This is a genomic window from Janthinobacterium sp. 75, assembly GCF_004365495.1.
Classification (GTDB): domain Bacteria; phylum Pseudomonadota; class Gammaproteobacteria; order Burkholderiales; family Burkholderiaceae_D; genus Janthinobacterium.
The window spans coordinates 1308174-1534106 of record NZ_SORD01000001.1 but is presented as its reverse complement, the minus strand read 5'-3'; the positions used below and the strand labels follow the sequence as shown (position 1 = coordinate 1534106).

The 225933-nt window shown below is 62.0% G+C and carries 207 protein-coding genes and 1 tRNA gene (2 of these 208 running past the window's edge); 80 read left to right on the top strand and 128 right to left on the bottom strand.

Annotated elements, in window-relative coordinates:
* The 7 genes from purE to C8C89_RS07010 all read right to left on the bottom strand — a co-directional run.
* On the bottom strand, window positions 1–432 hold the 5' portion of the coding sequence (purE, locus tag C8C89_RS07040) for a 5-(carboxyamino)imidazole ribonucleotide mutase (RefSeq protein WP_101482927.1). Its footprint begins 75 nt before the window's first position; only the first 432 of its 507 coding nucleotides appear in the window; the start codon lies at window positions 430–432; the stop codon falls past the left edge of the window.
* A gap of 1 nt (window position 433) precedes the next feature.
* A complete protein-coding gene (locus C8C89_RS07035) occupies window positions 434–1327 on the bottom strand; it encodes a phosphoribosylaminoimidazolesuccinocarboxamide synthase (RefSeq protein ID WP_101482928.1) in 894 nt (297 codons plus the stop codon).
* A gap of 104 nt (window positions 1328–1431) precedes the next feature.
* Window positions 1432–2496, bottom strand: a complete 1065-nt coding sequence (gene fba / locus C8C89_RS07030; protein WP_010401625.1) for a class II fructose-bisphosphate aldolase — start codon at window positions 2494–2496, stop codon at window positions 1432–1434.
* 80 nt (window positions 2497–2576) lie between these two features.
* Window positions 2577–4025, bottom strand: a complete 1449-nt coding sequence (gene pyk / locus C8C89_RS07025) for a pyruvate kinase (protein ID WP_101482929.1) — start codon at window positions 4023–4025, stop codon at window positions 2577–2579.
* Between the two features lie 120 nt (window positions 4026–4145).
* A complete protein-coding gene (locus C8C89_RS07020; protein WP_133989210.1) occupies window positions 4146–5357 on the bottom strand; it encodes a phosphoglycerate kinase in 1212 nt (403 codons plus the stop codon).
* A gap of 77 nt (window positions 5358–5434) precedes the next feature.
* Window positions 5435–5785: an AzlD domain-containing protein gene (locus C8C89_RS07015; RefSeq protein WP_133989209.1), complete on the bottom strand. Its 351-nt coding sequence runs from the start codon at window positions 5783–5785 to the stop codon at window positions 5435–5437.
* Entirely contained in the window at window positions 5778–6500 is a 723-nt protein-coding gene (locus C8C89_RS07010; protein WP_101484744.1) for an AzlC family ABC transporter permease, read from the bottom strand. Before C8C89_RS07010 ends, C8C89_RS07015 begins: the two co-directional genes overlap by 8 nt.
* A gap of 271 nt (window positions 6501–6771) precedes the next feature.
* Here C8C89_RS07010 and C8C89_RS07005 point away from each other — a divergent pair, with 271 nt between their 5' ends.
* The 4 genes from C8C89_RS07005 (at window position 6772) to C8C89_RS06990 (ending at window position 9081) form a co-directional block, all read left to right on the top strand.
* Entirely contained in the window at window positions 6772–6966 is a 195-nt protein-coding gene (locus tag C8C89_RS07005; protein ID WP_070220739.1) for a zinc-finger domain-containing protein, read from the top strand.
* A gap of 81 nt (window positions 6967–7047) precedes the next feature.
* A complete protein-coding gene (locus C8C89_RS07000) occupies window positions 7048–7473 on the top strand; it encodes a nuclear transport factor 2 family protein (protein ID WP_101482932.1) in 426 nt (141 codons plus the stop codon).
* Between the two features lie 11 nt (window positions 7474–7484).
* Window positions 7485–8498: an alpha/beta fold hydrolase gene (locus C8C89_RS06995; RefSeq protein WP_133993194.1), complete on the top strand. Its 1014-nt coding sequence runs from the start codon at window positions 7485–7487 to the stop codon at window positions 8496–8498.
* Complete coding sequence (locus C8C89_RS06990) at window positions 8491–9081, top strand: DUF2946 family protein (protein ID WP_133989208.1); 591 nt, start codon at window positions 8491–8493, stop codon at window positions 9079–9081. The genes C8C89_RS06995 and C8C89_RS06990 overlap by 8 nt, the downstream gene beginning before the upstream one ends.
* Before the next feature lie 3 nt (window positions 9082–9084).
* On the opposite strand, the gene C8C89_RS06985 is transcribed toward C8C89_RS06990, so the two are convergent.
* Entirely contained in the window at window positions 9085–10593 is a 1509-nt protein-coding gene (locus C8C89_RS06985) for a M48 family metalloprotease (protein WP_243858260.1), read from the bottom strand.
* A gap of 277 nt (window positions 10594–10870) precedes the next feature.
* Between C8C89_RS06985 and moaC the strand changes: the two genes are divergently transcribed.
* Entirely contained in the window at window positions 10871–11377 is a 507-nt protein-coding gene (gene moaC / locus C8C89_RS06980; protein ID WP_101482935.1) for a cyclic pyranopterin monophosphate synthase MoaC, read from the top strand.
* Here moaC and C8C89_RS06975 read toward each other — a convergent pair whose 3' ends face one another.
* Entirely contained in the window at window positions 11378–11773 is a 396-nt protein-coding gene (locus C8C89_RS06975) for a DUF6713 family protein (RefSeq protein WP_208327679.1), read from the bottom strand.
* A gap of 148 nt (window positions 11774–11921) precedes the next feature.
* Here C8C89_RS06975 and C8C89_RS06970 point away from each other — a divergent pair, with 148 nt between their 5' ends.
* Window positions 11922–12644: a flagellar brake protein gene (locus C8C89_RS06970; protein ID WP_101482937.1), complete on the top strand. Its 723-nt coding sequence runs from the start codon at window positions 11922–11924 to the stop codon at window positions 12642–12644.
* Window positions 12645–12665: 21 nt separating this feature from the next.
* Here the strand turns inward: C8C89_RS06970 and C8C89_RS06965 are convergent, their stop codons facing one another.
* The 6 genes from C8C89_RS06965 to recA all read right to left on the bottom strand — a co-directional run bounded on the left by C8C89_RS06965 (window position 12666) and on the right by recA (window position 18337).
* Window positions 12666–13130: a pilin gene (locus C8C89_RS06965; RefSeq protein WP_101482938.1), complete on the bottom strand. Its 465-nt coding sequence runs from the start codon at window positions 13128–13130 to the stop codon at window positions 12666–12668.
* Between the two features lie 215 nt (window positions 13131–13345).
* On the bottom strand, window positions 13346–14227 hold the full coding sequence (sucD, locus tag C8C89_RS06960; protein WP_034746085.1) for a succinate--CoA ligase subunit alpha: 882 nt from the start codon (window positions 14225–14227) through the stop codon (window positions 13346–13348).
* 13 nt (window positions 14228–14240) lie between these two features.
* A complete protein-coding gene (sucC, locus tag C8C89_RS06955; protein WP_101482939.1) occupies window positions 14241–15410 on the bottom strand; it encodes an ADP-forming succinate--CoA ligase subunit beta in 1170 nt (389 codons plus the stop codon).
* 76 nt (window positions 15411–15486) lie between these two features.
* On the bottom strand, window positions 15487–16047 hold the full coding sequence (locus tag C8C89_RS06950) for a DUF2889 domain-containing protein (RefSeq protein WP_101484746.1): 561 nt from the start codon (window positions 16045–16047) through the stop codon (window positions 15487–15489).
* A gap of 527 nt (window positions 16048–16574) precedes the next feature.
* Window positions 16575–17030 (bottom strand): recombination regulator RecX, encoded by a 456-nt coding sequence (gene recX / locus C8C89_RS06945; protein WP_101482940.1) that lies wholly within the window; start codon window positions 17028–17030, stop codon window positions 16575–16577.
* 203 nt (window positions 17031–17233) lie between these two features.
* A complete protein-coding gene (recA, locus tag C8C89_RS06940; RefSeq protein WP_101482941.1) occupies window positions 17234–18337 on the bottom strand; it encodes a recombinase RecA in 1104 nt (367 codons plus the stop codon).
* Between the two features lie 249 nt (window positions 18338–18586).
* Between recA and C8C89_RS06935 the strand changes: the two genes are divergently transcribed.
* The 7 genes from C8C89_RS06935 to C8C89_RS06905 all read left to right on the top strand — a co-directional run bounded on the left by C8C89_RS06935 (window position 18587) and on the right by C8C89_RS06905 (window position 26966).
* Entirely contained in the window at window positions 18587–19321 is a 735-nt protein-coding gene (locus C8C89_RS06935; RefSeq protein WP_133989207.1) for a response regulator transcription factor, read from the top strand.
* Window positions 19318–20856 (top strand): sensor histidine kinase, encoded by a 1539-nt coding sequence (locus C8C89_RS06930; protein ID WP_243857925.1) that lies wholly within the window; start codon window positions 19318–19320, stop codon window positions 20854–20856. The genes C8C89_RS06935 and C8C89_RS06930 overlap by 4 nt, the downstream gene beginning before the upstream one ends.
* The gene (locus tag C8C89_RS06925) at window positions 20849–21163 is read left to right on the top strand and encodes a DUF4212 domain-containing protein (RefSeq protein WP_101482942.1); all 315 of its coding nucleotides are present in this window, start codon (window positions 20849–20851) and stop codon (window positions 21161–21163) included. Before C8C89_RS06930 ends, C8C89_RS06925 begins: the two co-directional genes overlap by 8 nt.
* Window positions 21160–23208: a sodium:solute symporter family protein gene (locus C8C89_RS06920; RefSeq protein WP_133989206.1), complete on the top strand. Its 2049-nt coding sequence runs from the start codon at window positions 21160–21162 to the stop codon at window positions 23206–23208. The genes C8C89_RS06925 and C8C89_RS06920 overlap by 4 nt, the downstream gene beginning before the upstream one ends.
* Window positions 23209–23317: 109 nt before the next feature.
* On the top strand, window positions 23318–25360 hold the full coding sequence (locus C8C89_RS06915; RefSeq protein ID WP_243857924.1) for a prolyl oligopeptidase family serine peptidase: 2043 nt from the start codon (window positions 23318–23320) through the stop codon (window positions 25358–25360).
* Between the two features lie 67 nt (window positions 25361–25427).
* Window positions 25428–25706 carry a prolyl oligopeptidase family serine peptidase gene (locus C8C89_RS06910; protein WP_347876580.1) on the top strand — a complete coding sequence of 93 codons (279 nt, stop codon included), beginning with the start codon at window positions 25428–25430 and terminating at the stop codon, window positions 25704–25706.
* Between the two features lie 33 nt (window positions 25707–25739).
* Window positions 25740–26966, top strand: a complete 1227-nt coding sequence (locus tag C8C89_RS06905; RefSeq protein ID WP_101482944.1) for a 6-phosphofructokinase — start codon at window positions 25740–25742, stop codon at window positions 26964–26966.
* Here the strand turns inward: C8C89_RS06905 and C8C89_RS06900 are convergent.
* Window positions 26963–27811: an IclR family transcriptional regulator gene (locus tag C8C89_RS06900; RefSeq protein ID WP_133989205.1), complete on the bottom strand. Its 849-nt coding sequence runs from the start codon at window positions 27809–27811 to the stop codon at window positions 26963–26965. The two genes, C8C89_RS06905 and C8C89_RS06900, sit on opposite strands and share 4 nt — an antisense overlap.
* Window positions 27812–27974: 163 nt before the next feature.
* Here C8C89_RS06900 and C8C89_RS06895 point away from each other — a divergent pair, with 163 nt between their 5' ends.
* Together C8C89_RS06895 and C8C89_RS06890 are read left to right on the top strand one after the other, a co-directional pair.
* The gene (locus tag C8C89_RS06895) at window positions 27975–29591 is read left to right on the top strand and encodes a choline dehydrogenase (RefSeq protein ID WP_133989204.1); all 1617 of its coding nucleotides are present in this window, start codon (window positions 27975–27977) and stop codon (window positions 29589–29591) included.
* Between the two features lie 131 nt (window positions 29592–29722).
* Window positions 29723–31054: an MFS transporter gene (locus C8C89_RS06890; protein ID WP_133989203.1), complete on the top strand. Its 1332-nt coding sequence runs from the start codon at window positions 29723–29725 to the stop codon at window positions 31052–31054.
* A gap of 65 nt (window positions 31055–31119) precedes the next feature.
* On the opposite strand, the gene purM is transcribed toward C8C89_RS06890, so the two are convergent.
* On the bottom strand, window positions 31120–32163 hold the full coding sequence (gene purM, locus C8C89_RS06885) for a phosphoribosylformylglycinamidine cyclo-ligase (protein WP_034788683.1): 1044 nt from the start codon (window positions 32161–32163) through the stop codon (window positions 31120–31122).
* 188 nt (window positions 32164–32351) lie between these two features.
* Here purM and C8C89_RS06880 point away from each other — a divergent pair, with 188 nt between their 5' ends.
* From C8C89_RS06880 to panB, 6 genes are all read left to right on the top strand, one after another.
* Window positions 32352–33434 carry an AI-2E family transporter gene (locus tag C8C89_RS06880; protein WP_133989202.1) on the top strand — a complete coding sequence of 361 codons (1083 nt, stop codon included), beginning with the start codon at window positions 32352–32354 and terminating at the stop codon, window positions 33432–33434.
* Window positions 33435–33510: 76 nt separating this feature from the next.
* A complete protein-coding gene (gene hda, locus C8C89_RS06875) occupies window positions 33511–34179 on the top strand; it encodes a DnaA regulatory inactivator Hda (protein ID WP_034788687.1) in 669 nt (222 codons plus the stop codon).
* Window positions 34179–34850 carry an HAD family hydrolase gene (locus C8C89_RS06870; RefSeq protein WP_070220747.1) on the top strand — a complete coding sequence of 224 codons (672 nt, stop codon included), beginning with the start codon at window positions 34179–34181 and terminating at the stop codon, window positions 34848–34850. Before hda ends, C8C89_RS06870 begins: the two co-directional genes overlap by 1 nt.
* Window positions 34843–36219 carry a polynucleotide adenylyltransferase PcnB gene (gene pcnB, locus C8C89_RS06865; RefSeq protein WP_101482948.1) on the top strand — a complete coding sequence of 459 codons (1377 nt, stop codon included), beginning with the start codon at window positions 34843–34845 and terminating at the stop codon, window positions 36217–36219. Before C8C89_RS06870 ends, pcnB begins: the two co-directional genes overlap by 8 nt.
* Window positions 36219–36695, top strand: a complete 477-nt coding sequence (gene folK, locus C8C89_RS06860) for a 2-amino-4-hydroxy-6-hydroxymethyldihydropteridine diphosphokinase (RefSeq protein WP_133989201.1) — start codon at window positions 36219–36221, stop codon at window positions 36693–36695. Before pcnB ends, folK begins: the two co-directional genes overlap by 1 nt.
* A 98-nt stretch (window positions 36696–36793) precedes the next feature.
* Window positions 36794–37669 carry a 3-methyl-2-oxobutanoate hydroxymethyltransferase gene (panB, locus tag C8C89_RS06855; RefSeq protein ID WP_180338537.1) on the top strand — a complete coding sequence of 292 codons (876 nt, stop codon included), beginning with the start codon at window positions 36794–36796 and terminating at the stop codon, window positions 37667–37669.
* Window positions 37670–37683: 14 nt separating this feature from the next.
* On the opposite strand, the gene C8C89_RS06850 is transcribed toward panB, so the two are convergent.
* The 9 genes from C8C89_RS06850 to C8C89_RS06810 all read right to left on the bottom strand — a co-directional run bounded on the left by C8C89_RS06850 (window position 37684) and on the right by C8C89_RS06810 (window position 47841).
* The gene (locus C8C89_RS06850; protein WP_101482950.1) at window positions 37684–38016 is read right to left on the bottom strand and encodes a helix-turn-helix domain-containing protein; all 333 of its coding nucleotides are present in this window, start codon (window positions 38014–38016) and stop codon (window positions 37684–37686) included.
* Window position 38017: 1 nt separating this feature from the next.
* A complete protein-coding gene (locus tag C8C89_RS06845; protein WP_243857923.1) occupies window positions 38018–39130 on the bottom strand; it encodes a HipA domain-containing protein in 1113 nt (370 codons plus the stop codon).
* A 354-nt stretch (window positions 39131–39484) separates the two neighbouring features.
* Window positions 39485–40972 (bottom strand): aldehyde dehydrogenase, encoded by a 1488-nt coding sequence (locus tag C8C89_RS06840; RefSeq protein WP_133989200.1) that lies wholly within the window; start codon window positions 40970–40972, stop codon window positions 39485–39487.
* A 36-nt stretch (window positions 40973–41008) separates the two neighbouring features.
* Entirely contained in the window at window positions 41009–41854 is an 846-nt protein-coding gene (locus C8C89_RS06835) for an ABC transporter permease subunit (RefSeq protein WP_133989199.1), read from the bottom strand.
* A complete protein-coding gene (locus tag C8C89_RS06830) occupies window positions 41851–42780 on the bottom strand; it encodes an ABC transporter permease subunit (protein WP_101482954.1) in 930 nt (309 codons plus the stop codon). Before C8C89_RS06830 ends, C8C89_RS06835 begins: the two co-directional genes overlap by 4 nt.
* Window positions 42781–42787: 7 nt before the next feature.
* On the bottom strand, window positions 42788–43936 hold the full coding sequence (gene potA / locus C8C89_RS06825; protein ID WP_133989198.1) for a polyamine ABC transporter ATP-binding protein: 1149 nt from the start codon (window positions 43934–43936) through the stop codon (window positions 42788–42790).
* A 225-nt stretch (window positions 43937–44161) separates the two neighbouring features.
* Window positions 44162–45622: an aspartate aminotransferase family protein gene (locus C8C89_RS06820; RefSeq protein ID WP_133989197.1), complete on the bottom strand. Its 1461-nt coding sequence runs from the start codon at window positions 45620–45622 to the stop codon at window positions 44162–44164.
* Between the two features lie 11 nt (window positions 45623–45633).
* Window positions 45634–47004: a glutamine synthetase family protein gene (locus tag C8C89_RS06815; protein WP_133989196.1), complete on the bottom strand. Its 1371-nt coding sequence runs from the start codon at window positions 47002–47004 to the stop codon at window positions 45634–45636.
* A 69-nt stretch (window positions 47005–47073) separates the two neighbouring features.
* Window positions 47074–47841: a gamma-glutamyl-gamma-aminobutyrate hydrolase family protein gene (locus C8C89_RS06810; protein ID WP_133989195.1), complete on the bottom strand. Its 768-nt coding sequence runs from the start codon at window positions 47839–47841 to the stop codon at window positions 47074–47076.
* A 277-nt stretch (window positions 47842–48118) separates the two neighbouring features.
* Here C8C89_RS06810 and C8C89_RS06805 point away from each other — a divergent pair, with 277 nt between their 5' ends.
* Complete coding sequence (locus tag C8C89_RS06805; RefSeq protein WP_101482958.1) at window positions 48119–49264, top strand: MFS transporter; 1146 nt, start codon at window positions 48119–48121, stop codon at window positions 49262–49264.
* 6 nt (window positions 49265–49270) lie between these two features.
* Here C8C89_RS06805 and C8C89_RS27145 read toward each other — a convergent pair whose 3' ends face one another.
* The 5 genes from C8C89_RS27145 to C8C89_RS06780 all read right to left on the bottom strand — a co-directional run bounded on the left by C8C89_RS27145 (window position 49271) and on the right by C8C89_RS06780 (window position 55769).
* Window positions 49271–50098, bottom strand: a complete 828-nt coding sequence (locus C8C89_RS27145) for a hypothetical protein (protein ID WP_133989194.1) — start codon at window positions 50096–50098, stop codon at window positions 49271–49273.
* On the bottom strand, window positions 50095–50661 hold the full coding sequence (locus C8C89_RS06795) for a sigma-70 family RNA polymerase sigma factor (protein WP_243857922.1): 567 nt from the start codon (window positions 50659–50661) through the stop codon (window positions 50095–50097). The genes C8C89_RS27145 and C8C89_RS06795 overlap by 4 nt, the downstream gene beginning before the upstream one ends.
* A gap of 49 nt (window positions 50662–50710) precedes the next feature.
* Window positions 50711–52615: a beta-propeller domain-containing protein gene (locus tag C8C89_RS06790; protein ID WP_133989193.1), complete on the bottom strand. Its 1905-nt coding sequence runs from the start codon at window positions 52613–52615 to the stop codon at window positions 50711–50713.
* A gap of 96 nt (window positions 52616–52711) precedes the next feature.
* Window positions 52712–53335, bottom strand: coding sequence for a trimeric intracellular cation channel family protein (locus tag C8C89_RS06785; protein WP_101482962.1), 624 nt, complete (start codon window positions 53333–53335; stop codon window positions 52712–52714).
* Between the two features lie 4 nt (window positions 53336–53339).
* Entirely contained in the window at window positions 53340–55769 is a 2430-nt protein-coding gene (locus tag C8C89_RS06780; protein ID WP_133989192.1) for a PBP1A family penicillin-binding protein, read from the bottom strand.
* Window positions 55770–55907: 138 nt separating this feature from the next.
* Between C8C89_RS06780 and C8C89_RS06775 the strand changes: the two genes are divergently transcribed.
* Window positions 55908–56801 (top strand): HTH-type transcriptional regulator ArgP, encoded by an 894-nt coding sequence (locus C8C89_RS06775; protein ID WP_208327678.1) that lies wholly within the window; start codon window positions 55908–55910, stop codon window positions 56799–56801.
* On the opposite strand, the gene C8C89_RS06770 is transcribed toward C8C89_RS06775, so the two are convergent.
* The 4 genes from C8C89_RS06770 to C8C89_RS06755 all read right to left on the bottom strand — a co-directional run bounded on the left by C8C89_RS06770 (window position 56802) and on the right by C8C89_RS06755 (window position 60447).
* Window positions 56802–57674: an ABC transporter permease gene (locus C8C89_RS06770; RefSeq protein ID WP_133989191.1), complete on the bottom strand. Its 873-nt coding sequence runs from the start codon at window positions 57672–57674 to the stop codon at window positions 56802–56804. It lies immediately after the preceding gene.
* Window positions 57671–58516, bottom strand: a complete 846-nt coding sequence (locus tag C8C89_RS06765; protein WP_133989190.1) for an ABC transporter ATP-binding protein — start codon at window positions 58514–58516, stop codon at window positions 57671–57673. Before C8C89_RS06765 ends, C8C89_RS06770 begins: the two co-directional genes overlap by 4 nt.
* A 1-nt stretch (window position 58517) precedes the next feature.
* Window positions 58518–59474: an ABC transporter substrate-binding protein gene (locus C8C89_RS06760; RefSeq protein WP_243858256.1), complete on the bottom strand. Its 957-nt coding sequence runs from the start codon at window positions 59472–59474 to the stop codon at window positions 58518–58520.
* An 88-nt stretch (window positions 59475–59562) separates the two neighbouring features.
* Window positions 59563–60447, bottom strand: a complete 885-nt coding sequence (locus C8C89_RS06755) for a TauD/TfdA family dioxygenase (protein WP_133989188.1) — start codon at window positions 60445–60447, stop codon at window positions 59563–59565.
* A 211-nt stretch (window positions 60448–60658) separates the two neighbouring features.
* On the opposite strand from C8C89_RS06755, the gene C8C89_RS06750 reads away from it, so the two are divergent.
* Complete coding sequence (locus C8C89_RS06750; RefSeq protein WP_101482969.1) at window positions 60659–61144, top strand: SEL1-like repeat protein; 486 nt, start codon at window positions 60659–60661, stop codon at window positions 61142–61144.
* An 18-nt stretch (window positions 61145–61162) separates the two neighbouring features.
* Here the strand turns inward: C8C89_RS06750 and can are convergent, their stop codons facing one another.
* The 7 genes from can to C8C89_RS06715 form a co-directional block, all read right to left on the bottom strand.
* Window positions 61163–61834, bottom strand: a complete 672-nt coding sequence (can, locus tag C8C89_RS06745; RefSeq protein ID WP_071075293.1) for a carbonate dehydratase — start codon at window positions 61832–61834, stop codon at window positions 61163–61165.
* Between the two features lie 134 nt (window positions 61835–61968).
* Window positions 61969–63102, bottom strand: a complete 1134-nt coding sequence (gene dnaJ, locus C8C89_RS06740; protein ID WP_034745985.1) for a molecular chaperone DnaJ — start codon at window positions 63100–63102, stop codon at window positions 61969–61971.
* A 160-nt stretch (window positions 63103–63262) separates the two neighbouring features.
* A complete protein-coding gene (gene dnaK / locus C8C89_RS06735; RefSeq protein ID WP_034745982.1) occupies window positions 63263–65206 on the bottom strand; it encodes a molecular chaperone DnaK in 1944 nt (647 codons plus the stop codon).
* Window positions 65207–65296: 90 nt separating this feature from the next.
* Window positions 65297–65818: a nucleotide exchange factor GrpE gene (grpE, locus tag C8C89_RS06730; protein WP_133989187.1), complete on the bottom strand. Its 522-nt coding sequence runs from the start codon at window positions 65816–65818 to the stop codon at window positions 65297–65299.
* 347 nt (window positions 65819–66165) lie between these two features.
* On the bottom strand, window positions 66166–67275 hold the full coding sequence (gene hemH / locus C8C89_RS06725; protein ID WP_101482972.1) for a ferrochelatase: 1110 nt from the start codon (window positions 67273–67275) through the stop codon (window positions 66166–66168).
* 247 nt (window positions 67276–67522) lie between these two features.
* Window positions 67523–69190, bottom strand: coding sequence for a DNA repair protein RecN (gene recN / locus C8C89_RS06720; protein WP_101482973.1), 1668 nt, complete (start codon window positions 69188–69190; stop codon window positions 67523–67525).
* A 49-nt stretch (window positions 69191–69239) separates the two neighbouring features.
* Window positions 69240–70211 (bottom strand): NAD kinase, encoded by a 972-nt coding sequence (locus tag C8C89_RS06715; protein ID WP_243857921.1) that lies wholly within the window; start codon window positions 70209–70211, stop codon window positions 69240–69242.
* A gap of 261 nt (window positions 70212–70472) precedes the next feature.
* Between C8C89_RS06715 and C8C89_RS06710 the strand changes: the two genes are divergently transcribed.
* The 4 genes from C8C89_RS06710 (at window position 70473) to gloA (ending at window position 73144) form a co-directional block, all read left to right on the top strand.
* On the top strand, window positions 70473–70739 hold the full coding sequence (locus C8C89_RS06710; RefSeq protein WP_101482974.1) for a hypothetical protein: 267 nt from the start codon (window positions 70473–70475) through the stop codon (window positions 70737–70739).
* 39 nt (window positions 70740–70778) lie between these two features.
* On the top strand, window positions 70779–72089 hold the full coding sequence (locus C8C89_RS06705) for a sorbosone dehydrogenase family protein (protein ID WP_133989186.1): 1311 nt from the start codon (window positions 70779–70781) through the stop codon (window positions 72087–72089).
* Between the two features lie 70 nt (window positions 72090–72159).
* On the top strand, window positions 72160–72612 hold the full coding sequence (locus tag C8C89_RS06700; protein WP_133993189.1) for an OsmC family protein: 453 nt from the start codon (window positions 72160–72162) through the stop codon (window positions 72610–72612).
* A gap of 124 nt (window positions 72613–72736) precedes the next feature.
* Window positions 72737–73144: a lactoylglutathione lyase gene (gene gloA, locus C8C89_RS06695; RefSeq protein ID WP_010401713.1), complete on the top strand. Its 408-nt coding sequence runs from the start codon at window positions 72737–72739 to the stop codon at window positions 73142–73144.
* A 4-nt stretch (window positions 73145–73148) separates the two neighbouring features.
* Here the strand turns inward: gloA and C8C89_RS06690 are convergent, their stop codons facing one another.
* Window positions 73149–74054, bottom strand: coding sequence for a LysR substrate-binding domain-containing protein (locus C8C89_RS06690; protein ID WP_208327677.1), 906 nt, complete (start codon window positions 74052–74054; stop codon window positions 73149–73151).
* Window positions 74055–74147: 93 nt separating this feature from the next.
* On the opposite strand from C8C89_RS06690, the gene C8C89_RS06685 reads away from it, so the two are divergent.
* Complete coding sequence (locus tag C8C89_RS06685) at window positions 74148–74615, top strand: DMT family transporter (protein ID WP_133989184.1); 468 nt, start codon at window positions 74148–74150, stop codon at window positions 74613–74615.
* Window positions 74616–74684: 69 nt separating this feature from the next.
* Here C8C89_RS06685 and C8C89_RS06680 read toward each other — a convergent pair whose 3' ends face one another.
* From C8C89_RS06680 to C8C89_RS06665, 4 genes are all read right to left on the bottom strand, one after another.
* Window positions 74685–76007: a TolC family outer membrane protein gene (locus tag C8C89_RS06680; RefSeq protein WP_101482978.1), complete on the bottom strand. Its 1323-nt coding sequence runs from the start codon at window positions 76005–76007 to the stop codon at window positions 74685–74687.
* 141 nt (window positions 76008–76148) lie between these two features.
* Complete coding sequence (locus C8C89_RS06675; RefSeq protein WP_034788759.1) at window positions 76149–76472, bottom strand: rhodanese-like domain-containing protein; 324 nt, start codon at window positions 76470–76472, stop codon at window positions 76149–76151.
* A 13-nt stretch (window positions 76473–76485) separates the two neighbouring features.
* A complete protein-coding gene (locus C8C89_RS06670) occupies window positions 76486–77136 on the bottom strand; it encodes a protein-L-isoaspartate O-methyltransferase (protein WP_101482979.1) in 651 nt (216 codons plus the stop codon).
* Window positions 77137–77306: 170 nt separating this feature from the next.
* A complete protein-coding gene (locus tag C8C89_RS06665; RefSeq protein ID WP_101482980.1) occupies window positions 77307–77957 on the bottom strand; it encodes a TetR/AcrR family transcriptional regulator in 651 nt (216 codons plus the stop codon).
* A gap of 336 nt (window positions 77958–78293) precedes the next feature.
* On the opposite strand from C8C89_RS06665, the gene C8C89_RS06660 reads away from it, so the two are divergent.
* Window positions 78294–79163, top strand: a complete 870-nt coding sequence (locus C8C89_RS06660) for a head GIN domain-containing protein (protein WP_133989183.1) — start codon at window positions 78294–78296, stop codon at window positions 79161–79163.
* 78 nt (window positions 79164–79241) lie between these two features.
* Window positions 79242–79514 carry a YkgJ family cysteine cluster protein gene (locus tag C8C89_RS06655; RefSeq protein ID WP_101482982.1) on the top strand — a complete coding sequence of 91 codons (273 nt, stop codon included), beginning with the start codon at window positions 79242–79244 and terminating at the stop codon, window positions 79512–79514.
* Between the two features lie 23 nt (window positions 79515–79537).
* On the opposite strand, the gene C8C89_RS06650 is transcribed toward C8C89_RS06655, so the two are convergent.
* Complete coding sequence (locus C8C89_RS06650; protein WP_101482983.1) at window positions 79538–79786, bottom strand: hypothetical protein; 249 nt, start codon at window positions 79784–79786, stop codon at window positions 79538–79540.
* A 146-nt stretch (window positions 79787–79932) separates the two neighbouring features.
* Here C8C89_RS06650 and C8C89_RS06645 point away from each other — a divergent pair, with 146 nt between their 5' ends.
* From C8C89_RS06645 to C8C89_RS06615, 7 genes are all read left to right on the top strand, one after another.
* Window positions 79933–80703: a DeoR/GlpR family DNA-binding transcription regulator gene (locus C8C89_RS06645; protein WP_101482984.1), complete on the top strand. Its 771-nt coding sequence runs from the start codon at window positions 79933–79935 to the stop codon at window positions 80701–80703.
* Between the two features lie 34 nt (window positions 80704–80737).
* Window positions 80738–81886, top strand: a complete 1149-nt coding sequence (locus C8C89_RS06640; protein WP_101482985.1) for an MFS transporter — start codon at window positions 80738–80740, stop codon at window positions 81884–81886.
* Window positions 81887–82042: 156 nt separating this feature from the next.
* The gene (locus tag C8C89_RS06635; RefSeq protein WP_101482986.1) at window positions 82043–82888 is read left to right on the top strand and encodes an undecaprenyl-diphosphate phosphatase; all 846 of its coding nucleotides are present in this window, start codon (window positions 82043–82045) and stop codon (window positions 82886–82888) included.
* A gap of 6 nt (window positions 82889–82894) precedes the next feature.
* Complete coding sequence (gene recQ, locus C8C89_RS06630) at window positions 82895–84718, top strand: DNA helicase RecQ (RefSeq protein ID WP_101482987.1); 1824 nt, start codon at window positions 82895–82897, stop codon at window positions 84716–84718.
* Complete coding sequence (locus C8C89_RS06625) at window positions 84718–85203, top strand: hypothetical protein (protein ID WP_133989182.1); 486 nt, start codon at window positions 84718–84720, stop codon at window positions 85201–85203. The genes recQ and C8C89_RS06625 overlap by 1 nt, the downstream gene beginning before the upstream one ends.
* A gap of 44 nt (window positions 85204–85247) precedes the next feature.
* Window positions 85248–86225: a LysR family transcriptional regulator gene (locus C8C89_RS06620; protein ID WP_101482989.1), complete on the top strand. Its 978-nt coding sequence runs from the start codon at window positions 85248–85250 to the stop codon at window positions 86223–86225.
* Between the two features lie 290 nt (window positions 86226–86515).
* Window positions 86516–87802, top strand: coding sequence for a Glu/Leu/Phe/Val dehydrogenase (locus C8C89_RS06615; protein ID WP_133989181.1), 1287 nt, complete (start codon window positions 86516–86518; stop codon window positions 87800–87802).
* 163 nt (window positions 87803–87965) lie between these two features.
* On the opposite strand, the gene galE is transcribed toward C8C89_RS06615, so the two are convergent.
* The 4 genes from galE to C8C89_RS06595 form a co-directional block, all read right to left on the bottom strand.
* A complete protein-coding gene (gene galE / locus C8C89_RS06610; RefSeq protein ID WP_101482990.1) occupies window positions 87966–88985 on the bottom strand; it encodes a UDP-glucose 4-epimerase GalE in 1020 nt (339 codons plus the stop codon).
* Window positions 88986–89133: 148 nt separating this feature from the next.
* Window positions 89134–89814, bottom strand: coding sequence for a tRNA (guanosine(46)-N7)-methyltransferase TrmB (gene trmB / locus C8C89_RS06605; protein WP_133993187.1), 681 nt, complete (start codon window positions 89812–89814; stop codon window positions 89134–89136).
* 364 nt (window positions 89815–90178) lie between these two features.
* Window positions 90179–92212 (bottom strand): hypothetical protein, encoded by a 2034-nt coding sequence (locus tag C8C89_RS06600; RefSeq protein WP_133989180.1) that lies wholly within the window; start codon window positions 92210–92212, stop codon window positions 90179–90181.
* A 613-nt stretch (window positions 92213–92825) separates the two neighbouring features.
* Window positions 92826–92899: transfer RNA gene (locus C8C89_RS06595), tRNA-Gly, on the bottom strand.
* Window positions 92900–93461: 562 nt separating this feature from the next.
* Here C8C89_RS06595 and rfbB point away from each other — a divergent pair.
* From rfbB to rfbC, 3 genes are read left to right on the top strand one after another with little or no spacing between them, the layout of a single operon-like run.
* Window positions 93462–94541 carry a dTDP-glucose 4,6-dehydratase gene (gene rfbB, locus C8C89_RS06585; RefSeq protein ID WP_133989179.1) on the top strand — a complete coding sequence of 360 codons (1080 nt, stop codon included), beginning with the start codon at window positions 93462–93464 and terminating at the stop codon, window positions 94539–94541.
* A complete protein-coding gene (gene rfbA / locus C8C89_RS06580; RefSeq protein WP_133989178.1) occupies window positions 94541–95434 on the top strand; it encodes a glucose-1-phosphate thymidylyltransferase RfbA in 894 nt (297 codons plus the stop codon). The genes rfbB and rfbA overlap by 1 nt, the downstream gene beginning before the upstream one ends.
* Window positions 95435–95478: 44 nt before the next feature.
* On the top strand, window positions 95479–96024 hold the full coding sequence (rfbC, locus tag C8C89_RS06575; protein ID WP_101482995.1) for a dTDP-4-dehydrorhamnose 3,5-epimerase: 546 nt from the start codon (window positions 95479–95481) through the stop codon (window positions 96022–96024).
* 59 nt (window positions 96025–96083) lie between these two features.
* Here the strand turns inward: rfbC and C8C89_RS06570 are convergent, their stop codons facing one another.
* The 11 genes from C8C89_RS06570 to leuS all read right to left on the bottom strand — a co-directional run bounded on the left by C8C89_RS06570 (window position 96084) and on the right by leuS (window position 111579).
* Window positions 96084–97658 carry an SEL1-like repeat protein gene (locus tag C8C89_RS06570; RefSeq protein WP_133989177.1) on the bottom strand — a complete coding sequence of 525 codons (1575 nt, stop codon included), beginning with the start codon at window positions 97656–97658 and terminating at the stop codon, window positions 96084–96086.
* Between the two features lie 3 nt (window positions 97659–97661).
* Window positions 97662–99866, bottom strand: a complete 2205-nt coding sequence (locus C8C89_RS06565) for an EAL domain-containing protein (protein ID WP_133989176.1) — start codon at window positions 99864–99866, stop codon at window positions 97662–97664.
* A gap of 5 nt (window positions 99867–99871) precedes the next feature.
* On the bottom strand, window positions 99872–102025 hold the full coding sequence (locus C8C89_RS06560; protein ID WP_166674684.1) for an HDOD domain-containing protein: 2154 nt from the start codon (window positions 102023–102025) through the stop codon (window positions 99872–99874).
* Window positions 102026–102228: 203 nt separating this feature from the next.
* Complete coding sequence (locus tag C8C89_RS06555; protein ID WP_208327675.1) at window positions 102229–103509, bottom strand: multidrug effflux MFS transporter; 1281 nt, start codon at window positions 103507–103509, stop codon at window positions 102229–102231.
* Between the two features lie 74 nt (window positions 103510–103583).
* Entirely contained in the window at window positions 103584–104756 is a 1173-nt protein-coding gene (locus C8C89_RS06550; RefSeq protein ID WP_101483000.1) for a class I SAM-dependent RNA methyltransferase, read from the bottom strand.
* A gap of 124 nt (window positions 104757–104880) precedes the next feature.
* Window positions 104881–105498, bottom strand: a complete 618-nt coding sequence (locus C8C89_RS06545) for a 2-hydroxychromene-2-carboxylate isomerase (protein WP_101483001.1) — start codon at window positions 105496–105498, stop codon at window positions 104881–104883.
* Window positions 105499–105508: 10 nt separating this feature from the next.
* Window positions 105509–105946 (bottom strand): CopD family protein, encoded by a 438-nt coding sequence (locus C8C89_RS06540; protein ID WP_101483002.1) that lies wholly within the window; start codon window positions 105944–105946, stop codon window positions 105509–105511.
* Between the two features lie 69 nt (window positions 105947–106015).
* Window positions 106016–107287 (bottom strand): glutamate-5-semialdehyde dehydrogenase, encoded by a 1272-nt coding sequence (locus C8C89_RS06535; protein WP_101483003.1) that lies wholly within the window; start codon window positions 107285–107287, stop codon window positions 106016–106018.
* Between the two features lie 23 nt (window positions 107288–107310).
* Entirely contained in the window at window positions 107311–108327 is a 1017-nt protein-coding gene (holA, locus tag C8C89_RS06530) for a DNA polymerase III subunit delta (RefSeq protein WP_133989174.1), read from the bottom strand.
* Window positions 108328–108337: 10 nt separating this feature from the next.
* The gene (gene lptE / locus C8C89_RS06525) at window positions 108338–108937 is read right to left on the bottom strand and encodes an LPS assembly lipoprotein LptE (RefSeq protein ID WP_133989173.1); all 600 of its coding nucleotides are present in this window, start codon (window positions 108935–108937) and stop codon (window positions 108338–108340) included.
* 2 nt (window positions 108938–108939) lie between these two features.
* A complete protein-coding gene (gene leuS, locus C8C89_RS06520) occupies window positions 108940–111579 on the bottom strand; it encodes a leucine--tRNA ligase (protein WP_133989172.1) in 2640 nt (879 codons plus the stop codon).
* A 190-nt stretch (window positions 111580–111769) separates the two neighbouring features.
* Here leuS and C8C89_RS06515 point away from each other — a divergent pair, with 190 nt between their 5' ends.
* Together C8C89_RS06515 and C8C89_RS06510 are read left to right on the top strand one after the other, a co-directional pair.
* A complete protein-coding gene (locus C8C89_RS06515) occupies window positions 111770–112513 on the top strand; it encodes a helix-turn-helix domain-containing protein (RefSeq protein ID WP_243857920.1) in 744 nt (247 codons plus the stop codon).
* Window positions 112514–112604: 91 nt separating this feature from the next.
* On the top strand, window positions 112605–112970 hold the full coding sequence (locus C8C89_RS06510) for a VOC family protein (RefSeq protein ID WP_133989171.1): 366 nt from the start codon (window positions 112605–112607) through the stop codon (window positions 112968–112970).
* Here the strand turns inward: C8C89_RS06510 and C8C89_RS06505 are convergent.
* A complete protein-coding gene (locus tag C8C89_RS06505) occupies window positions 112967–113872 on the bottom strand; it encodes a LysR substrate-binding domain-containing protein (RefSeq protein WP_166674683.1) in 906 nt (301 codons plus the stop codon). The genes C8C89_RS06510 and C8C89_RS06505 overlap by 4 nt on opposite strands.
* A 159-nt stretch (window positions 113873–114031) precedes the next feature.
* On the opposite strand from C8C89_RS06505, the gene C8C89_RS06500 reads away from it, so the two are divergent.
* Window positions 114032–115213 carry an acyl-CoA dehydrogenase gene (locus C8C89_RS06500; protein ID WP_133989170.1) on the top strand — a complete coding sequence of 394 codons (1182 nt, stop codon included), beginning with the start codon at window positions 114032–114034 and terminating at the stop codon, window positions 115211–115213.
* Window positions 115213–116472, top strand: coding sequence for a CaiB/BaiF CoA-transferase family protein (locus C8C89_RS06495; protein ID WP_133989169.1), 1260 nt, complete (start codon window positions 115213–115215; stop codon window positions 116470–116472). The genes C8C89_RS06500 and C8C89_RS06495 overlap by 1 nt, the downstream gene beginning before the upstream one ends.
* Window positions 116473–116585: 113 nt before the next feature.
* Here the strand turns inward: C8C89_RS06495 and C8C89_RS06490 are convergent, their stop codons facing one another.
* From C8C89_RS06490 to C8C89_RS06480, 3 genes are read right to left on the bottom strand one after another with little or no spacing between them, the layout of a single operon-like run.
* A complete protein-coding gene (locus tag C8C89_RS06490) occupies window positions 116586–116912 on the bottom strand; it encodes a barstar family protein (RefSeq protein WP_133989168.1) in 327 nt (108 codons plus the stop codon).
* 8 nt (window positions 116913–116920) lie between these two features.
* Window positions 116921–117730, bottom strand: coding sequence for a 4-hydroxy-tetrahydrodipicolinate reductase (dapB, locus tag C8C89_RS06485; protein WP_101483010.1), 810 nt, complete (start codon window positions 117728–117730; stop codon window positions 116921–116923).
* Between the two features lie 19 nt (window positions 117731–117749).
* Window positions 117750–118379, bottom strand: coding sequence for an outer membrane protein assembly factor BamE (locus C8C89_RS06480; protein ID WP_101484755.1), 630 nt, complete (start codon window positions 118377–118379; stop codon window positions 117750–117752).
* Window positions 118380–118574: 195 nt separating this feature from the next.
* Here C8C89_RS06480 and fur point away from each other — a divergent pair, with 195 nt between their 5' ends.
* On the top strand, window positions 118575–119006 hold the full coding sequence (gene fur / locus C8C89_RS06475; RefSeq protein ID WP_071075246.1) for a ferric iron uptake transcriptional regulator: 432 nt from the start codon (window positions 118575–118577) through the stop codon (window positions 119004–119006).
* 48 nt (window positions 119007–119054) lie between these two features.
* On the opposite strand, the gene hrcA is transcribed toward fur, so the two are convergent.
* Both hrcA and C8C89_RS06465 read right to left on the bottom strand, forming a co-directional pair.
* Complete coding sequence (hrcA, locus tag C8C89_RS06470; RefSeq protein ID WP_101483011.1) at window positions 119055–120071, bottom strand: heat-inducible transcriptional repressor HrcA; 1017 nt, start codon at window positions 120069–120071, stop codon at window positions 119055–119057.
* A gap of 137 nt (window positions 120072–120208) precedes the next feature.
* Window positions 120209–120934, bottom strand: coding sequence for an HAD family hydrolase (locus C8C89_RS06465; RefSeq protein ID WP_166674682.1), 726 nt, complete (start codon window positions 120932–120934; stop codon window positions 120209–120211).
* 244 nt (window positions 120935–121178) lie between these two features.
* Here C8C89_RS06465 and C8C89_RS06460 point away from each other — a divergent pair, with 244 nt between their 5' ends.
* Window positions 121179–121778: a hypothetical protein gene (locus tag C8C89_RS06460; protein WP_101483013.1), complete on the top strand. Its 600-nt coding sequence runs from the start codon at window positions 121179–121181 to the stop codon at window positions 121776–121778.
* 35 nt (window positions 121779–121813) lie between these two features.
* Entirely contained in the window at window positions 121814–122404 is a 591-nt protein-coding gene (locus C8C89_RS06455; protein WP_101483014.1) for a hypothetical protein, read from the top strand.
* A 187-nt stretch (window positions 122405–122591) separates the two neighbouring features.
* Here the strand turns inward: C8C89_RS06455 and mmsB are convergent, their stop codons facing one another.
* From mmsB to C8C89_RS06430, 5 genes are all read right to left on the bottom strand, one after another.
* Complete coding sequence (gene mmsB / locus C8C89_RS06450; protein ID WP_133989167.1) at window positions 122592–123497, bottom strand: 3-hydroxyisobutyrate dehydrogenase; 906 nt, start codon at window positions 123495–123497, stop codon at window positions 122592–122594.
* 119 nt (window positions 123498–123616) lie between these two features.
* Window positions 123617–124747, bottom strand: coding sequence for an enoyl-CoA hydratase/isomerase family protein (locus C8C89_RS06445; protein WP_133989166.1), 1131 nt, complete (start codon window positions 124745–124747; stop codon window positions 123617–123619).
* 4 nt (window positions 124748–124751) lie between these two features.
* On the bottom strand, window positions 124752–125537 hold the full coding sequence (locus tag C8C89_RS06440) for an enoyl-CoA hydratase (RefSeq protein ID WP_101483016.1): 786 nt from the start codon (window positions 125535–125537) through the stop codon (window positions 124752–124754).
* The gene (locus C8C89_RS06435) at window positions 125534–126694 is read right to left on the bottom strand and encodes an acyl-CoA dehydrogenase family protein (RefSeq protein WP_133989165.1); all 1161 of its coding nucleotides are present in this window, start codon (window positions 126692–126694) and stop codon (window positions 125534–125536) included. Before C8C89_RS06435 ends, C8C89_RS06440 begins: the two co-directional genes overlap by 4 nt.
* A 9-nt stretch (window positions 126695–126703) precedes the next feature.
* On the bottom strand, window positions 126704–128212 hold the full coding sequence (locus tag C8C89_RS06430; RefSeq protein WP_101483018.1) for a CoA-acylating methylmalonate-semialdehyde dehydrogenase: 1509 nt from the start codon (window positions 128210–128212) through the stop codon (window positions 126704–126706).
* A gap of 157 nt (window positions 128213–128369) precedes the next feature.
* Here C8C89_RS06430 and C8C89_RS06425 point away from each other — a divergent pair, with 157 nt between their 5' ends.
* Window positions 128370–129752 carry a short-chain fatty acyl-CoA regulator family protein gene (locus tag C8C89_RS06425; RefSeq protein ID WP_133989164.1) on the top strand — a complete coding sequence of 461 codons (1383 nt, stop codon included), beginning with the start codon at window positions 128370–128372 and terminating at the stop codon, window positions 129750–129752.
* Here C8C89_RS06425 and C8C89_RS06420 read toward each other — a convergent pair.
* The 7 genes from C8C89_RS06420 to C8C89_RS06390 are packed head-to-tail and all read right to left on the bottom strand — an operon-like array spanning window position 129749 to window position 136704.
* Complete coding sequence (locus tag C8C89_RS06420) at window positions 129749–130825, bottom strand: adenosine deaminase (RefSeq protein WP_133989163.1); 1077 nt, start codon at window positions 130823–130825, stop codon at window positions 129749–129751. The genes C8C89_RS06425 and C8C89_RS06420 overlap by 4 nt on opposite strands.
* Window positions 130826–130853: 28 nt before the next feature.
* Window positions 130854–131798, bottom strand: a complete 945-nt coding sequence (locus C8C89_RS06415; protein ID WP_243857919.1) for a nucleoside hydrolase — start codon at window positions 131796–131798, stop codon at window positions 130854–130856.
* A 40-nt stretch (window positions 131799–131838) separates the two neighbouring features.
* The gene (locus tag C8C89_RS06410) at window positions 131839–132870 is read right to left on the bottom strand and encodes an ABC transporter ATP-binding protein (protein WP_133989162.1); all 1032 of its coding nucleotides are present in this window, start codon (window positions 132868–132870) and stop codon (window positions 131839–131841) included.
* A 13-nt stretch (window positions 132871–132883) separates the two neighbouring features.
* On the bottom strand, window positions 132884–133663 hold the full coding sequence (locus tag C8C89_RS06405) for an ABC transporter permease (protein WP_070290842.1): 780 nt from the start codon (window positions 133661–133663) through the stop codon (window positions 132884–132886).
* Window positions 133660–134499, bottom strand: a complete 840-nt coding sequence (locus tag C8C89_RS06400) for an ABC transporter permease (RefSeq protein WP_101483022.1) — start codon at window positions 134497–134499, stop codon at window positions 133660–133662. Before C8C89_RS06400 ends, C8C89_RS06405 begins: the two co-directional genes overlap by 4 nt.
* Before the next feature lie 21 nt (window positions 134500–134520).
* Window positions 134521–135543: an ABC transporter substrate-binding protein gene (locus tag C8C89_RS06395; RefSeq protein WP_243857918.1), complete on the bottom strand. Its 1023-nt coding sequence runs from the start codon at window positions 135541–135543 to the stop codon at window positions 134521–134523.
* A 57-nt stretch (window positions 135544–135600) separates the two neighbouring features.
* Window positions 135601–136704 (bottom strand): porin, encoded by a 1104-nt coding sequence (locus C8C89_RS06390; RefSeq protein WP_101483024.1) that lies wholly within the window; start codon window positions 136702–136704, stop codon window positions 135601–135603.
* Window positions 136705–136944: 240 nt separating this feature from the next.
* Between C8C89_RS06390 and C8C89_RS06385 the strand changes: the two genes are divergently transcribed.
* Window positions 136945–137862 carry a LysR family transcriptional regulator gene (locus C8C89_RS06385; protein ID WP_101483025.1) on the top strand — a complete coding sequence of 306 codons (918 nt, stop codon included), beginning with the start codon at window positions 136945–136947 and terminating at the stop codon, window positions 137860–137862.
* Between the two features lie 86 nt (window positions 137863–137948).
* Here the strand turns inward: C8C89_RS06385 and rsmA are convergent, their stop codons facing one another.
* The 4 genes from rsmA to C8C89_RS06365 all read right to left on the bottom strand — a co-directional run bounded on the left by rsmA (window position 137949) and on the right by C8C89_RS06365 (window position 143596).
* Window positions 137949–138728 carry a 16S rRNA (adenine(1518)-N(6)/adenine(1519)-N(6))-dimethyltransferase RsmA gene (gene rsmA / locus C8C89_RS06380; RefSeq protein ID WP_133989161.1) on the bottom strand — a complete coding sequence of 260 codons (780 nt, stop codon included), beginning with the start codon at window positions 138726–138728 and terminating at the stop codon, window positions 137949–137951.
* Window positions 138729–138779: 51 nt separating this feature from the next.
* Entirely contained in the window at window positions 138780–139829 is a 1050-nt protein-coding gene (gene pdxA / locus C8C89_RS06375) for a 4-hydroxythreonine-4-phosphate dehydrogenase PdxA (RefSeq protein WP_101484758.1), read from the bottom strand.
* A 19-nt stretch (window positions 139830–139848) separates the two neighbouring features.
* Entirely contained in the window at window positions 139849–141243 is a 1395-nt protein-coding gene (locus C8C89_RS06370) for a peptidylprolyl isomerase (protein WP_243857917.1), read from the bottom strand.
* 103 nt (window positions 141244–141346) lie between these two features.
* Window positions 141347–143596, bottom strand: a complete 2250-nt coding sequence (locus C8C89_RS06365; protein WP_101483028.1) for an LPS-assembly protein LptD — start codon at window positions 143594–143596, stop codon at window positions 141347–141349.
* 99 nt (window positions 143597–143695) lie between these two features.
* Here C8C89_RS06365 and C8C89_RS06360 point away from each other — a divergent pair, with 99 nt between their 5' ends.
* From C8C89_RS06360 to C8C89_RS06340, 5 genes are all read left to right on the top strand, one after another.
* Window positions 143696–144763, top strand: a complete 1068-nt coding sequence (locus tag C8C89_RS06360) for a phosphotransferase (protein WP_133989160.1) — start codon at window positions 143696–143698, stop codon at window positions 144761–144763.
* Between the two features lie 164 nt (window positions 144764–144927).
* Window positions 144928–145647, top strand: a complete 720-nt coding sequence (gene murU, locus C8C89_RS06355) for an N-acetylmuramate alpha-1-phosphate uridylyltransferase MurU (protein ID WP_133989159.1) — start codon at window positions 144928–144930, stop codon at window positions 145645–145647.
* A complete protein-coding gene (locus C8C89_RS06350; protein ID WP_166674857.1) occupies window positions 145647–146969 on the top strand; it encodes an aminopeptidase P N-terminal domain-containing protein in 1323 nt (440 codons plus the stop codon). Before murU ends, C8C89_RS06350 begins: the two co-directional genes overlap by 1 nt.
* An 8-nt stretch (window positions 146970–146977) precedes the next feature.
* Window positions 146978–148120 carry a UbiH/UbiF/VisC/COQ6 family ubiquinone biosynthesis hydroxylase gene (locus C8C89_RS06345; RefSeq protein WP_133989157.1) on the top strand — a complete coding sequence of 381 codons (1143 nt, stop codon included), beginning with the start codon at window positions 146978–146980 and terminating at the stop codon, window positions 148118–148120.
* Window positions 148121–148230: 110 nt separating this feature from the next.
* The gene (locus tag C8C89_RS06340; protein WP_101483032.1) at window positions 148231–149184 is read left to right on the top strand and encodes a sensor domain-containing diguanylate cyclase; all 954 of its coding nucleotides are present in this window, start codon (window positions 148231–148233) and stop codon (window positions 149182–149184) included.
* 47 nt (window positions 149185–149231) lie between these two features.
* Here the strand turns inward: C8C89_RS06340 and C8C89_RS06335 are convergent, their stop codons facing one another.
* From C8C89_RS06335 to C8C89_RS06325, 3 genes are read right to left on the bottom strand one after another with little or no spacing between them, the layout of a single operon-like run.
* Window positions 149232–150686 (bottom strand): NAD(P)(+) transhydrogenase (Re/Si-specific) subunit beta, encoded by a 1455-nt coding sequence (locus C8C89_RS06335; protein WP_133993179.1) that lies wholly within the window; start codon window positions 150684–150686, stop codon window positions 149232–149234.
* 8 nt (window positions 150687–150694) lie between these two features.
* Window positions 150695–151009 carry an NAD(P) transhydrogenase subunit alpha gene (locus C8C89_RS06330; protein ID WP_034778841.1) on the bottom strand — a complete coding sequence of 105 codons (315 nt, stop codon included), beginning with the start codon at window positions 151007–151009 and terminating at the stop codon, window positions 150695–150697.
* Window positions 151010–151033: 24 nt separating this feature from the next.
* Window positions 151034–152146: a Re/Si-specific NAD(P)(+) transhydrogenase subunit alpha gene (locus tag C8C89_RS06325; protein WP_101483034.1), complete on the bottom strand. Its 1113-nt coding sequence runs from the start codon at window positions 152144–152146 to the stop codon at window positions 151034–151036.
* A gap of 412 nt (window positions 152147–152558) precedes the next feature.
* Here C8C89_RS06325 and C8C89_RS06320 point away from each other — a divergent pair, with 412 nt between their 5' ends.
* The 3 genes from C8C89_RS06320 to C8C89_RS26920 are packed head-to-tail and all read left to right on the top strand — an operon-like array spanning window position 152559 to window position 154355.
* Window positions 152559–153038: an NUDIX hydrolase gene (locus C8C89_RS06320; RefSeq protein ID WP_010401817.1), complete on the top strand. Its 480-nt coding sequence runs from the start codon at window positions 152559–152561 to the stop codon at window positions 153036–153038.
* Window positions 153039–153069: 31 nt separating this feature from the next.
* Window positions 153070–154185 carry a tRNA 2-thiouridine(34) synthase MnmA gene (mnmA, locus tag C8C89_RS06315; protein ID WP_101483035.1) on the top strand — a complete coding sequence of 372 codons (1116 nt, stop codon included), beginning with the start codon at window positions 153070–153072 and terminating at the stop codon, window positions 154183–154185.
* A 23-nt stretch (window positions 154186–154208) separates the two neighbouring features.
* A complete protein-coding gene (locus C8C89_RS26920; RefSeq protein WP_166674681.1) occupies window positions 154209–154355 on the top strand; it encodes a hypothetical protein in 147 nt (48 codons plus the stop codon).
* A 20-nt stretch (window positions 154356–154375) separates the two neighbouring features.
* On the opposite strand, the gene C8C89_RS06310 is transcribed toward C8C89_RS26920, so the two are convergent.
* The 3 genes from C8C89_RS06310 to C8C89_RS06300 all read right to left on the bottom strand — a co-directional run bounded on the left by C8C89_RS06310 (window position 154376) and on the right by C8C89_RS06300 (window position 156354).
* Entirely contained in the window at window positions 154376–154792 is a 417-nt protein-coding gene (locus tag C8C89_RS06310) for a response regulator (protein ID WP_101484760.1), read from the bottom strand.
* A 45-nt stretch (window positions 154793–154837) separates the two neighbouring features.
* Window positions 154838–155611, bottom strand: coding sequence for a 5'-3' exonuclease H3TH domain-containing protein (locus C8C89_RS06305; protein ID WP_034778849.1), 774 nt, complete (start codon window positions 155609–155611; stop codon window positions 154838–154840).
* 71 nt (window positions 155612–155682) lie between these two features.
* On the bottom strand, window positions 155683–156354 hold the full coding sequence (locus C8C89_RS06300; RefSeq protein ID WP_133989156.1) for a glutathione S-transferase: 672 nt from the start codon (window positions 156352–156354) through the stop codon (window positions 155683–155685).
* A gap of 166 nt (window positions 156355–156520) precedes the next feature.
* Here C8C89_RS06300 and C8C89_RS06295 point away from each other — a divergent pair, with 166 nt between their 5' ends.
* The 4 genes from C8C89_RS06295 (at window position 156521) to nagZ (ending at window position 162155) form a co-directional block, all read left to right on the top strand.
* A complete protein-coding gene (locus C8C89_RS06295) occupies window positions 156521–157573 on the top strand; it encodes a YjgN family protein (protein WP_101483037.1) in 1053 nt (350 codons plus the stop codon).
* A 3-nt stretch (window positions 157574–157576) separates the two neighbouring features.
* The gene (locus C8C89_RS06290) at window positions 157577–158587 is read left to right on the top strand and encodes a M48 family metallopeptidase (protein WP_133989155.1); all 1011 of its coding nucleotides are present in this window, start codon (window positions 157577–157579) and stop codon (window positions 158585–158587) included.
* Between the two features lie 236 nt (window positions 158588–158823).
* Window positions 158824–160434 (top strand): FMN-binding glutamate synthase family protein, encoded by a 1611-nt coding sequence (locus C8C89_RS06285; protein ID WP_133989154.1) that lies wholly within the window; start codon window positions 158824–158826, stop codon window positions 160432–160434.
* 179 nt (window positions 160435–160613) lie between these two features.
* Complete coding sequence (nagZ, locus tag C8C89_RS06280) at window positions 160614–162155, top strand: beta-N-acetylhexosaminidase (protein WP_133989153.1); 1542 nt, start codon at window positions 160614–160616, stop codon at window positions 162153–162155.
* Between the two features lie 45 nt (window positions 162156–162200).
* Here the strand turns inward: nagZ and C8C89_RS06275 are convergent, their stop codons facing one another.
* Window positions 162201–163181, bottom strand: coding sequence for an oxidoreductase (locus C8C89_RS06275; protein WP_101484761.1), 981 nt, complete (start codon window positions 163179–163181; stop codon window positions 162201–162203).
* A 138-nt stretch (window positions 163182–163319) separates the two neighbouring features.
* Here C8C89_RS06275 and C8C89_RS06270 point away from each other — a divergent pair, with 138 nt between their 5' ends.
* Window positions 163320–164240, top strand: a complete 921-nt coding sequence (locus C8C89_RS06270; RefSeq protein ID WP_101483041.1) for an AraC family transcriptional regulator — start codon at window positions 163320–163322, stop codon at window positions 164238–164240.
* 30 nt (window positions 164241–164270) lie between these two features.
* Here the strand turns inward: C8C89_RS06270 and C8C89_RS26915 are convergent, their stop codons facing one another.
* The 4 genes from C8C89_RS26915 to C8C89_RS06255 form a co-directional block, all read right to left on the bottom strand.
* Complete coding sequence (locus tag C8C89_RS26915; protein ID WP_166674680.1) at window positions 164271–164432, bottom strand: hypothetical protein; 162 nt, start codon at window positions 164430–164432, stop codon at window positions 164271–164273.
* 64 nt (window positions 164433–164496) lie between these two features.
* Complete coding sequence (locus tag C8C89_RS06265; protein WP_133989152.1) at window positions 164497–164778, bottom strand: hypothetical protein; 282 nt, start codon at window positions 164776–164778, stop codon at window positions 164497–164499.
* A gap of 9 nt (window positions 164779–164787) precedes the next feature.
* Window positions 164788–166689 carry a ferrous iron transporter B gene (locus C8C89_RS06260; protein ID WP_133989151.1) on the bottom strand — a complete coding sequence of 634 codons (1902 nt, stop codon included), beginning with the start codon at window positions 166687–166689 and terminating at the stop codon, window positions 164788–164790.
* A 2-nt stretch (window positions 166690–166691) separates the two neighbouring features.
* Window positions 166692–166976, bottom strand: a complete 285-nt coding sequence (locus C8C89_RS06255; protein ID WP_101483044.1) for a FeoA family protein — start codon at window positions 166974–166976, stop codon at window positions 166692–166694.
* 406 nt (window positions 166977–167382) lie between these two features.
* Between C8C89_RS06255 and C8C89_RS06250 the strand changes: the two genes are divergently transcribed.
* Both C8C89_RS06250 and C8C89_RS06245 read left to right on the top strand, forming a co-directional pair.
* Window positions 167383–167598: a bacterioferritin-associated ferredoxin gene (locus tag C8C89_RS06250; protein ID WP_101483045.1), complete on the top strand. Its 216-nt coding sequence runs from the start codon at window positions 167383–167385 to the stop codon at window positions 167596–167598.
* A 17-nt stretch (window positions 167599–167615) separates the two neighbouring features.
* On the top strand, window positions 167616–168317 hold the full coding sequence (locus tag C8C89_RS06245) for an energy transducer TonB (protein ID WP_101484762.1): 702 nt from the start codon (window positions 167616–167618) through the stop codon (window positions 168315–168317).
* A gap of 232 nt (window positions 168318–168549) precedes the next feature.
* Here C8C89_RS06245 and C8C89_RS06240 read toward each other — a convergent pair whose 3' ends face one another.
* Window positions 168550–169230 carry a Fe2+-dependent dioxygenase gene (locus tag C8C89_RS06240; RefSeq protein WP_133989150.1) on the bottom strand — a complete coding sequence of 227 codons (681 nt, stop codon included), beginning with the start codon at window positions 169228–169230 and terminating at the stop codon, window positions 168550–168552.
* Between the two features lie 421 nt (window positions 169231–169651).
* Between C8C89_RS06240 and bfr the strand changes: the two genes are divergently transcribed.
* The gene (gene bfr, locus C8C89_RS06235; RefSeq protein WP_034745609.1) at window positions 169652–170128 is read left to right on the top strand and encodes a bacterioferritin; all 477 of its coding nucleotides are present in this window, start codon (window positions 169652–169654) and stop codon (window positions 170126–170128) included.
* Between the two features lie 54 nt (window positions 170129–170182).
* On the opposite strand, the gene C8C89_RS06230 is transcribed toward bfr, so the two are convergent.
* From C8C89_RS06230 to C8C89_RS06210, 5 genes are all read right to left on the bottom strand, one after another.
* Window positions 170183–171511 carry an MFS transporter gene (locus C8C89_RS06230; RefSeq protein ID WP_133989149.1) on the bottom strand — a complete coding sequence of 443 codons (1329 nt, stop codon included), beginning with the start codon at window positions 171509–171511 and terminating at the stop codon, window positions 170183–170185.
* The gene (locus C8C89_RS06225) at window positions 171508–173376 is read right to left on the bottom strand and encodes an alpha-amylase family glycosyl hydrolase (RefSeq protein ID WP_243857916.1); all 1869 of its coding nucleotides are present in this window, start codon (window positions 173374–173376) and stop codon (window positions 171508–171510) included. Before C8C89_RS06225 ends, C8C89_RS06230 begins: the two co-directional genes overlap by 4 nt.
* Before the next feature lie 15 nt (window positions 173377–173391).
* Entirely contained in the window at window positions 173392–175686 is a 2295-nt protein-coding gene (locus tag C8C89_RS06220; RefSeq protein WP_133989148.1) for a TonB-dependent receptor, read from the bottom strand.
* Between the two features lie 312 nt (window positions 175687–175998).
* Window positions 175999–177027, bottom strand: coding sequence for a LacI family DNA-binding transcriptional regulator (locus tag C8C89_RS06215; RefSeq protein ID WP_133989147.1), 1029 nt, complete (start codon window positions 177025–177027; stop codon window positions 175999–176001).
* Window positions 177028–177034: 7 nt separating this feature from the next.
* Window positions 177035–177649: a glutathione S-transferase N-terminal domain-containing protein gene (locus C8C89_RS06210; protein WP_101483050.1), complete on the bottom strand. Its 615-nt coding sequence runs from the start codon at window positions 177647–177649 to the stop codon at window positions 177035–177037.
* Window positions 177650–177926: 277 nt separating this feature from the next.
* Between C8C89_RS06210 and purB the strand changes: the two genes are divergently transcribed.
* From purB to C8C89_RS06180, 6 genes are all read left to right on the top strand, one after another.
* Complete coding sequence (purB, locus tag C8C89_RS06205) at window positions 177927–179306, top strand: adenylosuccinate lyase (protein ID WP_070302851.1); 1380 nt, start codon at window positions 177927–177929, stop codon at window positions 179304–179306.
* A gap of 186 nt (window positions 179307–179492) precedes the next feature.
* Window positions 179493–180017, top strand: a complete 525-nt coding sequence (locus C8C89_RS06200) for a cytochrome b (protein WP_070311507.1) — start codon at window positions 179493–179495, stop codon at window positions 180015–180017.
* 39 nt (window positions 180018–180056) lie between these two features.
* Window positions 180057–180611 (top strand): YceI family protein, encoded by a 555-nt coding sequence (locus C8C89_RS06195; RefSeq protein ID WP_133989146.1) that lies wholly within the window; start codon window positions 180057–180059, stop codon window positions 180609–180611.
* Window positions 180612–180649: 38 nt separating this feature from the next.
* A complete protein-coding gene (locus tag C8C89_RS06190; RefSeq protein ID WP_133989145.1) occupies window positions 180650–181225 on the top strand; it encodes a YceI family protein in 576 nt (191 codons plus the stop codon).
* 176 nt (window positions 181226–181401) lie between these two features.
* Window positions 181402–181671 (top strand): GlsB/YeaQ/YmgE family stress response membrane protein, encoded by a 270-nt coding sequence (locus tag C8C89_RS06185; RefSeq protein ID WP_101483054.1) that lies wholly within the window; start codon window positions 181402–181404, stop codon window positions 181669–181671.
* A gap of 307 nt (window positions 181672–181978) precedes the next feature.
* Window positions 181979–184132, top strand: coding sequence for a S46 family peptidase (locus tag C8C89_RS06180; protein WP_133989144.1), 2154 nt, complete (start codon window positions 181979–181981; stop codon window positions 184130–184132).
* A 69-nt stretch (window positions 184133–184201) separates the two neighbouring features.
* Here C8C89_RS06180 and C8C89_RS06175 read toward each other — a convergent pair whose 3' ends face one another.
* Window positions 184202–184768: a hypothetical protein gene (locus C8C89_RS06175; protein ID WP_101483056.1), complete on the bottom strand. Its 567-nt coding sequence runs from the start codon at window positions 184766–184768 to the stop codon at window positions 184202–184204.
* Between the two features lie 150 nt (window positions 184769–184918).
* Here C8C89_RS06175 and C8C89_RS06170 point away from each other — a divergent pair, with 150 nt between their 5' ends.
* Together C8C89_RS06170 and C8C89_RS06165 are read left to right on the top strand one after the other, a co-directional pair.
* Entirely contained in the window at window positions 184919–186607 is a 1689-nt protein-coding gene (locus C8C89_RS06170; protein ID WP_133989143.1) for a M14 family zinc carboxypeptidase, read from the top strand.
* A 90-nt stretch (window positions 186608–186697) separates the two neighbouring features.
* Window positions 186698–188851, top strand: a complete 2154-nt coding sequence (locus C8C89_RS06165; RefSeq protein ID WP_133989142.1) for an FUSC family membrane protein — start codon at window positions 186698–186700, stop codon at window positions 188849–188851.
* Window positions 188852–188906: 55 nt separating this feature from the next.
* Here the strand turns inward: C8C89_RS06165 and C8C89_RS06160 are convergent, their stop codons facing one another.
* The 4 genes from C8C89_RS06160 to C8C89_RS06145 all read right to left on the bottom strand — a co-directional run bounded on the left by C8C89_RS06160 (window position 188907) and on the right by C8C89_RS06145 (window position 194819).
* Complete coding sequence (locus tag C8C89_RS06160) at window positions 188907–190856, bottom strand: S9 family peptidase (RefSeq protein WP_243857915.1); 1950 nt, start codon at window positions 190854–190856, stop codon at window positions 188907–188909.
* 67 nt (window positions 190857–190923) lie between these two features.
* Window positions 190924–192396 (bottom strand): amino acid permease, encoded by a 1473-nt coding sequence (locus tag C8C89_RS06155; RefSeq protein WP_133989141.1) that lies wholly within the window; start codon window positions 192394–192396, stop codon window positions 190924–190926.
* A 418-nt stretch (window positions 192397–192814) separates the two neighbouring features.
* Window positions 192815–194245, bottom strand: coding sequence for an amino acid permease (locus tag C8C89_RS06150; RefSeq protein WP_101483060.1), 1431 nt, complete (start codon window positions 194243–194245; stop codon window positions 192815–192817).
* A 115-nt stretch (window positions 194246–194360) separates the two neighbouring features.
* Window positions 194361–194819, bottom strand: coding sequence for a RidA family protein (locus tag C8C89_RS06145; RefSeq protein WP_101483061.1), 459 nt, complete (start codon window positions 194817–194819; stop codon window positions 194361–194363).
* Here C8C89_RS06145 and C8C89_RS26910 point away from each other — a divergent pair.
* Entirely contained in the window at window positions 194818–194982 is a 165-nt protein-coding gene (locus C8C89_RS26910) for a hypothetical protein (RefSeq protein WP_166674679.1), read from the top strand. The two genes, C8C89_RS06145 and C8C89_RS26910, sit on opposite strands and share 2 nt — an antisense overlap.
* A 66-nt stretch (window positions 194983–195048) precedes the next feature.
* Here the strand turns inward: C8C89_RS26910 and C8C89_RS06140 are convergent, their stop codons facing one another.
* Window positions 195049–196668 carry an ATP-binding cassette domain-containing protein gene (locus tag C8C89_RS06140; RefSeq protein WP_133989140.1) on the bottom strand — a complete coding sequence of 540 codons (1620 nt, stop codon included), beginning with the start codon at window positions 196666–196668 and terminating at the stop codon, window positions 195049–195051.
* 166 nt (window positions 196669–196834) lie between these two features.
* The gene (locus C8C89_RS06135) at window positions 196835–197947 is read right to left on the bottom strand and encodes an NADH:flavin oxidoreductase/NADH oxidase (RefSeq protein WP_133989139.1); all 1113 of its coding nucleotides are present in this window, start codon (window positions 197945–197947) and stop codon (window positions 196835–196837) included.
* A 161-nt stretch (window positions 197948–198108) separates the two neighbouring features.
* On the opposite strand from C8C89_RS06135, the gene C8C89_RS06130 reads away from it, so the two are divergent.
* Entirely contained in the window at window positions 198109–198675 is a 567-nt protein-coding gene (locus C8C89_RS06130; protein WP_101483064.1) for a glycine zipper 2TM domain-containing protein, read from the top strand.
* 6 nt (window positions 198676–198681) lie between these two features.
* Here the strand turns inward: C8C89_RS06130 and C8C89_RS06125 are convergent, their stop codons facing one another.
* The 10 genes from C8C89_RS06125 to C8C89_RS06080 form a co-directional block, all read right to left on the bottom strand.
* Window positions 198682–199191: a DUF1993 domain-containing protein gene (locus C8C89_RS06125; protein ID WP_166674678.1), complete on the bottom strand. Its 510-nt coding sequence runs from the start codon at window positions 199189–199191 to the stop codon at window positions 198682–198684.
* 109 nt (window positions 199192–199300) lie between these two features.
* Entirely contained in the window at window positions 199301–200275 is a 975-nt protein-coding gene (locus C8C89_RS06120) for a DUF2167 domain-containing protein (RefSeq protein WP_133989138.1), read from the bottom strand.
* Window positions 200276–200421: 146 nt separating this feature from the next.
* Window positions 200422–201441 (bottom strand): succinylglutamate desuccinylase, encoded by a 1020-nt coding sequence (locus C8C89_RS06115; protein ID WP_101483065.1) that lies wholly within the window; start codon window positions 201439–201441, stop codon window positions 200422–200424.
* Window positions 201441–206168, bottom strand: coding sequence for an NAD-glutamate dehydrogenase domain-containing protein (locus C8C89_RS06110; RefSeq protein WP_133989137.1), 4728 nt, complete (start codon window positions 206166–206168; stop codon window positions 201441–201443). Before C8C89_RS06110 ends, C8C89_RS06115 begins: the two co-directional genes overlap by 1 nt.
* 148 nt (window positions 206169–206316) lie before the next feature.
* Window positions 206317–207657, bottom strand: coding sequence for an N-succinylarginine dihydrolase (gene astB / locus C8C89_RS06105; RefSeq protein WP_133989136.1), 1341 nt, complete (start codon window positions 207655–207657; stop codon window positions 206317–206319).
* A gap of 9 nt (window positions 207658–207666) precedes the next feature.
* Window positions 207667–209163 carry a succinylglutamate-semialdehyde dehydrogenase gene (astD, locus tag C8C89_RS06100; protein WP_133989135.1) on the bottom strand — a complete coding sequence of 499 codons (1497 nt, stop codon included), beginning with the start codon at window positions 209161–209163 and terminating at the stop codon, window positions 207667–207669.
* Window positions 209156–210208 (bottom strand): arginine N-succinyltransferase, encoded by a 1053-nt coding sequence (gene astA / locus C8C89_RS06095; protein WP_101483069.1) that lies wholly within the window; start codon window positions 210206–210208, stop codon window positions 209156–209158. Before astA ends, astD begins: the two co-directional genes overlap by 8 nt.
* Before the next feature lie 13 nt (window positions 210209–210221).
* Entirely contained in the window at window positions 210222–211253 is a 1032-nt protein-coding gene (locus tag C8C89_RS06090) for an arginine N-succinyltransferase (protein WP_099376231.1), read from the bottom strand.
* Between the two features lie 93 nt (window positions 211254–211346).
* On the bottom strand, window positions 211347–212588 hold the full coding sequence (astC, locus tag C8C89_RS06085) for an acetylornithine/succinylornithine family transaminase (protein ID WP_101483070.1): 1242 nt from the start codon (window positions 212586–212588) through the stop codon (window positions 211347–211349).
* Window positions 212589–212876: 288 nt separating this feature from the next.
* Entirely contained in the window at window positions 212877–213821 is a 945-nt protein-coding gene (locus C8C89_RS06080; protein ID WP_101483071.1) for a helix-turn-helix domain-containing protein, read from the bottom strand.
* Window positions 213822–213952: 131 nt separating this feature from the next.
* Between C8C89_RS06080 and C8C89_RS06075 the strand changes: the two genes are divergently transcribed.
* The 3 genes from C8C89_RS06075 to C8C89_RS06065 all read left to right on the top strand — a co-directional run bounded on the left by C8C89_RS06075 (window position 213953) and on the right by C8C89_RS06065 (window position 215836).
* Window positions 213953–214387 carry a MarR family transcriptional regulator gene (locus C8C89_RS06075; protein ID WP_243857914.1) on the top strand — a complete coding sequence of 145 codons (435 nt, stop codon included), beginning with the start codon at window positions 213953–213955 and terminating at the stop codon, window positions 214385–214387.
* A gap of 45 nt (window positions 214388–214432) precedes the next feature.
* Entirely contained in the window at window positions 214433–214717 is a 285-nt protein-coding gene (locus tag C8C89_RS06070) for a hypothetical protein (protein ID WP_101483072.1), read from the top strand.
* A gap of 273 nt (window positions 214718–214990) precedes the next feature.
* Window positions 214991–215836, top strand: coding sequence for an HDOD domain-containing protein (locus C8C89_RS06065; protein ID WP_101483073.1), 846 nt, complete (start codon window positions 214991–214993; stop codon window positions 215834–215836).
* Here the strand turns inward: C8C89_RS06065 and C8C89_RS26905 are convergent.
* The 9 genes from C8C89_RS26905 to queA form a co-directional block, all read right to left on the bottom strand.
* The gene (locus C8C89_RS26905) at window positions 215833–216006 is read right to left on the bottom strand and encodes a hypothetical protein (protein ID WP_166674677.1); all 174 of its coding nucleotides are present in this window, start codon (window positions 216004–216006) and stop codon (window positions 215833–215835) included. The genes C8C89_RS06065 and C8C89_RS26905 overlap by 4 nt on opposite strands.
* A 218-nt stretch (window positions 216007–216224) precedes the next feature.
* Window positions 216225–216851, bottom strand: coding sequence for a glutathione S-transferase family protein (locus tag C8C89_RS06060; RefSeq protein ID WP_133989134.1), 627 nt, complete (start codon window positions 216849–216851; stop codon window positions 216225–216227).
* Window positions 216852–216941: 90 nt separating this feature from the next.
* Complete coding sequence (locus tag C8C89_RS06055) at window positions 216942–217643, bottom strand: YafY family protein (RefSeq protein ID WP_166674676.1); 702 nt, start codon at window positions 217641–217643, stop codon at window positions 216942–216944.
* The gene (locus tag C8C89_RS06050) at window positions 217640–218389 is read right to left on the bottom strand and encodes a hypothetical protein (protein ID WP_133989133.1); all 750 of its coding nucleotides are present in this window, start codon (window positions 218387–218389) and stop codon (window positions 217640–217642) included. Before C8C89_RS06050 ends, C8C89_RS06055 begins: the two co-directional genes overlap by 4 nt.
* Before the next feature lie 73 nt (window positions 218390–218462).
* Window positions 218463–219485 carry a protein translocase subunit SecF gene (gene secF, locus C8C89_RS06045; RefSeq protein ID WP_133989132.1) on the bottom strand — a complete coding sequence of 341 codons (1023 nt, stop codon included), beginning with the start codon at window positions 219483–219485 and terminating at the stop codon, window positions 218463–218465.
* 90 nt (window positions 219486–219575) lie between these two features.
* The gene (secD, locus tag C8C89_RS06040; RefSeq protein WP_133989131.1) at window positions 219576–221441 is read right to left on the bottom strand and encodes a protein translocase subunit SecD; all 1866 of its coding nucleotides are present in this window, start codon (window positions 221439–221441) and stop codon (window positions 219576–219578) included.
* Between the two features lie 95 nt (window positions 221442–221536).
* The gene (gene yajC / locus C8C89_RS06035; protein WP_101483079.1) at window positions 221537–221869 is read right to left on the bottom strand and encodes a preprotein translocase subunit YajC; all 333 of its coding nucleotides are present in this window, start codon (window positions 221867–221869) and stop codon (window positions 221537–221539) included.
* 196 nt (window positions 221870–222065) lie between these two features.
* Complete coding sequence (gene tgt, locus C8C89_RS06030; protein ID WP_133989130.1) at window positions 222066–223205, bottom strand: tRNA guanosine(34) transglycosylase Tgt; 1140 nt, start codon at window positions 223203–223205, stop codon at window positions 222066–222068.
* Between the two features lie 2 nt (window positions 223206–223207).
* Entirely contained in the window at window positions 223208–224263 is a 1056-nt protein-coding gene (gene queA / locus C8C89_RS06025; RefSeq protein WP_101483080.1) for a tRNA preQ1(34) S-adenosylmethionine ribosyltransferase-isomerase QueA, read from the bottom strand.
* 176 nt (window positions 224264–224439) lie between these two features.
* Here queA and recG point away from each other — a divergent pair, with 176 nt between their 5' ends.
* Window positions 224440–225933: the 5' portion of an ATP-dependent DNA helicase RecG gene (recG, locus tag C8C89_RS06020; protein WP_243857913.1), read on the top strand. The gene runs 609 nt beyond the window's last position; 1494 of the gene's 2103 nt are visible here — the first part of the coding sequence; its start codon is at window positions 224440–224442; its stop codon lies off the right edge, out of view.

Genomic DNA, 225933 nt, shown 5'->3' with positions numbered 1-225933 from the left:
GTCGTCATTGGCGGCAAGCATCGCCACCGCCGTCAGCGCTGCATTCGCCGCGCCCGCTTCGCCGATGGCGAAGGTGGCTACCGGAACGCCCTTGGGCATTTGCAGGATGGACAGCATGGAATCTTCGCCGCGCAGGTATTTCGACGGCACGGGCACGCCCAGCACGGGCACGATGGTCATCGCCGCCACCATGCCAGGCAGGTGGGCCGCGCCACCGGCGCCGGCGATGATGGCGCGCAAGCCGCGCGCGCGCGCGCTTTTCGCGTACGCATACATCTCGTCGGGCATGCGGTGGGCGGAAATGACTTGCGCCTCGTACGGCACGCCAAACTGTTTCAGGATGGCAACCGCATTCTGCATCACTTCCCAGTCCGAGGACGAGCCCATGATGACGCCAACCAGCGGCTTGGGGTTCAACTTGTGCTCACTCATCTCAGGCCTTCAGCTTCTCGCCCGTCAGGCGTTCGATGGCTTCGAAGTACTTGGCCTGGGTTTTTTCAATGACATCGGCCGGCAGCGCAGGCGCCGGCGCGGTCTTGCCCCAAGTCAACGTTTCCAGGTAATCACGCACGAATTGCTTGTCGAATGACGGCGGCGAGATGCCAGGCTGGTAGGAATCGGCAGGCCAGAAACGCGACGAGTCGGCCGTCAGCACTTCATCCATCAAATGCATCACGCCATTGTCGTCCAGGCCGAATTCGAATTTGGTGTCGGCAATGATGATGCCGCGCGTGGCTGCGTACTCGGCGGCAGTCTTGTACAGGGCAATGGCGACATCGCGCATCTTGGCGGCCAGGTCGGCACCGATGCGCTGTTCCATTTCCGCAAAGCTGATGTTTTCGTCATGCTCGCCCAGCTCGGCCTTGGCCGCCGGTGTGAAAATCGGTTCCGGCAGTTTTTCCGCCTGTTGCAGGCCCGCTGGCAATTGAATGCCGCAGATGCTGCCCGTGTCCTGGTAATCCTTCCAGCCCGAACCGATGATGTAGCCGCGCACGACCGCCTCGACCATGATGGGCTTCAAGCGCTTGGCCACCACGGCGCGGCCTTTGACTTGCTCCACTTCATCTGCTGCCACCACGGATTCCGGCGCCACGCCGGTCAGGTGGTTCGGCACGATATGGCCCAGTTTCTCGAACCAGAAGTCGCTCATCTGGTTGAGGACCTTGCCCTTGCCGGGGATAGGCTCGTTCATGACGACATCGAAGGCCGACAGGCGGTCCGTGGTGACGATCAGGATCTTGTCGTCGCCGACGGCGTAATTGTCGCGGACCTTGCCGTGGCCCAGCAATGGCAGGGAGTGGATGGAAGTCTGATAGAGGCTGTTCATAGCGGGGGAATAGTTGGATGAAACGAAACCGGCAGACGGGGGATGCCCGCCGGTCGAGAAAATCGGGCACGGAGCATTGCTTCCGGCCCGTTCCAGACAGAATTTTACTTCACAATTTGCGACAGCTCGCCGGCCTTGTAGCGCTCGGCCATTTTTTCCATCGTGATGACCTTGATCTTCGACGCCTGGCCTTCGCAGCCGAAGGCCTGCATGCGCGCGCGCACGATTTGCTCGGCAGCGGTGCGGGCTGGCTTCAGGAAGTCGCGCGGGTCGAATTTCGATGGGTTTTCAAACAGGTACTTGCGGATCGCGGCCGTCATCGCCAGGCGGATGTCGGTGTCGATGTTGATCTTGCGCACGCCGTGACGGATGCCTTCCTGGATTTCTTCCACTGGCACGCCGTAGGTTTCCTTCATGTCGCCGCCGAATTCGCGGATGATGGCCAGCAATTCCTGCGGCACCGACGAGGAACCGTGCATCACCAGGTGGGTGTTCGGAATGCGCGCGTGGATTTCCTTGATGCGGTCGATGGCCAGGATGTCGCCCGTCGGCTTGCGCGTGAATTTGTACGCGCCGTGCGAGGTGCCGATGGCGATCGCCAGGGCGTCGCACTGGGTGCGCTGCACGAAGTCGGCCGCTTGCGCCACGTCCGTCAGCAGTTGCTCGCGGGTCATCGTGCCGTCGGCGCCGTGGCCGTCTTCCTTGTCGCCCTTCATGGTTTCCAGCGAACCGAGCACACCCAGTTCCGCTTCCACCGTCACGCCAATGGCGTGCGAGAATTTCACCACTTCACGCGATACTTCCACGTTGTATTCGTAGGAAGCAACCGACTTGCCATCCGCTTCCAGCGAGCCGTCCATCATCACGGACGTGAAGCCCGAGCGGATGGCGGCCATGCAGACAGCCGGCGACTGGCCGTGATCCTGGTGCATGACGACGGGAATGTGCGGATACGCTTCGACGGCGGCGTCGATCAGGTGGCGCAGGAAGGCTTCACCGGCGTACTTGCGCGCGCCAGCAGACGCCTGCATGATCACCGGGCTGTTGAGCGCATCGGCGGCAGCCATGATGGCTTGCACTTGCTCCAGGTTATTGACGTTGAAAGCAGGAATGCCATAACCGTTTTCGGCGGCATGGTCCAGCAGTTGACGCATGGATACGAGAGACATGGTAATACTCCAGAGAACAATAGAAACTGTTGCGGCGCTTCGCGGTCGATAACCGCGCCGGCGCCTGAATTCTTGGGCCTTTATTCAAACTCGCCGACTGTCACAATCTTCAATGCATTCGTGCCGCCCACCTGGCCCATCGGCTCGCCCCAGGTGACGACGATCATGTCGCCCTTCCTGACAATGCCCTGCGCCACCAGCAGCTCTTCCGCCTGCTTCAGCACTTGCGCGCTGGGGGCGTTCTGCATCAGATGATACGCCCGAACATTGCGGTACAGTGCGGCTTTGCGCAAAGTGGTGACACTGGGTGTGAGCGCGTAGATCGGCGTGTCGATGCTGTGGCGGCTCATCCACAAGGCGGTGGAACCGGATTCCGTCAGCGCCACGATGGCTTTGACGCGCAAGTGATGGGCCGTGAACAGGGCGCCATACGCGATCGACTGGTCGATGCGGGTAAATGTGACGTTGAGGAAATCGGCATCGAGCTTGTTGTATTCGGACTGTTCCGCCTCGACGCAGATGGCGGCCATCATTTCCACCGTCTCGATCGGGTACTTGCCCGACGCCGTCTCGGCCGACGTCATGACGGCGTCCGTGCCATCGAGCACGGCATTGGCCACGTCGGACACTTCGGCGCGGGTCGGCACGGCGTTGACAATCATCGATTCCATCATCTGCGTGGCAGTAATGGCCAGTTTGTTCGACGCGCGCGCCATCTTGATCATGCGCTTTTGCAGGGCCGGCACGGCCGCGTTGCCCACCTCGACGGCCAGGTCGCCACGCGCCACCATGATGCCGTCGGACGCGTCGAGAATCTCTTGCAGTGCAGGAATGGCTTCGGCACGCTCGATCTTGGCGATCATCATCGGCTTGTGGTGGTACGGTTCGCCGGCGATATTGGCCAGCTGGCGCGCCATTTCCATGTCGGTTGCGCATTTCGGGAAGGAAATTGCCAAATAGTCGGCCTGGAAACTCATGGCCGTCTTGATATCCTCCATATCCTTGGCCGTCAGCGCGGGCGCTGACAGGCCGCCACCCTGGCGGTTGATACCCTTGTTGTTCGACAACTCGCCGCCGATCTTGACGGTGGTGTGGATTTCGCTGCCGTGGATGCGTTCGACGATCAGCACGATGAGGCCGTCGTTCAGCAGCAGCACGTCACCCTTGTGCAAGTCGCGCGGCAGGGCCTTGTAATCGAGACCTACCCGTTCCTGGTTGCCCAGTTCGCCATTTTCGCCCCACTTGGCGTCGAGAATGAAGCGTTCGCCCGCTTCGAGCTCGATGCGCGTGTTTTCAAACTTGCCGACACGAATCTTCGGCCCTTGCATGTCGGCCATGATGGCCACTTCGCGGCCGCATTCGGCCGCCGCCAGGCGCACCAGTGCGGCGCGGTCGATATGGTCTTGCGCCTTGCCGTGGGAAAAATTCAAACGCACCACGTCGACACCCGCACGTATCATCTTCACCAGGATGTCGAAGTCGGTGGAGGCGGGGCCGATTGTTGCTACGATTTTTGTACCGCGTGGCATAGGAATCCTTGTGCGCCAACAAGACGCTAGCTGAGCAAGACCTGGCGGCTGCGCCGCCCGGCAAGGTAAAAGCGCAGCGGTCAGGCTGCGCTTGGTACTGAAATGCTGACTGCTGCCGAATTAAGCAGCGCGCTGCATGAGAATTTCCACGGCCGGCAAAGTCTTGCCTTCCAGGAACTCCAGGAAAGCGCCGCCGCCCGTCGAGATATAGCTGATTTTATCGGTAATGTCGTATTTGGCAATCGCCGCGAGGGTGTCGCCACCGCCAGCGATGGAAAATGCTTTCGATTCGGCAATGGCCAGCGCCAGGGTCTTGGTGCCGTTGCCGAACTGGTCGAATTCGAACACGCCCACGGGACCGTTCCACACGATGGTGCCGGCGGCGGCGATCTGCTGTGCCAGCAAGGCGGCCGTTTTCGGGCCAATATCGAGGATCATGTCGTCGTCCGCCACATCGGCCACGTCCTTGACGGTGGCAGCGGCCGTAGGCGAAAACTCCTTGGCGCACACGACATCGACAGGAATCGGCACTTGCGCGCCGCGCTTGGCCATGATCTCGATGATGGCCTTGGCTTCTTCGACGAGCTCCGCTTCCACCAGCGACTTGCCCACGTTCAAGCCGACGGCTTTCATGAAGGTGTTGGCGATGCCGCCGCCGACGATCAGATTATCGACCTTGTCGGACAGGGCTTTCAGGATGGTCAGCTTGCTCGATACTTTCGAACCAGCAACAATTGCCAGCAAGGGACGGGCAGGTGCGTGCAAAGCTTTGCCCAGCGCATCGAGTTCGGCGGCCAGCAGAGGTCCGGCGCAGGCGATGGGGGCAAACTTGGCGATGCCATGCGTGGATGCTTCCGCGCGGTGGGCCGTGCCGAACGCGTCATTGACGTAGATATCGCACAGCTTGGCCATTTTTTGCGCCAGCTCATCGCTGTTTTTCTTTTCGCCCTTGTTCACGCGCACGTTTTCCAGCAGGACCACCTGGCCGGCAACCGTGTTTTCCAGGCCGGCGCCATCGACCCAGTCTTGTTTCAGTGCGACTTCCTGGCCCAGCAGCTCGGACAGGCGGGCAGCCACTGGCGCCAGGCTGTCAGCCGGTTTGAACTCGCCTTCCGTCGGACGTCCCAGGTGCGACGTCACCATGACAAAGGCGCCAGCGTCGAGGGCGGCGCGGATGGCCGGCACCGAGGCGCGGATGCGCGTGTCTTCGGTGATCTTGCCACTGTCATCTTGCGGGACGTTCAGGTCGGCGCGGATAAACACGCGCTTGCCTTGCAGTGCATTTTGGTCGATCAAATCTTGCAGACGGATGAAGTTGAGAACAGCTGACATGGCGATCCAGATGACGAGTGGAAGGAAGTGCGCTATTTTACCGCAATGCCCAGCGCACATCCCCGATTTGTCCTGCTTTACTGAAAAACATGCAACAGTCGCAAGCCCGTGAAAACCAGCATGCCAAACACGATGGTTTGCAGCATATTGCGGCGGATCACAAAAAAGAGCGTGGCGGCAATACCCGACAAGAGTTTCAAATTCGATAATTCAAAGTGTACTTGCTGCCCTTCCATCAGCAGATCGGGCGCGATGATGGCCGCCAGCGCGCAGGCCGGCGCATAGCGCAGCATCTCGCCCACGCGGCGCGGAATGCTGATGTGATGGCCGATCAGCCAGAAGGTGCTGCGCGTGGCGGCCGTGGCCACCACCAGCACGGCGATGGCGATCCACACGTCGCTCCTGCCCCAGTCTATGCCGTCAAACATGGCGTTTTGTCCATTTTTCTGTCAATTCTTCCACGGCCATGGCGCTGACCATGCCCACCAGCACGGCCAGCAGCAAGCCCAGTTTATACGGCAGGCTGAAGGCCAGCACGGCCACCGTGCCCGCCACCAGCACGCCGCACAGGGCGGCGCGGCTGAGGATCAGCGGCACCGTCACGCACAGGATCGCCAGGGTGCCCGCAAAACCCAGCCCCCATTCGACCGGCACGACAGCGCCCAGCAAGATGCCGATGAAGGAACCGATTTGCCAGGCAAGCCAGTTGGGGTAAACCAGCCCCTTGAGGAAGGGCAGCTTGGCCGGATCCGGCGTTTCATGGGGGTAGCGCTGCAGGAACAGGCCCACGGTGATGTCGCCCGCCACATAGCCGAGCGCAAAGCGCTGGCGCCACGGCAGATGGGCGAAATGGGGCGCGAGCAACACGGAAAAGATAACAAAACGCAAATTGACAACGAGGGCCGTGGCGAAGATCACCCACACGGGCGCGTGCGCGGCCAGCAGGGGCAGGGAGGCGAGCTGGGCCGAGCCGGCAAAAACAAACAGGGTCATCGCCACCGCCTGCGTCACCGTCAAGCCGCTTTTCACCATGGCCACGCCCACCACCATGCCCCAGGCGGCAATGCCCAGCATGCTGGGCGCACCCAGTTTCAGGCCGGCGCGCCAGGCATCCTTCAGCAGGCCGTCGTCCTTGTCGGCCATGACGGCGCTCACGCGGGACTCCGGCAGACGGAGTGTGGTAACTGCACAACAGTGGTGCGCGCAGTAGTGCTACGCAACGGTGATACCAGCAAGGCAAATCCAGTCAGTGTGGCGCTGCAGCTGCCATATTTCCACAAAAAAACCGCGCCGCAGCCGCAGATAATCGAGCCGCCATTTTAGCCATGATTTTTGCTGTCTGCCTGAATCCGTTAAAATCGTACTTTTGGCAGCAGCCGACTTCCATCCATACAGCCTCACGGAGCATGACAAGATGACAAAAACCACCCAGCCAGCGGTCGAACTTGACGGTAAAGACTTGCCAGCCCACTGCCCTAACCCGGCCATGCCGCTGTGGTCGTCGCATCCGCGCGTGTTTCTGGAATTCAACAAGGACGGTATCGCCAAGTGCCCCTACTGCGGCACGGCGTATACCCTGAAGGAAGGCGCCAGCGCCGGCCATCATTAAACTGCCCAGCGGCGCGCCTCCAGCGCGCCGTTTTCATTTGCACCTCTGAGTGTCTTGTATACCGCTCAAGCCGGAGTCGTCATGAAACGTCTGAAAGAACTCAATGGCAGCGCCGCCGAAGTCGAAGCGGCGTTCTACGATGCCTTGCACCGCGCCGACCTCGAAGCGCTGATGGCGCTGTGGGCCGACGATGAAGAGGTCGTCTGCATCCACCCGGGCGGCGCGCGCCTGATCGGCCATGCCGCCATCCGCGCCTCGTGGGAAACCATTTTGGCGGGCGGCGGCCTGCACATCGTGCCCACGCAGCTGCATGAAACGCACAATCTGATGAGCTCCGTGCACACTGTGGTCGAAGGCGTCACCCAGGAGGAAGGCGGTCCGGCGCACCTGCTGGCCACGAACGTGTACGTGAAAACGCCGCGCGGCTGGCGCATCGTCCTGCACCACGCCTCCGTTGCCCCCGGCGGTGCGCCGGCCGACGCCACGGGAGCGCAGATCCTGCACTGATGACTTTCCCTTTGTCCTATACCGCGCCACTCTGGCTACCTGGCGGCCACGCGCAGACGATTTACCCGGCCGTGTGTCTCGCCAAGCCGGCCGTGGCCTTCCGCCGCGAACGCTGGCAAGCGCCCGATGGCGATTTCGTCGACGTCGACCTGGTCGACGGCCAGCCGGGCCAGCCCTTCGTGGTGCTGTTCCATGGGCTGGAAGGTTCATCAAGCAGCCACTACGCGCGCGCCCTGATGGCCGAGGTGGCGGCGCGCGGCTGGTCGGGCGCCGTGCCGCATTTCCGCGGCTGCTCGGGCGTAGCCAACCTGGCACCCCGCTTTTACCACTCGGGCGATGCGCAGGAAGTGGACTGGATCGTGCAGCGCCTGCGCCCGCGCGCGACAGGCAAGTTTTACGCGGCAGGCGTGTCCCTGGGCGGCAACGCCCTGCTGTGCTGGCTGGGCCAGTCGCAGCACCAGGCCGATTTCATCGATGCGGCCGCAGCCGTGTCCGCCCCCCTTGATCTGGCGCAAGGGGGCAAGGCCCTGTCTTCGGGCGCCAACCGGCTCTACACGCGCATGTTCCTGAACACGCTCAAGCCCAAATGCCTGGCCAAGCTGGAGCAGTTTCCCGGCCTGTTTGCGCGCGATGCCATGCTGGCCGCGCGCGACTTGCACGCCTTCGACAATGTCGTCACGGCGCCCCTGCATGGCTACCGCGACGCCGACGATTACTGGCACCGCGCCAGCGCCAAGCACGTCTTGCAGGACATCACCGTGCCGACCCTGGTGCTGAATGCGCAAAATGATCCCTTCCTGCCCGGGCGCTACTTGCCGCGCCGAGCAGCGCCGCAGGTCATGCTCGAGTATCCCCGCCACGGCGGCCATGTCGGCTTTGCCGCAGGCAAGTTGCCGGGAAGTACACGCTGGCTGCCGCAGCGCTTGATGCATTTTTTTGAAGGCGGCAACACGGCGCCATCGGCACCACAAAGCTGTCACGCTGCTAGCTCGCAAACGCACACGGAAAACGCTACACATGGATGAACTCGTCAAACAGGCGCTGGCCAAATGGCCCAACGTGCCCCACTGCTACGGTTGGCTGGGCCTCGATGCCCGCGGCAACTGGCGCATGCGCGACCAGCAGGCGCAACAGCAACAACTGCCCGGCGACAAGATCGCCCACGTGGCCCTGTTGGGATTTATCAACCGTAATTACGACCATGACGAACGCGGCTGCTGGTTTTTCCAGAATGGCCCGCAGCGCGTCTACCTGAACCTGGAAGCGACGCCGTACATCGCCCGCAGCGATCCGCAGCACGGTTTCATCCTGCAGACAGGCGCGCCGCTGGCGGCCATCGATGCCGCCTATCTGTGCGACAACGGCGCGCTGATCCTGCGCCAGGGCGACAGCGTGGCGCAGGTCGATGACCGCGACATGGCGCATGTGCTGCCATCGCTGCGCGTCGACGGACAGGTAGCTAGAGACGAGGCCCTGCTGGCCTGGCTGGAAAATGCTCAGGGAAACCTGGTGTTGTTGCATGACGGCAAGGAGATTGCCGTGCAGCCGCTGGCCTACGCCAGCGTGCCGCAAACCTTCGGCTTCCAGCGCGCGCCGCAAGCCGAATAAGCACTAGCCCTTCTGGTCCTTGATCTGTTCACGGCGCTTTTCCTGCAGTTCACGCTCGCGCGCATCGATCACGGCCTGGTCATAGAAAGTCGCGTCCGTCGATTTACGGGCGATCGTCAGCTGGTCCAGCGCGGCCATGGTGGCGCCCTGCAGCACGTAGGATTCGGCCAGCGCCATGTGCTGCAAAGTCATCTTGCCCTGGTCCGCATACGATTTCGCCAATAAGTCATACAGTTCCGGCTCTTCCTTATAGAGCTGCACTTGGTCGCGCAGGTACAAGGTAGCCTGCTCCAGCTTGCTGGCAGCCATCAACGCTTCCGCATACTGGTGGGCAATGCCACGCGAGAGGGGAAACTGCTGGCGCGCCGCATCGGCCGCCTTCAGGGCTTGCTGCGCCACCTCCTTCTTCTGCGCCGGCATCAGCAGCACTTCCAGCGCCATCGCCGCCAGCAGCGAATTGGGACCCTGCGTGCCACCCGAAGTAAACACATTCGGCCCGGCCGGCCGGTGCAGGGCGGCATTGGCCGCGTCGAGTTCCTTCTGCGCCTCGGCCGGCTTGCCCTGCTTGACGGCGACAAAGGACAAGCCGTAATGGGCGGCCACCACCTGGAAGCGGCTTTGCTGCTCCAGCTGCGTCTTGAACACCGCCTTGGCATTCAACAACCCTTGCACGCTTTCATCCTGCAGCACGCGGGCGCGGGCGCGGGCCAGGTGAAAACTCAGGCTGTCAGGACGCTGCTTGTAAGGCTGCTCGCGGATGCGCGCCTGGATGTCGGCGATGCGCTCCGTCGTCAGCGGGTGGGTCTGCAGATAGGCGGGCATCAGGTCGCTGTACGAACGGCTGGCCGCCTGCATGCGGCCGAAGAAGGCCACCATGCCGGTGGTGTCGAAGCCGGCTTCGCCCATGATCTGGAAACCGATGCGGTCCGCCTCGCGTTCGGCGTCGCGGCCAAAATTGAGCTGGCGCTGGATGGCCAGGCCCTGGCCGGCGGCAAACACGCCCAGCGCCACATCGCCGCCCGCGCGCGATGCCAGCGCCGCCAGCAGCATGGCCGCCAGCGGCATCAAGGCATCCTGGCGCTGCTGGCCCAGCATGCGTGCGATATGGCGCTGCGCCACGTGGCCGATCTCGTGCGACAGCACGGATGCCAGTTCCGCCTCCGTTTGCGCCGCCAGCACCAGCGCCGAATGGACGCCGATGAAGCCGCCGGGCAAGGCAAACGCGTTCAATTGGGGATCACGCACGGCAAAGAAGAAATAGTCGTAATTTGTTTCCCCGCGCACGCTGGGTCGCGCCGCCACGAGGGCGTTGCCAAAGGTATTCAGGTATTCCAGCAAGGGAGCGTCGTCGAGGTAGTCGCGGTCGCCGCGGATGCCGCGCATGATTTCCTCGCCGATCTTGCGCTCCATCGCCGGCGACAGGTCATCGCGCGAGGTATCGCCCAGGTTCGGCAAGTTCGGCGCTGGCGGCACGGCCAGCGGCGTCCAGCTGCCGGCCGTCTTGGCCGCCACACTGGGGGCCGGCGCCGTCGGCGCGGACGTATAGGTCTGCGCCAGCGCAAACGGCGCCGCCAGCCACAATGCAGCCAGCGCGGATGCGCGCCGGGAGCCGCGCAACCATGCCGCACCGGCGTTTTCAAGTACGATCGGAAGGGTAGTTTTTGAATTCACGGGTGCTATCATACCTTGTTAGCGGCGCCCATTCCCACGCGACAAGCATGCGCCACGCCAGTGGCATGACGTCGTGGCCCGGCGTGCCGCATCTCCACTCCTCACCTATTTTGACGCCATGACAACAGCAGACAAGCAAGCCCCCACCGGGGAATTGACCCATTTCGACGCCACGGGCCAGGCCCATATGGTGGACGTGGGTGCCAAGGAAGACACGCGCCGCAGCGCAGTGGCCGCCGGCACCATCCGCATGCAGCCCGCCACCCTGGCATTGATTATTTCCGGCAACGCCAAGAAAGGCGACGTGCTGGGCATCGCCCGTATCGCCGCCATCATGGGCGCCAAGCGCACCAGCGATCTGATTCCCCTGTGCCACCCGCTGGCATTGACGCGCGTCACCGTCGACTTCGAAGTGGAGGTAGCGGCCAACAGCGTGCACTGCCGCGCCCAAGTCGATACCACCGGCAAGACGGGCGTGGAAATGGAAGCGCTCACTGCCGTGCAAATCGGCTTGCTGACAATTTATGATATGTGCAAGGCCGTCGACCGGGGCATGGTCATGACCAATGTGCGCGTGCTGGAAAAGCATGGCGGCAAGTCGGGCGATTGGCACGCGGAGGTGTAATTATGCCGCCTGGCGCGCCAGCTGGCCCTGGACGCGGCGCAAGTCGCACAGCAGCCAGACGGCACTGGCCAGGCACAGCACGATGATGGCCACGGACAGGGGCAGGTGGAATTGCTCCAGCCCCGCCAGCGCGAAGCCGGCATGGATCAGACACGTGCCCACGCCCAGCGCGGCGCACACGCCCGCATACAGACCCGCCCGTGTGGTGCTCAGCAGCACATGCCGGTAACCGGCCACCACCAGGGCAATCGCTGCCAGATTAAATACCAGGAAACCCTGGATGCCGCCCGGCACATGGAACATTTCCCATTCGCGCCAGTAGGCAGCATCGACCTGATGCAGGATCAACAACAACATCGTCCAGAAATAGCTGCGTGCCATAAGATTCACATTCATCAATATTGACGTAATTGTAAAGGCAGAATCACGCCCCGGCATGCGTGCGTGGCATTTTTCAATGCCAAGTTGAATTTCATTGATATAAGTGCTTTTTCATCAAGAAATCATGCATACTGCGAACCGACAATATCAAGATGAGTATCGCATGACAAGCAACAAGCCCACCGCGGAAAGCAAGCTCCAGGACTTCGAATTCGAGGCGATGAATCTGCAGGTGGGGGGACGCATCCAGTTCATCACGCACCGCACCATCAAGCCCATCCAGCATTTCTCGACACTGATCGGCTACGTGAAAGACGAGTACCTGATCGTCAAGATTCCCATGGAAAACGGCGCCGCCATCGTGCTCAACGAGGGCGACAAGCTGACCATCCGCGTGTTTTCCGGGGTCACCGTGTGTTCGTTTGCCTGCAGCGTGCTGCGCATCTTCGGTCGCCCCCTCAATTATGTGCACCTGAGCTTTCCCGACGCCATCCAGGGCACCAGCCTGCGCACGGCCATGCGCGTGAAAGTGGACATTCCGGCGCAGCTGAGTTACCGCGACGTGGCGCCCGTGCCCGTCTTCATCGTCAACCTCAGCGTCTCAGGGGCACTGATCGAGGCGCCCAGCATGCTCACGCCAGACGACGAGGGTGTAGCGCTCAGCTTTACCCTGCTGGTGCAGCCGAACAAGCATCAGATGCGCGTCAACACGCGCGCGCGCATCCAGAACGTCAGCGTGGGCAAGCCATCGAATGGCCATGCGACCGACGTCGCCGAAATCTATACGTATGGCGTGCAATTCATCGACCTGGAACCCACACACTACACCCTGCTGCAAAACCTGACTTATGAAGCGCTGATCGCGGACCGGCAAAAAATCGTCTGACACTGGCGCGGCAGGCGACGCTCACTGGGTCGCCACCACCTTGGGAATATTGTTCCGGGTGATGGCTTCCCTGGCCGCCGCATTCGTCACGCTGGTGCTGTTGAACCAGCTCAGGCTGCTGCTACCGAGCTGCAACTCCATGGTCACCGTCTGGCCGCCCATGCCGCTGCCCAGATCGCCCGCCAGGGTCAGCGCGATATTGCCCTTGTCGACCTTGGCGCCGGACACTTCGCGCGTCGGGCTAAACACGGGGATGGCGCTGGGCACGGCTTCGGTGGGAGTGCTGCAAGCGGTCGCCAAGCCGCCGTTTTCCTGCACGCACAGGGCCACGGCTGTCTTCAGGGGCGCAGCGGCCGCCAGCACGTTGCTGACCTTGGCCCGCATCGTATAGTCGCCGTACTGGGGAATGGCCACGGCCGCCAGGATGCCGGCGATAGCCACCACGATCATCAGCTCTATCAGGGTAAATCCGCTCTGCGCGCGCATCGTCTCCTCCCATTGTCCACATGCTCGTGCCGTGCACGGTGCAAGCGCCATGCCAGCAGCGCGCCCGGGCAGCGGCGGTACACGTGGAAAGAAAAGCGACACTTTTGGGCAGGTTCGGACCAGCGCCGTCGGCCCAGGCCGGGAAGCGGCCTGTCTTGCGGACAAAAAAAAAGGAGCCGAAGCTCCTTTTTTGTACTGCGTGAACCAGGCTGGAATTACAGCATGGCTTTCAGCAGACGCGCCATTTCCGACGGGTTTTTGGTCACGGTGATGCCGCAAGCTTCCATGATTTCCAGCTTGGCTTGTGCCGTATCGGCACCGCCCGAGATCAGCGCGCCAGCGTGGCCCATGCGCTTGCCTGGAGGAGCGGTCACGCCAGCGATGAAGCCAACGACCGGTTTTTTCATGTTGTCTTTGATCCAATACGCAGCGTTGGCTTCGTCCGGACCGCCGATTTCGCCGATCATGATGACCGCGTCGGTATCTGGATCATCATTGAACATCTTCATGATGTCGATGTGCTTCAGACCGTTGATAGGGTCGCCGCCGATGCCGACTGCCGACGATTGGCCCAGGCCCAGTGCGGTCAGCTGACCCACTGCTTCATAGGTCAGGGTACCCGAACGCGATACCACGCCGATGCGGCCTTTTTTATGGATGTGGCCTGGCATGATGCCGATCTTGATTTCATCTGGCGTGATCAAGCCTGGGCAGTTAGGGCCCAGCAGCAAGGTTTTGCTGTTGGCTTTAGCCATGCGGTCTTTCAGGGCCATCATGTCACGCACAGGAATGCCTTCGGTGATGCAAATGGCCAGATCCATTTCAGCTTCAACAGCTTCCCAGATCGCCGCTGCCGCGCCTGCTGGCGGCACGTAGATCACGGACACGTTGGCGCCGGTTTCTTTTTTCGCTTCGGTGACGTTAGCGAAAATTGGAATGCCTTCGAAGTCTTCGCCGGCTTTCTTCGGGTTCACGCCTGCCACGAAGGCAGCTTTGCCGTTCGCGTAGTCGCGGCAACCGCGGGTGTGGAACTGGCCGGTCTTGCCGGTGATCCCTTGGGTTACGACTTTGGTATCTTTATTGATCAGAATGGACATGTTGATTCCTTAATTAAGCTTGACCAGCAGCGGCGGCAACGACGCTCTTTGCTGCATCTTCCATGGTGTCGGCTGCGATGATAGGCAGACCGGAATCGGCCAGCATCTTTTTGCCCAGGTCTTCGTTGGTGCCCTTCATGCGCACGACCAGCGGTACGTTCAGCGAGACGGCTTTCACCGCGGCGATGACGCCTTCAGCGATCACGTCGCAACGCATGATGCCGCCGAAAATGTTCACCAGGATGGCTTTCAGGCCTGGGTTTTTCAGCATGATCTTGAACGCTTCGGTCACTTTTTCTGCCGTGGCGCCGCCGCCGACGTCCAGGAAGTTGGCTGGCTCGCCGCCGAACAGCTTGATGGTGTCCATGGTGGCCATGGCCAGGCCGGCGCCGTTCACCAGGCAACCGATGTTGCCGTCGAGCGAAATGTAAGCCAGGTCGAATTTCGACGCTTCGATTTCAGCTGGATCTTCTTCGTCCAGATCGCGCAGGGCGACGATTTCCGGATGACGGAACAGGGCGTTCGGGTCAAAGTTGAACTTGGCGTCCAGGGCGATGACCTTGCCGCTGCCGGTGACGATCAGCGGATTGATTTCGGCCAGCGAGCAGTCGGTTTCCCAGTATGCTTTGTACAAGCCTTGCAGGTTGACGCGGGCGTCGGCGATGGAACCGGCAGGCACGCCGATTTTGGTCGCGATGTCGTCTGCCTGGGCATCGGTCAGGCCTACGCCTGGATCGATGGTGACGTGATGGATCTTCTCAGGGTGGCTCTCGGCCACTTCTTCGATGTCCATGCCGCCTTCGGACGAAGCCATCAGAACGATTTTCTGGGTGACGCGGTCGGTGACCAGCGAAACGTACAGTTCTTGTTTGATGTCGGCGCCTTCTTCCACCAGCAGGCGGTTGACTTTTTGGCCTTCGGCGCTGGTCTGGTGCGTGATCAGCTGCATGCCCATGATCTGGTCAGCGTATTGCTTGACCTGTTCGATCGATTTTGCCACTTTCACGCCGCCGCCCTTGCCGCGACCACCTGCGTGGATCTGCGCCTTAACGACCCATACCGGACCGCCCAGGGTTTCCGCAGCCTTGACGGCTTCGTCGACGGACATGCACGGAATACCGCGTGGTACCGTCACTCCATACTGCCGGAGGATTTCTTTGGCTTGATACTCATGGATTTTCATGCTGGCTTCCCTTCTGATACTGATTTGTAAAAATACGGTTAGTGGTGCAAAAAAAACAGGAAAAACAGCGCCGGGGTCACGCTTTGGCTACCCAGCGCGGGTAATACTGTGCAACCGCCCCGCCATCGGTGCGCAGGGCGTGGCATTTGTCGAGTTGAAACGGCTTTTCATGCGGCAAATCAGCATTCTCACCGTCGCGGGTCGACCAGACATCGCCGGCAAATGCCTGAACCGTCGCAGTCGGCAAGACTTGCGCCAGTTCGGTCAAATGGGTACAGCCGGCGATTCCCGCCAGGCGCTGTTTCAAGTCGCGGCGGAAATTCTTCAATAAATTCAAACCGATCAGCGCCGTGTAAGCGGGGCCGATGGTATCGCAAAAACCGGGATAGGGCACGGCATCGGAGGCAGCTTCGGCCTCGACGATGGTCAGTTCGTGATCGACGGTAATGCGCAAGTGGAGGTCATGCAGGGGAGTGCCAGCGGGGCGGGGGCCGGAGGCCAGCATCGCGTCATAGCTTTTGATATCGGTAATTCGGGCGTCAATATCCCACAGGCCGTCGTCGCGCACATACGCTTGGACGTCGATAACGCGGGAGTGCCGTAGGGCGCGCCGGGATACAGGAGTTGACAGGGGCATAAGACCGATGCCGCTTGCGCGGCCATAATTTAGTAAGCAGCCATGTGCATAAAGCACGCCGTTCGCAGCTTCTACGAACAGCAACCGCACCTGCGGCGCCGCAAAAACCCTAAAAGTGTAGCACATTGGGCGCTGGTTGCGCCGCAACATAATTTTTCATTGCTTCGATAAAAACATTTCAAAGCATAAGGAGAACACATGAAAATTTACGTAGTTATCACATTCAGTGATGATTGATATGCGCGCCTGGGAGCGTGAACCGCATCCAGTTGCCACCACCGCACCGATATCGCACAGCGCTGGCAACGCTCGCCACGTGCAGCGCAACAATCTGCCGCCGGTCTGACAGGACGATGACCGAAGAAAGATCCTTGCAAAGAAAATAATGGCAAACAGCAAGGCCCGCCTGCCCGAGCAAACGGGACATCGTGCGGACTTGTTGTAGAAGGAACACAGCGCGGCCTGGGCGGGTATGCCGGCAACACACAGGCGCGCGTGGAAGCAGACAGAACCGCGCCAGTCGCCGCCTAGTCGTCCTCGGGCTCCAGCCCCTTCAAGGCCACCTGCACGGCGCGCTGCGAAAAGCCGCGCTGCATCAGGAAGCGTACCTGCTTGTTGCGCTGTTCGGCATCCTGCGCCACTTCACCGAATTTGCGACGCCATACTTCGCAGGCGCGGGCGGTCTCGCCTTCGGCCAGGCCCGCCTTGAGTTCCTGCAGCGCCTCGCCGGCAATGCCATGGCTTTGCAATTCCGCCATGATGCGGCTATTGCCGAAACGGGCCGAGCGGCGGTGGATCAGCGATTCGGAAAAACGCTCCTGCGAGAGCCAGTTGGCCTGTTCCAGGCTGTCGAGCAAGGCTTCCACATCGTCGCCTTCCTGCGCATGCCGCTGCAGCTTGCGCCGCAATTCCATGCGGCTGTGTTCACGCATCGACAAAAAGCGTAGCGCCCTGCCCTTCAGGCTTAGTTGTACTGCAGCCATACACCCACCTTGTCTTTCATTCCACGATCACAGCACCCAAACACAATCGCCGCCCGGCGCAACAGCGCGGGACGGCGATCAGGGTCCTACCTTGCGGCAAGCCATGCATAGGTCGGATTAGGCCCCTTGGGCCGTAATCCGACAACATTGTTGACGTCTGTGGTGTTGTCGGATTACGCGCGGCTTTGCCGCGCTAATCCGACCTACTCTGCCTTGGCTTCCGCAGCCTTGGCAGCCTTGTCGGCGGCTTTATCCGCTTTTTCCGGCTTTTCAGCAGCCAGCGGTGGCAGTTCGCGCACGCCCAGCGAGGCGCGGACCTTGTTTTCGATTTCGCGGGCCAGCGCCGGACGCTCTTGCAGGAAGGCACGGGCGTTGTCCTTGCCCTGGCCGATGCGTTCGCCGTTGTAGCTGTACCACGAACCGGATTTTTCCACGATCTTGGCATCCGAGCCCAGGTCCAGGATTTCGCCTTCGCGCGAGGTGCCGGCGCCGTACAGGATGTCGAAGTGCGCTTCCTTGAACGGTGGCGCGATCTTGTTCTTGACGACCTTGACCTTGGTTTCGTTGCCGATCACTTCGTCGCCCGACTTGATCGAGCCGGTGCGGCGGATATCGAGGCGCACGGAGGCGTAGAATTTCAGCGCGTTGCCGCCAGTGGTCGTTTCCGGACTGCCGAACATCACGCCGATCTTCATGCGGATCTGGTTGATGAAAATGACCAGGGTATTCGTGCGGTTGATGGAACCGGTCAATTTACGCAGGGCTTGCGACATCAAGCGCGCTTGCAAGCCTGGCAGGGAATCGCCCATGTCGCCTTCGATCTCGGCGCGTGGCGTCAGTGCTGCCACGGAGTCGATGACGACCAGGTCGACGCTACCCGAACGCACGAGGGCGTCGCAGATTTCCAGAGCCTGCTCGCCCGTGTCCGGTTGCGAGATCAGCAATTCATGCAAGTTCACGCCCAGCTTTTGCGCGTAACCGACGTCGAGCGCGTGCTCGGCATCGATAAAGGCGCAAGTGCCACCCAGTTTTTGCATTTCAGCAATGGTTTGCAGGGTCAGCGTGGTTTTACCTGACGATTCCGGACCGTAGATTTCCACCACGCGGCCGCGCGGCAAGCCGCCAACGCCCAGCGCGATATCGAGGCCGAGCGAACCTGTCGACACGACTTGCACTTCTTCGATCACCGCGCTGGCATCCATGCGCATGACCGAACCTTTGCCAAACTGCTTCTCGATCTGCGCCAGTGCGGCGGCGAGCGCCTTGGCTTTTTCCGATGCGGGTACTACAGCTTTTTTATCGTCCATATGTTCTTTCAGCCGTTCTACAGTTGCAGATTCACGTGAATCCTGCAGCCTGCGATAGCGCCAGTGGGTTAAATTCTTTATACAGACAGTACTGTATAAAAAAACAGTGATCAATGCAAGCGGAACGTGGATTTGTTTTGAAACAGATCAATACAACCCTGGTTTTTCACAAAAACTATCCACCTTGCGGAAAATGAAACACAATACAGACTTCAGATGTCCTGATGTTGCAAGCATAGGAAGTTCACCATGCGTATTTTACTTGCCGAAGATGACAGCGTGCTGGCCGATGGCCTGACCCGCTCGCTGCGCCAGTCCGGTTATGCGATCGACTACGTCAAGACCGGCCAGGAGGCCGATACGGCCCTGTCCACCCAGGAATTCGACCTGCTGATCCTCGACCTGGGCCTGCCGAAGATGTCTGGCCTGGAAGTGCTGCGCCGGCTGCGCGCGCGCGCCTCGCTGCTGCCGGTGCTGATCCTGACGGCCGCCGATTCCATCGAACAACGCGTCAATGGCCTCGACCTGGGTGCCGATGATTATATGGCCAAGCCGTTCGCGCTGTCGGAACTGGAGGCAAGAGTGCGCGCCCTGACGCGCCGCGGCGCTGGCGGCGGCGCCACCGTCATCAAGCACGGCCCGCTCAGCTACGACCAGGTGGGGCGCAGCGCCTACATCAACGACCAGATGCTCGACCTGTCGGCGCGCGAACTGGGCTTGCTGGAAATCCTGCTGGGTCGCACCGGCCGCCTCGTCTCGAAAGAGCAACTGGTCGACCACCTGTGCGAATGGGGCGAAGAGGTATCGAACAACGCCATCGAAGTGTATGTGCACCGCCTGCGCAAGAAGATCGAGGTGGGCGGCGTGCGCATCGCCACCGTGCGCGGTCTCGGCTATTGCCTGGAAAAATACTCGGAAGCGGCGCGCCTGAACGCCGAAGCGAGCGAGTCGGCAGGCCCGGCCAGCGGCCCCGCCAGCAAGTGAAGCCGCGCGAGGCGCCTGCGGACGAGGCGGACGACGACGACTGGTTCGAGCCGCCCACCACGGAGCAGGATGACACCATCGAACATTCGCTGTTCGGCGAAATCCTCGACTGGATGCTGGCGCCCTTGCTGCTGCTGTGGCCGATGAGCATCGCCATCACCTATCTGGTGGCCAAGGGCATCGCCAATCAACCGTTCGACCACGCGCTGGAAGACAGCGTGACGGTGCTGACGCAGCAGGTCAAGCAAGCCGACGGCGCGATGCTGCGCCGCGTGCCGGACAAGAACGGCAACAGCAAGGGCCGCGACTTCCTGCGCGGCGACGATGTCGACACCCTGTATTACCTGGTGGTGGGCGGGCACGGCGAATACCTCGACGGCGACCGCGACTTGCCGCCGCCGCAGGATCCCGATAAATACCGCAGCGGCATGGTGCTGTTTCGCAACGACACCATCCATGGCACGCCCGTGCGCGTGGCGTTCAGCTATCTCGACATGCCGTACAGCACCGACGACGAACCGCGCCGCATGCTGGTACAAGTGGCCGAGACGCTGGAAAAGCGGGCCCAACTGGCCAATGAAATCATCAAGGGCGTGATCTTGCCGCAGTTCATCATCCTGCCCGTGATCCTGGCCCTGGTCTGGTTTGCCCTGGCGCGCGGCCTGTCGCCGCTGGCGCAATTGCAGGAACGCATACGCGCCCGGCCGCCCGACGATCTCTCCCCCATCGAATCGGGCCAGGTGCCCGAGGAAATCACGCCGCTGGTCGGTTCGCTCAACGAGATGCTGGCGCGGCTATCTCTGTCGATCGACATGCAGAAACGCTTCATCGCCGATGCCGCGCACCAGATGAAAACGCCGCTGGCCGGCATGCGCATGCAATCCGAGCTGGCCCTGCGCCAGACCGACCACGATGAAATTCACCGCTCGCTGCTGCAACTGGCGAAAAGCTCGGAAGCGGCCACGCGCCTGGTGAACCAGCTGCTGGCACTGGCGCGCGCGGAAAACCAGCCGCAGGCGGGTACGGCGTTCGAACCGATCGAGCTGAGCGAACTGGCACGCGGCGTGGTGCAGGACTGGGTGCAAGCTTCGTTTGCCCAGCATATCGACCTGGGTTTCGAACAGCCTGCGTATTCGATCATGATTTCCGGCAATGCCATGATGCTGCGTGAACTGCTGAGTAATCTGATCGACAATGCCCTGCGCTACACGCCGTCCGGCGGCAGCGTCACGGTGCGCGTGCGCAGCACCCTGGAACTGGCCATCCTGGAGGTGGAAGATACGGGTCCCGGCATCCCCCAGGCCGAGCGGGCCCACGTGTTCGAACGCTTTTACCGCATTCTCGGCAGCAACGTCGACGGTAGCGGCCTGGGCCTGGCCATCGTGCGCGAAATTGCTCAACAGCATGGCGCCGAAGTCGATATTTTTAACAATCCGCGCGCGCAGTCGCCGAAGCTACCGGGCACCTTGTTACGCCTGAGCATTGCCCTGCTGTTGCCGGACGCGCCCGAAGAGGATGAGATCACGTATGGATAAGCCCAGCCTTCCTGCGGCGCCGCTGCGGCCGGCGCGCACGCCCAGCCCCGAGCTGCAGGCGCGCCTCGCTGTGCACTGGCACAAGACGCGGCGCCTGACGGCCATCCTGCTGCTGATCTGGCTGCTGACGGGCTTTCTGACCGTGTTTTATGCGCGCGAACTGTTGCATCTGAACCTGTTCGGCTGGCCGCTGCCCTTCTATATGGCGGCCCAGGGCGCTTCGCTGGTGTACCTGGCCATCATCGCCTTCTATGCCTGGCGCATGCGGCGCCTGGACCGGGATTTTCATGCAACGGAGCAAACATGAGCGGCCAGCGCAGCTTCTTTGCGCGGCTGTGCCGCTACTACCTGCTGTTTACCGCCGGTTTCGCCGCCTTCCTGCTGGCCCTGTCGGTACTGGAACAGGAAGGCATGCCGCGCGCCTGGATCGGCTACCTGTTCATGCTCGTCACCATCACCCTGTACGCCACCATCGGCGTCATCAGCCGCACCTCGAACGTCACCGAATACTATGTGGCAGGGCGCAGGGTGCCGGCCATGTTCAACGGCATGGCCACGGCCGCCGACTGGATTTCGGCCGCCAGCTTCATCAGTCTGGCCGGCGGCCTGTACCTGAACGGCTTCGACGGCCTGGCCTTCATCATGGGCTGGACGGGCGGCTATTGCCTGGTGGCGCTATTGATCGCCCCCTACCTGCGCAAGTTCAGCCAATACACGATTCCCGACTTCCTCGCCGCCCGCTACGGCAGCGGCGCCGACAAACGGGGGGCCAGCGTGCGCGTGGTGGCCGTGGCCGCCACCATCATCGTGTCGTTTACGTATGTGGTGGCGCAAATCTACGCCGTCGGCCTGATCGCCTCGCGCTTTACGGGCGTGGATTTTTCCGTCGGCATCTTCCTGGGCCTGGCCAGCATCCTGGTCTGCTCTTTTCTTGGCGGCATGCGCGCCATTACCTGGACGCAGGTGGCGCAGTACATCATCATCCTGGTCGCCTTTCTGATCCCCGCCATGTGGCTGTCGGTCAAGCATGCGGACAACCCTGTGCCGCAGATCGCCTACGGCAAGGTGTTGCCGCAACTGAGCGCGCGCGAACACGTGCTGGAAACGGACCCGAAAGAAAACGAAGTGCGCGCCATCTTCCGCCAGCGCGCGCAAAGCTATCAGGAGCGTATCGCCGGCTTGCCCGCTTCCTGGGAGCAAGGCCGGCTGGCGGCCCAGCGCCAGCTCGATAGTTTGCGCCAGCGCAATACCTCGCTGTTCGATATCCGCAACGCAGAGCGCTACCTGATTGCCTATCCGAAGAGCCCGGACGAGGCACGCGTGCTGTGGCAGGCGGCGCAGACGCAGAACCAGAAACGCGCCGAACCGATCATTCCACACGCGCAGCCGTTTCCCGCCGCCGACCGCGAGCAGTCCGACATCAAGCGCAACAATTTCCTGGCCCTCGTGTTTTGCATGATGCTGGGCACGGCCGCCCTGCCGCACATCCTGATGCGATCCTATACCACGCCCTCCGTGCACGAAACACGTGTCTCCGTCTTCTGGGCCCTGTTTTTCATCTTGCTGATCTATCTCACAATTCCCGCGCTGGCCGTACTGGTCAAGTACGATATTTACTCGGCACTGGTAGGCACGCAATACACGAACCTGCCCACATGGGTGTCGTACTGGGCCAATGTGGACAAGCTCAGTCCCCTGATCAGCATCGTCGACGTCAACCGCGACGGCATCGTGCAACTGGCGGAAATCTCCATCGACGCCGACGTGCTGGTGCTGGCCACCCCCGAGATCGCCGGCCTGCCCTACGTGATTTCCGGCCTGGTGGCGGCCGGCGGCCTGGCCGCCGCCCTGTCGACGGCGGACGGCTTGCTGCTGGCCATTTCGAATGCCCTGTCGCACGACATCTATTACAAGGTGGTTGATCCCAGCGCCTCGACGCAAAAGCGCGTGACGATTTCAAAATTGCTGCTGCTGGCCGTGGCCTTCATCGCCGCCTATGCGGCCTCGCAAAAGCCGGCCGACATCCTGTCGCTGGTGGGCGTGGCCTTTTCCCTGGCCGCCTCGACCCTGTTCCCGCCGCTGGTGCTGGGTGTCTTCTGGCAACGCGCCAATTACCAGGGGGCGCTGGCCGGCATGCTGGCCGGCTTTGGCGTGTGCCTGTATTACATGCTGCACACCAGCACCATGCTGGGTGGCAATGCCAGCGGTCAATGGATGCATATCGCGCCCATTTCCGCCGGCATCTTCGGCGTGCCTGCCGGCCTGGCCGCCGCCATCCTGGTCAGCTGGCTGACACCGGCGCCGGGTCGGCGCAGCATGGGGCTGGTCGAGCATATCCGGGCGCCGGAATAATGGCATGAGAATATCTGGCGGGACTCGCTAAAAATTGCCGCAAATGATAGCCTAGCGGAAATATTATTCAAAATGAATACTATATCTTGCAACTTTATGCGGAGTGTCCATGCGGTCCAGCCTTGCCTGCCTTACCCTTACTGCCCTGTTATCGAGCACCATCAGCATGCCGGCCCATGCCGCGGCATCCATTACGCCCGCAGCGGCAATTCCCGCCGCCGATTTCTTTGCCAATGCCACGCTCAGCGGCGCCGTGCTGTCGCCGGACGGGCGCCACGTGGCCGTGCTGGTCAGCGCCAAGGACGGCCGGGTCCAGCTCTACACGGTGGACTTGCCCAGCATGAAGGTCGCGGGCCTGACCTCGTTCGAAGACGCCGATATCAGCAGCATCGCCTGGGTCAACGAGCGGCGCATCGTATATAGCGTGATGGATCGCAATATCGCGCAGGGCGACGTGCAATACGGACCGGGCCTGTATGCGATCAATATTGACGGCAGCGGCTACCGCCAGCTGGCCAGTAACACCTATTCGCGCAAAGCGACGCACGGCGCGCGCGAGATGCTGAGCTGGAATACGCGGCTGCTCAGCGCCAGCGGCGACCGCGGCACGGACGACGTGTATGTCACGGAAGCCCACTTCAGCGCCACCGGCACCCTCTCGCAATCGTTGCTGCGCCTCAATACCGTGACCGGCATCAGCAAGCTGGCCGCCAGCATGGCTGATGCCCAGGGATGGCTGCTGGACCAGCAGGGCGACGTGCGCATCGCCCTGACGGTGAAGGACAACAAGCGCACCCTGTATTACCGCGACAATGCCGCCGCTCCTTGGCGCAAGCTGCGCGAGAGCGACGTGTACCAGGCGGAGGCGGGCGACTTCTCGCCGGCCTTCTTCGATGCCAAGGGCAACTTCTATGTGCATGCGGCCTACAAGGGCGCGGCCGCCGTATACCGCTACGACCTGGCCGCCGGCGCCATCCAGGGCGCGCCGCTGGCAAACACGCCCGGCTACGATTTTGCCGGCATCCCCGTCCAGGGCAGCAAAGCCTTGCTGGGCATGCGCTTTGAAACGGATGCCGCCGGCACGGTCTGGTTCGACAAGACGCTCGACGCCGTCCAGGCCAAGGTCGACGCACTGCTGCCGGCCACGGTGAATGTCCTGTCCGTGGCCAAGCGGGCGGAGACGCCGTTCGTGCTGGTGACGGCCAGTTCCGATGTGCAGCCAGCCAGCGTACTCATCTTTAATACCGAAACGGGCCAGCTCATGCCTGTCGGCAGCAGCCACCCGGCCATCGATCCACTGCAAATGTCGCACAAGACCCTGGTGCGCTACCAAGCCCGCGATGGCCTCGACATCCCGGCCTACCTGACCCTGCCCAAGGGGCATGCCGGCAAGAACCTGCCCATGGTGGTCATGGTGCACGGCGGCCCCTGGGTGCGTGGCGGCCACTGGAACTGGAACCGCGAAACCCAGTTCCTCGCCTCGCGCGGCTACGCCGTGCTGGAGCCGGACTACCGAGGCAGCACCGGCTATGGAGATGCGCACTACAAGGCAGGCTGGAAGCAATGGGGCTTGAAGATGCAGGACGATATCGCCGATGGCGCCCGCTGGGCCATCGCCAAGGGCTATGCCGACCCGCAGCGCATCTGCATCGCCGGCGCCAGCTACGGCGGCTATTCCACACTGATGGGCTTGCTGAACGATCCCGATCTGTTCAAGTGCGGCATCAACTGGGTGGGCGTGACCGACATCAACATGATGCGCGACGGGCACTGGACGGGCGATTCCGACCTGGCCGACTCTTACAAGAAGAGTGGCATGAAGGACATGGTCGGCGATGCCGTGCTTGATGCAGCGCAACTGCAAGCGACTTCGCCGCTGCAGCAGGCGGCCCGCATCAGGCAGCCTTTGCTGCTCGGCTATGGCGGCGCGGACCAGCGCGTGCCGGCAAGCCAGGGCCGCCTGTTCTACCAGGCCGTCAGCAAGACCAATCCCAACGTGGAATGGGTGCTGTATAACGAGGAAGGTCATGGCTGGGCGCTGCAAAAAAACAATGTCGATTTCTGGAGCCGCGCCGAGAAACTGCTGGCGCGCAGCATTGGCCCAGCCAGCGCCGCCGGTGCCGCCGCAGCCGTTCCCACCGCCATGCCCTGAACCGCATGCCGGGCGCCGTATGCGCCTGGCATGCGGCCGCCCGCCACCTCTCCCCCGTACATCGCCGATGACTGTTCCAGCCTTCCTGTGCGCTGCCCTGGCGGCGCGCATCACCCAGCCCCTGCTGATGGCATACGGCACCGCCGACCAGCGGGTACCGCTGTACCACGGCAAGCCGTTTTATGAGGCCGTCAAACAGCACAAGCGCGACGTCGGATGGGTGGTGTACGACGAGGACGGGCATGGCTGGACGCTGCCGAAGAACCGCATCGACTTCTGGGGCCGGGTGGTGAAATTTCACGACAGAACTATCGGAAAAGACAGCGCGGCCACAAAAAAGGAGTAGGCTGGAGGGCCGTTCCATTTACGAGGAAATCCCATGTCGTCTGGAAAAATTCTTGTTGCCCAGGGAGGCGGCCCCACCGCCGTCATCAACCAGTCGCTGGTGGGCGTGGTGCTCGAATCGCGGCGTTTTCAACATGTCACGCGCGTGTATGGCGCGCTGCACGGGGTGCGCGGCATCGTCAATGAAGAATTCGTTGATCTGACGCAGGAAACCAGCCACAACCTGGAACTGGTGGCAGCCACGCCCTCGTCGGCGCTCGGCTCCACGCGCGACAAGCCCGACATCGCCTACTGCCACCAAATCTTCGAAGTGCTGCGCGCACACGAGATCGAACATTTCTTTTACATCGGCGGCAACGACTCGTCCGACACAGTGCGCATCGTCAGCGAGGAAGCGCACAAGGCTGGCTATCCGCTGCGCTGTATCCACATCCCGAAAACCATCGACAACGACCTGGTAGGCAGCGACCACACGCCAGGCTTTCCCTCCGCCGCGCGCTTCGTCGCCCAAGCGTTCGCCGGCGCCAACCTCGATAACGCCGCCTTGCCCGGCGTCTACGTGGGCGTGGTGATGGGCCGCCACGCGGGCTTCTTGACGGCCGCCTCGGCACTGGGCAAGAAGTTCCCCGATGATGGCCCGCATCTGATCTACCTGCCCGAAAGAATCTTCGTGCTGGAGCAATTCCTTGCCGACGTGAAAGCCACGTATGAAAAATACGGCCGCTGCGTGATCGCCGTCTCGGAAGGCATCCACGATGCCTCGGGCGAGCCCATCGCCAGCCTGCTGGCCAAACAGGTGGGCAATGAGGTGGAACGCGATGCGCATGGCAATGTGCAATTGTCGGGCACGGGCGCGCTGGCCGACCTGCTGTGCGACGAAATCAAGGCCAAGCTGGGCATCAAGCGCGTGCGCGGCGATACCTTCGGCTATCTGCAGCGCTCCTTCATCGGTTGCGTCTCTGATGTAGATCAACGCGAAGCCCGAGAAGTGGGAGAAAAGGCGGTGCAGTTCGCCATGTGGGGCGACCGCGACGGCTCGGTTGCCATCAAGCGCACGGGCTTTTATTCCGTCGACTACGAACTGCTGCCCCTGACGGACGTGGCGGGCAAGACACGCACCATGGAAGATGAATTCATCAGCGCCAGCGGCACGGACGTGACGGATGCCTTCCGTCTGTATCTGCGCCCGCTGCTGGGCTCAGGCATGCCCGATGCCTTCCGCCTGCGGGCGGCGAAGGTGGCGAAAGTCCTGAAACCCTAGCTGGACTCCGCCAGCAATAGCGGCCGCAGCTTGACGGCCGCCTCCTTGAGCTGCGGCACGTGCTGCATCAGCTGTTCCACGGACTTGCGCGCCACGGGCGCGTGGCAGGCGACGGCCGCCACGATACGCCCGTCGGCCGCGCAGATGGGCACGGCAACGGCCACCATGCCGTGCACGAATTCCTCGTCGTCGATGCCGATGCCCAGACGGGCGATGCGCACGATCTCGCGCTCGAGCAGCACGGGATCCGTGATGCTTTTCGGCGTGCGCGCTTCCAGTGTCAGCATGGCCAGCAATGCGCGCCGCTCCAGCAAATTCATGTGCGCCAAGAACAGCTTGCCGCTGGCCGTGCAATGCATGGGCGCACGCGTGCCCAGCACCAGATGCAGGCGCAGCGGTTCCTGGGTTTCCACCCGGTCCACATACACGATGGCATTGTTTTCGGGAATGGCGAGATTGCACGTCTCGCCCGTGGCTGCCACCAGGCTGCCCAGGATGCTGCGGCTCACGCGGATCAGGGCATTGTTGCGCAAGGTCGCCAGCGCCAGGTTGGTTGAAGCGGCACCAGGCACGTAGCCGCGTCCCACGGGCGTGCGCAGCACATAGCCATGTTGCTCCAGGGTATCGAGCAGGCGCATCATGCTGGCCTTGGGCACCTGCATGCGCGCGGCCAGCTGCGACAGGGTCAAGGGCTGGCTGGCGCTGGCCAGGTGCTCGATCAGGCGCAGCACACGCAAGCCCCGCGCCTCGTCGCCATGGCTGGCTACCGCGCTGGTAGCCGCTGCGCCGCCCGCCGAGCTGTCTTCTTCGGCCTCGGCCTGCCGTTTTTGAAACGCATCATGCATGTTCTGTTTCACCTCTCGCGTATGCGGCTGTTTCCGCTTGTCCCGGTGCTGCACGTCTTTTATAAATGGAACCATACGTTCCACAAACAACCAATAAAGACCAGTGTATCGCAAAAAGCGCCCGCCGAGGCGGTGCGATACCGCAACGCAGGAGACAAGAACAATGTTGCAAAAAAACTATGATTACATCGTCGTCGGTGCCGGTTCGGCCGGCTGCGTGCTGGCCAACCGCCTGTCGCACGACAGCAATAAGCAGGTACTGCTATTGGAAGCGGGCGGCAAGGACAACAATCCATGGATACACGTGCCGGTCGGCTATTTCAAGACCATGCACGATCCCAAGCTGGACTGGTGCTACCGCACGGAAGCCGATGCCGGTATCGCCGGGCGCCAGCTGCAATGGCCGCGCGGCAAGGTGCTGGGCGGCTCCAGCTCGCTCAACGGCTTGCTGTATGTGCGCGGCCAGAAGGAGGATTACGACCGCTGGGCCGACCTGGGCAACGCAGGCTGGAGCTATGCCGAGGTACTGCCCTATTTCAAGAAATCGGAAGACCAGGAACGCGGCGCCAGCGATTACCACGGTGTGGGCGGCCCGTTAAAAGTGTCGGACCTGCGCCTGCACCGTCCCATCGCCGAACATTTTATAGCGGGCGCCACGGAAAGCGGCATCCCCTTCAATGCCGATTACAACGGCGCCACGCAGGAGGGCGTGGGCTACTTCCAGCAAACGGCCAGCAAGGGCCTGCGCTGGAGCACGGCCAAGGCTTTTTTGCGGCCGGCCCGCAAGCGCGCCAACCTGCGCGTGGAAGTGCGGGCGCAGATCACGCGCGTGCTGTTCGAGGGCAAGCGCGCCGTCGGCATCGAGTACCGGCAGGATGGCCAGTTGCGCCAGGCGCGCGCCAGCGGTGAAGTGATACTCTGCGCGGGCGCCATCGGCTCGCCGCAAATCCTGCAATGCTCGGGCGTGGGGCCGCGCGCCCTGCTCGAGGAAGTGGGCGTGCCGCTGGTGCACGACTTGCCCGGCGTGGGACAGAACCTGCAAGACCATTTGCAAATCCGCCTGGTCTTCAAGACGCGGCTGAAAACCCTGAACGATGAAGTCAACAGCCTGTGGGGCAAGCTGTGGGTGGGCATGCAATATGTGTTTTCCCGCTCCGGGCCCTTGACCTTGGCGGCCAGCCAGGTGACGGTATTTACCAAGTCTTCGCCCGAGGTGGAGCGGCCCGACATCCAGTTCCACATGCAGCCACTGAGCGCAGACAAGCCGGGCGAAGGCGCCCATCCGTTTTCTGCCTTCACGTCGTCCGTGTGCCAGCTGCGCCCGCACAGCCGCGGCCACGTGTCGATCAAGTCCGCCGATCCCTTCGCCTACCCGGGCATCTACCCGAACTACCTGTCCGACCCGCGCGACCAGCAGACGGCGATTGCCGCCCTGCGCGTGGCGCGCAGAATCGCCGCCGCGCCGTCGCTGGCGCCGCACATCATTTCCGAGTTCGTGCCCGGCCCCCAGTTCGAGACGGACGCGCAGCTGCTGGACGCGGCGCGGCGCTTCAGCCAGTCCATTTACCACCCCAGCGGCACCTGCAAGATGGGGCACGACGCGATGGCCGTCGTCGATGACCGCCTGCGCGTGCACGGCTTGCAGCACCTGCGCGTGGTCGATGCATCGATCATGCCGGAAATCGTCTCGGGCAATACGAATGCGCCCACCATCATGATCGCCGAAAAAGCGGCTGACATGATCCTGGCGGACGCCGTGCGCCTGCCCAAGGCGGCCTGACCCGCCTTTTTCATTCCAATCCCTGCAAGGAGGATGCCAGCGGCGGGCAGACGGCCCCGCTCCCAATGACTCGGCAAGCAGCCAAGCATCAGAAAAAATACATAATCGATATCGATTGGAGACTAGATATTATGGATAACAATCCCAACAATCCGAAAAAGGCCAAAGAGCTACGGAAAGTCGTGATGGCCAGCGTGATCGGCGCCACCATCGAATGGTATGACTTCTTTTTATACGGCGTCGTCGCCGGCATCGTGTTCAGCAAGCTGTATTTCCCGGGCGGCGATCCGCTCGTCTCGACCATGCTGGCCTACGGCACCTTCGCCGTGGGCTTTTTGTCGCGCCCCATCGGCGGCGTGATCTTCGGCCACTTCGGCGACAAGATCGGCCGCAAGAGCATGCTGGTCATGACCCTGATGATCATGGGCATCTCCACTTTCCTGATCGGCGTGCTGCCGACCTATGAGCACATCGGTTACTGGGCGCCTGGCCTGCTGCTGTTCCTGCGCGTGCTGCAAGGCATCGGCCTCGGTGGAGAATGGGGTGGCGCCGTGCTGATGGCGTATGAGTATGCGCCGCAGAAAGAGCGCGGCTTCTATGCCAGCCTGCCGCAGATCGGCCTGGCCATCGGCCTGTGCCTCGCTTCCGGCGTGGTGGCAATTCTGTCGTACAGCCTGACGGATGCGCAATTCCTGTCCTGGGGCTGGCGCGTCGCCTTCATCCTGTCGGCCGCCCTCGTCTTCATCGGCATGTGGATACGCCTGAACGTGATGGAAACGCCTGAATTCCAGGCCGTCAAGGAGAAGAATGCGGAGACGCAGATTCCGTTTTTCGACCTCTTGAAACGCTATCCCGGCAACGTCTTGAAGGGCATGGGCGCGCGCTATATCGACGGCGTGTTCTTCAATATCTTCGGCGTGTTTTCCATCACCTATCTGACCAACACCATCAAGATCGCCCGCACGGAAGCGCTGATGGGCGTGATGGCGTCGGCTGTCGTGATGTGCTTCTGCATCCCCTTCTTTGGCCGCCTGTCGGACCGCATCGGCCGCAGCAAGGTATTTTTCTGGGGTGCATTGATCACCGGGGTTTCGTCGATTCCCGCCTTCTGGATCATGCTCCACCACGCCGACAATCCGCTGCTGCTGTGGTGTTCCGTGATCATCCCGCTGGGCGTGCTGTATTCAGCCGTGTACGGCCCGGAAGCGGCCCTGTTCTGCGACCTGTTCGACGCCAAGGTGCGCTACACGGGCATCTCCTTCGTGTACCAGTTCTCCGGCATCTTTGCCAGCGGCCTGACGCCCATCATCGCCACCTACCTGCTGAAAATGGGCAATGGCGAGCCATGGCACATCGTCGGCTACATCCTGTTCGCCTCCCTCGTCTCGGCCGTCAGCGTGGCCATGATCGGCAAGGGCGGCTCGCAGCAGGAAGGCAGCAGGAAGCCGGTGCACGCAAGGTAAGACATCTGGACGTAAAAAAAGGCAGGCCTCTCGCGAGTGCCTGCCTTGTTTGTTCAAGCTACAGCTTAGATAACAATTGTTTGATGCTCATCGCCCACGCGCGCGCGGATGGTGCCGATGCGCGAGACGGTTTCGCCGGCCGCTTGCAATTGCGCGATGGCGGCGTCCGCGTTTTCCTGCGAGACGATGACGGTCATGCCGATGCCGCAGTTGAAGACGCGGTGCATTTCGGCGTCAGCCACGCCGCCGTGCTGTTGCAGCCACGTGAACAGCGGCGGCATGGTCCATGCCTTCGAGTCCAGCTCGGCCACCAGGCCAGGCTGCAGCACGCGCGGAATGTTTTCCACCAGGCCACCACCGGTGATGTGTACCATGCCTTTGACTTCCATGGCGTCCATCAGTGCCAGCAATGGCTTGACGTAGATGCGCGTCGGCTGCATCAGCACGTCGGCCAGCTTGCGGCCGTGGAAGTCGCCTTCCAGGTCCGGCTTGGCCACTTCGATGATCTTGCGCACCAGCGAGTAACCGTTCGAGTGCACGCCCGACGAGGCCAGGCCCAGCACCACGTCGCCCGGGGCGATCTTGGTGCCGTCGATGATTTTCGATTTTTCCACGGCGCCGACGGCAAAACCTGCCAGGTCGTATTCGCCGGCCGGGTACATGCTCGGCATTTCCGCCGTTTCGCCGCCGATCAGCGCGCAGCCGGCTTGTTCGCAACCCTGGGCAATGCCTTTGATGACGTCGGTGGCAATGGCCACATCCAGCTTGCCGCAAGCGAAGTAGTCGAGGAAGAACAGGGGCTCGGCGCCTTGCACCAGGATGTCGTTGACGCTCATGGCGACCAGGTCGATGCCGACCGTGTCATGGCGGTTCAGTTCGAAGGCCAGGCGCAATTTCGTGCCCACGCCGTCGGTACCCGAGACCAGCACCGGCTCCTTGTACTTCTTGCTGATTTCAAACATGGCGCCAAAACCGCCCAGGCCGCCCATCACGCCTTCGCGCAGGGTGCGCTTGGCAAACGGCTTGATTGCTTCGACTAAAGCGTCGCCTGCGTCGATATCGACGCCAGCGTCACGGTAGGAAAGGGAAACATTAGAAGTCTGGTTCATGGTGTGGTGGCAGCGGAGGCGGTAAAATAGAAGGCGGATACCCGCCGGCACGCGCGCGCAAGCATGTTTTTCAACATCGTGCGGCAGGACGCCAGCGGGTGAATTCGGTCGATCAAGTCGCTATTTTATCAAACTGCCCCGCAATTTCGTAATTAACTGCCTTTTTTTAACGCAACAGCACAAACTACATGCCATTCGCCATCACCGCCGAACAGAAGCAAACAGCATTTTGGATCGCGGTCTGGCTGGCATTCTTGCTGCTGCTCGTCAGCCTGGGCCCCATCCTGACGCCCTTCCTGGCGGCCGCCATCCTCGCCTATGTGCTCAATCCGGGCGTGGACCGATTGCAACGCCTGCATTACAAGCGCTTTTACGTGCCCCGCCCGCTGGCCGTGCTGGTCGTCGTGGTGTTGTTTTTCCTCGCGATCACGGCGCTGGTGCTGATCGTCGTGCCCGTGTTGCAGAAGGAAATTCCCCTGCTGCAAGCGCAGATCCCGCAATTTCTGAACAAGGCGAACGACTTCCTGGCGCCAAAACTGCGCGACCTGGGTATCCGCGTGCGGCTCGACGGCACGGGCATCAAGCGCATGCTGAGCCAGCAGATGGCCACCAGCGGCGATGAAATCTGGAGCACCGTGCTGGCCTCGGCCCGCATCGGCGGCACGGCCGTGCTGGGCTGGCTGGCCACCGTCGTGCTCATTCCCGTGGTGCTGTTTTATTTGTTGCTGGACTGGCATCCGATGCTGGCGCGCATCGCTGGCGCCGTGCCGCGCCGCTGGGTGGGCCGCACCGTGGGCATGGCGCAGGAAGTCGACACCCTGCTGGCGCAATACCTGCGTGGCCAGTTGCTCGTCATGCTGGTGCTGGCGACGTATTACTCTGTGGCGCTGGCCATCGCCGGTTTTGAAGTCGCATTGCCTGTGGGCATTATTACGGGCTTGCTGGTGTTCATCCCCTACCTGGGCTTCGGCCTGGGGCTGATGCTGGCGCTGATCGCCGCCCTGCTGCAATTTGCCGACTGGAGCGGCGTGATCGCCGTCGCCGTCATCTATGGTTGCGGCCAGGTCATCGAGGGCTTTTTCCTTACGCCGCGCCTGGTGGGCGAGCGCATCGGTTTGAATCCGCTGGCCGTGATCTTCGCCCTATTAGCCTTCGGACAACTATTCGGTTTCGTCGGCGTTTTGCTCGCTTTGCCCGCTTCTGCCGTCCTGATGGTCGCTTTTAAGCATCTAAGACGCCACTACCTCTCCAGCAGCTTCTATAATACCTAGTAAAAGCGGATATCATATCAACCTAGCAATACCACGATGCACATGCAGTAATGAAAAACAGGACAAGGCGTACGCCATGAAACAACTGGTGCTCGATTTAGGCACAGACCAGGCGCACAGCCTCGATACCTTCGAGGTGGGACAGAATGCCGAAGTGGCGCAGCTGATGCGCCAGTTCGCCGCGCGTACCTCGCGCGAACATTTTGCCTACCTGTGGGGCGAACTGGCCGCTGGCAAGAGCCATCTGCTCAAGGCCCTGGCCAGCACCGAGCGCGCGCGCTATATTTCGCCGTTCTCGATCGAGTCCGAATTCGTGTATTCGCCTGACGTGGATTTGTACCTGCTCGACGACTGCGAAAAGCTCTCGCCGCTGGCGCAGATCGATGCCTTTGCCCTGTTCAATGAAATCCGCGCCAACAAAGCCTATATGGTGTGCAGCGGCGCAGTGCCGCCGGCCGTGCTGCCCGTGCGCGAAGACTTGCGCACCCGCATGGGCTGGGGCTTGATTTACCAGATCCACGGATTGACCGACGATGAAAAAATCGCCGCCCTGACCCAGGCGGCCACCACCCGCGGCTTGACCTTGTCGCCGGGCGTGTTACCCTATCTGCTGTCCCATTTCCGGCGCGACATGCGTTCGCTGTCGACGATGCTGGACTCTCTCGACCTCTACTCCCTTGAAACCCAACGCCCGATCACCTTGCCATTGTTGCGCGAGTTGCTGCAGGCGGAAGCGAAAGAATGATGAATCTGGCCCTGTTTGACCTCGACCACACCCTGCTGCCCATCGACTCGGATCACGAGTGGGGCGAATTCCTGGTACGCATCGGTGCCGTGGACGCCGCCGAATTCACCCGTCGCAACGACGAATTTTTCGCCCAGTACCAGGCCGGCACGCTGGATCCGGTGGAATACCTGGAATTCTCGCTCGGTACCCTGGCGCAGTTTCCGCGCGAACGCCTGGAAGCGCTGCACCGGCAATTCATGGCCGAAGTGGTCTTGCCCGCCATCCGCCCCGAAGTCGTGGCCCTGCTCAAGCAGCACCAGGACGCGGGCGATTTGCTGGCCATCGTCACGGCCACCAACCATTTCATCACCAAACCCATCGCCGATGCACTGGGCGTCGAGCATCTGCTGGCCGCCATGCCCGAATATGACGATGCAGGCAACGTCACGGGCAAGCTGCTGGGCACGCCAACTCTGGGCGCGGGCAAGCTGACCCACACCCACGCCTGGCTGGAAAAGATGGGCAAGGAACTGGGGCAGTTCGAGCGCAGCTATTTTTACAGCGATTCACACAATGATATTCCCTTGCTGTCGGTCGTTACCCACCCTGTAGCAACCAACCCCAACACCGCTTTGAGCGCACACGCATCCCTCCACGGCTGGCCATCACTCCACTTATTCAATGATTAAAAAATTCATCCGCAAGATCCTCGGCGTTAAAAAAGAGGCAGCGCGCGACACCACGGCACCCGTCGTGCTCGGTCCTGCGCAACACGGAATCGACCCGAAACTGGTGTCGTCGAATGCCATCCGCGTCACCAGCAGCCTGCAGGAAGCGGGCTTTGAAGCCTTTGTCGTCGGCGGCGCCGTGCGCGACCTGCTGCTGGGCGTGAAGCCGAAAGACTTCGACATCGCCACCAACGCCACGCCGGAACAGGTCAAGCGACTGTTCCGTCGCGCCTTCATCATCGGCAAGCGCTTCCAGATCGTGCACGTGATGTTCGGCCAGGATTTGCTGGAAGTGACGACCTTCCGCGGCGCCGGTGCCGATTCGGCGCCAAAGGATGAACATGGCCGCGTCCTGCGCGACAACACCTTCGGTCTGCAGCACGAAGATGCACTGCGCCGCGACTTCACCATCAACGCCATGTACTACAACCCGGCCACGCAGGAAGTGCTGGATTACCATGGCGGCGTGGAAGATATCCGCGCCCAGACCTTGCGCATGATCGGCAAGCCGGAAGAGCGCTACCGCGAAGACCCCGTGCGCATGCTGCGCGTGGTGCGCTTCGCCGCCAAACTGAAATTCACCATCGAGCCGCATACGGCCGCGCCGATTCCCATCATGGCACCGCTGATCAACAACGTGCCGGCGCCACGCGTGTTCGATGAGATGCTGAAACTCCTGATGAGCGGCCACGCGCTGGCCTGCCTGCAGCAACTGCGCAAGGAAGGCTTGCATCACGGCTTGCTGCCGTTGCTCGACGTAGTGCTGGAACAGCCGCTGGGCGCGAAATTCGTCACCCTGGCGCTGGACGCCACGGATCAACGCATCGCCGCCGGCAAGACCGTCTCGCCGGGCTTCCTGTTTGCCTCGCTGCTGTGGCACCAGGTGCTGGAAAAATGGACGGCCTACCGCGCCGCCGGCGAGTCGACCATCCCCGCGCTGCACCTGGCGGCCGACGACGTGCTCGATTCGCAAACGGAAAAACTGGCCCTGCAGCGCAAGATCGGCTCGGACATGCGCGACATCTGGTCGATGCAGCCCCGCTTCGAGCGCCGCGTCGGCAAGGCACCTTACAAATTGCTGGAGCACTTGCGCTTCCGTGCCGGCTACGACTTCCTGCTGCTGCGCTGCGCCTCGGGCGAGATCGACATGGACATCGGTGAATGGTGGACGGCCTTTTATGAAGGCGACGAGGAAACGCGCGAAGCCTTGCTGGTCAGCGCGAATGCGGCACCGGGCGCCGTCAAGAAGAAGCGCCCGCCACGCCGCAGCACGCGCAGCAAGACCGGCACGGGAGGCGGCTCGACCACCGGAAGCGGCAGCGACGAGTAATGGCAGTCATTGCCTACATCGGCATCGGTGCCAACCTGGGCGACGCGCGCGCGAATGTACAGGATGCGATCGCGCGCCTGGCACGCCTGCCTGGCGGCTCCCTGCTGGACGCCTCGGCCAGCTACCGCACGGCGCCCATAGCTTCCAGCGGTGACGACTACGTCAACGCTGTGGCGCGCATCACGACCACCCTGCCGGCAGAGGAACTGCTGCTGGCCCTGCACGCCATCGAGGCGGCGCACGGGCGCGAGCGGCCGTACCGTAACGCCCCGCGCACGCTGGACCTGGACTTGCTGCTGTACGGCGATGAACAGATCGCCAGCGCCACGCTGACGGTGCCCCATCCGCGCATCACCGAACGCGCCTTCGTGCTGGTGCCGCTGCTGGCTCTGGCGCCCGCCATCGTCGTACCAGGCCTCGGGCCGGCGCAGGACTACCTGGCAAGCGTCGCTGACCAGGCCATCAGCCAGCTCTGACCCGTTTCGCTCCCATCCTCTACAATGCCGCTCCTGCAGCGCGCCGCATAAAGTACTACACTAGCGGCGTCGTATCCCTTTCACTCTAGAGAATACCTATGTCCGCTTATTTGCAAGGAACAGATCTGGCCGCAAAAGACAAGGCCGCCACACCGGCGCCGGCGCCATCCAGGCCTGTCGCCAACAAGGCCGTGACCATCCATACGCTGGCCACGCTGCGCGCCGCCGGCGAAAAGATCACCATGCTGACCTGCTATGACGCCAGCTTCGCGTCGCTGATGGACCGCTGCGGCGTGGAGATCCTGCTGATCGGCGATTCGCTCGGCATGGTCTGCAACGGCCACAATTCCACCCTGCCCGTCACCGTGGCAGAACTGGCCTATCACACCGCTTCCGTGGCGCGCGGCGCCAAGTCGGCCATGATCATGTCCGACCTGCCGTTCGGCGCGTATGGCACGCCCGAAACAGCCTATGCCAACGCCGTCATCCTGATGCAGGCTGGTGCGCACATGATCAAGATCGAAGGCGGCGCCTGGCTGGCCGAGACCGTCCGTTTCCTCACGGAGCGCGGCATCCCCATCTGCGCCCACATCGGCCTGACACCGCAATCGGTGCACCAGCTGGGCGGCTACAAAGTGCAGGGCAAGAGCACGGAAAGCGCCGCAGAGCTGAAGAACGACGCGCTGGCGCTGCAAAACGCGGGCGCCGCCATCGTGCTGATGGAAGCCATGCCAACGCAGCTGGGCAAGGAAGTGACCGACATGCTGACGATACCCACCATCGGCATCGGCGCCGGTCCCGACTGCTCGGGCCAGGTACTCGTCATGCACGACATGCTGGGCGTGTTCCCAGGCCGCAAGGCGCGCTTCGTGCGCAACTTCATGGAAGGCGCGGCCAGCATCGACGACGCCGTCATCGGCTACGTCAAGGCCGTCAAGGATGGCAGCTTCCCGGCGCTGGAACACTGCTTCTGATCTTCTGATCTAGCCTATTGAGGCGATATCGCCCCGGTACTCGCCGGGGCGATTTTTTTTTCGCGCAGCGTTTCTGTCCGTACAAAGGCCACCTCAAGGCCAAAGAACTGGCCGATACGGTTCAACGTCTGAATAGTCGGATTACCCTTGCCGCTCTCGATCTCCTTGATGACCTTCGTGCTCACGCCCCGGTGCGTCGCAAACTCTGCCTGCGTCATGCGCGAGATGGCGCGCATTTCCTTGACGGCGTGCTGTAGCGTGACGGCTCCTGCCTCAATGGCGTCGTAAAGCACTGCCCTGCGCTGCCGCAACTCTTCCTTGTCAACGGTCTTTTTCGTACGCGCCATGTCAGTGCTCTCCCAATGCCTTGAGCTGTTCGATCTGCCCGGCAATATGTGGCCGGAGGAAAGCAATGATGTCATCATCCACTCCTGCCTCCTGCATATGCTGTTCCAGCGCAACCAGGTGCTGGGAAAATCCGTAGAGCGCAAGGCGGATCTGCTGGCGCTCCACATCCGGCATGCCAATCGTAGCCAGTATCGTCGTCCAGTCGTGCAGCTCGTTTTTGGTATCCGGGTGATACCAGCGCGCCGCGCGTGGTATCCCATCCGGGTCCAGGTACATCGGCGCAAAATCGAACAGCGGCGTGAGGCGCACCTCGGTACCAATTTGCTGCACCGCCGTATTGCGTGCGTGATTATCGGTATTGCGCATGGCCAGGTTCAAGATATCGCGTTTGAGAAATTCGATGGTTTCCGCAGTCTTGTCGCTGACGACGGCGCGCAGCGCCTGCAATAAGTCGAACTGGCTGGGCGTGGCTTCAAAGCCAACGATACCTGCCAGCGAAGCGGCGCTTTCCTGGTGCAGCCGCAGCACTTTTCCATCCCGGATGCGGCGGTCAAAACGGGGAATGAACAAGGTATCGTCCTGGTAGCGCAGCTGGCCTTCAGTGCGCAAGCCCACCGCGCGCGCCACAGTCATGTACGCGGCTTCATTTCTCAATACCTTGGCGTCGCTGGCGGTCTTTCCGCGCGGACGCTTGACGATGAAATGCGCAGCCGCGTACTGGTCCGCCAGGGCACTATCGGCATGCCAGAGACCGGCATGGTCGGTGGTCAGCAGATATTTCGGCGCCGCTCCTTGCACCCCCAGACTGCCGGCGGCCAGCATGCCATGCATCAGCATGCGCTCATTGAAGGCATCGCCGCGACCTATGATCTCGTCCAGTGAAAAGCCGGGCAGCGGCTTGCCCTTGTCGTGGCGATTCATATGTTGTGCGTAGTACTGCACGGCCTCGGCGATGCGCACGCGCCCGACGGGATTGAATGCGCCGGCACACGCCAGCGCAAAATCGGCAGCCGGACCATCGGCAAGTTGAAGCTGCCCAAGCAGATATGTCCGTCCGCTTCCCTGGGGAATCAGGTCAAAGATAAAGGCTGGCCATTGCGCCAGCTTCTGCATCTCTGCCGTGACGGGGAAACGCAGCGAGACAGGTCCACTCTCAAGCTTGAAGAAGGCATAATCGAGGTCATACTCGAACAGGGCAGCGGTACGTGGATTGCCGCCTGCAGGTTCAAGCAAAGTCAGCGATGCGCAATCGTGCCACGCATCATCATGAAAAATTTGAAAATGGCACTGCATGGCGACTCCACTGGATCTTATAGTAGCTAATTGTGTTCAGTTTATCCGTAAATTAGCACTTATACGATCCAAATTTTAGCAGGTGCAGCGCCATGAAAAATTTAATAGAACCTAAAAGAACTATTTTAAGTCGGCAACACCATTAATTAGCCCTTTTAAGTACCCTTATAAAAATTACCCCACCTGTATCCACGTCGTCTTCAGCTCCGTGTATTTGTCCAGCGCGTGCAGCGACTTGTCGCGCCCATTGCCCGACTGCTTGTAGCCGCCGAACGGCACGGTGATGTCGTCGCCGTCGTACTGGTTGACGTGCACGGTGCCCGCACGCAGGGCGCGCGCCGTCTGGATCGCCTTGGTGATATCCGACGTCCACACGGCCGCCTGCAAGCCATACGGCGTGGCATTCGCCTGTTTGATGGCATCGGCGATATCCGTAAAGCCCAGCACGGACAGCACAGGGCCGAAGATCTCTTCGCGCGCGATCGTCATGCCCGCGTCCACGCCGAAAATGGTCGGCTGCACATAGTAGCCGCCCGTCTCCGCGCGCACGGCGTCGCCGCCGCCGAGCAGCTGTGCGCCTTCGCTCTTGCCGGCCGCGATATAGCCCATGACAGTGCTCATCTGCGTGGCGTCGACGATGGCGCCCATGACGGTGGCTTCGTCGAGCGGGTCGCCGGGCTGGAAGCGGGGCAGCATGGCCAACGCCTTGGCCAGGAATTCTTCCTTGATCGACTCTTCCACGAACAAGCGCGAGGGCGCGTTGCAGCTTTCGCCCTGGTTGAAAAAGATGGAACCGACAGCCGCCGCCACGGCCTTGTCCAGGTCCAGGCAGTCGGCGCAAACGATGTTGGCGGACTTGCCGCCCAATTCCGTCCAGGCCCGTTTCAAATTCGACTGGCCCGCCATCTGCACGATCAACTTGCCCGTGCGCGTGGAACCCGTAAAGCCGATGCAATCGACATCCATGTGCAGCGCCAGCGCGGCGCCCGCCTCGTTGCCAAAGCCGGGCAGCACGTTGAAGACGCCAGCCGGCACGCCCGCCTGCAGCGCGATGTCTGCCAGGCGCAGAGCCGTCAATGGCGATTTTTCCGACGGTTTCAATATCACGCTGTTGCCGGCCGCGAGGGCCGGGGCGATTTTCCAGGCGGCCATGATCATCGGGTAATTCCACGGCACGATGGCGGCGACGACGCCCACCGGTTCGCGCGTGATCAGTGCCAGGCTGTTGGCGGGAGTCGGTGCGATTTCATCGTAGACCTTGTCGATCGCCTCGCCATACCAGCGCAGGCAGTTGGCCGTGGCGCCCACGTCCACGCTCTGGCTGTACTTGATCGGCTTACCCATGTCCAGGGTTTCCAGCAGGGCCAGCTCGGGGCCGTTCTGCTGCACCAGGTCGGCGAACTTGATCAGTATACGCTTGCGCTGCGCGGGGGACTTGCCTGCCCAGCGGCGGTCCTCAAAAGCAGCGCGGGCGGCCAGCACGGCCGCGTCCACGTCGGCGCTGTCGCAGCGGGCCACCTGCCCCAGGAGACGGCCATCGATGGGCGACAGATTGTCGAAGGTCTGGCCAGACCTGGCCCCCATCCGTTCGCCATTGATGAAGGCGCGTCCATCGATCATGAGCGCTGCCGCCCGTGCATGCCAACTGGTGTTTTCCGTCATGGTCGTCTCCCGCAAGGTGAAAACGCCAGCTTACTCCTAGTCTGCCAAATAGGCCGCAGACATCTGCTTGCGGCGCTGTCGGTCGGCGCGCGCCAGCATCACGGCGTACACGATCACGGCGATCGTCACGACGAGAATGGTCAGCGCGGCAATCGCATTGACGCGCGGATCGAGCCCCAGACGCGCACGCGAGAAGATCACCAGCGGCATCGTCGTCGAACCTGGGCCGGACAGGAAGGCCGTCAGCACCACATCGTCCAGCGACAGCGTGAACGTCAGCAGCCATGCCGAAGCCAGCGCCTGCGTGATGTTTGGCAGGGTAACGAGGAAGAAGACCTGATGCGCGCGGCACCCCAGGTCCATGGCCGCTTCGGCCAGGGATTTACTCATTTCCTGCAGGCGCGACTGCACCACCACGGCTGCATACGCCATGCCCAGCAGGGTGTGACCGAGCCAGATCGTCAGCACGCCCCGCTCGGGGAAACCGAAGACTTTTTGCATGGACACCAGCATCAGCAGCAAGGACAGGCCGATGATCACTTCCGGCATCACCAGCGGCGCGCTGACCATGGACGAGAACAAGGTACGGCCACGGAAGCGCTGGTAGCTGTTCAAGGCGAAGGCGGCGAAGGTACCCAGTATGACGGACGAGGTGGCCGACATGAAGGCGATCTTCAGCGACAAGCCAAAACCCGAGATGATTTCCGTATCACTCATCAACTCGCTGTACCAGCGCAGCGAAAAGCCGCTCCACACCATGTCCTGGCGCGAGCTGTTAAAAGAGAAGACGATCAGTACGATGATGGGCAGGTAGAGGAACAGATAGCCGAGCGAGAGCCAGCCGCGCCCGAACCAGCGCTGTAAAAAGGTGCGTCCGTTCATGCTTGTCCCTCCGCGCCTTGATCGGTCTTGTATTTGTTAAAAATGGCCATCGGCACGAGGATCAGCAAGACCACCAGCACCGTCACCGACGAAGCCATGGCCCAGTCGTTATTCGTGAAGTATTCATCCCACAGCACACGGCCGATCATCAACGTTTCCGGGCCGCCCAGCAGCTCAGGAATCACGTATTCGCCCACGGACGGAATGAATACCAGCATGGCGCCGGCGATGATGCCCGACTTCGACAGCGGCACCGTGATGCGCCAGAACGCCTGCAGGGGCGTGGCGCCCAGATCGGCCGCCGCTTCCAGATAGCGCATGTCCATTTTGACCAGGTTGGCGTACAGTGGCAGGATCATGAATGGCAGGTAGGCGTACACCATGCCGACCACCAAGGAGAACGAAGTGTTCATCATGTGCAGCGGTTCGCTGATGACGCCCAGCGCGATCAGCAGGTCGTTGAGCAAGCCGTGGTTGGCCAGGATACCCTTCCAGGCATACACGCGCAGCAGGAACGAGGTCCAGAACGGCAGCATCACCAGCATCATCAGCACAGGGCGGATCGATGGCCTGGCGCGCGCCATGAAGTAGGCGAACGGGTAGCCGATAAACAGGCAGATGGCGGTGGTGATCGCCGCATATTTCAGGGAGCTGAGATAGGTAAGCAGATACAGTTCATCGGCGGCGATGAACAGGTAGTTGGCGATTTTGACCTTCAGCACGACGATGCCGTCGACGTACGACAGCAGACCGCCGAACGGACTGCCTGCCGTGTCCATGTCGGACAGGCTGATGCGCAGCACGATCAGGAAAGGCACCAGGAAAGCGGCCGTCAGGAACAGCGACGGCACGGCGATAACGGCGTTGCGGCCCGTCAGCCAGCGCAAGGTAACGAAGTGGCGCAGCGATTGCAGGAGGGACGTCATGATGGCCTCAGCTGGTCAGCACGACGATGTCGGCGCCATCCCACCACACCCACACGCGCTGCTCGCGCTCGAGGCGCGAGACGTCGTGGCGGGCCGCGTTGGTGCGCGAGACTTTCACCACCGTGCCGCTGTCGAGACGCACATGGTAGCTGGTTTCATTGCCAAAATACGCCATGGCGACGATCACGCCCTGGGCGCAGTTGTAGCCGTGTTCCGCGGGCGACGCGCGCTCTTCCAAGGCAGGTGGCTCGATCTGGATACCGATTTTCTCGGGGCGCACGGCCACCGAGACATCCATGCCCAGGTTGCCCGTGATGCCGTGCGAGACATAGTGCTCGCCATCGGGCGTGGCGATCACCACGTGATCCGGTTCGTCCTGCGTGATGCTGCCGTCGAACAGGTTGACGCTGCCAATGAAGTCGGCCACGAAACGGCAGTTCGGCGTTTCGTAGATTTCACCCGGTGCGCCCACCTGCAGTATGCGCCCTTCGCTCATGACGGCGATGCGCGTGGCCATGCTCATGGCTTCATCCTGGTCGTGCGTGACCATCACGCAGGTGACGCCCACCTGCTCGATGATGTTGACCAGTTCCATCTGCGTGCGCTCGCGCAGTTTCTTGTCGAGCGCGCCCAGCGGCTCGTCGAGCAGCAGCAATTGCGGACGCTTGGCCAGGCTGCGCGCCAGCGCCACGCGCTGCTGCTGGCCGCCCGACAGCTGGTGCGGCTTGCGCTTCGCGTATTGGCCCAGTTGCACCAGCGCCAGCATCTGCTCGACACGCGCCGCCACTTCCGCTTTCGGCAAGCCGTCCCGGCGCAGGCCGAAGGCGATGTTATCCCACACGGACAGGTGGGGGAACAGCGCGTACGACTGGAACATCATGTTGATGGGCCGCTGGTGCGGCGGCACATCGACAATGCTGTTGCCCGCCAGGGCGATGCGCCCCGAGGTCGGCGTCTCGAAACCGGCCAGCATGCGCAGCAGGGTCGACTTGCCGCAACCGGAACTGCCCAGCAGGGCGAAAATCTCGCCCTTGTTGATCGTCACGGAAATATCATTGACGGCGCGCACGCCATCGAATTCCTTGACCAGTTGATCAATCAGCAAGAAAGGCGCTTGGGCGTCGCTGGCCGACGCGGCAGGTGTTGCTATCGTCATGTGTGGTTAGCTTCTGGGTAAGAGGGTGTCAAAATGAAAAACTGGCCGCTGTAGTAGCGGCCAAGATGGAAGTTTAGCGGAACTCACCCGCATGTGCTGTGAAAAATGTGAATTCTGTGGCGCATTCAGCAGAAATCCGGGGTCAGTCGCTTCGCGATCGGAATACGTCCCACTGGGACGTATTCCCCCGGCGGGTCTGACCCCGGTATTTAAGCCAGCTCAGAGCTAAACCCAGCCCTTCGCCTGCACGTCCGCATAGGTCTTGTCCAGACACAGGCGTATCAAGCCCACCATTTCATCGATCTGCGCGCGCGTCATCACCAGGGGCGGAGCGACGATCATGCGCTCGCCCACGGCGCGCATGATGACGCCGTTGTCGAACATGTGGCCGCGGCAGAGCATGCCGACGCCCTGGTCCTCGTCAAACAACACGTTTTCATGCACGGTGGCCCCCTTCTTGCGCACCAGGTTCAGGCCCGCGACCAGGCCGCAGCTGTCTGCGTAGCCGACCAGCGGATGTTCTCCCAGGCGAGCAAAGCACTGCTTCAGGTAAGGCCCCGTATCATCAGCCACCTTGGCCACCAGTTGCTCTTCCTCGATGATGCGGATGTTTTCCAGCGCCGCCGCGCAAGCGACGGGGTGGCCCGAATAGGTAAAGCCGTGCGTGAATTCGCCGCCCTGCTCGATCAGCACCTTGGCCACCCTGTCGCCCACCAGCACGCCGCCCAATGGCACGTAGCCCGAGGTGACGCCCTTGGCAAATGTGATCAGGTCAGGCTTGATGCCGAACAGTTCGGAGCCGAACCAGCGCCCCAGGCGACCGAAGCCGCAGATGACTTCATCGGCGATCAGCAGGATGCCGTACTTGTCGCAGATGCGCTGTACTTCTGGCCAGTAAGTGCTTGGCGGGATGATGACGCCGCCGGCACCCTGCACCGGCTCGCCGATGAAGGCGGCCACCTTGTCGGCGCCGATTTCCAGGATTTTGTCTTCCAGCCAGCCCGCCGCTTTCACACCGAATTCCTCGGGGCTCATACCGTGGCCAGCTTCCAGGTAATTCGGCTGGCCGATATGCGCAATGCCCGGTATCGGCAAGCCCCCCTGCGCGTGCATGCCATCCATGCCGCCCAGTGATGCCCCCGCCACCGTGCTGCCGTGATACGCGTTGTGGCGGCTGATGATGGTATGTCTCTCCTTGTAGCCGAGGAGATCCCAGTAGCGGCGCACCATGCGCAGGTTCGTGTCGTTGCCCTCCGAGCCGGAACTGGTGAAGAACACATGCTGGAATTGCGGCGGCGAGATTTGCGCCAGCTTGGCGGCCAGCTGCGCGGCCGGCACGTTCGTCGTGCCAAAGAAGCTGTTATAGAAGGGCAGCGTCTCCATCTGCCGGTATACGGCTTGCGAGATCGACGTACGGCCATAGCCTACGTTGACACACCACAGGCCCGACATGCCATCGACGATTTTCTTGCCCTGGCTATCCCACAGGTAGACGCCATCGCCGCGCACCATCACCCTGGCGCCTTTCGATGCCAGGTCCTGGAAATCGGTAAACGGATGCAGGTAGTGGGCCGAGTCCATGTGCTGGATGGCGGCCGTGTCATACACCTGCGGCGCCACGTTTTTCTGCGCTACAGAGGCAACCAGCGCGGCGCTGGGCGCCAGCGGATTGTTTGTTGTGCTCATGCGTGCTCCTTTTAAACGTGCAATAACAGGTGTTCGCGCTCCCACGGGCTGATGACCGTCATGAATTCCTGGTGTTCCAGGTCCTTGATGGCCGCATACACGTCGATGAAGCGCTCTCCCAGCACCGTGCGCAGCTTGTCTTCCGTGCGCAGCAACTGCAGGGCCTCGGGCAAGCCTTGCGGCAGTTCAAACTTCATGTCGTAGGCGCTGCCCACCATCATCGGCGTCGCTTCCAGCTGCTCCGTCATGCCGAGATAGCCGCAGGCCAGCGTCACGGCCAGCGCCAGGTAGGGATTCGCGTCGGCCCCGATGATGCGGTTTTCCACGCGGCGGTCCTGCACGCCCGATTCGGGCACGCGGAAACCCACCGTGCGGTTGTCCAGGCCCCACTGGATGTTGATCGGCGCGGCAGTGTGGCGCACGATGCGGCGGTAGGAATTCACATACGGCGCAACGATGGCCATGGCCGAAGGCATGTAGCGCTGCAGGCCCGCGATGTAATGTTTGAAGATGGGCGCGGCCGAACCGTCCTCGTTGCTGAAGATATTCAGGCCAGTCTTGGCATCGACGACGCTTTGGTGCACATGCATGGCAGAGCCCGGTTCACCCGCCATGGGCTTGGCCATGAAGGTGGCGTACATATCGTGTTTCAGGGCCGCTTCGCGCAGGGTGCGCTTGAAAAAGAAGACCTTGTCTGCCAGGCCCAAAGGGTCGCCATGCAGGAAGTTGATTTCCATCTGTCCGGCGCCGATTTCGTGGATCAGGGTGTCGACGTCAAGGTTCATCAGTTCGCAATAATCGTAGATATCCTCGAACAGGGGATCAAACTCGTTGACGGCGTCGATGCTGTACACCTGGCGGCTGGTTTCGGCACGGCCGCTGCGCCCGATGGGCGGTTTCAATGGCAAGTCCGGGTCCGTGTTTTTCGCCGTCAGGTAGAACTCCAGCTCCGGCGCCACCACAGGCCTCCAGCCCTTGTCCGCATACAGTTTCAGCACGCGCCGCAGCACAGAGCGGGGCGCAAAATCGACCAGCATGCCGTCGGTAAAATAGCAGTCGTGGATGACTTGCGCGGTGGGATCCGTAGCCCAGGGCACCATGGTGATGGTGGTGGGATCGGCTTTTAAAATCATGTCGCGGTCGGTGCTGGATATGGCGCGGTCGTAGCCGCCATCGTCGACCGGGTAATTGCCCGTGACGGTCATGCCCAGCACCGCCTCCGGGATGCGCATGCCGCGCTCCTGGGTGAATTTCCCGCGCGGCAGGATCTTCCCGCGCGCCACCCCCGTCAAGTCGGGCACCAGGCATTCGATTTCCGTGACGCGCTTTTCATTGAGCCACAAATCCATATCCGTATAGGTAAAATTTTCGCGTATTGCCATGTTTCCCTCTCGCTGGTCTTGATCAAACGCCGCGCAGTGCTGGTGCGGCGCGCCTGTCATCCTTGCCTGTCATTCTTTCTTTCTGTGCTGCTGTTCCTGGTAATCGCGGCACGCCTGGCCGAAGGCGCCAAAGAGCAGCATCGACTGCGGATGGTCTTCCACCTGCCATTCCGGGTGCCATTGCACGGCCAGCGTAAAACCGGCGGCGCTGGCTACCGTATAGGCTTCCACCAGGCCGTCGTCGGCCAAGGCTTCCACCAGCAAGCCATCGGCCAGCCGGGCAATGCCCTGGCCATGCAGGGAGTTGACCATCATCTCGCTCTCGCCGCCCAGCAGCCGTGACAGCAGGCCGTCCGGCATCAACTTGATGCGGTGCGCGGGCGCGTACTGGCGCGCCAGGGGATCGAGCACGTTCTCGCGGTGGTCGAGCATGCCCGGCACCGCATGCACGGCCTGGTGCAGGCTGCCGCCCAGGGCCACGTTGACTTCCTGGAAGCCGCGGCAAATGGCGAACAGGGGGAGCTGGCGCGCCAGCGCGGTGCGGATCAAGGGCAAGGTGGTGGCGTCGCGTGCGAGGTCTTGCGGCAGATCGGGATGGAGAATCTCTTCGCCATACAGGCGGGCGTCGACGTTCGAGGCGGAACCGGTCAGCATGACGCCATCGGCAATCTGCAGCGCCGCTTCCAGGTCCGCATCCGCGCCCAGGGCGGGCAGCAAAAGCGGCATGCAGCCGGCACCGTGCAGCACGGCATGCAGGTATTTGTCCTGCGCCATGTGCCAGGCGTGACTGCCCAACTGGCGCTGGCAGGCGGGAACGAGAACGATGGGACGGCGCATAGAGTGCTACCTCGCTGGCGTGACGATCCAATGACAGCGCCATGACAGCGCTGCCGCTCGCTACACTGTACAGCAGAGCCGCTAGAAACGGCCACACGTGGCCAACGGCGGCACACATCGCCTACACTACGGCTTTGCAATTTTGCTTTTGTTCAAATCATCATATGCCCGTCTGGCGCCAAACACCAGCGCCTGCGGCAAAGTTCCCTTACTTCCCCATGCATCCACACCGTTTTCCAGCCATCCCGACCACCTTTTCCTCCCTGTGGGGGCAGCCATGAAGCACATCCCGTGGCGCGACTTCTTCGCCCTCGTGGTCAGTATCGGCGTAGTCGGCCTGGGCCTGGGCGCGACCATGCCGTTGACGGCGCTGACCCTGCACCAGCGCGGCGTGGGTACGGACATCATCGGCATGATCACGGCCGTCAGCGCGCTCGGCATCCTGGCCGCCTCGCCATTCGTCTCCGGCTGGGTGGGGCGCTTCGGCGCGCGCGCCACCATGCTGGGCGCCGTCTGGGCGGCATCGCTGGCGACGATCGCCATGCAGTTCACCGACCACCTGCTGGCGTGGAGCGTGCTGCGCTTCCTGTTCGGCGGCGCCATGGGCGTGCTGTTTACCATCGGCGAAGCGTGGGTCAACCGCCTGGCACCCGATAATTCGCGGGGACGCGTGGTGGCCATGTACACCACCAGCTTTACCTTTTTCCAGCTGATCGGCCCCGCCCTGGTGGCCCTGTTCAACGACAAGATCAGCTGGAGCTTCGCCGCCTGCGGCCTGCTGTTTTTGCTGGCCGTGCCGGGCCTGATGCTGATCTCGAACAGCGGCCCGGAGCGCGAGCCGGAGGAACAGGGCGTGAAGTGGACCTTGATCTTGCCGCGCATGCCGATGATCGTGCTGGGCGCGGCCTTCTTTGCCCTGTTCGACACCCTGGCATTGAGCCTGTTGCCCTTGTACGCGATGGAGCACGGCATCGGCACCGACCTGGCCCTGCTGTCGGCCACCGTGGTGCTGGTGGGCGACACGGGCCTGCAATTCGCACTGGGATGGATGGCCGACCGCTTCGGCCGCGCCAAAGTCCACGCGGCCTGCGGCGTGGCTGTCTGCCTGCTGCTGCCGCTGCTGCCGTTCGCCGTCGGCACGCCGTGGCTGTGGTGGACCTTGCTACTATTGCTGGGCGCAGCGGCAGGCGGCATCTACATGCTGGCGCTGGTGGCCTGCGGCGAGCGTTTTACGGGCCTGTCGCTGACCAGCGCCAGCGCCATCGTCAACGCCACCTGGGGCGTGACCAGCGGCGGCGGCCCCCTGCTGACGGGGGTCCTGATGCAATCGGTGGGCGTCAACGCCCTGCCGGCCGTGATGTGGGTGTGCGCCGCCATTTTCGTGGGCAGCGCCGTGTGGGAGCGCAGGAAGGGCATCGTGTAGCTTGCGCTACGGCTTCGTTTTCTCCAGCCGCTGCCGCAATTCATCGGCCACCGGATAGTCGGGATAGGCCTGCCGAAACGCCACCCATTCCTCCTGCGCCAGGGCGCCTTCGCCCACTTTCAACAAGGCGTCGATCTTCACCAGCCATACGGAAGCGTCGAGCCTGGCCGGTGGCGGCAGCGGCGCCGACTTTGCCGCGACAGGAGCGGGCATGGCCATCGCGCGCTGTACCGGCACCTGGCGCTGCAGGCTGGACTCGGCCTGCATGGCGGCTTGCTGCTCCATTGCCCGCTGCATGTCCGTGGCTGGCGGCGGTGGCGGCGCCAGTTCAGGCAGCGGCGCCGGCTTGGCTGCCGCCATGGCGCGCGGTGCTGGTGCTGGTGCTGGTGCTGGTGCTGGTGCTGGTGCTGGTGCTGGTGCTGGCGTCGGCGTCGGCGCTGACGCCAGCACCGGCGCCGTGGAGACGGCAGCCTGCGGCACTGGCGCCGCAACCGGCATCACCTCCTGCGTGACCGGTTCCCCGACCACGGGAAATTGCGCCGGCTTCGAGCCGAACCAGTCCACGCCGATCAGGTTCACCGTCAGCAGCACGGCCGCGGCCAGCCCCAGCGGCACGCGCCAGCGCTGCAGGTAGTCCGGGGATTTCTTGGTGGGCAAGTTGCGCAGCACGCCATCGGCGCTGTCGTTCGCCGCCGGCTTGTGCAGGGCCTTTTCCGCATCCGCCAAAATGGCCGCATCGAGCGCGCTGGAAGGCGCGGGCTGCGGCAAACTGGCCAGCAGCGCGTTCAATTCTTCGTCGTGATGATCTTGATGATCTGTATCGTGCGTATTCATGCCTGTCCTCCCGCGCCAGCGGCGCTATCCAAGCCCGTGCGCAATTTCTGCATGGCGTAGCGCAGCCGGCTCTTGACGGTTTCCGCTTCCGCTCCCGTCACCACGGCGATATCCTGGATGCTCATGCCGCTGAACTGCTGCAGCACCAGCGCTTCCCTTTGTTCCACGGGCAGCGCGGCGATGGCAGCATGCAGCAGCGCGTGCTGCTGTTTCTGCTCCAGCGATTGCTGCGGCGATGCGCCCTCGTCGGCCGACTCGCCTGCTTCCCCTTGTTCCTGCCCTTCCCGCTGGCGCAGGAGGTCAATCAGGCGGTTGCGCGCGATCTGGTACAGATAGGTGCGGAACGCCGCCTGCGGCTGGTAGCCCGTGCGCGCCGCGTGCAGGCTGGCCCACGCATCCTGCACGATCTCGTCGACCCAGGCGCGACGCGGCGCACGCCAGGCCACGAAGCGGTACAGTCCCTGGCTATGGCGCCGGTACAATTCGCGAAACGACGGCAGGTCGCCGGCGCCGTAGCGCAGCATCAGCTCTTCATCCGTCGCGGTCAGTAAAGTGTCGGGCATGCGGACCAGTGTAGCCGAACTACGCGGCAGCGACAATTCCCCTGCGCCTTCAGCGTGCAGTGGACGCAATGGGCGCATAGCTGATGCGGCGCACTTCGCGGATCTGTCCGTCCTTGAGCACCCCTTCCACCAACTCATAGCCGAGCAAGGCGAAGACCCGGCCCTGCAGGAACAGGGGCCGCGCATTGCCATACCAGTCCACGCAGGAAGCGCGGCAGCCGTCGTCCGCCGCCGATAACTGGCCCGGCCGCGCCGCCAGCGCGCCCAGCTCCGTCAACTGCAAGCCGCTGTTACGCAGATAGAGAACGGATGCGGCTGACTTGTTGAGGCCAGGCCGCTCGTCCGCGCCCAGGATGGGCAGCCCGATCATGCCCTCGCTGGCCGTTTGTGGCTTGTAGAAAAAGCCGTGGCTGCGCGACTCGCCCTGCGCCGCATCGGCGCGGATGTAGCGCGTGGCAATCGCCGCCTGCGCCCCCAGGCGGATGCTGCTGAAGTGCAGATCCCTGCCCTGCGCGCCGATCACCACGGCGTCATTGCCCAGCGCCTCGATGCGCTCCACGCCGTGCGGCAGGGACAAGGCTTGCACGCTGCCCGCATCGGCCCAGCGCACGGCATACAGGGGCTGGCGCGGCCAGGCCTGGTCCGCCTGCCGCCAGCCGCCATTGCCCGGATTGCCGTACAACAGATACGGCCCCACATAGCGGTTCTGCAGACCGTAGCCGCCACCACCTGGCAACGGCTTGTAGCTGCTGGCGGGCGCACTGTCGCGGCCATCGGAAAACGACGTCAATGGCACGCGCAGCAAGGCCATGTCGCCACGGCCCCGCGCGCCGTCCCACATGGCGTCGCCCTGCCCTTCGGCGCGCAGCAGGACGTTCAGGTGGCCGTCAACGCTTTCCAGGAACGAGAACTGGTCGACGGGCGCGCCCGCCACCTTCAGGGCGCTGGGCGCCGAACCATCGAGGGGAATGCGGAACACGCCCGAGTCGCGGCCCCGCCGCGTGGCCCACACGAAAACGGACTCGCCCGACACATAAAACACGCGGCCCTGCGGCCCCATCACGGCGGTCGCTTCGCAGCGCATGTCGCGCTGCGCCAGGTCGCACACGGTGACCGTATGCAGGGTCAGGCCGGCGCCCGCTTCGGGCTCTTCATCGGTGCGGTAAATGCGCGTGGCCGGAGCGATGCGCTTGAAGTCGGATGGCACGGCGTCAGGGCGCCAGCGGCGCAGCGCGGGGAAGCCGCCAAAGGGGTCGCCCCGACGCAGGTTCAGCGACAGGGGCGAATAGAACACCAGTTTGCTGTCGACCAGGCGGCTGGCGTAATTGCGCGAGGAATAATAATCGTTGGAACGCAAGTGATACGTGGCGCGGTAGGCCAGCTTGCCGTCTGCCGCAATGTCGAACAGGCCGATCTCCGTGCCGCCGCGGCTGTAGCTGTAGCCGATGACCACCACCGTGTCGCCATCGATCAGCATCTCGTCATACCAGCTGCCGGACGGGTCGCTACCCGGCGCGAACGCATCGAGCGAGGACACCGGCTGCAGAGCATTTCCACCCACCTGCACGGTGAACAGCTTGCCGCGCCGCAGCATCACCAGGTGCTTGCCATGCAGCTTGACGATGCCGCCTTCGTCCACGCCCGCCGTCTGCACATTGGTGACGGATTCCGCCGCTTCTGCCGATGTTGCCGGCGCGGCTTTCGCCATCATCGGCGCAGCAGGGGCCGGAGGCGCCGCCGTGTACTGCGCCGAATACTGCGCCGTGGCCCGCTGCAGTTTCTGCTGCTCCCTTTGCAGGGCCGCCTGACGCGTTTGCAACTGCTGCAGATAGTCGCTCAAGGCCTGCTCGCTGGCAAACGGCGCCAGGGTCTTGCGCGGCGCCGTGCCGGCGGCGTGGCAGCCTGCCGACAAGAGCAGGGACAGTATCAATGTGAACTTGAGGGCGCTGGACATCGCTTCTTCTCCGGTTGGCTGGGGTGACAACCATGAAACGCAGCGGCGGAGAAAAAGGGGTTAAATGCGCGTGAAAATATTCACGCGGCGGTTGCTTTACTCAAATCCCCGTATGCGGTCGCCATTGAAATTCGGCAGGCGCCACTCGAAGTGCAGGGCCAGGAAACGGAACAGGAAACCGGCGCCGATGGACGCCAGCTGCGCCACCGCGCTATCGACCTTGAAGTACAGCAGGCCCACGTACAGGCTGCCCGTAAACAGCGCCACGGTGGCATACACTTCGCGCTGCAGCACGAGCGGAATCTGGTTGCACAGGATATCGCGCAGCAGGCCGCCGAAGACGCCGGTGATCATCCCCGCCAGCACGACGATGGCCGGATGCATCTTGGCCGACATGGCGATGTCACAGCCAATCACGCAAAACGCCACGAGGCCCAGGCCGTCCACCAGCAGGAAGATGGCGCGCAGATGGTGCAGGTAGCGCGCGACAAAGGCCGTGACGACGGCCGCGCCGATGGTAAATAGCAGGTATTCGGGATGCGCGATCCAGCCCAGCGGATAGTGCCCCAGCAGCACGTCGCGCACGGTGCCGCCACCGAGCGCCGTGACGGTGCCGATCATGCAGATGCCGAACAAATCCATGCCGCGCCGCATGCCCATGATGGCGCCGGACATCGCTTCGGCGACAATCGCCACCAGGTAAATCGTATATAACAGCATGCTCTTACTCTTCCGAAAATGATTTGAGAATTTGTTCGCGTTCGCGCGCTTCGCTCAGGGAGCGCGCCTCGCTCGTGCCCGTACTGGAGCCGCCATTGCCAGCGTCACCTTGCGCCATGCGTGTATCCGCACCGTCGCTGCCGCAACTGACACTGCTGTGGATGAAGGCGTGGCTGTCTCGCAGGCAGTCGCCGGCCAGGTATTCGGCATACACGTAATCGCCATCGAGCAGCGCCAGGCCTGGCGGTTCGGCCAGCACCTGTTCGCGGCGGCCCTGCACGGCCACTTGCATGTAGTCGCGCCAGACGGGCAGCGCCAACGTCCCTCCGGTGGCATTGCCCAGGCTTTTCGGCTGGTCGTAGCCGAGCCAGACGACGGACACGAGGCCCGAGGAATAGCCTGCGAACCAGGCGTCATACGCGTTGTTCGACGTTCCCGTCTTGCCGGCCGCGTCACCGCGCCCGAGCGCCAGAGCACCGCGTCCCGTGCCGCTCTTGACGACATCGCGCAACATGCTGTCCATGACGTAGGCATTGCGCGTGGAGATGACTTGCGTGCCTGGTACCGGCTCGCCCTTGGCGCGTGGTGCCGCATCGCTGAACAGCACTGCGCCGCTGCGGCTGCGCACTTCCTTGATCAGTTTCGGCGGCATCTGCATGCCGCCATTGGCGAACACGGCATACGACTGCGCCAGCTGCAGCGGCGTGACGGCGCCCGCGCCCAGCGCCAGCGGCAGGGAGACGGGATTGCGCGCGCCTTCAAAGCCGAAGCGCGTGGCGTAGTGCTGCACGTAGCCGGGACCGGCCGCCTGCATCAGGCTGACGGCCACCAGGTTTTTCGAGCGCACCAGGCCGCGCCGCACGCTGATGAAGCCTTCATAGTTGTTGCCGTAATTGCGCGGACGCCAGGGGCGCGCGCCCGTTTCCTGCGGCAGCAGCAGGCGCTGCGTATCGTCCACGGCCGTGCCGGGGAAATATCCCTTTTCCAGCGCCGCAGAATACACGAAGGGTTTGAAGCTGGAACCAGGCTGGCGGTATGCCTGCGTGGCGTGGTTGTAGTGGTTGCGGTAGAAATCGAAGCCGCCCGCCATGGCGACGATTTCGCCGCTGTGTGCATCGACGGAAATGAGCGCGCCTTCCATCTCGGGCAACTGGCTCACCAGCCAGCGTTTTTTCGCCGCATCGTGCACCACGCGGATCACGCTGTTTTCAACGATGGCGCGCTTGCCATCCCACTGCAGCTTGCCGCCCAGGCGCGCATCCGAGGCGGTGAGCACAATCTCGTCGCCATTGCGCAGCTGCGCCGTCAGTTGACGCTTGCCCGACGTCCCGACCTTGCGCACCAGCGCGGCGCGTAATTCTCCGCTGTCCGGATAGGCGGCCAGCTGGCGCGCCACGCTATCTTCGGAGGCGGCCAGGCGCGCTTCCGGGCCACGGTAGCCGCGTCTCGCCTGCGCGTTCAGCAAGCCATCGCGCAGCGACTTGTCGGCCGCAATTTGCGGCGCCATGCGGATGGTGGTCGTCACATCCAGGCCCATGCTGTAGGCACCCTCAGGGTAGCTTTGCAGGATCAATTGACGCGCTTCCTCGACCGCATACGCGGCCGCATGCACGGAGCTGTTGCGGTCCTTGTTCAGGGCCAGTTTTTCCGCCACGGCGGTGTCGTATTCTGCTGGCGTGATGTAGCCGAGTTCGCGCATGCGCTGCAGGATGTAATGCTGGCGCACGGTGGCGCGTTGCGGATTGGCGACGGGGTTATAGGCCGACGGCGCTTTCGGCAAGCCGGCCAGCATGGCCGCTTCGGCGATGCTGACTTCGGCCAGGGGCTTGTCGAAATAAATATTCGACGCGGCGGAAAAGCCGTAGGAACGCTCACCCAGGTAAATCTGGTTCATATACAGTTCCAGCAGCTTGTCCTTGCCATAGTGCTGTTCCAGCTTGTAGGCGAGCAGCATCTCCGTCAGCTTGCGCTGCACGGTTTTTTCGCGCGACAGGAAAAAGTCGCGCGCCACCTGCATGGTGATGGTGCTGGCGCCCTGTGCGTGGTGACCCGTGACGACGTTGGCGAGCGTGGCGCGCGTCAAGCCATAGAAATCCACGGCGCCATGCTCATAGAAACGCGCATCCTCGATGGCCAGCAAGGCCTGGCGCATGCGCAGGGGGATCTCATTCAGGGGCAGGAATTCGCGGCGCTCCTCGCCGTATTCGGCCAGCAGCTCGCCTTCGCTGGAGAAAATGCGCAGCGGCAGCGCGGGCTTGTACTGTGCCAGGTGCTCGACGGCCGGCAAATCCTGCCAGGCCTGGCGCAGCCACCAGCCGCCCGCCAGCGCGGCTGCCATGCCCAGGCCCAGGGTCAATCCCAGGCCGAATTTCAGATTGCGCGCCAGCTTTGATGGGGACTTGCGGGTGGTAGTGTCGTTCGCTTGTGCTTCCATGGTGGTAATCCCTTGCTGCCAGGAGGCCGCGCGCTGGCGCGCGGCACTCCATCAAAGAGACATTGTGCACTGCAACACACCCATCCTTATGGAAAGTAAGTATTATTTAGTATTGATAAATTTTTCTTATGTTAGGCCTTGACCATGGATCTCAATCCCAAGCACACGGAAGCGTTCCGCGCCGTCGTGGAAACGGGCAGCTTCGAGCAGGCGGCGCTGCGGCTGCACCTGACGTCGCCCGCCATATCCCAGCGCGTGCGGGCGCTGGAAAGCCAGCTGGGCAATGCGCTGATCGTGCGCAGCCGTCCCGCACGCGCCACGCGCATGGGGCAGCGGCTGATGCAGTATTTGAAGCGGGCCAAGCTGCTGGAAGCGGACTTGCAGGCGGAACTGGCGGTGCAGCAAGATGCCCCGCTGACCCTGGTGCTGGCGCTGAACGCGGATTCGATGGGTACCTGGTTCTTTCCGGCCCTATCCGAGGTACTGATACGCGAGCGCGTGCTGCTCGACCTGACCGTGGAAGACCAGGACCACACCTACACCTTGCTGGAAACGGGCATGGCCATCGGCTGCATCAGCACGGAAGCCAAACCCATGCGCGGCTGCACGGCCGAACCGCTGGGCGTGATGCGCTACTGGCTGGTGGCCACGCCCGCGTTCCGCCAGCAGTGGTTCGCGCACGGCCTGACGCGCAAGGCGGCGCGCACGGCGCCCGTGGTCGCCTACACGCGCAAGGACACCTTGCAGTCATCGTTCCTGCAAGAGGCGCTGGGGCTGCCGGAAGGGGCTTACCCCTGCCATTACGTACCGGGCGCCACCTCGCACTTCAACGCCATCCGCTACGGCCTCGGCTACGGCATGGTACCGGAACTGCTGCTGAAGGCGAACACGGATGGCGAGCTGGTGGAAATGCTCACACCCAAGACCCCGGCCGACGTGGTCCTGTACTGGCATACGTGGAAAGTGCAGTCGCCGCGCATGGACCAACTCTCGCGGCAAATCATTGCGGCGGCGCGCACCATGCTGAAGTAACTATCGCTGCATGCCCCAGCGGCGCAGGGTGACCCGTTCCAAGGTGCGAAAGCCGATGTTTTCCACCAGCAATCCAATCACGATGACGGCCGCCAGGCCCGCGAATACCTTGTCCGTGTACAGCTCGTTGCGGTTCTGGAAGATGTACCAGCCCAGGCCGCCCTGCCCCGACGTGGTGCCAAACACCAGTTCGGCCGCGATCAAGGTACGCCAGGCAAACGCCCAGCCTATTTTCAGGCCCGAGACAATGGACGGCAAAGCGCCCGGCACGAGGATGTGCAGCACCAGGCGCAAGCCATTCAAGCCATAATTTCGGCCCGCCATGCGCAGGGTTTCCGGCACGCCCTGGAAGCCAGCATAGGTGTTCAGAGCCAGCGGCCACATCACGGAATGGACGATGACAAAGATCAGGCTGGCACGCCCCAGGCCGAACCACAGCAGGGCCAGCGGCAACAGGGCGATGGCTGGCAAGGGATTCAACATGGCCGTCAGCGTTTCGAGCACGTCGCGTCCAATGCGGCTCGACACTGCCAGCAAGGTCAGCACAAAGGCGGCCAGCACGCCCACCGCATAGCCCTGCAGCAAGACGACCAGGGACGCAGCCGTACGCGCGAGCAATTCTCCGTTGGCGATGCCAGCGATGAACGCCTGCGCCGTTTGGAGAAAACTGGGCAAGAGTAAATCGTTCTGCGTCCAGCGCGCCGCGCCTTCCCACAACAGGGCCATGCTGAGCAAAATCAAGGCCTTGCGCCACAGCGCGTGCTGACTCCAGCGCTGCCAGCGCGACAGCGGCCGTTCGACGGTGACGCCGGCCGGCGGTGGCGCCGCATACACGAACTCCTGGCGGATCGGCGGCTCCAGCAGCGCGCTCATACGGCCTCCCGCTGCGTGCTGGCTGCTTGCGGGACCGCCCTTGTTTCTTCATCGAACAGCAAGCCGTGGATGCGGCTGCTGGCGGCCTGGAATTCGGCACTACCGGCGCTGTGCAAGCCGAACTGATGGCTGTTCAGTTCTGCACGCACCCTGCCCGGATGGGGCGACAGCAGCAGGATGCGATTGCCCACCACCAGCGCTTCCTCGATCGAATGCGTGACGAACACGAGGGTAAAGCGCAACTCTTCCCACAAGCGGCTCAGCTCTTCCTGCATCTTGCGCCGCGTCAAGGCGTCGAGGGCGGCAAACGGCTCGTCCATCAGCAGCACTTCCGGCTGCATGGCCAACGCACGGGCGATGGCTACCCGCTGTTTCATGCCGCCCGACAAGGTGTGCGGATGGGCATCTTCGAAGCCGGCCAGGCCCACCTTGGCGATCCAGTGATGGGCGCGCTCGCGGGCCGCCACCTTGTCCAGCCGCTTGCTGGCCAGCAAGGGGAACATGACGTTTTCCAGCACGGTCTTCCACGGCGGCAACTGGTCGAATTCCTGGAACACGACGACACGGTCCGGTCCCGGCGTATGTATAGGCTGCCCATGCATGGCGATACCGCCCGCGCGCGGCGCGATGAAGCCGGCCACGGCTTTCAACAGTGACGACTTGCCGCAGCCGGAGGGCCCCAGCAAGACGAAACGGTCGCCGCAGAACACGTCGAAACTGACGTCATGCGTGGCGCGTACGGTGCGCTGCTCCGTCCGGTATTCCAGGCTGACATGGCTGACGCTGAGCAATGGCGCCACTGAGACCGGAGGACGTACCAGGTGAAAAGCGGGTGCATTCATCTCAGCTTCCTTGCGTGATGGCGGGGTCGTCAAAGAAATAGTCGCGCCAGCTGTCGGGCAGGTTGCGAATGGCATTCACGCGGTGCAGGAATTGCGCCAGGCCATAGGTGTTTTGCGGCGCGATCTTGAATTGCACTTGCGGATTGGCAAAGATTTTCAAGAGCAGATTGCGGTCCACCTTACTTTTATTCACCTTGATATAGATGTCGGCCGCGCCCTGCGGATTGCTGCTCGCATACTGCGCCGCTTCGGCCAGCGCGGCGATGAAGGCGCGGTAAGTCTTGGGATTATCCTTGCGGTATTTTTCCGTCGCATACAGCAGGGTCGACGAGCTGGGCCCGCCTTGCACGTCATACGAGTTCAGGAGGATATGGGCGTTCGGGTTCTGTGCCAGTTCCTGCTCCTGGAAAGGCGAGTTGCCGAAATGGCCGCTCAACTCCGTGCCACCGGCGATGATGGCGGCCGCCGCATCCGGGTGCGGCAGGGTTTGCGTGATGTTATCGAGGCGGGCAAACTCCTTGTCGCCCCACTGTTTCGCCACCGCCATCTGCAAGATGCGCGCCTGCACGGAAACGGACACGGCGGGCAAGGCGATGCGGTCCTTGTCCGTCAAGTCCGCCAGGGTTTTCACCTTCGGGTTGTTGCTGATCAAGTAGTAGGGAAAATTGCCGAGCGAGGCCACGCCGCGCACATTCTGCCGCCCTTTCGTGCGGTCCCAGATGGTCAACAGCGGTCCCAGGCCGGCGCCTGCAATGTCGATATTGCCCGACAACAAGGCGTCATTGATGGCAGGGCCGCCCGACAGGGTGATCCACTCGACCTTTACATCGACGCCCTGCTGCTTGCCATGCTTTTCGATCAGCTTTTGTTCTTGCGCAATGTTGAGCAGCAAGAAGGTGATGCCATGCTGGCCCGCGATGCGGATCTGGCCTTCGGCCATGGCCATGGGCATGGCCATGCACAGTATGGCAATGGTGGCGAGCAGGCGGCGGGCAAAGGTAAAGATCGGCAACATGGACACTCCTTGGTCAACTACGGTCAAAAAATCAGTACGGCGCATCGCCTTCGATGGTGGTTCGGTAAAGTTTGCGACGCTGGTCGGGCGGGCACCCCGTCGCCAGGTGCATCAGGGAACGGTTATCCCAAAACACCAGGTCATGCGGCTGCCAGCGGTGCACATATAAATGCTCCGGGCGCACGCTGTGCGCAAACAGTTCGTCGAGCAGGGCGCGGATTTCATCGTCGGGTAAGCCAACGATGCGCGTGGTGAAATGTTCGCTGACAAACAGGGCGCGCCGCCCCGTTTCCGGATGCACGCGCACGACGGGATGGGTGACAGGTTTGACTTCATCGATCTGCGCCTGCGTCAGTGCGGGACGCCAGGGATTGCGGCGGCGCAACTCCTCATACTGGCTCAGGTAGCTGTGTTCGGCGCGGGCGCCGCGCACGGCGTGGCGCAGCGCAGCCGGCAAGCTTTCCCAGGCCAGGTGCATATTCGCAAACACGGTATCGCCGCCCTCGTCCGGCAATTCTTGCGCGTGCAGCATGGAGCCGAGGCTGGGCACTTCCTTGTACGACAGGTCCGAATGCCAGAAATGGCCCGCATCGCCCAGCCCGATGGGCTGGCCGTTCTCGACGATGTTCGAGATGATCAGCACTTCCGGTTGCGTGGGCAGCTGGAACTGGCGCAGCACGTGGATTTGCAGGGGACCGAAGCGGCGGCTGAAGTCCACCTGCTGCTGCGGCGTGATGTGCTGTGCGCGAAACACCAGCACGTGATGGTCGAGATGGGCGTGGTGCAGGCGCTGGAAATCGCCCAGCGACAGCGGCTGCGCCAGATCCAGCCCCAGCACTTGCGCGCCGAGCGGCGCATCGAAAGTCTCGATACGGAAATGGCTGGTGGAATGCACGGGTTTCAGGACGGCCGACATGGGAATTCGACTAGAGTCAGGGGCAGTCCACTGTATGCCTGCGCATCGATCCTGCAAACGAAGCATTTCTGATATGGATATGCGCAGCGCGTTGCGCCATGCTGCAACAGGTACTGTCACGCAATGGCGCAGCAGCATCGGCTTTGCCCGGAAATGGCGCTAGCACGCAACTTGCTTGACTACCAATCTTTCACCATCAACCAGGAAAGCCATGCCCACTATCGCCCTCTTGCTCGCCATGCTGCTCGCCATTCCCGCCCATGCGCAGGATAGCCAGGATGAAGGCGATCTCAGCTATAAAGCCTATGTGCACAGCGACAAGCGCATCAAGTGTTTGTACGGCTATGCGGCCGACAAGACGGGAGACCATGCGGCGGCCGTCGTCATCTTTGAAGATTGCATCCGGCGCTGGAACGATGTGTATTCGATGATTTGGCTGGCCCAGCTGTATGAAACGGGCGTGGGCGTGCCCAGGGACCTGGTGCAGGCGACGGCGCTGATGCGGCGCGGCGCCCACACGAATGATGACGCCGCCTATGCGCGGCTGGCGCGCTACCACTATGGCGTGGCGCTGGCCGAAGGCCGGGGCACGCCCCAGGACATTCCCCAGGCCAGGACCTGGCTGCGTTTGGCTGCGCAGGAGGGCGTGCGGGAAGCGGCCGATTATCTGGGCCGACTGGAAGGCGCCACGCCATAGGCACTGCGCCAGCGTTGCTTACGCCGTTGCTTCGTAGCGAGCCAGGCGGGTCGCCATGCGCGGCGCCAGCTCGTGGCCGGCCGTGACCGTCACTTCCAGGTCGTTCAGCAAGCCATCCTTCAAGCCATAGACCCAGCCATGGACGCTGAGTTCCTGGCCCCGTTCCCACGCATCTTGCACGATGGTGGTCTGGCACACGTTCAAGACCTGTTCCACCACGTTCAGTTCGCACAGGCGGTCGCCGCGCTGGCGGCTCGTCAGTACGTCGCCCAGGTAGCGTTCGTGCTTCTGGCCCACGTCCTGCACGTGGCGCAACCAGTTGTCGACCAGGCCGATGCGCGTGCCCGTCATGGCCGCATGCACGCCCTTGCAACCGTAATGGCCGACGATGATGACATGTTTGACTTTCAGCACGTCCACGGCAAATTGCAGCACAGACAGGCAATTGAGGTCGGAATGCACGACCACATTGGCGATATTACGGTGCACAAACACGTCGCCAGGTGCCATGCCCAGCAGTTCGTTGGCGGGCACGCGGCTGTCGGAACAGCCGATCCACAGGTATTCGGGCGATGTTTGCGCTTCCAGGTTCTTGAAGAAGTTCGGGTCTTTCGCCACCATCGAGTCGGCCCAGCGGCGGTTACGCTGCAGCAGTTCCGCCAGGGCCATGCCATTTTTCGGTTCGGTCATATCGCTCCCATTGTGTAAGTACGACTGAGGGCGGCAGATCGCGCCCATAGGCCGGCGATGCGCGCGCATTGTTCAGTCGCAGTGAAAAAAACGCCGGGATGTTTCAGCATCCCGGCGCATGGTGTTACGTGTGCTTATTCAAAAAAATCCTTGACCTTGTCTTTCCAGGTCTTGCTTTGCGGACTGTGCTTGGCACCGCCCTCGGTCGTCGACTTTTCAAAGTCGCGCAGCAGGTCTTTCTGTTTCTCCGTCAGCTTCACCGGTGTTTCGATCGCCACGTGGCAGAACAGGTCGCCCGCGTAACCGGAGCGCACGCCCTTGATGCCCTTGCCTTTCAGGCGGAAGGTTTTACCCGACTGTGTGCCTTCCGGGATCGTGAACGACACTTTGCCGTTCAGGGTGGGCACTTCGATTTCACCGCCCAGGGCCGCCTTGGTGAACGAGATCGGCATTTCGCAATGCAGGTCGTCGCCTTCGCGCTGGAACACGGCGTGCGGCTTGATGTGGATTTCCACGTACAGGTCGCCCGACGGACCGCCATTCGTGCCCGGTTCGCCGTTGCCGGACGAACGGATACGCATGCCGTTGTCGATACCGACTGGAATTTTGACTTCCAGGGTCTTGTTGCGCTTGATGCGACCGGCGCCGCCGCATGGCGTGCACGGGTCGGTGATGACCTTGCCGCTGCCATGGCATTTCGGGCAGGTTTGCTGGATGCTGAAGAAACCTTGCTGCATGCGCACCTGGCCGTGACCACCGCAAGTACCGCAGGTGGTCGGCGAGGTGCCCGGCTTGGCGCCGCTGCCGTGGCACGTGTCGCACTTGTCCCAGCTCGGCACGCGGATGGTCGTGTCGAAGCCGTGCGCAGCTTGCTCCAGTGTAATTTCCAGGTTGTAGCGCAAGTCGGCGCCACGGTACACCTGTGGACCGGCATTGCGGCTGCGTCCACCTCCACCGCCAAAGATGTCGCCGAAGATATCGCCGAAGCTGTCGGCAAAGCCGCCAGCACCGCCGCCGAAGCCGCCACCGCCGCCCATGTTCGGGTCCACGCCAGCGTGACCATAGCGGTCATACGCATCGCGCTTTTCCGGATTGGTCAGCATCTCGTAGGCTTCTTTGACTTCCTTAAACTTTTCTTCCGATTCCTTGCTATCCGGATTGCGGTCCGGATGGTATTTCATCGCCAGTTTACGGTAAGACTTTTTGATCTCTTCTTCCGAAGCATTTTTTGCGACACCGAGTGTCTCGTAAAAATCACGCTTTGCCATGTTGTCGGCACCTTGCAGTCTATCTACTGATGTAAAAATTACACGAAAAAGCCGAGTCGAGTGCTGCACTGGGCAACGACTCGGCTCGGCCGGTCTTCGCGGCTAATCCCGCGATGTAGCGTTCAGCCCGGCTGCCCCCAGTTCATGGGAGCGCAAGACATTATTTGCTGTCTTTGACTTCTTTGAAGTCAGCGTCAACAACGTCGTCTTGCTTGGCGCCTGCGTCCGATGCGCCAGCAGCTTGCTGTGCACCTTCCGCGCCGCCGGCAGCTTGCTGCGCTTGCATGTCGGCATACATTTTTTCGCCCAGTTTCTGCGATGCGCTCGACAGTGCTTCCACCTTGGCGTCGATCTCAGCCTTGTCGCCCGCCTTGATGCTTGCTTCCAGGTCGGTGATCGCCGCTTCGATCTTCTCTTTCTCGCCCGCATCCAGCTTGTCGCCGTATTCGGTCAAGGATTTCCGGGTCGAGTGTACCAGAGCATCGGCCTGGTTGCGCGACTCGGCCAATTCTTTGACCTTCTTGTCTTCTTCCGCGTTCAACTCGGCGTCTTTGACCATCTTCTGGATTTCAGCCTCGGTCAAGCCGGAATTGGCCTTGATCGTGATCTTGTTTTCCTTGCCGGTGGCCTTGTCTTTCGCGCCGACATGCAAGATGCCGTTGGCGTCGATGTCGAAGGTCACTTCGATCTGTGGCGTACCACGCGATGCTGGCGGGATACCTTCCAGATTGAATTCGCCCAGGCCCTTGTTGCCGGCGGCGATTTCGCGCTCACCCTGGAAGACCTTGATGGTCACCGCAGGCTGGTTGTCGTCGGCCGTCGAGAACACCTGGCTGAACTTGGTCGGAATCGTCGTGTTTTTGTGGATCATCTTGGTCATCACGCCGCCCAGGGTTTCGATACCCAGGGACAGAGGGGTGACGTCCAGCAACAGCAAGTCTTTGCGTTCGCCCGACAGGACCGAACCTTGAATCGCTGCGCCCACGGCGACGGCTTCGTCCGGGTTCACGTCCTTGCGTGGATCCTTGCCGAAGAATTCCTTCACTTTTTCCTGCACCTTCGGCATACGCGTCATACCGCCGACCAGGATGATGTCATCGATGTCCGACACTTTCACGCCAGCATCTTTGATGGCGATGCGGCATGGTTCCATCGTGGCCGTGATCAGCTCTTCCACCAGGGATTCCAGCTTGGCGCGGGTCATCTTCAGGTTCAAGTGGACCGGTGCGCCGTTCGCCATGGCGATGTACGGCTCGTTGATCTCAGTTTGTTGCGACGACGACAACTCGATCTTCGCGCGCTCGGCCGAAGCCTTGATGCGCTGCAGAGCGATCGGATCTTTTTTCAGGTCGATGCCGTTGATCTTCTTGAACTCGTCGATGATGTAATCGATGACGCGTTGGTCGAAGTCTTCGCCGCCCAGGAAGGTGTCGCCATTGGTCGACAGCACTTCAAATTGTTTTTCGCCATCAACATCTGCGATTTCGATGATCGACACGTCGAACGTACCGCCACCCAAGTCATACACGGCGATTTTACGGTCGCCTTTTTCGGTCTTGTCCAGGCCGAACGCCAGCGCTGCCGCGGTTGGCTCATTGATGATGCGCTTGACGTCCAGACCAGCGATACGGCCGGCATCCTTGGTCGCTTGACGCTGCGAATCGTTGAAGTACGCAGGCACGGTGATGACGGCTTCGGTGACTTCTTCGCCGAGGTAGTCTTCTGCCGTTTTCTTCATCTTGCGCAGGACTTCAGCCGAAATTTGCGGCGGCGCCAGTTTTTTGTCGCGTACGCCGATCCATGCATCGCCATTGTCGGCTTTCATGATTTGGTATGGCATCAGCGCGATGTCTTTTTGGACTTCTTTTTCGTCGAACTTGCGACCGATCAAACGCTTGACTGCGTACAGCGTGTTTTTCGGATTGGTCACGGCCTGGCGTTTCGCTGGCGCGCCGACGAGAATTTCGCCATCTTCTTGATAAGCAATAATCGACGGCGTCGTGCGTGCGCCTTCAGCGTTTTCGATTACCTTTGGTTGACCGTTTTCCATGATGGAAACGCAGGAATTCGTGGTTCCCAGATCGATACCGATAATTCTACCCATGATTTTTTCCTTTTATTTGCTAGATTTCAGATGGTTCTTATATGTGGCAAAGCGGCATGGTTTCAAGGCTTGCTTGATGCCGCCCTCTGATTATTTTGCTTGCGCGGTCGTTACAATGGCTGGACGCAACAGGCGGTCCGCAATCATATAGCCCTTTTGCAGGACTGACACGATGGTATTGGCTTCCTGCTCCGCTGGCACCACGGCAACAGCCTGGTGTTTCATCGGATCCAGCTTTTCACCCTGCACTGGCAACACTTCCACCAGGCGGTTGCGCTCGAACGCGGCGTTCAGTTGCTTCAGGGTCATCTCGACGCCTTCTTTCAGCGATTCGATGGTCGGTGCTTCCACCGTCAGCGCCGTTTCCAGGCTGTCTTTCACCGGCACCATGGCTTCGGCAAAGCTTTCCACTGCGAATTTGTGCGCTTTAGCAACATCTTCCTGCGCGCGGCGGCGAATGTTTTCGCCATCGGCCTTGGCGCGCATGAAGGCATCGTGCATCTCTGCGAGACGCGCTTCGGTACTCGCCAGTTGCTCTTCCAAAGTAGGCTCTGCGGGAGCCGCGTCGTCCGCTTGCGGATTAGGTACAGATTGGTTTTCCTGATCTTGCATCTAGAAAGCTCCTACAATCAATGACTTAAATGAGTTAGTCTAATTATCTTTACAACACTGACGGGCAGATGGGGCTATATCCTATTGTTTCAAGGGGTATGCATGGCAAAACCAGCGATTACATCGATCCATGTTACAGCTTATTACAAAGCACTTCCCATTTCGGGCAGCGATCCGTGCGCGCCCCCCCTTGAGTTTCCAGGCTTCCCACGGCGAAGCGGGCATTCTACCAGCCCCGCCGCAGCCATCGCCACTGGCGGCGATGCTATCTTGATAGTACTTTTGTCGCGCCAGACATGACAAAGCCGCGCAAGCGCGGCCTATTATTGTTAAAAAGTTAATATTGTTTAATTCGCCGCGCCCAGCGCCAGCGCCGCCGTGCGCGCCTGCTCGCCCGCTTTCCTGTCGGCCTCGCGCTGCGGCGCCGTCTTCATCGTCGGCCAGCCTATCATGTGTTGCTCGGCAATCTCCGCCATGCCCGCAATCCAGGCTGGCGTTTCGTTCAGGCAAGCGATGTAATGAAACTGCTGGCCACCGGCCGTTTCGAAATCATGCTTGGCTTCCATGGCGATCTCTTCCAGCGTTTCCAGACAATCGCTGGTAAAGCCCGGACAAAGCAGATCGACGCGCTTGATACCCTGTTGTGCCAGCGCCACCAGGGTGGGGGCCGTGTACGGCTGCAGCCATTCGGCCTTGCCAAAGCGCGACTGGAAGGTCACCACATATTGCTCTTTAGCCAACCCCAACTTTTCCGCCAGCAGGCGCGCCGTTTTCAGGCATTGGCAATGGTAAGGGTCGCCCAGCAGCAGGGTGCGCTTGGGCACGCCGTGAAAACTCATCACCAGTTTTTCCGGACGGCCATGCGCTTCCCAGTGGTTCAGCACGGAATCGCGCAAGGCGTCGATATACGTGTCGTGCTCGTGATACTGCTTAATAAAGCGCAATTCCGGCACATTGCGCACCGTGGCGTAATGGGCAAACACGGCGTCGTAGATGGAACCCGTCGTCGTGCCCGAGTATTGCGGATACGCAGGCAGGATGGCGATGCGCTCGCAGCCTTCGCTTTTCAACTTGGCCAGCACCTCGGGCAAGGAAGGCGAACCGTAGCGCATGGCCATGGCCACCGTGACGCCGTCATGGCCACGCTCGGCCAGGGCGCCGGCCAGCAATTTCGCCTGTTTCTGCGTATGCACTTTCAAGGGCGAGCCCTCGCGCGTCCAGATCGACGCGTATTTCTTGGCCGACTGGCCAGAGCGGAACGGCAAAATGATCAGGTTCAAAATGAACCACCAGACCAGGCGGGGAATCTCCACCACGCGCGGGTCTGACAAAAATTGCTTCAGGTAGCGCCGCACGGCCGACGAGGTCGGCGCATCGGGCGTGCCCAGGTTGACCAGCACCACGGCGCTGCGGTCGATACTGCCATGCGTGTACGGCGGCTCTGTTTGAAATGACATAAAGGCTCTTCGAAGGCGTTGGATGGATTAGCCCAACCATTATAGTTACATTGCGTCAACATCGGGAAAGATGGAAAGGAACGGCATAAGGCTAACTGCCATTCTCACCAGACCGGTTTACGCTAACAACGCCTAACAAAACCGTAGCGAGCGGCAGCGAGTTGTGGCTGAGAAGCGGAGCTGTGCGAATGCACAGTGAGCATCGCAGGCCGCAAATCGCGACGCGCAGTAGGTTTGGTTAGGTGTGCTAGATAGCCAGTAATTCACGGGCATGCTTGCGCGTGGTGGCCGTGATTTCCAGGCCGCCCAGCATGCGCGCCACTTCTTCCACGCGGGCCTTGGCATCGAGCATGTCGATGCGCGAAGCTGTCTTGCCATTGTCCAGGGTGCTTTTTGCCACCTGAAAATGCTGGTTCGCCTGGCTGGCCACTTGCGGCAAGTGGGTCACGCACAGCACCTGGCGTCCCTGTCCCAGGCGTTTCAGCAGCCGGCCCACCACTTCGGCGACGGCGCCGCCGATGCCGCTGTCGACCTCGTCGAAGATCAGGGTCGGCGTGGTGGTGGCGTGCGAGGTGATGACGGAAATGGCCAGCGCGATGCGCGCCAGTTCGCCGCCGGACGCCACTTTCGCCAGCGAGCGGGGTGCCGTGCCCGCATGGCCGGCGACGAGGAATTCCACCTGCTCCAGGCCGTGGGCGGCCGGTTCGCATGGATTGAGGGCGATCTCGAAGCTGCCGCCCGTCATGCTCAATTCCTGCATGGCGCGCGTGACGGCTTGCCCCAGCTCCAGCGCGGCGGCGCGGCGCGTGTCGGACAAGCGGCCTGCCACGTCGCGGTACTCGGCTTCGATCTTCGCTTCCTGGCGCAGCAAGCCCTCGATATCGGAAGCGTCGGCCAGGTGCTGCAGCTTTTCCGACAGCTTGGCGTGCTCCTCAGGCAATTCTTCGGGCGTGACGCGGAATTTGCGGGCCGTGCTGTGCATGGCTTCCATGCGCGCATCGAGCTGATGCAGGCGCTCAGGGTCCAGTTCGACCCGGTCCAGGTAATTGTTCAGCGCGTACACGGATTCCTGCAGCTGGATGCGCGACGATTCGATCAGGTCGACAATGGGCTGCAATTCCGCATCCACGGACACCAGCTTGCCCAGCTTCTGGTTCAAGGCCGACAGTTGCGACACGATAGGGTGGTCTTCCGACTCGGAAATGAGGGACAGGGCTTCCTGCGCCCCCTCCAGCAGGCTGGCCGCGTGCGACAGGCGGCTGTGCTCATTCGTGATCTCCGTCCACTCGCCGGGCTTGGCCGCCAGTTTTTCCAGTTCGCCCACTTGCCATTCCAGGCGTTCGCGCTCGTACAGCACGTTGGCGGCATTCGTTTCGAATTCTTCGCGCTGGCGCACGAGGGCGCGCCAGCGCTTGTGCAGCGCCGCCACTTGCCGCGCATCCTGCTCCGCGCCCGCTTCGCGCGCCGTCGCCTGGCCGTCGAGCAAGGCGCGCTGCGCTTCGCTTTTCAACAGCGACTGGTGCGCGTGCTGGCCGTGGATATCGACCAGCATGTCCCCCAATTCGCGCAACTGCGCGGCCGTGGCGGGGATGCCGTTGATATACGCCTTCGAGCGGCCCGCATTGTCGATCACGCGGCGCAGCAGCGCGCCGCCATCGTCGTTGGCGAACTCATGCGCCACCAGCCAGGCCTGCGCCACCTCGCTGACGGAGAAATCGGCCGTGATATCGGCCTTGGCCGCGCCTTCGCGCACCACGCTGGCGTCGCCGCGCCCGCCCAGCGCCAGGGTCAGCGCATCGATGAGGATGGACTTGCCGGCGCCCGTCTCACCCGTCAGCACGCTGAAGCCGGCGGAAAATTCCAGTTCAATGGTATCGACAATGACAAAATCGCGAATGGACAGTGTATGGAGCATGGCTTCTGTGGTTAGGCGGCGCACCGCGGGTTAGCGTGGAGAAAACTTGTTAGCTGAGCTTGCCCTCGCCCGACGGGTACTCATTCCAGTGCAATTTTTCACGCAGGGTGTTGTAGTAACTCCACCCTTCCGGATGCAGGAAGGTAATCGTGTGCGGCGAACGGCGGATGAGGATGCGGTCTTGCTGGACCAGGCTGGCAAAAGTCTGCATGTCGAAATTGACGCTGATATCGCGCCCGCGCACGATTTCCACCACGATCTGGCTGGAGTCGGGCAGGACGATGGGGCGGTTTGACAGCGCATGCGGGGCAATCGGCACGAGCACGATGCCACCCAGGGTCGGGTGCAGCAAGGGGCCGCCGGCCGACAGCGCATATGCGGTCGAGCCCGTGGGCGTGGCGATGATCAGCCCGTCAGAACGCTGGTTGTACATGAAGTGGCCATCGACCTCGACGCGCAATTCCGCCATGCCGGCACCGCCGCCCCGCGAGACGACGACATCGTTGACGGCCATGCCCACGTGAATCGACTCGCCATCGCGCAGCACGCTGCCTTCGAGCAAGGTGCGGCGTTCGGCCTTGAAGCGGCCGCCGAGAATTTGCGCCAATACAGGCAGCATGCGCTCGAGCGGGATATCCGTCATGAAACCCAATCGCCCTTGATTGATACCGATCAAGGGGACATCGAATGGCGCCAACTGGCGCGCAATGCCCAGCATGGTGCCGTCGCCACCCATGACGATGGCGCAATCGGCGGCGGCGCCGATCTCGGCCGGCGACATGGCGCGCACGCCGGGAAACGCCAAGTTCAGATGCGCGGCCGTCTCCGCTTCAAAGACCACCGTGTGGCCCAGCACCTGCAGGAAATCCACGATGCTTTTAACGGGCTCGGCAATGCCATCCGTATTCTGGCGCACGACCAGAGCGATGGTCTTGGCGCCCAGGTTGAAGCGCTCGCCAGGGGCTGGCAAGGTTGCGGCTGGCTGTTCGGCGCGCTGTTCGGCGTGTGTATCGACGGGCATAAGAGTCTCGGATGTAAATTCAGTGGCAAGCCGCCCCAGGCTGTCGCGTCGCACGCCGCCACCGCATGATACTGTATATATGAACAGTATAGTGCGGCTGCCGTGTGCCTGCAAGGGGCGTTCTTGGTGTTCACGCAGTGTAGCGCAGAAAAAGAATCGTCCATGCGTGCGCCAGCGCTCCCAGCATGGACAAATCCGCTTGCAGACGGCCTGAAGCGGCAGGACACTGGGTTCACGTCATCTTTACTGTCAGGAGGCCATATGCATACCCCACCAAGTGAACGCAAGATCAATACCGATGAAAAGGTCAAAAATGACGGTGTCGACCGTCTGCCGCACGAGCGCGATGAATCGCCCGATGCGCAAAACGTGCGCCCGCGCAAAATCATGCAACAGGCGGCCAGCGACCTTGAGCGTGGCCTGGTCGATACGGACCGGCACGCCCAACCCGGTGTGGAAAAGGTCAAGCCCGCCGCGCCGCAGCAAGCCCGCCCCGACGCGCAACTGGAACCAAAGAAGGCGCGCTGAATCGTATCCTCATGCACTGCTATTGTTCCGGAGTACGCCATGCACCGCTATGTCTGTCCCTTCTTGCTGGCCGCTGCCTGCGGCACCACGCCCGCCCACGCCCAGGCGCCCGCCATGCCCGTGGGCTTCGGCCCGCAGCCCGCCCTGCCCGCACCGGACAGGCAATTCATTCCCACCGTCAACGTAGCACCCGTGCAGCGCTGGACGGCCGCGCAGCGCCCCGTGGTCGCGCCCGGCCTGGCCATCCAGGCGTATGCGCGCGACCTCGACCATCCGCGCTGGCTGTACGTGCTGCCGAATGGCGACGTGCTCGTAGCGGAAACGAATGCCCCGCCGAAACCGGACGACAGCAAGGGCATCAAGGGTGCCATCATGCAGATGCAAATGAAAAAGGCGGGTGCCGCCACGCCCAGCGCCAACCGCATCACCCTGCTGCGCGGCCTTGACGCGAATGGCGTGGCGCAATCGCGCAGCGTGTTCCTGCAAGGGCTGAACTCGCCATTCGGCATGGCCCTGGTGGGCAAGGAGCTGTACATCGCCAACTCGGACGCACTGATGCGCTTCCCGTACGAAACAGGACAGACCGCCATCACGGCGCAGGGCGTGAAGGTGATGGATTTGCCGGGCGGGTCCATCAATCACCACTGGACCAAGAACGTCGTCGCCAGCGCCGACGGCAAATTTCTCTATGTTTCCGTCGGGTCCAACAGCAATGTGGGCGAGAACGGCATGGGGGCCGAAGATGGCCGCGCCGCCATTTGGCAATTCACGCGCGCGACGGGCAAGGCACGCGTGTATGCCACCGGCTTGCGCAATCCGAATGGCATGGCCTGGCAGCCCAAGACGGGCGCCCTGTGGACAGCCGTCAATGAGCGCGACGAGTTGGGCAACGACCTGGTGCCGGACTATATGACCTCGGTCAAGGAAGGCGCCTTCTATGGCTGGCCCTACAGTTACTTCGGCCAGCACGTCGATGCACGGGTCAAGCCGCCGCGCCCCGAACTGGTGGCCACCGCCATCGCGCCCGACTATGCGCTGGGTGCGCACACGGCCTCGCTGGGACTGGCATTCTATGACGGCACCTTGCTACCCGAACGCTACCGGGGCGGTGCCTTCATCGGCCAGCACGGCTCATGGAACCGCAAGCCCTTCAGCGGCTACAAAGTCATCCATGTGCCCTTCGCCAATGGCGTGCCCAGCGGCCCGCCACAGGATGTCGTCAGCGGCTTCCTGGACGAGAACGGCAAGGCGCAGGGGCGCCCCGTCGGCGTGGCCGTTGACAAGGCGGGCGCACTGCTGGTCGCGGACGACGTGGGCAATGTCATCTGGCGCGTGACACCTGCGCCTTGAGTGCATGGACGCCGCGCATGCGCCCCCTGTGTGACGCAACGAACGGAAGCGCCAGGGTGGGGCGCGCATGATGGATGTTCGAACCACGCAAGGAGTACATCATGAAAAAACAGGATCAGCCGTCTGGAGTGGAGGCCTTAAAGATGGCAAAGGATTTATTTCCACCCAAAGCGGCGCGCTCGACAATGTGGCATATGGATTCAACACGCGCTTCGAAGACGGTCCCGGCAGCAACCCGGAAGAATTGATCGGCGCTGCCCATGCCGCCTGCTTCACCATGGCCCTGTCCGGCCAACTGGGAGAGGCGGGCCTGCGCGCCACGGCCCTGAAAACCACGGCCGATGTCAGTCTGGAAAAAATCGATGGCAGCTATGCCATCACGGCCGTCCACCTGACCCTGGTGGCCAGCATTCCTGGCGCCACCGAGGAAGCGTTCCAGGGTGCAGCACTGCGCGCCAAGCTCGGTTGCCCCGTGTCCAAGTTGCTGGCCACGGAAATTACCATGGACGCACATCTGGAGTAAATCCAGGGGCACTGACGTCACCGTCCACTGCTGTCCTGTACCAGGGCAGTCGGGGCGGTCTCGGCAAGAAAGCCATAAAACGCATAAAATCCTGCCATTCTCCTCTCACCACCAAGGATTTACGATGCGTATTTTGCACACCATGTTGCGGGTCGGCGACCTGCAGCGCTCCATCGATTTTTACACCAAGGTCCTGGGCATGAAGCTGCTGCGCACCAGCGACAATCCCGAATACCAGTACACGCTGGCTTTCGTCGGCTATGGCTCGAACCCCGACCACGCGGAACTGGAACTGACGTATAACTATGGCACCACCAGCTACGAGCTGGGCACGGCGTATGGCCACATCGCCATCTCGGCCGACGATATCGTTGCCGCTTGCGATGCGGCACGCGCGAATGGCGGCAACGTCACGCGCGAACCGGGCCCCGTAAAAGGTGGCAACACGGTCATCGCCTTCATCACCGACCCGGACGGCTACAAGATCGAGTTGATCGAACGCAAGTTCGACGGCCAGGGCGGCGGCTTGTAATACCTCAGCCTGGCTCGGCGGCCTGTGCAATGGCCGCGCGTAGCCAGGCGATGCCCGCATCGCCGTCCGTACGGCGGTGCCGTATCACTTCAAACGCAAACGGCGCGATGGCAAACGGCGCAGCATACAGCGCCAGCCCTTGCGCCGCGCTTGCCTGCAAGGCGCGCCGCGCCACCGTCAGTATCAAGTCCGTCCCCATCACGACATTCGGTGCGACCGTCCAGTAAGGCACACGCACGGCGATGCGGCGCGTCTGGCCCAGCTGGGCCAGCGCCGCGTCGACTTCGGCCGCCATGCCGATTTCGCTGGACGCCACCAGCACATGCGGGCGCGCCAGATAGGTGTCCAGGCTCCATGTTTCGCCGTCTGCCAGGCTGGCCGGGTCCAGCGCGCATACGAACGTTTCCTCGAATAAGGTTCCCCTGTGTAACTGCTCGGGCAATTGCGGGAACACACCCAGCGCCATGTCGATCTCGCCATCCTGCACACCAGCGACCACGGCTTGGCGGCTGGCATAGCTGACGACGAGGTCGATGCCGGGCGCTTCCACGCGCAAGCGGTGCAGCAAGGCAGGCAAAATCAGCGCTGCGCCATAGTCTGACATGGCCAGGCGGAACACGCGCTGTGCCGTGGCCGCCTCAAAAACGGCGCCGCCCAGCACGGAGCGCACGCTTTGCAGGGCCTCGGCCAGCGGCCGCGACAATTCCAAAGCGCGCGCTGTGGGCTGGAAGCCGCCCTTGCCGCGCAGCAGCAGCGGGTCGTCGAGCAGATGGCGCAGGCGTGACAGCGCGTGGCTGACGGCAGGCTGGCTCATATGCAAGCGCTCCGCCGCGCGCGACAAATGGCGTTCGCTGAGCAACGCTTCCAGGATCACCAGCAAGTTCAAATCGACGGCGCGCAGATTATTCATTTGGTGCATGGTTGGCTGACAAATTACGAATTGGATTTAATCATGACAGCATAATACGATGCCCCCATCAACTCAACAGTGATGGAGTCACACATGCAAGGATGGATTACCGTATTCGCCCCGCTGGCCATGCTGGCCGGCGCCGTCGTCCCCTTCCAGGCGGGCGCGAATGCCGCGCTGGGCCGCAACCTGGGCCACCCGCTGTGGGCCACCCTCGCCTCGCTGGCCGTCAGCGCCGTGCTCGCATCGCTCGTGATGCTGCTCTGGCGGGTGCCGGCGCCCGAGGTCAGCCTCGCCATGCGCGGGCCGGGCTGGTCCTGGCTGGGCGGCGCAGCCGGCGTGTTCTATATTACGGCCGCGCTGATGCTGGCGCCGCGCATGGGTTCCGGTCCCTTCATGGCGGCCGTCATCGGCGGGCAAATGCTGGCCGCACTGGCCATCGACCGCTACGGCTTGCTGGGCTTTGCCGTCAAGCATATTTCTCCGCTGCACTGGGGCGGTGCGGGCCTGGTGGTGGCCGGTGTCGTGCTGACACAATTCGCCAACAGCCGTGCCGTGTGACAACACCGCTAGACGAAAAAAAACCAGCGCCGTTGCCGGTGCCGGTTTTAATTTTGAACAATACCTGGTTTATTTGTCGAGCAAGGCGTTGACGGGCATCAAATCCGTTTCCTTCAGGGTGCCAGCCGCCGCCTTCAGGCGCAAGCCGTTCATGATGGTGTCGTAGCGCGCTTTCGACAGGTCTTTTTGCGTCGAGAACAATTGTTTCTGCGCATTCAAGACATCGATATTGATGCGCACGCCTACCTGGTAGCCGAGCTGGTTCGATTCCAGCGCCGATTTGCTCGACACTTCCGCCGCTTCCAGCGCCTTGACTTGCGCCAGGCCGCTGTTGACGCCCAGGAAAGCCTGGCGCGCGCCTTGCGACGCCGTGCGGCGTGCCGTTTCCAGGTCGTTGCGGGCCTTGTTTTCCAGCGCTATCGACTCGCGTACCTTGCTGGTGACGGCAAAGCCGCTGAAGATGGGGATGCTCCACTGCACGCCGATGGCATTGTTGTTGGCGCTGCCAGTGCCGCCACCCGTCGTATAGGTATGGCCCGTGTTGGCGATCAGGTCCAGGGTCGGATAGTGGCCCGCGCGGTTGCGGCCAATGTCGCGCTTGGCCGATTCCACGTTGAACTGGGCCGTGACGACGCCATAGTTCTGCTCTTCGGCGGATGACACCCACGGTTCGATGGCGGCCGGTTCCGGCGCGCTGATGATCACGCCCGTGCGCATGGGCGCCAGGCTCGTTGGCGCTTCGCCGATGATGGTTTGCAGGGCGCTGCGCTTGTTGGCCAGGTCATTGATGGCGGCAAATTCCTGCGCCACCACCAGGTCATAGGCCGCCTGCGCTTCGTGCGTGTCGGTAATCGTTTGCGTGCCGACTTCGAAGTTGCGCTTGGCCGATGCCAGTTGTTCCGTCGTGGCGACCTTTTGCGCCTGCGTGGCGCCCAGGTTGTCCTGCGCGCTGAGCACGTCAAAATACGCCTGCGCCACGCGCGTGATCAAGTCTTGCTGCACTTGTGCAAATTGCGCTTCAGCAATCGCTTGTGCCAGTTTGCTTTGCTGGTAAGTTTCCCAACGGTCCCAGCGGAACAGCGGCTGCGCCAGGGTCAGATTGTAGGTATTCGTGTGCACCTTCACCGTCGGCATGGAGATCGTGCTGGTGATCGGCTCGATGCTGTTGCGCGTATTGCTGCCCGAAGCGGAAATCTGCGGCAGCAAGCCTGCCAGCCCCTGCGGAACCCGCTCCATCCCGGCCGACAGGGCCGCACGCGCGCTGGCATACTGCGCGTCATTGGCCAGCGCCTGCTGGTACACCTGGATGAGATCGGCCGCCTGCGCTTGCAGCGAGCATGTCATCGAGACAAAGGCGCTGGTCATCAGCACGGCGATAAGGGGTTTCCGCATTGCATTTCTCCGTTGGAGTCGTCAAAAGTTGATGGAATCAAAAATCTGCTACCGCTTGCCTTGCGCCCGCCGGATGAGCGGGGTACAGGCCTCCGCAGGCATGCATGAAAACATGCCTGGGTGCAACTACTGCAAAATAACTTAGTATTTAGGCATTGCGCTGTCAACTTGCAGCGCCCAGGCATGCACGCCGCCCGTCAAATTACTGATCTTGCCAAAACCATTGCGCTCCAGGAATGCCGCCACTTGCATGCTGCGCATGCCGTGATGGCAAATGCAGACGATCTCGGCATCTTCATCGAGGTCATCGATGCGCGCAGGAATCGAGTTCATCTGCATCAGGGTGGCACCGTCGAGGTGGCACAGATCGAATTCCCACTGTTCGCGCACGTCGAGCAAAAACGGGCGCGGGCGGGAAGGGTCAGCCAGCCAGGCGGCCAGCTGCGGTGCACTCAAATGCTCCATCGAATTGCTCGCCTCAGAACTGGAAATGCGACGGTGCCACGGCTTGCAGTGGCGTGACGTTGGTTTCAAACAGCTTGCGCGTGTCGTAAGCCTTGTCCGAACTGCGCGTGATCAAATGCGCCGACATGATCGGCGCTTCGCCGATGATGGCCAGGATGCGGCCGCCGACTTTCACTTGTTGCAACAGTGCTTCCGGCAACACGGCCAGGGCGCCGGAAACGACGATCACGTCGTACGGTGCGCCCTTGCTCCAGCCTTGGGCGGCGTCGCCCAGTTCCACGGTCACGTTCGTCACGCCGTTGGCGGCCAGGTTCTGCTCGGCCAGGGTTTTCAATTGGGGAACGATTTCCACACTCGTCACATGACGTGCCTTGTACGCCAGCAAAGCGGCCATGTAGCCGCTACCGGTGCCGATCTCCAGCACATTTTCATGCTTTTTGACGGCTACGTCTTGCAAAATACGCGCTTCCAGCTTCGGCGTGAGCATGTATTCGCCGCCGCCCAGTGGAATTTCCGTATCGACGAAGGCCAGGTTTTTATAGGCGGCCGGCACGAAATCTTCACGCTTGACCACGTTCAACAGCTCCAGCACGTCGATATCCAGTACGTCCCATGGACGGATCTGCTGTTCGATCATATTGAAGCGGGCTTGTTCGATATTCATCTTTGGACTCGGTAAGTGAAGTAATAATCCGCCATTTTATCGTTGAACTGGCTGAAAGCACATGTTAACCATAAAGGCGGGGAATGGAGGAAATTTGCGACGATCTGCAGATTTGGGGGGGCGAACCTTGGAAAAGGGGCAACTGAACGGTAGCAGGCAGGCCCGGCGCATCAGCTTTTCCCTGGCGCCTCCAGCTGCAGGCTGCGCAGGCTCATGTCGATAAACGCATCCATGTAGGCGAGCGGATCGATGTTCTTGACCTCGCATGGCAGAAAGGAATGCGTCCACATCATGAGCATGGTGACGGGCGCGCTGAGGATGGCGCTGACCAGCACGGGATCAACCTGGCGGAACTCGCCGCGGCGCATACCGCGCTCGACCAGGCTGACGATCAGCGCATTACCGCGCGCGACCACCTCTTCGTTGTAAAACTGCGCCAGTTCCGGGAAATTGTTCGATTCGGCCAGCATCAGCTTGGTCAAGCCGGCCAGCTTGGTGGCGCCGAACTCTTCCCACCATTGCATCATCGTGCTGCGCAACAACTCGGCGCTGGTGCTGTCCGAGACGGCCATGCTGTCTTCCGCCTCGCCAATGGAATGCACGATATTGTCGCGCACCACGGCCTTGAACAGCTCTTGTTTATTCTCAAAGTACAGGTACAGCGTGCCCTTCGACACGCCGGCCCGCTTGGCCACATCCTCCAGGCGCGTCGATGCAAACCCCCGTTCGACAAACAGGTCGAGGGCGGCGGCGAGCAATTCCTGCGGACGCGCATCCTTGCGCCGCTCCCAGCGGGGCTTGGTATCAATCGGGGCTTGCATGTATCTTTCCAAGTAACTTACTTTTGAGTCATTAATAGTAGACCTGTCTGCCGCCAAGGTCAAGCGCAGGCCACTGGCGCGACGCGGGGCACCGCCCGGTACGCCGAACACGGGTATTGTACGCTCCGTGCCGGCGTTGGCGACAGCTCCTCTGGCGCCGAACCTGTGGCGCCAGGTGAAGCAGAATGCGTTTCAGCCCCCGTTTTGCGCAGTTCATCGCATTTCCACTCAGCAAGCGTGTCAGATTTGCTACCTTGCTATCAACAGCACGGCAGCCGCGGCGCGGCAGCCGGCTTTTTTCTTGTTCCGAACTACAACAATCATAAAGGAAACACCATGCGTACCTTGCTGGCCCTGTGCTGTGCCGTTGCCCTTGGCGGTTGCGCCATCGTCATCAACCCCAACGATGGCGAAGTGCGCTATGCCGACGCGGGTGGCAATGCCACCCAGGGCAACGAGCAAGTGAGCCGCGATGTGCGCCAGGTCAGCAACATCAACACGCTCGACATCGACAGCATGAAGCGCATCGATATGAAGATCGACGTGCGCGTCGGCCCGGCAACATCGCTGGTGATCGAAGCGGACAGCAATCTGCAGCCGCGCATCCATAGCGAAGTAAGCGGCAACACCCTGCGCATCTGGAGCGATACAAACATTCGCAGCAGCAATGGCATCCACGTCATTTATACGACGCCGCAATTGAAGAAGATCAACATCTCCGGCTCTGGCCGCCTGGTGGCCAGTGGTTTCAATGGCGAAGATTTCAGCCTGGAGCAACGTGGTTCGATGAAGAGCGAACTGTCGGGCAAGGTGGGACGCTTGGACGTTGCCAACAATGGCTCGGGCAGCATCAATGCGGCGGCCCTCGCCAGCGGCAATACGGATGCGGTGCAGAACGGTTCGGGCAACATCCAGCTGGGTACTGTGCGCGGCGAACGCATCAACGTGGCCGTCAACGGCTCGGGCAGTATCAGCGCCAGCGGCGCCGTGCAACGCCTCGACGCCAACGTGAATGGCTCGGGCGATATCAACCTGGCCGCCCTGCACAGCGACGTTGCCTATCTGGCGAGCAACGGTTCCGGCGACGTCGATGTCACTGTCCAGAGTGAAGTCAATGCCCGCGCCAGCGGTTCCGGCCGCATCACCGTGCATGGCGATCCGGCCCGCCGCACCCTGTCGGGCAAGCGCGTCAGCATCGTGCGTTAGCCACCGCCCTGGCGAGATGCAGGGTACGGGGGCCGGCTTGCTATACTGTCGGCTCCTCACCCGCTCGCCTGAAATCCCATGTCACCTTCTGCCACCCTGGCATGCCGCCCATCCTGCGGCGCCTGCTGCACCGCGCCCTCCATCACCAGCCCGATTCCTGGCATGCCGGATGGCAAACCTGCGGGCGTGCGCTGCGTGCAACTGGCCGACGACAACCGCTGCAAGATCTTTGGCCAGCCGGAGCGGCCAGCGTTTTGCGGCGGCTTGCAGCCGTCCGCAGAGATGTGCGGCAGCAGCCGCGAACATGCCATCGGCTGGCTGGCAGAGCTGGAGCGGCTGACGGCGCCCTGAACGGCGGCGCCAGCCCTCTCCCTTTAGCGGCCGTCTTCGACTGCTGCCGAGGCTTCTTCTGCGTCGCGCAGGCGCTTGTATTCCAACAGCATGACAAGGCCCAGATAGATCAGCAGCAGGAACAGGGAATCGCGCGCATCGCGCCAGCCCAGCGTAGCGTAGCGCATCCAGTGCATGACATTAAAAAACAGTACCGCCCCCAGAATCCCCCATCCATGGCGGCGCATGGCACGGTCCAGCAGGGTGGCCAGCAACGACGTACGTGACAGCATGATGTTTCCCTATTCATTCTATTTTTTGCAACACTAACAGAAATTATGCCTTTCTGGCAATGCCTGCCAAGTTCATACATCCGGCTTGACTCAGATTGCACGTTTGCGTATATTCATGCACATTCCTGCACGTTTTCAAAGCCCACATGTCTGCCACCCTGCTCCTCAAACAACGCCACGCGCTGATCCAGCAACAATTGCACGCCGACGGCCGCGTGCTGGCGCTGGACTTGGCGCGCCAGCTCGACGTGTCCGAAGATACGATACGGCGCGACCTGCGCGAGATGGCGGCGGCCGGCCTGTGCCAGCGCGTGTATGGCGGCGCCCTGCCGCTGGCGCCGGACGGCGGTACGCTGGCACAGCGCAAGCACGAAGCGCCGGAACGCAAGGCGAGCCTGGCGCAGGCCGCCGTGTCCCTCGTGCGCGCGGGCCAGGTGCTGTTCCTCGACGCGGGGTCGACCAACCTGGCCATCGCCAGCGCCTTGCCGGAGCTGGCACTCACTGTGATCACCAATGCGCCGGCGATTGCCATGGCGCTCATGGAGCGTCCCGAAATCGAGCTGATCATGGCTGGCGGCCGGGTCGACCGCCGTGCCGGCGCCAGCCTGGGCCCGCAGGCGCTGCGCACCGTCGAACGCATGCATCCCGACCTGTGCTTCCTGGGCGCCTGCGGCGCCGACGCGGACGCGGGCATCACTGCCTTTAATTATGACGAGGCCGAATTCAAGCGCAGCATCGCCGGCGCCAGCAAGGCCGTCGTCGTGGCCGTCACCAGCGACAAGCTGGGCACGGCCGCGCCCTTCGGCGTACTGGCCACGGGCTTGCTGCAACACCTGGTGCTCGAAGCCGATGCCGATGCCGCGCACGCGGCCGCCTTTGAACGGCTGGGCGTGCAAGTGCTGCGCACCCGTGCCTGATTTTTATTCACCCTGACTCTGGAAAACCGCTCCCATGCATCTCACCGGTACCCTGCAACAACGCGCCACGCGCCTGGTCTTCTTCGCCGCCGGCCTAGGCATGGCCGCCTGGGCCCCGCTGGTTCCCTACGCCAAGTCGCGCCTGGGCCTCGATGAAGCCACCCTCGGCATCTTGCTGCTATGCCTGGGCGCCGGCTCGCTGTGCGCGATGCCGTTTACGGGCATGCTCGCGGCCCGCTTCGGCTGCCGCAAGGTCATCGTCGCCGCCGGCCTGCTCCTGACCGCCATCCTGCCCGGCCTGGCGCTGGCCGCCACGCCGCTGCAACTGGGCCTGGTGCTGCTGGTGTTCGGCGCGGCCATGGGAACCTTCGATGTGGCCATCAATATCCAGGCCGTGATCATCGAAAAAGCCAACGGCGGCGCCATGATGTCGGGTTTTCATGCGCTGTTCAGCGTGGGCGGTTTCGCCGGCGCGGCCTGCATGGCCCTGCTGCTGTGGCTGGGCCTGACACCGGCCTGGTCCTGCGTGGTAGTGATGCTGCTGCTGTGCGGCGTGCTTGGCGCGGCGCAAGGCCATCTGCTGCCGACAGCGTCCGCATCCGGCGAAAAGACGCCACTGTTCGTCATGCCGCATGGCGCCGTCATTTTCATCGGCCTGCTGTGCTTTATCGTCTTCCTGGCCGAAGGCGCGATTCTCGACTGGAGCGCCCTGTTCCTCACCACCACGCGTGGCGTGGAAGAAGCCAAGGGCGGCCTCGGCTACGCCGCCTTCGCCATCGCCATGACGCTGGGCCGCTTCACGGGCGACAAGGTGGTCAGCCGCTTTGGCGGAAAGCGGGTACTTACTTTTGGCGGCTTGTGCGCGGCGGGCGGCTTCTTCCTGGCCGTGCTGGCGCCCCACGCCAGCCTTGCCATGCTTGGCTTCGTGCTGATCGGCCTGGGTGCAGCGAACATCGTGCCCATCCTGTTCACGGCCGCCGGCAACCAGCGTGCCATGCCGGCCAGCCTGGCGGTGGCGGCCATCACCACCATCGGCTATGCGGGCATCCTGGCCGGTCCGGCAGTGATCGGTTTCGTGGCCCACGCCACCAGCCTGAATATCGCCTTCGCCATGCTGGGCGCCGCCCTGCTGCTGGTGGCGGCCAGCGCGCGCCTGGTGGCGCCGGCAAAACAGGCATCCTGATCCTCCCTCACGCCTGGCGGACGACGCTAAAAAAGCGCCGCCCGTCAGCGCCCAAATAAGGTTGGCAAGCCTCTGTCGTGGTAAGCTTCGACCCCGCGCACATTGCTGGCGCCACGCGCTCACCCCATCCAGTCACTTACACCCGTTTATACATCTATGGATCTCATTCTTGCGTTAAAAGCCATCATCATGGGGCTGGTCGAAGGTTTTACGGAATTCTTGCCGATTTCGTCCACGGGTCATCTGATCCTGGCCGGCAGCCTGCTCGACTTTACCAAGGATGTATCAAAAGAGGTCATGGATGTCTTCGAGATTGCCATCCAGGCCGGCGCCATCCTGGCCGTGTGCTGGGAATACCGCCAGCGCATCGGCAGCGTGCTGTCTACCTTCAGCACCGAGGTCAAGTCGCGCAAGTTCGTGCTGAACGTGGCCATTGCCTTCCTGCCGCTGGCCATCATTGGCCTGGCCATCGGCAAGATGATCAAGCATGCGCTGTTCAAGCCCGTGCCAGTGGCGATGGCCTTCATCATCGGTGGCATCATCATCTTGCTGGTAGAGCGCCGCGCGCGCACCAATCCCGTCACCGTACGCGTCAACTCGGTCGATGAAATGACGCCGCTCGACGCCTTGAAAGTGGGCTGCGCGCAGGCGTTTGCGCTGATTCCCGGCACCAGCCGTTCCGGCTCGACCATCATCGGCGGCATGCTGCTGGGCCTGTCGCGCAAGACCGCCACCGAATTCTCGTTCTTCCTGGCCATCCCCACCCTGCTGGCGGCCACCTTCTACTCGCTGTACAAAGCGCGCGACATCCTGTCGGCCACCGATGTGCCCCTGTTCGGCCTGGGCACCGTGGCAGCCTTCATCTCCGCCTTCCTGTGCGTGCGCTGGCTGCTGCGTTACATCAGCTCGCACGACTTCACGTTTTTTGCCTGGTACCGCATTGTGTTTGGCTTGCTGGTCCTGGCCAGCGCCCACTACGGCTGGGTTGTTTGGGCAGAATAAGGCACTATGAATCAAGATCTTAACCAGCGCGCGCTGCACCTGCTGCAGACCGTTTTCGGCTATCCGGCCTTCCGCGGCCAGCAAGCCGACATCGTCGACCACGTCAGCCATGGCGGCGATGCGCTGGTGCTGATGCCCACGGGTGGCGGCAAGTCGCTGTGCTATCAGATTCCCGCGCTGCTACGCGATGGCGTGGGCGTCGTCGTCTCGCCATTGATCGCGCTGATGCAGGACCAGGTGGACGCGCTGGCCGAAGTGGGTGTGCGCGCCGCCTTCCTGAACTCTACGCAAACCTACGAAGAAGCAAGCCGCATCGAGCGCCTGGTGCGCACCGGCGGCATCGATGTCGTCTACGTGGCGCCCGAGCGCCTGATGACGCAGCGTTGCCTGGACCTGTTCCAGGCGTCAAAAATCTCCCTGTTTGCCATCGACGAGGCGCATTGCGTGGCCCAATGGGGCCATGACTTCCGCCCCGAATACATCAAGCTGTCGGTGCTGCACGAGCAGTTCCCGGACGTGCCGCGCATCGCGCTCACTGCCACGGCCGACCCGCAGACGCGTGCCGAAATCGCCCTGCGTTTGCAGCTGGAAGACGCGCGCCAGTTCGTCTCGTCCTTCGATCGGCCGAACATCCGCTACCAGATCGTGGAAAAGGCGAATGGCCGCAAGCAGCTGCTCGACTTCATCAACACGGAACACACGGGCGACTGCGGCATCGTCTACTGCCTGTCGCGCAAGAAGGTCGAAGAAACGGCGGAGTTCCTGAACCAGAGCGGAATCCGCGCCCTGCCCTACCACGCCGGCATGGAATACGCCAAACGCAGCGCCAACCAGGCGCGATTCCTGCGCGAAGAAAATATCGTCATGGTCGCCACCATCGCCTTCGGCATGGGCATCGACAAGCCCGATGTGCGCTTCGTGGCGCATCTGGATCTGCCGAAAAGCATCGAGGGTTATTACCAGGAAACGGGCCGCGCGGGCCGCGACGGCATGGCCGCCAACGCCTGGATGGCGTATGGCTTGCAGGACGTGGTGCTGCAGCGGCGCATGATCGATGAATCGGAAGCGGACGACACTTTCAAGCGCGTGCTGGGCGTGAAACTCGACGCCATGCTGGGCCTGTGCGAAACGCTCAGCTGCCGCCGCATGCGCCTGCTCGAATACTTCGGCGAACCGGCTTCGCCGTGCGGCAATTGCGACACCTGCCTGGTGCCGCCCGTGTCGTTCGACGGCACGGTGCCCGTGCAAAAACTGCTGTCGGCCATCTACCGCGTCGACCAGCGCTTCGCCGGCGGCCACGTGATCGACGTGCTGCGCGGCGTAGAATCGGAACGCATCAAGACTTGGCACCACGATTCACTGTCCGTCTTCGGCATCGGCTCTGACCTGGGCGAAGCGGAGTGGAAAGCTATCCTGCGCCAGGCCATCGCGCTGGGCCTCGTCTCGGTCGACCATGAACAATACAGCTCGCTGAAACTGACGGACGCCTCGCGCCCCGTGCTCAAGGGCGGCCAGAAGGTGCAGCTGCGCCAGTACCAGAAACCGGTGAAAACCAGCAAGCGCGGCACCAGCGTGGCGAAGGGCTATGTCGAGACGGACCTGTCCACCAGCGAGCAGGCAATTTTCGACAAGCTGCGCTGGTGGCGGGTGGAGACGGCGCGCACGCACAATGTGCCCGCCTACGTGATTTTCGTCGATGCCACCCTGCGCGAAATCGCCAAAGCCAAGCCTACCTCGCTGGAGCAGATGCGCGGCGTGAGTGGCGTGGGTGAGAAAAAACTGGCCTCGTACGGCGACGACATCGTCGCCATGATCCTGGAGATGATTTAATGGAAGTACTCTCGTCCGACCTGATTTACCAGGCCGTGAAACTGCTTGGCGCGCAGCGCGACGCCAGCGAAGAGCAAGAAGAGGAACAATTGCGCGCCCTGGTGCGCGACGAACTCACCGTACGCCGCCTGGCCGACGTGATTCCGGAAGCGTTCGGCCTGGTGCTGGCGTCACACCTTCCCGGCGCCGAAAACATGACCCTGCCCGACACCTTCTGCGCCCAGGACGACGACGACGAATGGGTGGAGTTCAGCATGCGCCGCGAACCGATCTTTGTTGTCGCCTTGGACATCGCCCAGCACACCTTCCACAATGGTCCGCGCGCGCTGATGCAGAACCTGGCGGACCGCAGCTCCCTGCTCTCGACCATCAACAAGGCCCTGGACGCGGGCAGCTCGCTCGATGGCACGACGCTGGGCCCGCCATCCTTCTTCGGCCTGCCCGCCGCGCTGTACCAGCCGGCGGCATCAAGCGATACGCCCTGACCATTTCATTTTGCCCCTGCCCTTGATAACGGAACGCTGCCGCGATGGAAACCAAATGGCTGGAAGACTTCATCTCGCTCGCTGAAACGCATAATTTCAGCCGTTCCGCGGCGCTGCGCCACGTCACCCAGCCCGCCTTCTCGCGGCGCATCCAGTCGCTGGAAAACTGGCTCGGCATCGACCTGGTTGACCGCACCTCCTACCCCACGCGATTGACGCCGGCTGGCGCCGTGTTTTACGAGCAGGCGCTGGAAATGCTGGGGCAGATCAACGGCGTGCGCGCCCTGTTGCGCGGCAAGCGGGCGGCCACGCAAACGAGTGTCGACTTCGCCGTGCCGCACACCTTGTCGCTGACTTTCATGCCGAAATGGCTGACGGCGCTGGAAGAAGGTTTTGCGCCGATCAACAGCCGTTTGATGGCCCTGAACGTGCACGACGCCGTGCTGCAACTGGTCGATGGCGGCTGCGACCTGCTGCTGTGCTATCACCATCCGCGCCAGCCGGTGCAGCTGGACCCGGGCCGCTATGACATGCTGGTGATGGGCCGCGAAACCCTGCGCGCGTATGCGCGCTGCGGCCAGGACAAGGTGCCCGACTTCGTCCTGCCGGGCAGCGCCAAGGAACCGCTGCCTTTCCTCTCCTATACCAGCAATGCCTACCTGGGACGCATGGTGGAACTGCTGGTGGCCGATGCCAAGGCGCCCCTGTTCCTGGAAACCTGCTACGAAACGGACATGGCCGAAGGCTTGAAAATGATGGCGCTTGAAGGCCGCGGCATCGCATTCCTGCCCGAATCGGCCGTCATGCGCGATGTCAAGTACAAGCACCTGGCGCGCGCCGACGGCGGCGCGCCAGGCTGGGAAATCGAGCTGGAAATCCGTTTGTACCGCGAACGGCCGTCCAGCCTGCGTCCGGGAAAGCAGATCGTCGAAAGCCTGTGGCAATACCTGGTGCAGGCCCAGGAAGGCAGGGCGCGCGCGGGCAAACGCCGCAAACGCGCCACAGAGACCGCCCGGTCCTGACTGGCAATCCTGGCAATACAACTATGCAATAAATGCATAACCGGATGCGCACAAAGCATTGGCCGGGGCATGAGGCTATCGCCTACGATGCGGTTCCGCTGCGCGCAACTCAATTGGGTGCGCCTACCACAGCATTTTTGAATGCCAGGAAAAATCGTAGCGAGCGGCGATGATTTGTGGCCGAGAAGCGCAGCTGTACGAAGGTACAGCCAGCATCACCGGCCACAAAGCACGACGCGCAGTAGATTTTTCGGCATTACACCACCGTTTTGTCCAGGAGCTTATCAAGCATGACCAGCAAGCACGCACTTCCTTCCTACCTCAATCCTGAAGACCTGGGCCCATGGGGCGTCTACCTCGAGCAGATCGACCGCGTTACGCCTTACCTGGGCAACCTGTCGCGCTGGGTGGAAACGCTGAAGCGTCCAAAGCGCATCCTGACAGTCGACGTGCCCATCGAACGCGATGACGGCACCATTGCCCACTACGAAGGCTACCGCGTGCAACACAATCTGTCGCGCGGCCCGGGCAAGGGCGGCGTGCGCTTCCACCAGGACGTGACCCTGTCGGAAGTGATGGCCCTGTCGGCCTGGATGACGGTCAAGAATGCAGCGGTCAACGTGCCATACGGCGGCGCCAAGGGCGGTATCCGTGTCGATCCGAAGACCCTGTCGCGCAACGAACTGCAGCGCCTGACCCGCCGCTACACGAGCGAGATCAGCATGATCATCGGACCGAACAAGGATATCCCGGCGCCGGACGTCAACACGAATGAACAAGTCATGGCGTGGATGATGGACAGCTACGCCATGATCGGCGGCAATATGTCGACCGGCGTGGTGACGGGCAAACCAATCTCGCTGGGCGGCAGCCTGGGTCGCCGCGATGCGACGGGCCGCGGCGTGTTCGTCGTCGGTTGCGATGCGGCCACCAAGGTCGGCATGTCGCTCGAAGGCGCGAAAGTCATCGTGCAAGGTTTCGGCAACGTGGGCGGCGTCGCCGCACGCATGTTCGCTGAAGCCGGCTCGAAAATCGTCGCGGTACAAGACCACAAGACCACCGTCGTGCATTCCGGCGGCTTGAACATCCCGCAACTGCTGGCACACGTGGCCGAAGTGGGCAGCGTCGAAGGCTTCCCGGGCGCCGAGGCATTCGTGCCGCGCGAAGATTTCTGGGGCATCGATTGCGACATCCTGATCCCGGCCGCGCTGGAACAGCAGATCACCGCTGAACGCGCACAAGTCATCCGCGCCAAGATCATCCTGGAAGGCGCCAACGGCCCGACCCTGCCGGCAGCGGACGATATCCTGACCGACCGTGGCGTGCTGATCGTGCCAGACGTGCTGGCCAACGCCGGCGGCGTGACCGTCAGCTACTTCGAGTGGGCGCAGAACTTCTCGAGCTTCTTCTGGACCGAAGAAGAAATCAACAGCCGCCTGACCCGCATCATGCGCGAGGCATTCGACGCGGTATGGCAAGTGTCGCAAGAGAAGAAAGTGTCGATGCGTACCGCCACCTTCATCCTGGCGTGCACGCGTGTTCTCCAGGCTCGCGAAGTGCGCGGCTTGTATCCATAATGGCTGCCTGAGAAAAAGTCCAGGGCGTTGTTGCCGTGCCTAGCCCCCGACATTTTTCAGGCGCCATTGCTACCTTTGACGCCATTGGGTTGATGGCGCTCTAAAAAAAAATCCCGCCACACTATCGTGTGAGCGGGATTTTTTTATGGGCGCCGGCTTTGCTTCAAGCTGCGTAGCCTTGCGGGTTCTGGTGCTGCCAGCGCCAGTGATCGCGGCACATGTCGTCGATGTTTTTCTGCGCTTGCCAGCCCAGTAATTGCTTCGCCTTGTCGGCCGAGGCGTAGCAGCTGGCGATGTCGCCGGGGCGGCGCGGCACGATATCGTACGGCACGGCACGGCCGCTGGCCGCTTCGAAGGCCCGCACGGTATCGAGCACGCTGTAGCCATGGCCCGTGCCCAGGTTGACGGTGAAGCCGCCCTCGGTGGAAAACAGGCGGTTCAACGCGGCCACATGGCCCAGCGCCAGGTCGACCACGTGAATGTAGTCGCGCACACCCGTACCATCCGGCGTATCGTAATCATTGCCGAAGACGGCCAGGCGCTCGCGGCGGCCCACTGCCACCTGGGCAATGAAGGGCATCAGGTTATTCGGGATGCCGGCCGGGTCTTCACCGATCAAGCCGCTGGCATGCGCGCCCACCGGGTTGAAATAGCGCAGCACGCCGACTTGCCATTGAGCATCAGCATGCACGAGATCGGCCAGAATCTGCTCGACCATCAGCTTGGAGCGGCCGTATGGGTTGGTCACGGACAAGCGCGACGATTCCAGGATCGGCAGGGCTTCCGGATCGCCATACACGGTGGCCGACGAGCTGAACACAAAACGCTTCACGTTCGCCGCCGCCAGCACTTCCAGCAACGCTACGGTGCCTGTCACATTGTTATCCATATACATCAGCGGCTGGGCCACGGATTCGCCCACCGACTTCAGCCCCGCAAAATGGATCACTGCATCGATGGCATGCTCGCGCAGTACGGTGGCCATGGCCACGCGATCGCGTACGTCAGCCTCGTAGAAAGGCACGCTTTTGCCGGAAATGCGCTCCACGCGCACCATCGCCTCGCGCGCGCTATTGCACAGATTATCCACCGCGACCACATCGAAGCCGGCAGCCAGCAATTCGACGCAGGTATGCGAACCGATGAAACCGGATGCGCCGGTTACGAGTATTTTCTTGGACATAATCTCAATCAATGCAAAAAAGATAAGACTACCGTAATTCGCCCACCTTGCCTAGCCAGCGCACGCTAGCGCGCATGAAAAAAGCCTGCGGCGTCGCCGCGGCAGGCTTGTTCTCGTGCAAATGGCACAGGCTGGAAAACCGCCAGATTTATTTCTTGATGAACACCAGATCCCACACGCCATGCCCCAGCTTCAAGCCGCGGTTTTCAAACTTGGTCAGCGGACGGTACGCTGGCTGCGGCGCATAAGCATCGGCGCTATTGTGCAACTGCGGCTCGGCGCCCAGTACCTCCAGCATTTGCACCGCGTAATCTTCCCAATCGGTGGCGCAATGCAGATAGCCGCCCGGCGCCAGGCGATCGGTCAGCTGCTTGACGAAAGGCGACTGGATCAGGCGGCGCTTGTTGTGGCGTGCCTTGTGCCATGGATCGGGGAAAAACACGTGGATACCGGCCAGCGAATTGGCAGGAATCATGTGCGTCAGCACTTCCACGGCATCGTGCTGCAGCAGGCGCAGATTCGTCAGCGACTCTTCGCCGATCAGTTTCAACAGACTGCCGACACCCGGCGTATGCACTTCGACACCGATAAAATCCTTCTCCGGCATGGCCTTGGCGATATGGGCGGTCGTCGCCCCCATGCCAAAACCGATTTCCAGGATGACCGGCGCCTTGCGGCCAAACACCTGTTCGAAGTCCACGGACTCCTTGGCGAAAGGCAACAGGAACTGCGGCCCCAAGGTCTCAAGCGCGCGCGCCTGCGCGACAGACAGCCGTCCCGCGCGGGTCACGAAGCTGCGGATGCGGTGTTCGGTCGGATCGTACATCATCGGCCGCGCCGGGCCGTTTGCTGGGGTATCAGAAGACATGGGAATGGAGAAATAAGTGGCCGCGCCACATAAAACCGGGCGCCAGCGAAAAATGGAGCGGGTGAAGGGAATCGAATCCTCGTCGTTAGCTTGGGAAGCTCGACAAGGAACTCAACAGCCATGCGGGCTTGCGGCCCGTTTCTGCTCCGCAAAAATGACATTATAGCAGCCGCAGAAGCGGCCATCCATGCAGCGAATTGTGCGATTGCGGAGTGACTGGTAACGATTACACCGCCCTGTCAATCTCAATCAATTCCAGGCTATCGAACAAAAGTCCTATTTTTTATCCGAGCATATCGCCGATGGATGCGAACTTTGGCAATTATCAGGTCTTCTTGCCGGCTTGCCGGCAAAGCGCCGTCCCCTTTTCCAGTGCGCCACGCTGGCGCAATATCGATGCAACGCGCGGCGCACCCAGACATTCGGCATACGCCAGCGGGCTAATCCGCTCATCCGGCGATGCGTTCAGGTCGAGACCGGGTCTGGCTTGCATGATCTCGAGGAGAATTTCGTCCTTGTCGCCATCAAGGACGCGTAGCCAGGCGGGGAAGCCTTCCGCGTCTTTTGCTTGCGGGTCGGCGCCGAAATCGAGCATCGTTTTGACGATCTCCATGCTGCCTGTCTCAATTGCATATTTCAGCAGCGGGTTGCCGAAGCCATTGCCTGCCACTTCCTTGGCATTGTTATGGCTGCTCAGCAGCATGCGCACCACGTCTGCCGACTGCGCCGACAAACTGCCGTTCGGATCGCGCATTCTCAAGTAGCCGCCCAGCGGCGTGTCGGTTTGCCCGTCGCGCGCGATCGACAGCGGATAGCGCTGATCGAGCCGCATGCCTGCCTTCAATAGAGGGCCAAGCACGCTGGGGCAGTACAGCAATCTGACCGCCAGCACATTTTTCGGAATAGTCGGATGCAGGAAAAAACGCGTAGGATCAGCTCCCAGCAGGAACGCCAGAGAGATGGCATCGTTGCCAGTGCAGTCGTCCAGCGCTCGCCGCAACAGATCATCGGCCACGTCAGCCTGCAACTTGCCCTTGCCGCCATGGACGTATTCGATCAAGGCGGACTTGTACGCCGTGGCCGCGGCTGACTGACTCAGCACATGCGGCGCAGCCCAGCGATTGAGGGGACTGGCGCCCGCATCCAGCAGGCGCCGCACGCCAACGGCATCATCACGGACGATCATGTGCTCAAGCACGCTGGAGGCATCGAGCGCCGCCATCCCCGCCTCCCGCGTCAGCCAGTCGAATACCGGCATGGGCAGCGCGCCGACGCGGACTTTTCCCAGCACCTCATCGGCCAGATACTTGTGGAATGTCACCAGTTCGTCCGGCACTTGCATGGACTTGATGACATCGAGCGTGCGCAATGCCGCATCGTCAGGCAAGTTGACGGCGTGCCGTGCCAGCAGCCAGGTATTGCCATGGTCGGCCGGATCGGGTCGGCTAGCGGCCAGGCGGGGTAAAATCTCCTCGGCAAAAAGCGCATAATAATCTTGCCGCATGGCCGGGATGGCCTGGTTCGGGGATATTGGCGGCTCGCTGCCCGCCAGGAAACGCCGGGATGCCTCCCACCATGCCGATTCGCCGCTGGCGGTGCGCGGAACCGATCCAGCGGCCAGCAAAACACGGATGTGCCGCAGCACGGCAGCGCGCGCAATGGCATCATTGGCCGGACTGGGCGTTGGATTTTCGCTCCCCGCCATCAATCCATGCAGATACTGCCCACACATCACCTCGCGCTGGAAGTCCTCGGACTGACGGTGTCGCTTAAGGTCGGGCGGCAGTGCATGGAATGCGGCCAGGCTCATATCCGCAGGCATGCCATGGGCACAATATTCGCTGTTTGCCGGTGCGGGTGGCTTGATCGCCTGCCGCACGGGGTACAAATCCATGCCTCCCGGGGCAAATCCATCCAATGAAACCAGGACGGTGCCCGTCTTGCTCGTACGCATGGGGGCGGCGAAATTCTGGCTTGCAGCCACGCCGGAGAATTGTGCGCCAGAAAAGGTTTTAACAAAAAACACACCGGCACCGGCCAGCGCGCAGGAAGCGCCATCCATTTGCACGGGAATCTGGCTGAACTGCTCACGCGTCATTGGCCTGAGCGACACCTGATAAGAAGTCCACGCTTTTTGCTCAGGATCGTATGTCGACAAGACATAACCGTGCTCCTGATGCTCGATCCAGATTCGGGCAGGCTCGCCTTCCTGCACCGCATAGCTTCCGACCAAACCATCACATGCGGGCGCTTCAGCGTATATGAACAAGGCAACAATCCCTATAACAAGGCTTTTAAATTGACGCAGCAGAAATTTCGTCGTTGTTCGCATTTTTTCATGCATCGTTTGATTTTGCATCTTGATTGTACATATCCCTCGGTAATTCCCGCATTTTTTGAGCGCGCTAAAAGTAGAGGTTAAGCGGCCAGGGCAAGCTTCTGTTTTGGCGTGACGCTAACGTCGGTGCGAATGCTACGCTTGAGTGCGCCATATTGGCCACACATGACACAAATGCCTGGTCATTTCTTGTCGGAAAAACCTGCCCGGCTATCAAGGCGTTTTGAGTAGCTAGTCATAGTTGCCATTTATTATTCCCAAAAAGAACATTGCATCCATAGGCAGCGCGCACTTTGCAGCAGATCCATGGGGACCTGAAAGAGCTGGACTATGCAGGGTCATACGACCGCGTGGCAGCGTTTGCCAGGCAGTGGAAGGCGGGTCAAACAGCGTGGGGCAATTCTGCGAGCAAACGAACAGATAGCCGCCCAGGAGGATAGCAAATTGCTCAATTGAGATAGTCACGAATTGTCACACTGAAGCGAATGTCTCAGCCCAGTCTGAAGCGAGGCGAAGGGCTAGACACCATTCGGAAGCGCGGCGTTGGATCAAGGAAAACTAACGCGTTTGACACGACTTGTGGAGCAGTTTAGCTCTGTGGAGCAGCGAAAGCAGGTTTTTCGCCGTTTTTCATTGGAGCGGGTGAAGGGAATCGAACCCTCGTCGTAAGCTTGGGAAGCTTCTGCTCTACCATTGAGCTACACCCGCGAAGCCTGCATTTTACGCGGGATGGCCAAGACTTGGCAAACTTCTGGATCGCTTTCGAATTCATCATGAATTCTCGCAGCATTTGACAAAAAAATACAAACAGCAACATCGGCACGGTACCGTTTTTGTCGATAGCGAACATCTTTTCGGGAAGCCAGGTAATACCCCCAGCAAATGATCGCGCTTAACAGTAGGCTACTGGCGCGGGATCCTGACGCGCATGCCGAACTGGAGCGCTATGCCAGGCAGATCGAGTATTGTCTTGAAGCGAAACCCGGAGGCACATGCCGATGACAAATGAGCGGCGAAACGATGCCAGTTACGATACCCGCTCCTATCTCGACGCCTGGTATGTCAATAACTGGTCTTTGTTCAATGATATTGTTATCCTGCCTAAAACGGTTAAGGTCATTTTCAAGAAAGATGGCGCTTACTAATGACATTAGCAACTCAATAATTGTACTTTGAAAACATTTCGTGGCCCTCGCACTCAGACAATCGGACGAGGGAGCATTGTGACAATGAGCATTGTGACAATATGCGAGTAAAAGAGGATAACAGCATGATTTTAGTAACTGGCGGCGCCGGCTTCATCGGTTCCAATTTTGTACGCGACTGGCTTGCGCTCAACGATGAGCCCGTGATCAATTTTGACAAACTGACCTACGCTGGCAATCTCAGCAACCTGGCCAGCCTGGAGCACGATCCACGCCATATCTTTGTGCGTGGCGATGTCTGCGATACGGCCCACATCTCCCGCCTGCTGACGGAACACCAGCCGCGCGCCATCGTGCATTTTGCCGCGGAAAGCCATGTTGATCGTTCGATTCATCACCCTGGCGAATTCATTACCACCAACGTCAACGGCACCTTCAGCCTGCTGGAGGCCACGCGCGCGTATTGGTCCGGCTTGGCAAGCGAAGCCAAGGATGGCTTCCGCTTCCTGCATGTCTCGACCGACGAAGTCTATGGCACCCTGGGACCGAACGACCCGCCGTTCACGGAAACGACGCCGTATGCGCCAAACAGCCCCTATTCGGCATCGAAAGCGGCATCCGATCATCTGGTGCGCGCGTATTTCCACACATATGGCATGCCGGTGCTGACGACGAACTGCTCGAACAACTATGGTTCCTTCCATTTCCCGGAAAAACTGATTCCGCTCATTATCAGCAACGCCCGTGCCGGCAAGGCCCTGCCTATCTACGGCGACGGCATGCAGGTGCGCGACTGGCTATACGTGGGCGACCATTGCTCGGCGATTCGCCGCGTGCTCGAGGCGGGCCGCCTGGGCGAGGTCTACAACGTGGGCGGGTGGAATGAAATGCCCAACCTGGAAGTCGTGCACACCTTGTGCAACATCCTCGATACGCTGGCCCCGAAAGCATCCGGCAGCTATCGCGAACAAATCACCTATGTGCAGGATCGCCCTGGCCATGACCGCCGCTATGCCATCGATGCGCGCAAGATCGAGCGCGAACTGGGCTGGAAGCCGGCCGAAACCTTCGCCACCGGCATACGCAAGACCGTCCAGTGGTACTTGGACAACCAGCCCTGGGTACGCGATGTCCAGTCGGGCGACTACCTGAAGTGGGTAGAAAAAAACTACGCGGCGCGCGATGCGGCACAGGAGCAAAAATAATGGTCGGCACCATCGAACGCAAGGGCATCATCCTGGCCGGTGGTTCCGGTACGCGTCTGTATCCGGTCACCATGGCGGTGTCGAAGCAGCTGCTGCCCGTCTATGACAAGCCGATGATTTACTATCCGCTGACCACCCTGATGCTGGCCGGCATACGCGACATTCTGATCATTTCCACGCCACAAGATACGCCGCGCTTCCAGGAGTTGCTGGGCGACGGCAGCCAGTGGGGCATCCGCCTGACCTATACCGTACAGCCTAGTCCGGACGGCCTGGCACAGGCGTTCATCATCGGCAAGGAGTTTGTCGGCGATGCTCCATCGGCCCTGATTCTGGGCGACAACATCTACTACGGCCATGACTTCGAAATCCAATTGCGCAAAGCATCCGCGCGCACCAGCGGGGCCACCGTGTTCGCCTACCATGTGCACGATCCGCAGCGTTATGGCGTGGTCGATTTCGATGATCAGCGCCGCGCTGTCAGCATCGAGGAGAAGCCGCTCAAGCCAAAATCGAACTATGCCGTTACCGGCCTGTATTTCTACGACAGCCAGGTGTGTGACATCGCCGCCGGTATTATTCCTTCGGCGCGTGGCGAACTGGAAATCACTGATGTTAACCGTGCCTACCTGGAACGCGGTCAATTGAACGTCGAGCTGATGGGCCGCGGCATGGCCTGGCTCGACACTGGCACCCATGAATCCTTGTTGGAAGCGAGCCAATTCATTGCCACGATTGAAAACCGCCAGGGCTTGAAAGTTGCCTGCCCCGAGGAAATCGCTTACCGCAAAGGATATATCGATGGCGCCAAACTGGAGCAACTGGCCCGGCCATTGAAAAAGAACGCCTATGGCCAGTATCTGTTGCGTTTGCTCGACGACAAGATATTCTGAGCTGTGCCGCGCTTTCCACCTAGTTCATACGATACCGAAATACCATGCAAATCCAGACCACAGCCATTCCTGAAGTATTGATACTCGAACCGACCGTGTTCGGAGACGACCGCGGCTTTTTCTATGAGAGCTTTAACCAGAAGCGCTTTGCCGAACTGACCGGCGTTACACGCCCCTTCGTGCAGGATAACCACTCCAAGTCCGCCAAGGGTGTATTGCGCGGCCTGCATTATCAGATCCAGCAGCCACAAGGCAAACTGGTACGCGTCACCGCCGGCGCAGTATTCGACGTCGTCGTTGACCTGCGTAAAAGCTCGCCAACCTTCGGTCGCTGGGTCGGCGTCGTGCTGTCGGCCGCCAACAAACGCCAGCTATGGATTCCCGAAGGTTTCGCCCACGGCTTCTTGGTAACCAGCGACAACGCTGAATTCCTGTACAAAACCACCGATTACTGGGCGCCGGAATTTGAGCGTAGCCTGCTGTGGAATGATCCGGCAATCGGCATCGACTGGCCGCTGGACGGCGAACCGCTATTGTCGGGCAAAGACAAAGCCGCAACATTGCTGGCCAACGCCGACCTCTTCGCCTGAGCACCGCAATACAGACGCCCCGCATTCGAGGTGTCAATCGCACCGTGCCAGTGCATCACCTAGCCGGCTATCGCCGCCAAGTGTTCGCGCACCCGCGCCAGATCTGTCTCGCGCATACGCGCCGCTGTCTGGCGCAAGGATTTTTCCGCACCGGCCACACCGGCCGCCGCGGCCATCGACAGCCAGATATACGCCTGCTGCAAATCAAGCGGGCCACCCTGGCCGCTGGCCGCCATCAAGCCCAGATTCATTTGCGCCCGTGCATGGCCCTGGCGCGCGGCCAGCGCGTACCAATCCCAGGCGGCGGCATAATCCTGCGGCACATCCTGGCCATTATCGTGCCGCAGGCCCAGCGCAAACTGGGCCAGGCTATGGCCCTGCGCGGCGGCGCGGCAATAACAGGCGCAGGCCAGCTGGCTGTCTGGCGCCGGGCCATCGTCGCGGTCATGCAAGACGCCCTGCATGTATTGCGCCGGCGCGTAATCCTGCTCGGCGGCGCGGCGGTACCACTCCAGCGCCAGCGACAAATCCTGCGGTACGCCCTGGCCATGTTCGTAGCGCAGGCCCAGGTCGAACTGCGCCCGCACATGCCCCTGGTCGGCCGCCTTGCGGTACCAGAAGATGGCTTCCTGCATATCGACGGGCATGCCCTGTCCATGCTCATGCAGCAGTCCCAGCTGATACTGTGCGGCGGGAAAGCCCTGCCCGGCCGCCTGGCGGTAGAACACCTGCGCCCGGGTGTAGTCCTGCGCGCCATGTTCATGGTGCAGGCCCAGGTTGTGCTGGGCCGCCGCATGCCCCTGCCCAGCCGCCTTGACATACCAGTCGAGTGCCGCCTGCTTATCGCAGGGCACGCCCTGACCATTGTCGTAGATCAGGCCCAGATTGAACTGCGAACTGGCGTGGCCCTGCTCGGCGGCGCGCCGGTACCAGCTGATCGCCTTCCCGCTGTCCTGCGGCAGCACGTCGCCGTTTTCATAGCGTAGCGCCAGGTTGAACTGGGCCGGCGCATAGCCTTGTTCGGCCGCCTTGCGCATCCAGGCCGTCGCCTGCTGGCGGTCCTGCCGCACGCCCTGGCCATTGTCGTAGCGCAGGCCCAGGTTGAACTGGGCGCGCGCATAGCCCTGTTCGGCCGCCTTGCGATACCAGGCGATGGCTTGCACGAAATCCTGCGGCACGCCCTTGCCATTGTCATACATCATGCCCAGATTGTTTTGTGCTCCCGCGTCGCCCTGCTCGGCCGCGCGGCTAAACCACAGCATGGCTAGCGCGCTGTCTTGTGCGAGCCCCTGGCCCTTGGCATACAGCCAGCCCAGGTTGTACTGCGCCGCCGCGTAACCCTGCTCGGCTGCCTGCTGGTACCAGTGCGCGGCCTGCGCAAAATCCTGCGCCACGCCCTGTCCCTTCTGGCACATCACGCCCAGGTTGTATTGCGCGTGCTCGAGTCCCTGCGCGGCAGCCATGCCATACCAGTGCAATGCCAGCGCATAGCTTTGCTCGATACCCTGGCCGTTGAAATACATGAAACCCAGGCTGTGCTGGGCATTCGCATTGCCCTTCTCGGCCAGTCCTTTCAGGCGCAGGTAGTCGGCCGTGTAATGAGCAGCCGTGTAGCGGGGAGCGGCAGGCGGCATGGATCAGGCCTCGATGGCCAGCGGCTGCGATGCACCCGGTGCGGCATCGGCGATCAGGCGATTCTGCTCCTGCAGCACGCCGATGAAATTGCCCAGCGAAATGGGGCGGTGATAGAGATAGCCCTGCATCGTGGTGCAACCCTTGTCCTGCAGGTAGCGCGCCTGCCCTTCCGTTTCCACGCCCTCGGCGATCAGGTGCAGGCCCAGTCCGCGCGCAATCGAAATGATGGCCAGGATGACGGGATAGTGTCCGTGCTCGTCGTGGATTTCCTTCACAAACGACTGGTCGATCTTGATGGTGTGGATGGGGAAGCGGTGCAGATACGACAGCGAGGAATAGCCAGTGCCGAAATCGTCGATGGCGACAGACACGCCCAGCTGGCACAGCTTGTTCAATTGCTCGATCGCATACTGCGGGTTGCGGATGCAGATGTTTTCCGTGATTTCCACTTCGATCTTTTCCGGCGCGATGCCATAGCGCGTCAGCGCGCCACGCATCTTCTCGAAAAAGTCACCCCGGTCCAGGTATTGCGGCGACAGATTCAGCGACAGACGCACAGCTTCGCCGCCGGCCGCATTCCACTGCACCAGATCGCGGCACAGGGCGCCCAGCATCCAGTCCGAGATCGGCAGCATCAAGCCGTTTTCCTCGGCAAACGGCAGGAATTCGCCGGCAGTCAGCAAGCCCCGTTGCGGGTGGTTCCAGCGCATCAGGCCTTCGGCGCCAACGATGCGGCCCGTCATCACATCCACCTGCGGCTGGTAATACATCTCCAGCTGGTTCAGCTCCAGCGCCTTGCGCAGGCTCTGCTCGAGCGCGATCTTCTGGTGCGACACATCGAGCATGGACTCGTGATAAAAACTGTGACCGTTCTTGCCCAGCGCCTTGACCTGGTACATGGCGATGTCGGCATGGCGCAGCAGCTCGTCGATGGTCTCGCCGTCGCCCGGATAGATGGCGATGCCGATGGACGCCGAAATATGCACCTGGTTGCCATCGAGGTCGAAGGGCTGGTGCAGGCATTCGAGGAATTTGTCGGCGATCAGGCGTGCATCCTGGCGGTCGCGCAGTTCCGGCAGCACGATGGTGAATTCATCGCCGCCCTGGCGCGCCAGGGTATCGCCGCGGCGCAGGCAATCCTTCAGGCGCAGCGCCACCTGTTGCAGGAGCTCGTCGCCCTTCACGTGACCCAGCGTGTCGTTGACCAGCTTGAAGCGATCCAGATCGATGAACATCACGGCCAGTTCCGTCAGCTTGCGCCGCGCCTGGATCACGGCCAGCCCCAGACGATCCTTGAACAGCATGCGGTTCGGCAGATCCGTCAAAATGTCGTGGTAGGCCTGGTAGGAGATGACTTCCTCGGCCCGTTTGCGGTCGGTGATGTCGCGCGCCACGCCATAGGTGCCGAAGTACTCCTGCTTCCTGGCCTCGTGATCGAGGCTGTGCATGCCGATCGAATTGAGCGGGATCGTCATCAGCGTGTTGCTGAAGGTTCGGTCGCTGCCGCTGCCGCTATGGCATTTCAGGCGCAGTTCCACATTGCGCGAAGCGCGCTCGTCGAGGCGGCGTTCATTGAAAGCATAGCGCGCCCGCTCCTGGTCTTCATCATGCACGAGAATCGAGTAATGGCTGCCGATCAGCTCTTCCCGGCTAAAGCCCAGCAACTGGTGCACCCTGTCGTTGATGAAGGTGATGCGGCCTTCATGGTTCAGGGTATAGATGATGTCGGGCGAGCTGTCGACCAGGTAGCGGTACATCTTTTCCGAGTTTTCCAGCTGCAGCGCGATGCGCTCGTTCTCCAGCGCCAGCTTGCGCTTTTGCAGCGCGTTCTCCACCGTCTTGAGCAGCTCCTCGCGGCTATAGGGCTTGCGCAGATAATCGTAGGCGCCACGTTTCAGGGCGCCGATGGCCGCCTCGATGCCGACGTCGCCGCTCATGACAATCACGTCGCCCTCGATGCCGCGCCGGTTGATGTGGTCCATGATTTCATGGCCGCTCATGTCAGGCAGGCGCAAATCGAGCAGGATCAGGTCGAAGCGCAGTTTCGACAGCTGCGCCAGCGCCTCGCTGCCGCAGGTGGCCGTGTACAGCTGGTAGCCGCGATCCTTCAGCAATTCGTGGAGGGAAGCGAGCAGGCGGGGCTCGTCATCGACCAGCAGGATGCGCGGGCTGTTTTCCAGATCAAATGGAATGGCGGATGAGGTCATGGACGTTACGAAGACAAGGCAGTATTGTCGGGTGCGGGCAGCGCGGCTGAAGCGCTAGTCGGCAAGGGAATGGGCAGTAGAATTTCAAACGACGTGCCGGACTTGCTGCTGCGGCAACCGATCACGCCATGCAGGCGCGTGACCAGGTCATGCACGATGGACAGGCCCAGGCCGTGATGCGCCCCTTCCTTGCTGCTGCGCACAGGGGAAAACAGATTGGCCAGCACCTCCGGCGCCAGGCCGGCGCCATTGTCGCTGACGCACAGTTCCAGGTACAGGCGACGGTCGCGGTTGACGTGGCCACGATTCGCCACTTCGATGCGCCCGCCATTGGGCAGGGCTTCGACGGCGTTTTTCAGCAGGTTGAGCAGGATTTGCTTGAGCATGTCGGCATCGGCCTCCACCTCGCATGGCGCGTCCTGCATGCGCGTGACCACCTCGATCTTGGGCGGCAGGAAGTCCGTGGCACGGAACAATCGCAGCACATCGTCGACCACGCGCGCGCAATCTGTGACGCCACCCGCTTCCGTCGGCTGCAGATCTGCCAGGCCGCCGATCAACTGCCCGACCCGGTCGATTTCTTCGTTCAGGATAGCCATCTCGCCGCTGACCTGCTCCTGTTTCTCCAGCTTGTGATCGAGCACGCTCAAGTAGTTCTTGATGATGGACAGCGGGTTATTCACTTCATGCACGACGCGACGCGACGCGGCACGGTATTCTTCGGCCACGTGATCGAGCTGGCGCCGTGCCAGGCCGCGCGCGCTGATGGCCGTTTCCAGCGCCGTGGCGGCCTGGTTGGCATACGCGCGCAGGAAACCCTCGCGCTTCTGGAAGGCGGGAATCCGCCACGCCGCCACGCCGCCAATGAGGACACCAAGGCTGCGCTGGCCCGACGCCAAAGGAACGCAGACCAGGCTGTCGGTACCGAGAATGCGAAATAGCTGCTCCTCGATGATGCCCAGCGCCGGCATGTCGCGCTTTAAAAAGGCCAACTGGGACTCCAGCGCCGAAGCGGCCAGCGGACCGCCCTTGGCCAGCGGGATCGAGAAGCCGGCCAGACGCTGCTGATGTTCACCCGCCGCCACGCCCACCAGCGCATGGCCGGTGGGGTTTTGCAGCAGGATGACGGCGGTTTCAAAGTCGAACAGGATGCGCGCCGAGCGCGTGATGGCTTCGAGCAGGCTGCTCTCGCCCTGCTGCCGTGCAAAGGTCTGGCCCACTTCGGAGACCAGCACCATGTTGCGCACCTCGTCGGACAGGCGCTGCTGCACCGGATCGACGGGTGGCGGAGCATACGCGGGCGGAGTGGCGATATCGTCCGCGCCGGCCAGGTCGATGCCCAGGTGTTGTGCGGTCTGCTCCACCTGGCGCGCAACGCCGCCGGCCAGGTTTTCCAGTACCTCCAGTTCCAGCGCGCATAACTGGGCCGCCTGCGCAATCGATTCCGCATCGTCGGCATGGCAGCACAGCAGGTGCGCCAGGCGCACGATGCGGATCAAAGGATGACTGGCCTCCAGGCGCGCCAGCGGTTCATGGTGATACAGCACACTGTCGGCCAGGAAGGAATCGAGATGCCAGCGCTCGATCAGCCAGGCGCCCGCTTCGGCATGCGTGATCTGCAAGGTGCGCTGCTCCACCGCGCACAGGGCGGCATCGTCGCGCGCCATGAAATTGAATGCGTATTCCTTCGGCGCCGTGGCCAGCAAGGCCAGGCGGCCCACGTTGTGCAGCAATCCCGCAAGGTACGCTTCCTCGACGTGCGGATAGGCCATGGCCTTGGCCAGCGCGCGCGCCATGACGGCGGCCGACAGCGAGCTTTTCCAGAAGGCGCGCAAATCTGTGCTGCCGGAATGGGGAAAGCTGCTGAAGGTCTGGAACACGGATTCGCTGATGACCAGGGTCTTGATCATGTCCGTGCCCAGCGACACGAGCGACTGTTCCAGGCTGACGACCTTGCCCTGGCGATGGTAGGCCGAGCTGTTGGCCACGCCGAGGATCTTGCTGGTCATGCCCGCATCCTTGGCGATCAGGGCGGCCAGCTCAGGCATGCCTGCATCGTCGGCCTGCAGGTGGGCGATCAGCTTGATGAGAATCTGCGGCATGGCCGGCAGGCGGGCAATCAGCAGGCGATTGCGAATATCTTGATCAGATTGATGCATCGTATCAGGCATTGCCGGTTCGAAAAGGATGAGCGCTCAGCTGCAAAGCGCGGCCACGTTCAGAGGAATCCTCCACTCCTGTAACCCAAAAATAAACTGCCTGAGAGGATGCCGGGTAAAAAGTCATCTTATCATAAGCATCGGATATTACTTGCAATATAGAAAATTAAGTTGAAATAAATCCAGCGTTCCGCCATGGAAACTTATGCCTTGAAGGAACCCAGCAAACGGTGGCGGAAGCGCCGCGAGATTAGCCACAGCGCCAACGCCAGGGCCGTAAATGCCAGCTGGCCCGAGGCCAGCCACAGCACGGAGCCGGACAGCAGGGGCGAAATCACGCCGGCTACCACGGCGCCGAGCAAGGTGCTGGCGAACGACTGGCACGAAGCGACCGTGCCGCGGATATGCGGGAACAGGTCCAGCGCCAGCAGGGTCGCGCCCGGCCCCACCAGCGACATGCCGAAGGTGTAGAAGAACAGGGGCAGCACCGACCAGGGCAACGAGGGCGGCAGGAACAGGTGGTATATGACATTGACGCTGGCAGCGCACAGCAGGAAGGCAAAGCCGATGCCGATCTGGCGCGCGAACGTGACCTTGCCGGCGATGCGGTTGGCCGCCAGGGCGCCCATGAAAATCCCGCTCACGCACGGGATGAAGAGCCAGCCGAACTGCGACGGCCCCAGGTGCAGCTGTTTGGGCAGCATTTCCGGTGCGGCCGTGATGAACAGGAACAGGCCAGCGAAATTGAGGGCGACGATGCCGGCCTTGATGTGGAACAGGGGCGAGCGCAGGATCTGGCCATAGCTCGATGCCAGGAAACGGGGATTGAAGGGCTGGCGCTTTTCCATCGGCAAGGTTTCAGGCAAGCGCCAGTAGCAGAACGCCAGCAGGATCACCGTGTAAAAGGCGAGGAACAGGAAAATCGAGCGCCAGTCGAACCAGATGACGATCCAGCCGCCAAGAATCGGCGCCACGGCCGGGGCGATGGAAAAGATCATCGTCACCAGCGACAGCAACCGCGCGGCCGCCGCATCGGAATACAGGTCGCGGATAATGGCGCGGCTGATCACCACGCCGGCGCCGGCCGAGACGCCCTGCATGATGCGGAAGAACCACAGATAGTGCACCGTGTGCGCCGAAGCGCAACCGAGCGAGCCGATGGCAAACATCAGCAGCGACACAAGGATGACATTGCGCCGGCCGAAGGTATCCGAGATAGCCCCATGCCACAGCACCATGCCGGCAAAGGCCAGCATGTAGAACGTCAGCGACTGCTGCACTTCCAGCGGCGACGCCTGCAGCGAACCCTGGATCGCGCCAAAGGCGGGCAGATACGTGTCGATCGACAGGGGACCCAGCATCGACAGGCCGGCCAGCATCATGGCCAGTGCACCGCGGCTCAGCGGTGCCATGTGGCTCGGGGTGGGAGGCGGAACGGGCGTAACCGGGTCGGGCGGCACATCGGCAGGAGGGGTGGGAAACATGGCGGATCCAAAGTAGCGCGCGGACCGGTTACGGTCCGCGCGCGGGGTTACTGCGGGTGTCTTGCTGTGAACGCTTACTGCTGTGGTTTGGGTTTGGCTTCTTCGCGGCGATTGTATCCCGCCACCATGTCGAAACGGAACAAACGGCATTCCAGCGCGCCGTTGAAGAATGGCGTCTTGCGCGCTTCCTTCAAACGCAACAGCTTGGGCAAGCCCAGGTCGGCCGTGAACAGGAACACGGTCCAGCCGGCGAAGCGCTGCTTCAGGGTCGTGCCCATGGCCGAATAGAAGGAGGTCGACAATTCATCTTCCGGGATGGTGCTGTCGCCGCGCACACCGATACGTTCGCCGTACGGCGGATTGGTCAGCATGATGCCTGGCACATCGCTAGGCGGCTTGACTTCCTGCGCCTCGATCTGTTTCAAGGGCACGTCGAAGCGCACGCCGGCGCAACGCAGATTATGGCGCGTCATAGCCACCATGTCGCCCGAAATGTCGCTGCCGAAAATGGTCGGTTCCGCTGGAAGCGGATTGACCTTGATGGCGTTTTTCATGGCATTCCATGGCGCCGGATCGAAGTCATGGAAGTTCTCAAAGGCGAACTGGCGCGTAGCACCCGGCGGAATGCCTTGCAGCATCTGCGCCGCTTCGGCCAGGATGGTGCCGGAGCCGCACATCGGGTCGAACAGCACCATGCCGGGCTTCCAGCCCGATACGCGCAGCAGGCCGGCGGCCAGGTTTTCGCGCAACGGCGCGTCGCCCGTCTCTTCACGCCAGCCGCGCTTGAACAGGGCTTCGCCCGAAGTGTCGAGGTAGACGGTAAACGTGTGCGCGTCGAGGAAGCCGACGATGCGCATGTCCGGCGTCTTGGTGTTGACTGATGGACGCTCGTTGAACTGGTCGCGGAAGCGGTCGCAGATCGCATCCTTGATTTTCAAGGTGGTAAATTCCAGGCTGCGCAGCGGAGATTTCACCGCCGTGACGTCGACGCGGATGGTGTGGTGCACGCCGAACCAGTCTTCCCAGGATTGCGCCAGGGTCAGGTCATAAATATCGTTTTCCGTCTTGTAGCCGGAATGGGCCATGCGCATCAGCACGCGCGAAGCGATACGCGAATGCAGGTTGATGCGGTAGGAGTCCAACAGGTCGCCCGAGCAGTGTACGCCGCCTGGTACCTGATTATGGACCTTCATGGTCGAACTATCCTGGGCGATCTCGCCCAGTTCCTCGGCCAGCGCCGCTTCCATGCCGCGCGGGCATGGGCAAAAATATGAAGCCATGATTAGGATACCTTTTATCCGTTAAAAACAATTTTACTTAAAAACAAATGAAATCTGGGGTCAGACCCGACGGGTCTGCCCCCGGTACTAACTACTTTACTGCCAGCGCCCGCTCGACAAAATCGAGGCGGTCCTGGCCCCAGTACCCTTCTCCATCGACGATGTACCACGGCGAACCGAAGACGCTGGCGGCGGTGGCCGCTTCCGTATTGGCATCATATTCGGCCTGCACGCTGGCCGTTTCCGACGTCTTCAGCAACTGGCGGCCATCGAAACCGGCGTCAAGCGCGATCTGCACCAGTGTCTCTTCATCGCCGATATTGCGCTCTTCGGCCCACAGGCCGCGCATGATGGCGTGCGCCAGATTCAGCGACGCCTCCACGCCGTGCGCCAGGCGCGTGGCGATGATCAGCTTGGCCGATGCTTCCGGCGACACGGGGAAGAACTTTGGCTGCAAGGTCAGTGGCACTTGCAAAAAGGCCGACCAGCGCGCCAGTTCGGCCAGGCGATACGCCTGGCGCTGCGGCGCGCGCTTGGCCAGCGGCAGGCCGCCCGAAACACTGAAGACCTTGCCCAGGTCAAAGGGGCGCACGTCAATCTGTGCACCCGTCTTCGCGGCGATGGCCATCAGACGCGCGTGCCCCAGGTAGGTCCACGGCGAGTGGGGCGCGAAGAAATACTGCACGACTTTGCTCTGGCTTGCACTCATCTCGATTCCCTTAGAAAGGCTTGACCACGACCAGCACGACGACGGCCAGCAGCATCACCACCGGCACTTCATTAAACCAGCGGAACCAGGTGTGGCTGCGCTTGTTGATACCTTTTTCAAACTTGCGCAGGATGGAACCGCAGGCGTGGTGGTAGCCAAGCAGCAGCACCACGAACGTCAGCTTGGCGTGCATCCAGCCCGGTATCTTCACGCGGCCTTCACCCCCACCGTACAGCATCCACATCAACGCCAGCCCCAGGACCATCGCCGGCAGCGCCAGCAGGGACATGAAGCGGTACAGCTTGCGCGCCATCAGCAGCAGTCGCTCGGTGGCCACCGTTTCCGTCTCCATCGCCAGGTTCACGAAAATACGCGGCAAATAAAACAGGCCGGCAAACCAGGACATGACGAAGATGATGTGAAAGGCTTTGGTCCAGAGAAAGAGCATGGGGTTCCCAGTGTCGAGGTGGAGAAAAATGAGAGCACGGGCCGCCTTGTGGGCAACCCGCGAAAGAGGCTATTTACGGACTTCGCCGTGGCCAAATACCACGTACTTGAGCGATGTAAGTCCTTCCAGTCCCACCGGGCCACGCGCGTGCAGCTTGTCGTTCGAGATACCTATCTCGGCGCCCAGTCCATATTCAAAACCATCGGCAAAACGCGTCGATGCGTTCACCATCACCGAGGCGGAATCGACTTCGCGCAGGAAGCGCAGCGCATCGCTGTAATCTTCCGTAATGATGGACTCGGTGTGCTTCGATGAATACTGGTTGATGTGGTCCATCGCTTCGTCGATGCCGTCGACTACCTTTACCGACAAGATCGCCGCCAGGTATTCGGTGCGCCAGTCTTCTTCGGTGGCGGGCACCAGGTGCGGATAGGAAGCGGCGGCCAGGATCGCATGGCTTTCAGGATCGGCACGCAGTTCCACCTGCTTGGTCAGGTACAGTTCGGCCAGCTGCGGCAGCACGGTAGCGGCAACGGCGCGCGACACCAGCAGGGTTTCCATGGTGTTGCAGGTGCCGTAGCGGTGACACTTCGCATTGAAGCCGATATCGATCGCTTTCCTGATGTCGGCCTTGGCGTCGATATAGACGTGGCAGATGCCATCGAGGTGCTTGATCATCGGCACGGTAGCCTCTTCCATCAGGCGCGCGATCAATCCCTTGCCGCCGCGCGGCACGATGACGTCCACGTATTGCGGCATGGTGATGAGGGCACCGACGGCGGCGCGGTCGGTGGTGTCGATCACTTGCACGGCATCGGCCGGGAGACCTGCTCCCAGCAGGCCCTCTGCCACCAGCTTGGCCAGCGCGCGATTACAATGAATGGCTTCCGAACCACCGCGCAAAATCGTCGCGTTGCCGCTCTTGATGCACAGGCCGGCGGCGTCCACCGTCACGTTCGGGCGCGCTTCATAGATGATGCCGATGACGCCCAGCGGCACGCGCATCTGCCCCACCTGGATGCCTGTCGGGCGGAATTTCATGTTCGAGATCTCGCCGATCGGGTCGGCCAGCGCGACGATTTGCGTCAAGCCTTCGACCATGGTGGCAATGGCGGCGTCGGACAGGGTCAGACGGTCAAGCATGGCCGGCGCCAGGCCGGCGGCTGCAGCCGCATCGAGGTCGCGCTGATTGGCAGCGCGCAGCAGGTCCGCGTCGCGCACGATGGCGGCGGCGATCAGGGTCAAGGCGCGGTTGCGCGTGGCGCTATCGGCACGCGCCATGGCGCGCGAAGCGACGCGCGCGCGCGTACCCACGTCCTGCATATATTCTGTGATATCCATGCTCGTATCCATAGTGTAAGAACCTAACCTCGGGCGATCTTCAGGCCCAGCTGCAGCATGGCATTCCAGGCATCGCCTGCATATCCCTTGGCGCGCAAGCCCTTGATCATCTTGTCAACCTGCGCCGCCTGCTGCAGCGCCGCTTCCAGCACGGGCAGCGAAATGCGCCGCAGGGCCGGTTCCATCATCCGCTCGCGCGGTCCCCAGATGCGGTATTCCTTCAGCAGCGCGCCCAATGGGCGCCCTTGTGCCATCCCGGCCTTCAATTTTAACAGCGTGCGAATTTCCTCGGAGACGGCCCACAAGACCAGCGGCAGCGCCTCACCCTCGCCTTTCAAGCCTTCGAGCATGCGCACCAGGCGCGCCGGATCGCCGGCCAGCATGGCTTCGGACAGCTTGAAGACATCGTAACGGGCCACGTTCAGCACCGCGTCCTGCACTTGCTCATACGTCAGCTTGCCCGCTGCATGCAGCAAGCCCAGTTTCTGGATTTCCTGGTGTGCCGCCAGCAAATTGCCCTCCACCCGTTCGGCGATGAAGTCGATGCTGGCCCGTTCGGCACTTTGTCCCTGCGCGGCCAGGCGCTGGGATATCCACGCAGGCAACTGTGCCCGCTCCACATTCGGAATCTCGATATATACGGCCGCCTGCTGCAGGCTGGCGACCCACGCCGCCTTCTGCGTGGCCCAGTCCAGCTTGGGCAAGGTGATCAGCGTCAGGTTGTCGGGGCTGAGGTTTTTCGCATAGCTTTGCAACGCCGCCCCGCCATCCTTGCCCGGCTTGCCGGTAGGGATGCGCAGTTCGATCAGTTTCTTATCGCCAAACAGCGACAGCTCCTGGTTTGCCGCCAGCAGTTCGCCCCACTTGAAGCTGCGCTCCACCGTCAGCACGTCGCGTTCGGAATACCCCTGCGCGCGCGCTGCGCGGCGGATCTTGTCGGCCGCTTCCAGCGCCAGCAAGTGCTCGTCGCTGGTGATCACATATAGCTGCGCCAGCGGCTTGGCCACATGCCCGTCGAGCGCGTCTATCCGCAATTGCATGGCGTCCCCGTTACTGCTGCGGGGCTGCCGGCGCGACCGGAGTCACGGGCGCCACTGGCGCCACCGACATGGCCGGCAGCACCGGCTTGATGGCGGCCAGGCGGCGCATGATCTGCTGTACCAGGTCGTTGCGCATGTCGCGGTACAGCGCCGCCTCCTCGGTTTCCTTGGCCAGTACCTGCGACTCGTCGAAGGTAATCGGACGCACCAGGCTGATGGTCGTCGGTGCCAGCAACTGGTTGCCGGCCTTATCCAGGACGCGGAAATTGATCGAATAGCCGAGTTGGTACTCTTGTACGCGACCATTTTTGTTCAGCGACAAAATGGTCTTGGTACGATTCCTCTCCGGGTCGGTGAGCACTTCAAGGACAGCGTCGGCGCCATCCTTGGTGTCGACCACCTCCGTGCTGCCAATGGCGCGGATATAGCGCTTCAGGCCGATCGCCAGCGGCGATGTCTCGGGCAAGCCGATGTACATCGTCGCGAACGGCAGCATGAAACTGCCGTTCGAACCGCGCAAATGAAAGCCGCAGGCCGACAGCAGGACGGTCAGGCCCAACGCCAGCACGGCGCGGCGGCCCAACAGCGATACTTGAGAGGAAGTCGTCATGATTACACCACGATGCTGATTAACTTGCCTGGCACGACGATGATCTTCTTCGGCGTGGTCTCGACGTACTTTTGCACACTTTCGCACGCCAGCGCAGCCGCTTCGATGCTGGCCTTGTCAGCATCCTTGGACACCGTGATCGAGCCGCGCAACTTGCCATTCACCTGGATCATCATCTCGATCTCGGACTGCTCCAGCGCTTGCGGGTCGACTTGCGGCCACGGCGCGTTGAGCAGGTCGCCCTGCACGCCGGCGTAACCCAGCTCTTGCCACAGCACGTGGGTGATGTGCGGCGCGACAGGATTGAGCAGGCGCAGGAAGATGGAGAAGCCTTCGGCGATCAGGGCCTTCGACTGCGCGCTATCGTCCAACTTGGCCGATTCCAGCGTATTGAGCATCTTCATGCAGGCCGAGACCACGGTGTTGTACTGGATGCGCTTCAAGTCGTAATCGGCTTGCTGCAGCAGCTTGTGCAATTCGCGGCGCAGGTTTTTCTGCGCGTCGCCGGTGGCCGGTGCGGCGCCGCCAGCCAGTGCGGCTTGAATCGTGGCCGACTGGGCGTAGCCGAAGTTCCACACGCGGCGCAGGAAGCGGTTCGCGCCTTCGACGCCGCTGCCCGACCACTCCAGCGTCTGTTCCGGCGGCGAAGCGAACATGGTAAACAGACGGGCAGTGTCGGCGCCGTACTGCTCGATCTGCGCTTGCGGGTCGATACCGTTGTTCTTCGACTTCGACATTTTTTCCGTGCCGCCGATTTCCACCGGCTGGCCATCGGCCACCAGGATGGCGCTTTGCGGACGGCCCTTGTCATCGAGCGACAGGCGCACGTCATCCGGGTTGAACCAGGTGGTCTTGCCCACGGCATCCTTGCGGAAGTACGTTTCGTTGAGCACCATGCCTTGCGTCAGCAGATTGACGAACGGCTCGTCGAACTTGACCAGGCCGAAGTCCCGCATGATCTTGGTCCAGAAACGAGCGTACAGCAAGTGCATGACGGCGTGTTCGATGCCGCCGATGTACTGGTCCATCGGCATCCAGTAATCATTGCGCGCGTCGACCATGGCGTCGTTCGAGCCTGGCGAGGTATAGCGCATGTAATACCACGACGAATCGACGAAGGTATCCATGGTGTCCGTCTCGCGGCGCGCCGGCTTGCCGCACTGCGGGCAGTCGCACTGCAGGAAGGCTTCATATTTGTTCAACGGATTGCCCGTGCCATCGGGCACGCAGTCTTCCGGCAGCACCACCGGCAGATCTTTCTCCGGCACCGGCACCACGCCGCAATCGGCGCAATGGATCATCGGGATCGGCGTGCCCCAGTAGCGCTGGCGCGAAATACCCCAGTCGCGCAGGCGGAACGTGGTTTTCTTTTCGCCCAGACCCAGCTCCGCCAGGTCGGCAGCCACCGCATCGACGGCGGAAGCGAAATGCAGGCCGTCATATTTGCCGGAGGCGATGCAGACGCCATCCTTGCTGCCATACGATTCCTGCCAGGCGTCCGTCGAAAACTCCTGGCCCTTGACTTCGATCACTTGCTTGATCGGCAGATTGTATTTCTTGGCAAAGCCGAAATCGCGTTCGTCGTGTGCCGGCACGCCCATCACGGCGCCATCGCCGTAGGTGATCAGGACGTAGTTGCCGACCCACACTTCCACTTGCGCGCCCGTCAACGGATGCGTAACGAACAGGCCGGTCGGCATGCCCTTCTTCTCCATCGTCGCCATGTCCGCTTCGATCACGGAACCGAGTTTGCATTCGGCGTTGAAGGCGGCCAGCGCTGGATTGGTTTGCGCGGCGTGGATGGCCAGCGGGTGCTCGGCGGCCACGGCGCAGAAGGTCACGCCCATGACGGTGTCCGGACGGGTGGTAAACACATACAGCTTGCCGTCGCCGATCAGGGCGCCATTCGCGTCCTTGATTTCATGCGGGAAGGCAAAGCGCACGCCCGTCGACTTGCCGATCCAGTTGGTCTGCATGATGCGCACGCGCTCGGGCCAGCCCGGCAGCTTGTCGTCCACATAGGCCAGCAACTCCTCCGCGTAATCGGTGATGCGCGCGTAGTACATGGGGATTTCGCGCTTTTCGATCAGCGCGCCGGAACGCCAGCCACGGCCATCGACCACTTGTTCGTTGGCCAGCACGGTCTGGTCGATCGGGTCCCAGTTCACGGTACCGGTCTTCTTGTAGATGATGCCTTTTTCCAGCATCTTCAGGAACATCCACTGGTTCCACTTGTAGTATTCGGGCTTGCAGGCGGTCATTTCGCGCGACCAGTCAATGGCCAGGCCCATCGATTCCATCTGCTGCTTCATGTGAGCGATATTCGAGTACGTCCATTGCGCGGGCGGCACGTTGTTGGCCATGGCCGCATTTTCCGCCGGCATGCCGAACGCGTCCCAGCCCATCGGCATGAGCACGTTGTAGCCGTTCATGCGCAGATAGCGGTACATCACGTCATTGATCGTATAGTTGCGCACGTGACCCATGTGCAGCTTGCCCGAAGGGTAAGGCAGCATCGAGCAGGCAAAATACTTGCCTTTTGGGAAACGCGGGTCGTGTTCGACGGCTTTATAGGCGTCGATCGCCTTCCAGTGCGATTGGGCGGCTTGTTCGACGTCGGCGGGACTATATTTATCTTGCATGATGTGCGGCCAATAGTGGATATGAACCGAGCATTATACTGGTTGTCGCCGCCTGATAGCGCGGCACGCTGGCGGCCCGGGCCGGCAAATTTTGGCAGGCGCACGATTACGCTATGTCATATGCAAAAATATATATGCAACAATCTTATTCTTTACTTCAAGTCTTGCCATGATCGTCTACCAGGAATACATGCCCATTCCCGCCCTGCGGCCCTGGCTGGACTGTGTCTGGACGTGCCGCGTGCAGACGGACGCGACGCCCCTGACACACCAGGTCCTGCCCGACAATTGCATCGACATCCTGTGCCAGGACCAGCAGGATGCCAGCTTTGCCGTGGGCATGATGACGGCGCCGATTGCCGTTGTCAGCCACGGTCTCGTGCAGACGGTGGCGGCCCGCTTCAAGCCGGGCGCGGCGGCACGCTTCTTCCAGCTGCCCTTGTGCGAACTGAGCGATGGCCGCACGGGGCTGCAGCAGTTGTGGGGCCGCGAGCTGGCAGCGCGCCTGGCTGACGCGCTGTGGAGCGAGCCCTTGTCCAACGCGCAAAGAGTTTCTGTTTTACAAGATTATCTGCTGCTGCGCCTGCGCACAGCGCCGCCACGGCGCCAGGCCACTGCAGCCGGGCATGCCATCGCGGCCATCGAAGCGGCATCCGGCCAGGTACGCGTGGAGGGACTGGCCGCACAGTTGGGCGTGTCGCGCCAGCACCTGGCGCTGCAATTTCGCCAGCACGTCGGCATCAGCCCGAAATTGTTTGCCCGTATCTGCCGTTTTCGCGCCGCCAGCAAGGGGCTGACACACCTGGCGGGGCAGCCAGACTGGGCGCAAGTGGCCTTGCAATTCGGTTATTTCGACCAGTCGCACCTGATCCACGATTTCCAGGATTTCGCCCACACTTCGCCCGAAGCCTGGCTGACGGCCCGACGCGCGTGAGCAGCTTCCATTTTTCCAATCGCGCGGCGCGCGCCGGTGGCATGATGACGCCAGGTATTTCGCCGACTATGTCAACCAACAGGAGCAGAACATGATCAAGGGCTTGCGCACCGTCACCTATCCCGTCCCCGACCTGGACAAGGCCAAGGCCTGGTACAGCCAGGTATTTGGCACCACGCCGTATTTCGACCAGCCTTTTTATGTGGGTTTTGCCATCGGCGGCTTCGAGCTTGGGCTGCTGCCAGGCGGCGAGCCAGGCCCGCAAGGCAGCGTGACCTACTGGGGCGTGGACGGCATCGAGCAAGAAGTCGAGCGCATTATCAAGCTGGGCGGCACCCTGCACCATCCGATCACGGACGTGGGCGATGGCATCCGCACGGTGGAATTGCTCGACCCGTTTGGCAACCAGATTGGCCTCATCGACAATCCCCATTTCGACACTGGCAAAGTCGCTTAAGCCGCTTCGCCCTGCAGCCATGCGCGGAATTGCTGCAAGGCCGTCTTTTCATGCGCCGTTTCGGGCGTGATCAGGTAATACGCCCGCTGGCCGCGTAGTGGGCGCTCGCATACGATGCGCAGTTCGCCACGCGCCAGTTCCGCTTCGACCAGCATGCGCGGCAGCAGGACTGCACCTTGCCCTTGCACGGCCGCCATGGCCAGCATGGAAAACAGTTCGTAGCGGGCGCCATAGTGCACCCCATCGCGCCCCTCTCCCTCGACCTGCATGGCGTCAAACCACTGGCGCCAGGCGCCCGGACGCGTACTTTGTTGCAACAAGGTCAGTTCCAGCAAGTCCTGCGGCTGCCAATGGCTGCGCGCCGCCAGCAGACGGGGACTGGCGACGGGCACGATTTCTTCATGCATGAGCAAGGTGGCGCGCGTGCCAGGCCAGCGTGCCAGCTGCTCTGGCGTGCCCGCGTACAGGGCGCCGTCGTATTCCGTATCGGCAAACATGAACGGTTTCGTATAGGCATCGATATGCACGACGATGTCGGGATGCTGTCCCGCCAGCGAGGACAGCCGTGGCATCAGCCAGCGTGTGGCAAAGGTGGGCACGGAAGCGAGCTGCAAGGCGCCGCCACCGCCCTGGCGCGCCATGGTATCGAGCGTGTCGCGCTCCAGACCATCGAGGCGCGCCGCGATCTGGCGCGCATACGCGGCGCCGGCGCTGGTCAGCAGTACGCCATGGCGCGTGCGCTGGAACAGTTGCACACCGAGAAAACTTTCCAAGGAAGATATCTGCCGCGACACGGCGCTTTGCGTCAGCGACAGTTCGCGTGCCGCGTGCGTGTAGCTCTGGTGGCGGGCAGCGGCCTCGAAACAATGTAAAGCTTGCAGCATCGGAATTTTGCGTGACATGGGGCTTCCCGGCCGGTGAAAGATACCAGTATGCCGCAAGATATGCATAACAAGCATATCTGGGTGCAAAAAAATCGTTTGCGCAAGGCTAGGCAAGAACCTACCATGAGCCATATTCAATCTTGCGCCGATCACCGGCGCTCACCTGCGAGGCCTGTGATGAGCAAAACCGTATTCGACTGGAATTCCCCCCTGCTGCTGGAAGAACAACTGACGGGCGACGAACGCGCCGTGCTGGAAGCGGCCCGCGACTATTGCCAGGGCAGCCTGGTGCCGCGCGTGCTCGAATCGTTCCGCCATGGCCGCACGGATGCCGCCATCTTCCGCGAAATGGGCGAACTGGGCTTGCTGGGCACGACGATACCCGAAGAATACGGCGGCGCCGGCCTGAACTACGTCTGCTACGGCCTGGCCGCGCGCGAAGTCGAGCGCGTCGATTCGGGCTACCGCTCGATGATGAGCGTGCAATCGTCGCTGGTGATGGTGCCAATCAATGCCTTCGGCAACGAAGAAACGAAACAGAAATACCTGCCGAAACTGGCAACGGGCGAATTCATCGGCTGCTTCGGCTTGACAGAACCGAACCACGGCTCCGATCCTGGCAGCATGGTCACGCGCGCGCGCAAGGTGCCGGGCGGCTACAGCCTGTCCGGCGCCAAGATGTGGATCACCAACAGCCCCATCGCCGATGTGTTCGTAGTCTGGGCCAAGGACGATGAAGGCGCGATCCGCGGTTTCGTGCTGGAAAAAGGCTGGAAAGGCCTGTCGGCGCCGGAAATCCATGGCAAGGTCGGCTTGCGCACCAGCATCACCGGTGAAATCGTCATGGATGAAGTATTTTGCCCGGAAGAAAATGCCTTCCCCGACGTGCGCGGCTTGAAAGGCCCGTTCACATGCCTGAACAGCGCCCGCTACGGCATCGCCTGGGGCGCACTGGGCGCGGCCGAAGACTGCTACCTGAAAGCGCGCCAATACACGATGGACCGCCAGCAATTCGGCCGCCCTCTTGCTGCGAATCAATTGGTGCAAAAGAAACTGGCGGACATGCTGACGGAAATCACCATGGGCTTGCAGGGCTGCTTGCGCCTGGGCCGCATGAAGGATGAGGGTTCGGCCGCAGTGGAAATCACGTCTATCATGAAACGCAACAGCTGCGGCAAGGCGCTCGATATTGCCCGCGTGGCGCGCGACATGATGGGCGGCAACGGTATTTCCGACGAGTTCGGCGTGATCCGCCACCTGGTCAACCTGGAAGTGGTCAACACCTATGAAGGCACGCACGATGTGCATGCGCTGATCATCGGCCGCGCCATCACCGGCATCGCCGCCTTCAGCAACTGATGGACGCCTTGGCTTCCACCCTCGCCTCCACCTTGCGGCCCGCGCCGCTGACCGGTTTGCGCGTGCTGGACCTGTCGCGCGTGCTGGCCGGCCCGTGGGCCGGGCAATTGCTGGCAGACCTGGGCGCCGACGTGGTCAAGGTTGAACAGCCGGGCCGCGGCGACGACACGCGCTCGTGGGGACCGCCCTATTTGAAAGATGAAGACGGACGCGATACGGCCGAGGCCGCCTACTTCCAGTGCGCCAACCGTAACAAGCGCTCGCTGTGCATCGACCTGGCCGCCCCTGAAGGCCAGGCGCTGGTGCGCCAGTTGGCGCAAGAGGCGGACGTGCTGCTGGAAAATTTCAAATTGGGTGGCTTGAAACAATATGGTCTCGATGCGAGCAGCTTGCTGGCTCTCAATCCGCGCCTGGTCTACTGCTCCATCACGGGCTTCGGCCAGGATGGACCATACGCAGCGCGCGCCGGCTATGACTTCCTGATCCAGGGTATGGGCGGCCTGATGAGCATCACGGGCGTGCCCGATGGCCAGCCTGGCGCCGGGCCGCAAAAAGTGGGCGTGGCGCAAACGGACATCATGACAGGCCTGTACGCCACCATCGCCGTGCAAGCGGCGCTGGCCGAACGCGAACGCTCGGGGCTGGGCCAGCATATCGACCTGGCCTTGCTGGACGTGCAAGTGGCGGCGCTGGGCAACCAGGCAGCCAATTACCTGTGCGGCGGCAAGGTACCCCAGCGCATGGGCAATGCGCATCCGAACATTGTTCCATATCAAGACTTTCCCACGGCCGATGGCGACATGATTTTGGCGATCGGCAACGACGGACAGTTTTCCCGCTTCTGCACCGTCGCCGGCCACCCGGAATGGGCGCAGGACGAGCGTTTCATGACCAATCCGCAGCGCGTGGCGCACCGGGCGGTCTTGATCCCCTTGATGCGCCAGACCACCGTGATGCGCACGACGGCCGAGTGGATCAGCGCCTTCGAGGCGCAAGCCGTGCCGTGCGGTCCCGTCAACCGCATCGACCAGGTCTTTGCCGACCCGCAAGTGCTTGCGCGTGGCTTGAAAGTGGAGATGCCGCATCCGACGGCGGGCACGGTGGCGCTGGTGGCCAACCCCGTGCGCCTGTCCGCCTCCCCGGTGCAGTACCGTTTGCCGCCGCCGTTGCTGGGGCAGCATACGCAGGAGGTATTGCAACAGTGGCTGGGATTGGAGAGTGCGGAGATTGACGGCTTGCGCGAGCGCAAGGTGGTGTAAATGTTGGTCGTCTGGACGTAGGTCGGATTAGCGCTTGCGCGCAATCCGACTTGCACAGCCAACAATGTTGTCGAATTACGGCCCGCAGGGCCTAATCCGACCTACGATTCTATTCACTTGAGTACCAGTTTCAGCGCCGGCTTCTCGCCATAGTCTTCATAGCGCTCGTTGATGCCGGCGATGCAAAACGTGATTTCTTCCAGCAAGTCCGGCGCCTGCGCCTTCATTGCCTCCGCGTCTTGCACGACAATTTCCAGCACCTCGTTTGGCTTCAGGCGGAACTGCGTCATGTTTTCGTCGTCGCGCAGATAGCTGAGGCAATCGACCCAGGCATCCATGCTGTTGCCGTAGAACGCGGGGAAACCGAACGCTGGCACGCATTGCGCGTGAAAGCTCGCTTCGTCGGAGATGTCTTTTCCATTCAGGATGGCAGTGGCCATGGTCTTCCTCAGTTCTTCAGCGACAGCACATCCTGCATGTCGAACAGGCCGGTCGGCTTGTCGGCCAGGAAACGCGCGGCGCGCAGGGCGCCGTGGGCGTAGGTGACGCGACTGCTCGACTTGTGGCTGATCTCGATGCGCTCGCCGATGCCGGCAAACAGCACCGTATGGTCACCCACGATATCGCCGCCGCGGATGGTGGCAAAACCGATGGTCGACGGGTCGCGTTCGCCCGTCACGCCTTCGCGGCCGTACACGGCGCATTCCTTCAAGTCGCGTCCCAGGGCGCCGGCCACTACCTCACCCATTTGCAGGGCCGTGCCCGAAGGCGCATCGACCTTGAAGCGGTGATGTGCTTCGATGATTTCAATGTCGTAGCCTTCGGACAGGCTTTTCGCCGCCAGTTCCAGCAACTTCATGGTGACATTCACGCCCACGCTCATGTTTGGCGCGAACATGATGGCCGTCTTTTCGGCAGCGGCGGCAATCGCCGCCTTGCCCGCATCATCAAAACCGGTAGTGCCGATGATCATCTTGATGCCGTGCTCGGCGCAATACGCCAGATGCTGCAAAGTGCCTTCGGGACGCGTAAAGTCGATCAGGTAATCGGCGCCGGCCAGGCCGGCGTCCAGGCTTGACTCGATCAGCACGCCGGCAGGCTTGCCCAGGAAGGCGGCGGCATCCTGGCCCACGGACGGCGAGCCAACGCGGTCGAGCGCGCCAGCGAGCACAGCATCGGGCGCATTGCTGACGGCCTCGATCAGGATATGGCCCATGCGGCCACTGGCGCCAGCGATGGCGATTTTCAGTTCAGTCATTTTATTCTCTTACAGCAACTTATTTGGTGGGTTCGGCAGCAGGTGCAGGCTCGGCGGCAGGCGCCGTTGCAGGTGCAACGTCAGGTTTGCTCACCGGAATGGCAGGAGCGGCATCGGCCGGCACCGGCACGGCGCTCGGCGCCACGGGCGATGGGACCGCGGCGGCAGGCACGTCGGCCTTGGCGACCTTGGCGAACGGCGACGGACCGGCGATACGGTTGATGTATTCTTTCTCGGTCGGCAGATTGCCGCCTTCGAAACGTGCAACCTTGCCTTCTTTATCAAAGAACACGACCACGCGGCTGCTGGTGGTTTCGCCACTGCCCCGTGCCAGTCGGAATGGATAATCCCAACGGTCAGCATGGAAAATATCGGTCAGCAGGGAGGTGCCGAGGACGAAACGCACTTGTTCGCGCGTCATGCCCACTTTCAACTGGGCCAGCATCTCTTCGGAGACAAAGTTGCCTTGTTGAATGTCAGGACGATACGGCGAGAAAAACCACATGAATTTCTGTAGCGGCGTAATGGTGGTCGTTTGTGCGCCCTGTTCGGGGACCACTTCCTTGCCTTCTTTTTGGCTGGCTGCCGGCTTTTCGCCAAGGATGCCGCGGCTGGCGCAGCCGGACATGGCGAGCGCGACACAGACCATGCCTGCCATGACTGGTGCTCGAAATGAAATACGGTGCCAGAGAGATGGCAATACAGCCGGTGTTACGCGCATAAATGACCTCAATTGGATGAACAAAACGCCAGGAGTGACCGGCCTGCCAAAAAATGCATATTTTGGCACTCCCCGACAAAACGCTATATGATAAAGCACCTGACCCACATACGAGCAACAAACATGAGTAACAATCCTAGTGATCTCAAGGCAAGCGGCCTGAAAGCCACCCTGCCACGCCTGAAGATACTCGATATCTTCCAGAGTAGCCCGGTACGCCACCTGACAGCAGAAGACGTCTATAAAATTCTGCTGGCCGACAATATGGATGTCGGCTTGGCAACTGTCTACCGTGTCCTGACGCAGTTTGAACAGGCAGGCTTGCTCAACCGCAACCATTTTGAAACAGGCAAGGCAATTTTCGAACTCAACGAAGGTTCCCACCACGACCACCTGGTGTGCCTCGACTGTGGCCGGGTCGAAGAATTCTTCGACGAAGACATCGAAATCCGCCAGCAAAAAGTGGCTGAAGAGCGCGGCTTCAAGATCGCCGAACACGCCTTGGCCATCTACGGCAACTGCATCAAGACGGCTTGCCCGCATAAAACAGCCTGACGCTTGCCGGCCGCTCCCACGGGGCGGCTGGCGCAGCATTGAGCTGCATCAATGATGACTGAGCGCGCTCGACAGTAATTTAGCCGTAATATCGACGATAGGAATGACGCGCTCATACGCCATGCGCGTCGGTCCTATCACCCCCAAGGTTCCCACGATCTTGCCGTTGACTTCATACGGCGCCGTCACCACGCTCATCTCATCCATCGGCACCAGGTTCGATTCGCCGCCGATGAAAATCTGCACGCCCGTCGCCTTGCTCGACACGTCGAGCAACTGCATCAAGCCCGTTTTTTGCTCGAACATGTCGAACATCTGGCGCAGCGAATGCATATTCGATGACAGATCGCTCACGCTGAGCAAGTTGCGCTCGCCGGAAATCACCATGTCGTCGCTATGGTCGGCCATCGCTTCGCTGCCCGCTTCCACGGCCGCCTGCATCAGGCTGCCCATATCGTCGCGCAGCTGGCGCAATTCGCCCTGCAGGCGCACGCGCACGGCGTCGAATGACAGGCCGCCATAATTCTGGTTGATGTAATTGGCCGATTGGATCAATTGCGCCGGCGTGTAGTCGGCCTCCGTCAGCAGCAAGCGGTTCTGCACGTCACCGCCCGGGGCAACGATGACGAGCAGGATGCGCTTTTCGGACAGGCGCAGGAATTCAATTTGCTGGAACACGGATTCCCGGCGCGGACTGAGCACGACGCCGGCAAACTGCGACAGCGACGACAGCATTTGCGCCGCGTTGGCGATGGTTTTCTGCGGCTGCGGCGTCTGCAGGCGCATGCGCGACTCCACCAGGTGCTCGTCCAGATGCCGGACAGTCAGCAAGGTGTCGACAAAGATGCGGTAGCCGCGTGGCGTGGGTATGCGTCCAGCCGAGGTATGGGGGCTGGACACATAACCGAGCTCTTCCAGATCGGCCATGATGTTGCGGATCGTGGCCGGCGACAAATCCAGGCCGGAAATTTTCGACAAGGCGCGCGAACCGACCGGCAGGCCGTCGGCGATATAGCGCTCGACCAGGGCTTTCAGCAGTGTTTGGGCACGTGTATCGAGTTGCATGGTGTAATTAGTTGGACAAATTTTCTATTAAATAAGTAGCAAGACAAGTAGCAGTATAAATAGCAAAAACAGCGGCCAGACGCGCATCCCCGGCGCCTGACAGCTCCTATTATGCACGTTCGCCCGTCCGGCGGCGATCAATCTTCCAGTTGCCCCTGCAGCCACAGCAGCAACTCGTCAAAGTTGGCGCAGATGGCGTCGGGCTGCACGCCGGCGGCCAGGTGGGCGTCGCTGCCCTTGCGGTTCATCCAGACGGCACGCATGCCCGCCCCTTGCGCTCCCGTCACGTCGAAATACAGGTCATCCCCCACATACACGGCTTCGTGCGGGGCCACCTGCAGCGCGGCGCACGCAGCCAGGAAGATGCTGGCATCGGGCTTTGCCACGCCAAAGTCGCTGGCGGCGATGGATACCTTGAAATGCTGCGCCAGGCCGATAATGTCAAGGTCCGCATTGCCATTCGAGATGGAGCCGACCAGCATGCGCTGGCGCATCCAGGCCAGGCCAGGCAAGACGTCGTCATACGGCTGGACGCGGTTGCGCGCGGCCAGGAAGTGCACGATGGCCTGCTCGACCAGGGCGGCATCCTCGCCAGCGGTCTCGAAAGCGGCCAGCAGGCCGGCGCGCCGCAACTCGATCAGGTTGCCATGGAAATGCGGTTGCTCCTTGAGCATGGCCAGACGGTGCTGGCGCAGCACCTCGATGGAAAACTGCTGCGCCACCCTGGGCGCATGCGTGGCCAGCCAGTCGTGCAGCAGGGTTTCGGCGGCGGCAATCACGGGCGCGATGGGCCACAAGGTATCGTCGAGATCGAACAGGATGGCCTTGGGCGGCACGGCGGGTTTTACTGGGGTAAGGGACATGGGACTCACAGTGGATGCCGCGCCACGATGCGCAGGCTGCATCTATTGTCGCACCGATCGGCGCCGCCGACATGGCGGTGCCACCGTAAAATGGGGCCGGGCCGGCGCTTCCCGGCGAAAAATTGTTACAGGGTGATACAAGGCAAGATCATTCGGCTTGCCAGATAGACTAAAATAGGCGCCATTCCAATGCGGCGCCAGCGTCCGCGTTGCGCTACCCAACCTAATTCGTTTTGGAGAATGTATGAAAAATTTGTACCTGCGCTCGATGCTGGCGGCGGCTTGCGCCGTCACACTGGCAGCCTGCGGCGGCAGCGGCGGCAACCTGTATCTGCAAGGCGCAGTCACCGGCCTGGCCAAAGATGGACTGATTCTGCTGAATGATGGCGAAAAATTACCTATTTCTGCGAACCAGCCCAGCTTTGTTTTCACCAAGCTGATCAAGACCGATGACCGCTACGAAATCAGCATCTTGCAGCAGCCTAAGGGCGCCGTTTGCACTGTGAACAACGGCACCGGCAAGGCAACAAGCTATTCCGTGAGTACGGCCTCTGTCAGCTGCATTACCAACACCTACCCGTTGAGCGGTACGATCACGGGCCTGACCGCTGGTGGCTTGCGCCTGGTGATGGGCCCTAACGGCACCAGCCCACTGGCTGGCACCACCTCCTACAAATTCGATTCGGTACCTGACGGCGCCCCATACAGTATTTCCGTACTGACTCAGCCAACGGGCTTGAAGTGCCGCTTCCAGGGCTCCGCCAGTGCCGACGGCAGCGATACGGTCGGCACGATGGGCTCTGCCGCCACGACCGCGGCCACACTTGACTGCACGCCGCAGTAATCCTTGCGATCCGTCACCTATTTTTGGAGAAATACATGAAGTTATCCTGCCTGCGCCCACTCGCCGCGCTGCTGCTGACCCTGGGACTGGCCGCTTGCGGCGGCAAGGCCTCGTATGATGTCAGCGGCACCGTCAGCAACTTGAACAACAATGGTCTGATCCTGACCAACGGCGGGGAGGACCTCCCGGTTGCCGCTGGCCAGACCTCGTTCACCTTTAAAAAGCGTATCGACTATGGCACCGCCTACAACATCGACTTCAAGCATCAACCAGACCATATGACTTGCGGCATCATTGGTGGTACCGGAACGGCTGGCCATTACATCAGCATCAGCGCCGCTGTTTCTTGTTCGCAAAACACGTATAGCGTGGGCGGCACGATTTCCGGCCTGACGGTAGACAGCTTGGTGCTGATTAACGGCAATGTAACGACTACGGTGGCGAAGGATGCCAAGACCTTTGTCATGGCCGGCCCTGTCGCCGATGGCTCTACCTATAACGTCAGCGTCTCCAGCCAGCCGAAGGGCCTGCTGTGCGTCGTACAGCCTGGCACAGGTGCTGGCACCATGGGCAGCGCCAACATCACCACCGTGCAGATCGCTTGCACTCCGGCCGCTGCAAGCTAAGCAAGTCTTCCTGGCAGCCGGACCGCGACTGCCAGGAAGAGATATCATTAAAACTTATAGTTGATATTCCAAAGATAAATTGGAGTTATATGTGGCGATGCAGCATAATGCATCTGTCTCCTCCAACTCTTCCAAGAATTGGATTTAGCCCGCTTTTACCAGCGGGCTTTTTTTTGCCCAAAATTCCTCAGGCCGCAGGCGTTGGCACACCAGGCTGCAGCATCTGCACGATGCTGGAAAAATCCTGCTGCGCATAACCGGATTGCGCATGCATCTGGTACAGCTGGCGCACCAGGCCGCCCAGTGGCGTAGGGGCGTTTGCCGACAAGGCCGACTGCTGCGCCAGGCCCAGGTCTTTCAGCATCAGCGCCGTGCCGAAGCCGCCAGTGTAATTGCGCGAAGCAGGCGAGCCGTCCATGACGCCGGGCCACGGGTTATACACTTCCAGGGTCCAGTTGCGGCCCGAACTCTTGGCCATGATGTCGGACAACACTTTCGGGTCAAGACCATGCGCCACGCCCAGGTTCAGCGCCTCGGCCGTACCGGCCATCAAGATGCCCAGCAGCATGTTGTTGCAAATCTTCGCCACCTGACCCGCCCCCGCTTCACCCGCATGGAAAATATTCTTGCCCATCTTTTCCAGCAGGGGCCGTGCCTGCTGCAAGGCCGCTACGCTACCGCCGACGATAAACGTCAGGGTGCCGGCCGCCGCGCCCGCCGTGCCGCCCGAGACGGGCGCATCGATCATGGCAAAGCCCCGCTCGCTGGCCGCCTGCGCCACTTGCCGCGCCACATCAGCGGCGATGGTGCTGCAATCGATGAACAGGGCACCGGACTTGGCCGAATCGAGTACGCCCCCTGCCGCCAGGTACAGTTCCTGCACGTGCTTGTTGGCTGGCAGCATGGTGATGACGGCGTCGGCCGTCTGCACGGCCGCGCTGGCGGACGCGGCCGCCGTGGCGCCCGCCTCGACCAGGGACGCCACTGCCGCCGGCGCCAGGTCGAACACGGAGACGTGGAAGCCGGCGGCCACCAGGTTGCGGGCCATCGGCGCACCCATGTTGCCCAGGCCGATGAAAGCGATATGTTGCATATATGTCTCCTGTAGCACCTAAAAAAGCCCATGGCGTTGTTGCCTTGCCTAGTCGTACTGGTCGTACTGCCTTCGGCAAGGCGCCTAGCCCTGAGCATTTTTATGCACTACTAAAATGTTTAAATGGATAGGTCGCGCAAAGGATGGTTTTCCCACGGCGCCGCGAAATACTCGTCCAGATACGTGTCGCTGACCTCGGCCAAACTGGCCGGCTGCCATTGCGGCGCATTGTCCTTGGCTATCAGCAAGGCGCGCACGCCTTCGCTGAAGTCTGCGTGGGCGCAGCATTGCACGGCAACAATAAGCTCCAGCTGGAACACTTGCGCCAGGCTCAGGTGCCGCGTGCGTTCGCGCATGGCCCACACCAGGGAGGCCGAACTGGGCGCGCCCTTGGCCAGTGCATGGGCCGCCTTTTGCAGCCAGGCTGATTCACCGTCATAGGCAGCTATGGCTGCCACCACTTCGGGCAAGGTGGGCGCTTGCGTCAGCGCGGCGATGGCGTCGAAGTTGGCGCGCACTTCGGAGGCGGGCAACATGGACGTTGGCGCCGAGAAGCCGCTCAGCAAGCGGCTCAGCTGCTGATGATTGGCCTGAGGGCTCGCTTGCCATTGCCCCAGCGCCAGCGCGTCAAGCACCATGGCGCGCTCTTCCTGGCGCAGGGCATAGTCGCCCAGGCCCGTGAACAGGGCATCGGCTGCGTTCATGGGCGCGCCCGTCAAGCCCAGGAACAGGCCGCTGCGCCCCGGCATGCGGCCCAGGAACCAGCTGCCGCCCACGTCGGGGAACAGGCCAATCGTAATTTCCGGCATGGCGATGCGCGTGCTTTCCGTCACCACGCGGTGGCTGGCGCCGGCCATCAGGCCCAGGCCGCCACCCATGACGATGCCGCCGCCCCACACCAGCAGCGGTTTCACATACGTATGGATGCGGTGGTCGAGCCGATATTCCTCGGCAAAGAAGGCCAGCGCCTGCGGATTCGGCACGACACCCGGTTGCTCGGCCACGGCCGAACGCAGGCTGCGCACGTCGCCACCAGCGCAAAATGCCTTGTCGGTCGACGATTGCAGCACCACGCAGGCGATGGCCGCGTCACTGGCCCAGCGCACCAGGGCGCCATCGATGGCGCGTATCATGTCCAGCGTCAGCGCGTGCAAGGACTTTGGCGCATCGAGGGTGATGACGCCCAGCTTCATGCCGCCGGGACAGTCGCGCTCCTCGATCTTAACGGTATCAAGCAGTATTTCAGCCATTTTTTCAACCATTCTTCCACTCCGCCGGACGTTTTTCCAGGAACGCTTGCACGCCCTCTTTCTGGTCTTGCGTATCGAACAGGCCCAGGAACAGGGTGCGTTCATCGGGCAAGGAATTGACCAGCGGATGGCTGCGCGCGCCCTGGATCAGGGTCTTGCATGCCGTCACGCTGCTGGGGCTCTGGCGCGCCACCTTGGCCGCCAGGGCCAGCGCCGTGGCGGCAGCCTTGCCGGTTGGCACGACTTCCTCGACCAGGCCGATGGCCAGGGCCTTGGCCGCATCGACTCTTTCACCGCACAAAATCATGCGCTTGGCCCAGCCTTCGCCCACCAGCCACGGCAAATGCTGCGTGCCACCCGCGCACGGCAGCAAGCCGACGGACGCTTCCGGCAAGGCCATCTGCGCGTGTTCCTCGGCAATGCGAATGTCGCAAGCGAGCGCGCATTCGAGCCCGCCGCCCATGGCATAGCCATTGATGGCGGCAATGCTGACGCCGCGAAACGCGGACAGCGCCTCGAAAGCCTCGCCAAACGCGGCAGCCATGGCAAAAGCCGTGTCCTTGTTACCATCGGCAAACACTTTCAGGTCGGCGCCGGCCGAGAAGAACTTGGCGCCGCCGCCCGTGATCACCAGCGCATACACGTCCGGGTCGGCATTCAGGTCGGCCACCAGCTGGGTCAGCGCGTTCAGGCTGGCCAAGGTCCACGTGTGGGCAGGCGGGTTGTCGAGGGTCACCAGAGCCGTATGGCCACGGCGCTCAAACAACAAATTGGTATACACTTTGCTCATCGTAAGGTCTCCGTGGCGCCGTCTTTCAGAATCGCTCGCGCGACGATCAGGCGCATGATTTCATTCGTCCCTTCCAGGATCTGGTGCACCCGCGTGTCGCGCACGTGGCGCTCGAGCGGATACTCGCGGATGTAGCCGTAGCCGCCATGCAATTGCAGCGCGTCGTTGGCGACATTAAAACCCACATCCGTGGCGAAACGTTTTGCCATGGCGCAATACGCAGTAGCATCCGGGCTTTCCTGGTCCAGTTTCCAGGCTGCCAGGCGCACCATCTGGCGCGCCGCCACCAGTTCCGTCAGCATATCGGCCAGCTTGAATTGCAGCGCCTGGAATTGCGCCAGCTCGCGGCCGAACTGCGTGCGCTCCTTCATGTACGCCTGCGCGCGCGTGAGGGCAGCCTGCGCCGTGCCCACCGAGCACACGGCGATATTGATGCGCCCGCCATCGATGCCCTTCATGGCAATGGCAAAGCCTTCGCCCTCGGCACCAAGCAAGTTAGCAACCGGCACCTTGACCTGGTCGAAACTGATGATGCGCGTGGGCTGGCTGTTCCAGCCCATCTTTTCTTCTTTCTTGCCGTACACGATGCCGGGCAAATTCGCCGGTACGGCAAAGGCGGAAATGCCCGCCGCGCCCTCGCCGCCCGTGCGCGCCATGACGATCAGCATGTCCGTCTGGCCCGCGCCCGAGATAAACGCTTTCGTGCCGTCGAGGACGTAGAAATCGCCATCCCTGACAGCCTTGGTGCGCAGGGAGGCCGCATCGGAACCCGACTGCGGTTCCGTCAGGCAATAGCTGGCCAATTTCTGGCCGGCGGCAAGGGCAGGCACCCACTCGTCGCACAGCGCTTCCTGCCCCCAGCGCGACAGCATCCAGGTGGCCATGTTGTGGATGGTGATGTAGGCCGTGGTCGACGTGCAACCACCCGCCAGCTCTTCAAACACGATGGCCGCATCCTGGCGGCTCAAACCCAGGCCGCCCCAGCGCTGCGGCGTGTACAGGCCGCAAAAGCCCATCTCGCCCGCCTTGGCAATCGTTTCCACGGGAAAGATCGATTCCGCATCCCAGTGTGCCGCGTGCGGCGCCAGTTCGCCTTCGGCAAACGCGCGCGCCGCCTGCTGGAACTCGCGCTGCTCGTCGCTCAATTCAAAGTCCATGGCAGCTCCTTACTTGAGGCTGATGGTGGTGTTGACCTTGCCCACCGACGCCGCATCCGTGAACCAGCGCTGGGTAATCGTTTGCGTCTGCGTGTAGAACAGCACGACTTGCTTGCCGAACGGACCCAGATCGCCCAGTTTCGAGCCGCGCGAACCCGTAAAGCTGAACAGCGGGACGGGCACGGGAATGGGCACGTTGATGCCAACCTGGCCCACGTCGATTTCTTCCTGGAAATAGCGTGCGGCCGCGCCGCTCTGCGTGAACAGCGCCGTGCCATTGCCGTTCGGGTTCGCGTTCACCAGGGCGATGGCTTCGTCCAGGGTATCGACTTCGACGACGATCAGGACGGGGCCAAAGATTTCCTGGTCATACACGACCATGCCGGGTTTCACGCCGGACAAAATCGTCGGTCCGACGAAGTTGCCGTTCGGATAGCCATCCACCTTCACATCGCGGCCATCGAGGGTCAGCACGGCGCCCTGTTCGATGCCCTTGGCGACCAGGCTGAACACGCGCTCTTTTGCCGCGCACGAAATCACGGGGCCCAGGTCGGGATTATCCTTGCCCGCACCCACCGTCAAGGTCTGCGCCTTGGCGGACAGTTCCGGCAGCCACTCGCGCGCCGCGCCCACCAGCACGGCGACAGAGGCGGCCATGCAGCGCTGGCCGGCCGCGCCGAAACCTGCGCCCAGCAACTGGTTCAGGGTCTGCTCTTTATTTGCGTCCGGCAAGACGACAGCGTGGTTCTTGGCGCCCATCATGCATTGCGCGCGCTTGCCGTTCAGGCTGGCGCGCTGGTACACATGCGTGCCCACCTTGCTCGATCCCACGAACGAAATCGCCTTGATGTCCGGGTGGTCGCACAGAGCGTTGACCACGTCTTCGCCGCCGTGAATCACGTTCAGCACGCCGGCCGGGATACCTGCCTGCAAGGCCAGGCGCACGAGTTTTTCCGTCACCAGCGGATCTTGCTCCGATGGTTTCAGCACGAATGTATTGCCGCAGGCAATCGCCATCGGAAACATCCACAGGGGGATCATGGCGGGGAAATTGAATGGGGTGATACCGGCGCACACGCCCAGCGGCTGCATCACGCTGTAGGTATCGACGCCACCGGCCACGTTTTGCGCATATTCGCCCATCTGCAGGGTGCCGATATTGGCAGCGTGCTCGACCACTTCCAGGCCACGGAAGACATCGCCTTCCGCGTCGAGCAGGGTCTTGCCCTGTTCCATGGTCAAGGTCGCCGCCAGGTCGGCCATGTTTTCGCGGATCAGCTGCTGCAATTTCAGGAAAATGCGGGCGCGCGCGCCGATGGGCGTCTTGCGCCAGGTTTTGAAGGCGCGCTGGGCCGAGGCGATGGCGGCGTTGACTTCGTCCGGCGTGGCGAACGGTACTTTGGCCAATACTTCCTGGGTGGCGGGGTTGACGACATCGCGCCAGATGGTGGTTTGGGATTCAACCCACTCGCCGTTGATCAAGAGGGGAACGGTCGGAATTGCGTTTTGCGTGGTCACTCGGTGTCTCCTGGTGTGGGTATATGTCTGTTTACATTATTCGCACAATCGCCGCCGCGAACAAGGCGTGAAAATGCGAGATAATGCAAAGCTGAATCTGTTAATCTGCAAATATTGTAAATTTGCAGATTCCACAATCCGGGAAAGAGGAAACGCGATGGCGAAGGTTTTCATGGGCGTGCGCCTGCAGCGGCTGCGCGAAGAACGGCGCATGACGCAGGTGGCGCTGGCCAAAGCCCTGGGCATCTCGCCCAGCTATCTGAACCAGATGGAACGCAACCAGCGCCCGCTGACGGTGCCGATTCTGTTGCGCATCGGCACGGTACTGGGGGTCGATCCGCAAATCTTTTCCGAACACGACAGCGCCAGCCTGGTGGCAGATGTACGCGACGTGTTCGGCGAATTGCCCGACGCACCGCCCACCTCGATGGCCGAGCTCAAAATGCTGGTGGAAAACATGCCGGAACTGGCCCGTTCCATCCTGCTACTGCAGCGGCGCTACCGGGTGATGGCGGAGCGGGCCGACACGCTGGCCGCGCGCCTTGATGACGGCAGCCGCGGCGCCAGCTCGGCGGCGCCCTCCACGGACGAGGAAGTGCGCGAATACCTGAACCGGCGGCAAAACTATATCGATGAGCTGGACCGGGCGGCGGAGCTGGTGGCGGGCGAACTTGATCCGCAGCTGCGCCCGCTCGACGCGCTGCAAAGCCGGCTACTGGAGCGTCACGGTATCCAGGTGCAACTGTCCGATGGCGATGCGGGCATGGTGCGCAAGCACCGCTTTGATGCACAACAACATATCCTGTGGTTGCCCGACACTTTGACGGGCGGCCAGCGCGCCTTCCAGATGGCGGCGCAGATCAGCCTGCTCGAGCACAGTGACCTGATCGACGCCCTGGTGCTGGCGGCGGGACTTTCCGGCGCGGCTGCGCAAACGAGCGCGCGCCTGGCGTTCTCCAATTATTTCGCGGGCGCCCTGCTGATGCCGTATCAACGCTTCCTGCAGGCGGCGGAAACGCGCGCCTACGATATCGAGCGCCTGGCGCACCAGTTCGGCGTGGGTTTCGAAGCCGTGTGCCACCGTTTGAGCACCATGCAGCGCCCCGATGCGGCGGGATTGCCGTTTTTCTTTGTACGTGTCGACCGCGCGGGCAATGTCTCGAAGCGCCAGTCGGCCACGGACTTCCATTTTTCAAGGGTGGGCGGTACTTGCCCGCTATGGATCGTGTATGACGCCTTCAGCCATCCGGGCCAGGTGCTGACGCAAGTGGCCAGCATGCCCGACGGCTGCACCTATCTGTGGATCGCGCGCCAGGTGAGTACGGCCTCGCCGGGCTTCCGCGCGCCCGGCAAGACCTTTGCCGTGGCGCTGGGTTGCGACATCTCGCAGGCGCACCGCTTGATTTACTCAAAGGGACTCGATTTGCACGACCCAAGCAGCGCCACGCCCATCGGCACGGGCTGCAAGGTGTGCGAGCGGCAGGCGTGCCCGCAGCGGGCGTTTCCGTCCCTGCTGCTGCCGCCACCCGTTTCGGCCTAGGAGGCGGCGACCACGCGTGCCCGCAGCGCGTCGAACTCGCGCGTAAATTCCGCGCGCCAGTCGCTCCGCGTGGTCTCGGCTATCCAGGCCGCATCCAGGCCATTCAGCATGAAGCCGCGCATGTCGTCCAGGCCGAAGCCGAACTCGCGCATCATCATCCAGGCGCCCGTCGGCGTCACGTGGTGCAGGGTCGGGTCGTCCGTGTTCGGATGCAGTTTCAGGCCCAGTTTGGCCATGGCGCGGATCGGGTGGTCGAGCGCCCAGCGCTCGGGCGCCAGGGTGCGCAGGTAATACGAATTGGTGGGCACCACGGTAAACACCAGGCCCCGTTCCACGCAGCGCTGCGCCAGTTGAGGATTATCGACAATCGTGTAGCCGTGGTCGACCCGATCCACCTGCAATTGCTCGATGGCCGTCTCCACGTTCATCCACGGCATGCCGAATTCGCCCGCATGCGCCGTGCATTTGAAGCCCGCCTCGCGCGCGGCGCGGTAGGCTTCGATGAACAGTTCCGGCGGACGGTCGTTTTCGCGGTAGTCGATGCCGATGCCGATGACTTCCGGCGCGCGGTGGGCCTTCATCCATTCCACCATCTGCACAGCTTCTGCGGGAGCGGCTTCGCGGTCGATGCTGGGGATCAGGCGTCCGATCACGCCAAAATCGCGCTGCGCGTCGCGGATGGCGGCCACGATGGCGTCTTGCGCCGCGTCATAGCGAATGCCCGAGACGCGCACGGTGCCGGTCGGATTCCAGAAAAACTCCGCATAGCGCACCCCGTGGCCATGCACATCTTCCAGGTATTCGTAGGCGAGGCAGTACAGGTCGGTCGGCGAGACGATCAGGTGCGCGTCGAGCGCGCGCAGCACGCGCAGCACGCCGACGGGCTTGTCGCCGCGCGTATAGAACGCGTCGATTTCCTCGGGGGTGACGACATTGCCCGTTTTGGCGGCCAGCGCGCGGAAAGTAGCCTGGCGCACCGTGCCGAACAGGTGGCAATGCAGCTCCACCTTCGGCATGGCGCGTAAAAACTGTTCGATGCTCAGGGCTGGCAGGGTGTCGGCAGAGTTACTCATGAAGCTCGCTTCGTTAGTGGGAAAAAGGTCAGACGAGAATGGCGGCCAGGCGGCGCATCAGGCGCTCGATGGCGGCCGGGCCATCGGCCAGCATCGCCACCTGCGTGTTGACGGGCGCACGGCGCGGCACGCGGAATTCGCACACCGTCATGCCGCGCGTCAGTTCGCCCGTCAATTCGATAGCCACGTGGGCCGGCTGGAACTGGAACAGCTGCGGCGCTTCCAGGTACAGGGCCACCACCGGGTCGTACATGGGCATGGGTACGGAACCGTCCGCGCTGCGGATGCGCACATACGCTTCCAGGTAACCCGCAAGACGCAGCGCGCGCGGCGTGCCGATGGCGCGCAGCTGCTGCACTTCTGCGTTCGTCACCAGCAGCTGGCGGCACAGGTTCAAGCCGAACATGCGCAGCGGGATGCCGGCCTGGAAGACCTGGGCGGCCGCTTCCGGGTCGGCGTAGATGTTGAATTCCGCCGCCGCCGTGTGGTTACCCTGGTCGGTCGAGCCGCCCATCAGGATGATTTCGACGATCTTGCCGGCGATATCGGGCGCGCGGGCCAGCGCCGTGGCCAGATTCGTCATCGGCGCTATAGCAATGACCGTAATCTGGCCAGGGTGGGCGCGCACGGCGGCGATCAGTGCATCGACGGCGTGGCCGGCCGCGTCACTGGCGGCGCCAGGCGGCAGGATCTCGCCTGTCGTCGGCATGCCGCTGTCGCCGAGGATGCGCTGCGCCGTCTCGATGACGCCGGCCAGCGGTTCTTCGCAGCCCCGATAAATAGGCACCGTCAAGCCATCGTGGGCCTTGATGCGCAAGGCATTGTCGTAGGTGATGTCGACAGGCGCATTGCCCGCCACCACGCTCACGCCCAGCCACTCGATATCGGGATTGCTGCTCAACAGCAACATCGTCAGCCAGTCGTCAAATCCGGGATCGGTATCGAGCCAGATCTTTTTCAAGGGTTGGGTCATGATGCTTTCCAGTCGATTGATAAGGGAAGTCAGGCGGCCATTAAGCAGCCAAACAAAGCGCGCTGTCGGACGGCAGTACGAACGAGACGGCCGTGCCTTCGCGCCAGGCGGCGCCACCGGCCGCGCAAATGCCCTTGACCTGGCCCAGTGGGGTTTGCAGCAGGTATTCGACGGTGTCGCCCAGGAAGCCCCGTGCCAGCACGGTGCCCGGGTATTGAGCAGCCGCGTCGTCTGGCGCGCACACGCGCACCTTGTCGGGGCGCCAGCCCAGCACCGTCGTGCCGGTGGTCACTGGCGCCGTGTACGGCAGGCTGGCGCCCGCGTGGTGCAGCGCGCCGTCGCGGTAATCGAACAGGTTCTCGAAGCCCATGAAGTTGGCCACAAAACACGTCGATGGCGTATTGAAGACGGCTTCCGGCGCGGCCAGCTGCTCGATGCGGCCGCCGTTCATGACGACGATGCGGTCGGACAAGGCCAGCGCTTCTTCCTGGTCATGCGTCACGTACAACATGGTGATGCCCAGTTCGCGCTGGATGCGGCGCAATTCGGCACGCATCTGCACGCGCAGCTTGGCATCCAGGTTCGACAGCGGTTCGTCCAGCAGCAGCAGGGCCGGTTCGACGACGATGGCGCGCGCCAGCGCCACGCGCTGCTGCTGGCCGCCGGACATCTGCGCCGGCAAACGCGTTTCAAAGCCCGTCAGGCCGACGGCGGCGATCACCGCCTCCACTTTCGTTTTCAACAAGGCTGGCGCAACCTTGCGCAGGCGCAAGCCGAAAGCGATGTTGTCGTAGACATTCAAGTGCGGGAACAGCGCATACGACTGGAAGACCATGCCGATATTGCGTTTATTGGGCGCCAGCTTGCCGATTTCGCGGCCATCGAGCACGATGCGGCCCGATTGCAGCGGCATCAGGCCGGCGATGGCGCGCATGGTGGTGGTCTTGCCGCAGCCGCTGGGGCCCAGCAGGGAAATCAGCTCGCCCTGCTCGACGTGCAAGTCCAGGTCTTTCACGGACGTCGTGTTCTTGGCGTAGCCGAGGTTCAGCTTGTGCAGTTCCAGATAACTCATGGTGTGTTGCCTCTTACATGTATTTAGAAATGCCCAGCACCTTCTCGGTCACCATCACGAAGGCCATGGTGAACAAGACCAGCAAGGTCGACAGGGCAGCGATCGACGGATCGAAACTGTTTTCCATATGCCCCAGCATCTCGATGGGCAAGGTGCTGATGCCCGGCCCCGTCAGGAACAGCGAGACGGGTACCTGGTTGAACGAGGTGACGAAAGCGAGGAAGAAGGCTGCGATCACGGCGTTGCGGATATTCGGCAGCACGATCATGAAGAACGCGCGCAGGCGCGACGCTCCCAGGGTGATGGCCGCATCCTCGATATCCACGCGCAGGTTCACCAGGCTGGCGTACACCACGCGCACCGAATACGGAATCAGGAGCGCGATATGGCCGATCAAGAGGCCCACATACACGGGCGCATTGATGGTCAGGACCAGGTGGTGCAGCAAGCCCAGGCCCACCAGGATGGCGGGGATGATCAGTGGCGACGTCAGGATCTGGCGGATGGCGCCGATGCCGGGCGGCGGCATGCGCGAAAACGCATACGCGACAGGAATGCCCAGCAACAGCGCGATGACGGTAGCGATCAGGCCGATTTCCAGGCTGGTCTGAAAGGCGCGACGGAATTCGGGCGCCGCCCACACTTCGAGAATCCAGCGCAGCGAGTACGACTCGGGCGGAAACGCCAGGGTTTCGCCGCCGCTGAAACCGGCCAGCACGACGATGGCAAAAGGTCCCAGCAGGAACAAAAACACCAGCCACAGGACGGCGCGTGAGAACAAGCTTTCTTTCATACGGAGCTCCGGCTCGAGGAAATACGTTTAAGGCCGGCGTTGACCAGCAGGGTCATGCAGACGAGGATGACTGCGATCACATTCGCGGCGCCGAAATCGCTCTCCACGCTGACCTTCTGGTACAGCAGGGTTTCCAGCATCAGCACCTTGGTGCCGCCCAGCAGGGCCGGCGTTACATAGGCCGTGACGCAACCCGTAAACACCAGGGTGCCGCCGACCACCAGGCCCTCTTGCGTCAGCGGCAGGGTGACCTTGCAAAACACTTGCCATGGATTGGCGCCCAGGGTGGCGGCAGCCGGTTCCACGTCGCGCGGCAGGTTTTCCAGCGCGCCAGCCAACGACATCAGCATCAAGGGCAGCAGCAATTGCAGCAGGCCGACAAACACGGCGAATTCACTGAACAACAGGCGCAGCGGCTCGTCCGTGAACCCCATGTTGACCAGCGCCGCATTGAGGGCGCCATTACGCCCAAGCAAGACGATCCAGGCGTAGGTACGCGCAATCGGCGAGACCATCAGCGGCAGGATCATCATGCCGACCACCAGGCCGCGCCACTTTGGCGATACACGCGCCACGGCTTGCGCAGCCGGGTAGCCCAGGAGGATGGAGGCGAGCGTCACCAGCGCGGCGATGCGCAGGGTGCGCCAGAAGATGGTGCGATTGAATTCCTGCGAGAAGAATTCAATGAAGCGGTCAACGCCCCACTGCATGCCGTCGCCGACGCGGAAGGCGTCGACCAGCAAGGCCAGCACGGGCAGCAGGAAGCAGACGACGATAAAGATCAGCGCCGGCAGGACCAGCAGCAGTCCCAGGCGCTTTTTTGGATCAGCAAACATGGTGTTTTCTCCTCGTCACCACTATTTGCTCATGGCTTTGTTCCACTGCGTCATCCAGTTGCTGCGCTGCTTGAGGATGGTTTCCGGCTTGACGAACTTCAGCGAGCTGATTTGATCGGCGCCATAAGTATTGAATTGCGCGGCCGCCACCGACAGGCGCACGTCCTTGTTGACGGGCGAATCGACCAGGTTGGTCGCCAGCTGCGTCTGCACTTCCTTGGACAGCCAGAAATCCATCAGCTGATATGCCAGGTCCGCATTCTTCGAGCCGGCAACGATGCCCATCACGTTCATGCCGGCCGCCTGGCCTTCGGCCGGGATGCTCCATTTCAGGGGCAGACCCGTCTTGAGCATTTGCGACCAGGTGAAGCGCGCCACGGGCGCGGCCCAGATTTCATCCTGGGCGAACAGGGCAGCCAGCTGCGCGCTGTTCTTCGAGAACGTGACGACGTTGCCCTTCATGCCGACGATCTTGGCAAAGCCGGTCGCGTAGTCGTCCGTCTTGCCGCCCCAGGCCGCATCGGCCATGCGCAGCATCAAGGGGCCCTGCGTGGTGCTCACGTCGGGGAAGGCCACGCGGCCCTTCAGTTCCGGGCGCCACAGGTCCTTCCAGGACGTCAGCGGGGCGATCTTGTCGCTGCGGTACACCAGGCCGACCGAATACAGCGTGTAGCCGACGGCGTAGTTGCCGCCGATGGGGTTTTTCGCCACGTCATACAAGGCTTTGTAATTGCTCAGCTTGGAGTAATCCATGGGCTGGATGACGCCTTTTTGCGCCGCTTCCAGCATGCCGGAATCGGACAGCAGTACCAGGTCGATCACCGGGTTCTTGCTGTGCACCACCAGCTTGGCGATGCGGTCTGCGTTATTCCCCGTTTCCACCTTGATATCGCAACCGCATTTGGCCTTGAACGGCTCGTACACATACTTCATGAACAAGGGTTGGGCAATCGGATAGGCCGAAATGACCAGCTCGCGTTTTTCCGCGTGGGCGGCGTTGGCCAGCAAGCCTAGGCTCAACGCCAACATGAGGTGCTTTTTCAAGATGCTTCCTTTCAGGGGACGGCGCTGCGGGACAGCGCCTGTAAAGATGAATCAGACTCAGAAATAATGTCGCATGCCGACGATCAGGACACTTTGCGTCTTGCCGCCGGAGGCGCCGAAGCCGAACACGCGGGCGAACGTCGCATCGCCGGCCGCTTTCTGATAGCTCCAGGTGACGGCGACGTCGGTGCGCTTGGACAGGAAGTAATCGGCCTGGAAGTTGACCTGATGCCATTTTGGCGTCTTGTTGATCACGTCGTATTTACCGGTGGTATAGAAATACGACGCGCCCAGGTTCAGCGCTTCCGTCAGCTTGTGGTTCACGTTCAGATCCACGTTTTGCAGGGTCAGATTGCTTTGATCCAGGTAGTGGTAGCGCACGTTGGTGTACAGTGCGCCAAACTTGGTCCTGCCCACATTATAAAAGCCTCCCGTGCCGGCGATGGCCTGGCTGTCCACGCCGGCGCCCTTGACGGCGCTCTTGTTGAAGATCAACAGGGAACTGCCGTAGTCGTTGCCGATGGCGCCATTCGGCGCATCCGGGCTGTTCGGATGGTCCATCTTGGTATAGGCGACGGCCCAGCTGAAGGCATCGACTTTGTAGCCGGCGCCCATGCTGTAGACGCGGTTGCGGTTGGAGTCGGCCGGATTTTCGCTGAAACCGTACAAGCCCGTGAACGAGAGGTTGCTGATGTTCGGGCTGACATACTTGACGGCGTTTTGCACGCGCAGGTTGTTGTAGCCATTGTCGTTGTCACCGATGTGCACGCCGTTACTGGCGATGACCACCGGGCCCAGCAAGTCCTTGACGGCTTCGTACTGGCGGCCCAGGGTCAGGGTGCCCTTGTCATTGCTCGACAGGCCCACATACGACTGGCGGCCGAACAAACGGCCGCTTTGCGCAGCCGTGCCCGTCATGACGTTAAAACCGTTTTCCAGCACGAAGATAGCCTTCGTGCCGTCGCCCAGGTCTTCCTGGCCGCGGAAACCGATGCGCGGATTCTGATTCGTGCCGCTCAGCGCATGCGTGCGGCTGCCGTTACCCTCGTCCGACACATAGCCGATACCGGCCGACAGCAAACCATACACTTGCACGCTGCTTTGCGCCTGCGCTGCGCCCTGCGCAGCCAGCAAGCCGCCCACCACCATCGTTCCAGTCATCCATTTGTTCATCGCCGCCACCCTAAAAAAGAATAAACCCTGAGTTTTTTTCGAATTATTTTATTGATGCGCCCCTTGCCTGGCGCGTCGCAGCGAGTGCCGGCGCCGCATTCCAGGCTCTTCTCCTGAATATTGTTGCTTTCAAGACAAGTAAGGACCAGTCCAGAATATGGTAAATTGCGGGATAAGAAAATTTGTTTATTTTTATAAATCCATTACTTTTTCTAATAAGCAAAGCCCATGCATGAACTGAGCAAGAAGATTTCCTTACGACATTTGCAAGCGTTTTCCACCTTAGCCCGGGTAAACAGCTTCAGCAAGGCCGCACAAGAATTGTGCGTGACCCAGCCGGCCCTCAGCGCGTCGATCAAGCTGCTGGAAAATCAACTGGGAAAAAAGTTGTTTAACCGCACAACCCACCAGCTGGAATTGACACGCGAAGGCAAGCTGGCGCTCGATTACGCCACGCATTTATTGAATACGGCGAGCAACACTTTTGCCGATATCCAGCGCGCCATCGGCAGCGGCCGGCACCGCATCCGCATCGGCGCGATTCCGTCGGCCATGGCGATGACGGCCGTAGTGGTGGCGCGCTACAGCGAGCAACATGGCGATGAAGTGGAAATCGTCCTGTCGGACATGCCCAATGACGGCTTGCTGCATGCGCTGCATTCGGGCCAGCTGGACTTTTGCGTGGGCATCGAGGTGCCCGGTTCCGTCTCGCTGGAAAGCGTGGGCCTGTTCGAAGACGAGCTGGTGCTGGTGACGGCGGGACGCCATGCGCTGGCGCCGCTCAAGGAAGTACGCTGGGAGCAGCTGGCCGGGCAGGAAATCGTCGTCTTTACCAAAGGCAGCATCTGGGAGTTCGCCTCGAGCGCGCTGCGCCAGCATGGCTTGAGCCCGTCGAGCCTGTATCAGATGATACACAGCGAGTCGCTGTATGGCGTGGTGCGCGCCGGCATCGCCGTGGGCATCATGCCCAGCCTGTACACGACTTTCCTCAACGACGAGGATCTGCATGTGGCGCCGCTGCGCCAGCCCACCTGCAAGCGCAAGATCGCCTTGATGCGGCGCAATGAAATCAGCCGCAACCACCATGTGGACGACTGTTTTTCAGCGCTGCGCAAAGATTTACAACAGGTCGACCAGTGGTTTTGATTGTCACTGCCGGCGTCAGCCCCCAGCTCACGTCGACGCCTGCTCCGACGCTAATGGTGGAGAGGGTCTGACCCCGGCCGTTGAGATTACTGCGGTGCCTTGAGCAAATTGGCCAGCGCCACGTATTGCTCCAGGCCCACGGTTTCCGGACGCTTGGTCGGGTCGATGCCGGCTGCCTTGATCTGCTCTTCCGTAAACATGCCGGCCAGGCAGTTGCGGATCACCTTGCGGCGCTGCGAGAAGGCCTTCATGACCACCGCTTCCAGGGTGGCCTGGTCGCAGGCCATGCGCTCGGCCACGGGGATCATGCGCACGATGGCCGATTCCACTTTCGGCGGCGGATCGAAGGCCGTCGGCGGCACGATGAACATCAAGGTCATGTCATAGCGCCATTGCAGCATCACGGACAGGCGGCCATACGCCTTGCTGCCCGGCTCGGCCACCATGCGTTCGACGACCTCCTTTTGCAGCATGAAATGCTGGTCTTTCACCAGCGGTGCGAAGTCCGCCAGGTGGAACAGCAGGGGGCTGGAGATGTTGTACGGCAAGTTGCCCACGATGCGCAGCTTTTCGCCGGCCGGCACGGGGATTTGCGCAAAATCGAATTTCAGCGCGTCGCCCGAGTGGATCGTCAGCTTGGCCGGATTGAAGGTTTTTTCCAGGCGCACGATCAGGTCGCGGTCCAGTTCCACCACATGCATCTGCTTCAGGTGACGCAACAATTGCTCCGTCATGGCGCCCAGGCCAGGGCCAATCTCGACCATGGCATCGTCCGCCTGCGGCGCGATGGCGGCCGTGATGTCATCGAGGACGAAGCGGTCATGCAGGAAGTTCTGGCCAAAGCGTTTGCGGGCAACGTGTTTCATATTCTGTTTTTCTATTCTAAAGGCGGTGTAGCGGGGTAAAACCGGTGGGTATCAGGCGCGGGTGCTGGCGCGCAGCATGTCGAGCGCCGTTTGCAGGGCCTGCTCCATGCTGTGGCAATCGGCCAGCCCCAACCCTTGCGCGGCCAGATCCAGCGCCGTGCCATGGTCGACCGAGGTGCGGATCAGCGGCAAGCCCAGTGTGATATTGATGCCGCGCCCGAAGGTCGCGTATTTCAGCACGGGCAAGCCCTGGTCGTGGTACATGGCCAGCACGCAGTCGGCGTCGGCCAGATATTTGTGCTGGAACAAGGTGTCGGCCGGAAACGGTCCGCGCGCATCAATGCCGCGCGCTTGCGCCGCAGCGATCGCCGGGGTGATGACATCGATTTCCTCGCGCCCCAGGTAACCGCCCTCGCCCGCGTGCGGGTTCAGGCCAGTCACCAGGATGCGCGGCGCGGCGATGCCGAATTTCTGTTGCAGGTCTGCCTGGAGGATATCGAGGGTGACGGCCAGGCTGTCCATGGTAATGGCAGCGGACACGTCCTTCAAGGGCAGATGGGTGGTGGCCAGCGCCACGCGCAGGGTCGGTTCGCCATGTCCCGGTTCGCCGGCCAGCATCATCACCACCTGCGGCGTACCGGTTTTTTCTGCCAGGTACTCCGTATGGCCGGAAAAGGCCACGCCGGCGTCGTTGATCGTGCTCTTTTGCAAGGGCGCAGTGACCATGGCGCCAAACCAGCCGGCCTGGACACCTTCCACGGCCGCGTCCAGGGTAGCGAGCACGGAACGCCCATTTTCCTTGTCCAGCACGCCAGGGATGACATTGTTAACAGTGGGAATATCGATCACGGCCAGGCGACCGGGTCCGAACTGGGGCAGGCCGTTGTTGCGCACGGCTTGCAGCGACAGCGCCGCCAGGCGAATCTCCGGGTCGATCAGGCTGGCCGTCAGCGCCAGGAAGGCGGCGTCGCCCAGCAAGATACAGTTGACTTCATGCCGCATGGCCCAGGCGGCGCGGATCGAAATTTCCGGACCGACGCCGGCCGGTTCGCCACAGGTAATGGCGATGGCCGGGCGGCGTGCAAGGGGCAAGTTACTCATGCGCAAATAGTCGGCAGCATTACTGGTCTTCCGCGCGGAATTCAACGTAGGCGCGGTCGCGCACTTCACGCGCCCAGTTTTCCGTCGCCTCTTCCAGTTTGCGTTCGCGCAAGGCGTTGCGCGCTGCGCTGCGCTGCTTCTCTTTCGAGACGTCGTCGCTCTTGCGTTCCAGCACTTCGATCAGGTGGAAGCCAAAGCTCGATTCGATCGGCTGGCTCACTTCGCCCGGTTTCAGCGCATTCATCGCCGTTTCGAATTCCGGCACGGTGTCGCCTGGATACAGCCAGCCCAGGTCGCCGCCCTTGGCCGCCGAACCGTCGTTCGAGAACAAACGGGCCAGGTCTTCGAACTTGGCAGCCTTGTTATCAAGACGCTCTTTCAATTCCAACAATTTGCGCTTGGCTTCGGCAGCCGACAAGGTCGGCGTAATTTTCAGCAAAATGTGGCGGGCATGCGTCTGCTGTACGGCAGCGACGGCTTGCGCTTCGGCTGCGCTGCGACGGTCCACCAGCTTCAGGATGTGGAAACCTGTGTTGCTCTTGATGATAGGCGTGATCTGGCCAGGTTTCAATTTCACCAATTGTTCCGTGAACAGAGGTGGCAAGCGGTCGCTATGGCGCCAGCCAATATCGCCGCCACTCAGCGCATCGCTGGCGTCGGAATAGGTGGCGGCCATCTTGGCAAAATCGGCGCCCGTGCGCAACTGTCGGCTGACTTCTTCGGCGCGCGCGCGGCGCGCGGCGATCTGTTCCGGGCTGGAGTTTTCCGGAATGCGCACGAGAATCTGCGCCAGATTCAACTCGACCTGTTCGCTGGCCGCCGCTTTTTCCGCTTCTAGGAAGTTATCCACTTCGGAATCGGAAATCTGGATCTTGGCGTCGACTTCATGCTCGCGCAAGCGCTGCATGATGATTTCATCGCGGATTTCCTCGCGGAAGGTCGCAAACGGCGTGCCTTCTTTTTCCATCTGGTTGCGCAACTCTTGCACCGTCATTTTTTGCTGTTCAGCAATACGGCCAATCGCGCGGTCCAGGGTCAGGTCATCCACGCGCACGCCCATTTCCTTGGCCAGCTGCATTTGTGCGCGTTCAACGATCATGCGCTCCAGCAATTGACGACGCAGGTCGGCGGGATCGGGCAAAGGCACGTTCTGCGCCTTCATGCGCTGCTCCACGCTCTTGATACGGGCTTTCACTTCATTGCGCGTGATGACGTCGTCATTGACGACGACGGCGATGGAGTCGATGGTCTGGCCGCTGCTTGAGGCCGGTGGCGTGAAGCCCTTGACCGGTGCAACTGCCGCGGCAGCGGGCTTGGCCGCAGGCGCTGGCGCAGCCTGTTGCGCCCAGACACTACTGGCCGTGGCGCCGGAAATGGCGCACAACAAAACCGTTGCAATTTTGAGTTGGTGCATACTGGCATTACGCATAATGTGTAGAGCGCTCATGAGTTCGGGTGAATAAAAAAACCGGTTTGTGCCAGCGCCGGGAACACCGGCGGCGGCAACGGTGCCTATCTTAACGGAGTGGCTGGCTCAGTGCCTGGTAGCCAGGGATGGTTTTGGTAAATGTTTCCAGCCCATTCGCGCCCAGACCCAATCCATTCGACAGCCCAGTCAGTTCCAGCTGGAAGAAGATCGGCGTCGATGCCTTGTTGGCCGAGGTCACGAAACGCTGCGCCCCCATGCGGAACACCCAGCAGTCGCCCTTGTATTCCAGGCCGACCAGGCTTTCCAGCATGCGCCGGTCCAGCAGGGAGTAACTGATGCGTCCCACGCCATACAAGCGGTCCGTCAACGGCCATTGCGTCGACACTTCCGCATTGCGTATGCTGCCACGCTGAAAACGGTTACTAAAGTTCAATACTTTCTTGGCACCTGGCTGATATTGCAAGGTGTACGTCGAACTCATCAACTGACGATCGCTGGGATTGTACTGCACCAGGCTGTCGATGGTCCAAGTCTCCGACACGCGGCCCGTTGCTGCCAGCAGGATATCCGAACGGGACTGGTTGACCGGCGTGGTCGAATTGAGCTGCACGCGCTGGTCGGCAAAGTAGAAACGCTGGCCGAAGGTCAGGCGCATGCGCTCCGTGCCGTCCGTTTGCAGGAAGCGCGACACGACAGCAGCCGTGACCTGGTTGGCATCGCCGATGCGGTCGCTGCCAACAAAACGGTTTTCCGTGAAGATCTGCGTCAGGTTGAACGTGCCGGCTGCCGTATCGAAATTCGGGAACTGCGACTGGTCGCGGTACGGCGTATAGACATAGAACAGGCGCGGCTCCAGGGTTTGCGTGCCGCCCTTGGCGCCAAACAGATTCGTGTCGCGTTCGAACACCAGGCCACTGTCGACCGAAAAGGTGGGAACGGCGCGCGTAAACGACGTATCCGGAAACAGCGCCTTGGTCCTGGCATCGTTGTCGAGCTGATACGCGCTGGCATTGAGCATCAGCTTGGGCGTGATGAAGTAGCCAGGGCGCACGATGGGGAAACTCACTTGCGGCACGGCGACGAGGCGCGATCCTTGTACGAGAGTCGGGTGCGCGAAGCGCGTCGCTTCCGCGTCGAAGGTCCAGTCGAAACCGCCCCAGACATCATATTTACCAGCGTGAAAGTTCACCGCCGGCAAACGGTCATACGGCCGCGACACAGTCAGACTGGGATCTTTGGCGGCATCGGGGTCTTGCAGCACCTGGTAATTCTGTACGCGCGCCGTCAGGCTCCAGTCCTCGGTCCGGTAATCGGTGCGCAATTCGCGCAGCAACTGGCGCTCGGTGGCGGAGGCGACGTTTTTCGAAAAATCGTTCGGGTAATTATTGTCGGATGCGTCGCGCAGATCCCAGCTGTAAGTCCAGTCCTTGGCCAGCGCCTGCTCGTGCTTGGACTTGATCATGTAGCGGTTGGTCTTGGTCTGCTTGTCGTTGGGCAAGAACTCAACCGACGTTTCGCCGTTGTACAAACCGGCATCCGTCTCGCCCATGTAGCGGCCCGTCGCACCGAGCTGGATGCCGCGCCGCTGTATGTAGCGCGGGTACAGGGTCAGGTCGCGGTTGGGCGCGATGTTCAGGTAATACGGCATCAGCAGCTCGAAACCGTTCTTCGAGGCAAAGCCCGGCGTGGGCGCCAGCCAGCCCGAGCGGCGCGCGCCCGACAGCGAAAACGAAATGCCCGGCGTACCCAGGATCGGCACGTCCTTGAAATAGATGATGGTCTTGCTGCCGGTGCCCACGTCGCGGCCCGTATCGAGGTTCAAGGTGCTCGATTTCAGGTACCAGTCCGGATTCGGCCCCTCGCAGGTACTGTACGTACCGTCGATAACATTGGCTTCGTCGGGGTTGATGAAGTCGACGCGCTCGGCCTTGCCCCGGCCGCCGCCCACTTCGAAGCGGTACGTCGGGTTGAGCAGGAAACCCTTGCCGGTCTCCATGTTCAGCTTCAGGACGTCACCCGTGTAGTAATCGCCGAAACGCCACATCTTGATATGGCCCTCGGCGTCGAACTGATCTTCAACTTGTTTGTAACAAGCTGTATCGGCCGTCATTTTTGTGGTTTTTCCGCGCTCAATCACGACATTTTGATCGAGATTGATCTCCCTTTCGGGCCGTCCGTTCATGCTGTTTGACGTCATGACGGTGGGCGCGTCGGGATCTTCCACATGCACCGGACGCGGTGCTTTCTGGGCGTGGGCAGGCACCGTCGTGGCGGCGACGAGCGCGCTGATGGCGAAAGCCCAGCGCTGCGAAGGGGGGGAGGCCGAAAACCAGCTCATGAATTGGAAGGGGCAAGCACCATTGACAGGCGATTTTTTAATTTGAATCCCTTATTATATGGGAATCTGCATCATCAACCCGATTCCACAGGCCGCTTAATGTCATTCTCTTCCAATTCCTCCACCGCGCCGGCCCAGGCCGACGCTCGCCTGACCCTGTTGAAAGCCTGGTTGACCTCGCTTAACCTCGTCGCGCCCGATTCCGCCCGCCCCGCTTCCAGCGATGCCAGCTTCCGTCGCTACTACCGTCTCGATATGCTGCCAGGCAATGCAACATTGCCGGGAAGTACACTGATTGCCATGGATGCGCCGCCCGAGCGCGAAAACGTGCCGGCCTTTGTCAAGGTAGCCGGCTTGCTGAAAGGCGCCGGCGTGTCCGTGCCCGAGATCATCGCGCAAGACCTGGACAACGGCTTCCTGCTGCTCTCCGACCTGGGCACGACCACGTATCTCGACGCGCTGAACCACGACAATGCCAGCGTGCTGTACGCCGAAGCGCTGGAGTCGCTGATGAAAATCCAGCTGGCAAGCCAGCCCGACGTGCTGCCCGAGTTCGACCGCGCCTTCATCCTGCGCGAAATGAATCTGTTCCCGGAATGGTTCATCGGCAAGCACCTGGGCGCCACCCTGACGGATGTGCAACAAACCCAGCTGGACAAGGTCTTCGAGGTCATCACGGCGAATATTTTGTCGCAACAACAAGTATTCATGCACCGCGACTACCATTCGCGCAATTTGATGCACATCAACGATGGTTCGATCCCGAATCCCGGCATCCTCGATTTCCAGGACGCCGTCTTCGGTCCCGTCACTTATGACATCGCCTCGCTGCTGCGCGACGCCTACCTCCAGTGGGATGAAGAATTGGTGCTCGACTGGGTAATCCGCTACTGGCAACGCGCCAAGCAGCTGGGCTTGCCCGTCAATCCAGACATCGACGCCTTCTACCGCGATTTCGAATTCACGGCCCTGCAGCGCCACCTGAAAATCCTCGGCCTGTTCGCGCGCCTGAATTACCGCGATGGCAAGGATCTGTACATGGGCGACTTGCCAACCGTGCTCGACTACGTGCGCAAGACAGCCAACCGCTATACGGAACTCAAGCCGCTGGTGCGTCTGCTCGATGCGCTGGAGAATAAAACGCCCCAAGTCGGCTATACCTTCTGAGGACACCGGCCAAAACCTACTGCGCGTCGAGCTTTGCGGCCGGCGATGCTCACCGTACTAGAGTACGGTTGCGCTTCTCGGCCACAAATCACTGCCGCTCGCTACGGTTTTGTCCAGTGTCGTGACTGCAGAAAAATTACTGAACAAATCAGAAAAGAATACCCATGAAAGCCATGATCTTTGCCGCAGGCCGCGGTGAACGGATGCGTCCGCTTACCGATACCTGTCCCAAACCGCTGCTGAAAGTGCGCGGCCGTCCGCTGATCGTCTGGCATGTGCTGAACCTGGTGCGCGCCGGCATCACGGACATCGTCATCAACCACTCCCACCTGGGCCATCAGATTGAGGAAACCCTGGGCGACGGCAGCGCGTATGGCGCGCGCATCGCCTATTCGCCGGAAAGCACGCCGCTGGAAACGGCGGGCGGCATCGCCCAGGCGCGCCACTTGCTGGGAGAGGAACCGTTTCTCGCCATTTCCGGCGACATCTATTGTCCCTACTTTGATTTCAAGCAAGTACTCGATGTGCTGGCCGACAAGGATGTACTTGGCACGCCGTATCCGGCCGACCAGCGCGACATCGCCTGGACTTACCTGGTGCCCAATCCCGACTTCCATCCGAAGGGCGACTTCGGCCTGACCTTGTTTGCGATCAACAATACCGACGAAACCAAATGGACCTTCGCCAATATCGGCGTGTACCGTCCTGAAATGTTCGACGGCATCGCGCCGGGCAGCCACGCCAGGCTTGGCGACCTGCTGCGCAAGTACGCGGACCAGGGCCGCGTGGGCGGCGAAGTCTATACTGGCGAGTGGACCAATGTGGGCACCCCAAAGCAGCTCGACGCGCTCAATGGCGTAACGGCCAAGGTGGACGCGGCATGATGGGCAATTACGCGGCACGGCGCGCGGCGCTGCTGGCGCAGATGCTGCCGGGCAGCGTGGCCATCCTCGCCACGGCGCCCGAAGTGCCGCGCAACAGCGATTGCGATTATCCGTATCGCCACGACAGCTATTTTTACTACCTCAGCGGTTTCACGGAACCCGACAGCGCCGTGGCGCTGGTGGCCGCCAGCGCCACGGCACCCGCGCGCGCCATCCTGTTTTGCCGCGCCAAAAACACGGAGCGCGAAATCTGGGACGGTTTCCGCCATGGCCCCGAGGCGGCGCGCGCCACCTTCGGCTTCGACGCGGCCTTCCCCATCGAGGAACTCGACGTGGAAATGACGCGCCTGCTGGCCGACTCTCCCGCCATTTACTATGCGCTGGGCGGCAGCCTCGATGCGCAAGTGAAAGTCTGGCGGCACAACGTGCGGCAAAAGGCACGCAGCGGTGTCACGGCACCCGCCATCGCGCATGAGATCAACGGCATGCTCGACGCCATGCGCCTGCTGAAAGACCCGCAGGAACAAGACCTGATGCGCCGCGCGGCCGCCATTTCCAGCGCCGCCCACGCGCGCGCCATGCGCGCCACGCGGCCCGGCATGCACGAATACGCGCTGGAAGCGGAACTGCTGTACGAATTCCGGCGCAACGGCGCGCAGTTCCCCGCATATTCTTCCATCGTGGCAGGTGGCGACAATGCCTGCATCCTGCATTACAGCGCCAACAACGCCATCTTGAAAGAAGGCGAACTGGTGCTGGTCGACGCAGGCTGCGAACTCGATGGCTATGCCTCCGACATCACGCGTACCTGGCCCGTCAACGGCCGCTTCAGCGGCCCGCAGCGGGCGCTGTATGAACTGGTGCTGGCGGCGCAGCAGGCGGCGCTGGACATGGTGCGCCCCGGCTTGCCGCATAGCGCCATCCACGAGGCGGCCGTGCAGGTGCTGGCGCAGGGCATGCTGGATTTGAAATTGCTGGAGCGGCAAAAAAGCGGCAGCGTACAGGATGTCATCGCCGACAAGTCCTATATGCCCTTCTATATGCACGGCACCAGCCACTGGCTGGGCATGGACGTGCACGACGTGGGCGCCTACCGCGACACGGGCGCGCCCGGCAAGCCGTGGCGCGCTTTGGCACCGGGCATGGTGCTGACGGTGGAGCCGGGCATCTATGTGCGCCCCGGCGCGGGCGTGCCGGAGCAGTTCTGGCATACCGGCATCCGCATCGAAGACGATGTGCTGGTCACGCCGCAAGGCCATGAAGTCTTCAGCTCGGCGCCCAAAAGCGTCGCTGAAATCGAACAACTGATGTCACAGGATTGACGCCGCGCATGCATACACCGTCCACTTTCGATCTCGCCATCTGCGGCGCCGGCCCCGTCGGCATGGCGCTGGCCGCCCTGCTGGTGCAGCGGGGCGCACGCGCCGCCGGCATCGCCCTGCTCGACGCCAAATCCATCGAGCAAGCCAGGCGCGACCCGCGCACCATCGCCCTGTCGCATGGCAGCCGCCAGATTCTCGAGGAAGCGGGCGCCTGGCCTGTGGAGGCGACGACTATCCACCAGATTCACGTCTCGCGCCGCGGCCAGTTCGGGCGCAGCCTGATGGACCGCAGCGAGCATGGCGTCGAGGCGCTCGGCTATGTGGCGCGCTATGGCGCCGTCGTCAGCGCGCTGGCCGATGTATGCGAGCGCCTGGGCGTGGCCAGCTTGCGACCGGCGCTGGTGACGGGTAGTGCGGAGGATACCGACGGCGTCAGCGTGCAAATCGAACAGGCAGGCGCCACGTCAAGCTTGCGAGCCAGCCTGCTGGTACAGGCCGAGGGAGGCCTGTTCGGCCAGCAGCCAGAGCGCGCCGTCAGCCGCGATTATGGCCAAAGCGCCATCATTGCCCATGTGCGTACCAGCGCTCCCATCGCCCACCGGGCCTATGAGCGCTTCACCGACGAAGGCCCGCTGGCCCTGCTGCCGCAGGACGACGGCTACGCGCTGGTGTGGTGCGTTCCGCCGACGCGCGCCGAACAATTGTTGGCCCTGGACGACGCGGTCTTCCTGGCGCGCCTGGGCGCCGCCTTCGGCAGCCGCCTGGGGCGCTTTACCCACACGACGGCGCGCCTGGCCTATCCGTTGGGCCTGAACGCGCAGGCGGTCGGCACGGCGCGCACGGTCGCCATCGGCAATGCGGCGCAAACTCTGCACCCGGTGGCGGGGCAAGGCCTGAACCTTGGCTTGCGCGACGCCGCCGTGCTGGCCCGCGTGCTGGCGCAGGACAGCAGCCCCGCAGGGCTGGAACGCTACGCCAGCCTGCGCCAGGCAGACCGGGGACTGACCGTGCGCGTCACTGACACCATGGCGCGCATTTTCACGGGCAGCGCTCCCACGCAAGGCTTGCTGGGCCTGGCGCTGGGCTTGCTGGATGCCTTCAGCCCGGCGCGCAAAAGTTTGGCGGAACTGATGATGTACGGCCGCCGCTGAGTCTCCGCCATCCTGGAACGGGCGAAAAAGAAACAGGGCGCATATCCGGCATGGAGTAAACCGCCTGCGGATGCGACAATGGCTGTCACCTGGCTTTCGGCGACCGTTCCATGACAGATGCTTTGCCCGCAGCACCGCCTGCCGCTCTTCCCGCAGTACTTTTTTCCCGTCTGCTGGAAGATTCCCTCGACGCCGTGATCATCATCGATGAACATTGCCGCATCCGCTATATCAATGGCGCCATGCAGGCACTGTCGGGCTATGCCAGTGGGGAATTGCTGGGCCAAACCCTGAACGGCCTGCTGCCCGACGCCGTCGGTGCGCAGCACGACAACCACGTGATCAACTACATCCGCAGCTCGCGCACCTCCAGCGTGCTGGGCAAGATACGCGAATTCGCCATCCGCCACCGCAACGCGCAGATGATCCCCATCGAAATGAAGGCGCTGGACCTGGGCGTGGTCGACGGCATGCGCTATTTCGGCGCCTTTTTGCTCGACGTACGCGAACGGCGCGAACTGGCGGTAAAAAATGCCAGCCTGCTGGCGCAGCTGGAACAGCAGGCGCTGCACGATGCGCTGACGGCGCTGCCCAACCGGCGCTCCTATGAAGCCCAGGCCGCGCAGGCGATGGCGCGCGCGGCGCGCAGCGGCGCCGCCCTGAGCGTGGGCGTGGCCGACCTCGACCACTTCAAGAAGATCAACGACCGTTATGGCCATGCCGTGGGCGACGCCGTGCTGCGCACGGTGGCGCAGGCGCTGCGCGACACGGGACGCATCACCGACGTGGCAGCGCGTCTCGGCGGCGAGGAATTTGGCCTGTTGTTCCCCGACGCCAGCCTGCAGCAGGCACACCAGGTGGCCGAACGCATCCGCGCGGCGGTAGCCGCCGCCGTCACCTCCTTGCCCGATGGCCGCCAGCTGCAGGTGACCATCAGCATCGGCGTGGCCTCATTGATCGCCGGCGCCAGCCTCGACGCGGCCATGTCGGATGCCGACAAGGCCCTGTATGTAGCCAAGCATCAGGGGCGCAACCAGGTCGTCGCGGCATCGGCCGACCAATAAAAACGGCCCGCGCAAGGCGGGCCATCTTCGTAGCATAAGGCATTACCTTACTCAACTGCCTTGAGCATATCCTCGATCACCTTCTTGGCATCGCCAAATACCATCATCGTGTTCGGCTGGTAGAACAGTTCATTGTCCAGGCCCGCATAGCCGGAAGCCATTGAGCGCTTGTTGACGATGATGCTCTTGGCCTTGTAGGCTTCCAGAATCGGCATTCCGGCGATCGGCGATGTCGGGTCTTTCGCTGCCGGGTTGACCACGTCGTTTGCGCCCAGCACCAGCACCACGTCCGTCTGGCCGAATTCACCGTTGATGTTTTCCATCTCGAAGACCTGGTCGTACGGCACCTCCGCCTCGGCCAGCAGCACGTTCATGTGGCCCGGCATGCGCCCCGCCACGGGGTGGATCGCATACTTGACGGTGACGCCCTTGTGCGTGAGCTTTTCCACCAGTTCCTTGAGCGAATGCTGCGCGCGCGCTACGGCCAGGCCGTAGCCTGGCACAATGATGACGGTTTCCGCATTGCTCATGATGAAGGCTGCATCATCGGCCGAACCCGATTTCACGGGACGCTGTTCCTGCGCGCCGGCCACGCCTGCCGCCGGCGCAGCGCCGCCGAAGCCACCGAGGATGACGTTGAAGAACGAGCGGTTCATGGCCTTGCACATGATATAAGACAGGATCGCGCCCGACGAGCCCACGAGCGAGCCGGCGATGATCAGCATCGAGTTATTCAGCGAAAAACCGATGCCGGCCGCGGCCCAGCCGGAGTAACTGTTGAGCATCGACACCACCACCGGCATATCGGCACCGCCGATAGGAATGATGATCAGCACTCCCAGCGCAAAGGCGATGACGGCCATGACGATGAACGGCGTCCAGGCTGGCTCCACCCCGTCGGCAAAGCAGAACACCAGGCCCAGCGCAACCATCACCAGCGCCAGGACCAGGTTGAGCATATGCTGACCCTTGAAGCTGACGGGTGCACCCTGGAACAGGCGGAACTTGTACTTGCCCGACAGCTTGCCGAAGGCGATCACCGAACCGGAGAAAGTGATGGCGCCGACAAAGGTGCCGATGAACAGCTCGAAGCGGTTACCGATGGGCAGCGCCTGGCCTTGCTGGGCGATATTGAAGGCCCATGGTTCGGACACGGCCGCCACGGCGATGCAGACGGCCGCCAGCCCGATCAGCGAGTGCATGGCTGCCACGAGTTCCGGCATCTTCGTCATTTCCACGGTTTTTGCCAGGTAGGCGCCGATGGCGCCACCCGTGACGATGCCGATAATGACCAGGGTCAGGCCCATGCCACCCGTTTGCTGTTCCTTCAGCTTCAGGATCAGCGCCACGGTGGTGACGGCGGCAATCGCCATGCCGCTCATGCCGAAGGTATTGCCGCGGCGTGCCGTCGAGGGCGACGACAGCCCTTTCAAGGCCTGGATGAAGCACACCGAGGCGATCAGGTACATCATCGTCACCAGGTTCATGGTGACGAAGCTCATGGCGTGACTCATTCTTTTGCTCCTTGCTTGGCCTTCGGTTCTTTTTTGCGGAACATCTCGAGCATGCGCTGCGTGACGAGGAAGCCGCCGAAGACGTTGACGGCGGCCAGCGCCACGGCCAGGGTGCCGGCCGCCTGCGCCAGCGGGCCTTGCGTCAGGCCGGCCGCCAGCATGGCGCCGACGATGATGATGGCGGAAATGGCATTGGTGACGGCCATCAGCGGCGTGTGCAGGGCCGGCGTGACGGTCCAGACGACGTGGTAGCCGACATAAATGGCCAGCACGAAGATGATCAGGTTAATGATGGTGTGACTGATTTCCATGATGTTGTTCTCTCCGGCGCCGCGTTATTTACGTAAGATTTCACTACCTGCGCACACCAGGCTGGCCTTGATGATTTCATCCTCGCGGTCGATCAGCAACTGGTCGTCCTTGTCGATGATGAGCTTTAAAAAGTCCAGCACGTTGCGCGCATACAGGGCCGAGGCATCGGCCGCCACCAGGGTCGCCAGGTTCGGCTCGCCCACGATGTACACGCCGTGCTTGACGACCGTCTTGCCCAGTTCTGACAGGGGGCAATTGCCACCTTGCTCGACGGCCAGGTCGACGATGACGGAACCCGGCTTCATGGCTTTCACCGTTTCTTCGGAGATCAGCACGGGCGCGGCGCGGCCGGGGATCAGGGCTGTGGTGATGATGATGTCGGCCAGTTTCGCCCGTTCATGCACCAGTTCGGCCTGGCGGCGCATCCAGTCGGCGGGCATGGCGCGCGCATAGCCGCCCGAGCCCTTGGCGATTTCCTTTTCTTCATCGGTCAGGAAAGGCACGTCGAGAAACTTGGCGCCCAGCGACTCGACCTGCTCCTTGACGGGCGGGCGCACGTCGGACGCTTCGATGACGGCGCCCAGGCGCTTGGCCGTGGCGATCGCCTGCAGACCTGCCACGCCCACGCCCATGATCAGCACGCGGGCTGCCTTGACGGTGCCGGCCGCCGTCATCAGCATGGGCATGAAGCGCTGATACGTATTGGCCGCCACCAGCACGGCCTTGTAGCCGGCGATATTCGCCTGCGAGGACAGCACGTCCATCGACTGCGCGCGCGTGATGCGCGGCACGGCTTCCAGGGCGAAGGCGGACAGGCCGGCCGTGGCCATGGCGGCGATATTGTCCGCGTCAAACGGGTTGAGCATGCCGATCAGCACGGTGCCACTGGCCATCAAGGCCCGTTCACCGGCATCGGGGGCGCGCACCTTGAGCACGATGGCGCAAGCATAGGCTTCCTGGGCGGTGCCGATTTGCGCGCCAGCGGCGGCATACGCATCGTCGGGAATCGAGGCTTGCAGGCCAGCTCCCGACTGCACGACGACCTGATGCTTGGCTGCCAATTTCTTGACTGTCTCGGGCGTGGCTGCCACCCGCGTTTCACCAGGCCGTGTTTCGGCCGGTATGCCTATCCTCATGATGCCTCCGCTAATTGATAAACTGACTAGAATCTAACACGGAAAGCAGCGCGTCAAACGTTTGTGAACCAGCAACTTTTAGTTGTACGACACTAATTCCACCCCCATCGCCATTTTCGTTTCACCATGCGGCGCGGCGACCATATTGTGGGAAGGGTGTGTCAATCTCACCACAGTCGAGCGTCAGTGCCCGCTTGTTTTGACCACAGGGAAAGCCTATATTAGCGGGCGTTTCCTGCCATCTTGCCGCCTAAGCCCCCATGCTAGTGCGCTCCCCGGGAAAGACGTAAGTATCTCCCACCGCTATTTGCTAAAACGTTGTCATTTATCAATATCTCCGCGCAACAGAAGGCCGGGTTCAAACCGCGCGCGCAGAACAAGATAAAATGTCGGCTCTTTCAAGGATGGAATCATGCCGAGAATCTGGAAACCCTCTGTCACCGTTGCCGCCATCGTCGAGCGCGACGGCCTGTTTTTATTGATTGAAGAAGAGACCAGCGAAGGCATCAAGCTCAATCAGCCGGCCGGTCACCTCGACCCGTTCGAGTCGCTGGAACAGGCGGTGATCCGCGAAACGCTGGAAGAAGCGGCCTACGATTTCATCCCCACGGCACTGGTCGGCATGTACATGTCGCGCTATCAGTCACTGCGCACGGGCGAGGACGTGACCTATTTGCGCTTCACCTTTTGCGGCACGGCCGGCGCCGAGCATGACCGCCCGCTGGACGAAGGCATTATCCGCACCCTGTGGATGACGCGCGACGAGCTGGCGGCATGCCAGGAACGCCACCGCAGCCCTCTGGTGCTGCAGTGCGTGGACGAATACCTGGCTGGCCGGCGCGCACCGCTGGCCCTGCTGCACACGCATGCGTCTGTCTTTAACAGCGCATAGCAACATTATCTAAAGTACACTGGAAAGCAAGATGAGCAAGAAGAAAGTCGTTATCGGCATGTCCGGCGGGGTTGATTCCTCGGTCGCCGCATGGATGCTGAAGGAACAAGGCTATGAAGTCATCGGCCTGTTCATGAAAAACTGGGAAGATGACGACGATTCGGAATACTGCTCCACGCGCCAGGACTGGATCGATGCGGCCAGCGTGGCCGACGTCATCGGCGTCGATATCGAAGCCGTCAATTTTGCCTCCGAATACAAGGACCGCGTGTTCGCCGATTTCTTACGCGAATACCAGGCCGGCCGTACGCCGAATCCGGACGTGCTGTGCAACGCCGAAATCAAATTCAAGGCTTTTCTTGACCACGCCATGACCCTGGGCGCCGACCTGATCGCCACCGGCCATTACGCGCGCGTGCGCCAGGCGCCCCTGGATGCCGGACGCTATGAGCTGCTCAAGGCAGTCGACGCCAGCAAGGACCAAAGCTACTTCCTGCACCGGCTGAACCAGGCGCAATTGTCTAAAACCCTGTTTCCGCTCGGTGAAATCCCGAAGACGCAAGTGCGCAAGATCGCCGAGCAGCTGGCGCTGCCGAACGCGCAGAAAAAGGATTCGACGGGCATCTGTTTTATTGGCGAACGCCCGTTCCGCGAATTTTTGAACCGCTACCTGTCGTACCAGCCGGGTCCCATGAAAACGGCCGACGGCAAGACGGTGGGCGAACACGTGGGGCTGAGTTTTTATACCCTGGGCCAGCGCAAGGGCATCGGTATCGGCGGCGTGAAGTCGTACCAGAATGCCGATGGCAGCAGCGACGCCTGGTATGTGGCGCGCAAGGATATCGCCAACAATACCCTGTGGGTGGTGCAGGGCCATGACCATCCGTGGCTGCTGTCGCCCGCCTTGACGGCCGATCAGGCCAGCTGGGTCGCCGGCACTGCGCCACAAGCGGGCGCCCTGTCCGCCAAGACGCGCTACCGCCAGGCCGACGTGGCTTGCCAGCTATTGCCGGATGGGAATGAACACTTCAGCCTGGCGTTTGACCAGGCACAATGGGCCGTCACGCCAGGCCAGTCGGCCGTGCTGTATGATGGGGATGTCTGCCTGGGCGGCGGCATCATCGCCAGCGCCACGGGCTTGCCCTGATCATGGATTGAAAGGATACGCTGATGGACACACTGCACGCCCGGATTGTCACCGCATGGAATGCCTTACCCGTAGTCCTGCAAGCGAGCTTGCTGCTGGGTGCCACTGCGTACTGTTTACTGCATCTCGGGAAGTCACTGGGCCAGGCGCTGTATTACCTGACCCACTGACACCTGACAATGCCGCCAGTTCAGCCGGGCTGATTGGTCGATTGTGCGGCGGCCAGCGCCTGCTGCTGCTTGCGCACCATCGCGATAACCGTGTTGCGCACGGTTTTCAGTACCGTGTCGGCCATGAAGGGTTTCACGATGAAGCCCGACACGCCCATGGCGTGGGCTGCCTGCAGCGAGGCGGCGTCGATGCCGCCCGAGACCATGAAAATGAGCGTTTTCGGATACTGGGCGCGGATGGTTTGCACCACATTGCTCCCATCTTCCACCTGCTCGCGCGCGATGCACACGAAATGCGGATGGTGCTTGACCAGCAGCGCCAGTCCCAGCGCGCTGGTATGCGTCTGTCCGCAGACATCGTAGCCGCCATCGGTCAGGACCGTGTTCAGCAGGCCGCGCGCCACGGCGCTGCTATCGATCAGGACTGTCTTTAACATCATGATTACTTCCCTTGCTTGATTGTTCTTGTCTTGCGTCGTGTCTTACTTTTCCCACACGAGCTTGTTCCAGGTCACGCCTAAAGTCACGTCAGTCTTGAGCGCGACTAACTTTCTTGAAAGATACAGTATTTCCCGCTCTTTTCGCAGGCTTTCGCCCAGTGCGCCGGGCAAAATCCCCGCGCCGGCCATCACGGCGTCGATATTGCCGTAAGCACGCAACAGTTTCGCGCCCGTCTTCAGGCCGATCTTCGATACGCCGGGGATGCTGTCGGTGACGTCGCCCATTAGCGCCAGCAAGTCGGGCAGCAGTTCCGGCGGCACGCCGAACTTTTTCTCGACCCAGGCGTGGTCGTGCCAGACCCCCTTGAAATGATCCCACACCAGCGCGCCGTGGGCGATCAGGCCATGTAAATCCTTGTCGGTGGTGGCGATGACGGCCGCGCCGCGCCCCTCGTGCAGCCAGCGCATGACGGCCGTGCCGATCACGTCGTCGGCCTCGACCTCGGGAATGCTCACCACATGCATGCCGAAGCTGGCCAGGGTGGCATAGAAGCCGGGCAAGGCGTCGCGCAGCACCTGCGGCATGGGCTGGCGCCCCTCGCGGTAACCGGCATACAGGGCGTGGCGCCAGGTGGGGCCGCCAAAGTCGAAGGCCGGCAGGATGTGCGTCGGCTCATGGTCGTTGATGAGGGTGCGGAACGATGACAGCGCATGGCGCAGCGCGATCTCCGCCTTCAGGTCGGAATCGGGTTCAGGACTGGCTTCGTAGACGCGGCGTACGATATTCAAGCCGTCGATAGCGAGGAGTCTGGCCATGCGGTTAGTCGATACTGGTTGAATCGGGCATTTTACCGTATGGTTCCCCGCATATCGGCCTTGAATGCCCCTTATTTGGCGAAATCGTAGGGTCCGCCACGTTCGAGCGCCCGCTGGTAGGCCGGGCGCGCGTGGATGCGCTGCAGGAACGCCGTCAGCTTCGGCTGGCGTTCGTCGAGTCCGCCGCGCATGGCGGCCGCTTCCAGCGGAAAGCTCATCTGGATGTCGGCCGCCGTGAATTCGTTGCCGGCAAACCATTTTCTGCTCTCCAGTTCGGCTTCCATGTAAGCCAGCTGGCTATTGATGTTGGGCATGATGAAGCTGCTCCTGACCTTGCTGGCGATGCCGCGCGCAATGGGCTTGACGAAAAATGGCATGGGCGACGATTCGACCTTGTCGAATACCAGTTTCATCAGCAGCGGCGGCATGGCCGAGCCTTCCGCGAAATGCAGCCAGTAAGTCCAGCGCAGCTTCTCCGGCGTGCCCGCCGCCGGTACCAATCGGCCATTGCCGTAGCGTTCGACCAGGTACTCGATGATGGCGCCCGATTCGGCGATGGTGTTGGCGCCATCCGTGATCACGGGCGACTTGCCCAGGGGATGCACGGCTTTCAAGGAAGCGGGCGCCAGCATGGTTTTCGGGTCCCGCTGGTAGCGCTTGACCTCGTAGTCGAGGCCCAGCTCCTCGAGCAGCCAGAGCACGCGCTGCGAGCGCGAATTGTTCAGATGGTGGACGACGATCATGGTGTTTCCCGTTAGGCGATGGTTGAGTTCCAGTATAGCCGGGACGGGAAAATCGCGGCGGAAGGGGCTGCACACCAAAAGAAATTGCGAAAAACAGTATTTTCAATTGATAACTTTTCAATCTTCCCTTATCGTGTTTTGTTTCCAATAAGTAAGGAACTCCTCTGTGGATTTCGACACAAACAACACTACGCCCCAGCGCGAAGCCATCACCTTCAGCGCCACCGGCAGCGAATACTTCCGTATCTGGATCGTCAACCTGCTGCTGAGCATCGTCACCCTGGGCATTTATTCCGCCTGGGCCAAGGTGCGCCGCAACCGCTATTTCTATTCGAGCACCCACCTGGCGGGCAGCAGCTTCGAATACCACGGCAACGCCGTCGCCATCCTGAAGGGCCGCATTGCGGCCGTCGTGCTGATCGCCGGCTACAACATCGCCCTGCGTGTCTCGCCCATCGTGGGCCTGCTGATGTTCGTACTGCTGGCCGCCATCCTGCCCTGGCTGGTATGGAAAAGCTTGCAGTTCAAGCTGTACAACACCAGTTACCGCGGCATCCGCTTCGGTTTCGGCGGCAGCGCCAAGGAAGCCTACAAATACTTCCTGTGGCTGCCTATCCTGAATACCTTCACGGCTGGCTTGATGACGCCCTTCCTGCACCAGCGCCTGAAGCGCTTCCAGCACACGCAAAGCCGTTTCGGCACCAGCCCGTTCAGCTTTGACGCCACGGTCGGCAGCTTTTACAAGACGTACCTGCTGTTCTTTGCGCTGCTGCTGGGCGGCCTGCTGGTGCTCATTTTCGTCGTCTTCGGCAGCGTGTTTGCCTCGTTTGCTGCGCATGCCAACGACGCCACCAAGGTCGGCAGCCTGATGTTTGCCATCGGCGCCCTGTATCTGTGGGCGTTTACCGTTCTGCCCCTGTTCCTGACCATGATCCAGAACCTGATCTGGAACCACACGCGCCTGCAGCAGCACCAGTTCCAGTCGCAGCTGACCTGGGGCCGCACCACCTTCATCATGCTGACCAACCTGCTGGGCGTCGTCGTCACGCTGGGCCTGTTCGCGCCATTCGCCCACGTGCGCTGGCTGAAGTACCGCCTGGAGGCGACGTCGATGCTGGTGCATGGCAGCCTGGACGAGTTTGTCGCCGCCACGGGCCAGCAAGTGTCGGCCACCGGCGAAGGCATGGCCGACCTGCTGGACTTCGACCTGTCGATGTAAGCAATGAACGCCAACACGCAAGAAGACCACGCCGCTCTGGCCGCCCGCTATTTCGACGGCCAGAGTTCGCGCCTGTACCACGTGACACTGTCCGTGCGCGATGGCGTGGCCGTGCTGACGGGCGACATCGAACGCAGCTGTCCGCTGGGCGAACTGCACGTGTCCGAACGCAGCAGCCACGCCGTGCGCAAGGTCAGCTTTCCCGACGGCGCCTACCTGGAAATCGCCGACCAGGCGGCCTTCAACGCATTGCTGCACGATACGGGCCACCGCGATGGCTGGGTGGTGCGGCTGCAGCAAAGCTGGCGCGGCGCCCTGCTGGCCACGGTCGCCACCGTGCTGGCTCTGTGGCTCAGCTATCAGTACCTGCTGCCGGTCGTGGCGAAAGGCATCGCTTATGCGATTCCCCAGTCCGTCGAGCGCCAGCTGGGTCAGGGCGTGCTTGATTTCCTCGACCAGCACGTGTTTGAAGCGAGCAAGCTCACTGGCGTACGCCAGCAAGCCTTGCGCAGCCAGTTCGCGCGCCTGACCACGCCCGGCGACAGCACGCCCGAGCACCGCATCGTTTTCCGCAAGAGCAAGATCGGTCCGAACGCGTTTGCCCTGCCGTCGGGCGACATCGTGCTGACCGATGAAATGGTGGAACTGCTGCCGGACGATGCCGCCATCATGGGCGTGCTGGCGCATGAGCTGGGCCATTTGCAGCAGCGCCACCTGACGCGGCGCATCATCCAGACCTCGGCAGTGGGCGCCGGCGCAGCGCTGCTGTTCGGCGACGTGTCGACGGTGGTGGCCACCGTGCCGCCGCTGTTGCTGGATTTGAAGTATTCGCGCGATGTCGAACGCGACGCGGACGACTATGCGATTGCCATGCTGCGCCAGAATGGCATCCCGCTGGAACACCTGGCGCAAGTGTTTGTCGCCCTGGGCAAGCTGGACCAGGGCACGCCCTACCTGTCGAGCCATCCGGCCAGCGCCGAACGGGTCGAACGCATCCGCGCCGCACAACGGTAAACACCTGACAAAACCTACTGCGCGTCGCGCTTTGCGGCCGGCGATGCTCACCGGCTCGGCGCCCCCGTACAGAGTACGGTTGCGCTTCTCGGCCACAAATCACTGCCGCTCGCTACGGTTTTGTCAGGCGTTGCAAGTATGGATAGCACCGCTCTAAGAGCACACTTTTCCAGTCAGCAAGATCTACAAATCACCGGTACACTCAGCAATATCAGTCTGACTTCACCGGAGTGCCCATGCACCTAGTACCATTTCGCTACCTGACCTTCATTGCGACGGCCACTATCTTTGTCCTGTCCCTGTTTTACTATGACCATTACTGGCTGCCCCTGCTGGCCGGTGCACTGACCCTGGTCGGCTTCAGCGACCTGCTGCAAACGAAGCGCGCCCTGCGCCGCAATTACCCCATCCTCGCGCATTTCCGCTTTTTCTTCGAGAGCATCCGCCCCGAAATCCGCCAGTATTTCCTGGAGAGCGACAGCGAAGCGACGCCGTTCTCGCGCAGCCAGCGCAGCATCGTCTACCAGCGCGCCAAGGAGCAGACGGACAAGCGCCCATTCGGCACCCAGCTCGACGTGTACCAGGCGGGCTACGAATGGATCAACCACTCCATTGCCCCTGCCAAGGTCACGGGCCACGATTTCCGCATCGAGATCGGCAACCACCCGGACTGCCCGCGCGACAAACCGTATTCGGCCAGCGTCTTCAATATTTCGGCGATGAGCTTTGGCGCCCTGTCGGCCAACGCCATCCTGGCCTTGAACGGCGGCGCGCGCAGCGGCGGCTTCATGCACGATACGGGCGAAGGCAGCATCAGCCCCTACCACCGCGAAAACGGCGGCGACCTGGTATGGGAAATCGGCTCCGGCTATTTCGGCTGCCGCAACCAGGACGGCACGTTTTCGGAAGAACGCTTCATCGCCAACGCCAGCTCCGAGCAAGTGAAAATGATCGAGCTGAAAATGTCGCAAGGCGCCAAGCCGGGCCACGGCGGCGTGCTGCCCGGCCCGAAAGTGACCATCGAGATCGCCACCACGCGCGGCGTGATGGTGGGCGAGGATTGCGTCTCGCCGGCCGCGCACAGCGCCTTTTCCACGCCAATGGAAATGCTGCATTTCATCGACCGCCTGCGCACCCTGTCGGGCGGCAAGCCGACGGGCTTCAAGCTGGCCATCGGCCATCCATGGGAGTTTTTCGCCATCGTCAAGGCCATGCTGGCAACGGGTATCACGCCCGACTTCATCGTCGTCGACGGCAGCGAAGGCGGCACGGGCGCGGCGCCCCTGGAATTTACGGACCATGTGGGCACGCCGCTGCAGGAAGCGCTGGTGCTCGTGCATAACACCCTGGTGGGCGCCAACCTGCGCGACAGGATCAAGATTGGCTGCTCGGGCAAGATCATCACGGCCTTCGACATCGCCCGATTGCTGGCACTGGGCGCCGACTGGTGCAATTCGGCGCGCGGCTTCATGTTCGCGCTGGGCTGCATCCAGTCGCAAAGCTGCCACACGGACCGCTGTCCCACGGGCGTGGCCACGCAAGACCCGCAGCGCCAGCGCGCACTGGTGGTGTCCGACAAGATCGCCCGCGTGGCGCACTTCCACCAGAACACCATGAAGGCGCTGGCCGAACTGATCGCCGCCGCCGGCCTGGCGCACCCGCAGGAACTGCGCCCGCATCATCTGGTGCGGCGCATCTCGCCAAACCAGGTGAAACTGGCTTCGGCCCTGCTGCCCTTCCTGGAAGCGGGACAATTGCTCGACCCGAGCCAGCTGCCGCAGCTGCCGCCCGTGTTCGGCCTGTACTGGCCCAAGGCCCAGGCGGTATCGTTCCAGCGCCTGGATTGAGATGGCCGTTGCGCAAGTTGAGCAATACCACTTAATAACCACTTGCGCAAAAACCTGAATCCAATACAATACCAAAACAAGCACAAAACAAGGCAGCTTTTCCGGTGACGGCCGCGCCGCGTCGCCACGGGCCACAATACGTCTGCCATCATCACAATGAATACCGGAGGAGTTGCAGCATGGAACAGGGTTTGCGCGAAAAAGTAGGACAGTTATTCATGGTGGGCTTCGACGCCCTGCAGGCGGACGAGCACATCAAGACCTTGATACGCCAAAAAAAGGTGGGCGGCGTGATCCTGTTCCGCCGCAATGTGCACACGCCCGCGCAAGTGTCAGCCCTGTGCCGCGAACTGCAGGAAATCAACGCGGAAGTGTCCGACATTCCGCTGCTCATCTCCATCGACCAGGAAGGTGGCATGGTGATGCGCATCGAGCAGGGCGTCACGCCGATTCCCGCAGCCATGGCCTTTCAGGCGGCCGGCTCCATCGAGGATTGCGAACGCATGAACCGGATCAGCGGCGATGAAATGCGCCAAGTGGGCATCAACCTGCTGCTCGCCCCCGTGCTGGACGTGAACAACAACCGCAACAACCCCGTCATCGGCGTGCGCGCGTACGGCGAGGATGCCGCCACCGTCATCGACTACGGCATGGCCGCCATGCGCGGCCAGCGCGCCAGCGGCGTGGCCGTCACTGCCAAGCATTTCCCCGGCCACGGCGACACGGCCATCGACACGCATTACGCCATGGCCCTGGTCCCGCATGACAAGGAACGCCTGCACGCCGTGGAACTGGCGCCCTTCCGCGCCGCCATTGCCGGCGGCGTGGACGCCATCATGACGGCGCACGTGGTCTTCCCCGCCTTCGAGGCCGACACCAGCGTGCCGGCCACACTGTCCAAAGGCGTGCTGACGGACCTGCTGCGCGGCGAGATGAAATACAAGGGCGTCGTCATCACCGACTGCCTGGAAATGGCGGCCATTGCCGACGGCATCGGCATCGCCCAGGGCGCCATCACCACCTTGCAGGCGGGGGCCGACATCGTCCTCATCTCGCACCGCGAAGCGCAGCAGACAGCCGCCATCGAGGCAGTCGTCGCCGCCGTGGAGCGCGGTGACATTCCCATGGCCCGCATCGACGCAGCTTGTGCGCGCGTTCTTGAACTCAAGCGCAACCGCGCCGTGCGCGACTGGCGCTCGCGCCCCGTCGTCCCGCCTGCACTGATGCAGCCGGCCGCCATGGCCCTGTCGCAGCTGCTGCAAAAGGCCGCCTTACGCGTGCAGGGCGAATACCGCGCGCTGGACGCCAGCTTGCCCGTGACCCTGCTGACGGTGGAAGTGCGTTCGCGCAGCGAAATCGATGAAGTGGCGCTGGGCCGCAACAAGGAAGCGCGCAGCTCCATGCTGCCGGCGCTGCTCGAAGCGGGCCTGGACGTACGCGAATATGCGCTGTCGGCCGAAGCGCTGGACGAAGAGGTCGATGCCGCGATCGCCTTTGCGCAAGGCGCGCAGCAGATCGTGCTGCAAACGTATAACGCCATGTTCGTCGACGGCCAGCGCCGCCTCGTCGAGGCCCTGCCGCAGGATAAGCTGTGGCTGGTGGCGGGCCGTTTGCCCTACGACCTGGACCTGGCGCCGCACGCGCAAGGTCGCCTTGCCGCCTTCGGCTGCCGCCCGGCCGCGCTGGTGCCCGTGGTGGAAAAGCTGGCGGGCAAGGCGTAAGACCACGCCGCCCTCCTGCACATGCCGGGCGTTACCCGGCATGTTCTATTCTGCGTCGCAATCGAAGCGCACGCCCGTCATCTGCTCGCTCAGCGCCCATAGATGGCGCGCCTGCGCAGGATCGACGGCCCAGCGCCGCACGCCCGGCCCCGTGCTGTCGCCAGGTGCCAGGGCGGCGATATCGCAATCCTCGCAATACACGCCTCCAATACCCTCGAGCTGCGCGCTGGTGGCGCACCAGACGGCCGTGGCTGCGCCCTGCGCCACATTCTTGAAACCCGATTGCGGCGGCGGATTCACCTGTCCGGCCTCATCGAGCGCGCCCACGCGGCGCAGGTCATCGAGGTCCAGGTGGCGCACCAGCGGCGTCAGGATGGCCCCCGGATGCAGCGAGAAGGCGCGCACGCCGTGCGTCGCAGCGCGCCGGTCGAGTTCCACGGCAAACAGCGCATTGGCACTTTTCGACTGCGCATACGCGCGCCACTTGTCGTACGGCTGATGCAGGAAATGCGGGTCGTCCAGGTCCACGCCTGCCTGCCGGTGTCCCAGCGACGACACGCACACCACGCGTGCACCCTTCGCCCGCCTCAAGGCGGGCCACAAACGCGCCGTCAGCTGGAAATGCCCCAGGTGATTCGTCGCGAACTGCGCCTCGTAGCCACGCGCATCGCGCAGCAGGGGCGTGGCCATGATGCCGGCGCCATTCACCAGTACGTGCAGGGCGCGGCCGCTGGCAAGAAAGGCGGCGGAAAAGCGGTCGATGGCTTGCGGATCAAGCAGGTCGAGCGCGGCGACCTCCACGCCGGCCATGCCAATCAAGGCCGCTTGCGCCTGATGCGGATCGCGCGCCGGCACCAGTACGCGGGCGCCGGCGCCGGCCAGCACGCGCACCGTTTCCAGCCCCAGGCCCGACGCGCCGCCCGTGACGATGGCCTGCACGCCGGACAGGTCGCGGCCGGCCAGCGCCTCGGTGGCGGTCGTAGTGGCGTCGAAGCCGGAGTGCAGGGGAGTTTGTTTATTGTCGATGCTGCCCATGGGGTCTGCCTTTGCAAGTAGAGCCAGTCCGAATGGCTGGCGAGATGGACATTTTGCGCGCAAGGAACTGGACTGTGAATGGCGTAAAATCTGCAATACTATCGCCATCGTCCAGAACTGAACCCCACCATGGATTTACTCTCCGATGTACTCTCGCTGCTTGATACGCGCAGTTCCTATTTTGCGGGCCTGAAGGCGGGTGGCGACTGGGCCATCGACTTTCCGCCGCCGGAGGGCATCAAGTTCAACGCCGTGATCGAAGGCGGTTGCTGGCTGACGGTCGCGGGCATCGACGCTCCCGTGCAGCTGCAAACGGGCGACTGCTTCCTGCTCGCGCCTGGGCGCGCGTTTACCCTGGCCAGTACACCCGGCTTGCCAGCCGCCTCGGCGCTGGAAGTGTACCGGCACGCGCCGCAGGGCGTGGCCCGCCACGGCGCGCCGGAACATGATTTTTTCCTTATCGGTGGACGCTTCAGCTTTGGCGACGAAGCGACCATCCTGCTCGACTGCCTGCCCCCGCTGCTGCACCTGCGCGGCGATACGGACCAGGCCAGCGTGCTGCACTGGGCCTTGCAACGGCTGGCGCAGGAATTGCAGGCGACGGCGCCCGGTGCGGCACTCATGACGCGCCACCTGGGCCACATGATGCTGCTGCAAATGCTTCGCCAGTACCTGGCAGCGCAGGCTTCGCATCCAGTGGGCTGGCTGTTCGCGCTGGCCGATCCCCGGCTGCGCGCCGCCATCGAGGCCATGCATGCGCAGCCGGCGCGGCGCTGGACCTTGCAGCAGCTGGCCGCCGTCGCGGGGCAGTCACGCTCGGCCTTTTCCCTGCACTTCAAGAATAGGGTGGGCGTGACGCCGCTCGACTACCTGCTGCGCTGGCGCATGCGCCTTGCCACACGGCGCCTGAGGGACAATGCCGCGACAGTGACGTCGATTGCGCAGGCGCTGGGCTACGATTCGGACAGCGCCTTCAGCCACGCCTTCAAGCGCGTCATGGCCTGCTCGCCGCGCCAGTACCGGCTGCGTCACGCGGGCACGCAGGCGTAAAAAAACCCGCAGCAGCGGGTTTTTTTACGTTCAGGGCCGCGTGACGGGCGGCAAAGCGGCCACCGCCAGCAAGGCAAATGGCCCGAGGAAGAGGCCGATGCAAAACCAGACGCCGCCATTGCGCCCACGCCGGCTGGCCAGCAGCCAGGAGGCGATCGCAAACAAAAACATGAAGATCAACAGTATCGCCATTGCCACTCCTTGCCATGCGGAAACCCCAGTGTAGCCGACGGGCGGGCCCGTGCCTAGACGTACATCAGTCCTGGCGCTGCACCTGCATCAGGATCACGCGCTTGCTGCTGCCGTCGGCAGGCGGCTTGGCGGATGGCGGCGGCGGGCTGTCGCAGGAGCCGCAGGAACCGCAGCCACTGCCGCAGCCCGGCGCCACCTTGAAAAAGGTCGACATCTTCGCCTCATCGAGGCCGCAGCGCACCAGGCCACGCACGATGGCGCGGCGCACGCCCGCCGGCAGGTACTTGGTCGAAAAATGCAGCAGCGCGGCTGCGACGATCAGGGCGACGATAATGGTTTGCCACATGGTGTACTCCTAAGCGCCCAGCATCAGAGCGACGCGGTACGTGATGAACGAGGCTGCGTAGGCCAGGGCGAACATATAGCCGGCCATCAGCAGCGGATAGCGCCAGCCTCCCGTTTCGCGTTTCACCACGGAGAGGGTCGACAGGCACTGCGGCGCGAACACATACCAGGCCAGCAAGGACAGCGCGGTGGCCATTGACCAGGAATGGGCGATCAGCGGTTCCAGGGTGGAGGCCAGCGCGTCGCCCGTTTGCGACAGCGCGTACACGGTGCCCAGGGCGCCGACGGCCACTTCGCGCGCCGCCATGCCTGGCACCAGCGCGATGCAGATTTGCCAATTGAAACCGATGGGCGCGAAGATCACTTCCAGGCCGCGGCCCAGGATGCCGGCCAGGCTGTAATAGATCGGCGGATGGATCGCGTTGTCCGGCGCGCCGGGGAAGGTGCTGAGGAACCACAGGATAATCATCAGGCTCAGGATGATGGTACCGACGCGCGTCAGGAAGATCTTCGCGCGCTCCCACAGGCTGACGGCCAGGTTGCGCAGATGGGGCCAGTGGTAGGCTGGAAGTTCCAGCATCAGCGGCTGGTTGCCGCGCACGCCCATGCCGCGCTTCATGACCCAGGCCACGGCCATGGCCGAGATGATGCCGGCGAAGTACAGGACAAACAGCACCAGGCCTTGCAGGCTCAGATAACCCCACACCTGGCGCTGCGGGATGAAGGCGGCGATGATCAGCGCATATACGGGCAGGCGCGCCGAACACGTCATCAGCGGGGCGATCATGATGGTGACCAGGCGGTCGCGCGGGTTCTGGATGGTGCGCGCCGCCATCACGCCGGGAATGGCGCAGGCAAAGCTCGACAACAGCGGGATGAAGGCACGGCCCGACAGGCCCACGCCGCCCATCAGGCGGTCCAGCAGGAAGGCCGCGCGCGGCAGGTAGCCGCAGTCTTCCAGGCTCAGGATAAAGAAGAACAGGATCAGGATCTGCGGCAGGAATACCAGCACGCTGCCGACGCCGCCGATGATGCCTTCCACCAGCAAGCTTTTCAGGTGGCCATCGGGCATGTTCGCCGTCAGCAAGGCACCCAGGTGGCCCACGCCATCGGTGATCATTTCCATCGGCGTGGCAGCCCAGGCAAACACTGCCTGGAAGATCAGGAACATCAGCGCGGCCAGGATGAGGGGGCCGAACACGGGGTGCAGCACCACATCGTCGATTTTTTCCGTCAGGTTGCCCGTGTCGCTGGTGTTATTGCTGACGGCTGCCAGGATGCGGCGCACTTCGCGCTGGGTTTCTTCGACGCTGACGGCATCGATGGCCGCCAGCGGTTTTGCGTCCACGACCGGCAGCGGCAGCATGGCGTCAATGGCGTTCAACAGGGCTTTTTCGCCGTCGTGCTGCACCGCGACGGTTTCCACCACGGGCATGCCCAGTTCTAGCGACAGCTTGGCCGTATCGATGAGCATGCCGCGCTTGCGCGCCACGTCCGTCATGTTCAGGGCCAGCAGCATGGGCAAGCCCAGGCGCTTGACTTCCAGCACCAGGCGCAAGTTCAGACGTAAATTGGTGGCGTCGACCACGCAGATGATGGCGTCCGGGCGCGGGTCGCCCTTGCGCAATCCCCCCACCACGTCGCGCGTGATGGCTTCATCGGGCGTGGTGGCGGACAGGCTGTAGGCGCCAGGCAGGTCGAGCAGGCGCACGGGCGTGCCACCCGGCGAGGTGAAATGGCCTTCCTTGCGCTCGATGGTCACGCCGGCGTAGTTCGCCACTTTCTGGCGCGCACCCGTCAAACGGTTGAACAGGGCGGTCTTGCCGCAGTTCGGGTTGCCCAGCAAGGCAATTTGTGGCTGATGCGGCGCTTTGTGCGCGCCCGCATCGACGATAGTTTCGACAGCACCCATGGTTATTCCGGTTGAAGCAGCGGTTGAATCGTGATCAGCGCCGCTTCGAAGCGGCGCAGTGCGAACGTGGCATTGCCGACCTTGATGGCCAGCGGGTCGCCGCCGGGCATGCCGCGCTTGAGCATGCGGAGTCGTTCGCCAGGAACGAATCCCAGCTCCATCAACCGGCGGGCGAGATCGACGCCGTCTTCCGTCTGTCCTGCCGCGTGGGGCGTGATATGCAACACCGTGCCGCTCTGGCCGACTGCCAGCGCGTCGAGCGTCATCAGGGGTGGAACTAGTGTCATGAGCAAATTCCGTTCAAATTAAGAACACCGGGGACAGACTGCTGCGCGCGGCGCATGCCCTGGGTGTTGTGAGGTAAAACGCAACTGTTGCGCATTACCGACAAGCGGCCTTTCAAACTGTCCAGACGGCGACCGTCCGAGACAATACCAGCATTATAAACATGAATGCGAATTGTTTTTATTTGGCCCGGAGAGTGGCCCCTGTCAAGGGCTGCGCCATGCGCGCGAAGCGCATATCAAGCTGCCGCGCCGAGCCGCCAAGCGCCGCACACTTGATCAAAATCGCTTGCATTGTCCTGCACTTTGCGCGACAATGAAACGTAATGATAATGATTCTCATTAAAACACTAGCAACAATGCTTCAGGGTACTAGTGTCTATTCATCATCCAGCCAGAAGGTGTATCAATGATTGTATGTGTCTGCAACAACATATCTGATCGTGAAATCCGTCAAGCCGTCGATCTTGGCCTCTCCAGCATGGCCGAACTGCGCCGCGACCTGGGCGTGGCCACCTGCTGCGGCAAATGCCATAGCTGCGCGCGGGAAGTGCTGAACGATCACTTGAGCGCCACCGTGGTACTGCAAGAAACCGTATTGATGCGAGCCGTACTGACAAACTAAAGAAAGCGATGAACGCCATGACGATGATGCCCCCGCCCGTAACGGTGCAGGCCGTGCAACAATTTGCCAACTTCGACAAGAAGCGCAACAAGTTCGCGCCGCTGATGGCCATCGTCGTCCTGCATATCGCCGGCTTTTACGCCATCCAGAGCGGCCTGTTGAGCCGCGTCGTCACGGCGGCCATGCCGACCATCACCACCATCAGCATCATCGCCCCGCCGGCGCCACCCAAGCCCCCGGCACCGTCCGTACCGAAAACGGTGGAACTGAGCGCTCCCGTGCCGCGCGCCGTGATCCCGCCGCTGCCGCTGATCGCCGTGGCGCCGAGCGAACCGACGATCACGCCGCCACAGCCTACGCGCGCAGAAGCGGCGCCTGTGGCCGCCGCCGCGCCGGCAGCGCCATCGACACCGGCGCCGTCACCACCTGCACCCGCGGCACCGCGCACCGTCAGCAGCGTCGAATATATCAAGGCACCGCAACTGATCTACCCGAATTTGTCGCGCCGCCTGGGCGAGAGCGGCACCGTGGTATTGCGCATTCTGATCAATGAAAAAGGTTTGCCTGAGCAAATCCTGATCCATAAATCGACCGGCTACGGCAACCTCGATGAAGCGGGCCGCCAGGCCGCGCAGCGCGCGCTGTTCAAGCCCATGATCGAAAACGGCAAGCCCGTACCCGTGTACGTGCTCGTGCCCCTGACCTTCCAACTGAGCTAGCCTTCCGGCGGCCCTTGCGCCGCTGCCAGCCCGCAAGCATCGCACCGTGTGCCTGCTTGCTTTTTTGCACCCTGTTTTTAGTCAAGCGATTTGCTTGTTTCAGTCTGCCAGCCACCATCCCCGGGCCAGGCAGACTTTTTTTTGCCAGATGCGCAGCGCGCTATGGGGTCAGACCCTCAACACCGCCAACGCAAAGTTCAGCGCCAACGTCGCCGGGGGTCTGACCCCAGCCTTACATCTCCGCCCACATCCTGAGCAGGTTGTGGTAATGCCCCGTCAAGCCCACCGTCGCCGGCGAATCGCCGTGCTCGCCACGCACGCTCTGGATGTTCTGATCGAGTTCGAACAGCATGCTGCGCTTCCAGTCTTCGCGCACCATGCTTTGCGTCCACAGGAATGAACAGATGCGCTCGCCACTGGTGACGGGCAACACCTGATGCACGCTGCTCGACGGATACACGATGACGTCGCCTGCAGGCAGCTTCACTTCATGCGTACCGTAGGAATCGACCACCACCAGCTCGCCGCCTTCGTACTCATCCGGCTCACTCAGGAACACGGTCGAGGAGACGTCCGCGCGCATCGACTGCATGCCATTTTTCGGCGTGCGGATGGCGCCGTCGATATGCAGACCATAGTGCTCGCCGCCCGCGTAGCTGTTGAAGAACGGCGGCAGGATGCGCAGCGGCAGCACGCCCGAAAAGAACAGCGGATTGGCCATCAGCGCGCGGCTGACGATCTCGCCCAACTCCAGCGCCAGCGGCGAACCCTCGGCCAGCTGGCGGTTGCGCTTGACCTGCGCGCCTTGCGCCCCGACGCTGGCGCGACCGTCGACCCAGTCCGTCTGCGCCAGGCGCTGGCGAAAATGCGTCACCTGTTCCGGTGTCAGCACGCCGGGTATATGCAGCATCATCTTGCTATCCTTTGTAGTGAGTTTCCCCGGTGATTATCGCATCGCCACCAGCAGCCAAGAATACGTAAAGGCAAGAATGTCGCAAACTTTTTGCGCCGTTTCCACGCGACAATCCAGGCCCGCTGAAAACGCGCGACAGACGGCATGAACGCGAATGAGAATGGCCTTCATTTTCCTTGACAAATAAAAAACGGAAAAATCTGGCAATCCATTTGAGAATGGGTTTTATTCGCACGATATTTACGTTAAAAAGACGGAAAAACACCGTTTCACAGCAAGAAATGCCCATATTTTGCGCTATCATGCGGGCATAGCGAGACCGGCAACCTGCGCGCCACCAGGCAGCCCTGCGCCACCCGGCAGTGAACGCCAGCAGCCTCCGGTTTCATCATCGAACGCGACACAGAACAAAGGAAATCCCATGAAGGGCGATAAAGAAGTCATCCGCATGCTCAACGCACAGCTCACCAACGAACTGTCGGCCATCAACCAGTACTTCCTGCATGCGCGCATGTACAAGCACTGGGGCCTGGAAAAGCTGGGCAAGAAGGAATACGAAGAATCGATCGGCGAAATGAAACACGCCGACAAGCTGATCGACCGCATCCTGATGCTCGACGGCCTGCCTAACTTGCAGGCGCTGCACAAGCTGCTGATCGGCGAGAACACGCCGGAAATGCTGGAATGCGATTTGAAACTGGAACGCGCCGCGCACGCCACCGTCAAGGAAGGCATCGCCATCAGCGAAAAAGCGGGCGACTACGTCTCGCGCGACCTGTTCCTGATGATCCTGGAAGACACGGAAGAGCATATCGACTGGCTCGAAACGCAGATCGACCTGATCGCCAAAGTCGGTATTCAAAATTATCTGCAAAGCCAGATGGCGATTGAAGAGTAATCCTTTCGCAGCATCGTAAAAAAACCGGCAGAGCCGGTTTTTTTACGTCCGTCCTCAAGTCTTTGTGGCCTGCGGCGGGCGCAGCTTGACGAACAGCACCGCCACCGCAGCGCACAGCAACAGGGCGCCGGCCAGCCGGATGACGTTCTCCGGATTGCCGCCCAGCCAGCTGCGGTAATACAGGGGCAGGGTGAAGATCTGAATGATCATCGGGATGACGATGAACATGTTGAAGATGCCCATGTAGACGCCCGTGCGCGCCGGCGGAATGCAGCCGGCCAGCATGATGTAGGGATTGCCCATGATGCTGGCCCAGGCCAGGCCCACGCCCAGCATGGGCAGCAACAGCAGCGCCGGGCTGTGGATCAGCGGGATGCTCAGCATGCCCACTCCGGCCGCGCACAGGCACAGGCTGTGCATGCGCTTGGGGCCGAAACGGCGCGTGAACGGCACCAGCGCAAAGGCAGCGACAAAGGCGACGAAATTGTAGAAGGCGCCCACCTGCCCGTTCAGCAGGCCCGCGTCGCGAAAGCCTTGCGACGCGGGGTCCGTCGTGTGGAACAGGGTCGCTGCCAGCGACAGCGCAATGTACTGCCAGTAGCAGAACATTGCGTACCACTGGAACAGGTTGACGAGGGCCAGCTGCTTCATCGTCGGCGGCATCTCGCGCAGGGCCGCGCCGATATCGGCCAGCGTATGGCGCCAGCCGGGCGGGCGGCTGCGGATGGCCGCCAGCTCGGCCGCCGTGAGGGGGTATTCCGGCGTCGTCTTCAGGGTCCACAGCACTGAGGCAAGCGAGAACACGGCGCCGATCAGGAAGGCGGCGATGACGATATGCGGGATATGGCTGCCATTGACGGCATCCTTGTTCATGCCCAGCATGACCAGCAGCGATGGGGTCAGGTAGGCCAGCGTTTGCCCCAGCCCCGTAAACGCACTTTGCGTAAGAAAGCCCAGCGAATGCTGCTTCTTGTCCAGCTTGTCGCTGACAAAGGCGCGGTATGGCTCCATCGTCACGTTGTTGGCCGCGTCGAGTATCCACAGCAGGCTGGCGGCCATCCACAGGGTAGGACTGAACGGCATGGCCAGCAGGCCCAGGCTGCACAGGATGGCGCCGATCAGGAAGTACGGCGTGCGACGGCCCCAGCGCGTCACCGTGCGGTCGCTCATGGCGCCGATCAGGGGCTGCACGAGCAGCCCCGTCATGGGACCGGCCAGCCACAAATATGGCAGGCTCGCCTCGTCGGCGCCCAGGTATTTGTAGATGGGGCTCATGCTGCTTTGCTGCAGCCCGAAGCTGAACTGGATGCCGAAAAAACCGACATTCATGTTGACGATCTGCCAGAACGACAGATGCGGGCGGTGCGTGGTGGCGTCGCTCATGCCGGTTCCCTTTCCAGCCACAGCATATGCCAGGGCTGCAGGCATACGGTGCCGGCCAGCACGCTGCCATCGAGGCTGTTGCGCCACTCGCCTGTTGGCAAGGTGTAGCGCTGACTGGCGCCGCTGAAATTGCTCAGGTTGAGAAACGCGTCGCCGCGCAGCAGCGCCAGTACGGCCGGCGTGTCGGCGGGCAGCACGCTGCGCGGCGCAGCGGCGGCCAGGGCCGGCAAGCGCCTGCGCGTGTCGATCAACTGGCGCAGCGCCAGGTACAGCCGGCCGCTGGCGCTCACGCCATCGTGGCGCCATGCGAGCAGGCTGTCGTCGAACGCCGGGCGCTGCAGCCAGCGGCTGTCCATCGCCCGGTCCGCGCGCTGCGTGTAGCTGTAATCGTTGGTCATGCCCAGTTCATCGCCCATGTACAGCACCGGCAAAGCGCCAAAGCTCAAGGCCAGGCCATGCAGCAGCAGCAGGCGCCGCAACGCGTATTCCTGCTCCTGTACCGTGGTGGCGCTTTCCAGGCCGGCCAGCGAGGCGGACATGCCGTTGCTGCCATGCGCCTTGTCGGCGCTGCTGCTCTGGAAGGCGGCGCCGCGCGCATAACTGCCGGTGCCCGGCGTGCCGGCAAAGAACTGCGCGATGCGCGCCAGGCGCGCCGGCCCGTCCGCGCCCGCTTCATTGAGCAGCACGTTCCAGCCGATGTCATCGTGGCAGCGCACATAACTGAGCCAGCTTGCGGCCGGCGGCAGCGGTGGCGTGGCGGCGATCACCTGCTGCAGCAAGTCCGTGCTTTCCTCCGCCAGCGCGCCCCAGCCGGCGGCCATCAGGCTGCTGTGATAGGCGATATGGCATTCCGGCGCGGCATCGCTGCCAAAATAGGCGGGCAGCTTGGGCGTGGGCACGATGGCTTCGGCCTTGAGCAATACGCCAGGCGCAACGAGGGCGGCGATGGCGCGCAAAGCTTGCAGCAGGCTGTGGGCTTCAGGCTGGTTCATGCAGTCCGTGCCTTCGCGTTTCCACAGAAAGGCCGTCGAATCGAGACGGAATACTTCGATGCCCTTGTTGGCCAGGCCCAGCATGGCGCAGGCCATGGCCGCGAAGACGGCCGGATTGGCGTAGTTCAAATCCCACTGGTAGGGATAAAACGTGGTCCAGACCCAGCGCTGGAGCTCTGGCACGAAGGTGAAATTGCCCGGCGCCGCCTGCGGGAAAACCTGGCCTACCGTTCGCTCGTAGCGGTCCGGCTGCGCGCGGTCGGGATAGGTGTGGAAAAAATCGCGCAGCAGCGGATCGCCCGCCTTCGCGCCCAGCGCCCACGCATGGTCATCGGCCACATGGTTGAGGATCAGGTCCGAGCACAGGCTGATGCCGGCTGCGCGCAGCTGCGCAGTCAATGCCTGCAAGTCGGCATTGCTGCCCAGCGCAGGGTCGACTTCCTCGAAACTGGCGACGGCAAAGCCTCCATCGCTTTCGCCGGCGCGCGGCCGCAAAAATGGCAGCAAATGCAGATACGTCACGCCCAGTTCGCGCAAGTGGCCAATGCGCGCGGCCACCCCCTGCAGGCTGCCGCCGAAGCGCTGCACGTAGGCGCTGTAGCCCAGCATGGACTGGCTGGCAAACCAGTCCGGCTGCGCTTCGCGCTGCGCATCTTGCCGCAGCAGCGCCGGCGCGCGCGCCGCGTATAGCCGCCCCACGCTTTCCATCAGGTCTCCCAGCCAGGGCAGGAAGTCCGGCCGCTGGCCATACAGGCTGCCCAGGCGGTCAAGCAAGACCGCCTCCTGGCGCGCGTAGCGGCGCGCCGCATCGTTGCGCAAGGGCGTGGGGAGCGGCGCCAGCAGGCGCGCCAGGGGGCTGCGTATCGACATCATGAATCCTATCCTTGCTTAAAATGCGTATTTCAGGCTGACCTTGACGGCGCGCCCCGTGATCGAGCGGGCAGCATGGCCATCACCCTCGACTTCCGTATAGCCGATCTTGTTGAGCAGATTGTTCGCCGTCAGCGCCACCTGCATTTGCGGCGTGAGCTGGTAATTGACGAAGGCATTGAGCACCTGGTAGGCGGGCAAGGTGATAGTATGCGCATCGTCGCCCCACGACTTGCCCGTGCCGACCAGGCTGGCGCCCAAGGTAGCCGCTCCCCATTCATAGGTAGGCGCGAGCTGGTACACGACACGCGCCTGGCGCCGCGGCGTATTGCCGATCAGCGCCACGTCGGCCGCTGCCGTGCCCGTGATCTCGGCATCCGTGAACGTCAGGCCGCCATTGATGCGGAAGTCGCCCGCGCTGTAGGCCGCTTCCAGTTCCACGCCCTTCGCTTCATAGCTGTTGGCCGTGCGCAGCTGGGTAGTCGCTTCGTAATTGCTTTCCTTGGTCTTGGCCTGGAACACGGTGACGAAGGTGCTCAGGGGACCTTGGCGCCATTTCACGCCGCCTTCAAGCTGGCGCACGGTATTGATGGCCACGGGCACGCTGCCATCCAAGGGCGTGCCGAACAGGATGCGGTCGGCATTGAAGGCCACGCCTTCGCTGACACGGGCAAACACGGCCAGGTTGGCTTGCAGCTTGTAGTTCGCGCCCAGCGAGTACGAGGTGTGGCCCAAGGTGTAGTCGACCTGCTGCACCGTCGACGGCAGATAGGCTTGCGCGCCGGTGGCGATATTGGCCGTGCCGCTGGCATGCTGGCGGTCGCGCCGCAGGCCGCCGTCGAGATTCAGCGCACCGCTTTCCCAGGCCAGGTTCAGGTATGGTGACGCCGTGCGGTACTCCATGTCGACGGCGCGCGAGCAGCAGGCACCGAAGGCCGGGCCGATGTAGCCTGGCGTGCTGCTGGCCGTTTGCAGCAGCGCCGGCTGGTCGCCCGTGGCCTGCATCAGGTATTCATTGAAGTTCCAAGTCAGGCCCAGCTTTTGCTGCGACAGGTACAGGCCGGCCGTAGTGGTCAGTTTGCCGCTGTCGAGAACAAAAGTCTTGGCCAGCTTGGTGTCGCTCAGGGTATTGCTGGCGTCGTCGATCGAGGTATTGAACACCACGGCGGAAAAGGCCCGGCCGACATACGGCTTGCCCCGATTCGGCCCGCTCGCAAACACATAGCTGCCGTCGCTGCCGTTATTCGACGGGAAGACGCCCGTGAAGCGGCCGGAATTGTCTGCGTAGCGGAAGTTTTCGCTCACACTCCAGCCCTGCCCAAGCTTGAATGATGCTTCCAGGCCTACGGTGTCGCTCTTCACGTGCAAGCCGTCGTTGACGCGGGTGGCCACGCGCTGGTTATCCTTGTTCAGCACCATGTCGGGCACCCAGTACGGCGAATAGAAACTGGCCTTGCGCGGGTCGATGCCGGCGATTTCCGTGATGCGGCCATTGCTCACGCTGACCGGCACCGGCAGGGCCGTGGGCGACTGGTCGTCGAGGTGCTTGAACGACAGCCGCACGAAGCCGCTGTCGAATTCATGCGTGACATTGCCGCGGATCTGGCCGCCCTTTTCACTGTTGACGCCACTGTGGCGGATGCCTTCGCCCGTACGCCAGGAGCCGCCGATGAAGAAGCGCGTACGCTCCGAGAGCGGCGCGCCATAGTCGAAGTCCACGCGGGTCTGGTCATAGCCCAGGCCGCGGCTGATGGCCACGCTGCCACCCTGCTCCTTGCCATTCTTGCTGATGAAATTGATGATGCCGCCCGGCGAGTTGGTGGCCAGGGTGGAGGCCGAGCCGCCGCGCACCACTTCCAGGTGGTCCAGGGTGGAATCGATTTTCACGAAGCTGTCGGGCGTGGTGAAGTTGAAGTCGCCAAACTGCAGCACCGGCAAACCATCTTCCTGGATCTGCACATAGCGCGCGCCGCCGGCGGAAATGGGCAGGCCGCGCACGGTGATGTTGGCATTGCCTTCGCCGCCCGAAGACTCGGCCCGCAAGCCCGGCACCGAGCGCAGGACTTCGGCGGCGCTGGTCGGCGCATTGTGCAGGATGGTGTCGAGTTCCATGCTGCTGACGGAATTACTCGATTTCATTTTCGACGTGCCGCCGGTGGTGCCCGTGACCACGATGCGTTCCAGGTTCAGGCCATCGGCGGGGGCGGCGCTGGCGGTGTCGCCGGTGGATTGTGCCTGGGCCGCGCCCAATTGCAGCATGGCCAGGGCGACGGCTGCGGCCATGCAGCCGCGTTGAGCAGTACGTGTCTTCATCTTGTCTCCAGTGTTGTATGCCGATACATCGAGGTATCCGCTTGTTATGAGTCCTGGCCGCTGCATGCCGTGGCGCGCTGGCTGAGCCGGTACGTCATTATTCAACGAATAAGAATTTATTGCAATCGATTGCAATCGAGCACTGCAACATGAAATTTATGTTGTTTTTAAGAGAATAATACGAAGGGAGCAGAGGTAATAAGCGCTTATGCGCTGAGCAAACAGGGCTTTTCATGCGGCACTGCAGCATGAAAATATAGGAGGTAAATCTAAATTATTGCAATCGGTTGCAACCGATGAAGCATGCCCACCTCAGCGGCCCGAGGCGCGTACGATCAGCTCGGTTGGCAATTGCTGGGATGGCGCTGCTGCGCCGTCGACCAGCGCCAGCAGCGAGGCCACCAGCGCGCGCCCGGCGGCGCGGATCGGCTGGCGCACGGTGGTCAGCGGCGGATGGAAATACGCGGCCAGTTCGATATCGTCGTAGCCAACCACGGCCACCTGCTCCGGCACGGCCACGCCGCGCGCGCGCAGGGCACTGATGGCGCTCATGGCCAGCAAGTCGCTGCAGGCGAAGATGGCGTCGAACGGGAGGCGGCGGTCCAGCAATTCCTGCACGTCCGTCGCGCCGCCCTGAGGCAGGAAGGAGCCGGCCACGTACAGTTGCGGGTCGGGCACCAAACCCTGCGCGGCCAGCGCCTGCGCATACCCCTGGTGGCGCTGCGCCACTTCGGGCAGCTTGGCGTCGCCAAAGAAGGCGATGCGCGTGCGCCCCGCCGCCAGCAAGTGTTCCGTGGCCAGCCTGCCGCCGGCGACGTTATCGCCGCCGATGGTGCAATACAGCTGCTGCGGCAATTGCGCGCCCCACACGACGATAGGTACCTGGCGCGCGGCCAGCTGATTCAGTTGTTCATGGTGGCGCCACTGGCCGATCAGGATAATGCCGATCACGCGGCCGCTATCGAAAGACTGGGCGGCAGCATCGAGCGTTTCGGCATCCACGCGCGAAATGAGCATGTCGAAGCCCTGCTCCGTCAGCGCATCGGCAAGGCTGCCCAGCATGCTGAGGAAAAAAGGGTCGGACAGGTGCTGGCGCGTGGCTGCGTCATACGGCACCACCACGCCTACCGTGCGGTTCTGTTTCAGGCGCAGGTTTTGCGCGCCGATATTGATGGAGTACTTGAGCGAACGGGCCAGCGCGATGACGCGCGCGCGCGTCTCTTCATTGACCAGCGAACTGCCGCTCAGCGCGCGCGACACGGTGGACGTGGATACGCCAGCCAGGCGCGCGATATCGGCCATCTGCAGGCGTTGCTGCGCCTTCGAATCGGTACCGGTCATCGTACGCTCACTGCGGCACGGTGTCCTTGAACGATGGCCGCTCGGACAGTTTGTCGAACAGGCGCGCCAGCGCGGGATGGTCCGCACGCCAGTCGATTTCCGGGAAGCGGAAGCTGAGCCAGCCCAGCGTGCAGCCCACGGCCACGTCGGCCAAGGTGTAGTTCTTGCCGGCGCAATACGCACTCTCGCCCAGGCGCGCCTCGAGCGCGGCCAGGCCCAGCGTGATCTTGTCGAGCTGGCGCGCGATCCAGGCCGCGCTCTGCTGCTCGGGCGGGCGCTGCGTGCGCTCCAGGCGCACCAGCACGCCCGCGTCAAGGATGCCGTCGGCCAGCGCTTCCCAGTTCTTGATATCGGCCCGCTCGCGGCCATTGCCGCCGGCCGGCAGCAGCTTGCACACGGGCGTGAGCGTGTCGAGGTATTCGACGATGACTTTCGAATCGATCAGCGTGCTGCCATCCTCCATCACCAGGCAGGGCACCTTGCCCAAGGGATTAGCCTGGGCAATGCGGGTTTCCGGCACCCACACGTTTTCCAGCTCGAAGACATAGTCGAGCTTTTTTTCCGCCAGCACGATACGGGCTTTGCGGACATACGGGCTGGCGAGGGAGCCGATCAGTTTCATAGGTACTTTAAGGTAAAGGAGCAGCAATCAGTATAGCATCGGCGGCAGCGGCGTTTGGCAGCACGCGCCTGGCGCTGCCTCAGGTGTGGCAGGCACGCCGCATCGGGGCCGGATTCGGCCAGAATGGGGGCCATCCGCCGCCGACGGACGGCTGGCCAGCGGCCAGCGGTGGTAAAATCGCCCTTTACTGTGGCGCCGTCAGTGTTGCTGTATTGCAATAACCCTGCCCTCCCCGCGCGCCACACGCCAACCGTTTCTTTAACTTGCGTCCGCTCTCATGACTTCTACTACTCCGTATTCCACGCTGTCGGCCCTGTCTCCGCTCGATGGCCGCTACGCCAGCAAGACCGATCTGCTGCGCCCGATCCTGTCCGAAGCCGGTTTCATGCACCACCGCGTGAAAGTGGAAATCTCCTGGCTGCAAGCGCTGTCGCAAGCCGGTTTCGCTGAAATCAAGCCTTTCTCGGCAGAAGCGAGCGCCCTGCTCGACAAGATGGCGGCCGACTTTTCGGAAGCCGACGCGGCCCGCATCAAGGCCATCGAAGCGGTCACCAACCATGACGTCAAGGCTGTCGAGTACTGGCTGAAGGAACAAGTGGCGGACGTGCCGGAACTGGTGGCGGCGTCGGAATTCATCCATTTCGCCTGCACCTCGGAAGACATCAACAACACCTCGCACGGCATGATGCTGAAAGCCGCGCGCGATGGCGTGATGCTGCCGGCATTGAACGGCCTGGTGGCCAAGCTGACGCAGATCGCGCACGACAATGCCGACGTGCCGATGCTGTCGCGCACGCACGGCCAGACGGCCAGCCCGACCACCCTGGGCAAGGAGTTTGCCAACGTCGTGGCCCGCTTGCAGCGCGCGGTGAAACGCATCGAACAAGTGGAAATCCTCGGCAAGATGAATGGCGCCGTCGGCAATTACAACGCCCACCTGTCGGCCTATCCCGGCTTCGACTGGCCCGCATTCTCCCAGGCCGTCATCGAACAGCGCCTGGGCCTGGTGTTCAACCCGTACACCATCCAGATCGAGCCGCACGACTACATGGCCGAACTGTTTGACGCCTTCGCGCGCGCCAACACGATCTTGCTGGACCTGAACCGCGACATCTGGACGTATGTCTCGCTGGGCTACTTCAAGCAAAAGCTGAAAGCGGGCGAAATCGGTTCGTCGACCATGCCGCACAAAGTCAACCCGATCGACTTCGAGAACTCGGAAGGCAACCTGGGCCTGGCCAATGCCGTGCTAAAACATCTGTCGGAAAAACTGCCTGTCTCGCGCATGCAGCGCGACTTGACCGATTCGACCGTGCTGCGCAACATCGGCGTGGGCCTGGGCTACACCTTGCTGGCCTATGACAGCTGCCTGCGCGGCCTGAACAAGCTGGAAGTGAATCACGCACGCCTGGCGCAAGACCTGGACGCGACCTGGGAAGTACTGGCCGAGCCCGTGCAAACCGTCATGCGCCGTTATGGCATCGAAAATCCGTACGAGCAACTGAAAGAATTGACGCGCGGCAAGGGCATCTCGAAAGAGGCGCTGCAAACCTTCGTCAATGGCCTGGCCATTCCGCAAGATGCCAAGGATGTGTTGCTGACCATGACACCGGCTAACTACATCGGTATCGCGGCGCAATTGGCCAAGGCGATCTAAGCGACCATCGCTATCCGGATCAGGCAAATCCACTCCTGCGGGGCGGCCAGCACATAAATGCTGCCCGCCCCGCAGTTTTTCCGGCAGTCTTTCTTGTAGAATCTGCAGCACGCAGCGCCATTTGCTTTTCTTTGGTATATTAGGCCGAATTAGTCCTAATACGTACTACATTCAAGAAAGCCACCGATGCAACGCTACACCACCACCGCCATCATCCTGCACTGGCTGACCGCCCTGCTGATCATCAGCGCCTTTGTCATGGGCCTGGTCATGACGGACATTCCCGGCCTGACGCCCACCAAGCTCAAATATTTCTCCTGGCACAAATGGCTGGGCGTGACCGTGCTGGCCATCGCCGCCATCCGCTTGCTGTGGCGCAAGGCCAACGTGCCGCCGCCGCACCCGGCCAGCATGGTTGCCTGGCAAAAGAAGGCGGCCGACGCCATGCACGTGCTGCTGTATATCCTGATCTTCGCCGTGCCCATTTCCGGCTACCTGTACACCCTGGCCGCTGGCGTGCCGGTGGTGTACCTTGGATTATTCCAGCTGCCCGTCATCATGGCGCCGAACCCGGAACTTAAGCCGCTTTTAAAAGAAATTCATTATGTTCTGAACATGACAATGGCCGCCGCTGTGGCCGCCCATGTGCTGGCAGCGCTGAAGCACCAGTTCATCGACCGCGATGGCGTGCTCAAGCGCATGTTGCCTTAACGTCCTCCCCTTGCTCACTGAAACACAGGAAAAAACAAGATGAAAACCACCCAACGCATCGTCCTCGCTTCCCTGCTGGGCCTGTCCGTGGCCGCCACCGCAGCCACCCTGCTGAAAGTTGATCCCGCCAAGACCAGCGTGTCGGCCGTGTTCAAGCAAATGAACGTGCCCGTGGAAGCGAAGTTCAAGAAATTCAATATCGCCATCGATTACAACCCGGCCACGCCGGACGCCTCGAAAGCGTCGGTGGAAATCGACACGGCCAGCATCGATATCGGCGACCCCGAGTACAACAAGGAAGTGGCCAAGAAAGAATGGTTCAACTCGGCCCAGTTCCCGAAAGCCACCTTTGTCTCGAGCAGCATCAAGGCCGCCGGCGCGGGCAAGCTGACGGTGAGCGGCAAACTGAGCATCAAAGGCAAGACGACCGACGTGACCTTCCCCCTGACGGTGAAAGCCGATGGCGGCAAATATGCATTTGACGGCGCCCTGCCGATCAAGCGCCTGACCTACAACATCGGCGAAGGCGAGTGGAAAGACACGAGCATGGTTGCCGACGAGGTCACTATTAAGTTTCATGTTTCTGCTCAGTAACGCCCGAAAATCTGTTGTTTAACTTAATTAGGAATTCAATGAAATTGAAGCATTTGATGATCGCCGTGCTGGCAGCTGCCGGCGCGGGTTCGGCCATGGCCGCTACCGACACTTACAACCTCGACCCGACGCACACCTTCCCCAGCTTTGAAGCAGATCACATGGGCATGTCCGTCTGGCGCGGCAAGTTCAACAAGACCAAGGGCACGGTCACCCTCGACCGTGCTGCCAAGACGGGCAGCCTGGACCTGGTCATCGATGCCGATTCGATCGATTTCGGCCTCGACGCCATGAACACACACGCGAAAAAAGCAGACATGTTCAATGTGGAAAAATTCCCGGCAATCACCTACAAGAGCAAGTCGTTCAAGTTCAACGGCGATCAGCTGGTGGAAGTCGATGGCGAGCTGACCTTGCTGGGCGTGACCAAGCCCGTCAAGCTGAACGTGAGCAAATTCAAGTGCATCATGCACCCGCGCTACAAGCGTGAAGTGTGCGGCGCCGACGCCAGCGCGGAATTCAAGCGCAGCGACTTTGGCTTGAGCTACGGCATGCCGGCCTTCTCGCCGGAAGTCAAGCTGGCGATTCAAGTCGAAGCCATCAAGGCCGACTAAGGGTGCTGTAAAGCACCCCTTGCCGCATGACAAGCCCGCCTCGCTGCCCGCAGCCAGTCGGGCTTTTGCATGCGCGAAGCAAATCCGCTGGACTTTTCTATCGTGCGGCATCAGTATCACCTGGCATGATGTTTTTCTAACATGAAACCCCACTTACCCACCGCGCGGAGGACTACATGAATTTCATTATCTGGATCGTTATTGGCGGCGTCATCGGCTGGCTGGCCAGCATGGTCATGAAAACAAATGCGCAACAAGGCATCTTCCTCAATATCGTCGTCGGCATCGTCGGTGCCTTTCTGGGCGGCTGGCTGCTGGCGCCCCTGTTCGGCACGGGCACCATCAATAGCGACAATTTCAGCATGTCCTCGCTGCTGGTCTCGTTCCTGGGCGCAGTCATCCTGCTGGGCATCGTGAATCTTTTGCGCCGCGGCAAAATACGCTAAACCGGCAACTCGCCGTGCATCACGAGATGGCCGGGTCGCGCAAGCGCCTGGCCATTTCTCATTGCGGCCCAGACACGTATGGACAAATACCACAGCCAGCGGACGGAAAAATGCGCGCTGGCGGCCTATTTTCTCCTCTATGCCAGCAAAAATAATGCAATTTGGACAATTCTATGCAAGCGTGCCACCCGGAAAATGTGATTGACTAGTGCGAGTTCGATACGGATACTCTAGGTCGCCCGCTGAGAAAAGACACTGGGTACACGTTGGTTCCGACTTCCCTCCATGTAAAAAGACTAGAACTCGAATGAAAAAATCTTTAATCGCGCTCGCCATCCTGAGCAATTTCGCACACGCCGACGAAGGCATGTGGATGCCCCAACAGCTGCCACAAGTAGCCAAGGAACTGAAAGCAGCCGGACTGAAACTCGATCCGACCACCCTGACCAAACTGACCGAGTTCCCGATGGGCGCCATCGTCAGCCTGGGCGGTTGTTCGGCCTCGTTCGTCTCGCCACAAGGCCTGGTTGCCACCAACCACCATTGCGTCTACAACAGCGTGGCGGTCAATTCGACCAAAGAGCGCGATTTGCTGGCCAATGGTTTCCTGGCCAAGACCTTCGCTGAAGAATTGCCGGCAGCCCCGGGCAGCCGCATCTTCGTCACCTCGGCCGTGACGAATGTCAGCGACAAGATCATCACCGCCGATGTTGCCAAGCTGCAAGGCAAGGCGCGCATCGACGCGATCGAGAAAAACCAGAAGAAACTGGTCGCCGAATGCGAAAAAGAAGCGGGTTTCCGCTGCACAGTGTCGAGCTACTACGGCGGCCTGGAGTTCTACCTGATCAAGCAACTGGAAATTCGCGACGTACGCCTCGTGCACGCGCCACCAGCGGGCGTGGGCAAGTTCGGTGGCGACACCGACAACTGGATGTGGCCGCGCCACACTGGCGACTACGGTTTCTACCGCGCCTACGTCAGCCGCGACGGCAAGGCTGCTGACTTCAGCAAGGACAACGTGCCATACCAGCCAAAACACGTGCTGAAACTGGCCAAGGATGGCTTGAAAGAGGGCGATTTCGTCATGGCGCTGGGCTACCCTGGCCGCACCAACCGCCACCGCCTGCCATCGGAAGTGGCGTTCACGTTTGACTGGAACTACCCGGCCTTCGTCAAGGCATCGGGCGAAACCCTGGCCATCATCGCGCGCGAAACCAAGGACAACAAAGATGTTGCCCTGAAATACGCGGGTCAGGTCGCTGGCGTGAACAATTACTACAAGAACCGCCAAGGCATGCTCGACTCGTACGCGGGCAGCGACTTCCTGGCGCGCAAGACGACGGAACACGAAGCCCTGAAAACCTGGGTCAACGCCAATCCTGCGCGCAAGGCTGAATTTGCCGGCGACATCGAGCAAGTGGAAAAGCTGATCGCCGAGCGCGATGCCGATACCAAGCGCGACTTCTTCCTCAGCTACGCACAGCCACGCCTGCTCAACACGGCACGCAGCCTGTACCGCCTGTCCAACGAAGGCACCAAGGCCGATACGGAACGCAAGTCCGGCTACCAGACGCGCGACTTGCCACGCCTGGAAGCGGGTATTACCTCGGTCGAGCGCACCTACGACGAAAAAGTCGACAAGGCGCTGGTACTGAACAGCCTGACCAAGTACGCCGCGCAACCGGCCGCACAACGCCGCGCCAGCTTCGACGCCGCCATCGGCATCAAGGACGGCATGTCGCCGGCCGACCTGTCCGCCGCCCTGGACAAACTGTATGCCGGCAGCAAGCTGGGCGACAAGGCCGAGCGTGCAGCATGGCTGAAACGCACGCCAGCCGAATTCCAGGCCAGCAAGGACAGCTTCATCCAGGCAGCCGTCGCCATGTACCCTGATTCGCTGAAAAACGAAGCGGAAGACGAAGAACTGGCCGGCAAGATCCAGCAAGCCTACGCCAACTACATGAAAGCAAAAATTGCCTTCATGAAGAGCAAGGGCCAAGCCGTCTATCCTGACGCCAACAGCACCCTGCGCGTGACGTTCGGCAAAGTTGCCGGCCGTGACCATGGCGCCGATGGCACCACCTGGACCGCCTTCACCACCGTCAATGGCGTCGTTGCCAAAGCCACGGGCCAGGGCGAGTTCAATGCACCAGCAAATCAACTGGCCGCGATCAAAGCCAAGGACTTCGGTAAATTCGTCGATCCTAAACTGAAAACCGTGCCGGTCGACTACCTGGCCACCCTGGACATTACCGGCGGCAACTCCGGTTCGGCTGCCCTGAACGCGAAAGGCGAATTCATCGGCCTGGCATTCGATGGCACCTTGGACTCGATCATTTCCGATTGGGATTACAACAAGGCCAACACCCGTTCGATCCAGGTCGACCTGCGCTACATGCTGTGGAACATGAAACACATCGACCACGCAGACAACCTGCTGAAAGAAATGGGCGCTGAATAACAAAAAGCAATAACCCGGTAACGGGCGCTTGTCAGCTGAGCCACTCCTGCGGGAGTGGCTTTTTTTCGCCTAACGCTTTATTTTGGCGAAGCGGTAAGGCACGGCTTGCTCCGCGCCAAACACTTGCGCACGACCGCTTCGCAGCGGCAACATGACCCTCCGGCCATCTTCGCGCAGCAAGGCCAGGTCGGCGCCGGGAAAACGTTGCGCCAACAAAGGATAGGCTGGCCTCGCTATGGTCGCGGCGGGAATCACGATGCGATAATCGGCCTCGCCAAAGTCCAGCAGCAGCGCGGGAGCCTCAGGTCCCGGCAGCGCAGTGATGCGCAAGCGCGTGCGTCCCTTGACCAGCTCGAAGGCTGACCACGGTAGCAAGAGATGCCGCGTGGCCCCGATCTGCAACTGCGGCGCCCGGCCTGCATCCGCCGAAGCCAGCAGGACATCGGGCCGCGCCTCCGACGCTGCCCCATCGACGGCCAGCAGCCAGCCCCGGTAACGTATCAGCGCGCCCTGCGCGGTGGCCGTGACGGAGCCGCCCTGCACCACGGGTTCCTTGCCCGCCGGCAAGCGCAATGGCGCTGCCTGTGCCGCCATGCTAGCCCACCACACCAGCGCCGCCATCGCCGTCTTGCCCATGCAGCCTCCCCTTGCGCGTGAAACGTATTCATAACACAAGTGCGGCACTCGCCCGCTGTTGCGCATCAAGGCAGAAGCGCCGGTGCTACAATTGGCCCCTAGCGGGCGTACTTACCCAGCGCGCCTTCCCCCTCCCAGACTCAGACCGCTATGCCACCAGACTTGCGCACGACCTACGAACTCGGTAACCACAACCAGACCACGACCTGGCTGGAATGCATTACTTTCTACAAAGATCTCGCCGCACGCTATCCGCAGGTGCTGCACTTCGAACAGATCGGCCTGTCCGACTCGGGCGTGCCTATCCACGCTGGCGTCGTCAGCGCGGACGGCGTGTTTGACCGCGAGCAAATCAAGCGTGCTGGCCGCACCGTCTTTTTCAACAACAACGGCATCCATCCGGGCGAACCGGAAGGCATCGATGCCTGCATGGCCATCGTGCGCGACCTGTGCACGCAACCCGAACGCCTGGCGGCGCTGGGCACGACCGTGCTGTTGTTCATTCCGATCTACAACGTCGATGGCAGCCTGAACCGCGCCAATACGTCGCGCGTGAACCAGGATGGCCCGGAGCAATTCGGTTTCCGCGGCAATAGCCGCCACCTGGACTTGAATCGCGATTTCATCAAGTGCAACAGCCTGAACGCGCAAGTGTTCAACCGCTTGCTGGCCAGCTGGGACCCGGACGTGATGGTCGACACGCATACATCGAACGGCGCCGACTACCCGTACACGATGACCCTGATCCATACGCAGACGGATAAACTGGGCAATGGCCTGGGTCCCTTCCTGCAAGACACCATGCTGCCGCACATCTTTGCCCAGATGGAACAGGCCGGCTGGCCCACCTGCCCGTATGTCAATCCCGTCAAGGATAGCCCCGACCACGGCATCGCCGAATTCCTCGAAGTGCCTCGTTTCTCGACCGGTTTTGCCGCGCTGCATCACGTGATCGGCTTCATGCCGGAAACGCATATGCTGAAACCATTTGCCGACCGCTACGCTTCCATGCGCGCCCTGCTCGACATCACCATGGCGTTCACGGTGGAACATGGCGAGAAAATCCGCCAGCTGCGCGCGCAAGCCAAGGCAGCAGGCCGCACGCAGGCAGAATGGCCGATCCACTGGGCCATGAACGAAGAACAACCATCTACCTTCCCCTTCAAGGGCTACGCGGCGCAATACACGCCGAGTATCCTGGGCGACTACCAGCGCCTGTCCTACGACCGTTCGCAGCCGTGGGAACGCGATATCAAGTACTACAACCGCTTCGATGCAGACGTCACCGTGGCCGCGCCGAAAGCCTATGTCGTGCCGCAAGCCTGGCGCGAAGTCATCGAGCGCCTGCGCTGGAACGGCGTGGAAATGAGCCGCATCACCGCCGAACAGACGCTAACGGCACGCTATTACCACATCACCAACGTCGGCACGCGTGCCACCGCCTACGAAGGCCATATGTTCCACGATACGGTGGACGTGGAAGCGCGCACGGGAAAATTCACCCTGCAGGCGGGCGACTACGTCATCAGCCTGGAGCAGGACAACGCCCGCTACGCCGTGGAAACACTGGAACCGCAGGCACACGACAGCTTCTTCCGCTGGGGCTTCTTCAACAGCGTACTGGAGAAGAAAGAGGCGTTTTCCGATTACGTATTTGAAGACATGGCATCCGAACTGCTGCGCGACGAACCGGCGCTGGCCACCAAGTTTGCCGAGTGGAAAGCAGCCAACCCGGCCCTGCTGAGCAACCAGGAAGCCGTACTCGATTTCATCTTTGAGCACTGCCAGCGCTTTGCCGAACCTGAATGGCGGCGCTACCCCGTCATTGCCCTGATGTAAATCAAGGCTGCAGCAACTGCAACATCCTGGCGCCGCATCGGAGATCCCGGTGCGGCGCCTCTTTCTGTGCCCTGCCCACAAGGTAATCCCATGCACTACGCACTGAACCTGCGCACCTTCATTTACAGCCATTATTTTTACCTGGGCTTGCGCGTGGCCATCGGCCTGGTCGGCCTGACCCTGCTGACCCTGGAAATCAGCGACAGCACCACTGCCATGACGGTGTGCATCGGCGCCCTGTGCACGACCCTGATGGACATGCCCAGCCCCCTGCGCCACAAGTTCAACGAAATGCTGGCTTCCGTGCTGCTGTGCAGCGCCGTCACCTTATTAATCAGCCTGTGCGGGCCCGTGCAGTGGCTCTTGATGACGGTACTCGTGCTGGTGAGTTTTCTCGCCAGCATGATGGTGGTGTACGGCAAGAAATCCATGCCCTTGCAGCTTGCCGCCCTGTTCATCATGACCATGTCGATGGAGCACCAGATGACGTGGCAGCAATCATTTCACCATGCGGGCCTGTTCATGCTGGGTGGCCTCATCTATCTGGCCTATGCCATGGCTATCGCCTGGGTCTTGCGCCACCGCATCAAACAGCAAGTGCTGGCCGAAGCCCTGTTCGAGTTAGCCGCCTACATCGACATCAAGGCCGATTTCTACGACACGCGTTTCAATTTGACGGAGCAATTCAACAAGCTGGTGCGCCACCAAAGCATTTTGGCCGACCGCCAGCAGGCGTCGCGCGATTTGATCTTGCGCAGCCACAAGAACAGCAAGGATGCCATCGTCGTGCAAGTGCACGTGTGCATGCTCGATTTATACGAGCTGATTCTTTCCACGCACACGGATTACGCGCTGCTGCGCCAGCACCTGGCCGACTCCGACGTGCTCAAATCCTTGCACGACCTCGCTTACAAGGCGGCGCGCGACATCGAAGCCGTGGCCTACGCCGTCACGCGCAAGCGCGCCTCATATGCGCACATCAGCTACGACAAGGAATGGTTTGATATCGAAGCAGAAATTGCCCGCTTGCACGCAAAAGGCGACGGTGCGCAGGAAGCGCTGGCCACCTTGCGCGCACAGCGCAACAAGATCCGTGCGATTCTGAAGATGATAGTCGAACTGCATTTGGCCACGCAAAAAGTCTATGCCGACGTGCCGTTCTGGAGTGGCGCGGACATGGCGCCATTCTTGTCGCAGCAGAAATACGAACTGAAAACCCTGCTGTCGAATCTGCGCCTCGATTCGCCCGTGTTCCGCTTCGCCCTGCGCGTATCGATGGCCATATCGGTCGGATTGCTGATTGGCCACTGGCTGCCGTACGCAGCACACAGCTACTGGATCGTGCTAACCATCGTCATCATCCTGCGCCCCACGTTCAGCATGACGCGCCAGCGCCGCGCCGACCGCATCATCGGCACCATCATCGGCTGCGTCATCACGGCCATCGTGATCCGCTTCGTGCACAGCAATATCGTGCTGATGGCCATTTTATTTCTCTCCATCGTGGCCACGCCCACCTTCATCTATCTGCGCTACCGCTACACGGCCATCGCTGTCAGCCTGATGATCTTGCTGCAAATGCACCTGGTGGCGCCCAGCAACCCCAACCTGGTCAGCGAACGCCTGATCGATACCCTGATCGGCGCGGCGGTGGCCACCGTGTTCAGCTTTGTGCTGGCCAACTGGGAATACCAGAGCCTGCCACGCCTGGTGCGCCAGGTGCTGAATGTGAACTTGAGCTATATGCAGGCCAGCTTCGCACTGCTGCAGGGAAAATGTTTTGATGATTTCGCCTACCGCATCGAGCGCAAGCGCCTGATGGATAGCTTGGCCGCGCTCAGCTCGGCACTGGTGCGCATGCTCGATGAACCGGCCAGCAAGCAGCGGGCCGTGGAAGACATCAACCTGTTCATCGTGCAAAATTATTTACTGGTCGCCCACGTGGCGGCACTGCGCTCGATCTTGGGACGCCACGCCAGCCAGCTGCCTGTCGCACCCGTCAACGCCTTGCTCAGCCACAGCCATACGCAAGTGTGTTTGACCCTGTCGCGCGCGCTGGAGCAGCTCGACAACAAAGCCACCATCAGCGCGCCGCTGGCCACCCCTGCCGCACCGCCCGTCAGCGACGTGGCCTGGTCAGGCTGGCCGCTGGTCAAGAGACGCATACGCTTGTTGCAAGCCGATGCAGACAAGATCGTGGTACATAGCGCGGCAATCGTGCACATCGTCTCACCGCGCAACTGACCTGTTTGTCAGCCGCTTCATCCAGGCTGGCCTGCCTGCGGCAGGCGACCAATCACTACTTCAGATACTGCTCGAACCAGCCGATAGTGCGTTTCTGCAAGTCGCGCTGGTGCTCGGGCTTGCGGAAGGAATGGCCTTCGCCATCATAGATAAACAGGCTGGACGGCACGCCCATGGCGCGCAAGCCGTGCCAGAATTCCAGCGACTGGGCGGCCGGCGTTTCCACGTCGCGCTCGCCCACATAGATCAGGGTGGGCGTTTTGGCCGCCTTGATCGATTCGATGGGCGAAGCCTTGCGGTAGACGGCTGGATTGTCATATGCGGAGGCGCCAAAGAACGGGATCATCCACTGGTTGATGCCGTTCTGGCCGTAATAACTGATCCAGTTCGACACGCCCGCGCCCGCCACGGCCGCCTTGAAGCGGTCGCTGTGCGTGACGCCCCACATGGTCATGAAACCGCCATACGAATGGCCGATCAGGCCCAGGCGCTGGCCGTCGACGGGCGCCACTTTTTGCACCGCATCGATGCCGGCCAGGATGTCGCGCCAGTCGCCGCCGCCGAAGTCGGCCATATTGGCACGCGTAAATGCCTGGCCCTGGCCGAAGCTGCCGCGCGGATTGGGCAGGAAGACGAAATAGCCTTTTTGCGTCAATTCCTCGATCACGGTGCTCGCTGCCACGTAACGGGGCGAGGCGGCAGCGCCGGGGCCGCCATGCACGTTGACGATCATCGGGTAGCGCTTGCCGGCCTCCACCTTCAACGGTCCCAGCAGCCAGCCTTGCACCTTGTATTGCTCGTTGTTCCAGCCCACGTTCTGCACCGTCAGCTGCGGCGCAAAGCCGTCATTGTCGCGCGTGATCTTTTTCAGCTGGCCCACCGGTCCCGCCACCAGGTAGCTGGCGTGCGTAAAATCTTCCTGCGCGGCAGCGGCTTGCCGGCCATCGGCGCTGAACGACAGACGGCCATCGCTGCCGCTACTGCTAAGTTCACCAAGCATCACCGGCTGAGCCGGACCGGTTTGCGCATCGACAGGCACCAGCGCCAGCTGCGAATCGATCAGGGCCGTCGCCAGCAAGCCGGTGCCGCGCCAGACGACGCCATTGAAGGTGCCGCGATAGTCGGGCGTGAGATTGCGCGGCGTGCCGCCGGCCAGGGGCACCGTGTACAGGTCGCCGCCGATGGAGCCGAAGTCACTCATCAGGCCACCGATGAAGACCACCGTCTTGCCATCCGGCGAGACGGAAGGCAGGTTCAGCTGCATGGCCGGTGATGCGATCACGCGCAGGGCGCCCGTGGCCGCATCGATTTGGCTGAGCTTGGCAACCCACCAGTTGCTGTCGCCATTGCCCTGCGCGCTGGTGGCGACAAAGCCGCGGCCATCGGGCGTCCAGCTGTATTCATACACATAGGTGTCGCTTGGTGACAGCAAACGTGCTTCGCCGCCGCTGGCAGGCACGACGGCAATGCGCTGGGCATCGTCTTCGCTGCCCACTTCACCCACCTGGCGCACACCCGCTTCCACGGCGCCGGCCAGCTTGCGCGCGCCCACCGTCGCGAGCAGGGCCAGCTGCTTGCCGTCCGGCGACCAGCGCGCCGTGCTGGCCACGCCTTTGATACTGGTCAACACCCGCGCTTGCGCCTCTGCCATCGTGGCCAGGTACAGATGCGCCATGCCCGCCTTGGCGTCGTAGCCGACAAAGGCCAGCTGCCTGCCATCGGGCGACCAGCTGGGCTTGTCGTAGGAACACACGGCACACGGGTCGAATTGCTGCACGATGGCGCCGTTGGCAGCGTCGCGCACGACGATGGCGGCATGCGGGCGCTGCGGCTGTTCATCCGCCTTGCTCGATTCGATGGCGGCAATGCGCTGGCCATTGGCCGACAGGGCGACAGCGCGGTAATCGCGCAACAGCATACTGCTGGCAGGAGCTGCCTGCGCCGTGCTCCCCAGAAGGCTGCTTGCCAGCAAGCCGCATGCGGCCAGATCAGTTATTTTCATCATGTAAATTCCGGTTAAGAATAAAAAAAACCGCCGGCAAGCGCGGCGGTTTTGGATGGAGCAAACTGCATTAACGGGCCTTCTTGCCCAGGTGCGAATGCCGCATGCTGTACAAGAAGTAAATGGCCACGGTCACCGCCATCCACACGCTGAACACGACAAACGTCGTATGCGGCAAATCGCGCATGATGTACAGGCAAGCCAGTATGCTCAGGCCAGGAATCACATACGGTCCGAACGGCACGCTGAAGCCTTCGATGCGGTTGGCGCCCTGCTTGTGGCGCAGCACGGGCACGGCAACCGAGACCACCATGAAGGCTGTCAGGGTGCCGATGCTGACCATGTCCCACAAATAGGTCGCATCGACGGAGCCGGCCACCACGGCTACCACCAGGCAGACGATGATGGTATTGCTGACCGGCACCAGCGTGCGCGGGTGGATCTTCTGGAACGACTTCGGGATCAGGCCGTCGCGGCTGACGGCAAACAGGATGCGCGTCTGGCCGTAAATCGTCACCAGGGTCACGCTGAAGACGGAAATGACGGCGCCAGCCGACAGCACCAGCGCCGGCCAGGTCTTGCCCGTGACGTTTTGCAGGATCACCGCCAGGCCCGCTTCCTGACCTTCGAACAACTTCGCCTGTTGCGCACCGAGGGCGGCCACGGCCACCAGCAGATAAAACACGGTGACGATGAGCAGAGCGCCGAGGATGCCGCGCGGCACATTGCGCGTGGGATTTTTCACTTCGTCACCGGCCGTCGCCACCGTATCGAGGCCGATGAAGGAGAAGAACACGGTGCCGGCCGCGGCCGTCACGCCCGTCATGCCGGCAAAACCCTTGCTATTGTCAGTATTAAAGAAGGGAAAGAAATTGTCGGCATTGAATCCGGAAAACGCGATGACGACAAAAAACACCAGGATCGCCAGCTTGATGATGACCATGATGGCGTTCATCAGGGCCGATTCCTTGGCGCCGCGCAGCAGCAAAAAGCCGCACATGCAGATCAAGAAGATCGGCGGCAGGTTGATGTGGCCGGCATGAAACTCCATGCCATGTGGGCCGGAAACGATCATCGGCGTGCGCAGCATCTCGGGGATGTGCCAGCCGAAGGCATTTTCCAGGAAGTTGTTCAGGTAGGACGACCAGCCGATGGCCACGGCACTGCCCGCCAAGCCGTATTCAAGCAGCAAGCAGGCGGCCATAATGAAGGCAAGAAACTCGCCCACGGTGGCGTAGGCAAACGAATACGAAGAGCCGGAAGCGGGAATGCGGAATGACAATTCCGCATAGCACAGGGCCGTCAGGCCGGCCGTGATGGCGGCGATCAGGAAAGACAGGACGACCGATGGGCCCGCCTTGGGCACGGCTTCGACCATGGTAAAGAAAATGCCCGTGCCGATGGTGGCGCCGACGCCGATCATGGTGAGGGAAAACAGGCCGATGGACCGGCTCAAGCCACTGCTGCTGAGGCCTTCACCATATTCGACCGTGGTATCGATCGGCTTGGTGCGGCAAAGTTTCTGGACCAGGGTTTGGCTCACTAGCATTCCTTTATGAGGCATGCACTTGAACACCTGCCAAAACCTACTGCGCGTCGCGATTCGCGGCCTGCGATGCTCACTGTGCATTCGCACAGCTGCGCTTCTTAGCCACAACTCACTTCCGCTCGCTACGGTTTTGTCAGGTGTTGTTAGGAACATGACGGGTAAAAACAAGAGAAAACGGCGCCCCGGCCCTACCTGGCAAAAAACCGGAAAGATAGCGTCCATTTTCAAAACTAAGCGATTATAGGGCTTTCATCGGCTCAGCTAAACAGAACTTTGATGCAAGGAAACAACGCCAGGCGTGCGCCGGCAAACCCGCCAGCGTGCTGGCGAAGAAGAAATTGCTTTTATGAAAGAAAAAGCGCGCCGCTGCAGGGGCAGTGGCGCGCTTCTGGCTCAGCTCAACTACGCTGGTTTACTTCTTGACGTGTGGCGCATCGGCCGCCGGCCAGCCTGCCTCGTAGCCTTGCGGCACGTCATCGCGGCGCTCTTTCGGCGCCAGGCCCAGCACGTAGTACAGCACCGTCAGCAGGATCAGCCAGGCTGGTCCCACCATCAGGGCGATGCGCGTATCGGGGAAATACGCCATCAGGCCGATCACCAGCGCCAGGAACGCCAGCGAAATCCAGGAACCGTACGGCGCGAACGGCATGCGGAAGGCCAGGTTCTTGATTTCCAACGGCGTCAGGGTCTTGCGGAACTGGATCTGCGTGACCAGGATCACGCCCCAGGTCCAGACGGCGCCAAAGGTGGAAATCGACGTGACCCAGATAAACACTTTTTCCGGCACCAGATAGTTCAGCAGCACGCCCAGCAGCAGGGCAAACACGGACACCAGAATGGCGCGGCGTGGCACGCCGTTGGCCGTGGTTTCCGCAAACGCCTTTGGCGCCTGGCCTTGCAACGCCAGGTTGTACAGCATGCGGCCCGTGCTAAAGATGCCACCATTGCACGACGACAGGGCTGCCGTCAGCACGACGAAGTTGATAATGCCGGCGGCCGTCTTGATGCCCAGGCGTTCAAACGTCATCACGAAGGGGCTGCCGGTGGTGCCGATTTCATTCCATGGGTAAATCGACAGGATGACGAACAGCGCGCCGACATAGAAAATCAGGATGCGCCAGAACACGGAATTGATGGCGTCGGGAATCGATTTCTTCGGGTTTGCCGCTTCGCCAGCCGTCAGGCCGATCATTTCCACGCCCAGATAGGCAAACATCACCATCTGCAGCGACATCAGCACGCCCTGCGCGCCGTTCGGGAAGAAGCCGCCATGCGTCCACAGGTTCGAGATACCGATGGCCACGCCGTCGTTGCCGAGACCGAAGATGATCATGCCCGTGCCGCCGATGATCATCAGGATGATGGTGACTACCTTGATCAGGGCGAACCAGAACTCGAACTCGCCGTAGGCTTTCACGGCCAGCAGGTTGATCGCGCCCATGGAGCCCAGGGCCGCCAGGGCCCAGATCCAGCGCGGCACGTCAGGGAACCAGATGCCCATGTAGATGGCGACGGCGGTAATTTCCGCCACGCACGTGACCAGCCACAAGAACCAGTAGTTCCAGCCCGTCAGATAGCCTTGCAGGGGGCCCAGGTAATCCTGGGCATAGCGGCTGAAGGAGCCGGCCACCGGATTGTGCACGGCCATTTCACCCAAGGCGCGCATGATCATGAAGATGACCGCGCCACCGATGATATACGACAGCATGATGCCGGGACCGGCCATCTTGATGGCGTTGCCGGAACCCAAAAAGAGGCCCACGCCAATCGCGGCGCCCAGCGCCATCAGGCGGATCTGCCGCTCGCCCAGGCCGCGGTGCAAGCCTTGTTCACTCGTTTTCATTACGTGTCTCCGTTTTTTCTTGAATACACCGATCCCTCCACCCCAATGGCGGTTCCGCTCTTGCTGGACAGGAGGAAACGGCGAGCCGGCGGCAAGCGCCGGCATGCTCAGATGATCAGGCCAGTTCGGCGATCAGCTCGATCTCGACGCAAGCACCCAGGGGGATTTGCGCCACGCCGAAGGCGGAGCGGGCATGCTTGCCGCTGTCGCCGAAGACTTCGACGAACAGTTCCGAGGCGCCATTGGTCACCAGGTGCTGTTCCGTGAATTCGGAAGTGGAGTTGACCAGGCTCATGACCTTGACGATGCGTTTAACTTTGTTCAAGTCGCCGCCGCACGCGTCTTGCAGGGTGGCAATCAGTTCGATGGCGATACCGCGCGCAGCGATCTTGCCTTCTTCCGTGGTGACGTTCTTGCCCAGTTGACCAACCCATACCTTGCCATCCTTCTTGGCCAAGTGGCCGGACAAGAAGACCGTGTTGCCCGTGCGGGCATGCATTACGTAAGCGGCAGCTGGTGCGGCAACGACTGGCAATTCGATGTCGAGGGCCTTGAGTTTTTCGTAAAACGACATGCTATTTCTCCAAGAAAACAATATAAACGAAACCGAAATTCATCAACAGCAGGAACAGGATGATGGCGGGATGACGGCGCCCTGGCAGCGCGGCAGTGACCGACAACAGCGCCAGATTAAACGTCATCATATTGGTGAACCGGCAGTTTTAGTTCACAAATAGGCCTGGTTATTCAGTGGATTATACCGACAATCAAACAAAATTCAGCATTGGTTCATGAAGCATGCTCTACAGGCATCGAGCATGACTATTTTCACTTGATTGTCTTTTTTGCATTGTCAAGCCCTCTGGGTCAAGCATCAGGCCATCCAGAAATGCGCGGTCGTGCGATACCACAAGTAGCGCCCCCTGATATTGCAGCAGCATCTGCTCCAGCGCCTGCAGGCTGGCCAGGTCCAGATGATTGTCGGGCTCGTCGAGCAGCAGCAATTGCGGCGGTGCCTGTGCATACAGTTCGGCCGCCAGCGCCACCTTCATGCGCTCGCCCCCGCTGAGAAAACGGCTGGGCATGGTGGCGCGCTCACCGGCAATGCCCAACAGCGCCAGCCGCGTGCGCAAGGCGCCTTCCGCCAAGGTGCTATTGCGTGCCTGCAAGCGTTGCACGGCGCTCAAGTCGCCGTCTTGCAGTCCAGCATGCTGGTCCAGCCAGGCCACCTGCGCATGGCAGCGCAGCTCGCCGCTGGCCGGCGCCAGTTGCCCGGCGATCACGCGCAGCAAGGTCGACTTGCCGCTGCCATTATTTCCTGTGACGGCCAGGCGGCGCGGGCCACTCACTACCAGGTTCAAGGGCTGCGCCTGGCCATGCGGCAAGACCACGTCGCGTAATTCCAGGATCAGCTTGCCGTTCGGCACGGCGCTATCGGGCGCCAGCAGCAGCCGCTCGGCCTCGGGTGCACAGCGGGCGCTGGCGTCCATCACCCTTTGCTGGCGCACCTGCTGCGCCTCTTGCGCGCGCAGGCGCAACTTGCCCTGGCTATCCTGGCTTTTCTCCTTTTTCGCATCGAGCAAGAGCTTGCTTTGATTGCCTTCGCGTCCGTCCCGTTCGCCGCGCATCACCCTTTTCTGCTGGCGTTCTGCTTGCTGCTGCGCCTCGCGCTGTTCGCGTCTGGCGCCCGCCTTTTCCGCCTGCAGGGCAGCGGCGTAGCCTGCCTGCTCCAGCGCGCGCTGCTGCGCATACAGCTGATAATTGCCGCCATAGCTGCGCAGGCCCTGCGGCGACAACTCGGCGATTGCATCGACGTGCTGCAACAAGGCGCGGTCATGGCTGATCAGCAGCAAGCCGCCCGGCCAGCGCGCCATCTGTGCCACCAGGCGGGCGCGCTGCTGCACATCGAGATGGTTGCTCGGCTCATCGAGCACCAGCCAATCCGCCTGCGACATCCAGGCACCTTGCAAGGCAATGCGCTGGCGTTCGCCGCCGCTGAGACTAGCCGAGCAGGTATCGGCATCGACATGGCATAAATCAAGTGCATCGAGCGCCTGGCGCAAACGGGCGTGGGCATCCCAGCGCTCGCCCACCAAGGTGTAGTCGGCCTCGTCAATGCTGCCCGCAGCGATGCGCGCCAGTGCCGCCAGCAACTCTGCCATGCCGGCGAGCGCCGCCACGGTGGGATAGTGCTGCGGGTCCAGTTCCTGCGCCACATAATGCAGGCGGCCATCACAGCGCACGGCGCCGCCCGATGGCAGCTCCTGGCCCGCCAGCAGGCGCGCCAGCACACTCTTGCCCACGCCGTTATCGCCGACGAGGCCGATACGTTGCGGGGCAAAGGACAATTGCAAATCGGAAAACAGCACCCGGCCATCAGGCAAGGCATGGGAAAGACGGTCGAGTTGTAGGAATGCGGGCATGGATACTCCTGGTACGTGCAGACAGGGCTGGCGAACCCGCGCGGCGCAAGGCGTCGTGGCGGGAAGGGCGAGGCCGTGCAGAGCACGGCAGTATCAATGGCGCATGTCGAAGCGTCCTGGAGAAATGGAGAAGAAGCGCCAGTGTAGCAGAGCAGGGCCGTTAGCGTTAGCGCTGGCCCAGGGTCGTGTCGCCGAACAGGTTCTTGTACTCGCGCGGCTGCGAACGCCAGTACTGGGGCGGCGCCGACACTTGCGCGCCCAGTTGGGCCGCCGCATGCCAGGGCCAGCGCGGGTCGAACAGGATGGCGCGCGCCAGCGCCACCATGTCGGACTGGCCGTTGGCAATAATATCTTCCGCCTGCTGCGCCTCCGTGATCAAGCCCACGCTGATGGTGGGCAAACCGCTGTCGCGCTTGATGCGTTCGGCAAACGCCACCTGGTAGCCGGGTCCCACGGGAATCTGCTGCTGCGGCGAAATCCCGCCGCTGGAGACATGGATGAAATCGGCGCCCAGTTGTTTGAGTTCCTGCGCGAAACGCACGCTTTGTTCGATTTCCCAGCCGCCATCGACCCAGTCGGTGGCGGAAATGCGCACGCCCACGGCAACCGTGGCGGGCACGGCTGCGCGCACGGCTTCATAGACTTCCAGCGGAAAACGCATGCGGTTTTCCAGGCTGCCGCCATACGCATCGGTGCGGTGATTCGACAGGGGCGAGAGAAACTGGTGCAGCAAATAGCCGTGCGCCGCATGCAATTCGATGCCTTCGATACCGAGCGCATGCACGCGCTGGGCGGCCGCGACAAAGGCGCCCTTGATTTGCAGCAAACCCATCTCGTCCAGGGCGATCGGCACGGTTTCGCCGGGTGCGTGGGCGATGGCGGACGGCGCCACCGTCTGCCAGCCGCCCTCGGCCAGGTGCACGCAGGCGCCGCCCTGCCAGGGTGCGCGGCTCGACGCCTTGCGTCCCGCGTGACCCAGCTGCACCACCAATGGAATCGGTGCGTGGCGGCGGATCGCCTGCACCACCTTGTCCAGCGCCGCCTGGTTGGCGTCCGACCACAGCCCCAGGTCCTCGGCCGAGATGCGCCCCTCGGGCGAGACGGCCGTCGCTTCCGTCATCAGCAGCCCCGCGCCGGACAGGGCCAGGTGGCCCAGGTGGATCATATGCCAGTCGGTGGCGTTGCCATTCTCGGCCGAGTACTGGCACATGGGCGCGATGGCGATGCGGTTGGCCACGTGCAGCGGCCCCAGTGCATACGGCGTGAATAGCTGGCTCATGGCGGACTCCGGGAAAGGGGAAGCACCGATTCTACTGCGCTTTGGCGATCGGAGCCTTACACCTGCTTACGTTTGATACAGCGCACCGTCTAGCATTGCGGCGAGGAGACCGTTAATCTGGACACATCAATAACACCCGCAGTACCACCCCAGGAGAACACATGAACACGACGACTACCGCCAGCCGCATCCACCCCTTGATGGCCGGCGCCGCCATTTCCGTGACGGTCCTGTGCCTGGTGGGCGCGGCGTCCATCGCCGGCATCCTGCCCAATTCGCGGGCGAACGTACCTGCCGATGTGGCCGCCATGACGCCGGCGAACGCCGCTGCCCTGGCAGCGCCCGCGACTGTTCCCGTGACTGCACCGGTTGCCGCGCCTGTCGTCGCGCAAGCGGCCCCCGCTCCTGCGCCGGCACCTGTCGTGCACAAGCGCGTCGTGCACCACACGCAAGTGGCGCAAGCGCGCCCCGCCTACAATGACAACAATGATGGCTACCGCGAGACAGCCTACCGCGAACCGGTACGCCAGCCGCAGCCAGTGCCTGCGCCCGCACCGGCACAACCGAACTACGTGGGCATCGGCACGGGCGCCGTCATCGGCGGCTTGATCGGCAATCAGGTAGGTGGCGGTCGCGGCAAGGCGCTGGCGACAGTGGCCGGCGTGATCGGCGGCGGCATGCTGGGCAATGCGGTGCAGAATCAAGTTCAGCAGCCACCACAACGTTAAACCAGGTCAGTCGTACGGGCCAAGATAGTCAAGCTTGCCCACGGCCACGCCATTGTTTCTCAGGATGGCGTGGACCATGGAGACGTGGAAATAGAAATTCGGCAAGGCAAAACTGAGCAGGTAATTGTCGCCCGAGAACTTTTTCCCCTCGTCAGTCCAGTTCAGCACGACTTCCTTCTGCGCGCTGCCCGCCATCTGCCCCGCATTCACGCTGTCGATATAGGCGATAGTGCTGGCGATACGTTCTTGTAACTGCTCGAACGACGCTTCGTTATCCTCGAACTTCGGCGCCGGCACGCCGCTCAGGCGCTCGACCGACATCTTCGACGTATCGCTGGCGCGCTGCACCTGCGCCGTCAAGTCCAGCATGTCGGGCGCCAGCTGCGCGCCCAGTAAAATCTCGGGCACGATGCCATCTTCCTCCACATGGGCTTGCGCTTTTTCCAGCAGGGCCGAGACGACCCGCAAGCCGCGAATGAAGACGGGGATGGTTGCCTGATACATGGACACGGACATGGCGAACTCCTGATAGTGAACGATGAGCCAGTGTACCCGAGGCGCTGTTTTCCGGCAGCGCGCGCAATGCCACTCTTGTGCGCCAGCGCACCAAGCGGCACAGTTGCCCTTACTTGTCCAGGTTCACCTTGCCATCGGGCGCACGGTCCGGCTGTGCCACCGGTTCTGCCTGCGGCAGTGGCTGCGGTGCCGGCTTGTCCTTGCGCTTGCCGCCCAAGAACTTGACGATGGCAGCACCAGCGCCCACGACGGCCAGGATCAGTACCTTCTTGAAGGCCAGCAGCAGCGCCAGCAACTTGCCAAACAGGCCCAGCTTGCTGGCCACGCCACCGGCCACCAGCGCCGCCAGGCCATACTCGGCCACCTTGTCCGTCTTGCTGTCGAAATCCGTGTAGCGGTTACCCTCGGTAAATTCCGTGAATGCCGTCACTTGCTGCATCTCTTTCTTGATCGCCTCGATCTGCTGCATGCCGGCGATCGCGTTCAGGTTCAGCACGCCTTCGCGGCCCAGCACGCGCACGTTGTAGTTCAGCGAGTGCTCGCCGCCATCAACCATCAGATCCTTGGCCCAGTACAACTTGTGCGTATCCTTGGCATAGCTGGGTTTTTCCGCCCAGCCCATCAAATGGATGCCGGGATAGCCCTGCTTCTTGCGCTCCGCATTGTTTTCCAGCACGGACGCCTGCATATCCTTGAGCAATTCGTCGTATTTGATGCTGTCCGCATCGTCATCCTTGATATGCCCTTCCTTTTCATACGTGACAATGACACCCCAGCTATCGCGCTCGAGCACGCTGGTCTTGGCGGGCACGATCATGCCCAGCGACTCCATGCCCGGTGGGTTGCCCCAGGCATCAACCAGCACGCGCTCGGCATCGGCCGGCGACAAATAGCGGAAGTTGGCGGGCAAATCCAGGGTGGCGATACCGCCCGGCAAGGTGATCTTGCCGCGTTGCAGGTGCAACCGGGCGAGGAATTGCTCGGCCGTCATTTCCGTTGCGCCAGCCTTGTCACCGGCAGGAGCGGCAGCCGTCAGTCCGGAGAGGGTCAGGCACAGCAAGGCTGTCAGCAGGCGTTTCAACATGATCGATCCAAAAAATTGCAAAGGGTAAATATTTTAAATCAATTGATTGCCTAATGGATAATTATTTCCGTGCGGAATTTTTTTGTAAAAAAAAGCGCCAGGCGGGTTTCCCCGGCTGGCGCCTGACACAGTACGTGGCTGGAAGATCAGGACACGCGCACCACCATCAACCCGGCGCGCAAGCCTACCCGCACGTCCGGGTTCGGGAACACCACCAGCTCTTCCGCATGCTGCACCGTGTACACATGGTCGCCATCGCTGGCGATCACGGCGTGCTGCGGCAAAGACGTGAAATTCTGCGTGCTGCGATCAAAAGCCATGCGGAATTCATCGCTGTGCTTGATGATTTCCTGCGCCACCTTGAACACGTGCGGCGCGGCCTTGACGGCTTGCGCAGGCAAGCCGCGCAGCAGGCCGTCCAGCGCCCGCGACACGTCATCGAACAGGGACAAATCGTTCTGCCCCAGGGTGCCCACGCGGCCCAGCTCCACCGTGCTGGCGGCCGCGCCGAAATGCTCGGCCGAATAATAACTATACGTGCCGGCCGACTGCGGGTTCATGATGATGGCGCCGATGGCCGCCTGGCCCAGCCAGGCTATCAGCTGTGCCTTGGCGTCGTCGGCCACCAGGTCCGGCACGATGGCAAACGTGGGGTACACGGAAGGCCGGATGGCCGTGTGCAAATCCAGGTGCCAGCGCACGGGGCCCGCAGCGTCAAAGAACGCTTTTGTCGCAGCGATCATTTCATCGGCGCGCGCGCTTTCCGCCGCTTGCGCCAAGCTCCCCCGCACGGGGCGGAACATGCGATTCAGGTCGGCGTCGATGAAACGCTTGCCGGCCCGGATCGCATCGACATTGCCCACGCAGACAAGCAGGTCGACGGCCAGCTTCGATGCATCGCGCGACAATGCGTCGAGCAGATGCGCCAGCACTTCGATCGGCCCCGTCTCGTCGCCATGCACGCCCACCGAGATGGCCACGCTGGCGCGGCCCGCATCGGCTTGCGGCTTGACGACTTGCAGCATGCCGGGCGCCGGCAAGGCCACCGTGAAACCCGCGTTGGCGAACAGCTGCGCCACGCCACTGAAATCGGCCTGCGCCAGCGCCTGCACGGCTGGCGGCAAGCCGCCAGCGCCCTGTCCAACTTGTAGTACTGCTTGCGTCATTACACCGCCGCTTCCGCTGTGGGTTTCTCCGTGATTTTATTCACGGCTTCCGACAAGGTCCACACGTCCAGCATGGCTTGCTCCAGTTCCGTCGCCGCCACGTAGGCCGACAGTCCCAGCGCACCCGTCACCGCATCGACGGCCTGGCCTACATTGCCTTGTCCGGCACGCGCCAGCACCTGCGTCAGCAAACGCTGTTGTGTGCGGCGCAGGGCTTGCTGCGCGTAGTTGCGCAACTGTTCCTGCGACTTGCCTTGCGCGGCCAGCTTCAGGCCACGCTCCAGCGTATCGATGCCCGCCTGGCTGCGCAGGGCCAGGCCCACTTGCAGGAAGGCGGCCAGGTCCATCGAGGCGGGACGCGGCACGGACAGGGCCGGGAACAGGAAGCCGGCCACCACTTCCAGCGCGTCGACCGCATCCCACGCCTGCACGAAGGCTGGCGTCAAGCCAGGCACCAGCGCAGCTTCCGACTTGATGCCAACGGCTTTCAGCAGTTCGCGCTTCGATTCCGCGCCAAACAGGCGGGTCAACTCGGCCAGGCCAGCGCCGCGCAATTGCTCGGCCGGCACGGACAGCACGCCGGCGATCATCGTTTGCTGCAGCACGCGCGTTTGCGCGTCGACCTTGATCGACACGGCACGCGGTACCGTCAAGGCATCGGCGTCGAGCGCGTCAAACACGGGCGCCAGGTTCAGCGCCACCCATGCCTGGCCCCAGGCCAGGATGACTGCCGATTCGTCCACGCCATGCTCCGCCGCCAGGTTGCGGATCATCAGCGGGCCGCAGCGGTTGATCACTTCATTGGCCAGCACGGTCGCCAGGATGGCGTTGGCCAGCGGGTGGTCGAGCGCCGAACGCGTTTCCACCAGCAAGGATGGGAAGTACGGTTTCAGCACCGGTTCGGCCCACGTTTCTTCCGTCAACGGCAGCGCGGACAGGATGCGCTTGAAGCGGTTCTTGACGTTGGCGATCACCACCGCCAGTTCCGGTGTGGTCAAGCCACGGTTATCGAGCTTGCGGCGCGCCAGTTCTGCTACCGATGGCAATTGCTCCAGTTCGCGCGACAGGGCACCTTCTTCTTCCAGGCTGGCGATCAGGGCTGCATAGCCATCCTGCACGGCACTCTCGCTTTGCGCCTGCAACTCGCGCACCAGCAAATGCGTCTGCTGCGTGTTGTCGCGCAGAACCAGACGCTCGACGTCGTCCGTCATCGCATACAGCTCGCGGTTGCGTTCTTCTTCCGTCAGCTTGCCCGCATTGACTTCCACATCCAGCCAGATTTTGACGTTGACTTCATGGTCCGAGCAATCCACGCCGGCCGAGTTGTCGATCGCATCGGTGAAGATGCGCCCGCCCGCCAGCGCGAACTCGATGCGGCCTGCCTGCGTCGCACCCAGGTTGCCGCCTTCGGCCACCACTTTCACGCGCAACTCATTGCCGCTGACGCGGATATGGTCATTCGCGCGGTCCTTCACCTGTGCGTGCGTTTCCGTCGAGGCCTTGATGTAGGTGCCGATACCGCCGTTGTAGAACAGGTCCACGGGCGACTTCAGGATGCGGTGCATCAGTTCTTCCGGCGGCAGCGAGGTTTCTGCGATATCGAGCGCGGCGCGGATTTGCGGCGACAGCTCAATCGTACGGGCGGAGCGCGGATACACGCCGCCGCCTGCCGAGATCAGTTCCTTGTTGTAGTCGTCCCACGAGGAACGCGGCAAGGCGAACAGGCGCGCGCGTTCGTCGAACGAGACGGCGACGTCCGGTGTCGGGTCGAGGAAGATGTGGCGGTGGTCAAATGCGGCCACCAGTTTCAACTGGCGCGACAGCAATACGCCGTTGCCGAACACGTCGCCCGACATGTCGCCCACGCCGACCATGGTGATCGGCGTGGTGTTCAGGTCGTGGTCCATTTCATAGAAGTGGCGCTTCACGGCTTCGAATGCGCCCTTGGCGGTGATGCCCAGTTTCTTGTGGTCGTAGCCGTTCGAGCCGCCCGAAGCGAATGCGTCGCCCAGCCAGAAGCCGCGCTGCACGGCGATGCCGTTGGCAATGTCGGAGAAAGTGGCCGTGCCCTTGTCGGCGGCCACCACGAGGTAGGGATCGGCTTCATCGAAGCAGACGGTGTCGACTGGCGGGACGATATTGCCCAGCGAACGGTTGTCCGTCACTTCCAGCAGGCTGGAAATGAACAGGCGGTACACGGCTTCGCCTTCGGCCGCGATGGTTTCGCGCACGGCGTCCTTCGGCATCATCTTGCAGACAAAGCCACCCTTCGCGCCGGCCGGCACGATGACAGCGTTTTTCACCATCTGGGCTTTGACCAGGCCCAGGACTTCGGTGCGGTAATCTTCCATACGGTCGGACCAGCGCAAGCCGCCACGGGCGACAGGGCCGCCGCGCAGGTGCACGCCTTCGAAGCGGCGCGAGAAGACAAAAATCTCGCGGTAAGGACGCGGTTCCGGCACCAGCGCCAGGCTGCTGGTATCGAACTTGAAGATGATCTTGTCACCGGCTTGATTGTTCTGGAAGTAGCTGGTACGCAGGGTGGCGGCCATCAGGTCGGCCAGCGCGCCGAGAATTTCCTCGGTGTCGGCGTGATTCACGGATGGCAGGCCGGCCTTGATGGTGGCAATCGCCTCCAGGGCGGCCGCGTGCTGCGCGTCGGACAGCGAGGGATCGAAGCGCTGCAGGAAGGCGTCGACCAGGGCTTTCACATGGGCCGGCTGCTTGCGCAGGCTTTCGGCAATGTAGCGCACCGAGAAGCGGCTGCCCGTCTGGCGCCAGTAGCTGGTGTAGGCGCGCACCAGCTGCACTTCGCGCGTCGACAGGCCGCCTTCGATGACCAGGCCATTCAGGCGGCCATCTTCGGCCGTGTCGTTGAACAGAGCTGCAAACAGTTCCTGCGCCACGGCGACAATTTCCGGCTGCGCCAGTTTCGCCGCACTGGCGGCATCGACCGTCAGGCTGGTGACGAAATAGCGCGTGCCGTCCAGTGGCGAAATCGAAAAGGCTTGCTCGCGGTCGATCGCCACGCCCGCGTTATGCAGCGCCGGCAGGATGGCCGACAGCGGCGGCACCTTGTTGGCCGAATGCAGGCGGATGGTGGTAACGGCCCCCGTCTCGATGCGCACGGCCACATGCGATGGATCGGTGTTGCGCAAGATGGTGTCGAGGTCGCGGAAGGCGACGGCCGGTGCGGTGGCGGCAACGTAGTCGAGCGGCAGGGTGGCGCAGAGTTTGCGCAGGCTGGTGCGCAGGGCTACGTCGGGCACGGCGTCGGCCACGGCGGCAAAGCCGTTATGCCAGCCATCGAGCACGCCAAGGAGGGGCTGCTCAATATCCGTTTCCAGGTCCAGCGGGTATCGGGCGGCGTGCGCGATCAGGTAGACGCGTGCCAGGGGACCGTCGGCCACCAGGGTTTGCGTGCTCACATGCGTGGCGCCGGAACTGGCTTGCAGCGCCTTTGCCAGGCTCGATGCCACGCTGGCGCTGTAACGCTCGCGCGGAAGGTAGACCAGCACGTTCAGGTGACGCGCATACACGTCGCGGCGCGCGAAGACCTTGGTGCGCGGCTGCTTGTACAGCGAGACGACGGCGCCGCATACCTGCGCCAGCCAGTCGAGGTCCGCTTCCAGCGCTTCGGTGCGCGGCAGCGATTCGAGGATTTCGCGGAATTTCTCGGCGCGGAAGCCTTGCTGGCGCACACCGGCCAGGCTCAGTACCTTGGCCACGCGGCCGCGCGCAAATGGCAGCGCTGCCAGCGGAGTGGAGTTGCCGGCACGGGTAAACAGGCCGACAAAGCAATGCTCGCCCAGGATCGCGCCTTGCGCATCCATGTCGCGCACGCCGATGAAGTCCAGCTGCTGGTCGCGGTGCAAGGTGCCTGCCACATCGGCCTTGACGATGGACAGCGCCGATTCGCGCTTGGCCAGGGTGTCGAAGTCACCCGGGATATTCGCCAGGCAGGTGCCGTAGACTGGGTGGGCCGTATCCTGCAACACGCCCACGCGGCTTGGAATATCGCGTTCCAGTTCGCGCACGCCCGGCTTGACGCGGTAATAGGCGTAGCCGAACACTTCAAAGCCGCCGCCGCGGGCCCATTCCAGGAAGGCGGCGACTTCCGCGCCTTCTTCGCCATGCTGGGCGGCAGTCGTGGCGACGGCGGCCAGGCGCTCGCCCATCGCGGCGCTGTCGCGGCGCACGACAAAGGCGTCACGCGCAACCATCTCCAGGGCGGCGACCAGCGCGGCCAGGGCTTCCGGCGCCAGCTCTTCGTCGAGCAGCACCAGCACATACGATTCGAGCGGGTCGCCCGGTTGGCGCACCGCTTCCACGCTGCCGTCAGCGGCGCGGCGCACGGGCAGCACGGTGTTCATCACGCCCCGCACGGCCAGGTGCTGGCGGCGCATGGCCATGACGATGGAGTCGACCAGGTAAGGCATGTCTTCGTTCAGGATCAGCAAGGCGCTCGCCATGCCACCACGGCCATCCGCATAACGCAGGGTGGCAATCTGGCAGCCGCTGCCGGTACGCATGGCCGCTTGCGTAAAGCCGTCGACCAGCACGGGCGCCAGGCTGTCGGGCGCGATATCGGCCAGGTCTTCGGCGTCGAGGGAGTCCAGCCATGCCTGCACCAGTTGTACGACAGGCGCTGCCGCCTTGTTCGCACTGCCAGCCGCGTTAATCAGCTCCAGCGTTTGTGTGCGCAAATCTTGTGGCGTGTGATTCATCTTGCATCTCCATTACGGTAATGTGAATGTCCAACGCTGTCGTTCGGGCTTGTGGCTGGGCGGCAGCGGTGTCAAGAGACGGGGGTCGCCCGTCCAATTCTGTATTGCGGATAGTCTGTCTCGGATTTTCTGTGTATTTTTCTATCGCCTACAAGTCGTACAATCCAGGTAAGTTGAGGATGATCGTCAATTCTTCAAGCGCCGCATGCACTTCCAGCGCCAGCTGCGGGTCGGCCAGGTCGCCCGGCTCCAGATGATCGCGGTAGTGTTTTTCCACCCACTGTACCAGCCGATGGTACAACGCTTCCGTCATGATCACGCCCTGGTGCATGGCGCGCGCTTCGGTTTCCGTCAGGGCCACGCGCAAACGCAGGCAGGCTGGCCCGCCGCCGTTGCGCATGCTCTGGCGCAGGTCGAAATGAATCAGTTCATCGATGGGCCCACCGCTGACCACCAGGCCTTCCAGGTAGCGCGATACGGCGCGGTTTTCCTGGCATTCCTGCGGTATCACCAGCGCCATCTGGCCGCCCTCTTTCGTCAGCAACTGGCTGTTGAACAGATAGCTGCTGACGGCGTCCGTAATTGGCACCTGGCCCGTGTCCACGCGCAGCGCCTGCAAGTCGGCATCCGTGGCGGAGACGGCGCGGTGCAGCTGCGACAGGCTCTCCTCTTCATCGGCAAACGCCTGCTCATGATAGAACAGCACATTGCCATTGCCGACGGCAATGACGTCGTTATGGAACACGCCCTGGTCGATCACTTCCGGATTCTGCTGCACGTACACGGTGCGCCTGGTGTCCAGGCCATGCAGGCGCGCCACGGCTTGCGACGCTTCCAGGGTCTGGCGCGCCGGGTAGCGCTTCGGCGACGGCGCGGAAGGATCGAACTCCACCCGACCATACACGAACAACTCAACCGATGGCGCGCCGTGGCTCGCGCCGAGACGCGTGTGATTGGCCGCGCCCTCGTCGCCAAAGGCGGGCGTCGATGGCAGCGCGTCATGCACGGCGAAGTGCCTGTCATCGCTGAAGATGGCGCGCAGGCTGCGCGCCGACTGCGCATGCTCGAAGGCCCGGTGCAGCTTATTATTCAGGTTGGCGGCCGTGAAATGCACGCGGCCGTCCTGCGTGTCCGCCGAAGGGCTGACCGTGGCGGCGTTCGCCGTCCACATGGGCGAGGCAGAATACGCGCACGCCAGGATCACGGGCGACTCCTTGTAGGCACGCGCCAGCACTTCGGCGTCCGTCCCGGTGAAACCGATAGCGCGCAGCAGGCGGAAATTCGGACGGTCCTGCGGCGGCAGCAAGGCTTGCGCAAAGCCGCGCGCGGCCAGCGCACGCATCTTGGCCAGGCCCTGCAAGGCGGCCTGCTTCGGATTCGAAGCGCTTTTCACATTGCTGAACGAGGCCACGTTGCCGAACGACAGTCCGGCATAGTTATGCGATGGGCCAACCAGGCCGTCAAAATTGTATTCGCGCGTGCTGTGCATGGGGTTTCCTTAAAAATTCAGGCCGGGCGACAACTTGGCCGGCATTTCCAATGCGCTGTTCTCGATCGAGGCGACCGGGTAGGCGCAGTAATCGGCCGCGTAATAGGCGCTCGGACGGTGGTTGCCCGACTTGCCGATGCCGCCGAACGGCGCCGTGCTGGCCGCGCCCGTGGTAGGACGGTTCCAGTTGATAATGCCGGCGCGCGCGCGAACCTGGAAGCTTTGCCACAAGGCCGGATCGTCGGACAGCAGCGCGGCGGCCAGGCCGAATTCGGTGGCGTTGGCGACCTTCAGGGCCGCGTTGAAATCGGCAACGCGGATCACCTGCAACAGTGGGCCGAACCATTCCTCGTCGGGGATGCCGGCAGCATTGGTGACGTCGACGATGCCGGCCGTGACAAAACCCGCCTCGGGATTCAACTGGCGCATCTGCAGCAAGGTGGTGCCGCCCTTGGCCACCATATCGGCTTGTGCCTGCACCAGGCGCGCGGCCACGGCACTCGATACGACAGGGCCCATGAAAGGCTGCGGCTGGGCATCAGAGGCGCCGATGCCCAGTTTCGCGGCCACTTCCACAAGGCGCGCCACAAACGCAGTGCCAAAGGCGTTATCCTGCACGACCAGGCGGCGCGCACAGGTGCAACGCTGGCCAGCCGAGACGAACGCGGAGAAGATCGCATGGTGCACGGCCGCGTCCACGTCCTTCACATCCCACACCACCAGGGCGTTATTGCCGCCCATTTCCAGCGCCAGCATCTTGCCCGGCTGGCCGCCGAACTGGCGATGCAGACTGATGCCCGTCTGGCAGGAACCCGTAAACAGCACGCCGTCGAGGTGTGGATTGGCGCCCAGGGCCACGCCCGTGTCGCGCCCGCCGTTGACGAGGTTGACGACGCCATTCGGCAAGCCAGCCTGCTGCCACAGCTGCACGGTTTTGATGGCAGTGCGCGGCGCATATTCGCTGGGCTTGAAGACGATGGTATTACCGGCGATCAGGGCCGGCACGATATGGCCATTCGGCAGGTGGCCGGGAAAATTGTACGGGCCAAACACGCCGAATACGCCATGCGGACGGTGGCGCAGCACGGCGTCGCCATCGGCGATCTTGCTTTGCGTGATGCCCGTGCGCGCGTTGTACGACTGCACCGAAATATCGATCTTGTTGGCCATGGTGGCCACTTCCGTGCGCGACTCCCACAAAGGCTTGCCCACTTCTTCCGAAATCAGCAGCGCCAGCGCTTCCGCATGCTCCTTCAGTAGTTCGCGAAAGCGCACGCAGATGGCGATGCGCTCCTCGACGGGCGTATCGGCCCATGCTTCGAAAGCGGCGCGGGCGGCCTGGCAAGCCTGCTCGACTTCGTTTTCCGTCGCTTCCAGGCTGGCCCAGGTCTGCTTGCCGTTCGACGGGTCGATGGTGAGCAGTTCGCGGCCAGTGCCTGGCAGCCAGGCGCCGTTGATGAAGTTCGATGCTGCGGTAGATGAATGAAGGTCGGACGATTTAGACATGGGGATGCTTCCTCGGGTTGAGTGACAAGGTGCGCACGGTGTCGCCGTTATGGCAGCGCAGCAGATGCAGTTCATCGTCATCGAGCGCGATCTTGCCGCTGTGCGGATTGGCGCTGGTGACGATCATGCGGAAATCTTTCAGGTCGGTGTTCGACACCAGGTAAGGCTCGGCTTGGGCGAGGTCGCCGCACACTTCAGGCGCAGCCTCGGCGTCGAGCACGGCCGGCATGCTGTCGCGCATGGCGCGCAGTTCGGAGACACGCGCCTGCAGCACGGGCCCTGCGTCGAAAATGTCGACATAACCTTCGAAGTGCAAGCCTTCCTGCTCCAGCAGGCGGCGCGCGGGCGCCGTGCTCAGATGCACCTTGCCGATCACTTCCTGCGCCTCGTCGGGCAGGTAGGCCACGTACATGGGCTGGCGCGGCATCAATTCGGCGATGAAGGATTTCTTGCCCAGGCTGGTCAAGTCGTCGACGTGGTGGAAATCCATCTTGAAGAAGTGGCGGCCCAGGCCTTCGTAGAACGGCGAGCTGCCGTCCGCTGCCTGGTAGCCGCGCATTTCCGCGATCAGCTTTTCCGTGAACAGGTGGGGGAACTGGGCGATGAACAGGAAGCGGCTCTTCGACAGCAGCTTGCCATTGTTGCCGCTGCGGTAATCGGGGTGCAGGAACAGCGAGCACAGTTCCGTGCTGCCCGTCAGGTCGTTCGACAGGTACAGCGTTTCCATGCGCGTAAACACGTCGAGCTCGCGGCTCGAATGGACCAGGGTGCCGATGCGGTAGTTATAGAACGGCTCTTCCAGGCCCACGGCGCCCTTGATGGCGCACACGCCGGCCAGGCGGCCCGTGTCGGTATCCTCCATGACAAACATGTAGTCGCGCTTTTCGGGCGGGATGGTTTCGGCGAACGAGGCGCAGGCAATGGCCAGGCGGTCGCCCAGCATTTTCATGTCCGGCTTGAGGGTGGTCATGCCGGTGCCGACCTGGCTGGCCAAGCCGTACAGGGCGTCCAGGTCAGAAGCGTTGATGGCGCGTACTACTAGCATAATGTTCTCTCGGTTAGATGCGCACGCAAATGACGCTGTCGCCTTCGGCCACGGCCAGCGCTTCAAGCAGCTCTGGCGGCAAGCCGACGGTGTCCTGCGCTTCGAGCGCATCGCAGGTAAAGGTGACGGCGCGGAAGTTGCGCTCCGCGCCCGACGCGACCGCGTAATGCACTTTCAGGCCCGTGCGGCTGGGCGTGACGCCTGCGACGACGCGGCGCGTGAGCGAGCCCGTAAACGAGCGCAGCGCATGCTTGTGCGCCTGCAGGATCGGACCGCCATCGAAGATGTCGATGTAATCGTCGGCTTCAAAGCCTTCTTCCGTCAGCAAATTGAACGCCAGTTCCCCGCTCGGGTGGATCTGGCCCATGGCCGCCTGCGCGTCGCCGGGCAGCAGCGGCACGTACACGGGGTAGTGCGGCATCAGTTCGACGATCAGGGTGCGGTTGCGGGCGCCGCCGATGACTTTTTCGGCATCGAGGAAATCCATCTGGAAGAACTTTCGGCCCAGCGCATCCCAGAATGGCGACTGGCCGTTGGCATCCGTGATGCCGGCCAGCGGCACGAAGAAGCGGTCGCCAAAGCGGTGCGGTGCCAGCACGGCGAACAGCAGCCGCGCTCGCGACAGCAGGGCCGCTTCCAGGCCCGCCTGCTCCATATTGCGCACGTAGAAGCCGGACAGCTGCGAATACGCCGTCAGCTCCGAACACAGGGTCAGCGCATGCACGCTATGGCTGATGTTCAGGTCACGCGAGACTTGCTGGATGACGTCGTTTCGAAAGGAAAAATAGGTGCCGTTCGAGCCAGCCGAGGCGAAGATGGCGGCCGTGCCGGCAATGCTCTTGTCGAGCAGGGATTCAAGCACGAAGAGATACGACTCTTCGCTGGGGATGTCGACATGGGCGGCAAACGAGGCGATGGAGCGCTCGACGGAGGCGGCGATTTTTTCGCGCGTCTTCGGCAGGGTATGGACACCCGGCATGGTTACCGCGGCCAGCGCTTCGAGGGCTGCAATATCCGCAATTTCTACCGGACGGACAACATACATGGGTACTCCTTCAATGCTGACGATGCTGGGGTAGAACCAAGCCGGCCCGCAGCAAAGCGGCGGGCCGGTGATAGTACGGGGGTAAGACTAGCCTCAGGCTTTCAGCAGGCCGTCGATGGCCACGCGCAGCAAACGGCCCGCTTCGGCGATCTGCTCGTCCGAGACGATCAGGGCAGGCGCCAGGCGCACCACGTCCATGCCGGCGATCAGCACCATCAAGCCTTGCGCTTCGGCCGCTTTCTGGATGTCTTTCGCGCGGCCCTTGAAGGCATCGCTGACTACCAGGCCCAGCAGCAAGCCGCTGCCGCGCACCACGGAGAACACTTGCGGGTAATCCGTGATCAAACCTTGCAGCATGGCGATGGTGTTGACGCTCGCTTCCTTGACGCGCGCCAGGAAAGCTGGCGTGTTGATCGTTTCGAGCACGGTCAGGGCCACGGTGGCGGCCAGCGGATTGCCGCCGTAGGTGGTGCCGTGGGTGCCGACGGCCAGGGTTTGCGCCAGTTCATTGGTGGTCAGCATGGCGCCGATCGGGTAGCCATTGCCCAGCGCCTTGGCGGCCGTCAGGATATCCGGCGTGACGCCGTAGCCCATGTAGGCAAACAACGCGCCAGTGCGGCCCATGCCGCACTGGACTTCGTCGAAAATCAGCAGGGCGCCGGTCTTGTCGCACAGGGCGCGCAGCTCCTTGAGGAACTCCGGATTGCCCGGCACCACGCCGCCTTCGCCTTGTACCGGCTCGACGATCACGGCGCACACGTCATCGCCGATGGCGGCGCGTGCCGCTTCGATATCGTTGTAGGCGATGTGGTCGATCGATGGTGGCAGCGGCTCGAAGCCTTCCGTGTACTTGGCCTGGCCGCCGACGGAGACGGTAAACAGGGTGCGGCCGTGGAAAGAGCTGAAGCACGAGATGATGCGCGACTTGTGCGCGCCAAACTTGGTGTGGGCGTATTTGCGCGCCAGTTTCAGGGCCGCTTCGTTGGCTTCCGCGCCAGAGTTGCAGAAGAAGGCGCGGTCGGCGAAGGTCGCTTCCGTCAGGGCCAGCGCCAGACGCAGGACAGGTTCGTTGGTGTAGCCGTTGCCCAAATGCCACAAATTGTTGATTTGCTTGGTCAGCACGTCAACCAGGGCCGGATGGCAGTGACCCAGGCTGTTGACGGCGATGCCGGAGGTGAAATCGAGGTAATGCTTGCCTGACTGGTCCCACAGATCCAGTCCGGAACCGCGCACGGGCACCATGGCGGCAGGGGCGTAGGTAGGAACGAGGACCTGGTCAAAGGTTTCCCGTGTGACTGGACGAGCCGTTACGGTCGAATCAAGCTTGGCATTCATAGCATTTCCCCATCAATATGTTAGGTACTCCGCAGCTACGACAGCTACGTGTGTACTGCATTATAAAAAGCGGGATGCTAAAACTCTTTTGAATCTGCGACAAGGATTTTCACAATTCATCACAGCTGTGCTTACCGCACGATAGTGCGAAATACATAACGCCTGGCGAAATCGTAGCGAACGGCAGTAAGTTGTGGCTGAGAAGCGGCGCTGTGCGAAGCACGGAGCCGCCGAGGCAGTGAGCATCGGAGGCCGCAAATCGCGACGCGCAGCAGATTTCACCAGACGTTAGACCGGCGGCATCAGCTTGCGCTGTCGCTCTTCGCGGGGGGTATTGCCAAACAGGGTGCCAAACGCCGTGGAAAAGTGCGAGCCGGAAGAAAAGCCACACATCAGACCGACTTGCACGATGGAATAATGCGTATCGAGCAACAGTTGCCTGGAGCGCTGCAGGCGCAGTTCCAGGTAGTAGCGCGATGGCAGGCTGCCCAGGTATTGCTTGAACAGCCGTTCCAGCTGGCGCCGCGACAGGCCCACCAGGCTGGCGATGTCGTCGGTCGACAGCGGCTCCTCGATATTGGCTTCCATCAAGGTGACGGCTTCGGACAACTTCGGCTGCAGCACGCCGAAACGCGCCTGCAAAGCCACGCGCTGGCGCTCTTCCTTGCCGCGCACCTTGTCCACGCACAACGCTTCCTTGACGAGCGCCTGCACGTCGGCGCCAAACACGGTCTCGATCAGGGTCAGCGAAAAGTCGATGCTGGCTGCGCCGCCGCAACAGGTGATGTGGGGGCCGTCGATGTCGAACAGGTGCGGCGTCAGGATGGCCCGCTCTGCCTTCGCTTCCGCATCGGCGTACAGGGCCCAAGGCAAGGCGATGCGCACGCCATCCATGACGCCCGCGTCTGCCAGCCACAGCACGGCCGCGCCCACGCCGCCCCAGAATGGTGCCGAACGGCAGCGTTCGATCACCGCCCGGCACAACTCGGCACGCAGCGGCGCTTCCGTTTCATCGGCCACCAGCAATGCGATATGCCAGTTGCCGCCCTGCGCGGCCACCTGCTCCGGCGTGCGCACGTCCAATTGCAATGCACCGGGCCCCAGCGCCCGCGCACACAGGCGCAGCGGCTGCACCAGGCCGGCCCAGGTGATCGACTCGGCATCGCCGGCATGGACCAGCAACAGGCGCAGCGGCTTGTCGAGGCCGATACGGGAAAGATTAGCGAAGGACATCGGCGAGGCGGACCAGGGGCAAGGACTGAGTTGCCCACATGATACCGGACTTCCGCCCCATCCAGCCCCTCATGCAAGGGCGCATCCTGGCGCGGCGGAAAAAAGCGGAGCGGAAGGATATAATCCCCCCCATGGGTGAACGATATTTAAAAAGTATCCGGCTGCTGGCCGAATGCATGCAAGGCTTCGAGCGGTTTTCTAGCGACTTCGTGCGCCAGTACGGCTTGACGCATGCGCAATTCGACATCATTGCCACGCTCGGCAACACCTGCGGCATGTCCTACAAGGAACTGGGCCAGAAAACCCTGATTACCAAGGGCACCTTGACGGGCGTGGTAGACCGGCTGGAGCAAAAGGGGCTGGTGGTCCGCGAACGTTGCACGAAAGACAAGCGCTCCTACTTCGTGCGCTTGAGCTGCGAAGGCGAACAAGTGTTCCATGACGTGTTCCCCAAGCTGACAAAGCAGGGCCAACGCCTGTTTGACGGCTATACCGAAGACGATTTCATGCGCCTGGAAACCACCCTGTCGGGCTTGAAACACGCCATCGCCAACGGCCACAGTTGACAATTCACCAAGCACAGACATTCAAACAAGACAAAGGAAACCAAGTTGAAAACCACACTGCTCGACGGCAAAAAGCCTGCTCATTTCGATAAACACATCATCGGCAACCTGCTGCTCAACGCCAGCACGCCGGAACTGGTACGCCAGGAAAAACTGATCATCGGCGTGCGCAACGAAGACGGCGAAATCTACCGCCTGATCGGCGCCACCAAGCACAACAGCTTTATGAATGCCGTCGAAGAATTGTTCGATCTGGGATTGACGGATGAGCTGGAAGACAGCGACGAGCTGGTCGAAGGCTGCGATGCGATCTTCAGCGAAACTCTGTAGTAGGGCTTAACAAGACCTGCTGCGCGTTGCGCTTTGCGGCCTGCGATGCTCACCGTACTAGCTTGCGGTTGCGCTTCCTGGCCACAAATCCCATGCGCTGGCGATGGTCCTGTTCAGCACTTTAAGCATCGCTGCCATTGAAAAGGCATGCCGCTGATCCAGCCGCATGCCTTTTCCCGTTTACGGGGCTTTGCTTGTCTTTTACTTGCTTGTTTGCGAAAAGATCATGGTTAAAAAGTTCCGCACGGAAATATTGCGAGTATAATTTTTTCAATGAACAGACTCGACGCCTTTAAAAGCATCGCCGCACAAGCCGCTCGTGGCGAGCTGACCTTTCCTGCCAACGTGGCCGCTTCGCTCAAGCTGCAAGAGGCACTGAGCGATCCCGACTGCCATATCGAGGCCGCTGCCAAGCTGGTGCAAGCCGACCCGCTGCTGGCAGCGCGCACGGTGGCCATCGCCAATTCGGTGGCGTTCAACCGCTCCGGCAACGAAATCACCAGTGTGCGCAACGCCGTGCAACGGCTAGGCGTGCGTACCCTGCAATCGGTGGTGGCATCGCTGATCGTGCGCCAGCTAGGCAGCACCATCACCGATCCCGTGCTGCAGGCGAAGGCCAACCAGTTGTGGGAACATACTGCCCACGTAGCTGCCCTGTCGCAGGTACTGGCGCGCCGCGTCACCAGGGTGGACCCCGATACGGCCCTGTTTGCCGGCATCATGCATGAGGTGGGCGGCTTTTATCTGCTGTCGCGCGCGGCCGAATTCCCCGGCATCCTCGATGGCGAACCGGAGGACTGGGTCGAACATGGCGAACAAGCCATCGGCCATGGCGTCCTGACCAAACTGAAGGTGCCGGAAGCGGTAATGGGCGCCATCGATGCGCTGTGGGAAGGCTTGCGCGCCATCCCGCCCGAATCGCTGGGCGATACCCTGCTGCTGGCGAATGACCTGGCGCCCGTCTCGTCGCCCCTCAACGAAAGCCCGGCCGCCATCGCCGTGCGGGCCGCCCGCGCCGCTGGCAGCATCGATTGCGTGATCGGCGATGCGACCCTGTCGAGCATCATGGAAGAATCGAACGATGAAGTACAGTCGCTGCTGAAGGTGCTCGTGCACTAATCCTGTTTTACCGGCACTGGCGGCATGATCGGCACTCCTGGCGCCGGCTGCGGCACGTCGACGATCAGCACATGCTTGTCCATGGCCTGCTTTCCCCGCTTCTGCTGGATGACTTGCGTGGCGACAGCGCGGGTACTCCATAGTGGCTTCGGATGGCGTGGCATGAACATGGCGTACCTGCTGAAAGTGGGATGCGCCCCATATGTGCAGCGATTATCAACTTATCAAGGCACTTTTCAAGCGCCGGACAAAAAACCGCTCGAAAGCGGAAAAAAAAACCCGCTCGAAAGCGGGTAAAGTCCAAAGCTAGGGATGTCCTGAAAGAGACAACCCTATCTTATGCGGTGCGTCGCACCGGCTCCGTGCGCTGGCACACTTAGCGAGCACATTATCCCGGCAACAGCTCCACGTCCGTTTCCTGCCAGGCACGCAACTGGCGCACGCGGGCGAACCACGCCTGGATATGCTGGTACTGCGCCAACGGCAGCCGTACGGCCTCGCTGTACATCAACGGCGCGGCCACGCCAAAATCGGCCAGGGTCACATCGTCTCCGCTGAGCCAGCTGCGCTGAGCCAGATGCGTGTCCAGCACCACGGCGCACTCATGCAGTTCGCGCTCGCCGCGCGCCTCTTCCAGCGGGTCCGCCGGACCATTGCCCGTCATACCTTTCCACGCGCGCTCCCAGGACAGCACGCTGATGGCGGGAGCGAAATGCTGCGTGGCCCAGAACAGCCAGCGATTGACGTCGGCGCGGGCCTGCGGCGCCTGCGGGTAAATCGTCTGGCCCGGTACCTGCTCGGCCAGGTATTGCATGATGGCGCACGATTCCCACAGCAGGAAAGCGCCATCGGCCAGCACGGGCACTTTGCCGTTCAGGTTCAGTTCGGCCAGGCGGCGGCGGTCGTCCGCATTCATCAGGTCGACTTCGGCCAGTTCCAGAGGCAGGCCGAGGTGGATCGCCGTCATCCGGGCGCGGCGGGCATTCGAGGACATGGGGTGGTGATACAGACGCATGATGGAGTACTCCGGTGTGTGAAGAAGCCACCATCGTAGAACCAGTCACTGACAGTTTTTGTCAGGAGCATGGCCTAGGTCTCCGGGTCGCTAGCTTTCCGGATCAATATCGTGCGCCTTGCGCCAGGTGTCGAGCAAGGCGTGGCGGCGCGTGGGATAGCGCTCCTCGTGCCGCTGCACGCTGGCGATGCGGTCGATGCGGAAATGCCGGTAATCGCCGCGCAGCTCGCACCAGGCCGCCAGCAGGCGCTTGCCTTCAAAAAAGGCCAGGGCAAAGGGCCATACCGTGCGCGAACTGGCGCTGCCATGCTCATCCTGGTAAGCCAGGGTAAGCTTCTGTTCATAACGGATGGCCTCGCGCACCGGCTGCACGTAAAGGTCGGCCGGCTGCGCGCCATCGGCGGGACGCCCCAGCGGCACCCACAGGCTGGTGTCGGCCATGCTGTCGCGCAAGTCGCGCGGCGAAGCGGCCGCGATCTTCGCCAGGGCATTGCTGGCCGCCTGCGCCAGGCCCGCATCGCCCTGGCGGCGCACCCATCGCGCGCCCAGCACCAGCGCCTCCAGTTCATCGGCGCCGAACATCAGCGGCGGCAAGAAGGCGCCACGGCGCAGCACATAGCCGATGCCCGCCTCGCCCTGCAGGGGAGCGCCCAGTTCGGCCAGCGTCTGGATATCGCGGTAAATCGTGCGCTCGGAGACCCCCAGCTGCTGCGCCAGCTGGGCCGCCGTGACGGGCACGCGCCTGGCGCGCATGGCGTCCATCAGCAGGAACAAACGGCCACTGCGGCTCATGGACAGTCCTGCAATGCCTGGTCGCCCATGACCAGGGCTGACAGGGCTGGCACGTACAGATAGCCGTCGGGCGCCAGGCGCGCCGCGCGCGGCCCCTCTTGCACTCCCGCGATGCCGTAACAGCGCTGCAAGCGGCCTGCGGCGGGCCACCAATAGATGGCAGCATCCTGGTCGGGAAAGCGCTGGCGCACGCTATCGGCCTGCGCCGCCACCTGCCGGAAATCTCGGTAAAAGGCCGGAGCTATGCCCAGCTCCGCCGCAAAGGCTGCTTCCAGCGCCGCCACCTGCGCCCGTTGCGCGGCCAGCGCCGCTGTTTCACGGTCCAGCTCATCGGCCGGCACGCCCGCCTCGCTCAGGCTGCGGCGCATGTGCTGCGGGCCTTCCTGCGCGCGCAGGAAGGCCGTGTCCTGCAGCGCCAGCACGGCGGTGCCGGGAATGCTTTTGCGCTGCGCGGCCGGGAAAACGTACAGGGCGCAGCTGCCGGCGCACACGGTGTCGATGGCGAGACTCCATTGCCGCTGGCGCAGGTAGCGCCCCAGCAGCATGGCCGCCTGCGGGTCACCGCCATGGCTATTGATGCGCAGCATGGTTGTCCCTGGCGTGGCCAGCTGCCTCAGCTTGTCCACATCGCCCTCGGCGATGGCGCCGCCCAGGGCGATGGTATCGCTGGCCACACGGCTCAGTTCTGCGGCACTGGCCAGCATACTGATACCCGTCATGATGCCCATCAAGATAAAACGCTTCATCGTCATCCGTCACAAAAAAAAACGACCACCGCAAGGGTGATCGTTCTTCCATTCAACATGCAGAAAGCTGTGCTTACACCACGGCGCCGTCGGTTTCGTCTTTTTCCTTGACCGGCTTGATCAAGTCTTCGCGCTTGACGCCCAGCCACATGGCGATCGAGGCCGCGACGAATACGGACGAGTAAATACCGAAGCAGATACCGATGGTCAGCGCCAGTGCGAAATGGTGCAGGGTCTGGCCGCCGAAGACCAGCATCGACAGCACCATCATCTGGGTGGAACCGTGGGTGATGATGGTACGCGAAATGGTGCTGGTGATCGCGCTGTCGATCACTTCATGCACGGAAGCCTTGCGCTGCTTGCGGAAGTTTTCACGGATACGGTCAAAGATCACCACCGATTCGTTGACCGAGTAGCCCAGCACCGCCAGGATCGCGGCCAGTACCGTCAGCGAGAATTCCCACTGGAAGAAGGCGAAGAAGCCCAGGATGATGACCACGTCATGCAAGTTGGCGATAATCGCCGAAACGGCATATTTCCATTCGAAGCGCACGGCTAGGTAAGCCATCACGCCCAGGATCACCATCACCAGCGCGTTCAAGCCGTTCTGCGTCAGTTCGTCGCCTACTTGCGGTCCGACGAATTCGACTTTCTGCAGCACCAGCGCTTCATTACCGGCAGCGTCCATGCACGCGCTCTTGAGCACATGCTCGCCCTTTGCAGTGACAGTGTCGATTGCCTTGGTCGTGCCTTGCTCGGCCTTGCACAGCGCGTCAAACACGCGCTGCGACGTGTTGGCGGCGCTGACGCCTTTTTCCACCGGCAGGCGGATCATCACGTCGCGCGCCGTATCGAAGCTGGTCACGCCTGGCTCTTCATAGCCCATGGCGATGAGGCTGCCGCGTATGCCTTCGAGATTGGCCGCCTTGGGGTATTTCACCTCCATCAGGGTGCCGCCCTTGAATTCCACGGACAGGTGCAAGCCCTTGTGGAACAGGAAGAAGACGGCGGCAAGGAAGGTCACGGCCGAAATCACGTTGAAAATCAACGCATGGCGCATGAAGGGAATATCTTTTTTGATCCGGAAAAATTCCATGAAATCCTCTGAGTTCTATTCTGTGCGTCCGGCGGCTGGGCCGCCGGATGCTATCGCTGTTGTCGCTATTGGCTAAGGCTGGACCGCCGCTTATTTGCTGGTGCCCGGCACCCACACCGTGCCGATCGACAAGGTCGTCAGCTTTTTCTTGCGGCCATACCAGAGGTTGACCACGCCGCGCGAGACGAAGACGGAGGAGAACATCGAGGTCAGGATGCCCAGGCAATGCACGACGGCGAAGCCGCGCACCGGGCCGCTGCCGAAGGCCAGCAGCGCCAGGCCGACGATCAGGGTGGTCACGTTCGAGTCGAGAATCGTAGCCCAGGCGCGGTCGAAGCCGGCGGCGATCGCCGCTTGCGGCGTATTGCCGGCGCGCAGCTCTTCGCGGATACGTTCATTGATCAGCACGTTGGCGTCAATCGCCATGCCCAGTGCCAGCGCGATAGCGGCGATACCTGGCAAGGTCAGCGTCACCTGTATCATCGACAGCAAGGCGATCAGCAACAGCAAGTTGGCGGCCAGAGCCAGCACGCTGAAGGCGCCGAACAGCATGTAGTAGGCGATCATGAAGATGGCGATGGCGATGAAGCCATACAGGGTCGAATGGAAGCCCTTGGCGATGTTTTCCGCGCCCAGTTGCGGTCCAATCGTGCGTTCCTCGATGACGGTCATCGGTGCGGACAAGGCGCCCGAGCGCAGCAGCAGCGCCAGTTCGGTGGCATTTTCCGCGCCGCCCATGCCCGTGATCTGGAAGCGCGAACCGAGTTCCTGCTGGATGGTCGCGACCGACAGCACTTCCGGCTTGCCCTTTTCAAACAGCACGATGGCCATGCGCTTGCCCACGCGTTCGCGCGTCGCTTCGCGCATCTTGCGCCCGCCGTCGCCGTTCAGGTCGATCGACACGGCCGCTTGCTGGTTCTGGTCGAAGCTGGCCGTGGCGCTGGAAATGTAGTCGCCCGTCAGGATCACGTCTTTCGACAGCACGACAGGTACGCCCTTGCCAACCGTAAACAATTCCGAGTTGAACGGGATGGCGCTCGACAGTTCCGTGCCAGGCACGATGGTTTCATCGACCAGGCGCACTTCCAGGGTGGCCGTGCGGCCGATGATGGCTTTCGCGCGGGCCACGTCCTGCACGCCAGGCAGTTGCACCACGATGCGGTCAGGACCTTGCTGCTGGATCAACGGCTCAGCCACGCCCAGCTCGTTGACGCGCTTGGACAGGGTGGAGATATTCTGTTTTACGCCTTCATCGATGGTGGCTTTCAAGGCCGTCGGCTTGAGCGTGATGTTCAGTTTCAGGTCGCTGCCTTCGCCCGCATCGGCAAACGCCAGTTCCGACATCTGGTCGGACAGCACATTCTTGGCCTTCAGGCGCGTTTCCGCGTCGCGGAAGTTGATTTGCACGCTGTCACCCACACGTTCAATGCCGGCGTGGCGGATATTCTTGTCGCGCAACACGCTACGCGCGGCGGACTGTACGCCCTGGATTTTCTTGTTCAGTACGGCTTTCGCATCGACCTGCATCAGGAAGTGCACGCCACCGCGCAAATCCAGGCCCAGGTACATGGGCAAGGCATGCAATTTTTGCATCCACATCGGCGTATTGGCTTGCAGGTTGACCGTCACGATGTAGGCGGGGTCGGTGGAATCGGGGTTCAAGTCCTTTTCCAGCGCCAGTTTTGCCTTGAACTGGGTATCGGGATCGGCAAAACGCACGCGCACGGAAGCGAGATTGCCAGCGCCATCCATGGTGACACCTTCCGACTTGACGTTCTCTTTCGTCAATATTTGCTCGACTTGCGTCATCAGCTCGCCCGTCACTTTGACAGTCGACTTGCCGCTGGTTACTTGCAGCGCCGGTGACTCACCGAAATAATTGGGCGCCGTATAGAGTGCGCCCAGCAATAAGGCGACGACGATGAGGATGTATTTCCAGGCAGGATAGCGATTCATAGTGATTCAGCGTTCAGTGTTGAGCGTCGGAGGCGTCGCGAGGGGCGGCGAGTAGCCGCCCCGGTCATCATTGCAGGTGCAATGACAGCGAGGAATTACAGCGCCTTCAGGGTGCCTTTAGGCAACAGGGTGGTGATGGAGCTCTTTTGCACCGTGACTTCGGTGCCGGTCGCCACTTCGATGGTGACGTAAGCGTCCACTACCTTGACAACACGGCCCAGCATGCCGCCGGCGGTGACGACTTCGTCACCCTTGGCCAGCGCGTCCATCATCGCCCGTTGTTCTTTGGCGCGTTTTTGCTGTGGGCGGATCATCAGGAAATACATGACCACGAACATCAATACCAGCGGCAGGAAGCTGGTCAGGTTGCCGCCGAAACCCAGGGCATCGGCAGGGGCTTGCGCATAAGCGTTGGAAATGAAAAACACGGTGACTCCAGTTCTAATCAGTTTGAAAAAACAGCGCTGTATTCTAGCATTGGCAAAAGGCCATCCCCCGAATTGCAGGCATGGCAACTTCAAATGGGGCTAAAAAAGCATTATGCAATGCTTTATCGCCCCAGTCCAAGCACCAATCTCGAAAACATCAGCTCAGGACCTCGCGGCCCATGAACCTAAGCATTTCTTAAGTTCCCCGTGCGCGTTCCGCATGGAATTGCAGGGTGAACGCATGGAAACGGTCTTCGTCCAGCGCTTCACGCATCTGGCGCATCAAGTCCAGGTAGTAATGCAGGTTGTGGATAGTATTCAAGCGCGCGCCGAGGATCTCCTTGGAACGGTGCAAATGGTGCAGGTAGGCGCGCGAAAAGTTGCGGCAGGCATAGCAGCTGCAGGTCTCGTCTAGCGGCGCCTGGTCTTCCTTGTACTTGGCGTTCTTGATCTTGATGTCGCCGAAACGGGTAAACAGCCAGCCATTGCGGGCGTTACGCGTCGGCATGACGCAATCGAACATGTCGATGCCGTTCGACACACCGGCCACCAGGTCTTCCGGCGTGCCGACGCCCATCAGGTAATGGGGCTTGTTGGCCGGCAGGCGCGGGCCAACGTGGGCCAGCATGCGCATCATGTCTTCCTTCGGCTCGCCGACGGACAGGCCGCCGATGGCGATGCCGGGGAAATCGATCTCTTCGAGCTTGGCCAGCGACTCGTCACGCAGCATTTCGAACATACCGCCCTGCACGATGCCGAACAGCGCGTTCGGGTTTTCACCGCGGTGGAACTCGTCCTTCGAGCGCTGCGCCCAGCGCAAGGACATGCGCATGGACTTGGCCGCTTCCTCAATGGTAGCCGGACGGCCGGCGATTTCGTACGGCGTGCATTCGTCGAACTGCATGACGATGTCGGAGTTCAGCACGCGCTGCACCTGCATCGACACTTCCGGCGACAGGAACAGTTTATCGCCGTTGATGGGCGAATTGAAATGCACGCCCTCTTCCGTAATCTTGCGCATGGCGCCCAGCGAAAACACCTGGAAGCCGCCCGAATCGGTCAGAATCGGCTTGTTCCAGCCCATGAAACCGTGCAAGCCGCCGAATTTCTCCATGACAGTGTTGCCTGGACGCAACCACAAATGGAAAGTATTGCCCAAAATAATTTGTGCATCGATCTCATTGAGTTCCAGCGGCGACATGGCTTTCACGGAGCCGTAAGTGCCCACTGGCATGAAGATCGGCGTCTGCACGACGCCATGGTTGAGTTTCAAGGTGCCGCGGCGTGCCTTGGTCAGGCCGCTCGTGTCGGTCTTGAGTAGTTTAAATTCCAGCATGGTCAGTCTTTCACGGGAGTATCAAGGTTCAGCGGAGCGCGCGATTGCGTGGTGAGCAGCATCGCATCGCCATAACTGAAGAAGCGGTAGTTCTGCGCGATCGCGTGCGCGTAAGCACTGCGGATCGGCTCATAGCCGGCAAAGGCCGACACCAGCATCAGCAGGGTCGACTTCGGCAAATGGAAATTGGTGATCAGGCGCGTCACCGTCTTGAAGGCATAGCCGGGCGTGATGAACAGGGCCGTATCGGCGCTGCCCGCCACCAGCTGGCCGCTTTGCGAAGCCGATTCCAGCGCGCGCAGGCTGGTCGTGCCGACGGCTACCACGTCGCGTCCGGCAAGTTGGGCGGCGCGCACGGCGTCGACGGTTTCCTGCGGCATGGTGTACCACTCGGTGTGCATCTTGTGTTCGGCCAGCACCTCCGTGCGCACGGGCTGGAAGGTGCCCGCGCCCACGTGCAGGGTCACATAGGCAAAGTTGACGCCCTTGGCCTTCAGTTGATCAAGCAGCGCCTGGTCGAAATGCAGGCCGGCCGTCGGCGCGGCGACAGCGCCCGGCACCTTGTTGAACACGGTCTGGTAGCGCGTTTCGTCAAATTCGTCCGCATCGTGCTCGATGTAGGGCGGCAGCGGCAAACGGCCGTGCGCCTCGATCAGCTCGAACACGTCGGCCTCGAAGTGCAGCGTGAAGAATTCGCCGGCACGCTGGCCGACAGTGACGTCAAACGCGTCGGCGAGGCGGATGCGGCAACCGGGCGGCGGAGACTTCGACGCGCGCACCTGGGCCAGCACGGTGCGCTCATCAAGCACGCGCTCGACCAGTGCCTCGATCTTGCCGCCGCTTTCCTTGACGCCAAAGAAGCGCGCCTTCAGCACGCGCGTATCGTTCATCACCAGCAGGTCGCCCGCTTGCAGCAATCCTACGATGTCGGCGAACTGGCGGTCGACCAGGGTCTCGCCGTCCAGATGCAACAGGCGCGAGGCGCTGCGCTCGGCCAACGGAGTTTGCGCAATGTTTTCTTGCGGCAAATTAAAATCGAAATCGGAAAGCGAATACATGCGTTTTGCTTCAAAAGTACGTCAAAAATGATTAGGAGTGCGCAATGGAACATCTGGCACTATACTGTGCGCCTATACAGGCATTACAATAATCCGCCGCAACACTACAACTGCGGTATGCACAGGGTGTGCCGGACAACCCTCTATTTTACGCTAGCGGCACAAAAATCTCCGATATGTCCGAACCCAAGCCCGATCTTCCCCCCATAGCCAAGCCCGCCGCGAAGCCGAAAGCCGCCAAAAAAGTGGTCAGCACGGAAAGCCGGCTGGCAAAACTGGGCTTGCGCAGCGACATGGATCTGGTGTTGCACCTGCCGATGCGCTACGAGGACGAGACGAAGGTCTACACGATACGCGACGCCTGCCTGCGCGGCGGCGAGTCGTGGCAAGTGGAAGGCGTCGTCACCAAGTGCGAAGTCAATTTCAAGCCGCGCAAGCAATTGCTGGTGACGATCGCCGACGAAACGGGAAATTTGCTGCTCCGCTTCATGAACTTCTACGGCAGCCAGGTCAAGCAACTGGCCGAAGGCACGCGGGTACGTGCGCGCGCTGAACTCAAACACGGCTTTTTCGGCGCCGAGATGGTGCACCCGACCTACAAGGTGGTCAACGAAGGCGCGCCCCTGCCCACGGCCCTGACGCCCGTGTATCCGTCCGGCGAAGGCCTGTCGCAGCACGTCCTGCGGCGCGAGATCGCCGATGCCATGCGCCGCATCGACTGGCAGGATACCTTGCCTGACGATTTGTTGCGCCAGATGCAGCTGTCGCCGTTCCGTGCCGCCGTACACCTGCTGCACTACCCGCCGCAGGACATCGATGAAAGCGCGCTGATGGACCGCTCGCACCCGGCTTGGGTGCGCATGAAATTCGATGAGCTGCTGGCGCAGCAGCTGTCGCTGAAACGCGCCCAGCGCGCACGCCGCTCGAAAGGCGCTGCCTCCCTGCCCATCGTCGGCACCCTGTCGCATGCCTTTGGCGCCGCCCTGCCCTTCAAGCTGACGGGCGCGCAGGCGCGCGTACTCGAGGAAATCCGCGCCGACCTGCACCAGCCGTATCCGATGCAGCGCTTGCTGCAAGGTGACGTCGGCAGCGGCAAGACGGTGGTGGCGGCGTTGTCGGCCACGCAGGCCATCGACAGCGGCTACCAGGCCGCGCTGATGGCGCCCACGGAGATCCTGGCGGAGCAGCACTTCCGCAAGATCGCCGCCTGGATGGAGCCGCTGGGCGTGAAGGTCGCCTGGCTGACGGGCAGCCTGAAGAAAAAGGAAAAGACGGCGGCGCTGGCCCTGATCGAATCGGGCGAAGCGCAACTGGTGATCGGCACGCATGCGCTGATCCAGGACAATGTGCTGTTTGCCAAACTGGGCCTGGTGATCGTCGACGAACAGCACCGTTTCGGCGTGGGCCAGCGCCTGACCCTGCGCAACAAGGGCGACAGCGCGGCCGTGCCGCACCAGCTGATGATGTCAGCCACGCCGATTCCGCGCACCCTGGCCATGACGTATTACGCCGACCTGGAAGTGTCGGTGATCGACGAGCTGCCGCCCGGACGCAGCCCCATCGTCACGCGCTCCATCGACCAGAACCGGCGCGACGAAGTCATCGCCCGCGTGTATGCGGCCGCGCTGGAAGGCCGGCAGGTGTACTGGGTCTGCCCCCTGATCGAGGAA

What these genes read in the sequence shown, in the direction of transcription:
- C8C89_RS07035 (WP_101482928.1), bottom strand. Translation starts at nt 1,327, where the DNA reads ATGAACAGCCTCTATCAGACTTCCATCCACTCCCTGCCATTGCTGGGC.
- fba (WP_010401625.1), bottom strand. Translation starts at nt 2,496, where the DNA reads ATGTCTCTCGTATCCATGCGTCAACTGCTGGACCATGCCGCCGAAAAC.
- pyk (WP_101482929.1), bottom strand. Translation starts at nt 4,025, where the DNA reads ATGCCACGCGGTACAAAAATCGTAGCAACAATCGGCCCCGCCTCCACC.
- C8C89_RS07020 (WP_133989210.1), bottom strand. Translation starts at nt 5,357, where the DNA reads ATGTCAGCTGTTCTCAACTTCATCCGTCTGCAAGATTTGATCGACCAA.
- C8C89_RS07015 (WP_133989209.1), bottom strand. Translation starts at nt 5,785, where the DNA reads ATGTTTGACGGCATAGACTGGGGCAGGAGCGACGTGTGGATCGCCATC.
- C8C89_RS07010 (WP_101484744.1), bottom strand. Translation starts at nt 6,500, where the DNA reads ATGGCCGACAAGGACGACGGCCTGCTGAAGGATGCCTGGCGCGCCGGC.
- C8C89_RS07005 (WP_070220739.1), top strand. Translation starts at nt 6,772, where the DNA reads ATGACAAAAACCACCCAGCCAGCGGTCGAACTTGACGGTAAAGACTTG.
- C8C89_RS07000 (WP_101482932.1), top strand. Translation starts at nt 7,048, where the DNA reads ATGAAACGTCTGAAAGAACTCAATGGCAGCGCCGCCGAAGTCGAAGCG.
- C8C89_RS06990 (WP_133989208.1), top strand. Translation starts at nt 8,491, where the DNA reads ATGGATGAACTCGTCAAACAGGCGCTGGCCAAATGGCCCAACGTGCCC.
- moaC (WP_101482935.1), top strand. Translation starts at nt 10,871, where the DNA reads ATGACAACAGCAGACAAGCAAGCCCCCACCGGGGAATTGACCCATTTC.
- C8C89_RS06975 (WP_208327679.1), bottom strand. Translation starts at nt 11,773, where the DNA reads ATGAATGTGAATCTTATGGCACGCAGCTATTTCTGGACGATGTTGTTG.
- C8C89_RS06970 (WP_101482937.1), top strand. Translation starts at nt 11,922, where the DNA reads ATGACAAGCAACAAGCCCACCGCGGAAAGCAAGCTCCAGGACTTCGAA.
- C8C89_RS06965 (WP_101482938.1), bottom strand. Translation starts at nt 13,130, where the DNA reads ATGCGCGCGCAGAGCGGATTTACCCTGATAGAGCTGATGATCGTGGTG.
- sucD (WP_034746085.1), bottom strand. Translation starts at nt 14,227, where the DNA reads ATGTCCATTCTGATCAATAAAGATACCAAAGTCGTAACCCAAGGGATC.
- sucC (WP_101482939.1), bottom strand. Translation starts at nt 15,410, where the DNA reads ATGAAAATCCATGAGTATCAAGCCAAAGAAATCCTCCGGCAGTATGGA.
- C8C89_RS06950 (WP_101484746.1), bottom strand. Translation starts at nt 16,047, where the DNA reads ATGCCCCTGTCAACTCCTGTATCCCGGCGCGCCCTACGGCACTCCCGC.
- recX (WP_101482940.1), bottom strand. Translation starts at nt 17,030, where the DNA reads ATGGCTGCAGTACAACTAAGCCTGAAGGGCAGGGCGCTACGCTTTTTG.
- recA (WP_101482941.1), bottom strand. Translation starts at nt 18,337, where the DNA reads ATGGACGATAAAAAAGCTGTAGTACCCGCATCGGAAAAAGCCAAGGCG.
- C8C89_RS06935 (WP_133989207.1), top strand. Translation starts at nt 18,587, where the DNA reads ATGCGTATTTTACTTGCCGAAGATGACAGCGTGCTGGCCGATGGCCTG.
- C8C89_RS06925 (WP_101482942.1), top strand. Translation starts at nt 20,849, where the DNA reads ATGGATAAGCCCAGCCTTCCTGCGGCGCCGCTGCGGCCGGCGCGCACG.
- C8C89_RS06920 (WP_133989206.1), top strand. Translation starts at nt 21,160, where the DNA reads ATGAGCGGCCAGCGCAGCTTCTTTGCGCGGCTGTGCCGCTACTACCTG.
- C8C89_RS06915 (WP_243857924.1), top strand. Translation starts at nt 23,318, where the DNA reads ATGCGGTCCAGCCTTGCCTGCCTTACCCTTACTGCCCTGTTATCGAGC.
- C8C89_RS06910 (WP_347876580.1), top strand. Translation starts at nt 25,428, where the DNA reads ATGACTGTTCCAGCCTTCCTGTGCGCTGCCCTGGCGGCGCGCATCACC.
- C8C89_RS06905 (WP_101482944.1), top strand. Translation starts at nt 25,740, where the DNA reads ATGTCGTCTGGAAAAATTCTTGTTGCCCAGGGAGGCGGCCCCACCGCC.
- C8C89_RS06900 (WP_133989205.1), bottom strand. Translation starts at nt 27,811, where the DNA reads ATGCATGATGCGTTTCAAAAACGGCAGGCCGAGGCCGAAGAAGACAGC.
- C8C89_RS06895 (WP_133989204.1), top strand. Translation starts at nt 27,975, where the DNA reads ATGTTGCAAAAAAACTATGATTACATCGTCGTCGGTGCCGGTTCGGCC.
- C8C89_RS06890 (WP_133989203.1), top strand. Translation starts at nt 29,723, where the DNA reads ATGGATAACAATCCCAACAATCCGAAAAAGGCCAAAGAGCTACGGAAA.
- purM (WP_034788683.1), bottom strand. Translation starts at nt 32,163, where the DNA reads ATGAACCAGACTTCTAATGTTTCCCTTTCCTACCGTGACGCTGGCGTC.
- C8C89_RS06880 (WP_133989202.1), top strand. Translation starts at nt 32,352, where the DNA reads ATGCCATTCGCCATCACCGCCGAACAGAAGCAAACAGCATTTTGGATC.
- hda (WP_034788687.1), top strand. Translation starts at nt 33,511, where the DNA reads ATGAAACAACTGGTGCTCGATTTAGGCACAGACCAGGCGCACAGCCTC.
- C8C89_RS06870 (WP_070220747.1), top strand. Translation starts at nt 34,179, where the DNA reads ATGAATCTGGCCCTGTTTGACCTCGACCACACCCTGCTGCCCATCGAC.
- pcnB (WP_101482948.1), top strand. Translation starts at nt 34,843, where the DNA reads ATGATTAAAAAATTCATCCGCAAGATCCTCGGCGTTAAAAAAGAGGCA.
- folK (WP_133989201.1), top strand. Translation starts at nt 36,219, where the DNA reads ATGGCAGTCATTGCCTACATCGGCATCGGTGCCAACCTGGGCGACGCG.
- panB (WP_180338537.1), top strand. Translation starts at nt 36,794, where the DNA reads ATGTCCGCTTATTTGCAAGGAACAGATCTGGCCGCAAAAGACAAGGCC.
- C8C89_RS06850 (WP_101482950.1), bottom strand. Translation starts at nt 38,016, where the DNA reads ATGGCGCGTACGAAAAAGACCGTTGACAAGGAAGAGTTGCGGCAGCGC.
- C8C89_RS06845 (WP_243857923.1), bottom strand. Translation starts at nt 39,130, where the DNA reads ATGCAGAAGCTGGCGCAATGGCCAGCCTTTATCTTTGACCTGATTCCC.
- C8C89_RS06840 (WP_133989200.1), bottom strand. Translation starts at nt 40,972, where the DNA reads ATGACGGAAAACACCAGTTGGCATGCACGGGCGGCAGCGCTCATGATC.
- C8C89_RS06835 (WP_133989199.1), bottom strand. Translation starts at nt 41,854, where the DNA reads ATGAACGGACGCACCTTTTTACAGCGCTGGTTCGGGCGCGGCTGGCTC.
- C8C89_RS06830 (WP_101482954.1), bottom strand. Translation starts at nt 42,780, where the DNA reads ATGACGTCCCTCCTGCAATCGCTGCGCCACTTCGTTACCTTGCGCTGG.
- potA (WP_133989198.1), bottom strand. Translation starts at nt 43,936, where the DNA reads ATGACGATAGCAACACCTGCCGCGTCGGCCAGCGACGCCCAAGCGCCT.
- C8C89_RS06820 (WP_133989197.1), bottom strand. Translation starts at nt 45,622, where the DNA reads ATGAGCACAACAAACAATCCGCTGGCGCCCAGCGCCGCGCTGGTTGCC.
- C8C89_RS06815 (WP_133989196.1), bottom strand. Translation starts at nt 47,004, where the DNA reads ATGGCAATACGCGAAAATTTTACCTATACGGATATGGATTTGTGGCTC.
- C8C89_RS06810 (WP_133989195.1), bottom strand. Translation starts at nt 47,841, where the DNA reads ATGCGCCGTCCCATCGTTCTCGTTCCCGCCTGCCAGCGCCAGTTGGGC.
- C8C89_RS06805 (WP_101482958.1), top strand. Translation starts at nt 48,119, where the DNA reads ATGAAGCACATCCCGTGGCGCGACTTCTTCGCCCTCGTGGTCAGTATC.
- C8C89_RS27145 (WP_133989194.1), bottom strand. Translation starts at nt 50,098, where the DNA reads ATGAATACGCACGATACAGATCATCAAGATCATCACGACGAAGAATTG.
- C8C89_RS06795 (WP_243857922.1), bottom strand. Translation starts at nt 50,661, where the DNA reads ATGCCCGACACTTTACTGACCGCGACGGATGAAGAGCTGATGCTGCGC.
- C8C89_RS06790 (WP_133989193.1), bottom strand. Translation starts at nt 52,615, where the DNA reads ATGTCCAGCGCCCTCAAGTTCACATTGATACTGTCCCTGCTCTTGTCG.
- C8C89_RS06785 (WP_101482962.1), bottom strand. Translation starts at nt 53,335, where the DNA reads ATGCTGTTATATACGATTTACCTGGTGGCGATTGTCGCCGAAGCGATG.
- C8C89_RS06780 (WP_133989192.1), bottom strand. Translation starts at nt 55,769, where the DNA reads ATGGAAGCACAAGCGAACGACACTACCACCCGCAAGTCCCCATCAAAG.
- C8C89_RS06770 (WP_133989191.1), bottom strand. Translation starts at nt 57,674, where the DNA reads ATGAGCGCGCTGCTGGAGCCGCCGATCCGCCAGGAGTTCGTGTATGCG.
- C8C89_RS06765 (WP_133989190.1), bottom strand. Translation starts at nt 58,516, where the DNA reads ATGAATGCACCCGCTTTTCACCTGGTACGTCCTCCGGTCTCAGTGGCG.
- C8C89_RS06760 (WP_243858256.1), bottom strand. Translation starts at nt 59,474, where the DNA reads ATGGCCATGCCCATGGCCATGGCCGAAGGCCAGATCCGCATCGCGGGC.
- C8C89_RS06755 (WP_133989188.1), bottom strand. Translation starts at nt 60,447, where the DNA reads ATGTCGGCCGTCCTGAAACCCGTGCATTCCACCAGCCATTTCCGTATC.
- C8C89_RS06750 (WP_101482969.1), top strand. Translation starts at nt 60,659, where the DNA reads ATGCCCACTATCGCCCTCTTGCTCGCCATGCTGCTCGCCATTCCCGCC.
- can (WP_071075293.1), bottom strand. Translation starts at nt 61,834, where the DNA reads ATGACCGAACCGAAAAATGGCATGGCCCTGGCGGAACTGCTGCAGCGT.
- dnaJ (WP_034745985.1), bottom strand. Translation starts at nt 63,102, where the DNA reads ATGGCAAAGCGTGATTTTTACGAGACACTCGGTGTCGCAAAAAATGCT.
- dnaK (WP_034745982.1), bottom strand. Translation starts at nt 65,206, where the DNA reads ATGGGTAGAATTATCGGTATCGATCTGGGAACCACGAATTCCTGCGTT.
- grpE (WP_133989187.1), bottom strand. Translation starts at nt 65,818, where the DNA reads ATGCAAGATCAGGAAAACCAATCTGTACCTAATCCGCAAGCGGACGAC.
- hemH (WP_101482972.1), bottom strand. Translation starts at nt 67,275, where the DNA reads ATGTCATTTCAAACAGAGCCGCCGTACACGCATGGCAGTATCGACCGC.
- recN (WP_101482973.1), bottom strand. Translation starts at nt 69,190, where the DNA reads ATGCTCCATACACTGTCCATTCGCGATTTTGTCATTGTCGATACCATT.
- C8C89_RS06715 (WP_243857921.1), bottom strand. Translation starts at nt 70,211, where the DNA reads ATGCCCGTCGATACACACGCCGAACAGCGCGCCGAACAGCCAGCCGCA.
- C8C89_RS06710 (WP_101482974.1), top strand. Translation starts at nt 70,473, where the DNA reads ATGCATACCCCACCAAGTGAACGCAAGATCAATACCGATGAAAAGGTC.
- C8C89_RS06705 (WP_133989186.1), top strand. Translation starts at nt 70,779, where the DNA reads ATGCACCGCTATGTCTGTCCCTTCTTGCTGGCCGCTGCCTGCGGCACC.
- C8C89_RS06700 (WP_133993189.1), top strand. Translation starts at nt 72,160, where the DNA reads ATGGATGTTCGAACCACGCAAGGAGTACATCATGAAAAAACAGGATCA.
- gloA (WP_010401713.1), top strand. Translation starts at nt 72,737, where the DNA reads ATGCGTATTTTGCACACCATGTTGCGGGTCGGCGACCTGCAGCGCTCC.
- C8C89_RS06690 (WP_208327677.1), bottom strand. Translation starts at nt 74,054, where the DNA reads ATGAATAATCTGCGCGCCGTCGATTTGAACTTGCTGGTGATCCTGGAA.
- C8C89_RS06685 (WP_133989184.1), top strand. Translation starts at nt 74,148, where the DNA reads ATGCAAGGATGGATTACCGTATTCGCCCCGCTGGCCATGCTGGCCGGC.
- C8C89_RS06680 (WP_101482978.1), bottom strand. Translation starts at nt 76,007, where the DNA reads ATGCGGAAACCCCTTATCGCCGTGCTGATGACCAGCGCCTTTGTCTCG.
- C8C89_RS06675 (WP_034788759.1), bottom strand. Translation starts at nt 76,472, where the DNA reads ATGGAGCATTTGAGTGCACCGCAGCTGGCCGCCTGGCTGGCTGACCCT.
- C8C89_RS06670 (WP_101482979.1), bottom strand. Translation starts at nt 77,136, where the DNA reads ATGAATATCGAACAAGCCCGCTTCAATATGATCGAACAGCAGATCCGT.
- C8C89_RS06665 (WP_101482980.1), bottom strand. Translation starts at nt 77,957, where the DNA reads ATGCAAGCCCCGATTGATACCAAGCCCCGCTGGGAGCGGCGCAAGGAT.
- C8C89_RS06660 (WP_133989183.1), top strand. Translation starts at nt 78,294, where the DNA reads ATGCGTACCTTGCTGGCCCTGTGCTGTGCCGTTGCCCTTGGCGGTTGC.
- C8C89_RS06655 (WP_101482982.1), top strand. Translation starts at nt 79,242, where the DNA reads ATGTCACCTTCTGCCACCCTGGCATGCCGCCCATCCTGCGGCGCCTGC.
- C8C89_RS06650 (WP_101482983.1), bottom strand. Translation starts at nt 79,786, where the DNA reads ATGCTGTCACGTACGTCGTTGCTGGCCACCCTGCTGGACCGTGCCATG.
- C8C89_RS06645 (WP_101482984.1), top strand. Translation starts at nt 79,933, where the DNA reads ATGTCTGCCACCCTGCTCCTCAAACAACGCCACGCGCTGATCCAGCAA.
- C8C89_RS06640 (WP_101482985.1), top strand. Translation starts at nt 80,738, where the DNA reads ATGCATCTCACCGGTACCCTGCAACAACGCGCCACGCGCCTGGTCTTC.
- C8C89_RS06635 (WP_101482986.1), top strand. Translation starts at nt 82,043, where the DNA reads ATGGATCTCATTCTTGCGTTAAAAGCCATCATCATGGGGCTGGTCGAA.
- recQ (WP_101482987.1), top strand. Translation starts at nt 82,895, where the DNA reads ATGAATCAAGATCTTAACCAGCGCGCGCTGCACCTGCTGCAGACCGTT.
- C8C89_RS06625 (WP_133989182.1), top strand. Translation starts at nt 84,718, where the DNA reads ATGGAAGTACTCTCGTCCGACCTGATTTACCAGGCCGTGAAACTGCTT.
- C8C89_RS06620 (WP_101482989.1), top strand. Translation starts at nt 85,248, where the DNA reads ATGGAAACCAAATGGCTGGAAGACTTCATCTCGCTCGCTGAAACGCAT.
- C8C89_RS06615 (WP_133989181.1), top strand. Translation starts at nt 86,516, where the DNA reads ATGACCAGCAAGCACGCACTTCCTTCCTACCTCAATCCTGAAGACCTG.
- galE (WP_101482990.1), bottom strand. Translation starts at nt 88,985, where the DNA reads ATGTCCAAGAAAATACTCGTAACCGGCGCATCCGGTTTCATCGGTTCG.
- trmB (WP_133993187.1), bottom strand. Translation starts at nt 89,814, where the DNA reads ATGATGTACGATCCGACCGAACACCGCATCCGCAGCTTCGTGACCCGC.
- C8C89_RS06600 (WP_133989180.1), bottom strand. Translation starts at nt 92,212, where the DNA reads ATGCAAAATCAAACGATGCATGAAAAAATGCGAACAACGACGAAATTT.
- rfbB (WP_133989179.1), top strand. Translation starts at nt 93,462, where the DNA reads ATGATTTTAGTAACTGGCGGCGCCGGCTTCATCGGTTCCAATTTTGTA.
- rfbA (WP_133989178.1), top strand. Translation starts at nt 94,541, where the DNA reads ATGGTCGGCACCATCGAACGCAAGGGCATCATCCTGGCCGGTGGTTCC.
- rfbC (WP_101482995.1), top strand. Translation starts at nt 95,479, where the DNA reads ATGCAAATCCAGACCACAGCCATTCCTGAAGTATTGATACTCGAACCG.
- C8C89_RS06570 (WP_133989177.1), bottom strand. Translation starts at nt 97,658, where the DNA reads ATGCCGCCTGCCGCTCCCCGCTACACGGCTGCTCATTACACGGCCGAC.
- C8C89_RS06565 (WP_133989176.1), bottom strand. Translation starts at nt 99,866, where the DNA reads ATGACCTCATCCGCCATTCCATTTGATCTGGAAAACAGCCCGCGCATC.
- C8C89_RS06560 (WP_166674684.1), bottom strand. Translation starts at nt 102,025, where the DNA reads ATGCATCAATCTGATCAAGATATTCGCAATCGCCTGCTGATTGCCCGC.
- C8C89_RS06555 (WP_208327675.1), bottom strand. Translation starts at nt 103,509, where the DNA reads ATGTTTCCCACCCCTCCTGCCGATGTGCCGCCCGACCCGGTTACGCCC.
- C8C89_RS06550 (WP_101483000.1), bottom strand. Translation starts at nt 104,756, where the DNA reads ATGGAAGCGGCGCTGGCCGAGGAACTGGGCGAGATCGCCCAGGATAGT.
- C8C89_RS06545 (WP_101483001.1), bottom strand. Translation starts at nt 105,498, where the DNA reads ATGAGTGCAAGCCAGAGCAAAGTCGTGCAGTATTTCTTCGCGCCCCAC.
- C8C89_RS06540 (WP_101483002.1), bottom strand. Translation starts at nt 105,946, where the DNA reads ATGCTCTTTCTCTGGACCAAAGCCTTTCACATCATCTTCGTCATGTCC.
- C8C89_RS06535 (WP_101483003.1), bottom strand. Translation starts at nt 107,287, where the DNA reads ATGGATATCACAGAATATATGCAGGACGTGGGTACGCGCGCGCGCGTC.
- holA (WP_133989174.1), bottom strand. Translation starts at nt 108,327, where the DNA reads ATGCAATTGCGGATAGACGCGCTCGACGGGCATGTGGCCAAGCCGCTG.
- lptE (WP_133989173.1), bottom strand. Translation starts at nt 108,937, where the DNA reads ATGACGACTTCCTCTCAAGTATCGCTGTTGGGCCGCCGCGCCGTGCTG.
- leuS (WP_133989172.1), bottom strand. Translation starts at nt 111,579, where the DNA reads ATGCAAGATAAATATAGTCCCGCCGACGTCGAACAAGCCGCCCAATCG.
- C8C89_RS06515 (WP_243857920.1), top strand. Translation starts at nt 111,770, where the DNA reads ATGCCCATTCCCGCCCTGCGGCCCTGGCTGGACTGTGTCTGGACGTGC.
- C8C89_RS06510 (WP_133989171.1), top strand. Translation starts at nt 112,605, where the DNA reads ATGATCAAGGGCTTGCGCACCGTCACCTATCCCGTCCCCGACCTGGAC.
- C8C89_RS06505 (WP_166674683.1), bottom strand. Translation starts at nt 113,872, where the DNA reads ATGTCACGCAAAATTCCGATGCTGCAAGCTTTACATTGTTTCGAGGCC.
- C8C89_RS06500 (WP_133989170.1), top strand. Translation starts at nt 114,032, where the DNA reads ATGAGCAAAACCGTATTCGACTGGAATTCCCCCCTGCTGCTGGAAGAA.
- C8C89_RS06495 (WP_133989169.1), top strand. Translation starts at nt 115,213, where the DNA reads ATGGACGCCTTGGCTTCCACCCTCGCCTCCACCTTGCGGCCCGCGCCG.
- C8C89_RS06490 (WP_133989168.1), bottom strand. Translation starts at nt 116,912, where the DNA reads ATGGCCACTGCCATCCTGAATGGAAAAGACATCTCCGACGAAGCGAGC.
- dapB (WP_101483010.1), bottom strand. Translation starts at nt 117,730, where the DNA reads ATGACTGAACTGAAAATCGCCATCGCTGGCGCCAGTGGCCGCATGGGC.
- C8C89_RS06480 (WP_101484755.1), bottom strand. Translation starts at nt 118,379, where the DNA reads ATGGTCTGTGTCGCGCTCGCCATGTCCGGCTGCGCCAGCCGCGGCATC.
- fur (WP_071075246.1), top strand. Translation starts at nt 118,575, where the DNA reads ATGAGTAACAATCCTAGTGATCTCAAGGCAAGCGGCCTGAAAGCCACC.
- hrcA (WP_101483011.1), bottom strand. Translation starts at nt 120,071, where the DNA reads ATGCAACTCGATACACGTGCCCAAACACTGCTGAAAGCCCTGGTCGAG.
- C8C89_RS06465 (WP_166674682.1), bottom strand. Translation starts at nt 120,934, where the DNA reads ATGTCCCTTACCCCAGTAAAACCCGCCGTGCCGCCCAAGGCCATCCTG.
- C8C89_RS06460 (WP_101483013.1), top strand. Translation starts at nt 121,179, where the DNA reads ATGAAAAATTTGTACCTGCGCTCGATGCTGGCGGCGGCTTGCGCCGTC.
- C8C89_RS06455 (WP_101483014.1), top strand. Translation starts at nt 121,814, where the DNA reads ATGAAGTTATCCTGCCTGCGCCCACTCGCCGCGCTGCTGCTGACCCTG.
- mmsB (WP_133989167.1), bottom strand. Translation starts at nt 123,497, where the DNA reads ATGCAACATATCGCTTTCATCGGCCTGGGCAACATGGGTGCGCCGATG.
- C8C89_RS06445 (WP_133989166.1), bottom strand. Translation starts at nt 124,747, where the DNA reads ATGGCTGAAATACTGCTTGATACCGTTAAGATCGAGGAGCGCGACTGT.
- C8C89_RS06440 (WP_101483016.1), bottom strand. Translation starts at nt 125,537, where the DNA reads ATGAGCAAAGTGTATACCAATTTGTTGTTTGAGCGCCGTGGCCATACG.
- C8C89_RS06435 (WP_133989165.1), bottom strand. Translation starts at nt 126,694, where the DNA reads ATGGACTTTGAATTGAGCGACGAGCAGCGCGAGTTCCAGCAGGCGGCG.
- C8C89_RS06425 (WP_133989164.1), top strand. Translation starts at nt 128,370, where the DNA reads ATGGCGAAGGTTTTCATGGGCGTGCGCCTGCAGCGGCTGCGCGAAGAA.
- C8C89_RS06420 (WP_133989163.1), bottom strand. Translation starts at nt 130,825, where the DNA reads ATGAGTAACTCTGCCGACACCCTGCCAGCCCTGAGCATCGAACAGTTT.
- C8C89_RS06415 (WP_243857919.1), bottom strand. Translation starts at nt 131,798, where the DNA reads ATGACCCAACCCTTGAAAAAGATCTGGCTCGATACCGATCCCGGATTT.
- C8C89_RS06410 (WP_133989162.1), bottom strand. Translation starts at nt 132,870, where the DNA reads ATGAGTTATCTGGAACTGCACAAGCTGAACCTCGGCTACGCCAAGAAC.
- C8C89_RS06405 (WP_070290842.1), bottom strand. Translation starts at nt 133,663, where the DNA reads ATGAAAGAAAGCTTGTTCTCACGCGCCGTCCTGTGGCTGGTGTTTTTG.
- C8C89_RS06400 (WP_101483022.1), bottom strand. Translation starts at nt 134,499, where the DNA reads ATGTTTGCTGATCCAAAAAAGCGCCTGGGACTGCTGCTGGTCCTGCCG.
- C8C89_RS06390 (WP_101483024.1), bottom strand. Translation starts at nt 136,704, where the DNA reads ATGACTGGAACGATGGTGGTGGGCGGCTTGCTGGCTGCGCAGGGCGCA.
- C8C89_RS06385 (WP_101483025.1), top strand. Translation starts at nt 136,945, where the DNA reads ATGCATGAACTGAGCAAGAAGATTTCCTTACGACATTTGCAAGCGTTT.
- rsmA (WP_133989161.1), bottom strand. Translation starts at nt 138,728, where the DNA reads ATGAAACACGTTGCCCGCAAACGCTTTGGCCAGAACTTCCTGCATGAC.
- pdxA (WP_101484758.1), bottom strand. Translation starts at nt 139,829, where the DNA reads ATGAGTAACTTGCCCCTTGCACGCCGCCCGGCCATCGCCATTACCTGT.
- C8C89_RS06370 (WP_243857917.1), bottom strand. Translation starts at nt 141,243, where the DNA reads ATGCACCAACTCAAAATTGCAACGGTTTTGTTGTGCGCCATTTCCGGC.
- C8C89_RS06365 (WP_101483028.1), bottom strand. Translation starts at nt 143,596, where the DNA reads ATGAGCTGGTTTTCGGCCTCCCCCCCTTCGCAGCGCTGGGCTTTCGCC.
- C8C89_RS06360 (WP_133989160.1), top strand. Translation starts at nt 143,696, where the DNA reads ATGTCATTCTCTTCCAATTCCTCCACCGCGCCGGCCCAGGCCGACGCT.
- murU (WP_133989159.1), top strand. Translation starts at nt 144,928, where the DNA reads ATGAAAGCCATGATCTTTGCCGCAGGCCGCGGTGAACGGATGCGTCCG.
- C8C89_RS06350 (WP_166674857.1), top strand. Translation starts at nt 145,647, where the DNA reads ATGGGCAATTACGCGGCACGGCGCGCGGCGCTGCTGGCGCAGATGCTG.
- C8C89_RS06345 (WP_133989157.1), top strand. Translation starts at nt 146,978, where the DNA reads ATGCATACACCGTCCACTTTCGATCTCGCCATCTGCGGCGCCGGCCCC.
- C8C89_RS06340 (WP_101483032.1), top strand. Translation starts at nt 148,231, where the DNA reads ATGACAGATGCTTTGCCCGCAGCACCGCCTGCCGCTCTTCCCGCAGTA.
- C8C89_RS06335 (WP_133993179.1), bottom strand. Translation starts at nt 150,686, where the DNA reads ATGAGCTTCGTCACCATGAACCTGGTGACGATGATGTACCTGATCGCC.
- C8C89_RS06330 (WP_034778841.1), bottom strand. Translation starts at nt 151,009, where the DNA reads ATGGAAATCAGTCACACCATCATTAACCTGATCATCTTCGTGCTGGCC.
- C8C89_RS06325 (WP_101483034.1), bottom strand. Translation starts at nt 152,146, where the DNA reads ATGAGGATAGGCATACCGGCCGAAACACGGCCTGGTGAAACGCGGGTG.
- C8C89_RS06320 (WP_010401817.1), top strand. Translation starts at nt 152,559, where the DNA reads ATGCCGAGAATCTGGAAACCCTCTGTCACCGTTGCCGCCATCGTCGAG.
- mnmA (WP_101483035.1), top strand. Translation starts at nt 153,070, where the DNA reads ATGAGCAAGAAGAAAGTCGTTATCGGCATGTCCGGCGGGGTTGATTCC.
- C8C89_RS26920 (WP_166674681.1), top strand. Translation starts at nt 154,209, where the DNA reads ATGGACACACTGCACGCCCGGATTGTCACCGCATGGAATGCCTTACCC.
- C8C89_RS06310 (WP_101484760.1), bottom strand. Translation starts at nt 154,792, where the DNA reads ATGTTAAAGACAGTCCTGATCGATAGCAGCGCCGTGGCGCGCGGCCTG.
- C8C89_RS06305 (WP_034778849.1), bottom strand. Translation starts at nt 155,611, where the DNA reads ATGGCCAGACTCCTCGCTATCGACGGCTTGAATATCGTACGCCGCGTC.
- C8C89_RS06300 (WP_133989156.1), bottom strand. Translation starts at nt 156,354, where the DNA reads ATGATCGTCGTCCACCATCTGAACAATTCGCGCTCGCAGCGCGTGCTC.
- C8C89_RS06290 (WP_133989155.1), top strand. Translation starts at nt 157,577, where the DNA reads ATGAACGCCAACACGCAAGAAGACCACGCCGCTCTGGCCGCCCGCTAT.
- C8C89_RS06285 (WP_133989154.1), top strand. Translation starts at nt 158,824, where the DNA reads ATGCACCTAGTACCATTTCGCTACCTGACCTTCATTGCGACGGCCACT.
- nagZ (WP_133989153.1), top strand. Translation starts at nt 160,614, where the DNA reads ATGGAACAGGGTTTGCGCGAAAAAGTAGGACAGTTATTCATGGTGGGC.
- C8C89_RS06270 (WP_101483041.1), top strand. Translation starts at nt 163,320, where the DNA reads ATGGATTTACTCTCCGATGTACTCTCGCTGCTTGATACGCGCAGTTCC.
- C8C89_RS26915 (WP_166674680.1), bottom strand. Translation starts at nt 164,432, where the DNA reads ATGGCGATACTGTTGATCTTCATGTTTTTGTTTGCGATCGCCTCCTGG.
- C8C89_RS06265 (WP_133989152.1), bottom strand. Translation starts at nt 164,778, where the DNA reads ATGTGGCAAACCATTATCGTCGCCCTGATCGTCGCAGCCGCGCTGCTG.
- C8C89_RS06260 (WP_133989151.1), bottom strand. Translation starts at nt 166,689, where the DNA reads ATGGGTGCTGTCGAAACTATCGTCGATGCGGGCGCGCACAAAGCGCCG.
- C8C89_RS06255 (WP_101483044.1), bottom strand. Translation starts at nt 166,976, where the DNA reads ATGACACTAGTTCCACCCCTGATGACGCTCGACGCGCTGGCAGTCGGC.
- C8C89_RS06250 (WP_101483045.1), top strand. Translation starts at nt 167,383, where the DNA reads ATGATTGTATGTGTCTGCAACAACATATCTGATCGTGAAATCCGTCAA.
- C8C89_RS06245 (WP_101484762.1), top strand. Translation starts at nt 167,616, where the DNA reads ATGACGATGATGCCCCCGCCCGTAACGGTGCAGGCCGTGCAACAATTT.
- C8C89_RS06240 (WP_133989150.1), bottom strand. Translation starts at nt 169,230, where the DNA reads ATGATGCTGCATATACCCGGCGTGCTGACACCGGAACAGGTGACGCAT.
- bfr (WP_034745609.1), top strand. Translation starts at nt 169,652, where the DNA reads ATGAAGGGCGATAAAGAAGTCATCCGCATGCTCAACGCACAGCTCACC.
- C8C89_RS06230 (WP_133989149.1), bottom strand. Translation starts at nt 171,511, where the DNA reads ATGAGCGACGCCACCACGCACCGCCCGCATCTGTCGTTCTGGCAGATC.
- C8C89_RS06225 (WP_243857916.1), bottom strand. Translation starts at nt 173,376, where the DNA reads ATGATGTCGATACGCAGCCCCCTGGCGCGCCTGCTGGCGCCGCTCCCC.
- C8C89_RS06220 (WP_133989148.1), bottom strand. Translation starts at nt 175,686, where the DNA reads ATGAAGACACGTACTGCTCAACGCGGCTGCATGGCCGCAGCCGTCGCC.
- C8C89_RS06215 (WP_133989147.1), bottom strand. Translation starts at nt 177,027, where the DNA reads ATGACCGGTACCGATTCGAAGGCGCAGCAACGCCTGCAGATGGCCGAT.
- C8C89_RS06210 (WP_101483050.1), bottom strand. Translation starts at nt 177,649, where the DNA reads ATGAAACTGATCGGCTCCCTCGCCAGCCCGTATGTCCGCAAAGCCCGT.
- purB (WP_070302851.1), top strand. Translation starts at nt 177,927, where the DNA reads ATGACTTCTACTACTCCGTATTCCACGCTGTCGGCCCTGTCTCCGCTC.
- C8C89_RS06200 (WP_070311507.1), top strand. Translation starts at nt 179,493, where the DNA reads ATGCAACGCTACACCACCACCGCCATCATCCTGCACTGGCTGACCGCC.
- C8C89_RS06195 (WP_133989146.1), top strand. Translation starts at nt 180,057, where the DNA reads ATGAAAACCACCCAACGCATCGTCCTCGCTTCCCTGCTGGGCCTGTCC.
- C8C89_RS06190 (WP_133989145.1), top strand. Translation starts at nt 180,650, where the DNA reads ATGAAATTGAAGCATTTGATGATCGCCGTGCTGGCAGCTGCCGGCGCG.
- C8C89_RS06185 (WP_101483054.1), top strand. Translation starts at nt 181,402, where the DNA reads ATGAATTTCATTATCTGGATCGTTATTGGCGGCGTCATCGGCTGGCTG.
- C8C89_RS06180 (WP_133989144.1), top strand. Translation starts at nt 181,979, where the DNA reads ATGAAAAAATCTTTAATCGCGCTCGCCATCCTGAGCAATTTCGCACAC.
- C8C89_RS06175 (WP_101483056.1), bottom strand. Translation starts at nt 184,768, where the DNA reads ATGGGCAAGACGGCGATGGCGGCGCTGGTGTGGTGGGCTAGCATGGCG.
- C8C89_RS06170 (WP_133989143.1), top strand. Translation starts at nt 184,919, where the DNA reads ATGCCACCAGACTTGCGCACGACCTACGAACTCGGTAACCACAACCAG.
- C8C89_RS06165 (WP_133989142.1), top strand. Translation starts at nt 186,698, where the DNA reads ATGCACTACGCACTGAACCTGCGCACCTTCATTTACAGCCATTATTTT.
- C8C89_RS06160 (WP_243857915.1), bottom strand. Translation starts at nt 190,856, where the DNA reads ATGATGAAAATAACTGATCTGGCCGCATGCGGCTTGCTGGCAAGCAGC.
- C8C89_RS06150 (WP_101483060.1), bottom strand. Translation starts at nt 194,245, where the DNA reads ATGAAAACGAGTGAACAAGGCTTGCACCGCGGCCTGGGCGAGCGGCAG.
- C8C89_RS26910 (WP_166674679.1), top strand. Translation starts at nt 194,818, where the DNA reads ATGCTATTTCTCCAAGAAAACAATATAAACGAAACCGAAATTCATCAA.
- C8C89_RS06145 (WP_101483061.1), bottom strand. Translation starts at nt 194,819, where the DNA reads ATGTCGTTTTACGAAAAACTCAAGGCCCTCGACATCGAATTGCCAGTC.
- C8C89_RS06140 (WP_133989140.1), bottom strand. Translation starts at nt 196,668, where the DNA reads ATGCCCGCATTCCTACAACTCGACCGTCTTTCCCATGCCTTGCCTGAT.
- C8C89_RS06135 (WP_133989139.1), bottom strand. Translation starts at nt 197,947, where the DNA reads ATGAGCCAGCTATTCACGCCGTATGCACTGGGGCCGCTGCACGTGGCC.
- C8C89_RS06130 (WP_101483064.1), top strand. Translation starts at nt 198,109, where the DNA reads ATGAACACGACGACTACCGCCAGCCGCATCCACCCCTTGATGGCCGGC.
- C8C89_RS06125 (WP_166674678.1), bottom strand. Translation starts at nt 199,191, where the DNA reads ATGTCCGTGTCCATGTATCAGGCAACCATCCCCGTCTTCATTCGCGGC.
- C8C89_RS06120 (WP_133989138.1), bottom strand. Translation starts at nt 200,275, where the DNA reads ATGTTGAAACGCCTGCTGACAGCCTTGCTGTGCCTGACCCTCTCCGGA.
- C8C89_RS06115 (WP_101483065.1), bottom strand. Translation starts at nt 201,441, where the DNA reads ATGACGCAAGCAGTACTACAAGTTGGACAGGGCGCTGGCGGCTTGCCG.
- C8C89_RS06110 (WP_133989137.1), bottom strand. Translation starts at nt 206,168, where the DNA reads ATGAATCACACGCCACAAGATTTGCGCACACAAACGCTGGAGCTGATT.
- astB (WP_133989136.1), bottom strand. Translation starts at nt 207,657, where the DNA reads ATGCACAGCACGCGCGAATACAATTTTGACGGCCTGGTTGGCCCATCG.
- astD (WP_133989135.1), bottom strand. Translation starts at nt 209,163, where the DNA reads ATGTCTAAATCGTCCGACCTTCATTCATCTACCGCAGCATCGAACTTC.
- astA (WP_101483069.1), bottom strand. Translation starts at nt 210,208, where the DNA reads ATGCTAGTAGTACGCGCCATCAACGCTTCTGACCTGGACGCCCTGTAC.
- C8C89_RS06090 (WP_099376231.1), bottom strand. Translation starts at nt 211,253, where the DNA reads ATGTATGTTGTCCGTCCGGTAGAAATTGCGGATATTGCAGCCCTCGAA.
- astC (WP_101483070.1), bottom strand. Translation starts at nt 212,588, where the DNA reads ATGAATGCCAAGCTTGATTCGACCGTAACGGCTCGTCCAGTCACACGG.
- C8C89_RS06080 (WP_101483071.1), bottom strand. Translation starts at nt 213,821, where the DNA reads ATGTCCTTCGCTAATCTTTCCCGTATCGGCCTCGACAAGCCGCTGCGC.
- C8C89_RS06075 (WP_243857914.1), top strand. Translation starts at nt 213,953, where the DNA reads ATGGGTGAACGATATTTAAAAAGTATCCGGCTGCTGGCCGAATGCATG.
- C8C89_RS06065 (WP_101483073.1), top strand. Translation starts at nt 214,991, where the DNA reads ATGAACAGACTCGACGCCTTTAAAAGCATCGCCGCACAAGCCGCTCGT.
- C8C89_RS26905 (WP_166674677.1), bottom strand. Translation starts at nt 216,006, where the DNA reads ATGTTCATGCCACGCCATCCGAAGCCACTATGGAGTACCCGCGCTGTC.
- C8C89_RS06060 (WP_133989134.1), bottom strand. Translation starts at nt 216,851, where the DNA reads ATGCGTCTGTATCACCACCCCATGTCCTCGAATGCCCGCCGCGCCCGG.
- C8C89_RS06055 (WP_166674676.1), bottom strand. Translation starts at nt 217,643, where the DNA reads ATGAGCCGCAGTGGCCGTTTGTTCCTGCTGATGGACGCCATGCGCGCC.
- C8C89_RS06050 (WP_133989133.1), bottom strand. Translation starts at nt 218,389, where the DNA reads ATGAAGCGTTTTATCTTGATGGGCATCATGACGGGTATCAGTATGCTG.
- secF (WP_133989132.1), bottom strand. Translation starts at nt 219,485, where the DNA reads ATGGAATTTTTCCGGATCAAAAAAGATATTCCCTTCATGCGCCATGCG.
- secD (WP_133989131.1), bottom strand. Translation starts at nt 221,441, where the DNA reads ATGAATCGCTATCCTGCCTGGAAATACATCCTCATCGTCGTCGCCTTA.
- tgt (WP_133989130.1), bottom strand. Translation starts at nt 223,205, where the DNA reads ATGCTGGAATTTAAACTACTCAAGACCGACACGAGCGGCCTGACCAAG.
- queA (WP_101483080.1), bottom strand. Translation starts at nt 224,263, where the DNA reads ATGTATTCGCTTTCCGATTTCGATTTTAATTTGCCGCAAGAAAACATT.